At 32.3% G+C, this 230,686-nt stretch carries 232 protein-coding genes, 9 pseudogenes and 1 riboswitch (1 of these 242 cut by a window edge); of the genes and pseudogenes, 81 read left to right on the top strand and 160 right to left on the bottom strand.

Features of this window, described 5'->3' with window-relative positions:
* The 3 genes in view from V1503_RS20670 to V1503_RS20660 are tightly spaced (at most 15 nt apart) and all read left to right on the top strand, a layout consistent with a single transcriptional unit that may run on beyond the window.
* A protein-coding gene (locus tag V1503_RS20670) for a FecCD family ABC transporter permease (RefSeq protein ID WP_410628997.1) crosses the window boundary here: on the top strand, positions 1 to 1,044 show its 3' portion. The gene continues 15 nt to the left of window position 1, outside the view; only the last 1,044 of its 1,059 coding nucleotides appear in the window; the start codon falls outside the window, past its left edge; it ends in the stop codon at positions 1,042 to 1,044.
* 15 nt (positions 1,045 to 1,059) lie between these two features.
* On the top strand, positions 1,060 to 1,890 hold the full coding sequence (locus V1503_RS20665) for an ABC transporter ATP-binding protein (protein ID WP_410628996.1): 831 nt from the start codon (positions 1,060 to 1,062) through the stop codon (positions 1,888 to 1,890).
* Entirely contained in the window at positions 1,871 to 2,632 is a 762-nt protein-coding gene (locus V1503_RS20660) for a hypothetical protein (protein WP_410628995.1), read from the top strand. The genes V1503_RS20665 and V1503_RS20660 overlap by 20 nt, the downstream gene beginning before the upstream one ends.
* A gap of 365 nt (positions 2,633 to 2,997) precedes the next feature.
* Here the strand turns inward: V1503_RS20660 and V1503_RS20655 are convergent, their stop codons facing one another.
* From V1503_RS20655 to V1503_RS20615, 9 genes are all read right to left on the bottom strand, one after another.
* The gene (locus V1503_RS20655) at positions 2,998 to 3,414 is read right to left on the bottom strand and encodes a VOC family protein (RefSeq protein WP_410628994.1); all 417 of its coding nucleotides are present in this window, start codon (positions 3,412 to 3,414) and stop codon (positions 2,998 to 3,000) included.
* 42 nt (positions 3,415 to 3,456) lie between these two features.
* Positions 3,457 to 3,819 (bottom strand): VOC family protein, encoded by a 363-nt coding sequence (locus V1503_RS20650; RefSeq protein ID WP_410628993.1) that lies wholly within the window; start codon positions 3,817 to 3,819, stop codon positions 3,457 to 3,459.
* A gap of 59 nt (positions 3,820 to 3,878) precedes the next feature.
* Entirely contained in the window at positions 3,879 to 4,526 is a 648-nt protein-coding gene (locus V1503_RS20645) for an RNA polymerase sigma factor (RefSeq protein ID WP_410629483.1), read from the bottom strand.
* Positions 4,527 to 5,161: 635 nt separating this feature from the next.
* Entirely contained in the window at positions 5,162 to 5,470 is a 309-nt protein-coding gene (locus V1503_RS20640; protein ID WP_410628992.1) for a hypothetical protein, read from the bottom strand.
* A 477-nt stretch (positions 5,471 to 5,947) separates the two neighbouring features.
* Entirely contained in the window at positions 5,948 to 6,487 is a 540-nt protein-coding gene (locus V1503_RS20635; RefSeq protein WP_410628991.1) for a 2'-5' RNA ligase family protein, read from the bottom strand.
* Positions 6,488 to 6,992: 505 nt separating this feature from the next.
* On the bottom strand, positions 6,993 to 7,433 hold the full coding sequence (locus tag V1503_RS20630; RefSeq protein ID WP_410628990.1) for a hypothetical protein: 441 nt from the start codon (positions 7,431 to 7,433) through the stop codon (positions 6,993 to 6,995).
* A gap of 136 nt (positions 7,434 to 7,569) precedes the next feature.
* Complete coding sequence (locus V1503_RS20625; protein ID WP_410629482.1) at positions 7,570 to 8,025, bottom strand: GNAT family N-acetyltransferase; 456 nt, start codon at positions 8,023 to 8,025, stop codon at positions 7,570 to 7,572.
* A gap of 839 nt (positions 8,026 to 8,864) precedes the next feature.
* Positions 8,865 to 9,014, bottom strand: a complete 150-nt coding sequence (locus V1503_RS20620; protein ID WP_410628989.1) for a hypothetical protein — start codon at positions 9,012 to 9,014, stop codon at positions 8,865 to 8,867.
* 453 nt (positions 9,015 to 9,467) lie between these two features.
* A protein-coding gene (locus V1503_RS20615; protein ID WP_410624125.1) for an IS3 family transposase occupies positions 9,468 to 10,621 on the bottom strand; the annotation gives its coding sequence in 2 pieces (ribosomal slippage) (positions 9,468 to 10,369 and positions 10,369 to 10,621; 1,155 coding nt in all).
* A 194-nt stretch (positions 10,622 to 10,815) separates the two neighbouring features.
* Here V1503_RS20615 and V1503_RS20610 point away from each other — a divergent pair.
* Positions 10,816 to 11,061, top strand: a complete 246-nt coding sequence (locus V1503_RS20610; RefSeq protein WP_410624659.1) for a hypothetical protein — start codon at positions 10,816 to 10,818, stop codon at positions 11,059 to 11,061.
* Positions 11,062 to 11,679: 618 nt separating this feature from the next.
* On the opposite strand, the gene V1503_RS20605 is transcribed toward V1503_RS20610, so the two are convergent.
* From V1503_RS20605 to V1503_RS20580, 6 genes are all read right to left on the bottom strand, one after another.
* Positions 11,680 to 12,210 (bottom strand): YncE family protein, encoded by a 531-nt coding sequence (locus V1503_RS20605; RefSeq protein ID WP_410624661.1) that lies wholly within the window; start codon positions 12,208 to 12,210, stop codon positions 11,680 to 11,682.
* A 371-nt stretch (positions 12,211 to 12,581) separates the two neighbouring features.
* Positions 12,582 to 13,925, bottom strand: coding sequence for an erythromycin esterase family protein (locus V1503_RS20600; RefSeq protein WP_410628988.1), 1,344 nt, complete (start codon positions 13,923 to 13,925; stop codon positions 12,582 to 12,584).
* A gap of 513 nt (positions 13,926 to 14,438) precedes the next feature.
* Positions 14,439 to 14,918, bottom strand: coding sequence for a hypothetical protein (locus V1503_RS20595; RefSeq protein ID WP_410628987.1), 480 nt, complete (start codon positions 14,916 to 14,918; stop codon positions 14,439 to 14,441).
* 987 nt (positions 14,919 to 15,905) lie between these two features.
* Positions 15,906 to 16,133 (bottom strand): hypothetical protein, encoded by a 228-nt coding sequence (locus tag V1503_RS20590; RefSeq protein WP_410628986.1) that lies wholly within the window; start codon positions 16,131 to 16,133, stop codon positions 15,906 to 15,908.
* Positions 16,134 to 16,255: 122 nt separating this feature from the next.
* A complete protein-coding gene (locus tag V1503_RS20585) occupies positions 16,256 to 16,771 on the bottom strand; it encodes a P-loop NTPase family protein (protein ID WP_410628985.1) in 516 nt (171 codons plus the stop codon).
* Between the two features lie 234 nt (positions 16,772 to 17,005).
* Complete coding sequence (locus tag V1503_RS20580) at positions 17,006 to 17,551, bottom strand: HAD-IIIA family hydrolase (protein ID WP_410628984.1); 546 nt, start codon at positions 17,549 to 17,551, stop codon at positions 17,006 to 17,008.
* A 304-nt stretch (positions 17,552 to 17,855) separates the two neighbouring features.
* On the opposite strand from V1503_RS20580, the gene V1503_RS20575 reads away from it, so the two are divergent.
* The 3 genes from V1503_RS20575 (at position 17,856) to V1503_RS20565 (ending at position 19,807) form a co-directional block, all read left to right on the top strand.
* Positions 17,856 to 18,554, top strand: a complete 699-nt coding sequence (locus tag V1503_RS20575) for a tetratricopeptide repeat protein (protein ID WP_410628983.1) — start codon at positions 17,856 to 17,858, stop codon at positions 18,552 to 18,554.
* 621 nt (positions 18,555 to 19,175) lie between these two features.
* Positions 19,176 to 19,298, top strand: coding sequence for a hypothetical protein (locus V1503_RS20570; protein ID WP_410628982.1), 123 nt, complete (start codon positions 19,176 to 19,178; stop codon positions 19,296 to 19,298).
* A gap of 20 nt (positions 19,299 to 19,318) precedes the next feature.
* The gene (locus V1503_RS20565) at positions 19,319 to 19,807 is read left to right on the top strand and encodes a sigma-70 family RNA polymerase sigma factor (protein WP_410628981.1); all 489 of its coding nucleotides are present in this window, start codon (positions 19,319 to 19,321) and stop codon (positions 19,805 to 19,807) included.
* 844 nt (positions 19,808 to 20,651) lie between these two features.
* On the opposite strand, the gene V1503_RS20560 is transcribed toward V1503_RS20565, so the two are convergent.
* On the bottom strand, positions 20,652 to 20,825 hold the full coding sequence (locus tag V1503_RS20560) for a hypothetical protein (protein ID WP_410628980.1): 174 nt from the start codon (positions 20,823 to 20,825) through the stop codon (positions 20,652 to 20,654).
* Between the two features lie 196 nt (positions 20,826 to 21,021).
* On the opposite strand from V1503_RS20560, the gene V1503_RS20555 reads away from it, so the two are divergent.
* On the top strand, positions 21,022 to 21,249 hold the full coding sequence (locus V1503_RS20555; RefSeq protein ID WP_410628979.1) for a YncE family protein: 228 nt from the start codon (positions 21,022 to 21,024) through the stop codon (positions 21,247 to 21,249).
* On the opposite strand, the gene V1503_RS20550 is transcribed toward V1503_RS20555, so the two are convergent.
* On the bottom strand, positions 21,203 to 21,412 hold the full coding sequence (locus V1503_RS20550; protein ID WP_410628978.1) for a hypothetical protein: 210 nt from the start codon (positions 21,410 to 21,412) through the stop codon (positions 21,203 to 21,205). The two genes, V1503_RS20555 and V1503_RS20550, sit on opposite strands and share 47 nt — an antisense overlap.
* Before the next feature lie 680 nt (positions 21,413 to 22,092).
* Positions 22,093 to 22,360, bottom strand: a pseudogene (locus V1503_RS20545) (CPCC family cysteine-rich protein).
* 350 nt (positions 22,361 to 22,710) lie between these two features.
* Between V1503_RS20545 and V1503_RS20540 the strand changes: the two are divergent.
* Positions 22,711 to 23,017, top strand: a pseudogene (locus tag V1503_RS20540) (DDE-type integrase/transposase/recombinase); the annotation flags it as partial.
* Positions 23,018 to 23,019: 2 nt separating this feature from the next.
* Here the strand turns inward: V1503_RS20540 and V1503_RS20535 are convergent.
* The 3 genes from V1503_RS20535 to V1503_RS20525 all read right to left on the bottom strand — a co-directional run bounded on the left by V1503_RS20535 (position 23,020) and on the right by V1503_RS20525 (position 25,545).
* A complete protein-coding gene (locus tag V1503_RS20535; protein ID WP_214484778.1) occupies positions 23,020 to 24,096 on the bottom strand; it encodes an NAD(P)H-dependent flavin oxidoreductase in 1,077 nt (358 codons plus the stop codon).
* A 465-nt stretch (positions 24,097 to 24,561) separates the two neighbouring features.
* Positions 24,562 to 24,705 (bottom strand): hypothetical protein, encoded by a 144-nt coding sequence (locus V1503_RS20530; RefSeq protein ID WP_410628977.1) that lies wholly within the window; start codon positions 24,703 to 24,705, stop codon positions 24,562 to 24,564.
* A gap of 18 nt (positions 24,706 to 24,723) precedes the next feature.
* Positions 24,724 to 25,545 carry a GNAT family N-acetyltransferase gene (locus V1503_RS20525; RefSeq protein WP_410628976.1) on the bottom strand — a complete coding sequence of 274 codons (822 nt, stop codon included), beginning with the start codon at positions 25,543 to 25,545 and terminating at the stop codon, positions 24,724 to 24,726.
* A 665-nt stretch (positions 25,546 to 26,210) separates the two neighbouring features.
* On the opposite strand from V1503_RS20525, the gene V1503_RS20520 reads away from it, so the two are divergent.
* The 4 genes from V1503_RS20520 to V1503_RS20505 all read left to right on the top strand — a co-directional run bounded on the left by V1503_RS20520 (position 26,211) and on the right by V1503_RS20505 (position 30,078).
* Positions 26,211 to 26,780 carry a cytochrome D1 domain-containing protein gene (locus V1503_RS20520; RefSeq protein ID WP_410628975.1) on the top strand — a complete coding sequence of 190 codons (570 nt, stop codon included), beginning with the start codon at positions 26,211 to 26,213 and terminating at the stop codon, positions 26,778 to 26,780.
* A gap of 243 nt (positions 26,781 to 27,023) precedes the next feature.
* Entirely contained in the window at positions 27,024 to 28,145 is a 1,122-nt protein-coding gene (locus V1503_RS20515) for a cytochrome D1 domain-containing protein (protein WP_410628974.1), read from the top strand.
* Between the two features lie 437 nt (positions 28,146 to 28,582).
* Positions 28,583 to 29,635 (top strand): beta-propeller fold lactonase family protein, encoded by a 1,053-nt coding sequence (locus tag V1503_RS20510; RefSeq protein WP_410628973.1) that lies wholly within the window; start codon positions 28,583 to 28,585, stop codon positions 29,633 to 29,635.
* 302 nt (positions 29,636 to 29,937) lie between these two features.
* Positions 29,938 to 30,078, top strand: coding sequence for a hypothetical protein (locus tag V1503_RS20505; protein WP_410628972.1), 141 nt, complete (start codon positions 29,938 to 29,940; stop codon positions 30,076 to 30,078).
* A gap of 303 nt (positions 30,079 to 30,381) precedes the next feature.
* Here the strand turns inward: V1503_RS20505 and V1503_RS20500 are convergent, their stop codons facing one another.
* Both V1503_RS20500 and V1503_RS20495 read right to left on the bottom strand, forming a co-directional pair.
* Complete coding sequence (locus V1503_RS20500; RefSeq protein WP_410628971.1) at positions 30,382 to 30,840, bottom strand: hypothetical protein; 459 nt, start codon at positions 30,838 to 30,840, stop codon at positions 30,382 to 30,384.
* 380 nt (positions 30,841 to 31,220) lie between these two features.
* A complete protein-coding gene (locus V1503_RS20495) occupies positions 31,221 to 31,373 on the bottom strand; it encodes a hypothetical protein (RefSeq protein WP_410628970.1) in 153 nt (50 codons plus the stop codon).
* A gap of 364 nt (positions 31,374 to 31,737) precedes the next feature.
* Here V1503_RS20495 and V1503_RS20490 point away from each other — a divergent pair, with 364 nt between their 5' ends.
* Positions 31,738 to 31,941, top strand: a complete 204-nt coding sequence (locus tag V1503_RS20490) for a hypothetical protein (protein ID WP_410628969.1) — start codon at positions 31,738 to 31,740, stop codon at positions 31,939 to 31,941.
* Between the two features lie 89 nt (positions 31,942 to 32,030).
* Positions 32,031 to 33,029 carry a hypothetical protein gene (locus tag V1503_RS20485; protein ID WP_410628968.1) on the top strand — a complete coding sequence of 333 codons (999 nt, stop codon included), beginning with the start codon at positions 32,031 to 32,033 and terminating at the stop codon, positions 33,027 to 33,029.
* 84 nt (positions 33,030 to 33,113) lie between these two features.
* On the opposite strand, the gene V1503_RS20480 is transcribed toward V1503_RS20485, so the two are convergent.
* From V1503_RS20480 to V1503_RS20465, 4 genes are all read right to left on the bottom strand, one after another.
* On the bottom strand, positions 33,114 to 33,614 hold the full coding sequence (locus V1503_RS20480) for a DinB family protein (RefSeq protein WP_410628967.1): 501 nt from the start codon (positions 33,612 to 33,614) through the stop codon (positions 33,114 to 33,116).
* Positions 33,615 to 33,836: 222 nt separating this feature from the next.
* Positions 33,837 to 34,271 (bottom strand): S-Ena type endospore appendage, encoded by a 435-nt coding sequence (locus V1503_RS20475; protein ID WP_410628739.1) that lies wholly within the window; start codon positions 34,269 to 34,271, stop codon positions 33,837 to 33,839.
* Between the two features lie 262 nt (positions 34,272 to 34,533).
* Entirely contained in the window at positions 34,534 to 35,046 is a 513-nt protein-coding gene (locus V1503_RS20470; RefSeq protein ID WP_410628966.1) for a DUF4275 family protein, read from the bottom strand.
* A 177-nt stretch (positions 35,047 to 35,223) separates the two neighbouring features.
* A protein-coding gene (locus tag V1503_RS20465; protein WP_410624147.1) for an IS3 family transposase occupies positions 35,224 to 36,344 on the bottom strand; the annotation gives its coding sequence in 2 pieces (ribosomal slippage) (positions 35,224 to 36,095 and positions 36,095 to 36,344; 1,122 coding nt in all).
* A 572-nt stretch (positions 36,345 to 36,916) separates the two neighbouring features.
* Here V1503_RS20465 and V1503_RS20460 point away from each other — a divergent pair.
* Positions 36,917 to 37,372, top strand: a complete 456-nt coding sequence (locus V1503_RS20460) for a hypothetical protein (RefSeq protein WP_410628965.1) — start codon at positions 36,917 to 36,919, stop codon at positions 37,370 to 37,372.
* A gap of 900 nt (positions 37,373 to 38,272) precedes the next feature.
* Complete coding sequence (locus V1503_RS20455) at positions 38,273 to 38,860, top strand: RNA-binding protein (protein WP_410628964.1); 588 nt, start codon at positions 38,273 to 38,275, stop codon at positions 38,858 to 38,860.
* 308 nt (positions 38,861 to 39,168) lie between these two features.
* Here V1503_RS20455 and V1503_RS20450 read toward each other — a convergent pair whose 3' ends face one another.
* The 5 genes and pseudogenes from V1503_RS20450 to V1503_RS20430 form a co-directional block, all read right to left on the bottom strand.
* On the bottom strand, positions 39,169 to 39,498 hold the full coding sequence (locus V1503_RS20450; protein WP_410628963.1) for a hypothetical protein: 330 nt from the start codon (positions 39,496 to 39,498) through the stop codon (positions 39,169 to 39,171).
* A gap of 162 nt (positions 39,499 to 39,660) precedes the next feature.
* Positions 39,661 to 39,804 carry a sporulation protein YjcZ gene (locus V1503_RS20445; RefSeq protein ID WP_410628962.1) on the bottom strand — a complete coding sequence of 48 codons (144 nt, stop codon included), beginning with the start codon at positions 39,802 to 39,804 and terminating at the stop codon, positions 39,661 to 39,663.
* 334 nt (positions 39,805 to 40,138) lie between these two features.
* A complete protein-coding gene (locus V1503_RS20440; protein ID WP_410628961.1) occupies positions 40,139 to 40,276 on the bottom strand; it encodes a CD1375 family protein in 138 nt (45 codons plus the stop codon).
* 40 nt (positions 40,277 to 40,316) lie between these two features.
* Positions 40,317 to 40,442: a CD1375 family protein gene (locus V1503_RS20435; protein WP_410628960.1), complete on the bottom strand. Its 126-nt coding sequence runs from the start codon at positions 40,440 to 40,442 to the stop codon at positions 40,317 to 40,319.
* Positions 40,443 to 40,870: 428 nt separating this feature from the next.
* A pseudogene (locus tag V1503_RS20430) lies at positions 40,871 to 41,780 on the bottom strand (tetratricopeptide repeat protein).
* A 365-nt stretch (positions 41,781 to 42,145) separates the two neighbouring features.
* Here V1503_RS20430 and V1503_RS20425 point away from each other — a divergent pair.
* Positions 42,146 to 42,589: a DUF3888 domain-containing protein gene (locus V1503_RS20425; protein WP_410628959.1), complete on the top strand. Its 444-nt coding sequence runs from the start codon at positions 42,146 to 42,148 to the stop codon at positions 42,587 to 42,589.
* Between the two features lie 284 nt (positions 42,590 to 42,873).
* Here the strand turns inward: V1503_RS20425 and V1503_RS20420 are convergent, their stop codons facing one another.
* From V1503_RS20420 to V1503_RS20400, 5 genes are all read right to left on the bottom strand, one after another.
* Positions 42,874 to 43,641, bottom strand: coding sequence for a kanamycin nucleotidyltransferase C-terminal domain-containing protein (locus V1503_RS20420; protein ID WP_410629481.1), 768 nt, complete (start codon positions 43,639 to 43,641; stop codon positions 42,874 to 42,876).
* A 68-nt stretch (positions 43,642 to 43,709) separates the two neighbouring features.
* On the bottom strand, positions 43,710 to 44,105 hold the full coding sequence (locus V1503_RS20415) for an NUDIX hydrolase (RefSeq protein ID WP_410628958.1): 396 nt from the start codon (positions 44,103 to 44,105) through the stop codon (positions 43,710 to 43,712).
* Positions 44,106 to 44,335: 230 nt separating this feature from the next.
* Positions 44,336 to 44,752 (bottom strand): hypothetical protein, encoded by a 417-nt coding sequence (locus V1503_RS20410; protein ID WP_410628957.1) that lies wholly within the window; start codon positions 44,750 to 44,752, stop codon positions 44,336 to 44,338.
* Positions 44,753 to 44,927: 175 nt separating this feature from the next.
* The gene (locus V1503_RS20405; protein ID WP_410628956.1) at positions 44,928 to 45,275 is read right to left on the bottom strand and encodes a short-chain dehydrogenase; all 348 of its coding nucleotides are present in this window, start codon (positions 45,273 to 45,275) and stop codon (positions 44,928 to 44,930) included.
* Positions 45,276 to 45,614: 339 nt separating this feature from the next.
* Entirely contained in the window at positions 45,615 to 46,064 is a 450-nt protein-coding gene (locus tag V1503_RS20400) for a hypothetical protein (RefSeq protein ID WP_410628955.1), read from the bottom strand.
* Between the two features lie 516 nt (positions 46,065 to 46,580).
* Between V1503_RS20400 and V1503_RS20395 the strand changes: the two genes are divergently transcribed.
* Both V1503_RS20395 and V1503_RS20390 read left to right on the top strand, forming a co-directional pair.
* Positions 46,581 to 47,123, top strand: coding sequence for a PadR family transcriptional regulator (locus V1503_RS20395; RefSeq protein WP_410628954.1), 543 nt, complete (start codon positions 46,581 to 46,583; stop codon positions 47,121 to 47,123).
* Entirely contained in the window at positions 47,116 to 47,913 is a 798-nt protein-coding gene (locus tag V1503_RS20390) for an alpha/beta fold hydrolase (protein WP_410628953.1), read from the top strand. The genes V1503_RS20395 and V1503_RS20390 overlap by 8 nt, the downstream gene beginning before the upstream one ends.
* A gap of 1,197 nt (positions 47,914 to 49,110) precedes the next feature.
* On the opposite strand, the gene V1503_RS20385 is transcribed toward V1503_RS20390, so the two are convergent.
* The 3 genes and pseudogenes from V1503_RS20385 to V1503_RS20375 all read right to left on the bottom strand — a co-directional run bounded on the left by V1503_RS20385 (position 49,111) and on the right by V1503_RS20375 (position 52,193).
* Positions 49,111 to 49,284 (bottom strand): hypothetical protein, encoded by a 174-nt coding sequence (locus tag V1503_RS20385; RefSeq protein ID WP_320256987.1) that lies wholly within the window; start codon positions 49,282 to 49,284, stop codon positions 49,111 to 49,113.
* 718 nt (positions 49,285 to 50,002) lie between these two features.
* Entirely contained in the window at positions 50,003 to 50,254 is a 252-nt protein-coding gene (locus V1503_RS20380; protein ID WP_410628952.1) for a hypothetical protein, read from the bottom strand.
* 204 nt (positions 50,255 to 50,458) lie between these two features.
* Positions 50,459 to 52,193 (bottom strand): annotated as a pseudogene (locus V1503_RS20375) (reverse transcriptase/maturase family protein).
* A 671-nt stretch (positions 52,194 to 52,864) separates the two neighbouring features.
* Here V1503_RS20375 and V1503_RS20370 point away from each other — a divergent pair.
* The 3 genes and pseudogenes from V1503_RS20370 (at position 52,865) to V1503_RS20360 (ending at position 55,185) form a co-directional block, all read left to right on the top strand.
* Entirely contained in the window at positions 52,865 to 53,902 is a 1,038-nt protein-coding gene (locus tag V1503_RS20370; RefSeq protein WP_410628951.1) for a YVTN family beta-propeller repeat protein, read from the top strand.
* 663 nt (positions 53,903 to 54,565) lie between these two features.
* Positions 54,566 to 54,777, top strand: a pseudogene (locus V1503_RS20365) (recombinase family protein); the annotation flags it as partial.
* 30 nt (positions 54,778 to 54,807) lie between these two features.
* Entirely contained in the window at positions 54,808 to 55,185 is a 378-nt protein-coding gene (locus V1503_RS20360; protein ID WP_410629480.1) for a recombinase family protein, read from the top strand.
* Positions 55,186 to 55,461: 276 nt separating this feature from the next.
* Here V1503_RS20360 and V1503_RS20355 read toward each other — a convergent pair whose 3' ends face one another.
* The gene (locus V1503_RS20355) at positions 55,462 to 56,022 is read right to left on the bottom strand and encodes a TetR/AcrR family transcriptional regulator (protein ID WP_320259740.1); all 561 of its coding nucleotides are present in this window, start codon (positions 56,020 to 56,022) and stop codon (positions 55,462 to 55,464) included.
* Positions 56,023 to 56,313: 291 nt separating this feature from the next.
* On the opposite strand from V1503_RS20355, the gene V1503_RS20350 reads away from it, so the two are divergent.
* Positions 56,314 to 57,000 (top strand): hypothetical protein, encoded by a 687-nt coding sequence (locus tag V1503_RS20350; RefSeq protein WP_410628950.1) that lies wholly within the window; start codon positions 56,314 to 56,316, stop codon positions 56,998 to 57,000.
* A 267-nt stretch (positions 57,001 to 57,267) separates the two neighbouring features.
* Here the strand turns inward: V1503_RS20350 and V1503_RS20345 are convergent, their stop codons facing one another.
* The 6 genes from V1503_RS20345 to V1503_RS20320 form a co-directional block, all read right to left on the bottom strand.
* A complete protein-coding gene (locus V1503_RS20345) occupies positions 57,268 to 58,056 on the bottom strand; it encodes a nitroreductase family protein (protein ID WP_320259742.1) in 789 nt (262 codons plus the stop codon).
* Positions 58,057 to 58,707: 651 nt separating this feature from the next.
* Positions 58,708 to 59,913 carry a type III PLP-dependent enzyme gene (locus V1503_RS20340; protein WP_410628949.1) on the bottom strand — a complete coding sequence of 402 codons (1,206 nt, stop codon included), beginning with the start codon at positions 59,911 to 59,913 and terminating at the stop codon, positions 58,708 to 58,710.
* A 76-nt stretch (positions 59,914 to 59,989) separates the two neighbouring features.
* On the bottom strand, positions 59,990 to 61,216 hold the full coding sequence (locus tag V1503_RS20335) for an MFS transporter (protein ID WP_410628948.1): 1,227 nt from the start codon (positions 61,214 to 61,216) through the stop codon (positions 59,990 to 59,992).
* Positions 61,204 to 63,324: an IucA/IucC family protein gene (locus tag V1503_RS20330; RefSeq protein ID WP_410628947.1), complete on the bottom strand. Its 2,121-nt coding sequence runs from the start codon at positions 63,322 to 63,324 to the stop codon at positions 61,204 to 61,206. Before V1503_RS20330 ends, V1503_RS20335 begins: the two co-directional genes overlap by 13 nt.
* Positions 63,317 to 65,305 carry an IucA/IucC family protein gene (locus tag V1503_RS20325; protein WP_410628946.1) on the bottom strand — a complete coding sequence of 663 codons (1,989 nt, stop codon included), beginning with the start codon at positions 65,303 to 65,305 and terminating at the stop codon, positions 63,317 to 63,319. Before V1503_RS20325 ends, V1503_RS20330 begins: the two co-directional genes overlap by 8 nt.
* Before the next feature lie 485 nt (positions 65,306 to 65,790).
* Positions 65,791 to 66,276 carry a hypothetical protein gene (locus V1503_RS20320; protein WP_410628945.1) on the bottom strand — a complete coding sequence of 162 codons (486 nt, stop codon included), beginning with the start codon at positions 66,274 to 66,276 and terminating at the stop codon, positions 65,791 to 65,793.
* 327 nt (positions 66,277 to 66,603) lie between these two features.
* Here V1503_RS20320 and V1503_RS20315 point away from each other — a divergent pair, with 327 nt between their 5' ends.
* Both V1503_RS20315 and V1503_RS20310 read left to right on the top strand, forming a co-directional pair.
* Positions 66,604 to 67,266: a pentapeptide repeat-containing protein gene (locus tag V1503_RS20315; RefSeq protein WP_410628944.1), complete on the top strand. Its 663-nt coding sequence runs from the start codon at positions 66,604 to 66,606 to the stop codon at positions 67,264 to 67,266.
* A 158-nt stretch (positions 67,267 to 67,424) separates the two neighbouring features.
* On the top strand, positions 67,425 to 68,111 hold the full coding sequence (locus tag V1503_RS20310; protein ID WP_410628943.1) for a VC0807 family protein: 687 nt from the start codon (positions 67,425 to 67,427) through the stop codon (positions 68,109 to 68,111).
* Between the two features lie 203 nt (positions 68,112 to 68,314).
* Here V1503_RS20310 and V1503_RS20305 read toward each other — a convergent pair whose 3' ends face one another.
* A complete protein-coding gene (locus tag V1503_RS20305; RefSeq protein ID WP_410628942.1) occupies positions 68,315 to 68,956 on the bottom strand; it encodes a hypothetical protein in 642 nt (213 codons plus the stop codon).
* A gap of 455 nt (positions 68,957 to 69,411) precedes the next feature.
* Between V1503_RS20305 and V1503_RS20300 the strand changes: the two genes are divergently transcribed.
* From V1503_RS20300 to V1503_RS20290, 3 genes are all read left to right on the top strand, one after another.
* Entirely contained in the window at positions 69,412 to 70,056 is a 645-nt protein-coding gene (locus V1503_RS20300) for a peroxiredoxin-like family protein (protein ID WP_320259260.1), read from the top strand.
* Positions 70,057 to 70,368: 312 nt separating this feature from the next.
* On the top strand, positions 70,369 to 70,518 hold the full coding sequence (locus V1503_RS20295) for a hypothetical protein (RefSeq protein ID WP_214484363.1): 150 nt from the start codon (positions 70,369 to 70,371) through the stop codon (positions 70,516 to 70,518).
* Positions 70,519 to 70,617: 99 nt separating this feature from the next.
* A complete protein-coding gene (locus tag V1503_RS20290; RefSeq protein WP_410628941.1) occupies positions 70,618 to 71,166 on the top strand; it encodes a DUF7010 family protein in 549 nt (182 codons plus the stop codon).
* Between the two features lie 187 nt (positions 71,167 to 71,353).
* On the opposite strand, the gene V1503_RS20285 is transcribed toward V1503_RS20290, so the two are convergent.
* Together V1503_RS20285 and V1503_RS20280 are read right to left on the bottom strand one after the other, a co-directional pair.
* Positions 71,354 to 72,646: a hemolysin family protein gene (locus V1503_RS20285; protein ID WP_214484373.1), complete on the bottom strand. Its 1,293-nt coding sequence runs from the start codon at positions 72,644 to 72,646 to the stop codon at positions 71,354 to 71,356.
* A 470-nt stretch (positions 72,647 to 73,116) separates the two neighbouring features.
* Positions 73,117 to 73,749: a methylthioribulose 1-phosphate dehydratase gene (locus V1503_RS20280; RefSeq protein ID WP_410628940.1), complete on the bottom strand. Its 633-nt coding sequence runs from the start codon at positions 73,747 to 73,749 to the stop codon at positions 73,117 to 73,119.
* A 297-nt stretch (positions 73,750 to 74,046) separates the two neighbouring features.
* Positions 74,047 to 74,191, top strand: a riboswitch (SAM riboswitch).
* A gap of 92 nt (positions 74,192 to 74,283) precedes the next feature.
* Here V1503_RS20280 and mtnK point away from each other — a divergent pair.
* Both mtnK and mtnA read left to right on the top strand, forming a co-directional pair.
* A complete protein-coding gene (gene mtnK / locus V1503_RS20275; protein WP_410628939.1) occupies positions 74,284 to 75,486 on the top strand; it encodes an S-methyl-5-thioribose kinase in 1,203 nt (400 codons plus the stop codon).
* On the top strand, positions 75,483 to 76,490 hold the full coding sequence (gene mtnA / locus V1503_RS20270) for an S-methyl-5-thioribose-1-phosphate isomerase (protein WP_410628938.1): 1,008 nt from the start codon (positions 75,483 to 75,485) through the stop codon (positions 76,488 to 76,490). The genes mtnK and mtnA overlap by 4 nt, the downstream gene beginning before the upstream one ends.
* 50 nt (positions 76,491 to 76,540) lie before the next feature.
* On the opposite strand, the gene V1503_RS20265 is transcribed toward mtnA, so the two are convergent.
* Both V1503_RS20265 and V1503_RS20260 read right to left on the bottom strand, forming a co-directional pair.
* Positions 76,541 to 79,120 carry a beta-1,3-glucanase family protein gene (locus V1503_RS20265; protein ID WP_410628937.1) on the bottom strand — a complete coding sequence of 860 codons (2,580 nt, stop codon included), beginning with the start codon at positions 79,118 to 79,120 and terminating at the stop codon, positions 76,541 to 76,543.
* Positions 79,121 to 79,309: 189 nt separating this feature from the next.
* Complete coding sequence (locus V1503_RS20260; RefSeq protein WP_410628936.1) at positions 79,310 to 80,017, bottom strand: nitroreductase family protein; 708 nt, start codon at positions 80,015 to 80,017, stop codon at positions 79,310 to 79,312.
* A 739-nt stretch (positions 80,018 to 80,756) separates the two neighbouring features.
* Between V1503_RS20260 and V1503_RS20255 the strand changes: the two genes are divergently transcribed.
* Positions 80,757 to 81,230: a putative periplasmic lipoprotein gene (locus V1503_RS20255; RefSeq protein WP_410628935.1), complete on the top strand. Its 474-nt coding sequence runs from the start codon at positions 80,757 to 80,759 to the stop codon at positions 81,228 to 81,230.
* Positions 81,231 to 81,550: 320 nt separating this feature from the next.
* On the opposite strand, the gene V1503_RS20250 is transcribed toward V1503_RS20255, so the two are convergent.
* The 6 genes from V1503_RS20250 to V1503_RS20225 all read right to left on the bottom strand — a co-directional run bounded on the left by V1503_RS20250 (position 81,551) and on the right by V1503_RS20225 (position 87,648).
* Positions 81,551 to 81,790 carry a hypothetical protein gene (locus V1503_RS20250; RefSeq protein WP_410628934.1) on the bottom strand — a complete coding sequence of 80 codons (240 nt, stop codon included), beginning with the start codon at positions 81,788 to 81,790 and terminating at the stop codon, positions 81,551 to 81,553.
* 213 nt (positions 81,791 to 82,003) lie between these two features.
* Positions 82,004 to 82,219: a hypothetical protein gene (locus V1503_RS20245; protein WP_410628933.1), complete on the bottom strand. Its 216-nt coding sequence runs from the start codon at positions 82,217 to 82,219 to the stop codon at positions 82,004 to 82,006.
* Between the two features lie 454 nt (positions 82,220 to 82,673).
* On the bottom strand, positions 82,674 to 84,098 hold the full coding sequence (locus V1503_RS20240) for a reverse transcriptase domain-containing protein (RefSeq protein WP_410629479.1): 1,425 nt from the start codon (positions 84,096 to 84,098) through the stop codon (positions 82,674 to 82,676).
* Positions 84,099 to 84,829: 731 nt separating this feature from the next.
* A complete protein-coding gene (locus tag V1503_RS20235; protein WP_410628932.1) occupies positions 84,830 to 84,997 on the bottom strand; it encodes a hypothetical protein in 168 nt (55 codons plus the stop codon).
* A 286-nt stretch (positions 84,998 to 85,283) separates the two neighbouring features.
* Positions 85,284 to 85,616, bottom strand: a complete 333-nt coding sequence (locus tag V1503_RS20230) for a DnaJ family domain-containing protein (RefSeq protein WP_410628931.1) — start codon at positions 85,614 to 85,616, stop codon at positions 85,284 to 85,286.
* 199 nt (positions 85,617 to 85,815) lie between these two features.
* A complete protein-coding gene (locus V1503_RS20225) occupies positions 85,816 to 87,648 on the bottom strand; it encodes a S41 family peptidase (RefSeq protein ID WP_410628930.1) in 1,833 nt (610 codons plus the stop codon).
* A gap of 538 nt (positions 87,649 to 88,186) precedes the next feature.
* Between V1503_RS20225 and cspD (V1503_RS20220) the strand changes: the two genes are divergently transcribed.
* Positions 88,187 to 88,387: a cold-shock protein CspD gene (gene cspD, locus V1503_RS20220; RefSeq protein WP_410628929.1), complete on the top strand. Its 201-nt coding sequence runs from the start codon at positions 88,187 to 88,189 to the stop codon at positions 88,385 to 88,387.
* A gap of 817 nt (positions 88,388 to 89,204) precedes the next feature.
* On the opposite strand, the gene V1503_RS20215 is transcribed toward cspD (V1503_RS20220), so the two are convergent.
* Complete coding sequence (locus tag V1503_RS20215; protein WP_410629478.1) at positions 89,205 to 89,888, bottom strand: alpha/beta fold hydrolase; 684 nt, start codon at positions 89,886 to 89,888, stop codon at positions 89,205 to 89,207.
* A 396-nt stretch (positions 89,889 to 90,284) separates the two neighbouring features.
* Between V1503_RS20215 and V1503_RS20210 the strand changes: the two genes are divergently transcribed.
* A complete protein-coding gene (locus V1503_RS20210; RefSeq protein ID WP_410628928.1) occupies positions 90,285 to 90,527 on the top strand; it encodes a helix-turn-helix domain-containing protein in 243 nt (80 codons plus the stop codon).
* A gap of 70 nt (positions 90,528 to 90,597) precedes the next feature.
* Here V1503_RS20210 and V1503_RS20205 read toward each other — a convergent pair whose 3' ends face one another.
* From V1503_RS20205 to V1503_RS20195, 3 genes are all read right to left on the bottom strand, one after another.
* A complete protein-coding gene (locus V1503_RS20205) occupies positions 90,598 to 91,590 on the bottom strand; it encodes a cytochrome D1 domain-containing protein (protein ID WP_410628927.1) in 993 nt (330 codons plus the stop codon).
* 91 nt (positions 91,591 to 91,681) lie between these two features.
* Positions 91,682 to 91,873: a hypothetical protein gene (locus tag V1503_RS20200; RefSeq protein WP_410628926.1), complete on the bottom strand. Its 192-nt coding sequence runs from the start codon at positions 91,871 to 91,873 to the stop codon at positions 91,682 to 91,684.
* Positions 91,874 to 92,007: 134 nt separating this feature from the next.
* Positions 92,008 to 93,339 (bottom strand): hypothetical protein, encoded by a 1,332-nt coding sequence (locus V1503_RS20195; protein WP_410628925.1) that lies wholly within the window; start codon positions 93,337 to 93,339, stop codon positions 92,008 to 92,010.
* 391 nt (positions 93,340 to 93,730) lie between these two features.
* On the opposite strand from V1503_RS20195, the gene V1503_RS20190 reads away from it, so the two are divergent.
* Positions 93,731 to 94,291 carry a hypothetical protein gene (locus V1503_RS20190; protein WP_410628924.1) on the top strand — a complete coding sequence of 187 codons (561 nt, stop codon included), beginning with the start codon at positions 93,731 to 93,733 and terminating at the stop codon, positions 94,289 to 94,291.
* A gap of 205 nt (positions 94,292 to 94,496) precedes the next feature.
* Here V1503_RS20190 and V1503_RS20185 read toward each other — a convergent pair whose 3' ends face one another.
* The 3 genes from V1503_RS20185 to V1503_RS20175 form a co-directional block, all read right to left on the bottom strand.
* Complete coding sequence (locus V1503_RS20185; RefSeq protein ID WP_410628923.1) at positions 94,497 to 94,829, bottom strand: hypothetical protein; 333 nt, start codon at positions 94,827 to 94,829, stop codon at positions 94,497 to 94,499.
* Positions 94,830 to 95,341: 512 nt separating this feature from the next.
* Complete coding sequence (gene hfq, locus V1503_RS20180; RefSeq protein WP_410628922.1) at positions 95,342 to 95,584, bottom strand: RNA chaperone Hfq; 243 nt, start codon at positions 95,582 to 95,584, stop codon at positions 95,342 to 95,344.
* A 116-nt stretch (positions 95,585 to 95,700) separates the two neighbouring features.
* A complete protein-coding gene (locus V1503_RS20175; protein ID WP_410628921.1) occupies positions 95,701 to 97,059 on the bottom strand; it encodes an erythromycin esterase family protein in 1,359 nt (452 codons plus the stop codon).
* A 458-nt stretch (positions 97,060 to 97,517) separates the two neighbouring features.
* On the opposite strand from V1503_RS20175, the gene V1503_RS20170 reads away from it, so the two are divergent.
* Positions 97,518 to 98,039, top strand: coding sequence for a DinB family protein (locus V1503_RS20170; protein WP_410628920.1), 522 nt, complete (start codon positions 97,518 to 97,520; stop codon positions 98,037 to 98,039).
* Positions 98,040 to 98,375: 336 nt separating this feature from the next.
* On the opposite strand, the gene V1503_RS20165 is transcribed toward V1503_RS20170, so the two are convergent.
* The 3 genes from V1503_RS20165 to V1503_RS20155 all read right to left on the bottom strand — a co-directional run bounded on the left by V1503_RS20165 (position 98,376) and on the right by V1503_RS20155 (position 100,414).
* Entirely contained in the window at positions 98,376 to 98,930 is a 555-nt protein-coding gene (locus V1503_RS20165) for a GNAT family N-acetyltransferase (protein WP_410628919.1), read from the bottom strand.
* A 300-nt stretch (positions 98,931 to 99,230) separates the two neighbouring features.
* Positions 99,231 to 99,776, bottom strand: coding sequence for a GNAT family N-acetyltransferase (locus tag V1503_RS20160; RefSeq protein WP_410628918.1), 546 nt, complete (start codon positions 99,774 to 99,776; stop codon positions 99,231 to 99,233).
* 287 nt (positions 99,777 to 100,063) lie between these two features.
* Positions 100,064 to 100,414, bottom strand: coding sequence for a hypothetical protein (locus V1503_RS20155; protein WP_410628917.1), 351 nt, complete (start codon positions 100,412 to 100,414; stop codon positions 100,064 to 100,066).
* Between the two features lie 526 nt (positions 100,415 to 100,940).
* On the opposite strand from V1503_RS20155, the gene V1503_RS20150 reads away from it, so the two are divergent.
* Both V1503_RS20150 and V1503_RS20145 read left to right on the top strand, forming a co-directional pair.
* Positions 100,941 to 101,465 carry a sigma-70 family RNA polymerase sigma factor gene (locus tag V1503_RS20150; RefSeq protein ID WP_410629477.1) on the top strand — a complete coding sequence of 175 codons (525 nt, stop codon included), beginning with the start codon at positions 100,941 to 100,943 and terminating at the stop codon, positions 101,463 to 101,465.
* A complete protein-coding gene (locus V1503_RS20145) occupies positions 101,458 to 102,330 on the top strand; it encodes a hypothetical protein (protein ID WP_410628916.1) in 873 nt (290 codons plus the stop codon). The genes V1503_RS20150 and V1503_RS20145 overlap by 8 nt, the downstream gene beginning before the upstream one ends.
* A gap of 332 nt (positions 102,331 to 102,662) precedes the next feature.
* Here V1503_RS20145 and V1503_RS20140 read toward each other — a convergent pair whose 3' ends face one another.
* The 3 genes from V1503_RS20140 to V1503_RS20130 all read right to left on the bottom strand — a co-directional run bounded on the left by V1503_RS20140 (position 102,663) and on the right by V1503_RS20130 (position 106,836).
* Positions 102,663 to 103,073, bottom strand: a complete 411-nt coding sequence (locus tag V1503_RS20140; RefSeq protein ID WP_410628915.1) for a GNAT family N-acetyltransferase — start codon at positions 103,071 to 103,073, stop codon at positions 102,663 to 102,665.
* 456 nt (positions 103,074 to 103,529) lie between these two features.
* Entirely contained in the window at positions 103,530 to 104,483 is a 954-nt protein-coding gene (gene sph / locus V1503_RS20135; RefSeq protein WP_410628914.1) for a sphingomyelin phosphodiesterase, read from the bottom strand.
* 1,741 nt (positions 104,484 to 106,224) lie between these two features.
* Positions 106,225 to 106,836, bottom strand: coding sequence for an NAD(P)H-dependent oxidoreductase (locus V1503_RS20130; RefSeq protein WP_410628913.1), 612 nt, complete (start codon positions 106,834 to 106,836; stop codon positions 106,225 to 106,227).
* A gap of 266 nt (positions 106,837 to 107,102) precedes the next feature.
* Here V1503_RS20130 and V1503_RS20125 point away from each other — a divergent pair, with 266 nt between their 5' ends.
* The 5 genes from V1503_RS20125 (at position 107,103) to V1503_RS20105 (ending at position 110,624) form a co-directional block, all read left to right on the top strand.
* Entirely contained in the window at positions 107,103 to 107,414 is a 312-nt protein-coding gene (locus tag V1503_RS20125) for a winged helix-turn-helix transcriptional regulator (RefSeq protein WP_214483169.1), read from the top strand.
* 317 nt (positions 107,415 to 107,731) lie between these two features.
* Positions 107,732 to 108,244, top strand: coding sequence for a hypothetical protein (locus tag V1503_RS20120; RefSeq protein WP_320259273.1), 513 nt, complete (start codon positions 107,732 to 107,734; stop codon positions 108,242 to 108,244).
* Between the two features lie 504 nt (positions 108,245 to 108,748).
* A complete protein-coding gene (locus V1503_RS20115) occupies positions 108,749 to 108,880 on the top strand; it encodes a hypothetical protein (RefSeq protein WP_410628912.1) in 132 nt (43 codons plus the stop codon).
* Positions 108,877 to 109,635, top strand: a complete 759-nt coding sequence (locus V1503_RS20110) for an alpha/beta fold hydrolase (protein WP_410629476.1) — start codon at positions 108,877 to 108,879, stop codon at positions 109,633 to 109,635. The genes V1503_RS20115 and V1503_RS20110 overlap by 4 nt, the downstream gene beginning before the upstream one ends.
* 611 nt (positions 109,636 to 110,246) lie before the next feature.
* Positions 110,247 to 110,624 carry a hypothetical protein gene (locus V1503_RS20105; protein ID WP_410628911.1) on the top strand — a complete coding sequence of 126 codons (378 nt, stop codon included), beginning with the start codon at positions 110,247 to 110,249 and terminating at the stop codon, positions 110,622 to 110,624.
* A 126-nt stretch (positions 110,625 to 110,750) separates the two neighbouring features.
* On the opposite strand, the gene V1503_RS20100 is transcribed toward V1503_RS20105, so the two are convergent.
* The 12 genes and pseudogenes from V1503_RS20100 to V1503_RS20045 all read right to left on the bottom strand — a co-directional run bounded on the left by V1503_RS20100 (position 110,751) and on the right by V1503_RS20045 (position 121,177).
* Positions 110,751 to 111,683 carry a DUF4179 domain-containing protein gene (locus V1503_RS20100; RefSeq protein ID WP_410628910.1) on the bottom strand — a complete coding sequence of 311 codons (933 nt, stop codon included), beginning with the start codon at positions 111,681 to 111,683 and terminating at the stop codon, positions 110,751 to 110,753.
* 5 nt (positions 111,684 to 111,688) lie between these two features.
* The gene (locus V1503_RS20095; RefSeq protein ID WP_410628909.1) at positions 111,689 to 112,201 is read right to left on the bottom strand and encodes a sigma-70 family RNA polymerase sigma factor; all 513 of its coding nucleotides are present in this window, start codon (positions 112,199 to 112,201) and stop codon (positions 111,689 to 111,691) included.
* 434 nt (positions 112,202 to 112,635) lie between these two features.
* Complete coding sequence (locus V1503_RS20090) at positions 112,636 to 113,172, bottom strand: GNAT family N-acetyltransferase (RefSeq protein ID WP_410628908.1); 537 nt, start codon at positions 113,170 to 113,172, stop codon at positions 112,636 to 112,638.
* Positions 113,173 to 113,476: 304 nt separating this feature from the next.
* Positions 113,477 to 114,169 carry an aspartate/glutamate racemase family protein gene (locus V1503_RS20085; RefSeq protein ID WP_410628907.1) on the bottom strand — a complete coding sequence of 231 codons (693 nt, stop codon included), beginning with the start codon at positions 114,167 to 114,169 and terminating at the stop codon, positions 113,477 to 113,479.
* A 417-nt stretch (positions 114,170 to 114,586) separates the two neighbouring features.
* On the bottom strand, positions 114,587 to 116,536 hold the full coding sequence (locus V1503_RS20080; RefSeq protein ID WP_410628906.1) for a phospholipase D-like domain-containing protein: 1,950 nt from the start codon (positions 116,534 to 116,536) through the stop codon (positions 114,587 to 114,589).
* Between the two features lie 462 nt (positions 116,537 to 116,998).
* Positions 116,999 to 117,088: a hypothetical protein gene (locus tag V1503_RS20075; RefSeq protein WP_410628905.1), complete on the bottom strand. Its 90-nt coding sequence runs from the start codon at positions 117,086 to 117,088 to the stop codon at positions 116,999 to 117,001.
* A gap of 161 nt (positions 117,089 to 117,249) precedes the next feature.
* Positions 117,250 to 117,414: an HXXEE domain-containing protein gene (locus V1503_RS20070; RefSeq protein ID WP_410628904.1), complete on the bottom strand. Its 165-nt coding sequence runs from the start codon at positions 117,412 to 117,414 to the stop codon at positions 117,250 to 117,252.
* A gap of 343 nt (positions 117,415 to 117,757) precedes the next feature.
* On the bottom strand, positions 117,758 to 118,063 hold the full coding sequence (locus tag V1503_RS20065) for a YciI family protein (protein WP_410629475.1): 306 nt from the start codon (positions 118,061 to 118,063) through the stop codon (positions 117,758 to 117,760).
* 173 nt (positions 118,064 to 118,236) lie between these two features.
* On the bottom strand, positions 118,237 to 118,695 hold the full coding sequence (locus tag V1503_RS20060) for a VOC family protein (protein ID WP_410628903.1): 459 nt from the start codon (positions 118,693 to 118,695) through the stop codon (positions 118,237 to 118,239).
* Between the two features lie 254 nt (positions 118,696 to 118,949).
* Positions 118,950 to 119,723: pseudogene (locus V1503_RS20055) on the bottom strand (arylamine N-acetyltransferase).
* Between the two features lie 428 nt (positions 119,724 to 120,151).
* Positions 120,152 to 120,478 carry a hypothetical protein gene (locus V1503_RS20050; RefSeq protein ID WP_410628902.1) on the bottom strand — a complete coding sequence of 109 codons (327 nt, stop codon included), beginning with the start codon at positions 120,476 to 120,478 and terminating at the stop codon, positions 120,152 to 120,154.
* A gap of 129 nt (positions 120,479 to 120,607) precedes the next feature.
* The gene (locus V1503_RS20045) at positions 120,608 to 121,177 is read right to left on the bottom strand and encodes a hypothetical protein (protein WP_410628901.1); all 570 of its coding nucleotides are present in this window, start codon (positions 121,175 to 121,177) and stop codon (positions 120,608 to 120,610) included.
* 391 nt (positions 121,178 to 121,568) lie between these two features.
* Here V1503_RS20045 and V1503_RS20040 point away from each other — a divergent pair, with 391 nt between their 5' ends.
* From V1503_RS20040 to V1503_RS20030, 3 genes are all read left to right on the top strand, one after another.
* Positions 121,569 to 121,754 carry an aspartyl-phosphate phosphatase Spo0E family protein gene (locus tag V1503_RS20040; protein WP_214483160.1) on the top strand — a complete coding sequence of 62 codons (186 nt, stop codon included), beginning with the start codon at positions 121,569 to 121,571 and terminating at the stop codon, positions 121,752 to 121,754.
* 238 nt (positions 121,755 to 121,992) lie between these two features.
* Entirely contained in the window at positions 121,993 to 122,667 is a 675-nt protein-coding gene (locus V1503_RS20035; RefSeq protein WP_410628900.1) for an SOS response-associated peptidase, read from the top strand.
* A 647-nt stretch (positions 122,668 to 123,314) separates the two neighbouring features.
* The gene (locus tag V1503_RS20030) at positions 123,315 to 124,349 is read left to right on the top strand and encodes an acyltransferase family protein (RefSeq protein ID WP_410628899.1); all 1,035 of its coding nucleotides are present in this window, start codon (positions 123,315 to 123,317) and stop codon (positions 124,347 to 124,349) included.
* Between the two features lie 430 nt (positions 124,350 to 124,779).
* Here V1503_RS20030 and V1503_RS20025 read toward each other — a convergent pair whose 3' ends face one another.
* Positions 124,780 to 125,235 carry a DinB family protein gene (locus tag V1503_RS20025; protein WP_410628898.1) on the bottom strand — a complete coding sequence of 152 codons (456 nt, stop codon included), beginning with the start codon at positions 125,233 to 125,235 and terminating at the stop codon, positions 124,780 to 124,782.
* Positions 125,236 to 125,726: 491 nt separating this feature from the next.
* On the opposite strand from V1503_RS20025, the gene V1503_RS20020 reads away from it, so the two are divergent.
* Positions 125,727 to 126,065, top strand: coding sequence for a hypothetical protein (locus tag V1503_RS20020; protein WP_214483156.1), 339 nt, complete (start codon positions 125,727 to 125,729; stop codon positions 126,063 to 126,065).
* Positions 126,066 to 126,567: 502 nt separating this feature from the next.
* Here the strand turns inward: V1503_RS20020 and V1503_RS20015 are convergent.
* From V1503_RS20015 to V1503_RS20005, 3 genes are all read right to left on the bottom strand, one after another.
* Positions 126,568 to 126,960 carry a hypothetical protein gene (locus tag V1503_RS20015; RefSeq protein ID WP_410628897.1) on the bottom strand — a complete coding sequence of 131 codons (393 nt, stop codon included), beginning with the start codon at positions 126,958 to 126,960 and terminating at the stop codon, positions 126,568 to 126,570.
* 2 nt (positions 126,961 to 126,962) lie between these two features.
* On the bottom strand, positions 126,963 to 127,160 hold the full coding sequence (locus tag V1503_RS20010; RefSeq protein ID WP_214483154.1) for a helix-turn-helix transcriptional regulator: 198 nt from the start codon (positions 127,158 to 127,160) through the stop codon (positions 126,963 to 126,965).
* 407 nt (positions 127,161 to 127,567) lie between these two features.
* On the bottom strand, positions 127,568 to 128,299 hold the full coding sequence (locus tag V1503_RS20005; protein ID WP_410628896.1) for a MerR family transcriptional regulator: 732 nt from the start codon (positions 128,297 to 128,299) through the stop codon (positions 127,568 to 127,570).
* A 94-nt stretch (positions 128,300 to 128,393) separates the two neighbouring features.
* Here V1503_RS20005 and V1503_RS20000 point away from each other — a divergent pair, with 94 nt between their 5' ends.
* Together V1503_RS20000 and V1503_RS19995 are read left to right on the top strand one after the other, a co-directional pair.
* On the top strand, positions 128,394 to 129,713 hold the full coding sequence (locus V1503_RS20000) for an MATE family efflux transporter (RefSeq protein ID WP_410628895.1): 1,320 nt from the start codon (positions 128,394 to 128,396) through the stop codon (positions 129,711 to 129,713).
* 233 nt (positions 129,714 to 129,946) lie between these two features.
* Complete coding sequence (locus tag V1503_RS19995) at positions 129,947 to 130,399, top strand: GNAT family N-acetyltransferase (RefSeq protein ID WP_410628894.1); 453 nt, start codon at positions 129,947 to 129,949, stop codon at positions 130,397 to 130,399.
* Between the two features lie 418 nt (positions 130,400 to 130,817).
* Here the strand turns inward: V1503_RS19995 and V1503_RS19990 are convergent, their stop codons facing one another.
* From V1503_RS19990 to V1503_RS19975, 4 genes are all read right to left on the bottom strand, one after another.
* Positions 130,818 to 131,354, bottom strand: coding sequence for an ATP-binding protein (locus V1503_RS19990; RefSeq protein ID WP_410628893.1), 537 nt, complete (start codon positions 131,352 to 131,354; stop codon positions 130,818 to 130,820).
* A 146-nt stretch (positions 131,355 to 131,500) separates the two neighbouring features.
* Complete coding sequence (locus V1503_RS19985; RefSeq protein WP_410628892.1) at positions 131,501 to 132,310, bottom strand: aminoglycoside phosphotransferase family protein; 810 nt, start codon at positions 132,308 to 132,310, stop codon at positions 131,501 to 131,503.
* Between the two features lie 883 nt (positions 132,311 to 133,193).
* On the bottom strand, positions 133,194 to 135,206 hold the full coding sequence (locus tag V1503_RS19980; protein WP_410628891.1) for a CAP domain-containing protein: 2,013 nt from the start codon (positions 135,204 to 135,206) through the stop codon (positions 133,194 to 133,196).
* A 684-nt stretch (positions 135,207 to 135,890) separates the two neighbouring features.
* Positions 135,891 to 136,421, bottom strand: coding sequence for a GNAT family N-acetyltransferase (locus tag V1503_RS19975; protein ID WP_410628890.1), 531 nt, complete (start codon positions 136,419 to 136,421; stop codon positions 135,891 to 135,893).
* Between the two features lie 545 nt (positions 136,422 to 136,966).
* Between V1503_RS19975 and V1503_RS19970 the strand changes: the two genes are divergently transcribed.
* Positions 136,967 to 137,440 (top strand): hypothetical protein, encoded by a 474-nt coding sequence (locus V1503_RS19970; RefSeq protein ID WP_410628889.1) that lies wholly within the window; start codon positions 136,967 to 136,969, stop codon positions 137,438 to 137,440.
* A gap of 670 nt (positions 137,441 to 138,110) precedes the next feature.
* Here V1503_RS19970 and V1503_RS19965 read toward each other — a convergent pair.
* Both V1503_RS19965 and V1503_RS19960 read right to left on the bottom strand, forming a co-directional pair.
* On the bottom strand, positions 138,111 to 139,328 hold the full coding sequence (locus V1503_RS19965) for an ABC transporter permease (RefSeq protein WP_410628888.1): 1,218 nt from the start codon (positions 139,326 to 139,328) through the stop codon (positions 138,111 to 138,113).
* Complete coding sequence (locus V1503_RS19960; protein ID WP_496113373.1) at positions 139,325 to 140,206, bottom strand: ABC transporter ATP-binding protein; 882 nt, start codon at positions 140,204 to 140,206, stop codon at positions 139,325 to 139,327. The genes V1503_RS19965 and V1503_RS19960 overlap by 4 nt, the downstream gene beginning before the upstream one ends.
* A 1,725-nt stretch (positions 140,207 to 141,931) precedes the next feature.
* On the opposite strand from V1503_RS19960, the gene V1503_RS19955 reads away from it, so the two are divergent.
* Positions 141,932 to 142,570, top strand: coding sequence for a hypothetical protein (locus tag V1503_RS19955; RefSeq protein ID WP_410628886.1), 639 nt, complete (start codon positions 141,932 to 141,934; stop codon positions 142,568 to 142,570).
* 418 nt (positions 142,571 to 142,988) lie between these two features.
* Here the strand turns inward: V1503_RS19955 and V1503_RS19950 are convergent, their stop codons facing one another.
* From V1503_RS19950 to V1503_RS19935, 4 genes are all read right to left on the bottom strand, one after another.
* Positions 142,989 to 143,411, bottom strand: coding sequence for a hypothetical protein (locus tag V1503_RS19950; protein WP_410628885.1), 423 nt, complete (start codon positions 143,409 to 143,411; stop codon positions 142,989 to 142,991).
* Between the two features lie 320 nt (positions 143,412 to 143,731).
* Positions 143,732 to 145,006: a hypothetical protein gene (locus tag V1503_RS19945; protein ID WP_410628884.1), complete on the bottom strand. Its 1,275-nt coding sequence runs from the start codon at positions 145,004 to 145,006 to the stop codon at positions 143,732 to 143,734.
* A 240-nt stretch (positions 145,007 to 145,246) separates the two neighbouring features.
* A complete protein-coding gene (locus V1503_RS19940; RefSeq protein ID WP_410628883.1) occupies positions 145,247 to 145,690 on the bottom strand; it encodes a hypothetical protein in 444 nt (147 codons plus the stop codon).
* A gap of 39 nt (positions 145,691 to 145,729) precedes the next feature.
* A complete protein-coding gene (locus V1503_RS19935) occupies positions 145,730 to 145,930 on the bottom strand; it encodes a hypothetical protein (RefSeq protein ID WP_320259302.1) in 201 nt (66 codons plus the stop codon).
* A 266-nt stretch (positions 145,931 to 146,196) separates the two neighbouring features.
* On the opposite strand from V1503_RS19935, the gene V1503_RS19930 reads away from it, so the two are divergent.
* Positions 146,197 to 146,601: an NUDIX hydrolase gene (locus V1503_RS19930; RefSeq protein WP_410628882.1), complete on the top strand. Its 405-nt coding sequence runs from the start codon at positions 146,197 to 146,199 to the stop codon at positions 146,599 to 146,601.
* A gap of 543 nt (positions 146,602 to 147,144) precedes the next feature.
* On the opposite strand, the gene V1503_RS19925 is transcribed toward V1503_RS19930, so the two are convergent.
* The 3 genes from V1503_RS19925 to V1503_RS19915 form a co-directional block, all read right to left on the bottom strand.
* The gene (locus V1503_RS19925) at positions 147,145 to 147,696 is read right to left on the bottom strand and encodes a dihydrofolate reductase family protein (RefSeq protein ID WP_214483137.1); all 552 of its coding nucleotides are present in this window, start codon (positions 147,694 to 147,696) and stop codon (positions 147,145 to 147,147) included.
* Between the two features lie 679 nt (positions 147,697 to 148,375).
* Positions 148,376 to 148,915, bottom strand: a complete 540-nt coding sequence (locus V1503_RS19920; RefSeq protein WP_410628881.1) for a GNAT family N-acetyltransferase — start codon at positions 148,913 to 148,915, stop codon at positions 148,376 to 148,378.
* Positions 148,916 to 149,997: 1,082 nt separating this feature from the next.
* The gene (locus V1503_RS19915; RefSeq protein ID WP_320259307.1) at positions 149,998 to 150,237 is read right to left on the bottom strand and encodes a hypothetical protein; all 240 of its coding nucleotides are present in this window, start codon (positions 150,235 to 150,237) and stop codon (positions 149,998 to 150,000) included.
* A gap of 948 nt (positions 150,238 to 151,185) precedes the next feature.
* On the opposite strand from V1503_RS19915, the gene V1503_RS19910 reads away from it, so the two are divergent.
* Positions 151,186 to 152,049 (top strand): MBL fold metallo-hydrolase, encoded by an 864-nt coding sequence (locus V1503_RS19910; RefSeq protein WP_410628880.1) that lies wholly within the window; start codon positions 151,186 to 151,188, stop codon positions 152,047 to 152,049.
* A 192-nt stretch (positions 152,050 to 152,241) separates the two neighbouring features.
* Here the strand turns inward: V1503_RS19910 and V1503_RS19905 are convergent, their stop codons facing one another.
* The 3 genes from V1503_RS19905 to V1503_RS19895 form a co-directional block, all read right to left on the bottom strand.
* Positions 152,242 to 153,435, bottom strand: a complete 1,194-nt coding sequence (locus tag V1503_RS19905; protein ID WP_410628879.1) for a Kelch repeat-containing protein — start codon at positions 153,433 to 153,435, stop codon at positions 152,242 to 152,244.
* 79 nt (positions 153,436 to 153,514) lie between these two features.
* A complete protein-coding gene (locus tag V1503_RS19900; RefSeq protein WP_410628878.1) occupies positions 153,515 to 154,000 on the bottom strand; it encodes an SRPBCC family protein in 486 nt (161 codons plus the stop codon).
* A gap of 654 nt (positions 154,001 to 154,654) precedes the next feature.
* Positions 154,655 to 155,953: an amidohydrolase gene (locus tag V1503_RS19895; RefSeq protein ID WP_410628877.1), complete on the bottom strand. Its 1,299-nt coding sequence runs from the start codon at positions 155,951 to 155,953 to the stop codon at positions 154,655 to 154,657.
* Between the two features lie 467 nt (positions 155,954 to 156,420).
* On the opposite strand from V1503_RS19895, the gene V1503_RS19890 reads away from it, so the two are divergent.
* A complete protein-coding gene (locus V1503_RS19890) occupies positions 156,421 to 156,948 on the top strand; it encodes a GNAT family N-acetyltransferase (RefSeq protein ID WP_320259312.1) in 528 nt (175 codons plus the stop codon).
* A 448-nt stretch (positions 156,949 to 157,396) separates the two neighbouring features.
* On the top strand, positions 157,397 to 157,567 hold the full coding sequence (locus tag V1503_RS19885; protein ID WP_410628876.1) for a hypothetical protein: 171 nt from the start codon (positions 157,397 to 157,399) through the stop codon (positions 157,565 to 157,567).
* A 257-nt stretch (positions 157,568 to 157,824) separates the two neighbouring features.
* Here V1503_RS19885 and V1503_RS19880 read toward each other — a convergent pair whose 3' ends face one another.
* Both V1503_RS19880 and V1503_RS19875 read right to left on the bottom strand, forming a co-directional pair.
* Positions 157,825 to 159,549 carry an ABC transporter ATP-binding protein gene (locus tag V1503_RS19880; protein WP_214483125.1) on the bottom strand — a complete coding sequence of 575 codons (1,725 nt, stop codon included), beginning with the start codon at positions 159,547 to 159,549 and terminating at the stop codon, positions 157,825 to 157,827.
* 892 nt (positions 159,550 to 160,441) lie between these two features.
* The gene (locus V1503_RS19875; RefSeq protein WP_410628875.1) at positions 160,442 to 160,732 is read right to left on the bottom strand and encodes a hypothetical protein; all 291 of its coding nucleotides are present in this window, start codon (positions 160,730 to 160,732) and stop codon (positions 160,442 to 160,444) included.
* A gap of 976 nt (positions 160,733 to 161,708) precedes the next feature.
* Between V1503_RS19875 and V1503_RS19870 the strand changes: the two genes are divergently transcribed.
* On the top strand, positions 161,709 to 162,140 hold the full coding sequence (locus V1503_RS19870) for a hypothetical protein (protein WP_410628874.1): 432 nt from the start codon (positions 161,709 to 161,711) through the stop codon (positions 162,138 to 162,140).
* A gap of 390 nt (positions 162,141 to 162,530) precedes the next feature.
* Here the strand turns inward: V1503_RS19870 and V1503_RS19865 are convergent, their stop codons facing one another.
* Positions 162,531 to 162,767, bottom strand: coding sequence for a DUF3977 family protein (locus tag V1503_RS19865; RefSeq protein ID WP_410628873.1), 237 nt, complete (start codon positions 162,765 to 162,767; stop codon positions 162,531 to 162,533).
* A gap of 970 nt (positions 162,768 to 163,737) precedes the next feature.
* On the opposite strand from V1503_RS19865, the gene V1503_RS19860 reads away from it, so the two are divergent.
* Together V1503_RS19860 and V1503_RS19855 are read left to right on the top strand one after the other, a co-directional pair.
* Positions 163,738 to 164,277 (top strand): YncE family protein, encoded by a 540-nt coding sequence (locus tag V1503_RS19860; protein WP_410628872.1) that lies wholly within the window; start codon positions 163,738 to 163,740, stop codon positions 164,275 to 164,277.
* A 102-nt stretch (positions 164,278 to 164,379) separates the two neighbouring features.
* On the top strand, positions 164,380 to 164,847 hold the full coding sequence (locus tag V1503_RS19855; protein ID WP_410628871.1) for an isochorismatase: 468 nt from the start codon (positions 164,380 to 164,382) through the stop codon (positions 164,845 to 164,847).
* A gap of 740 nt (positions 164,848 to 165,587) precedes the next feature.
* On the opposite strand, the gene V1503_RS19850 is transcribed toward V1503_RS19855, so the two are convergent.
* On the bottom strand, positions 165,588 to 166,046 hold the full coding sequence (locus V1503_RS19850; RefSeq protein ID WP_214483119.1) for a hypothetical protein: 459 nt from the start codon (positions 166,044 to 166,046) through the stop codon (positions 165,588 to 165,590).
* Between the two features lie 420 nt (positions 166,047 to 166,466).
* On the opposite strand from V1503_RS19850, the gene V1503_RS19845 reads away from it, so the two are divergent.
* Positions 166,467 to 167,081 carry a hypothetical protein gene (locus V1503_RS19845; protein ID WP_410628870.1) on the top strand — a complete coding sequence of 205 codons (615 nt, stop codon included), beginning with the start codon at positions 166,467 to 166,469 and terminating at the stop codon, positions 167,079 to 167,081.
* Positions 167,082 to 167,882: 801 nt separating this feature from the next.
* Here V1503_RS19845 and V1503_RS19840 read toward each other — a convergent pair.
* Complete coding sequence (locus V1503_RS19840; RefSeq protein ID WP_410628869.1) at positions 167,883 to 168,212, bottom strand: hypothetical protein; 330 nt, start codon at positions 168,210 to 168,212, stop codon at positions 167,883 to 167,885.
* Positions 168,213 to 168,311: 99 nt separating this feature from the next.
* Entirely contained in the window at positions 168,312 to 168,860 is a 549-nt protein-coding gene (locus V1503_RS19835) for a DUF6609 family protein (protein WP_410628868.1), read from the bottom strand.
* Positions 168,861 to 169,872: 1,012 nt separating this feature from the next.
* Between V1503_RS19835 and V1503_RS19830 the strand changes: the two genes are divergently transcribed.
* From V1503_RS19830 to V1503_RS19820, 3 genes are all read left to right on the top strand, one after another.
* Positions 169,873 to 170,178, top strand: coding sequence for a hypothetical protein (locus tag V1503_RS19830; protein ID WP_410628867.1), 306 nt, complete (start codon positions 169,873 to 169,875; stop codon positions 170,176 to 170,178).
* Between the two features lie 287 nt (positions 170,179 to 170,465).
* Complete coding sequence (locus V1503_RS19825; protein ID WP_410628866.1) at positions 170,466 to 172,034, top strand: IS1182 family transposase; 1,569 nt, start codon at positions 170,466 to 170,468, stop codon at positions 172,032 to 172,034.
* A 366-nt stretch (positions 172,035 to 172,400) separates the two neighbouring features.
* On the top strand, positions 172,401 to 172,691 hold the full coding sequence (locus V1503_RS19820; RefSeq protein ID WP_320259320.1) for a hypothetical protein: 291 nt from the start codon (positions 172,401 to 172,403) through the stop codon (positions 172,689 to 172,691).
* Between the two features lie 427 nt (positions 172,692 to 173,118).
* Here V1503_RS19820 and V1503_RS19815 read toward each other — a convergent pair whose 3' ends face one another.
* Complete coding sequence (locus tag V1503_RS19815) at positions 173,119 to 173,949, bottom strand: GNAT family N-acetyltransferase (RefSeq protein ID WP_410628865.1); 831 nt, start codon at positions 173,947 to 173,949, stop codon at positions 173,119 to 173,121.
* A gap of 427 nt (positions 173,950 to 174,376) precedes the next feature.
* Here V1503_RS19815 and V1503_RS19810 point away from each other — a divergent pair.
* Together V1503_RS19810 and V1503_RS19805 are read left to right on the top strand one after the other, a co-directional pair.
* Positions 174,377 to 175,530 (top strand): IS3 family transposase gene (locus tag V1503_RS19810; RefSeq protein WP_410628864.1). Its coding sequence is split into 2 segments (ribosomal slippage): positions 174,377 to 174,629 and positions 174,629 to 175,530, totalling 1,155 coding nucleotides; the frame shifts between segments, so codons are not numbered across the junction.
* Between the two features lie 429 nt (positions 175,531 to 175,959).
* A complete protein-coding gene (locus V1503_RS19805) occupies positions 175,960 to 176,364 on the top strand; it encodes a helix-turn-helix domain-containing protein (protein ID WP_410628863.1) in 405 nt (134 codons plus the stop codon).
* Positions 176,365 to 176,511: 147 nt separating this feature from the next.
* Here V1503_RS19805 and V1503_RS19800 read toward each other — a convergent pair whose 3' ends face one another.
* On the bottom strand, positions 176,512 to 177,504 hold the full coding sequence (locus V1503_RS19800; RefSeq protein WP_410628862.1) for a cytochrome D1 domain-containing protein: 993 nt from the start codon (positions 177,502 to 177,504) through the stop codon (positions 176,512 to 176,514).
* 352 nt (positions 177,505 to 177,856) lie between these two features.
* Positions 177,857 to 178,891 carry a cytochrome D1 domain-containing protein gene (locus tag V1503_RS19795; protein ID WP_410628861.1) on the bottom strand — a complete coding sequence of 345 codons (1,035 nt, stop codon included), beginning with the start codon at positions 178,889 to 178,891 and terminating at the stop codon, positions 177,857 to 177,859.
* A 611-nt stretch (positions 178,892 to 179,502) separates the two neighbouring features.
* On the opposite strand from V1503_RS19795, the gene V1503_RS19790 reads away from it, so the two are divergent.
* Positions 179,503 to 179,958, top strand: a complete 456-nt coding sequence (locus V1503_RS19790) for a hypothetical protein (protein ID WP_320259323.1) — start codon at positions 179,503 to 179,505, stop codon at positions 179,956 to 179,958.
* A 259-nt stretch (positions 179,959 to 180,217) separates the two neighbouring features.
* Here the strand turns inward: V1503_RS19790 and V1503_RS19785 are convergent, their stop codons facing one another.
* The 6 genes from V1503_RS19785 to V1503_RS19760 all read right to left on the bottom strand — a co-directional run bounded on the left by V1503_RS19785 (position 180,218) and on the right by V1503_RS19760 (position 186,034).
* A complete protein-coding gene (locus tag V1503_RS19785; RefSeq protein ID WP_410628860.1) occupies positions 180,218 to 180,796 on the bottom strand; it encodes a YncE family protein in 579 nt (192 codons plus the stop codon).
* Positions 180,797 to 180,813: 17 nt separating this feature from the next.
* Entirely contained in the window at positions 180,814 to 181,254 is a 441-nt protein-coding gene (locus tag V1503_RS19780; protein WP_410628859.1) for a YncE family protein, read from the bottom strand.
* Between the two features lie 1,146 nt (positions 181,255 to 182,400).
* On the bottom strand, positions 182,401 to 182,601 hold the full coding sequence (locus V1503_RS19775) for a hypothetical protein (RefSeq protein WP_214483109.1): 201 nt from the start codon (positions 182,599 to 182,601) through the stop codon (positions 182,401 to 182,403).
* Positions 182,602 to 183,408: 807 nt separating this feature from the next.
* Complete coding sequence (locus V1503_RS19770) at positions 183,409 to 183,582, bottom strand: hypothetical protein (protein WP_214483107.1); 174 nt, start codon at positions 183,580 to 183,582, stop codon at positions 183,409 to 183,411.
* A 1,262-nt stretch (positions 183,583 to 184,844) separates the two neighbouring features.
* Positions 184,845 to 185,579 carry a hypothetical protein gene (locus V1503_RS19765; RefSeq protein ID WP_410628858.1) on the bottom strand — a complete coding sequence of 245 codons (735 nt, stop codon included), beginning with the start codon at positions 185,577 to 185,579 and terminating at the stop codon, positions 184,845 to 184,847.
* A gap of 212 nt (positions 185,580 to 185,791) precedes the next feature.
* Positions 185,792 to 186,034: an S-layer homology domain-containing protein gene (locus V1503_RS19760; RefSeq protein ID WP_410628857.1), complete on the bottom strand. Its 243-nt coding sequence runs from the start codon at positions 186,032 to 186,034 to the stop codon at positions 185,792 to 185,794.
* Positions 186,035 to 186,962: 928 nt separating this feature from the next.
* Here V1503_RS19760 and V1503_RS19755 point away from each other — a divergent pair.
* The 4 genes from V1503_RS19755 to V1503_RS19740 all read left to right on the top strand — a co-directional run bounded on the left by V1503_RS19755 (position 186,963) and on the right by V1503_RS19740 (position 190,293).
* Positions 186,963 to 187,928: a hypothetical protein gene (locus V1503_RS19755; protein ID WP_410628856.1), complete on the top strand. Its 966-nt coding sequence runs from the start codon at positions 186,963 to 186,965 to the stop codon at positions 187,926 to 187,928.
* An 82-nt stretch (positions 187,929 to 188,010) separates the two neighbouring features.
* A complete protein-coding gene (locus tag V1503_RS19750; protein WP_410628855.1) occupies positions 188,011 to 188,505 on the top strand; it encodes a hypothetical protein in 495 nt (164 codons plus the stop codon).
* A 207-nt stretch (positions 188,506 to 188,712) separates the two neighbouring features.
* Entirely contained in the window at positions 188,713 to 189,975 is a 1,263-nt protein-coding gene (locus V1503_RS19745) for a helix-turn-helix domain-containing protein (RefSeq protein ID WP_410628854.1), read from the top strand.
* Positions 189,976 to 190,182: 207 nt separating this feature from the next.
* The gene (locus V1503_RS19740) at positions 190,183 to 190,293 is read left to right on the top strand and encodes a DUF8096 family protein (RefSeq protein ID WP_410629474.1); all 111 of its coding nucleotides are present in this window, start codon (positions 190,183 to 190,185) and stop codon (positions 190,291 to 190,293) included.
* A 980-nt stretch (positions 190,294 to 191,273) separates the two neighbouring features.
* Here the strand turns inward: V1503_RS19740 and V1503_RS19735 are convergent.
* Both V1503_RS19735 and V1503_RS19730 read right to left on the bottom strand, forming a co-directional pair.
* Entirely contained in the window at positions 191,274 to 191,486 is a 213-nt protein-coding gene (locus tag V1503_RS19735) for a hypothetical protein (protein WP_410628853.1), read from the bottom strand.
* Between the two features lie 583 nt (positions 191,487 to 192,069).
* Positions 192,070 to 192,498, bottom strand: a complete 429-nt coding sequence (locus V1503_RS19730) for a hypothetical protein (protein WP_320258861.1) — start codon at positions 192,496 to 192,498, stop codon at positions 192,070 to 192,072.
* Positions 192,499 to 193,171: 673 nt separating this feature from the next.
* Between V1503_RS19730 and V1503_RS19725 the strand changes: the two genes are divergently transcribed.
* Positions 193,172 to 193,930, top strand: coding sequence for a hypothetical protein (locus tag V1503_RS19725; protein WP_410628852.1), 759 nt, complete (start codon positions 193,172 to 193,174; stop codon positions 193,928 to 193,930).
* A 232-nt stretch (positions 193,931 to 194,162) separates the two neighbouring features.
* Entirely contained in the window at positions 194,163 to 194,438 is a 276-nt protein-coding gene (locus tag V1503_RS19720) for a hypothetical protein (protein WP_410628851.1), read from the top strand.
* Between the two features lie 115 nt (positions 194,439 to 194,553).
* Here V1503_RS19720 and V1503_RS19715 read toward each other — a convergent pair whose 3' ends face one another.
* Positions 194,554 to 194,931 carry a DUF3221 domain-containing protein gene (locus tag V1503_RS19715; protein ID WP_410628850.1) on the bottom strand — a complete coding sequence of 126 codons (378 nt, stop codon included), beginning with the start codon at positions 194,929 to 194,931 and terminating at the stop codon, positions 194,554 to 194,556.
* A 398-nt stretch (positions 194,932 to 195,329) separates the two neighbouring features.
* Here V1503_RS19715 and V1503_RS19710 point away from each other — a divergent pair, with 398 nt between their 5' ends.
* On the top strand, positions 195,330 to 195,659 hold the full coding sequence (locus V1503_RS19710; protein ID WP_410628849.1) for a YolD-like family protein: 330 nt from the start codon (positions 195,330 to 195,332) through the stop codon (positions 195,657 to 195,659).
* Positions 195,660 to 195,802: 143 nt separating this feature from the next.
* On the opposite strand, the gene V1503_RS19705 is transcribed toward V1503_RS19710, so the two are convergent.
* The 3 genes from V1503_RS19705 to V1503_RS19695 all read right to left on the bottom strand — a co-directional run bounded on the left by V1503_RS19705 (position 195,803) and on the right by V1503_RS19695 (position 196,901).
* A complete protein-coding gene (locus tag V1503_RS19705; protein ID WP_410628848.1) occupies positions 195,803 to 195,997 on the bottom strand; it encodes a hypothetical protein in 195 nt (64 codons plus the stop codon).
* Between the two features lie 178 nt (positions 195,998 to 196,175).
* Positions 196,176 to 196,463 (bottom strand): hypothetical protein, encoded by a 288-nt coding sequence (locus V1503_RS19700; protein ID WP_410628847.1) that lies wholly within the window; start codon positions 196,461 to 196,463, stop codon positions 196,176 to 196,178.
* A 72-nt stretch (positions 196,464 to 196,535) separates the two neighbouring features.
* A complete protein-coding gene (locus V1503_RS19695) occupies positions 196,536 to 196,901 on the bottom strand; it encodes a hypothetical protein (RefSeq protein WP_410628846.1) in 366 nt (121 codons plus the stop codon).
* A 232-nt stretch (positions 196,902 to 197,133) separates the two neighbouring features.
* Between V1503_RS19695 and V1503_RS19690 the strand changes: the two genes are divergently transcribed.
* Positions 197,134 to 197,490, top strand: coding sequence for a helix-turn-helix domain-containing protein (locus V1503_RS19690; protein WP_320258869.1), 357 nt, complete (start codon positions 197,134 to 197,136; stop codon positions 197,488 to 197,490).
* 879 nt (positions 197,491 to 198,369) lie between these two features.
* On the opposite strand, the gene V1503_RS19685 is transcribed toward V1503_RS19690, so the two are convergent.
* From V1503_RS19685 to V1503_RS19670, 4 genes are all read right to left on the bottom strand, one after another.
* Complete coding sequence (locus V1503_RS19685; RefSeq protein WP_410628845.1) at positions 198,370 to 198,816, bottom strand: hypothetical protein; 447 nt, start codon at positions 198,814 to 198,816, stop codon at positions 198,370 to 198,372.
* A gap of 4 nt (positions 198,817 to 198,820) precedes the next feature.
* A complete protein-coding gene (locus tag V1503_RS19680; protein ID WP_410628844.1) occupies positions 198,821 to 199,576 on the bottom strand; it encodes a hypothetical protein in 756 nt (251 codons plus the stop codon).
* Between the two features lie 29 nt (positions 199,577 to 199,605).
* The gene (locus tag V1503_RS19675) at positions 199,606 to 200,169 is read right to left on the bottom strand and encodes a hypothetical protein (protein ID WP_410628843.1); all 564 of its coding nucleotides are present in this window, start codon (positions 200,167 to 200,169) and stop codon (positions 199,606 to 199,608) included.
* A gap of 385 nt (positions 200,170 to 200,554) precedes the next feature.
* Entirely contained in the window at positions 200,555 to 201,565 is a 1,011-nt protein-coding gene (locus tag V1503_RS19670; protein WP_410628842.1) for a type I restriction endonuclease, read from the bottom strand.
* Positions 201,566 to 201,824: 259 nt separating this feature from the next.
* Between V1503_RS19670 and V1503_RS25210 the strand changes: the two are divergent.
* The 5 genes and pseudogenes from V1503_RS25210 to V1503_RS19650 form a co-directional block, all read left to right on the top strand.
* Positions 201,825 to 201,995: pseudogene (locus tag V1503_RS25210) on the top strand (DUF8096 family protein).
* A 295-nt stretch (positions 201,996 to 202,290) separates the two neighbouring features.
* Positions 202,291 to 203,574 (top strand): hypothetical protein, encoded by a 1,284-nt coding sequence (locus tag V1503_RS19665; RefSeq protein WP_410628841.1) that lies wholly within the window; start codon positions 202,291 to 202,293, stop codon positions 203,572 to 203,574.
* Entirely contained in the window at positions 203,561 to 203,995 is a 435-nt protein-coding gene (locus V1503_RS19660; protein WP_410628840.1) for a hypothetical protein, read from the top strand. Before V1503_RS19665 ends, V1503_RS19660 begins: the two co-directional genes overlap by 14 nt.
* 431 nt (positions 203,996 to 204,426) lie before the next feature.
* Entirely contained in the window at positions 204,427 to 204,627 is a 201-nt protein-coding gene (cspD, locus tag V1503_RS19655) for a cold-shock protein CspD (RefSeq protein ID WP_410628839.1), read from the top strand.
* A 438-nt stretch (positions 204,628 to 205,065) separates the two neighbouring features.
* Positions 205,066 to 205,236: pseudogene (locus V1503_RS19650) on the top strand (site-specific integrase); the annotation flags it as partial.
* Between the two features lie 117 nt (positions 205,237 to 205,353).
* Here the strand turns inward: V1503_RS19650 and glnA are convergent.
* The 4 genes from glnA to hflX all read right to left on the bottom strand — a co-directional run bounded on the left by glnA (position 205,354) and on the right by hflX (position 209,881).
* Positions 205,354 to 206,688 (bottom strand): type I glutamate--ammonia ligase, encoded by a 1,335-nt coding sequence (glnA, locus tag V1503_RS19645; RefSeq protein WP_214482774.1) that lies wholly within the window; start codon positions 206,686 to 206,688, stop codon positions 205,354 to 205,356.
* Between the two features lie 121 nt (positions 206,689 to 206,809).
* On the bottom strand, positions 206,810 to 207,211 hold the full coding sequence (locus tag V1503_RS19640) for a MerR family transcriptional regulator (RefSeq protein WP_214482773.1): 402 nt from the start codon (positions 207,209 to 207,211) through the stop codon (positions 206,810 to 206,812).
* A gap of 125 nt (positions 207,212 to 207,336) precedes the next feature.
* Positions 207,337 to 208,608, bottom strand: a complete 1,272-nt coding sequence (locus V1503_RS19635; RefSeq protein ID WP_410628838.1) for a methionine gamma-lyase family protein — start codon at positions 208,606 to 208,608, stop codon at positions 207,337 to 207,339.
* Between the two features lie 13 nt (positions 208,609 to 208,621).
* Entirely contained in the window at positions 208,622 to 209,881 is a 1,260-nt protein-coding gene (gene hflX, locus V1503_RS19630) for a GTPase HflX (RefSeq protein ID WP_410629473.1), read from the bottom strand.
* Between the two features lie 497 nt (positions 209,882 to 210,378).
* Here hflX and V1503_RS19625 point away from each other — a divergent pair, with 497 nt between their 5' ends.
* Complete coding sequence (locus V1503_RS19625; protein ID WP_410628837.1) at positions 210,379 to 211,830, top strand: suppressor of fused domain protein; 1,452 nt, start codon at positions 210,379 to 210,381, stop codon at positions 211,828 to 211,830.
* A 335-nt stretch (positions 211,831 to 212,165) separates the two neighbouring features.
* On the opposite strand, the pseudogene V1503_RS19620 reads toward V1503_RS19625, so the two are convergent.
* The 11 genes and pseudogenes from V1503_RS19620 to V1503_RS19570 form a co-directional block, all read right to left on the bottom strand.
* A pseudogene (locus V1503_RS19620) lies at positions 212,166 to 212,582 on the bottom strand (stage V sporulation protein K); the annotation flags it as partial.
* A complete protein-coding gene (locus tag V1503_RS19615) occupies positions 212,542 to 214,230 on the bottom strand; it encodes a recombinase family protein (protein WP_410628836.1) in 1,689 nt (562 codons plus the stop codon). The gene V1503_RS19615 and the pseudogene V1503_RS19620, both read right to left, overlap by 41 nt.
* A gap of 315 nt (positions 214,231 to 214,545) precedes the next feature.
* Complete coding sequence (locus V1503_RS19610; protein WP_410628835.1) at positions 214,546 to 215,085, bottom strand: hypothetical protein; 540 nt, start codon at positions 215,083 to 215,085, stop codon at positions 214,546 to 214,548.
* A gap of 124 nt (positions 215,086 to 215,209) precedes the next feature.
* The gene (locus V1503_RS19605) at positions 215,210 to 215,395 is read right to left on the bottom strand and encodes a hypothetical protein (RefSeq protein ID WP_410628834.1); all 186 of its coding nucleotides are present in this window, start codon (positions 215,393 to 215,395) and stop codon (positions 215,210 to 215,212) included.
* Positions 215,396 to 215,493: 98 nt separating this feature from the next.
* Positions 215,494 to 216,075, bottom strand: a complete 582-nt coding sequence (locus V1503_RS19600; protein ID WP_410628833.1) for a sigma-70 family RNA polymerase sigma factor — start codon at positions 216,073 to 216,075, stop codon at positions 215,494 to 215,496.
* Positions 216,072 to 217,073 carry an FAD-dependent thymidylate synthase gene (locus V1503_RS19595; protein WP_410628832.1) on the bottom strand — a complete coding sequence of 334 codons (1,002 nt, stop codon included), beginning with the start codon at positions 217,071 to 217,073 and terminating at the stop codon, positions 216,072 to 216,074. Before V1503_RS19595 ends, V1503_RS19600 begins: the two co-directional genes overlap by 4 nt.
* Before the next feature lie 74 nt (positions 217,074 to 217,147).
* The gene (locus V1503_RS19590; RefSeq protein ID WP_410628831.1) at positions 217,148 to 217,582 is read right to left on the bottom strand and encodes a dUTP diphosphatase; all 435 of its coding nucleotides are present in this window, start codon (positions 217,580 to 217,582) and stop codon (positions 217,148 to 217,150) included.
* A 20-nt stretch (positions 217,583 to 217,602) separates the two neighbouring features.
* Positions 217,603 to 218,577 (bottom strand): class 1b ribonucleoside-diphosphate reductase subunit beta, encoded by a 975-nt coding sequence (nrdF, locus tag V1503_RS19585; protein ID WP_410628830.1) that lies wholly within the window; start codon positions 218,575 to 218,577, stop codon positions 217,603 to 217,605.
* Between the two features lie 13 nt (positions 218,578 to 218,590).
* A complete protein-coding gene (nrdE, locus tag V1503_RS19580; RefSeq protein WP_410629472.1) occupies positions 218,591 to 220,648 on the bottom strand; it encodes a class 1b ribonucleoside-diphosphate reductase subunit alpha in 2,058 nt (685 codons plus the stop codon).
* Between the two features lie 7 nt (positions 220,649 to 220,655).
* Positions 220,656 to 221,045: a class Ib ribonucleoside-diphosphate reductase assembly flavoprotein NrdI gene (gene nrdI, locus V1503_RS19575; RefSeq protein WP_410628829.1), complete on the bottom strand. Its 390-nt coding sequence runs from the start codon at positions 221,043 to 221,045 to the stop codon at positions 220,656 to 220,658.
* Positions 221,039 to 221,335: a hypothetical protein gene (locus V1503_RS19570; protein ID WP_410628828.1), complete on the bottom strand. Its 297-nt coding sequence runs from the start codon at positions 221,333 to 221,335 to the stop codon at positions 221,039 to 221,041. Before V1503_RS19570 ends, nrdI begins: the two co-directional genes overlap by 7 nt.
* 104 nt (positions 221,336 to 221,439) lie before the next feature.
* On the opposite strand from V1503_RS19570, the gene V1503_RS19565 reads away from it, so the two are divergent.
* Complete coding sequence (locus V1503_RS19565; RefSeq protein ID WP_410628827.1) at positions 221,440 to 221,742, top strand: hypothetical protein; 303 nt, start codon at positions 221,440 to 221,442, stop codon at positions 221,740 to 221,742.
* A gap of 125 nt (positions 221,743 to 221,867) precedes the next feature.
* On the opposite strand, the gene V1503_RS19560 is transcribed toward V1503_RS19565, so the two are convergent.
* From V1503_RS19560 to V1503_RS19550, 3 genes are all read right to left on the bottom strand, one after another.
* The gene (locus tag V1503_RS19560; RefSeq protein ID WP_410628826.1) at positions 221,868 to 222,149 is read right to left on the bottom strand and encodes a hypothetical protein; all 282 of its coding nucleotides are present in this window, start codon (positions 222,147 to 222,149) and stop codon (positions 221,868 to 221,870) included.
* Between the two features lie 107 nt (positions 222,150 to 222,256).
* On the bottom strand, positions 222,257 to 222,388 hold the full coding sequence (locus tag V1503_RS19555; RefSeq protein ID WP_410628825.1) for a hypothetical protein: 132 nt from the start codon (positions 222,386 to 222,388) through the stop codon (positions 222,257 to 222,259).
* A 124-nt stretch (positions 222,389 to 222,512) separates the two neighbouring features.
* A complete protein-coding gene (locus V1503_RS19550; RefSeq protein ID WP_410628824.1) occupies positions 222,513 to 222,713 on the bottom strand; it encodes a hypothetical protein in 201 nt (66 codons plus the stop codon).
* A gap of 406 nt (positions 222,714 to 223,119) precedes the next feature.
* Here V1503_RS19550 and V1503_RS19545 point away from each other — a divergent pair, with 406 nt between their 5' ends.
* Positions 223,120 to 223,470 carry a hypothetical protein gene (locus tag V1503_RS19545; protein WP_410628823.1) on the top strand — a complete coding sequence of 117 codons (351 nt, stop codon included), beginning with the start codon at positions 223,120 to 223,122 and terminating at the stop codon, positions 223,468 to 223,470.
* A 155-nt stretch (positions 223,471 to 223,625) separates the two neighbouring features.
* Here V1503_RS19545 and V1503_RS19540 read toward each other — a convergent pair whose 3' ends face one another.
* The 14 genes from V1503_RS19540 to V1503_RS19475 form a co-directional block, all read right to left on the bottom strand.
* A complete protein-coding gene (locus V1503_RS19540; protein ID WP_410628822.1) occupies positions 223,626 to 223,880 on the bottom strand; it encodes a hypothetical protein in 255 nt (84 codons plus the stop codon).
* On the bottom strand, positions 223,859 to 224,785 hold the full coding sequence (locus V1503_RS19535) for a hypothetical protein (protein WP_410628821.1): 927 nt from the start codon (positions 224,783 to 224,785) through the stop codon (positions 223,859 to 223,861). The genes V1503_RS19540 and V1503_RS19535 overlap by 22 nt, the downstream gene beginning before the upstream one ends.
* Positions 224,786 to 224,841: 56 nt before the next feature.
* Complete coding sequence (locus V1503_RS19530; RefSeq protein WP_410628820.1) at positions 224,842 to 225,009, bottom strand: hypothetical protein; 168 nt, start codon at positions 225,007 to 225,009, stop codon at positions 224,842 to 224,844.
* A 114-nt stretch (positions 225,010 to 225,123) separates the two neighbouring features.
* Positions 225,124 to 226,047 (bottom strand): DNA cytosine methyltransferase, encoded by a 924-nt coding sequence (locus V1503_RS19525; protein ID WP_410628819.1) that lies wholly within the window; start codon positions 226,045 to 226,047, stop codon positions 225,124 to 225,126.
* A 133-nt stretch (positions 226,048 to 226,180) separates the two neighbouring features.
* On the bottom strand, positions 226,181 to 226,594 hold the full coding sequence (locus V1503_RS19520; protein ID WP_410628818.1) for a hypothetical protein: 414 nt from the start codon (positions 226,592 to 226,594) through the stop codon (positions 226,181 to 226,183).
* 1 nt (position 226,595) lies between these two features.
* Entirely contained in the window at positions 226,596 to 227,603 is a 1,008-nt protein-coding gene (locus V1503_RS19515) for a hypothetical protein (RefSeq protein WP_410628817.1), read from the bottom strand.
* Between the two features lie 35 nt (positions 227,604 to 227,638).
* Positions 227,639 to 228,223 (bottom strand): hypothetical protein, encoded by a 585-nt coding sequence (locus tag V1503_RS19510; RefSeq protein ID WP_410628816.1) that lies wholly within the window; start codon positions 228,221 to 228,223, stop codon positions 227,639 to 227,641.
* A 38-nt stretch (positions 228,224 to 228,261) separates the two neighbouring features.
* Positions 228,262 to 228,405 (bottom strand): hypothetical protein, encoded by a 144-nt coding sequence (locus V1503_RS19505; protein WP_410628815.1) that lies wholly within the window; start codon positions 228,403 to 228,405, stop codon positions 228,262 to 228,264.
* 54 nt (positions 228,406 to 228,459) lie between these two features.
* Positions 228,460 to 228,726 (bottom strand): hypothetical protein, encoded by a 267-nt coding sequence (locus V1503_RS19500; protein ID WP_410628814.1) that lies wholly within the window; start codon positions 228,724 to 228,726, stop codon positions 228,460 to 228,462.
* Between the two features lie 111 nt (positions 228,727 to 228,837).
* On the bottom strand, positions 228,838 to 229,131 hold the full coding sequence (locus tag V1503_RS19495) for a hypothetical protein (protein ID WP_410628813.1): 294 nt from the start codon (positions 229,129 to 229,131) through the stop codon (positions 228,838 to 228,840).
* Between the two features lie 26 nt (positions 229,132 to 229,157).
* The gene (locus tag V1503_RS19490; protein WP_410628812.1) at positions 229,158 to 229,439 is read right to left on the bottom strand and encodes a hypothetical protein; all 282 of its coding nucleotides are present in this window, start codon (positions 229,437 to 229,439) and stop codon (positions 229,158 to 229,160) included.
* 23 nt (positions 229,440 to 229,462) lie between these two features.
* A complete protein-coding gene (locus tag V1503_RS19485; protein WP_410628811.1) occupies positions 229,463 to 229,840 on the bottom strand; it encodes a metallophosphoesterase family protein in 378 nt (125 codons plus the stop codon).
* Between the two features lie 114 nt (positions 229,841 to 229,954).
* Positions 229,955 to 230,179: a metallophosphoesterase gene (locus tag V1503_RS19480; protein ID WP_410628810.1), complete on the bottom strand. Its 225-nt coding sequence runs from the start codon at positions 230,177 to 230,179 to the stop codon at positions 229,955 to 229,957.
* Positions 230,180 to 230,521: 342 nt separating this feature from the next.
* On the bottom strand, positions 230,522 to 230,686 hold the full coding sequence (locus V1503_RS19475; RefSeq protein WP_410628809.1) for a hypothetical protein: 165 nt from the start codon (positions 230,684 to 230,686) through the stop codon (positions 230,522 to 230,524).

Here is a 230,686-nt window from a genome sequence, read left to right as displayed (position 1 = left end):
CCTTTGCGGGTTGGAAAGCAGAAAATATCACTGATACTTGATAGACATGCCATTAAGATAACTGCATTATTTCTCATGTTATTATTACTCTTATTCTTAATTAGTAGCGGAATGGGAGAACAGTTTTTACAACCTTTGCGTGTAGTGGCTATCTTATTAGGTCAAGGGGATGCTTATGAACAATTAGTCGTTCAGTCATTTCGTATGCCACGAATTTTGATCGCTATCCTTGTCGGTATGAGCCTTGCTGTAGCTGGGGCTATTTTACAAGCTATTGTCCGAAATCCACTCGCTTCACCAGACATTATTGGTATTTCAGGTGGCGCATCAGTTGCCGTTGTTTTCTTTTTAGTTATATTTAGCGATGCAAATAATGCTTTAACAGTTAGTATCAAGTGGCTTCCGTTAAGTGCATTTGCAGGTGCAACTATTGTGACCTTTTTGTTATACATACTAGCATGGAAAAACGGTCTTTCTGCTATACGTCTCGTATTAATCGGTATTAGTTTGTGGGCGTTTACAAAGGCTTTGACAACCTTACTCATGATCATTGGTCCAATTTATCAAGCTAGCCAAGCCAATGTATGGATAACAGGATCTGTATATGGTTCTAATTGGGAAAACGTATGGATACTGACCCCAATTACAACTTCACTGTTGTTCATAGTCATGATTATGATAAGACAGATTAATATTCAAGAACTAGGTGAAGAAATTGCGATTGGTGTGGGTACTCACATACAAAGGCAACGCATATTATTATTATTATTAAGTGCTGCGTTAATCGGAACTGCAGTGGCATTCGCTGGAGGTATCGGATTTGTAGGGCTAATGGCTCCTCACATCGCAAGAAGACTTGTTGGATCTTCATTTGGTGCATTACTTCCTTTATCAGCATTAATTGGTGCTATTCTTGTCCTATTAGCAGATACAATTGGGCGAACTGTCTTTCTTCCTATTGAAATACCAGCGGGTGTTTTTACAGCAATTATTGGAGCACCATACTTTATTTATCTATTATATAAACAGCGAAACGGTATGTAAAAGGGGTGGGGCAAAGTGAAAGCATTAGAAACAAAATCATTGACGGTGTCATATAGTGATTCGATTATTATAGATGAATTAGATGTAACTATCCCAAAAGGAGAAATTACAGTATTTATTGGAAGTAATGGATGCGGGAAATCTACCCTTCTTCGTTCATTAGCTCGGCTTCTGAAGCCCCGAGCGGGAACAATCTTCATTGAACAAGATGCTATTGCTAAATTACCGACTAAAGAAATTGCTAAAAGATTAGCTATTTTACCACAAGGGCCAATAGCTCCTGAAGGACTTACAGTCTTACAACTAGTGAAACAAGGAAGATACCCTTACCAATCTTGGTATCGCCAATGGTCCGAAGAAGATGAAAAACTTGTCTCCCAAGCACTTAAAGCAACAGGTATGGAAGAACTATCTGATCGTTTTGTAGACTCATTGTCGGGCGGACAAAGACAACGGGCTTGGATTGCCATGACGTTAGCTCAAGACACAGATATAATTTTATTAGATGAACCGACGACTTATTTAGACATGACTCATCAAATAGAAATATTAGATCTATTATTTGAACTTAACGATATAGAAGATAGAACGATTATTATGGTTCTCCACGATTTAAATTTAGCTTGTAGGTATGCTCATAACGTGATCGCTATCAAAGATAAAAAAGTGTTTGCTCACGGGAAACCGGAACAAGTGATTAACTCTAAGCTAGTTAAGGAAGTCTTTCAAATGAATTGTGATGTAACAGCTGATCCCCTTTTTGGAACACCAATGTGCATTCCACACGGGAGAGGCAGGCGTATTTTAAATGAGGTGAAAAAGCATCATGAGCTCGTTTACAGCTGAAGAATTAAAGATCTTACAAGAGGAATACCGATTATCAATAACAACTAAACCTTCATTGTTTTCAGTTTATACAGAAGACTTACTTGATGAACAAATGTTACACAATTATTTAGTTTATATTAAAGAGAAAACTAAGTCTGCTAACATTATGGTAGCTAGCTCTCTTTTTGTGAAAAGATACAGCTTTGCGGTTTTAATTGCATTATATGCGATGAGTGCACTAAGTAAAAAGGTGGACTTTTCGATTAAAAATGTTGCTATTGAATCGGAGGAAGAACGTGATACACTTTGGCAGCCATTTTTCAAGTTGAATAACGTATCAATAGAAGACGCCTCTGATCGTAATCGGATCAAGTGGAGAAATGATATTTTAACACAAATTTTTGCAAATCACATAGACGTTTTATTTTCATTAATAAATAAAAAATGCAAACTATCAATGGCCATAATGTGGGAAAATCTATATATATACATAAAATGGATGTACGAAAAACTGTTATCTGATAGTCAATATAATCACTTACACGAAACGATAACTGATGATTACATTTATTTGTTGCAAGAAGGGCCAAGCTCTTTGTTTGGTTCACATGATCATAACCCATTTTCGAAATTCGCAAAATCAAAACATAACAATCAATCAACTTATAAGCGGACAAGCTGTTGTTTTTCATACTTAGTTGGGGATCAAAGAAATTTTTGCAAAATATGTCCAATTGTTCATGACAGAAAGAAAGCTTAATAAACCTTTAATTAAAACAAGTAGGGTTTGTTCCAATACAGACCCCACTCGTTTTAAAGTTCTTTTCGTAATGCTGTCTTCCCATTGAGTATTGCTTTAAGTACTAGAACTAAAATGTCTATACACCAAGTGATCGTGGGTTATTTTCTACTAAGGCTTTTTTCCACATTAATTATAATTAATAGTAAAATAGTACCATGTTACGATAAAAGCCATTTCTTCAGCTCTACATTTCAACACCAAAAAGGTAATCTGCCATTGCTTAAATACCGTGCTATATATTATAAAAATTTATCATCTTAATAGCAGGAAATTTACACGACTAATTATTCAACACACTTTTCCTAGGGTGTCAAATATATCATTTAATCAACTTGATATTTTTCTTTAAACATAGGACTCAGCTCACTCCAAACATCAAACTTATTTCCATTGAGATCATAAAAAACAAAATTGTTACCTGGGTGCCCACGATCTTCTATTTCTCCTACACTGACTCCTTTGGATTTAAGAAGGGTATGAAAATTTGCTAGTTCACTATACCCATTCACCTCAAAAGTCATCGTAAAATGTTCATATCCATTATAATCGAGAAACCCTACCCTCTCTCCTTGCTTTGCTTTCACAAGAAAAAAACTTTGATTCGCTAAGTCAAGTATTACCTTATCATGATTCGAAAACGTTTCTTTCGCTCCAAGGTTTTGCTGATACCACTCTGATGCTTTCTGGGGATCTGCTACTGGGACATATGTAGTACCCACTCTTTGTATGAATGTACTCATTGTTTCTCCTCCGTGATTGCTTATAAATTATATATACAACTCCTAAAATGTCACAACACCCAATATATTTCCGTCAAGATCAAACAAATCAAAGAATCTCATTCCATCTCCTCCATGGATTTCACCTACTTTATTCCCTTGATTTGTTAAATAAGTATGGAAACTATCAACATCTTCACAGTAAAAATTAAAGGTTTGATGATAAATTTGTGGCATTGTTTCAACCTTGTATAAGGTTAAGGCAGTTTTCAACTCCCCCTCATCATTAAATCGAAAACCTACATATTGCCCGTCACTGCTTCGGTAAACAACTTTAAAAGGAAAAGTCTCCATATACCACCTTTCTGATCTTTCAATATTTGTTACTGGGACAAAAACACTATCAATTCTTTTAACTGTTTTCATATAAATCGCCTCCTTTATATAAATAACGGCATAAAACATAAAAAAGATACGAAAAAAATTTATATTTTTTCTTTGAAAAAAAAACGATTCCCATCAGGATCATACAACTCAAATGTAAAGAACTGGTCATCTCTATTTACCTTTACGCCTCGAGAAACAAGGATATGATAAGTAGTAACTATACCCTGAAAATCATTTTTCTTTAAGTTGTTTAATAAACGATTGAGGATCGTTGGTATAGGTTCGTTACTCTTTATTTGAACACTTTTCATTTTTGTTAAAGTCGTTCTACCTCGATTTAAAGCAGCTTTAACTGCCCCATCAGTCATTTCTAATAATTCGGCAATATCTTTTGACTTAAATCCGAAGTATTCTGTGAGTAATATAATTGCAGCTTGTTTGAAAGGTAGTAGTGAAATGAGTACTTCTATAGAATCAATTAAACTTATGTCGGTAATTTTTTCAGCCATACTAAACTCTCCATCAACAACCTCCCTCTTTGTTTTTTTGATCGTATCTCGCCATTGATTTGTTGCTGTTTTAAAAAGATACCCTTTTGGATTAGGGTGATCACTGAGCTTAGAGGAGCGTTTAATAATGTTTAACAAGGTATCTTGATATAAATCATCACCATCCCATGGTGTACCTGTTAACATATGACAATACCGCTTCAATTCGGGTAAAAATTCATTAATATAAGGCTGCATTTCCACATCATACACTCCTAAATAACCTATTAACTTCCAATTATAAACTAATTATTTCAAATTGAGTTAGTTTTAACAATCTTTTTTTAAGCTCTAATCGTATACTATGTGGCGTGGTTCCTATACTAGAGGATAAAAATGTTGTTTTGTGCAACAGTGATCGTTTTATAAAGGCTCTTTTCATGAACTCTGTTGCTATTGGTACCAAATTAGTAACATAAAAAGCGGTTTTATTTATTAGTCATCTTTGTACTGAAGAAAAGACCTTACGATACTTAATTTTATAGGTGTTCATTTTCATTTTTTAGTACGATAAATAACAACCCATCTGAAAGCAGCCATAAAAAATACTAATCCAGTTATTCAAGACAAAATTACTAAACGCAGATCTAGCCTATTAAGAAAATCTATATATATGACTGTAGGCTGTGTAATTCGTGAGGCAAGAAAGCAAAAGACATCAGATGAGAAATACAAGATTTAACCCGAAATTCTGCATTTGAATAAATAAAAAAGCACTACATATCTCAAATCATAATAAGAGTCATGCTAATGCTGCAGGAGTAGATGGTCGAGAGGTTTTTGTAATAGTTTTTTTATGAAGTAAAGTTTAATTAGGCATGGACTCTTTCTTTCTATTTGTACGGTTCAGCGTGGTTATCTAAGAGGTAAAAATGGTGTTGGTAATTCTGTGAATTCAATTTACCAATACCTTTTTTATGATTTCTGTAATTCACATTACTTGAAAAAGATACAATTACAAAGTTTACTTTTGCTCCACCTAATAAAATATCAGTAAAAGTTATTACTTCTCCTTTTATGTAATTATGTCCTTTAATATAGTGAATTATTTTTCTGAATTCATAATCTTTCATTTTATAATCTGTTGCCTTTGGAGTATTTGACTGGTTAATCTCTCTTAAAATACTATAAATTAGACGCATTAATATCCCTCCTATACCAAAACTAAGTATATCATTCTTAGACTTCAAGTACATTTAACCCCGTCTTAATTTTAAGACGAGGTTAACAATAGTTGTTTCAATTAAGTAGTAAATTTCATTATGCTGTGAAAAATAATATCAAAGTTGTTATAGTTTTGTTTATTTCATAGCAGCACCAGATCGTATTATAAGATCAGCAAATTTCCTGGCTGCTCATTCTTAATGGATTTCATCCTTAAGGTAATCAGGATCGCCTTAACTATATTCTTGCGCCAGATTGTGGAAGATTATTATTACAAAAAAGGGAGTCTACTAAAATGATTCTCTCTCTTTCATTATGTTTAAGCGGCATCATTTGTTATTATGAGGTCGGCTTGCCATTTCTAGTTGAACTATTTTTAAAAGAAATTACTCTTAAGGTGGTCGAGATAGCCCCTACTACAACTCGAGCCATGTAGTTGAACAAAGTTAGAATATTTACCTCTCTTTATTTAGATGAATATCTAAATATTTCACATACTTGTTTGATTCAATTTCTTGGTACACTCTTAAAGAATCTACGTTAATTGTAGGATATGGACTTAGCTTTTCTTCTGTTAATTCAGCCATATCTCTTAATTCTTCTCTCGATAAACCCCAATGAGTTTGTCCTAATGTTAGGTGGGGGAAATAGTCGTCCAGTTCCATATATTTTTTAATTAAGTCTTTTTCTGGAGAAACAGCATTAACAATTTCTTTATGTAACTTGTATAACTCTCTTGATTCAACACATAAAAATAGTACATTCTCTTCAAAGAAGTCAACTTTACTTAATTTCAGCTTGAATGGCGTGGTGTCTTCGCATACCTTTTCAACATCCTTTAGCCAATCCTTATCTGATGTTAAACCACCTTGTGCTTTTACTGTGATATGAGGCTCAACAACATTTGGAAGTTCATTATTTTCCCATTGCAACTGGAATTTCATAATTTTTTTTATGTATTCTTCTGGTGGCACAATTCCGATAAAATATTGCATTTCTATCACTCCTCACAATATTTTTAGTATTCTCCATTTTAATACACTTCTTCAAAACTCTTCCCTATATTTTACACTGAGTCCCATACAGATCACGTTGGATCAATGACTTTAAAATGTTATATCTTTATTAAAATAACTAACCTAACCTGATCACCTTTTCCATAGCACTTTGGTAATAATTTTTACTTAACACAACTGGAAGATGACAATAGATTTTTTCTATATTAAAGAAATGCACCAGCTATCAGAAAATCAATAGATCTTTTATTAGCTGGCATAATATCATAAGGTTAGTCAACCATTTTCTAGTTGATTAATTTTAGATGGCTGAGAAAAATCGGAATACGACGTTAAGGAAATTTAGATATTCGAACTTCATATTCTTTAAGAAAAAAATAAAAAGAAATTTTGGAGTTTTACTCGAGTTCAAGCGCCATATTGTTAAATAGCAATTTCAGGTTGATCATTTGTCAAAATCAAAAAAATTATTAATCAATGTGCCCTATAGCTGATACACATTCAATAACCAATTAATAGATTTATACACCTCTTTATCACTTATATTTCCATCAGTTATTAAGCCTGTTAGCTTAATACCACTATCTCCACCATATTCATCATAGGTGTTAATTATTAATTGGATACCATTACTCATATCTATTATCCAATCTTCAGACCCTTCATAAAAAGGCCTAAAAATAGTGTGCCTCACCCCTAGAGTTTTATTTAGCGCTTCAATAACTTTGTCAGCTTGATGAAACCTCGGGTATGCAAAATTATGAAGATTTTGACTTTCTATAAATAAAGATTTAATATGATTCTGCCTATCGGTATTTTTGTTACCTACACCTTCATATGGAATGTAGTTACCTCTATCATCTTGTCCTTTTATGTAATCTCGAGGGTCTACTTTTGGTCGAAATTTAATTAATCTTGGTTTCATTCTTTCCCCTTAATTTAATTTGTTTGGATATAACTAGGGTAAGAGCCCAGCACCTTATCATATTTTCAGCTATTTTAATAATCTCATCAAACTATTGATTATCCATTTACCTTTTCAATTTTTAGTCTACAAACTTTTACCTATGCCAATCTCTTTGAGCTTGTATATATCCGTAATACGCACAAGTACCATTTTGGGTTAGGTCCTTTACTTCAAAACCACACTTCTTATAAAAACTAAAATTATTAGCTTGTGTATGAGCAAACCAATCTCCGTAAGGAAGTTTATGAACACAACATTCTACGAGTTTTTTGCCGATACCTTTTCCACGATACTCTGATAAAACAACTAAATCCATTACGTTAGCAGCCATAATTTGGTCCGAGATAACCCTAACCATACCAATCATTTTATTATTATCCCAAACAGTAAATGCCCATGTTGAATTTTTGAATATTAGTGAAAACTTCTCTTTCTGCCAAGATGGAGTATTCCTTGCCCATCCAGCATCTTCAAACAAAGATTCAACATATTCAGCAGGAACTCCCTCGGTACCTTCTCTTATTGTTAATCCATTGAAATATTGGTATATATTAACTCCCCTTTTTTATTATTGGTATATACTACTTCTTGGTAGCTATTTCCTTTAAGAAATTATTACTTATATTTAGCAATTAGACAATCCCTTTGTTAGAGAACATGGACCACAAAATGGAAAAGACGCTTATCTTATTTAAGATGAGCGCCATATTGTGGAATAATTTTAAAGGTAGATAATTAGTAAACATTACTCAACTTGTGTTTACTACTTATAATTTTTAGATAAGCTGGTTAAGGCTTGTGTTATTACTATTCGACAGTCATTTACCACTTACCTCAATAAAGTTTACCTATTTGAGACTAAATATCCCTCATAAAACTTCCTGTAACTCCCATTATATAAACTAAAATTGAATATTGTATTCATTGATATACAGAGAAACTGAAATGAGAAATTAGTAGTGCTATCATAGAATTATAATGAAAAATATTGGAGGAACTATTCATGAGTAAAATTTCATCTAAGTATTCACTCAGATATTTAATCTTTATATGTCTTTTGTTCGGGGTTATCATTATTATCAACAGTATTGTAGCTATTTTTACAACACTTCCATTTGTAAGGATAATAAATATTCTTTTTGTAGTAATCCCGTTATCAATAGGAATGGGCGCTTTAATAAGAGAGATGTTTCTTACACATGGAAAAGGGAGCTAAGCTACGATATCCCCCTAAAAGCTAACAATATCATTTCCGAAAAATATAATTATATTCATATTCATTTTTCTATTATAAATCGTTACGGTATTAGTTGGACCTAAATGGAGAACATAATAAAGCAAAAACTACTCACTAAAAAAGAGGACAGTTTATAAGTCCTCATCTTAAAATTAAACTGGTATCATTAAACTAATCCCTCCGACAAATCGATCAGGTATAAAGGCTGATTGCGAATATCTATTTGTTCTTGAATATAATATAATGACCAACAATATAAATAATACTAATATAAACACAGGCATTTCTTTCGATACACTCATTCTATTAGATATCACCTCCATAATTCTATACTTCATATTATTCTAACAATATCTAAAAGTTATAGACTTATTATGCTGACCAAGCGTATATTTTTAGTAAATGCGAGCTCACCAACTTTTCGCGTAACACATACACTAAACAGACCACATGGAATTTTTAAATTGTAGGAAGAACTCTTATTTAGTCAGACTTAATTATTTGCTAACAATATACTGAAAATAATTAATCCCATCTCTTTTACAGAAGTGGGATTTATAAAATGCTATACGACTCACTATCACTTGTGTTTATTTAATAGATAACTATCCTTAACATAGGTCAGATAGCCTTTACTACCTTCTTGCGCCATATTGTAGAATAGTGGAATAAATGCATGTAAAGATCTCTTATTCTTTTATCTTTTGAGTAACCCTGAACTTGAGTCAATATCTTGGACACAAAAAGATTAAGTTTTATGCAGAGTCTTTGAATAGTTCTTCTATTGCTTGGGGTGTTTTATAAGCAATGCTGCTATGCTTTCTTTTTCTGTTATACCATGCTTCGATAAATTCAAAGATGGCGATATTGGCAGTTTTATAGTCTAGATATTGAACATGATTTACTTCTTCTTTCTTCAATATAGCGTGGAAAGATTCAATACAGGCGTTATCATAAGGGCATCCTTTTTGGCTAAAGGAGTGTGTTATACCATAAGATTTAATACGATCAGTAAATGCTTGGCTTGTATATTGTGAACCTAGGTCAGTATGTAGAATTAACCCTTCGGGTGGTAATTGAGTTACGTAAGCGTTTTCTAGAGCTTTTATTACGACGTCTGTTGTCATTTCCTCTGAAAAGGAATAGCCGACAATCTTTCGCGAATGTAAATCCATCACCGATGCTAAATAGCACCATCCGTCTTTCACCGTATGCACATAAGTTATATCAGCCACCCACTTTTCATTAATTGATGCAGTTGAAAAATCTCTTTTCAAGATGTTTTCTCGATTTACAACTTTCTCATTTGAACTATATGGACGGAATTTCTTTTTAACAATAGAGTGGATATCAGCTTTTTTCATTAAACGTTGAACACGTTTCAAACTGATGTGTATTCCTTCTTCTGTTAGTTGATGGTGAATTTTTGGAGCCCCATAACGTCCTTTACTCTCTTTATGGATCGTTGTCATTCGCTCAGTGATTTGTCTATTTTCTTTTTCACGTTTTGATTCAACCTTATTTAATGATTGATAATATGTACTGCGAGGTATATTCAATACCTCACACATAAGTGACACTGGATGTTCTGTCGTTTTCTCTTGGATGAAGCCCATTAGCTCGTCTGAATTTACTTTTTCGCGAATATGGCCATAGCCTTTTTTAAGATTTCATTCTCCTCTTGAAGACGAAGCATCTGCTTTTGCATCTTAGAAATATCATCAGCTGTAAGGCTTAAACCATCTTCTGTTTTAATAGGAGAGTACTTCTTATTCCAATTATAAATAGTTACTTCCGATACGCCATATTCATTACTAAGTTCTTTGACTGAGCTACCAGAACGGTAAAGTTCAACAATCATTTTCTTGAAATCTTGGGTATATTTTTTGCCTGTATTTTTGTTTCCCATCCGGACACAACCTTTCTAAGTACATTTTAAGTACTTAACGTTTTTGTGTCCATAAAACTATACTAACTCCACCCTTTATATAAACCACAATCTATATTTTGTTAACAAAGCATTTACAAATTAGGAATATCATCTAAACAAATAATAGTTTAGCATGATCAAACATGGTACAATTATCCAAATGGAGGTGTGATATGTCTGAAAAAACTAATTATAAAGAAATTAAAGAACTTAACATACAACACCTAGAAAATGCTAAATCTTATGCTTTTGTTTTTATTCTAGTTTTCTCTTTTGTAACCATTATCTCCCCACTAGGTATACTTGAATCATTCGGAGATAACGCATTAGGAGCTTTTTTTGCAATGCTTATTTTATTGTTTGGATCAATAACTGTATGGCTTATTTCAACAATTGCTTTAGCAAATGTTAAAGAGTAGATTGGGAATTGCAAAATTATTATAATAATGCTCATGTTTACTGTTTTTATCTATAAGACAATATCTGTTTGAATACTTAATCTACTCTTTCTTACATGTTTTGGAGTGATGAGAATTAAAATGGATGCAGTTACACCATCTTTTAATTTCCTATCTTTTATAGTTGCGATGGTTATTTTATATTGGGTGATTAAACTAGCTGTTAAGAATGCCATCGATGAATCAAAAATTAATAAATAGAAAACATGTATTGTTTTTTTACACCTTCAAAATTGTTTGGAGGTGTTTTTTAAGAAACAACCTAAATTAATCTTTTAAGAATACTAGCCAGTGCGTTTTACTCCGCTTATTTCCAAACAACGGTTGTTGGACAAAATACTTTAATACATCTTTTGATTTATTTTGATTCTCATTCTATAAATAAGTGTTCGTATCTTTTATATATATCATTTTATTCAGCATTAACATACCAACTGTTTCATTATTTCTATTTATTATAGATCATTCGCAAAAATATAGAGCAAAGTCAATTTTTTTTGCTTTGGATTAGTACTTTTACACAAGATGCCTTTATTCAAATTGAACACAGTGAGTTTCTTCCATGATCCATATTCATTTTCAATTGGGCGTGATTGCTAGTGCAACAGGCCTATCAACAGGTAAAGTAGCTATAACAGACTGTGTTTTGGTATCGATCACAGAGACTGTATTATTTCCAGCAAAAACACTATTTGCAACATAAACTAATTGCCCATCTGATGTGATTGCTAGTGCAATTGGACCAAGCCCAACGGTGACAGTAGCTATGGTAGAATGCGTCCTTGTATCGATCACGGAGACTGTACCAGGAGAGTCACCGCTATTTGTAACATAAACCAATTGCCCGTCAGGCGTGATTGCTAGTGCAATCGGATTAACCCCAACTGAAACAGTAGCAATAACAATGTGTGACTTTCCATCAATCACAGAGACCGTTGAGGGATTGAAACCATCACCTCTATTTGCAATATAAACCAATTGCCCGTCAGGCGTGATTGCAACAGCATTCGGTTGATCCCCAACAGGAACATTAGCAATAACAGAATGTGTTTTGCTTTCAATCACAGAAACTGTATTGGTACCTATATTTGCAACATAAACTAACCCCATATCCACATTCCCCCACCTTTCCAACCTTTATACTTCACTGTATTGTATGAAAAAAAATTAACATGATTCAAATTTCATTTGTTTTGGGTAAATGTAACACATGGGTATGCCTAAATAAATTGTCTCTCATCCTATTAATAAACAATTTATTGAAGTTGCTTGGGAAAAAAGATACTTATTTTTCTTTTAGATTAGCGCCATATCGTATTATGAGGCTTCAACCAGTTACCTAGTTGATCCATTTTTCATTGGTATTATTCTTAAGATAGTCTGGATAGCCTTAGCTACATTCTTGCGCCATTTTGTGGAATAAATCACTAAATAGTCTTTGAATTTTGTAAAATAGATTCTTTCTCTACTACTAGGTTGTTTTAACGGAAATTCGGAGGATTCACTTCCTCAATCTGAATGAGGCCATCATATTGTTCACTAGGTATAAATATTTCTTCAAAACTTCCCCAGAACTTACCTGTTGCTTCAGAATTCCACCAATATCTATTCGTTGAATCATCTTCTAAATCAATATTTATAAATGAGACAGGGTACCCTGGTTCATTAAGATGATACTCAATCGAGTTTGATTTATGATCCGTGCTTACTTCAATAACTCCTTCGTTGTGATATGTATTTTTCCCGCTATACATATAGAGTCCTACGATATATGAATCTTCCTTAATAATTTCTGGTAAATATTCTACCATGTTCATATACTGTTTTGGATCTATATTAATATTTGATCTATTTTTCATAATATGAGCATTATGTGCCCATACAATGAACTTTTCATCTGGATATATTTCTTCTAATAACCACTCTAGATTAGAAGCCATTATTCTATCTCGAGATTCAAAATCACCTTTACCACTTTGATCCATAACATTTTCTTCAGTATATTTTTCTGTAATAGACCTAATTCTTTGTTCAAAAATCTTTATGAACAATTGTTTTTCATCCTCACTTACAAATTCCTCCCATTTACCTTGACTTAATTGATACAATAAATCATTGTATTTTTCAATTAATAACTCACTTTCCTCATGCCAGTTTTCAGGATAATTCCCTCTCCATATTGAACTGACAAACATATAAAACTCTTGTTCTACAGCTTGTAAATCTGCTGTAAAATCTGTATTTCTACCCTTAAAATAATCGTTTATATATTTATCTATGTACGGTTGTGGTTGCATATCAAATCCTACTATATTAATTGGGTTCTTAGTTGCTCTTTGTTCTTTAATGTATTTAAACAAGTACATATTATGATCTGTAAACCACACTGGGTGTAAGGTATTTTTCATTGCTTTTTCAGGGCTTATATCTAACAGCATTTCATTTGTTGAATTCACCTCTGCTAATCCACTTTCAAATGCCACAACATTGTAATTTAATTCCTCATGTAAAAACTTTATTAACCTGCTTTTAATCAAACTGTATTCTGAAACGCCATGTGAGCTTTCCCCTAGCATAACCACTCTTTTGTCTTTTAATATATCTTTTAAAAATTCTAGATCACTATAGTCCGAACTTTCCAATTCGATAGATTTAATATGATCAGTTTTCTCATATTGAACTGTTTTTAGCTCTACATCATTAGTAACCCTTTGACTGCTTTCTATGCCCTCAGACACTTGTTGATTTGAACAACCAAATAAAAGCATGACTAGTAGAAGTGAAGAAAAAAATATGTAACCTATATTCTTCTTTAATGATTTCATATAATACATCTCCAATGTTATTTAAATTGTAATATTTATACATTACAACAATATATTACATGATTTTTCAAAATATTTATATATTTTTTATTAATAGGGCATTTTCAGCATTATTAAATTTTATTGTTCAAGTAATTTGTTTGAATACCTTGTTACAAAAGACCCCTCTACATTACAGACCATACATTTAATAAATCAAAACAACTTGTTATTCCACAATATGGCCCAAATCATAAATAAAGACACATCTCTTAGAGAAATGCGCCATATCGTGGAATAACAATTCTCAGGTTGGGAAAAAACTAATAGACTCATTAATCATTGTCGTTATTAATTTCATTATTAGTTCATTCTTTATCGTGATATGTCCCTTAATCCAGTGAAGGTTAATGGAATTGTAAATTTCAATCCAAATATACTAGTATCTCTTGGATTTACCATACTACTGGAATAGTTATTATTTCTTATAAATTAAAAAGGAATCGAAATTGATTTTACCATAAACTTGATAGATTAGTGCCAATAAGGTTGTTCCATCTCAATAACTACACCTGAACGAGGGTTCACTAAAAAGTACCTTCCATCCACTTCAAAATGGTAATCTCTATAATCAATAAAGATTCGCGTATCTTCCGTGTATATAGGAACCGTATCTCTGTACCTTTCTTCATTCTGTACAACAATGCCAGATACGTCATACCCACTTTCATAAACCAATTGTTTAGCCTGTTCAAAACTGTAGGTCGGTCTGAAAAAGATAAAGAGTAATAAAGGAATAATAAATAATATGATTAAAGATGGATTCATCCTTTTTCTCATCGATCCCTGTATCAAATATACGTATGAGAAATAAACCACAGTCGTCAGAAAGGGAATTAATATACCCATATTAAAGACACCCCTGTAAAGAGTAGAATTTATAAATTCAAAAATGCAAAATTCCATAATTGCAGCACTTAAAATATACAGCATAATCTTTTTGTTCTTCTTCATTTTTATCTCCTCGGTTGATTGTATCTATGTCTAAGCTATACTCAGTCTCATTAAAATAAATCCTTACATTCATAATACCAAGTAAATTATTCTTTGTGTTTTCTAAAGAAACAATCTTTACGAGAAGAGCCATACATAAAGAAAGACGCTTTTCGGGATTATTTCTGAAAAGCGCCATTTTTCGGAAGATCGGTACAACAAAAAGGAGTAACTTGTATCTCTTTTATATATTATTTTATTGGTTTCGGGTCAACCTCAATTATTTGGTACCCATATTTATGACCTGCAACTGCATTCATATGGGATATCTTTTAAATTAACTCAATTAAATAATCCTCTGTTAAAGTCTCTAAAGTCATAATCCATAATCTACCTTTGCACTATCTCATTTTAAAACAGCATCAGCAATCCAAAGGTAACTCTGAAAAGGTAGTGTTAGTCTGAAATAATGAAAACATTAGGGGTAGAACCTTAATCTACTACTTACCCATTACCATTATTTCTTTTGTAACGGGTATTGTAAATAAATGGATCACCTGTCCTATACCAACTGGAATCTATTAGCATAGTATATTGTATAAGACTATAGGAGGTGTTAAAAGGTGGATTTATTTAATAATGTGGCACTTATATTGGTTTTATTTATCTTGTTGGTTATCGTATTAGTATCAGGATTAGAATCTAACATGAGAGCTCTACTATTATTAAACTTATAACAAATAAAAAAGCCACCGACAAAAGTCAGTGGTTGTAATACATAGGGGTTGTTAAAAAATTAATTCCGAGATATTGAACAATCTATAATAGTATGTATATATACCCAGAAATAATTTTTTATTTCAACAAGCTATATCGTTTATAAGTAGGAGTCCAACTACCTCTACAGCTATACCACATGGAATTTTTTAAAATTTTAGAAGAACTCTTATCTAGCCAGACTTAATTACTTGCTATCGATATACTGAAAATAATTAAATGCCATTTCTGTTACAGTATTGGGTTTATAGCTTCCATATACCCATGTTGTAACCCCATACCTGAAACATATCCAAAAGCAATAAGTATATCTTTTTTATCACGAACACCAGCCCAGAAATTACAACGTTCAAATAATGTTGGATAGTCAGTATCCCGCCTATCCCATCCAATAATCTCTCTTAAATCTGGTACCTCTTCCCTAGATATTGGAAGGTTAATCTTTATAGAGTATTTCACTTTAACCTCTCCTATCTATACATTAAAGTACATTCTTCATAACAATTTAACCACAATGAATTTAACTATTTTTAACTTCAATTATTTAAGAATGCAAGGGTTTTTTCGTAGAATTGCCCCCTTTAGTTGAAATATTGTTTAATATGATTTGTATTAGTAAAAATCTCTATCTTATCTTTATGTATAGCACACTTATTAAAAAAGTTAACTTTTCCTATCTCTTCAAAGTATCGGTTCCATTTAAACATTTTAAAAAATAATTCTAATGTTGGTTTGTAATTTGATTTTTCTAATCGAAGTCTTTGTTTTATAAACCTCTTTGTTATTCTGTAAGTTCTTATTGAATATTTGGTATCTAAAAAAATAATCAAGTCCGCACTATGAAAACAATTATTTACCCAATCCTCATTATGTACTCCTTCAATTATCCAACTTTCTGATTGTATTATACTATTTAGATATTCTTCTCTTTCTTGTTCGGTTCTTCTTATATCGCCAGACTTATTCCTTATCCAAACCACATTATCTAATTCGTAATAAGGTATTTCTAACTTTGAAGATAATTCTTTTGCCAAGGTTGTTTTACCACTTCCAACAGAGCCTATAATATGTATCTTTTTTGTTATTTCCTTTTTCAAAAGATCACCTAATTCATAGTAATTTGTTTCTAAAGCATATTCTCTTTTGGTAAAGATTTTCCTCTAATAAGTTGAAGTAGCTATTCAAACCTTATTAAACATTCCTGCCCTTTAACTTAAAACTAATTATTTCAAATGTTCAATACTTAGACAATCCTTTTTTAGTGAATATCTCACCAAAATGAAAAATGACGCTTATCTGTTTCAGATTTGCGCCATACAATGGAATAAATATTAAGCATTGTTTCCTAAAATAAAATTGTTATATAACCAATTTATAGCATCCTGAAGATGATTAGCTATATAGTCTATGTTAATGTCTCTTAATTTATCGAAGTGTTCATTAAGTGAAGACTCACCAGCCCCAGTCCTAACCAAAATTTTAATGCTCCCTACTTTTGACGCTGCTACAATATCACTCCAACGGTCACCGATAACGACGCAGTTTTCGAGAGTTAAATCATGTTTTTGTTGGGCTTCGGTTAACATTCCCGTATTGGGCTTTCTACAAGAGCATCCTTCATTATGACTATGTGGACATATATATACATCATCAAAGCCAAACCCTTTTAATTCTCCTATAAAGTCTTCTGCTTTGGCTAATCCTCTTGATATCCCTGGTTGATTTGTAAAAGAAAGTATTTTTATATTATCTTTTCTTAATCTATTAATTTGCAAGTCTATATTAGGGTAAAGTTCAAAGTCTCCAGGATAATGGACAGTATCGTCACCACCAATTGTTCCATCTCTATCTAAAAAAATTGCTTCTATCTGCTTCACATTTATTTCTCCTTTTTTCTTCGTTCATTTATATAAATTTTAATCCTGAAAATCCTTACTTAATTTATAAATAAGCGCCATATTGCTGAAGATCACATAGCTTAAGAGATACATTTTCTTGTATCCATTTTTTGATTATCATATATTACTGCTTTCTAGAAAATAGTTAAAGATTTGTTGTTCTCATTCATCAGTAATGGGACTGTTGTTTTTTTATATGTTTTTTTCAGCAAAGTTAGAAAGGTTTTGGCAAATAAATCTAGAATTAATAATATTATAATCTGTAATTTATCGGAGGGGAATAATGGAACCAGGTACAAAATATGATAATTTATTAGCAAGTTATGATAAAGCCATCAAATTAGATAACAGAAATGCAAATGCGTATTATAATAGAGCAAATTTATATTTTAAAGAATCGAGAGATTTTGTTAATGCTGAAAAAGATTATACTAAGGCTATTGAATTAGATGAAAGGAATGTAAACGCTTACATTGGTAGAGCTAAACTCTATAATTACATGAATCATTGGCATCAAGCAAAAGCGGATTATAATAAAGCAATAGAACTAGATAAAAGTAATATTGACCTATATTTTAGCCGGGCACATCTATTTGGTCAAGTTGGTGATTATGAAAATGCAATAGCCGATTGGACTAAGATCATAGAATTAGATGAAAGAAATATAACTATGTACTTATATAGAGCAGGTGAATATGAAGAAGCTGGGAACTTTAAAGAAGCATTGAATGACTATTCAAAGGTAATTGATATAGATGATAAATGTATGGAAGCGTACTTTTCTAGAGCAGTCTTATTACATGAAGATCTTAATGATTATAAAAAAGCGATCCTAGACTATAATAAGGTGATAGAGTTAGATAAAAGTCATGCACAAGCATTTTTTAACAGATCGCTTGTATATAAGAACTTAAACCAACTTAAAGAGGCAAAAATGGATTATGAAAAAGCTATTCAATTAGATCCAAGACTCCAAAATTAAATAAATCTTCTTGTTTCCACCAACATTTCGGTTTGTTGGGGTTCCGCTAACAAAAACCCCCCACCTTATCATATTTCCCACTATTTTAATAACCTTATCAAACTTGTGATTGTCCATTTATCTCTTCAATTATTATCTACAAACTTTTACCCATGCCCATCTTTTCGAGCTTTATATATCCATAATACTCATCAAGCATCTTCAAACAAGGATTCAACATTTTCATCAGGAACTCCCTCGGTACCTTCTCTTATTGTAAAGTCATTGAAATATTGGTACATATTAATGCCCCCTTATAATTAGTAGTACATACTACCTCTAGCTAGCTATTTCCTTTAAGAAATTATTACTTATATTTAGCATTTAGATAATCTTTTTTACCCACAAAATGGAAAAGACGCTTATCTTATTTAAGATTTCCGCCATATTGTTGAATTACATTAGGTGAATGTAACATGTTGTACATTTAGTTTGATAATTCTCTCATTTTTTTTATCTTATGAACATCCCCCTATCAAACACAATCTATATTATGTTTACTAAATTTATTTCGCCTTTTTTATAACCACAAGCTTCTTCCAAACTACAATACCCTTACTATATTGAGAAAGGTAGTTTAGTATGGATACTTGTAAATCATTTATTTTTATTTCTATTTCTCCACTTTGCTATATGGAACGGAAACAAGAAGAAAAAATTAATTGGGATAAGGGAACGGGAGTACAACTATTTTCGTCTAACTAGTGATAAGGGAGGGAAAAGGCTTGAATAAAGAAAAAGGAAGGTTGGAAAAAGAGTCCAACCAACAAATTTTAGTTAATTTAATGAAAAATCATGGTGATATGGTATTGCGTGTGGCCTTTACATATGTAAAGGACAAGCAGTTAGCTGAAGATCTCTCACAAGAAGTCTTTATTCGTTGCTATCAATCTATACATCATTTCGAAAATCGTTCTTCTTATAAGACTTGGATATACAGGATTACAGTTAATTGTTGTAAGGATTATGTAAAAAGCTGGTCATTTCGTAATATTATTCCTCGTTCAGTAGTGAAGAGAGATAATGAACAATATCTAGACGAATTTTATGATGCAGACGGTCAACATTATCTCTCATCTGGTCAATCAGGTAAGGGTAGAGATGGTACTTGGAGAATAGATCTAAATCCAGGGGATTATATTAGCCCCCTAACATTTAAGCTTGCGGATTATCCAATCCGTATAAACAAAGATGTTCGTTTAAAAATAAAGTAAGTTATATTAGTGAATATCCAGCCACATATTATATGATGAAGAAGAATGAAAAACAAAAAGTTCCCTTAGTGATTTTCCATTATTTTGAATAATTTATAAAACTCGAATAAATACTAGCTAACAGGATATCATTTTTTAGCTGTTTAAAGAAAAGAATGGGCGTAACATATAATTATCATTTAATTGCATTCGAATAAAAATAATAAGGTATCCTTGAAATTCGCGCCATAGCACCTATCACCATTCTTATTGAGATAGGTGCTTTTGAAGGTGCTAGAAAGATAGATGGTGCATCACAAGTTAACGTTTATTCAACTAGGGTAACTTATGTTGGCTTAGTGTTAGCAACAGCTATATCTGAATTCAGAGGACAGATTAAGTGACTTTTTTCTAATAACTACATTAGATTGGTGTCAAAATGCTGCCGGTACTCCTATAACATTTCATAACAAACAGATAATGTTAGATCATCGCGCCATATTGTGGAATAATATTGTCATGTAATCTTAGAACTATTCGATTCATTAATCATTGAGTTCACAAAATATATATTTCTATTACTTCTTCTCCAAATATTTTACTCTATAAAAGGACTTTCAGGTTGTACAAAAGTTGGAGATGTTATTGGTGTTCTAGAAAATAGATTCCCACCCAATACTACCATCATACACATATAACATACCATAGTCGTTACAAATAAATATGAATTCATAAGTCTTCATCCTTAAAAGTTATTATAGTATATATTATTCGTAACTTTAAAATGTTCTTGGACTAGCAACTATACAGATTGCATGATTATGGAGACTTAATTTCTATTATGTTTATTATTTAGATTAGTTTCTTATTTGATCTGATCATAAATATTCAATAAAAATAACCATACCACAATTCCAGAAACCATACTAAACCATGCAAAAAATTGATTCTCTTTTTTTAATAATGGAAATAATGCAATTAAAATTGCTCCAACTCCAAACGAAATGACCATAATTAATCGTACAGTTAATTCTAACATCCCCGCCTCGCCTCCCGATTTATATTATTTACATAATAACTACAATATCACTTGTGTTTACAAAAAAATAATGAATTTTTGCCATTAAAGCCTTTTTGTCAACTGTTAAAAAAACTTTAAAATAGGATTTCTCATCATCCAAGCTAATCTTCTCATATCTTTATAGAAAACAATGTTAATGAGAAGAGGTGTTTTTTTGACGACAACTGTGATTGATGTGAAAAAACATAGGATAATTGCTACTGTACCTGCTGGTGATATTTCTACTTTATTTAAACAGTCTATCTTCACATCGGATGGGAACCTCGCTTATGTGACGAATAATACACTTAGAAGTGTTGATGTCATTGATGTGAAAACACATAAAGTGATTCCCACTATTCAGATTGTTGCTTCACCAACGATTTTAACTTTTGGGCAATAGTAAAATTCGTTAATAGATCATTTCTAAGTTGATTTATTTGATCAATTATCTTTACCTGTTCTAATAATGAATCAGACTGCTTAAAGTTGTCTAATAATATGTACACTTCTTCTTTAAATTCATCCATGTTGATTCTTTTATAATCAATTGACTCAAATTTCATAATACGACCTCCTTTATTGTGATTTAATGTTAATTGAAATATCTAAAAAATTTAAGACTTATATTACATAAAATTGAATGTTATACTTGTGATAGAAAATAAGAAATAAATAATATGATACTACCTTGAAATAACATTGACTTTCTCACGTGCATTTGCTTGGAAATTTAAGTAACTATTTTACGGATAATTTCTTTGAAAAACGAAATTAAAATGATTGATTCCACAACGATCAAATGCCTGAATAAAACCTCATTGATATTCTCCCTTTCGAGTGTGATTCATTGAGCGATGGAAATACAAAAATCGGAAAACTTATAAGGCTCTTCGAAATTCGGAGAATGACCTGAATTTACAAACCAAATTAATTTCTTATTTGATGAACCTAACTCGTTGTAATTCCCCAATAGAAGGCATTTGATAATTATGCCTGCCCTCACAAAATACACTGGAACATTTAGTTTTTTACGAGTTTAAATTAGTCAACTTCCATAGATTCGCCCCAAAGCAAGTTGATAGACAAATTACCATCGTAATTAAAAGACCTCAATGATTCTAAAAAATGGTTAATCAAAAATACTTGTTGTTCCACAATATGGCCCTAAAATGAATAATGGCACATATCTATATTTCAGATATGCGCCATTATATGGAAAAAAATAGTACTTTATCCACTTAATTTAAGATAATATTTTCCAATCGGAATCCTTGATTTCATCTATCAAAGGTTCCCTTACAGAACTTATAGATCGTTCATCACAAGCTCCAAATATCAGATAATTTCTCTGTCCTTGTCTTAATGAAGGTTTATTGGCTCCCATTTTATAATCAGGATCATTAATATTGAACAAAGTCATCTTCCCAAAAACAAATACTGCAAATCTCCTATGTTCCAATAGGTTCTTCATCTAAGGTTTTATAACCGCAACATGGACAATTATACTTCAATACATTTCCCTCCCTATTTTTATGCAATTATATATAAAGCTATGCAGTTGAACTCTATTTCTCTTTTCACATTAGTTTATTAACTATATTCTTGCACCATATATGGAAGATCAACAACACAATAAAGGGGCTGTCCAATAAATCGATTTTCCAACTATTGGTTTCCCCGTTTTGTGTTCAAGAATACTGATATACCAACATTCTCGACTTTAATTTTTTTCGGATTTACCCTTTTCCGACAGCCCCTACTTTTACCCTCAATGATTAAAAATCCAATTGACACCTTCCCGATAAACCTTACATTCTTTCCCGTCACCAAAACAGGTATTTAATATCCAGAATCTAAATTCATACTTCTTATAGACCGAAAGTACCTTCGGTACAACTTGAATTTTTGTTATTTAGTGGCAAGGTAGTTTTGCTATTGCTCACACTACCATAATGCGTTGGGTACATCAAAAAGGACCAGACTGAATTAGACGAAAGAGTACGACGTCATCTTAAAAATCCACAATTGATTCTTGGAGAGTTGACGAAAGGTATGTGAAAGTAAAAGGAGCATGGATGTATTTATATCGTGCAGTCGACTCAGAAGGAAAGCATCTTAATTCATCAAATCTAAGGGAATTAGCTAACTATTTTTGTACCAGAGCCTTAAATTACACTAGTGCTGCTTCTGCTTCACTAACTAATTGAGTCATAAGTTGCTGTACTGACACAATTTCTTTTAATCTATGTGCATTGCTCCCCGAAAAAATCAAACCATTTTCTAGCTTTCCATTAGCAGCTTCAATAAGGGCAGTTGTTATACAGTAAGGCGTACTTTTTGGATTGCATGGTATTAGACAATCATAGCATTTCTGAACAGGAATATTCCCTGCTTCAGTTTTTTTCACAAATTTATTTGTTATTGCCCTACCTGGTAATCCGACGGGGCTTTTAACTAACTGAATATCTTCACTTTTTGAGTTTATGTAAGCTTCTTTAAAATTTATATCTGCATCACATTCTTTAGTTGCAACAAATCTAGTACCCATTTGTACACCAGATGCCCCTGCTTTTAGATATTTAGCAATATCCGATCCATCAAATACTCCGCCAGCAGCTATAATAGGTATTGGCTTTTTATACTTTTCCTGAAAAGAGCTCAAAGCATCTTTAACTTCTTTAACTATTTCAGTCAATTCAATTTTTGGATTAGCCCTTAATTCGTCCAAAGTAAAACCTAAATGTCCCCCAGCGTCAGGGCCTTCAACAATCACTAAATCTGGTAGATAGTTGTATTTCTTATCCCACATTCTTGTGATTAATTTGGCTGCTTTTCCTGAAGATACAATAGGTGCAATTTTTGTTTTAGTTCCTTTTACAATTTCAGGAAGGGATTTAGGTAAACCAGCACCAGAAACAATCAAATCAACTTTTTCTTCTACAGCAGTTAAAGCCAATTCTTTATAATTTTTCATCGCAACTAAAAAGTTAACTCCAATTATTCCGTTTGGACTCAATTCTCTAGCTCTTCTAATTTCTCTTTTTAAACTTCTAATATTGGCAGCTAGGTTATTTGTTGCAAAATCAGGTTCAGTAAAACCAATTTGAGATCCAGAAATGATGCCGATACCTCCCTGATTAGCTACAGCTGAAGCTAGTCTAGAGCGTGACACCCCTACACCCATTCCTCCTTGAATAATTGGAACGGAAGCGGTTAAATTTCCTAAAAATAATTGAGGTAATTTCATATAATCAATCCTCTCAAAATTACTAAGTAGTATTGCATAATTATATATATAACCTAGACTATCGTAAATGTACATTTATCATATAGTAAATGTATATTTATCATATGGTAAAGTAAAAAAACAATTTCCCGGTGGCTCTTTCAAGATACCTCTCTCGGTGATAACCACACTCGCTCGTTCGAATTGCCCTTGTTGTAAATGTGATTCAAAGCTGTATACTCAAGTTACTCCCCCTTTAAATATCTCTATTATTATAATGAATTTAATTCAAATAAAAACTATTAACCTTGTTTGGATTAATAGTTTTGGCTCTTATCCTATGAATAGATCTTTAAAAACTCCATCCTATTACAGAGATAGGATTTGTTTATTTTTTATATAGTCTCAGCAAGCTAATAAAGTCAGTCTTGAATTAAGGATCTCCTTACAATTTATAACCAATAATGATTAATCAAAAAAAACTTGTTATTCTGTGTTCGGTTTATCAATTTCATCCACAAATATGGCTCCTGGATTATTGGCTTCTATAACAGAAATAACTTCTGGATATTTAATGTGATTTAATAACTTAGAGATTTCATGATAATCTCTAGCTAACATTTTTATCATCTATGAAACCCCCTATATTCATATTTTAAAACTATATAAATTATACTCAAATTCCTTCTTATAACCACAGCTTTCTGCTAACATACGAGATCCAAGATTTTCATCCATACAGTCCCAATAAGCTTCGAGTTTATGATCTCTACAGTGCTCTAGAAATTCGTTAATTAGTATTTTTGCAAGACCATTTTTTCTATACTCCTCTACGGTTAGTGTGTGTGAGCCCATTGAATCATGGGTTACACAACTTGATATACAACAAGAAACAATTAATTCACCATCCATCATGCAATATCCTACACCATGATGGATGAAGTCCTCTAATGAGCTCCACCAATCTAATATTATTGATTTAACAAAATCTATATTATTAATCTTTCTATGAAATAATTGATGATTTATTTTTACCATTTCAAATTTATCTTGCATTTTAAGATTTTCAAGAACAGAATCTTCTTTACATTTATACTTATAGGTAAGTTGTTTAGACTGAACAAGGTTCCGTTTCTTAAATATACTTTTAAATGCTATACCCCACTTTGGGCTTGTGCCACTAAATTCAAAATGATTTAACCCTAACTCTCTTGTCCTGGGTGCGATATTTGAATCAATATATTCGTTTATGCTCTTATTAAACCTTATATTGTTCTCATTCCCAATAAAATAGAATCCAGCAATAGATTTTGACCACACCATAGCAGTAGTTGGATTCAATATATTATCAACAAAAACACATCCCGGGTTATACCCCTGAACTACTCCTTTTATTTCAATATTAACTAATTCACTCGTTAATAAATCGTTTACGTTAGAGAATTGTATTTTATTCAATTCATATATCATTTTCCTACCTCTTTTTTTAATAACAATTCACCTGTAAATAAAGTATCCTATTTTATTTTATCTGTATTTCCTTTTTAAATATATATATAGAATAAGTATAATAGTTTTTTACACAATAACGTTGACTGAATTTACAAGCCAGTCAGTGTTATTTCAATTCACTTTACTATATAGAATGTTTAAATAATTTCATGTGCATGTAGCCAATTACTAAAATAGCCTGGTTAAACAATATTGCTTACAAGAAAAAGAAGGATGCTTTTCAGTAACATTTCTGAAAAGCGCCATATTGTTGAATAACATTATCGGATGATTATTTAGTAAACAGAACTCAACTTGTGTTTACTAAAAGCTCATGTTGCAAAAACAACTTTTTATATAAGAAATCGGGAAATAATTAAATTACCTCTCTTCAAAACCTTTATAATTCAACAATGTATAAAACATGTATATTCGATTAAATTTCAGTTCTAGAAAATACTGTTATATCAACATTTACAAAAGCATGTCGATTCCTAAAGTTGCTATTATGTAAACTAGTTTTGAATATAGTATACAATCTTATACACGCTTTTGATAAGAACCTCACCAACAAATATAGTATTGCATATTCAAACAACCGTTCATATATTAAGGTAATAAATCAAATAAAGATGGTGATTCTTATGGTACTGGCTTATGTCGTAAATAATGGAATTCCCCCAAATAACGGGACGGTTTCAGTCATAGATGTGAAAACTCATCAGGTGATTACTACGGTACCTGTGGGAGAGGAATCAAGTGCTGTGTCTTTCACGCCCGATGGCAAATTGGCTTATGTCTTAAATAATGGATTTGGTCCAAATAACGGGACTGTTTCTGTCATAGATGTGAAAACTCATCAGGTGATTGCTACGGTGCCGGTGGGAGAGGCGTCATTGGCTGTGTCCTTCACGCCCGATGGCAAATTGGCTTATGTCGTAAACGAAGAGGTTTTTCCAAATAACGGAACTGTTTCTGTCATAGATGTGAAAACTCATCAGGTGATTGCTACGGTGCCGGTGGGAGAGGACTCACGTACTTTATCCTTCACTCCCAATGGCAAATTGGTCTATATCGTAAATTTTGGATTTTTTTCAAATAATGGGACTGTTTCTGTCATAGATGTGAAAACTCATCAGGTGATTGCTACGGTACCTGTGGGAGAGGAGTCACGTGATGTGGCCTTCACACCTAATGGAGGTAATGGATGCTAAGCTATGACATACCACAAAATTGTTTCTCATTATGTAAGATAATATTAGTTCCAATTTTTCATTTCTGAAGAACTGGATCTAATATATTGGTTCCTATAGTGGTCATTATGTAAACTATTTTTGAATATGGTATACAATCTTATACACGCTTTTGATAAGAACCTCACCAATAAATATAGTGGTGCATGTTCAAACAACCGTTCATATATTAAAGTAATAAAACTGATATATGAGGTGCTTCTTATGGTAACGGCTTATGTCGTAAATAATGGATTTGGATCAAATAACGGGACTGTTTCTGTCATAGATGTAAAAACTCATCAGGTGATTGCCACCGTTCCTGTTGGACAGAACTCATTTGCTATATCCTTCACACCCAATGGTAAATTGGCTTATGTCTTAAATAATCTGTTTCCCCCAAATAATGGGACTGTTTCTGTTATAGATGTGAAAACTCATCAGGTGATTGCTACGGTACCAGTGAGAGATGACTCACGTACTTTATCCTTTACACCCGATGGCAAATTGGCTTATGTCTTAAATAATGGGTTTTCCCAAAATAACGGGAGTGTGTCTGTCATAGATGTGAAAACTCATCAGGTGATTGCCACGGTACCTGTGGAAGAGGACTCACTTGCTGTGTCCTTCACGTCCGATGGTAAGTTGGCTTATGTCTTAAATACCAGAATTTTTCCAAATAACGGGACTGTTTCTGTCATAGATGTGAAAACTCATCAGGTGATTGCTACGGTACCAGTCGGAGAGGACTCACGTGATGTGTCATTCACGCCCGATAGCAAATTGGCTTATGTCGTAAATAATGGATTTTTCCCAAATAACGGGAGTGTGTCTGTCATAGATGTGAAAACTCATCAGGTGATTGCTACGGTACCTGTCGGAGAGTTTTCACGTGATGTGTCATTCACGTCCGATGGTAAATTGGCTTATGTCTTAAATTCCGGATTTTTTCCAAATAACGGGACTGTTTCTGTTATAGATGTGAAAACTCATCAGCTAATTGCTACGGTACCAGTTGGAGAGGACTCACTTGATGTGTCCTTTACGCCCGATAGCAAACTGGCTTATGTCGTAAATAATGGATTTTTCCCAAATAACGGGACTGTGTCAGTCATAGATGTGAAAACTCATCAGGTGATTACCACGCTGCCTGTCGGAGAGAACTCAATGGCTGTAGCCTTCACGCCCGATGGTAAATTGGCTTATGTCGTAAATACTCGGTCTTCCCCAAATAATGGGATAGTATCTTGCATAGATGTGAAAACTCATCAGCTAATTGCCACGGTGCCTGTCGGAGAGAACCCAACTGCTTTGTCTATCACACCTAATGGGGGTAATGAGTGCTAAACTATGATATACCTTAAAATAGATTTCTCATTATGTAAGATAATATTAGTTCCAATTTTTCATTTCTGAAGAACTGGAACTAATCGACTCAATAATCATTATGTTTCTTAAATTAATTTACTGACTAGCGCAATGTTATATACCTTATACAAAAAAATACAGTGTGGTGTTTTTATCCTTTGGGAGTCGGGATAGCCTTAACTATATTCTTGCGCCATATTGTTGAGTAACATTAGGTGAATGTAACATGCTGTACATTGAGTTTAATAAATTTCTCATTTTTTTCTTCTGAACATCCCCCTATCAAACACAATCTATCTTTTGTTTACTAAAACAGCATCATTGTTAATCGTAAAATCAAAATTCTCCACTTGTATTAATACGTTAACTCCCACATACAATTGTATTAATTACCAATTTGAAGAGGTGGTTTGTATATGACGACGACTATCATTGATGTGAAAACTCATAGTATAATTACAACTGTTCCTGTTGGTAACACAAGCTTAGATCCCTTAGGAGAAGGACTAGTTGTTTCTGCAAATGGTAAGGATGTTCTAGTAGTAAATTTTGGAGGTAATAGTATTAGCGCCACCAATACATCGACCCATTCAGTAGTTGCTACTGTTCCTGTTGGAGTTAACCCATTTTTCGTCACTTTATCTCCGGATGGTAAATTTGCTTATGTTGTAAACAGAGAAGACCCTTTGATCCCTTCTTTCATATCGGTAATAGATACTAAAACTTATTCTGTTATTGCTACTGTACCTGTTGGACGTGATCCTAGGTTTGCAGCAATAACACCTGACGGAAAACATGTTTTTATCTCAAACGCTGAAGATAATACTGTTTCCGTTATTGATACCAAAACTTATAGCTGTAGTGCCACTATTCCTGTTGGAGTCAGACCATTTAACATTATAATTTCCCCTGATGGTAAGTATGTTTATGTTGTAAACATTGGTTCACCATCTGTTTCTATCATTGATGTAAAAACACAATTTGTGATTGGTACTGTAGCAGTTAGTACTAGTCCTTCATCTATTTCCATTACCCCAAATGGTAAATTAATCTATGTTGTAACTTTTGACGTTATTTCTGTCATTGATACTAAAACTTATTCAGTTATTGCTACTATACCTGTGATCAACACTCCGTCTAACTTGGCCATATCTCCTAATGGTGATTTGGTATATGTTATTGGCGTAGATATAGATGATCTGGGGGCTCTGTCTGTAATAAATATAAAAACTCAATTCGTTATTGCTGCTGTTCGTGTGGGAGTTAATCCGGTTGATATTACAATTACACACGATGGGAAAATTGCATACGTAGTAAATGAAGGTGATGACCAAAATCCATCTACTACGACGGTAATTGATTTAAAGACACATTCAGTTATTGCTACTATTTCCAATCCGATTAGTTCCGGTACAGTATCTATTTCTCCAGACGGAAAATTAGCTTATATTTTAGAAAGAATCAGTTAATTTATTGCAGTATAACTTAAGCTATTTTTCATTAAACAAAACTATCATTTTAAGTCCATTAGTACTCTTGTCTTAAATATTCTTCAATTAATTTTTTAAAGGCATAAATATTAGAGATAGAGCCTTTTTCATAAGCTTCTATTAGTTCATTTGTTCTTCCCTAACTCTTTTTCATTTTTCAAGAAAATCTTCCCTTCTTTAATTAACTGAATTGCTATTTTGTTTACTTCACTACTTACATTTTTTGGTTTAAAATAATACTTGTGATGATTTTTTTGAAATTATATACAGGAGTGATTACATTGGAAACAGTACTTATTGTTTGGGCTATTTCTGTTTTCGCAATTTATTATGCTGTCAAAGCCGCTGTTAAAAATGGTATAGATGAATCTAATACAAGTAAAAAGATTGAAAGAATTTTAGATAAAATAAATGAAAAATAGTAACTATTATCAGCACCTTACATTAATTGATAGAGGTGTTTTTTTATTGTTAGAATTAGGATTCACAATGCTTATTAAGTCTTATAAAAATGATTTATCTGTCCTAGCACATCAAAACAAACTTAAGTAAGAATCTTACATAACATAGAAGTACACCATAATTATCACTCTCTTCCTGTATCCTCCTTTTACGTAAAACAGGAAGAATTATGGCAACTCCTCTGTACTCTCCTTCCGCTTTTGAGTATGGAGGAATTTTTTTATTCTCTACAATTACTCTTTTGTTTCCTAACACTAATCATGTTAATTTATCTGAATCAAATTAATAGCCGCACTGTTTGTAGTAACCCCACAAATAGTTCCCTGTGTAAACTCATCCACACTATCAATTCTTAATTGTAGTTTTGAACCACTTGACAAACTAATAATGGATAATCCCGTAATTTGAAGACACATATCATCTACTGCACCCAAATTATTACTTACTACCCCAAATTTTGTTCCCTGATTTTCGGCTCCATTTACAAATAATGATATAACTGGTTCAGAAAGCCCTACACTTGGTTGCAAATAAGTCACTACATAAGTAACTGAATAAATACCTTTATTAACGATACTAATAGTATCTGAATTAGCTAAGAATACATTATTAATTTCCCCCTGTTTATTAAATGGTATAGGGCTTCCAAGATCTAAAGTAATTGTTTGGTCTTGGTGGAAATTACCAAAAGAATTATTTTCACTACATTTACATTTATTCAAGTTTTTAGTCTCCTTTGAGTTGATAAATTATTTTATGCGAACTTACAATTAGAGATTGTGGAATTGCCCATACGTAGTAGTAAACACAATACAAAATAAATCTTATAAGTAAAAATTAGTCAAGAGTTTATCTATATGGTCTTAGAGATGGGATTTTATCATTTTTTACTATAATGGAAACACCCTAATTAAGTCTGTTAAATTCACCAGCAATTTAACCTAATAAACTATTAATCAAAAATACTTGTTATTTCACAATATGGCCCTAAAATGAATAATGGCACATATCTATATTTCAGATATGCGCCATATTGTGGAACAACAGATTCAGAAAAGTCGTTAGCCTAATAAGCTTCTAGACTCATTAATCATTAAGTTTATTAATTCCATATGTAATAATACTCAGTTGTTGTATAATCAACACTTGAGCCTTCTTCAGTTTCTACTTTTGTACCAACTGAAACAGTCATCAACATAAATACAAAAAATAGTACAACAGTTCCTACTATTAAACCTAGTAAAAATTTTTTCATGATTATATCCTCCATTTATAAGATCAACAAAATTTCTATTATGTCTTCTAAAAAATAGTCTTTATAATAGTGATATTAGTACTAAAAATCTATTGGGCCGACCAATTGTGTTTTCAAGTAAATATACTCAAGAAATTTAACCTTTTGTACATTATACGCTAACATATTCTATTCATTTACCGTTATCCCCTACTGTTAATGTACTTATCTATGGAAATGCTCTATTGCTTTAGTTCATTATAGTGTTTATCAGTATGGTGGAAGAGATGATACATAATATCACTTGTGTTTCATAGCTTGAGAATTAATCAATCTATTTTTCCATATCTTTATTATAACAAGTATTGAAAAGAGGTGGCTTTATTTGACGACGACGGTGATTGATGTGAAAACGCATAAAGTAATTGCAACGATACCTATTGGTATTGTAGCAAATTCAAAAACGCTCTACAAATGGGATTGGGGTAGTTTTTCTGATCCAGTAATATTAGATATACAAAGATCAATGTATAAAGAAATGGGAGGAAGTATCGAAGCCGGATCTTTCCCTGGGACAATAGATTACTAAATAAAACACATCAACCTCACTTTAGAAAAGGATTTTTTTGCAAAAAATAAAGATGAGGTTGATTTATTTTTTTCAGAGGTGAAACAAAAATGAGAAAAAGTTTATTAGTAATTATGGTATTTATAATAATTTTATTGTTTGCAGCTTATCTAGCCTTCTTACCACAAAAACAACAATCTGTTTTTAATGTTTCAGAAAATGACTCATTATACATAAATTCTTCATATAAGAATTCACTACACAGAATATATCAATTAAATTTGGAGTCTAATAAGGTAAAGCTATTGTTTGAAAAAGAATTAGACGATTATCCTACTTCTGCATTTAATGAAGAAAGCCATAATATGTACTATTCAGGAGTAGTAGAGGATGGTACACGGCAGTTATTAGTGAAAAACATAAAAAATGATAGCGTTAAAAAACTCGCAAATAATTTAAATTATGTAGACTTTTTACAAATAGATAAAACACATAACATCATTTATATGAGAGTCTTAGTCGGTAAAAATGATCGTAACTTTCATGTTGCAACATATAATATAAATACTGCAAAAATTGATGTGTGGGATAAAAAAGATACTGATACTTCTGTAGTAGACTTTGACTTTAACCCCACAATTAACAAAGTATTAGTAATTTCTAAATCGATAAAAGAAGAATTCGAAAATATCTCTTATGCAAACGAAAATAATGTTACCCCTGATCCACCAACTTATAAATTTTCTATCTACAGTCAAAATGGATCTTTAGAAAAACATGAAATAGAAATTAAGAAGTTTGTTAGAAGTGCATCATTATCCCCAAATGGAGAAACTATTTTATTTAATTACAAAGATCGGCTTGAATCTTCATCGAAAATTGCTACTTATAATAGGAATAGCAAAAAAACCGAAATCTTATTAGAAGATCCAGGTCAATTAAAAAATATTAGGGAACCTCTGTTCAACTCAAATAATTCTGTCTTTTATTTTATAGCTGATAATATCGAGAATAATAATACATCAATTTATTTCTTCGATCTAAAATCGAAAAAAATCCAAAAAATTTGGACTAAGAAAAATGAAGATCCAATTAATATATATTCTTAAAAAAGTAAACAATAGTTCCAGCTTTTCATTTCAGAAAAACTGGAACTATTCGACTCAATAATCATTGTGTTTACTAAACTACTATTATTTTGGTGCATCCATCCCCATAAGCGCCCATTCTTCTTTAGAAGGGCCGTAAATACCTGGAACACTTAGCCCTGCTTGCCTCATAAGAATAATAATTTGTCCTCGGTGATGTGTCTGATGCTGATTCAAAAATAATAAAAGAGACCCCTTAGGCATTTTTTGACCAAAGAAATCAATTTGATCCAAAAGACTCTCATCTGTCCATTGAGCCTTCAAAGCCTCAACAAATGCATTAGAAGATTGATCATAACTCTCAACTATAGTATCAACAGAAGAAGGGACGGACCAATCTTCACTAGGAGCTTCAAAATTCAAATCTCCCTGCGAACTAATAACCTTAATAGAAGTAACAGTATGCCAGGCTATACGTCCTAAAGTCCAATGCTGTGGAGCAACCTCAAAATTTAATGATTCATCATTGAGATTTTGTAGAATTTTGCTTGTTGCTTTAGCCTCGAATTCCCAGGATATTAAAAAATCATTTAATCTACGATACATTTGAAATCCTCCTTTTACAAAAAGTTCTAAATTAAACATTCTCTATTACATTATTATTTCCTTCACAAATAACTTATTTAAAACTGTTCCTAATTAAAATGTAAAAGCTCCAATTTTTCAATACAGAAAAACCGGAGCTAAACATAATTTCTATTATGTTTCATAACAAGTTCTAAAAATCTACTACTAGAGAGTTCTCTACAACATTAAATGCTTGCTTCTTTATCTAATATTCTGGGTTATATTATTTGATACAGGGATAGTCGTTATACATCTTTCTGTAATTATAAATTCATAATCTCCTAAACAACTGTCTCCTGATGCACCAGTACACATAATCTTTATACTAGTTACCATATTAAAGTTGAGACTGTGACTGTTTGCCTGATTGTTATTATTTGATGGGGGGATATTTAGAATGGTATCCATGCCATTTGCGGTAATAATCACATTCACTCCACATAAAGAGGAGCGATCTACCTCAATAGTTCCGTTAATAGCAGAACTAGTATTTGTGCTAAAAATTGTCGTTGTTTGACCACAGTCTAGATCATACGTACCGCGTAATGTCCCAGTAATAACAGGGCAATCACAACAAGCAGATGTTTCTTTGGTAACACTTTTACCACAACATGGTGTAGCTTTATATGTGCTCATTATTTCACTCCTTTTTCAATACATTTTAAAACATTTTATGTCTGTACACTTGTTAGTGATTAGGCAAACAAAAAAAAAAGGGCTATTTTTAGCCCATAGTAACCTCAATATCACTTGTGTTTCCTTAATAGGGAAATTTCAGATAGTCTTTACTCGCCTCTTGCGCCATATTGCTGAATAATATTGTCATGAAGTATTTGAACTATATGACTCATTAATCATTATGATTCATAAGCTCCATGCCGAACCATGAAATCATTTTCTATATTTTAGATTGTTGGTAAAAATAAGGACCAAACTCCCGCTCATGTGTGTTTACATAAGTCCACTTATAATTGGAATCAACTACATAAATATCTTGTTCATTCATAAAATCCTTTGCTTTTAAAATATTTGCACATTCCAACTTCCATGCAAAGTCATGACTTTGATAAAAAACACAGCAACTATCTTTCTCAATTTCATCAAACGCCTCCATTGCCTCTTTTCCTTCTAAACAAGATAACAGTTTATTGCTAAAGACATGCCATAAAAATTCATTGAAATGGATATCATGTTTCATTGATTCACTTACAGAGTTCGTGAACTTTACTTCCCAATCTATTCGTAAAGATTGAGCATTTCCATGATCCTTAACAACAATACCATCTTTTTTTAAAAAATGAATGAAATCATATCTACCTTTTATAAATGAAACATAACTTAACAAGTTGAAAACTTCCACATTAGGTAGTTCATCAATCATTTCATGCAATCGTTGCCTAAAATTATTCATACGTCACCTACTTAAAATTAATGTAATTCAAACTAGTTGGAAAAACGTGTTCAAGCATAGTCATTTCCCCTTATCTAATTTAGTTCACTAGTTAATACAATATCACCCGTGTTTACTTAATAGGTAACTAACTATCCATAACATAGTCCAAATAGCCTTTGGACTGTCAACACCTAACTAGACGATTTTCTTAAGGTGTTTATTTTTGTACTCAATAGGACTTGCATAACCCAGTGTGCTATGAATACGAATATGGTTAAACCAATGTACGTAGTCATGGAATTCTCGTGTTAATTCTTCTAAACTTTCATACTGCCTCCCTTTGACAAATTCTGTCTTAATAATTTTAAATGTAGCTTCTGCAACGGCATTATCATAGGGGCATCCCTTCATGCTTAAGGAGCGTTTAATAGAGAACGTTTTTAAAGCTTCATCAATTAACTTATTTTTGAATTCGTTTCCTCTATCAGTATGAAACAATTGGATATGATGAAGGTCTTCCTTTATTGAAGCGAAGGCACGATAAACAAGCAACGCATCCTTATTGGATCCCGTACTATATCCAATAATTTCTCGGTTAAAGAGATCAACAAATACACATATGTAATGCCATTTTTTATCAACCCTTACATATGTTAAATCGCTTACGACAACGGATAACGCTTCGTTCCGCGTGAATTTACGGTTTAGTTCATTGGAATAGTGGTCCTCATTTGGCTTTTCTGAATGGGGTTTAAACTGTGCGACAGTATATTTAGAAACCAGTCCTTGTTCTTTCATGACTCTACCAATGCGCCTTCTAGAAACAGCTTTCCCAAGCTTTATAAGTTCATGTTTAATTTTGCGTGTCCCGTAATTCTGTCGACTCTCATGAAAGATTCGAACAATATGTGACGTGATATCATCCTCATGAGTTCGCTGTTTTGCTTCATAATAAAAAGTGCTTCTTGGGAGTTGTAGGACTTGGCACATTGCTGATATCGAGTATTTGTGTTTGTTTTGCTTAATCACATTTACTTTTGTCCTAGTATCAGCGCGGCTTGCTTTAAAATATCATTTTCCATTTCTAATTGCTTGTTTCGCTTACGTAATTCTTGCAGTTCCTTTTGTTCAGGAGTTAGGTTGTCCTTCTCTTTGAATGACCCGGAATTTTTAAATTGATTAATCCATTTATCAAGAGAGGAAGGTGTTAAGTCGTATTCTCGGATAATTTCTTTCCGTGGCTTTCCATTTTCATAAAGCTGTACTATTTGTTGCTTGAATTCTTCGGTAAACGTACGGCGTGATCTTTTTGTCATGTAGATTCTCCTCATCATTCATATAGTAAGTTCATTCTACTTGACCTTAAAATTTCTGTCTAACTAAGTGTAGCCGATCCATTATTTAATAAAAAACGTAAAGTACAATAGGTGTTTTATATTCCAACCCACGATTTCTACTAATACTAAGACCTTAGATGGATTCAATTTTCAAGAAAAAAACTTAAGAGGTTGTCCAATAAATCTGATATTTGGACAACCTCTTATCATGTGTAAAGAAATATATATCAACATGTTAGAATGTACTTTTATTATCCACTTCCCTTTTTCAGATAATCTCTTTTACTATAATATGTAGTATTGTTGTGGATTAATATTCAGCAGCTGATAATGGATTTCGATGAAAATGGGGAAAAATACAAATTCAACTCTTACTCACCTTACTATCACATCTGTTTACATAATAGATAACTATCCTTAAGGTAGTCAAAATAGCCTTTACTACCTTCTTGCGCCATATTGTTGAATAAGAAGGTTCAGTAATCTACATTTTGAATTATGTAGATTTTTTTTTAGCAAATTCAAATATAATAAGGGTATGGGGTGATTAAATGAAGCGAATAATAATTATTTTACAAATTATAATACTGGTAGCGTGTACTAACTCTTATAATGACTTTGATGATTTTAGAATATATGAATTCTATTATGGACACGGGAGTAATGAGGATTTTAGTGAACAATTCGTAAAATATTCTATAACTGTATATTACAAAGAGGGAATGGTTTTTGATACTAATAGCATTGAACCAGTATTAGGGGCATGGATACAAGGTAGAATGATAAATCATGAGATTAGTAATATTAATGAAAATCAAAATGAGAATTTCATTAATATTGAAGGTAAAGTACATTATGATTCAGATGGTCTTACTAAAGAGAGCATTGACCGAAAAGATAGTTATGAGAAATCGATTTTGGGTATAGTATTTCAATTAGATGATGGCCATAAATATAAAGTAACTGGATTTGGAGAATCAACAATTGTAGAAGAATTAATTAAATGAAATTAAGAAAAGTATACACAAGTGTACTTTTCTATGAATACCTATCTTGAAAATTCCTTATTCATTTAAAACAATCATCAGAGTAATATTTACGGAATCTGATATTCTATCTTAAATCGATTTCGGTACCAATTCCCATTCAGATTTCATTTATTTTATCTGTTCATCATCACTTATTATATATTACTTCACCCGAAGGCAAAAAATGCATCCAGTTCATTTCAGAGATATACGAGACCTTTATTCTATTTATACTTAGCAATTATGATTACTTATTTAAAACCTTTTTTTCAACTAAGAACAGAATTAGATAAATTATAAGTATTGTAAACAGTATCGTCGATAAAGTATTAAAAACAAGATTATAGTCTAAATCTTTCATCACCTTTACAACATCTCCATTTCGATCATGATGAGTAATAGTCAACCCACCATATTCAAGTGTAAAATATGAAATAATACAGCCTATTATTATTCCACCTATTATAGAAATTCTGCCTTTTTTAATTTATTTCACCTCTCCCAAACAATCATTCATAATAATATAACTATTCTAAGTTATTCAAACTATGTTTATTCGATTCAAGCGCCATATTGTTGAATAACATTAGGTGAATGTAACATGCTGTACATTTAGTTTGTTAAATCTCTCATATTTTTCTTCTTAATATCCCCCTATCAAACACAATCTATCTTGTGTTTATTAAAACTTTATTTGGAAGTAACAAAACTTATCCTTTAGACATAAGGTTTTACCTGACATAATTTCTCTTCGAACACCATTCAAAATTATTTTGGATGGTGTTATTTTTAAACGCTATTATCATATTGCTTTAGTCCAAACACATCTCCATCTTTTAACATTTAATATTATCACTACATTTCGAAGGAGAGATTATTATGTCAAATAAAATCTATAAAACAAAACTTTGCGGGTGTTCTCCAAAGTTAAAATCAGATTGTGTATTTACTACAAGAACTTTTAGAAACACGACTCCTATTCAAATCCCTGACATTGGAACAGCAACACCTTACCCATCCCCCATTAATGTTTTTGGATTTCAAGATAAGATTATAAAAGTAACAGTAAAACTCATAAATTTAAGTCATACCTTCCCACGCGACCTTAATATCTTAGTAGCTGCACCAAATGGGAATAATGCAACAATTATGGCAGATGTCAGTGATGCTAGTACTGTCAACAATATAATCCTAACTCTTGATGACATGGGACCAAATATTTTACCATCATTTGCTACAGCACTCTCATCAGGCACATTTCAACCAGCCAACTACAATGGCGAGGGAGCAGTTTTACCACCTCCTGCGCCTTCGAATCAACCAGGTGGATCAATGTTAAGTGTTTTTAATTTTATTAACCCTAATGGTACTTGGAATCTCTTTGTAGATGATACCGAAATTGCAGATTCGGGCAGTATCACAGGTGGATGGGAAATCACAATAACTACAAGTAATTGCACTCCATAATATTATTCCTAATAATTTTCCCTTCGTAGGAAGGGGGTCTTTTTTAGTAGAACACTACACAACTATCATTGTGTTTACTACAATACAAAGTGCTATTCAAAGAGTTAAAATCGATCTAGTGTATGAACCCTATTACTTATAATTTTATACCATCCTTTTTATGTAACCATTTTTCGAAGCTTTGGATAGATGTTATATTACTTTTTATTACAGCATTGTATATGTAAACGCTAAAAAATACTTTTCGATACTTAGGGTGGTCATGTAAAAGATTTTTTAACTCTAATATAGTTTTTCTATTAGAATCATCAAGTTGCATTTATTTCTTTTACAACATTTTGCTTTTCTTTTACTTCTTCTGAATAGATTGTCCAAATATCAATTTTCCATTGCTGTCCAAATAGGTTTGTATGTACACCCCAATATAAACCACTTGGTAAATGAGGCGTTTGTCCAATCAATTCATTTCTAAAGCTCATTTTAGATGGCTCTAACTTTAGTGTAATTTCTTTGCCTAATTCAAAAAACATATCGACGTTTATTGTGTCTGATTCGAGATAAATATCTAGATCTCTCCAGGTCATTATTTTTAAAGAATAACTTCCACTGACCTGGGGGTTACCGAACTTTTTTAACAAATCGTACAGTCCCATTGTGTATAGTATTTCATCAGATTCCCTCATTATTTCTTTATTTAACTTTTCTAATTCCTAGCTGACTTTGATATGCCTGTAGATTCATCATCATAAATATCATAGGCAGCTATATTAAATGTATAAGTCTCATATTTCCTTGCTATGTCACCAAGGACAGTCGGGTTCTATTAGCCTTTGTTGAGCAGGACAATATTTTCCACTTGCAGCAACAAGAATAATAACTAAAAGAATAAATAACACTAATACAATTGCAGCTCCACTACCAGAGTGTCTTCCATAAGCACTCATTCGAATTCCTCCTTTCTATATATAATGTAATATATATTATGAAAGGATAATCTAAACTGCTTGGATTGATGTTCTGATACAAGCTCACATTTTTCATAGATTAAAACCCCACTACATAAATAGTGAGGTTTTCCGTTGAGGAATTCTATGAGTGCACAATAGTAGGCTGCTAATATATTCTATTTTCTGTAGCTTCATTTGGTATAGACACGTGACTTGCTTGTTTGAAAATGTGCTGTTATACCATTTCATACAAAAAGTAGCGGAAAGGTGAAATTTAATTCCAATCTCTCCACCCCCTAAAAAAGACATAAAAAATACGCCTAATTTGGCGTTATTCTTGAATCGGTGTTCCATCCGTATTTAATGATAATGCGTTTAACTGATCTTCGACTTTAGATTGTAAAATTGATGGGACTTGATTAATGGTTCTTCGTCCATGAACGATCAAAGCGACATAAATATAAACCATGTCTTCACCTCCCTTCATACGTAGTATGAATAGGGCTAATTTAATCAGCATTATGATCAGCATCCAATTTAGTTTGTACGTCTGCTCTTAGATGTTCAGGGACTTGATCAATGGTTCTTCTTCCCTCTTTAATTAGCTTGTAATAAGTATCAATCCACATCAACATCATCCCCCACCCCCTAACGCTAAGACGTCTTCATATACTGACGCTAGAGCATCCATTGTGTTTATTTGATCTTCTTTCATCTGTAAATTTTCTGCCCCACTGTGATTTTCAAATAGTATTATAGAACACATCTTTTGGAAATATTACTCTACCTCTTTTGGTGAACAATTATTTCAAAATTATAAAATTTATACAACTTCTTTTTCAACAATCTGCCCATAAATTAAATAAGCACTAATCTAAGTTACAGATCAGCGCCATATCGTATTATGAGGTCAGTGAGTTTCCTGATTGCCCATTTTTAATAGATTTTTTCTTAAGGCAGTTTGGATAGCGTTAACTACATTCTCGCGCCATATTGTTGAAGAATGAAGTTTTTTTTGGCCAACAGGGACATATACTGAAAATGAGTTACAAGTTTAGAAAAACTATAATTCTTGGTATTCAGGATGATTATGACGCTTACATCCAAATAGATAACAACCTGTTTTAACAGATGTGTCAAATTCCATTACTGGGATAAATCCATTTATAATTTTTTTATACATTTGTTCAAATTCTGCTTTTTCAGTATTAAGCTCTGTTATATAATCCTGTTTCTCTTCTTCTGTCCAATCTTCATCACACTCCTCATTAGATTCCTCTTTTATATTTTTTTCTTTTTCTTTTATTACCTCCTGAAATATCTCAATAAAGTCTGTCCTATTCAATTTTAAAAGTGTATAGATAAATCTACTAACCCATCTAACATCTTTACTGTATCGCTTCCAATTCAAACCATTTAGCAGCCTCATCAAACATTTCTAGTTCTAAATATAAATCAGCTACTTCAATTTCACCAACAAATTCATCGTCATCTTCCTTAAATTTTCCTAGTGTTTCAATTGCAATCTTTGTTTCACCTAGTCTAATTAAACAATAAACATAGCTATACATGGCATAATCCGAACTCTCTGAACCTAATAAAAAATACTTAGAAGCTTTTTCAATTTCTCCAAGATGATAGCAAGCCACTGCGAGGTTATAATTAGCATTAATTGTTGGCTTTATATTAATGGATTGAAGCAAAATACCTTTTGCCTCAATCCATTTTTCTTGCCTTAGTAAAATTTCACCATACAAATTATAGGGAAAGTGAGAGGATGGGTTTAAACTTATAACTTCATCTAATAATATAAGTGCTTTATTATCTTTATATTCTTCATAACAATAAATCCAGGCTAGGTTTGTCAATGATTGAACATCTCTAGCTTCGTCTACTGCTTTTTTAAATAATTTAAGAGAATTTTCATACTCATTTCCTTCTAGCAACCTAATTGCTTCTTGATTAATACTCAAAAAACTTCCACCATCCCACATTATTTATCTGAAAAGAATTTAATTCTGTAAAACATATCTTACTTCACTAACCTACTCCGTTAGTCAAAGTTCATTTCTTTATCACTCTCATTTTAGCATAAGTAACAAACTGTCTTATTCAATAAACAATCTAGACATAATGAAGAAAAGCATCTTATATTTATTTCTGATTTGCGCTAATTTTTTTTAGATAACAATTTGCTATTTGCTCCATTAATTAATCTAGCTAACTGAAATAACTAACATTTCTTACAGTATAGACATCCTTTATAATGAGATGTAAATTTAAGTACATTTTCATATTCCTTTTGAGGATAATATTTGTAAGAAAGGTGGTATAAAGAATGAAGAAAAAATTAATTTCAGTTTTCCTTTTAGTCCTATTTTTAATCCCCACAACTGCAAATTATGCTGAAGATAATTATTACCATCCTGTTAAAAAATCTAATGAAGAACTGATGATGGATTTATTTTTAACCTTACTATTACCTGATATTAATAAAGCTGTTAATAATTATTACAAAGATTATCTCAAAACTAACACCACAGTTTATCCATACCAGATACAAATTGCAAAGATGGAAAGGATAGGAGGATATCGACGATTTGAATTTTTAATCACTATTGAAGTAACACCGGTTGTCGGAGCACATATTTCAGTTGGAAAAGATCAATTAACATTTTACATTTCTAGCGGTAATGTTAAGATGAAAGACTTTAAACATATAGAGACTCACAAGTTGCCTCCCCATTGGCAAGATATAATAATAAAGGAATTACCTTTATAAAGTAAGTGGTCCAGATAATGTGTAGAAAAAGCTAAATTATAATAAAAATAACTATAACTTCATGAAACCACAATGTCCATTGAGGTTACAAAATATCTTGGTTAAACATATTCCTCAAAACATACTGAAAGACGCTCTCCAGTATCATTTCCGAAAAGCGCCATAGTGTGGAAGAAGATCAACCTACGAATGTTATATAGCACATCTATCACATAAAAGCAACCCTTTATTTGAAGAATAGATATCTGAAAATCCAGACTTTTTCTTTCTCTACCACCTCAAATTTACAAAAAAGACAAATCCATTTTTTCAAGTCTTACGTCAAATTTATCAGCCCAACTATGAGTTGATGCCCATAATTCACCTACATTATTTTTTAAGGTTTGCACATCAGTATTTAGGGATAATATCCGACGAATATTTTGTTCAAACCGATGGGGTAATGAATTTAATTTAAAACTATCATTATACATTGTCCGACTGGATAAAAATTTGTGCTTATTTTTTAATCCGACGCAGATTGTTGCCCAATAAGCAACCTGTCTTGCTTCTTGGGCAGCAAGCATTGTATCAGTATCTTTCAAAGTAAAAACTTTATATACATGTTCAAACATGTCAGCCATTGCATCTTTTATTAACATATCAAAATCAGCTTGCTCTTCTACTTCTTTTGCATTTTCCCTTAGATTTTCATATAGATTGGTTGGATCATATATTACTTTACATGTGAAAAGAGAATCACTTTTTACTGACCATTCAATATCAATATTCTTAGCTTTTGACTTCATATTTTCTATGGTACTAAAACTTATTCCCACAAACATTCCTTTATAAAAAAATGGGTACCAGCCGCTTTCTCGTTCCTTTACAATCACTCTTAATTCTAAGTCTGATTCGGGACAATCCATTCCCTTTGCTGTGGAACCCTCAATTGCAACTGAAATAAGGTTATCTTTATACTTGCTTAATAACTCGTTGTATATTTCTTCAGCAATTTGAAATCTATCCTGAGTATTGAATTTATTAGGTTGCCAACTGTTCAATTTATCCACGCCTTTCAAAAAAATGTATACTATCATCGGCAACATAAACCGTTTTTCTTTTGACAGAATCGCACCATTTAGTTGAATACCGATTGAATTTTAGTAGCAACTTCTATTGGTTTAACATCAACTGATGATAACTGATTTATTTCAATCCACATAGGAAGATAAGTTCCTCGATTTCTATTCTTATCTTTATATTCTATACCTTCCCCTGTACCAAATTTCCCTTCTGTTATCTCAGCAAGGAAAAAGTATTGTGTACCATTATATTTAACTTTTGCAAAGCATTCATTTATATTAACCGTTACACCCAACTCCTCTAGAGCTTCTCTTTTTGCTCCATCTTCAGGTGTCTCTCCACTTTCTATTCCTCCACCAGGGAAAACATAATAAACTGAATCTCCAACAACTCTCTTAATAAGACATACTTTTTTATTATCAATTAAAACTACCGAGCCTCTATTTCTCATATTTCCCTCCATGCTAAATATCTATTAACAGCTACATCATAATTTAATCAAACAAAACGCAATGATATTATATCATCGCGCCATATTGTGAAATAACAATTCTCTGATTGATTAGGCATTAGAAAATACTAATAGACTCATTAAACAATGTGTTTAATAACAATTCTACAAAACAATAAGTTTTTTACTATGAATTACTGCTTAACGTTGAAATCTGTATTTCTGGGACTCTACTCCAAAACATACTCAGGAATTTCATTTTTCACAATGGTCTTTATAAAGTCTTTATATGGTTTTGACACCAATTTACCATTTATTTCTGTTTTTATAATTTTAAAGTTTTCCCTAGCGGAAAATCCTTCAGATAATGAAAGTCCTTCACATAAAGTCATTTGTGCGATGAATTGCTTTGTATATTTAATTGCATTATCATATTTTCTATTATCCTTATCAATTAAATATATGAAATTCTTTTGCTTATTTGTTTCAAAATCAATGTAAATCACAGTATAACCTATCACTTCTGTAATTCTTCCGTCCCAATATTCATCAAATTCATCTGAGTCATTTACTCCTAGAATAAAAAAGAATTCAATATTTCGATTTAAAAATAAACGCCTAAATGAATAACTTTCGTGTTCTAGCATAGTAATTCCCCCTTATCTAATTTAGTTCACTAGTAAATACAATATCACTTGTGTTTCCTTTATAGAAAACTATCCTTAACGTATTCCAGATAGCCTTTACTAGCTTCTTGCGCCAGTTTGCTCAAGACTACTTTATTATTATTCAACTTCTTTGTTACTTGAACAAATCGATTTTCTATATCCCAAAATGTATCATATATTTCTTTTCTTCTTTTGATTGAGTAATTTTTGCTGCCAATTTTGCTAGTTCATCTGATTTTTTGAAGTTTGGGGAAGATACAACAACATCATAAAATAGAGACAGAGATTCAGGCGGAATAATAGTAATTCCCCAATAGGCAAGACCATATTCTGGCCTTGTATATGAATGGAAGTAACTCTTCATTATGTTTAAGTTCTTTGAAAGGTCATTAATGAGATCATCATCAACTGCAATACAATTATATTCTTTTGGATCATAGTAGTTATAATCTTGTCTAACATTAAAATTATCGATAATGCCAAACTCATGGATACACGCCATAATATTCAACCCCTCCTATTTTAAATAATTTGTTACTTAAATAACTACGCACATCTGTTTTTCTGTTATTTGGTACTTATTCATTCACTAAGCTGCTTTTACTTTAGAACTAAATAATTCCCCTACTATCTGTACTTCATTCCTAAACTATCCTACTCTTTAGAAAAAGTACATATGTATTCACACTATTTTCTAATTTTAGTACAAATCCACATCTTCGTTATTCAAAAATAATTACTCGAAGAATAAAAAAGACGCATATCTTTATATATCAGATTTGCGCCATATTGTGGAAGATCAACACAACAAAAGGGAGCAACTAGTACTCCCCTGTTTAGATTAGTTTATTGGTTTCGGGTCAACCTCTATTTTTGGGTAACCATATTTATGACCTGCAACTGCATTAAAATACCCTGGGATATCTTTTAGCTTAAACTCGATTAAATAATCATCTGTAAAGGTTTCAACTGTCATATATCCATAATCTACTTTTGCACTTTCTCCCCTTAATGTAGCTTCTGAAATCCAAGGGTAATCTCTGTTGAGTAGGTTAGGATTAAAAGCGTATATGACCAAAGCCTGCTCATGATGATAGCCTGTCGTTAAATTTTTTGTAGGATTATAACTAATCCAAGCTGATCTTAACAATTCTTCTGAGGTACCATACCCATCATCTACATATGATACATGTACATAATCTTTTCCAATGTTATATCTCAAATCATCAAATATTGGGTCTGCACCGATATCCCCCCTTAACTGAAGAGTATGATATTTTGTATAGTCCATCACAATTTATAATATATTGAAACACACCATTAAAGTATTTACACTATTTGTAATAATTTCAATTCTATTTATTAAACTTAATCCTATATGCCATTCGAGAATAACAAATTCTTTATTACTCTCGAAATTCTACAACCCCATAAAATATAAAAATAAGTAGTAAACCCACTACTCAATGGTTTACTACTTCTCCTAAGTTTGTTGACTATATATAAAATGTTCGCTTCCTCGCCAAATTGTGTGGGGTGAACTAATAGTTTAGGAGGTTTTATATGGAGTGTTGGGCACAAATTTCACATATTCCTTCAAGTAATATTTAAATTCCTCGTTGAAATCCGGCTAATCCTTAAATTTCAAAAACTGTTCTGCTAAATAGTTCAATACCTCCTGCAACTCAGGTGGTATGAAACTTCCGCAAAACTGACCGAAATAACCTACTTCTGTTTTAAATTATAAACTTGATTTTTATTCCATTTTATATTACCTTTAGGTATATACCTAAAAGGGTGGTTATGTATGATTTATGTAATATTAGGACTCTTAATGCTAAGAAATTTGACTGTTTATGATATTAAAAATATTCTCGAAAGAGAAGTTTCACCTTTTTATGCTGCAAGTTATGGTAGCATTCAAAATGCCATTAAAAAACTTTTGAAGGAAGAGACGATTACTTACACAGAATGTATTGAAAACGGAAGAGCAAAAAAAATATATCATCTAACAGCAAAGGGAAAAGAAAGTTTTATTTCTTGGCTTAGCTCAGAGATAGACATTGATTCTCCAAAAGATGATGGATTATTAAAGCTTTATTTTTATGGTTTCTTAGAAAATGAAAAACGTATTGATTTATTGGAAAAGTATACAAATGTGTTAAGAGAAAAAATACACAATTATACAGCTTATCAATCTAAAACATTGGATAATAACATACCAGATGGATATGGTGAGATCGCAAAATATCAATTTGAAACTTTGGACTATGCCATAAGGCATTACGCATTTGACTTGGCTTTTTATGAGGAACTCTTAGTAAAAATGAAAGGAGAGCAAAATGAATGAGAAAACATTAAACTATAATGAATACGAATTGTATTACTACACAAGTGGATTAAACAAAAAGGAAACGATTATCTTCCTACATCCAGCTTTTAGTGACCACACTACATTCGTAGATCAATTCACTTCCTTGTCTGACCAATACAATATTATTGCTCTAGACATGATCGGTCATGGTAAGTCTCAGCCTAAAAAAACATCTGATGATATTGGAACTACGATACAACATGTGAAGGAAATTATGGATGAAAATAATATGAAACACTGTCACATCGTAGGTGTATCTTTAGGTTCTTTAGTTGCCCAAGGGTTTGCCGCAAAACATCCTACCCTTGTCAAAACTGTTACAGTAGTTGGTGGTTATAGTATTCATAATTACAACAAAGGAATCTTGAAAGCACAAAAGAAGGAAATCTTAAGCTGGGTTTTTAAAGTATTATTTAATATGGAAGGTTTTAGGCGTTATGTTGCTGAAGCTTCAACCTATAAAAAGCATGCTTATGATCGTTTTTATAAATCAAGCAAACACATCACGAGAAAGTCCCTTAAATACATGCAAGGCATGCAGAAAATATTGATCAAATCTGATGAGCCAGTTCCCTATCCTTTGCTTATCGTTTATGGAGAACATGATTTGGAGAAGGGTATAAACCACGCAAAATTTTGGAATAAACAAAGCCTAGGATCAAAGCTCCATATTGTCAAAGATGCAGGGCATTGTGTGAATATGGAACAGCCAGAGGAATTTAATAAGGTTTTAACAAATTTTATTAAAATGAGAAATATACAATGATAACACTGTGCGGTCGGTCTGAACCCTGATCGTTCTCTTTATTCCCTTTCACACAAAACAAAAAAGACACCTATTGGGTGTCTTTTTTCTCGTAGTGGGGACGCGTATAAATGCTAAATTAAGCATGTACAAAAATGATTGCTTAAGAATGTACATTTTTGTCATCCTGTTTTATTACAAACTTTATATGGAGTGACGGGCATGATAGCCTTCGGCTAACCATTCCTTGATACGACTGAGTTTTTGGCGGTATAGTCATGCCCGTAGAGGATCCATGTTAAGTTGTAATAAACTACCATTATCTAATGTTGAAAGGGTTAAAATCAAATATGTTCATCCTTATACGAGCAAAAATGTATAAATCCAAAATATTTGTTGTTTAACAATATGGCCCTAAAATGAATAACGGCACATATCTATATTTCAGATATTCGCCATATTGTCGAGTAACATTAGGTGAATTTAACATATTGTACATTTAATCTCTTATTCTTTTATCTTCTGAACATCCCCCTATCAATCACAATCTATCTTGTGTTTACTTATGTCACCGTATTTTCACATTCCATAAAAGGTATTTATTGTAAAAACAAAGAATACATTAAACACGGAGGTGACTACATGAATGATATAAATTCATTTGAAATTTATTGCCAAGAGTGTAACTTCTGGTTTGCTTCACCAATTAAGATTTATAATAATATCAAATCATTTGATTCTTCTATGATGATAGGAAACACCGTCACATGTCCTAAGTGTCACGATTTAATAACGTGTAACAAAGGGAACATTCGTTATGATAATAGCAATATTTTTGTTTTAAATGTGCAATGACCAGGGTTTCCCTGGTTTTTGCTAACCACATCTTACCTTGTGTTTACTAAACATTTTGGTAAAATTACCTTATAACTAAACTAGAGGTGATAAATATGAAACTTGAATTTCCTTTGTTTCTTCTAATAGTTTTACTTTTTGGCAATGTTGTTCATTATTTCTCACCAAAGTATGAAGAAATATATTTAATATTAGCCGTTGGAGTTGTTTATCTTATTCTAAAGAAACTAGGCATAATGAAGAAAAATGTCAGTCCAGCATTTGGGATTTCCTTAATATCTATCACCTTGTTTGTTTTCTTTTTGATCCCCGCTCTTTTCATTTATTAGATAAAGAATTTTCTGGTGGGAAACATAACTATCATTAAGTTTCCTTAGCTTTATTTTTTTCTTCAATCCGACGTGCTTCAGCTTTCAATTGAAGTGCTTTTGTTCTAAGATTTCCTGCCCGATCATAATCACCTTTTGCTTCAGCTCGTTTTGACCATGTTTCCCATAGCCCTGCTCTGTCCAAAAGTTTATTTACTTTACTACTCACAACCTCGTATCTCCTTTCGCTAATGGACATAATTGCTATTAAGTCTTAAAAAAACTTGTATGTATTACCTAGTACATACATAAATAATTTGCATAACATAATGTACGGCCAACTACACTCATATAAACCTCCCTGGGCATGCCTCCTTTACTGATCGAAACAGGGAGGTTACATATTTTAAACGCTATATGACAAATATCCAATCTCCCAGTTTTATATTTGCATAAACATATAGTGTCGTATCTCCTTTTTTTCAAATAATGCCTCTCTACTTCCTCCGCGTCCACCGGTCAAGGATAGAGAGGTTTTATTTTTAATCGACTCCATGCTTATTAAGTCTTATAAAAATAATTAATTTGTCTTAGCACATTAATACAAGCTTAAGTAAGAATCTTACATAACATAGAAGTACACCATAATTATCACTCTCTTCCTGTATCCTCCTTTTACGAACAGACAGGGAGAATTTTAAAGATTTGTTATGGCGATTCCTCTGTACTCTCCTTCCGCTTCTGAGTATGGAGGAATTTTTTCATTTTTCACAATGCTTATTTTTTCTATAAAATTATTTATCTTCTAGTACATTCGCACATAACTTATACATAAAGTCCGAATAAAATATTATGTACGGAGACTCATCACATTCCCTCAAACCTCCCTGGGTTATCCTTATGCCTCGAACGGAAAGGGAGGTATATAAGATTTACAAATTCTTCATTTATGGTTTTTCTACAAATGATATGTTACATATGTTGGTTAAAAATAAATTCCCATTGTTTGACTCTGTTTTTAATACACTGTTTGATATCTCAATAAAAGTATGATTATTAAGTTCATCACCACTATTTGTAGAAATATTAATTGTATCCATAGCCATAAAATTATCGTTAATTTCTGTGATCATACCGTTAGTACAACAATCACATGTATTAAATTCGGTAATTGGACTGCATCCGCAACCTTGAGACACATTATCACCTCCATCATTTTAATAAAATAAGTATGTTTTTTAAAATCCCGATGAATAGAGACATGTCCATGTTTTCACACACATTTCTTATATCTCTAGTAGTAGGGTAAGCGCCCAGCGCCTTGACGTATTTATACGATAGGTTTCCAAACGCTCCCCTCCGAACCGTACGTACACCTCTCAATGTATACGGCTCTCCACCTATCAATCTAACTTTCCTGCATGGAGTTTCTTATGGCATGGAACGCACATTGCTAATGTTTTTCTTTTCCTTGCAATCATGATCTGTTCCCATCTTTTTTTTCCTTTTAGGTCTTTAACCTTTTTGACATGATGAATTTCGATAGGAACATTTTCCTTTCCACACCATTCACATTTATTAGCTAACAAACGCTTTATAAGGCTATTTCTCGAAGAGTAGATTAATGTGTTTGGTAATTCGTCCACTTTTGTATTAAGTGGGGTTACAGATTTATAAAAACCTTTATTATAGAACTCCCTACATCTAGTGCCTTTTTTAGTTTCATACGCTATTACGAAAACTCCGTTTTCGTAGTATTTATCAATAACTTTTGGAACACTGGTTTTGTATTTATTTCCAAAGGTTTTAAACATACTGAATTTCATAATGTGTAAAAACCTGTGTAGGTTACTTACATTGTCTGCTAATTTGTAGTAATTATATAAACCAGTTACTTCGCTGTTATAGACACTTAGTATTTCCAAGTCATCTAGATGGGCAAGATAGGTTCTATGAGTAGATTGCCATTTTCCATTTTCGTCGATTTTTAGTGCTTTCATTTCTAACAGTTTCTTTATCCACTTTTCAGTAGGCATTAATAGAAAACATTTCCCTTTTACACTTCTCTTTGGATGATTGCTTTTCCATTCCTTGTTTCTTTGGAATGATTTATCTTGTGAGATTTTGATGTCGTAACCAAGGAATCTAGCTTTTTTTGTGTTATGCGTAATTAGTGTCTTTTCTTGCGATAACTCTAGACTTAGATTCTCTTTAAGAAAGACCGTGAGGTCTGCTTTCACCTTTTCCGCATCTTTCTTGTTACCATTAATGCTGATGATGAAGTCATAATGCTTTTGTTGTGGTCAGATAATTTTTTCTCTTTTTGTCTGTGAGATTAGATTTATCCAATACTTTCCTTATGGTGTAAATTCTCTTGTAGATTCTGAAATACTGTGGATTCTTTGTTCTTTTAACACCCTTGTCAAATTCTTCTTTATACCTGTTCATAAATTCATCCGACTCATTAAGATAAATGTTAGACAGTATCGGGCTGATTATTCCTCCTTGAGGCGTGCCACTGAACGATTTATGGAATTTCCAGTCCTCAAGATAACCTGCCTTGAGAAATTTCCATATTAAATTTATTACTTTCTCGTCCTTTATCGTTTTTCTTAGAATACTGATAAGAGTGTGGTGATGAATGTTGTCAAAGAATCCCTTTATATCCCCTTCAACAAACCACTTCGTTCCATTAAAAATTGCCTTTGTTTGTAATAATGCTGAATGACAACTCTTTTTTGGTCTAAATCCATGAGATTTATCGGAAAACCTTGGTTCGTATATGGCTTCAAGAATGTCTCTAAGCACTTCTTGTACAAGTTTATCGTCACTAGAAGGAATACCTAACGGTCTTTTCCCACTATTACTCTTAGGAATGTAAGTTCTTTTAGCTGGATTCGGCTTAAAGGATTGAGTTTTGATTGAATCAATTATCTTATCAATTCTTTCTAGACTCATTCCATCTACGGTTTTCCCATCCGTACCTGAAGTCATGTTTCCCTCGTTAGCGTAGATTTTTTGGTACGCTTTGAGGTAAAACTCTCGATTGTATAAATTTCTGTATAAGCGTTTAAATGTGTATGTTTGCTCTCTTGATTTTTTTGTTAGATTATTTAACACTACTGTTGGATTTCTCATAGTGCCTCACGCACCTTCCCAAGTTGGAGTTAAAATTGATAGGCTTTCCCTAGCTCGGACTACTACGAGGACTCCGTTACCGTATCGAGTATTCAAACGCAAATTGTTATAGCCCGTACGGGCATCCCGACTTAGGTAATCCCCATTTAGATGGAAAAAAGATGGCATACTGTATTATCGGATGTGATTTTCACTCTTTTCTCACTGATAGTGGATGGTAGGGAAATATCCAAATCGTTCTTGTGCTAAGCCTCATCACAAGCTCATTCCCCTTATAGCAGTTAGCTACCTTACGCTATACGCAGTAATTTTCGCCCTTGAGCTGTCATTCAAGCAGTTTAGCTTTCATCCTTATTACAGCTTTTCGCCTTGCCATTCAGTCGTAACGTGGTAACTCGTTAACTTATGGCTTTCCCAACATGCTACACTCCCCGTCTGGTTTCCCTTTCGGATAAGTTGGGTGGCGATAGGTTTTAGTTTTGGATTTGACCTACATTAATGCTATATAATGAATCTTTATCCACCCTTATGGGCGCACAACAAAATTACTCTTGAGTTTCTTAAAATCTTCATTATCTTTAATTGTAATCAGTCTAAATTCCAATTTTAATTATTGTTCAACAACTCTCCTCATATTATGGTAATAATAATAATTTTGAAGAGGTGATTTGGTGGCTACTGTTGTTATTGATGTGAGCACTCATAGAGTTATCGTTACTTTGTTACCAGCAGGCATTTCAGGTGTTTCTGTCACGCCAAATGGTAAGCTGGCTTATGTTACAAATCTTGATGATGATATTGTTTCAGTTATTGATGTGAAAACTCTTAAAGTGGTTGCTACTATTCTGATTGAGCAAGGTCCATCTGATGTCGCCTTCACACCTGATGGAAAACTCGCTTACGTGATTAATAGTGCCTCTGAACAAGGTAATACTGTTACAGTCATCGATGTGAAAACTCATAGCATCATTGCTACTATTATGGTTGGCCTCAACCCAAATGTTGTCGCCTTCACACCTGATGGCAAAATCGCTTACGTGATTAATAATGCCTCTGAACAAGGTAATACTGTTACAGTCATCGATGTGAAAACTCATAGTGTCATTGCTACTGTTATGGTTGGGCAAGCTCCATTTGATGTCTCCTTTACACCAGACGGAAAAATCGCTTATGTCACTAATAATGGATCTCCTAGCCAATCAGATAATACAGTATCTGTGATTGATGTGAAAACTCATAGTGTCATTGCTACTGTTATGGTTGGGCAAGCTCCTTTCAATGTCGCCTTCACGCCAGATGGGAAACTCGCTTATGTCACTAATGCATTTAATGCCACAGTATCAGTCATCGATGTGAAAACTCATAGCGTCATTACTACTGTTATGGTTGAGCAAGTACCATTTGATGTCACCTTCACGCCAGATGGGAAACTCGCTTATGTCACTAATGCATTTAATGCCACAGTATCAGTCATCGATGTGAAAACTCATAGCGTCATTGCTACTGTTCAAGTTGGGCAAACTCCATTTGATGTCGCCTTCACACCTGATGGGAAAATCGCTTATGTTACTAATGAAGATGATGTTAAAATAACAGTCATCGATGTGAAAACTCATAGTGTGATTGCTACTATCCCTATAGATCTCCAATTAGGAAGGATTGCTTTCACGCCCGATGGAAAATTGGCTTTTGTAGCAGAATTAAGATAAACAATCTAATTAATTTTTAGTAACCACAATACAAAATAAGTCTTATAAATAAAAATCAGTCACGAATTCATCTACATGGTCTTAGCTAATTCTTATATGCCGTGTTGGCTGCTTATCCTACTTATAAAACTTTTAAAATCCCCCTCATAAACGAAGATGGGATTTTGTCATTTTTTACTATAATGGAAACACCCTAATTAAGTCTGTTAAATTCACCAGCAATTTAACCTAATAAACTATTAATCAAAATTACTTGTTATTCAACAATATGGCCTGTTTGCGAAATAATCAAATAAATAAAATTTCTTTTCTTTAAGTATATAATTTCACAAATGAAATTATTTGTTATGTAGTAATGGTCTACTATGCAATACAATCCTACCATCAATTTAATTTACACTTGCCCAATAAGGTATTTTTCATCACCATTAATACCAATACTGATATAACAGTTAATGGAGGTTCTAAATGATTGAAATAAAAAATGTTGCCATATACTGTCTTGTCAGCACAGAAGAACAAGCAAGTGAAGGCTACAGTATTTCTGCACAATTGTAAACCTTACGGCAATATGTTCATCTTTACGGCTGGCAGATCGCTGAAGAATACGTCGATGAGGGCATTAGTGGTAAAGATATTAAAAGTCTACCCGCAATGCAATGAATGATATTGGATGTGGAAAAGGACAAATTCCAAGCTGTACTGGGATGGAAAATATCACGTTTTTCAAGAAATATGTTAGATACTCTTGTGCTACTAGATAAATTTGAAGAGTTTGATGTAAAGTTTTTTCCTACTCAGAAAATTTTGATACTGGCAGTCCCATTGGTCGTCTTGTCGTCCAATTGACGGCATCTATTGCAGAAATGGAAAGAAATACTCTCTCGGAGAACGTCAAGCTGGGCATGACTCAACGAGCTAAAGAAGGTAGCTGGAATGGTGGTGTGGTTTTCGGTTATGATTCTACAGACAAAGAGCTTATTGTTAACCCTATAGAAGCAGAAATTGTTCAACTTATATTTACCTTATATATAGAAGGTAAGGGTCTTAAGGCTATAGCTGATCATTTAAACAAAGCAGGCTATCGGACTAAACGCAGTAAACACTTCTCAATAAATAGCACTGCAACCATATTATATAATACTATCTACAATGGTAAAATCCGCTGGTTACAAGTTGAGAACTGGGATAAAAAGAGAAGACATGGAAGAAATACGAATCCCCTTTTAGTTAATGGGAAACACAAAGCCATTATCTCCGACGAACTTTGGAATATCGTGTAGTCCCGTAGAAAGATTAAGTCTTTTAAGCAGCGACAATCCAACGAGCCGTTCCTTTTAAGTAGCATTCTTCGATGTCCTAGCAGTGGCCAAGGTATACACTTATCCACATATTGTATCTTGAATCCAATTGTTTAAAGGAAAATTCACCTTCAAACCCAGATTCAAAAGATAAAATTTCACATTACATTTTTTTCCTCTATTTGTGGTACGGTCCAGTGTACCATAACTAAATGGGTGTCTAATATGTATGTACGATGTCGTATGGAATATGTCAGATCATTGTATAGAAGAAGTTGGTAACCTAAATCTCATCAATTCAAAGAAAACTTCTCTAATCGTTTCAATATCTTCCTTCATTCCGGTATCAACCCATTTATCCAAAATACTTAACATAGCACCTGCATAATATGAAGGTGCATAGTAATGTGCTGACTCACTTAGGTTCATGAATGCCTTGCAATGCATTTTATGGCCAACATCTTCAATTTCTTTTTCTAAGATTCGTAGTAGACCTGATAATTCTTGATTTTTTAGCATTATAATCAAGTCTATATTTTCATTCCAAATACGGAGATATGTGTCCATAATGTAATTGATAGGATCTATATCATCGTTGAAAGGGTTAAGTTGTTTTTCATAAAGTAATGCAATATGATGACTAATTACTTCTTCTTTTGATTCATAGTTTAAATAAAAAGTTTTTCTTGCCAATTCAGCTCGCTGTACTATGTCTTTAATGGTAATACTCTTATAACTTTTTTCCTTCAAAAGTTCGATTAGCGCTTCTCTAATTAATCGCTGAGATCGTTTAGATAATTCATTCTTAGTCTCTTTCATATCAAACTCCTCATATAATACACATCTTTATAGGGTATGTGTATATTTTTAACATTCTATTGACCAAACAATTTTTCATTATTATACTTCAAATCAAGATATTACACAAATGTGTATACTTTTAACGTTTCAATTCTGTAAATAGCGATTCTATCAAGCTTCAAAACAATAAATTTATTAATGAAAAATACATGGTAAGTAAAAATTGCGTGTAATATTTGAAATTTCTATATGTTTTTGCATAATATATCGAATTGCGATATATCGCACAATATTTCAGGAGGAGATAAAATGAGTAAATTAAAAGACAGCAGTAAATATGCCTATCAAGGATTAGAAACAAATGGTTTTTTTCTAAAGGGAAGTTTACCAAAAGACAAAGCCATAGAGTTAGCGGGCAGGGATTTTTCGTTTCAACAAGTTGAAGACAATAGAGTGGGTTGTGCTTTAATGGTCGTTAAAATAGAGAATATGAAACCGTGGAATATACCATTAGTAAACATCAAATATCCAGAAGCAGCGTGGTTATTAGATAAGGGAAATGGTGACTATTTGGCTGTCAAAGCGCAAACAACACTCTCTATGCTTCCGGCCTTATCAATGTCAGACAACTATAATACAGATATTGGAGACATCTCTCTTAATAAAAATGGTGAGAATGCCAATGTAATTGTGACATCAAGAAAAAATGGCTTCACTGTAGAGTTAAATGAACCGTCAGAAAATACAGAGTTTGATAAGACACTGATAAACAACTTATGGACACGTAATAAAAAAGGCAAATATTATCGCATACCTTGGGCTCCAAATGAAGCAGAAGGTATATACCAAATGAATTGTCAAATAACCGATGATAGCCTTGGAAAAAACGTGTTCGGTCACGAAGTTATGTGGAATGAAAAAGCCATATACTTCATCAATCGTCGGCATAGTTGTGCTCCATCATACGCAGACCAACCATTTAGTGAAGTACAATAATGAACACCAGAAAAACTTAATTAGAGGATAATTTATATAAATCTCTTTACGTTGCTAGAAAATATCCAATACCTTTATAATATGCTAATATCTCATAAAATTTTTAAAAGTCGTCAAACTGACACTCATCTGCTGTTGTTTGCTGAACCCTTCTTAGAGTTATTAATTCAACTAATTAAAAAGGTGCCTGCCCCTAAGAATATTAACATAGTAACATACTAGGGCAGGCACACAATTTTTTATAACTTTTAACAATGGCAAAATAAATCAACCATTCTTCATGAAATTCTGACTTTCTAAGTAATTAAGCACGGTTTGTGAAAATTCATGATGGGATTCTTGCGTATATTTCGCAATGGTATAGACTTCAGCAAGGTTTTTTAATCCCAATTGTTCTGTCATTTCCTTAAGCTTAGGGTTATCCATATAACGCTTCCAACCCTTTTCATCTCTCTCTTTATAAATATCCAAAATATCATCATTTGAATAATCTTGATACTTTTCATAATGAACAAGCCCTTGCTTTGGTAGTCTATCACGTGGAGCAGGGTTTTCTGCCGGGTAGCCTAATGAATACCCAACAACAGGTACTACGTTTGGTGGTAAGTTTAATAGTTTACCAATTTGATCGCAATTAGCTAAAGTTGAGCCCATATAACAAATTCCTAACCCTGCATCTTCTGCTGCTAAAGCACAGTTTTGCGCTACCAACGTTGCATCAATCGCACCGATCATAAAGCTCATGAAATTATCAAAATGTACAGGTGCATCATTAAGCGTCAACCACTTCCTCATGCGATTAAAATCTGCACAGAATGTTAAAAGGATGGGCGCATCCACAACCATGGATTGATCCATATGTGCACTATATAATTTTTTCTTAAGCTCTTTATCTTTTGTAACGATGATCGAGTAAGGTTGCATATTGCCACTAGAAGATGCACGAATACCCGCATCTAATATTTTTTCTAATAATTCTTGACTGACTTCCTTATCTTCATATTCTCTTATGGATCTGTGCCCATGAATAACGTCATTTAACTCCAAAAAGATCACTCCCTCATGACAACTTAGACTTTTTTACTTTTGCTCTTTCTACTAAACTCTTTCCTATTATATATGCCTTCCACCAAAAAAAACAAATTTTCAATAATATTCTACATATTCCGAGGTTATGTAATCAAACTATAGCTTCTTTATAGCGAATTTCAATCTCAACATGTGAATAATAATAATCTACATAGTATTAAATTTCATTTGGAAATTAGAATAATACGTACCAATCCTAATAGATTGACCAACTTCAACTTCCATTGTCATAGCTTCTCTTGTAAAACATGCCACGTGTATCTCATTATTCTCTTTATCTCCACTCGAAGAAAATAACTACTATCACTCGTTTAAGCAATTGCTATTATATGTTTCTGACATTTTGAACATAAGCTACTCTTATTATGTATTTTTTTTCATTTCCTCATTTATCTTGAAAGTAATTATGCCCATAGCGCAATCTAACAAAACCTTCAGTGCAATATGCAAAGGGAACCAATTATTTTCTGAGGACAGTATCTCTACAGATTGTTAAATCTTATTCCATTAACTATGGATTAAGGTGTGAAATGACTGTCCATTTTTCTCACAACTTTATGATGCTTTGCTACACGTAAACAAGATGCACTTTATCATCTGGTAATTCACCTATAACAATTAGCCCTTTATTTCGTTCGTTTCGGCTTGAAGATAAATATGCTCTGGATGAGGATGGCTAAGAAAATCATGATGTGAGATTGACCAGCCATATGCACCTGTATAACTAAACAGAAGTATATCGCCAACTCTAAGCTTTGACACATATACTTGTTTTGCTAGAATGTCATTAGGAGTACAAAGCTCCCCTGCTACTGTTATAACACCATCATTTAATTCTGGACGTCTAAATGGATATGCCCATTGATCTATTGGGATGATAGTAAAAGGATGACTTTGTTTCCAAGCAGCTGGTAACCTAAAGTGATGACTCCCTCCTCGTACGACACAGAAATGATGATTGTGATTTTGTTTGATATCTAGCACCTCAACTGCATAGTAACCACATGATGAAGTAATGTATCTTCCACATTCAAACAACACTTTTCTATTAGAATCATTCTGTTTTGTTAACACACCTTGTAGCCGAGTTGTAAAATCCCCCCAATCAAATTGCTGTTCTACTTCTTTGTAATTTACCCCTATACCACCACCAACATTTATATATTTACTGTCCATTTCACACATTGACTCCCATTTTTTCACTTTGTTAAAACAATGATCTACAAAGTCCGCATGAGCTTTGGAGTCAAAATTATTCGACATTGCATGAAAATGAAAACCGAGAAGCTCTATATTCGATAAATTTTTTGCTTGGTTAACTGCGTTTGGGATGTCATCTTCATCTATGCCAAATTGTGTAGGGACACCAGACATCTTTAATTGAGCATTAGGAACCGAACTTCTCAAATTAACTCGTAGTAATATTGACACAGTTATTGCTCTTTCTTCAGCGATATAATTTAACAATTGTAATTCATGAAAACTTTCAACATGAAACAAGGACGCACCATAAAAAATGGCACCTTCCAGCTCTTCTCTTGTTTTTGCGGGGCCACCGAATAAGATCGGAATGTCTTTATCAATTGCTCGTACTTTTTCGATCTCTCCTAATGAGGCTACTTCAAAGCCAGGAACAATTGGCGCTAGAGTTTTCAATAGTGTTTCATCTGAATTAGCCTTAATCGCATAAAATAATTGACACGCTGAAGGAAGTGTTGCCACTAACTGTTTCGCATGAGTACGTAAATGACCTAAATCATATACATAAGCACAAAAGGGTTTTTCACGTTCTGACTTAAGAGACTTCACAATGTTTTTAATCATTCTTTCATTCTCTCCCATAATGATATTATAAGAGCGTTTAGAAAAGAGGACAAAAAGCTGGCTCTATAAACACTCTCTACAAATAATAGATTTGTCTTCTATACGTAACAACAATAATAGTAGAAACAATACAGCCTAAGCCCATGACGACTCCTGCCCACATCGTTCCAGCCCAAGTAGCAATCATTCCAATTACTAGAGCTCCTAACGGTATAAACCCTCTATCCATTAAGGCAATGCTTAAAATTCGCCCACGCAGTCGATTTGGAACTTTCATTTGTATAGTAATTCTACTCATTGTTCGGTAAACCTGACTCGTTAAACCAACAAGGAACATAGCGATACTAGCAATGAATATATTAGAAGTAACAACAAATAAAAGCAATGATCCTCCGAACGCAATGATAGAATAAATTAACCATTTCCCTATATTGTTTAGTTCTCTTCCAATAGATATCCAGCAAGATCCAACTAATGCACCAATTGAAGAGATCGCTAACAACATTCCAAAACTACCAGGTCCTAACTTATATAGGTCTTTAACAAATAGTGGCATCATCGTCGTATAAGGGAAGCCAAATAACATTGGTACAACTGCTAATATGAGTAATGACTGTACCGTTGGAGTTGTTTTTACAAATGCTATTGCGTCAGCAATTGATGTAGGATGTTTTTCTTTCCTATTCACCTCTGAAAATGATTGATAACGAATCATTAATAATGACAAAATGACACCTAACATACATAGGGCATTTAAATAAAATAGATTCGCAGTATTAAGCACTGCAAGCAACACCCCTGCAATAGCTGGGCCAATAATACGAGCTAAATGAATAATCGTTGTATTAATCGCTATTGCACTTGCCATGGAGCTTGTTGGTACTAGTTCAGGTAATAATGCTTGACGAATAGGAGGCTCCATTGCTGCTAATATAGCTCTTGCTGTTACAATTAGTATAAATAGTTTATAAGACTGCCCACCTTCTACTAGAAAACCAATCCAAACGGTTAATAGCATCATTCCACTTTGCAATAATATTAATAGTTTTCGACGATCATAGCGATCCGCCAATATGCCACCCGGTATGCTAAAAATAAAGGTTGGTACTAGCCGACATGCATTGATGATCGCAAGCTGGAGCGGTGAGTTAGTAAATTGTAACACCGCCCAGTTTAATACAACTAAATCCATCCAATCTCCTACACGTGTGACTAAACTACCACCCATAAAGATGCTGAATGTTTTTGATCGTAACGCAAACCTTGATTCTTGTTGCTCTAATTGTACTTCTACTTGTGCCATTGCACTTTGTCCTGCATAGTAAATTGATGAAGTGGATTCGCTACAGACACATAGGCATATTCATTACTTTCTGGTTGTAAACGCATTCTAGTAAGCGCCTTATGATCTACATTCCTTTGATAAAGTGCCGTCTTGTCGATCCGAACATTTTCCGTATATTGCTCTTTTGTTTCAAGCTGGGTAAATACATTATCACAAATTTCATATATGACCTTCCAAAGCTCTACCTCTTTAAATTCGAAATGTTTACAAAATTGCAAAATTAGTTCACCACAATGATTTTGTATAACGGTATAAAATACTTTATTGTGCATGTCCTTAACATTATCCGTTAATGTCATTGAACCAGGATAAAAATCTGCATGAAATCCTTGTTCTTCAAGACGCTCCCTATATATTCTAGCTCCCCCCCAATCACGGAACAGCATTCGTATTGGGCGGCCGTTATTAAATACCATTACACTATTTTGTAAATGACCTTCTAACCCAATCCCATATTTGACCATCATAGTAAGGTAACCAGGTAGTGAAGTTTGTAAATAATCTTCAAAGAATTGGAATGCAGCATTTTTTAGAGACGAAATCGTTCTATTCTCCATATATTTTTCAATCAAATCTACAAAGATTGGTTGCTCCGTTATTGGAGATTCAGCAAACAATGAGCTACTCACTATTGCGACTTCTCCTTCAGCAATAAAGTTTTCAACATTTTCTCGAAACAAAGCAGAAAGATTTCTGCTTTTTAAATTACGAGTATCTTTGTTCGCTGTAAATTCTTTCATTTTAAAATTAAAGCCTGCGCATTCACATACAGGGACAAATGTTGCTAATATATCATGTTCATTCATCATAATTTGACGCATCAGCTTAGTAAAAACAGTAGCGTTGTTAGTCGTATTTGCTGAAATTGAGCGAACAGTAGATGTCATTTGGCTGTTTATAGCTACCTTTATGGCACAGTTGTTTGTAAATGGTACGACTGTTCTAAACGACGATGTAGCTCCGCAAGGTATTTTGATACTACTAATAGGAACAACAGCCTTATTTTTAATTTCCTCATTATAAATAACAGGAATAGCTCTTTTAAGCTGCCAAGGGTGAACTGGTATTATGACATAATCACATATATCAAGCCCTTGTTGCGTAAATTGTTTTTCAGCTGTCACTTGTAACTTAGGATATGCATTGAAGAGGAAGGCATTGGGATCTTTATTATGATCAAGTGTAGACCATTCTGCATAATCTTTCCTCACTGCGACAAATTGAATATCTGGTACTCCATCAAATTCTGGGGCGTAATGAAACACTTCAGTTGGATTTAAGCCCATTTTCGTCTTTGTACCAGGGTGTAAATTATGACCTTCCACACATAATTGTTCGAAAAATAAACTCGAATTAAATGTGGGATCTTGTTTTTTTTGCAAGCGTACCCAGTCCACAATGTTAGTTATTCCAAGTTCACTAGCTTTTTGTTGTAACGTTTGTTTCTTCTGCTCCCAGTATGCATATGACATCGTTAAATTTGCTGAACCATTCGTTAATTCATCAGCAAGCTTCAACCAACCACTTGATTTTTTGTAAAATGCTGCATCTTTATCCTTCATTAGATGAAGGAATTGAACTGATTGTTCAATGACTCGAACCACTCCATTAGACAAATGTAATATGCGCCCATCCACTTCTACTCTGTTAAATGCATATGTTGTGCTTACTGGCATAACAAGATAATCATTGCTGTATAAATGGTATAATTTATAAACCTTGTTACCTTCTATTCCAAATGTATGTAAAGCTTCGATGATTTTTTGCCATTCGTTATTTATAGCAGGAACATTTAATACATGTATACCTTCTTTGACATATAAGTCATACGAATTTGAATTCAACCCTAGAATATCTTCACGTAACATGGATGCTACTAATCTATTTAAAATTCCTTGGCGTCCTTTTACTAAGGAACTTGCAAACCTTGACTTTAAATGAGGGTAATGATCTTCTAAAAATGCTGCAACGGCCTGTTCATCTCTAAGTAACTCACCTTTTCTTAAACTTCTAAATGAATTGCTTAGTGTATCCGATTCAATAGTATGGACATTAATGTTACTCACAATTATTCTCCCCTTTCCATTTCGCCATAGGATTGGGCACTTTCTTATAGGAATAAGATGTAATATCTCCTTGTAACCTCATCGTAGTGAGCCCCTTTAGATCGATCATTGGTTGAATTACCGCTACCTCATCCTCATTAGCCACGCTGTTAATATCAGTATCTACCTTCAATTTACTAAAGATAGTACTGCAGGCTTCATTGACTTGCTTCCACAATTTTGCTTCTTCAACATCTAATTCACGTACGATGCACGCAATTAATTCAGCTATATGATTTTGCATTACTGAATAAGATATAATATTTCTTAACTGGGTAACATCATTAGTCACGATGGATGAATTAGGATAAAACGTTGCTTGAAGTCCTTGTTTCTCTAGCCTTTCGGGTAGCACTCTTATGCCACCAAAGTCTCTTACAATCATTTTTACGAGCTCGCCATTACGAAAAACGGAGACGCTATTTTGCATATGCCCTTCCAAACTGATTCCATACCTAACCATTAAAGTCAAAAAGCCTCTTAATGACACTTGGGCATATTTAGATATAAATAATGACGCAGCCTCTTGATTATTTGATGTTTGGAATCGATCTGCCAATTCTTCTATTAATTCAATCACAATTTTTTTGTCACTAATTGGTGACTGTGCTAATAAGGTAGCTGCAGGCATTGCAATTTCCTCTTCGCAACTAACATAGTTCTCTGGATTTTCCCTTAAAATACAAGCTAGGTTTGCTTGATATGTCCATCTTTCATCATTTGATAATTGTTGATTAAGTGGTTGAAAATAGCTACCCGCTCGTTCTTGAAGAATGATAAAACTATTGTCAAAATGATTTTCTCTCTGTTGGATGACAGCAAATAGTTTTGATAACATTGGTCCATTCTCAACTGAATTTGGTGAAACAGTTCGTACTGCACTAGTTGTTTGTACATTAACAGCTGTTTTTATATGATGTTTTTGCTGTCCCCAACGCTGAATCGGTGCTAAGGAACGAAAGGATATTAATGACTGTGTTGGTATTGAAAATCCCGGGATAGGTATGATGTGCTGCTGCTCAAGTTCATCTTTGTACAAGTCACCAATAGTATGCTCAAATTGCCATGGGTGAACTAGCACTAAGTCGAACTGGTCAGGATTAAGCCCATTTTTTATTAAGTAGTCTCCAACTATTTCTTTTAATCCTGTGTACTCTTCATACAAATAATCTGTTACCGTTAAATCATTAACAGAAGTTGTTTGACAGTACTCTTTAGAAACGGCAACAATTACAACTTTTGGAGAAGCACCCCATTCTGGTGAATAATGAATTACATCTCCAACTTCTAGACCTAGCTTAGTCTTTGCACCTGGATGTAACGTATGTCCTTCAACAACCCACTGTTCAAAAAAAGCAAGTGGACTAAAGTTTGCACTTTTTTGTCGCTGCTTGATTACCCATTCCATGGATGTTTTTATATATTCAGGAAAATCTTGTTTTCTTCTGGCTGCACCGGTTAATGCTAGCGCTAAATTTGCAACTCCGTTTTGAATTTCTAGCTTAAACCTTTCATACTGCTTTTCATCAATACCTGCAAACAAACCATCATTTTTTAATAAATCTAGAAGTTCAGCAGGATGGGAAAGTTTATGAGAATTCTTATGACTACAAAGCATCATATCTCCTGCTAAATCAAATCGACCAAGAGAATGTATTTTCTTCACACCAGCCTGAAGCCACTGATCATCAGACAATCTTACACGAATAGTCAACTGCTTACCTTCAAGCCACGTAATTCTTTCCTCACTAATGATTCTCTCCCGAACAAGGGATTGAAACAAACGTTGAAAAATACCTCTTCTACCTGCATGAATATTATTTATATATGTATCAAGTAATTCAGGTTTTTCCGTCTTAATGTATGATAGAGCTTTTTGTTCTTCGTTATCGAATAGTGTTTGAGATAACATCGTAGTTGTATTTGTATGCATCCCGTTCATTTCAACCCATCCTTTATATTCATAAATTTTAATAACCTCACTTATCAATAATAATGATAATCATTATCATTAAACTTACGAGTTATATCATACTTGATAATGATTATCATCGTCAAGTATATATTTTCCTATTTACCCATTCCATTGATAAAACTAATTAACAACAATATATATGTGCTTTACCGTGCGTTGCTTATTTATAACATACGAAGATATTTAATTAGTTATTAACAGAAAAGAACAGATCCCCAATACTTTACATAGGACACTCTAGGATTCACAAAATAGGTTATTATCGTTCAATAAATAAAAATTTGCAAACAAAAAAGCTGAGGAGAGATACTCACTCAGCTATTAATTCTGATAACTTATGCTTCTGGCATACATCATTTCACTATATTTTTTTATTAATCTATACAATCTATTAATATGTCATGCTAGTCCGATCTTACTATATTTGTTCATGAACTACTGACAAAACTTATCTAAGCTCGATTTTTTATTGCTAGCAGATGAGTTGCAATGAATTTTATATAACGTGGAAAGAATTTATGCCCACTTGTTATTTCTATTGATTGCTGTATTGCTATTTGATCACCTTTTGCTGCCGCTGTTCTTAGCTGCTCATAATTATTACCCATATATGGTAAACAGTAAAAACGTAATTGTTCATCCTCAACATTCAAAACAAAGTTAGTGAAATCACTAATCGATTGTGAATTTGATTCGTGCAGTAATTGTAGAAGAGCTTTCCATGTATTTTCTTTTTGTACAAGATCTAATTCTTTTGATAGTTCACCTGTAATAGAGTCGAAGATATTGTCCCAATAAATTTGTGGTTGGTCTAATGTATTTAACCTCTCCGTATATGTTATTGCTACTATGCCGAGGGCACTCTCCCACAATAACGAAAAGTCAAATTTAACAGCATAAGATTCTCTTGTTACAGTTGATGTGTTTAATACTTTCACTTTCATCACCCCAAAAGGATATATATAAATTCTATAATTTTAGAATTATGAGTTCAATAATTTTCGAATCTTTTGAACTAGACACCATCATCACAAATTTGATAATATTTAACTAGTTTGTAAGTTGAATGCTATATTTAGGCTCTTTTTGTAAACTTTTGTTGCTATCAAGACTCACTATGAAAAGCAATTAATAATTTTATGGCGATGGACCTCATTATAAATGGAAAAATACGCCATGAACACCTGGTTTATACGTATTTAGTTCTTAGTACGAAAAGCAACAATCAATGCGAAAACAGCCTGTATTTAAAGTGGGTGTATGCTATGAATAATAAGAAAAAGAAAACTATGTTGCAGTTACCAAAAGTCCCAGACAATTTACCACAACTAGACATTAATAACCAACTAGAAGTTGATCAATATTTCAACAACGGTTCAATTTACGATTGTGAAATTTCAAATAAAAGTATTGAAAGAATTTCCTTCGAAAAAATACTATTTAAAAATGTTATATTTACTAATATATCATTTAGAAATATTGAACTGACCGATGTTATTTTTGACAAATGTGATTTATCTAATGTTGATTTTAGCAATGGTATTATTCATAGGGTAAAGGTGACAGATTCCAAACTATTAGGTATGAACCTGTCAGGAGCTGCTTTACGAAATGTTACTTTTAACGATTGCTTTGCAAATTATGCATCTTTTGGGTTCTCCGATCAAAAAAGTGTTCATTTTAACTCGTGTTCATTAAGTCACGCAGATTTTTATGAGTCAAAGTTCAAAAGCATTGAATTTAACAGATGCCATATGCACCAAGCAAATCTAGCAGGTACAAGCTTAAAAGGAATTGATTTAAGTAGCTGTTCTTTCGAGAATTTAACTGTGTCGGTTGAACAATTAGAAGGCTGTATTATTTCTCAAGAGCAAGCCATTGGATTTGCTAAAATTCTCGGCTTAGTCGTTAAACAGCCGCATGAGTAAGTCTTTATTCGATTATAAAATATCAATTTTTTGTTACAAGCGAACGTTCCGAGAAAGCTTAATTACTTACAAGTGCACAACTACTCTCTATTTCATATTACCAAAGCGTTATATTTAATTGTTATTCCTGTCAATTAAACAAGGGGGCTGTTTTTCTATTGAAAAATAATGTAGTCATTTTTGATATCATATTTTATGTCGTATTCCCATTAGTAGTATGGAATCTTGGTAGAGATTATATAGGAGATTATTATGCTATGCTTCTTTCGTCTGTACCAGGAATCATTTATAGCCTATACAGATTTTTTCAACTTAAGAAAGTTAATGTCTTTGGAATTTATATGCTTGCTACACTAGTAATTGGGACGCTCATTGAAGTTTTAGCAGGTTCTGCTTTGCAACTATTATGGAATCAAGTATTTTTTGCTTATGCTATGGCAGCTTTTTATTTAGCAACTGTATTAACGAATAAACCACTTACACTATACTTTGCGTTAGATATTTTTGAGTTACAAGGAATAGACAAAAAACTAAGTAAAAAGATATTTTTCCAAAGAAAATTTCTCATTGTATTCCAATTGATTACGATTGTATTTGCTGTAAGAAGTATCGTATTGGCAATAATTAAAACATGGCTTATCAATGAGTACGGAGTAGATGCTTTCGATAAAGGAATCCTTTTACGACAAGCATTCAGCTGGATTATGACCGGGGTTTCTGCTGTTGGATTTATATATATTGCAAAGCTCATTAGTGACACTCCAGAGCTCGCAACAGTATTTAACTTCGACAAGGATCGAGATAATGACGACGTAGAACTAAATTCACAGATAAACAAAAAATAGTGGGGAGTTCCTCCCCACTTTTCTATAGCGATAAAGTTACACTTATCTTTTTCGAGTTCTATTCTCCTCCGTAAAATTTCTTGATCATTTAATTTCTCCATTACATCTGTATACAATTTTTCATTTCCACAACCATAATGTTAGTTTATTTCATTGTGTGATAAGACTTGTTTTTATATAGTATATAAACTGTAGCATAACACTCACTTTAACACATTACCGTGCCGAGGGTCAGAGCCCGGATCTACATGTACTTGTAGATTATACATTCCGGCTCTGTAGCCGTGAGGTAATGTTTGTTCAAGACGTTGATATGTAATATATGGTTTTTGAGCATTATCATCAATCATTACTTCAAATAACCCTGATATTGTTTTTGACTTTCCGTCCTTCATATATTCAATAGTTAACGGGACTAAATCTTTAGTTTCTTCATTCGTATAAACAATTGTAAAAAATTCAAAGCGTTCTCTATCTTCTCTAATTTCACGTTCAAGATTTTCATCAAATGAGAAGCTTTTTATGTCCTGTTTTTCCACATTTAACTGATTAATATATGGATACACCAGATCTAATTTCCAACTTTCAAACCTTGATGGAAAAGTCTCATCATTTGCCAAAGCTTGCTCATAATCAAAAAAATGAATAACTGACAAAACAGCTATTAGAATTATACCAATGCCTAAATGGTATTTTAATGATGTAAGTTTAATCGAATCTCTAATTAACAATAAATATAGTAAAAATATAATACACAGCACAAACAAACTTACCAAAGGCGTTAATAAATGAATCGCTTTTAGTTGAATTTGTAGTCCTAACTCAACTATTTGATCTATAGTCATCATTCCACTTCCTTAAAACCCATTAATAAATTAAGTAAAGCTTCCATTGTTACTTCTCACTTTACTAAATGCTAGTAATAGATTATTGAATTCGTTAATAATACCTATTATGATTATTTTATATTAAATTATACTTATTTTATATAATATGTTATATTTTGTGTTTATATAAATTCTCAATTATCCCACCATTACTTTCTTATATTCTCATTTTCTCATCCCTCAAACACATGGTGCCACATATTAACCAAATACTAAGATGATCGAATTTATGAGTTAGACGAAAAAACTCCCCATTTTAAACACTGAGTTTATCATATTGAACATTCAATAAACATCGTCGTTCTCACAGTAGATGATAAAGAAATCTCAAATTCAAGACTTATTACTTTAGTAATAGGTCTTTTGACGTTATTATAGTATTTAATGACATCATTATGGAATGGGGTATCAAAATGGGAACACTACAAGCAAGTTTAGACACAATTACGCAACAAAGCAAAACAACTATGCCAATGAACGCTTTTACTGTATTAGAAAATTCAATAGCTTCACTTCAACAAACTGGTATTGCTAACGGGCTAACTGTTGGTGATAAAGCACGTGATTTCACTTTAACTAATGCAAATGGTAACCAAGTCAATTTATATGAGGAATTAACAAAGGGACCTATCATTTTAACATTTTATCGAGGATCTTGGTGTCCATATTGTAATCGTCAGCTACGTGCATACGAAGAAATACTACCAGACATAAAAAAAATTGGAGGGAGTTTAATTGCCATCAGCCCACAAACTCCAGATAATTCATTAACAATAAAAGAAAAAAATGATTTATCTTATGAAGTAGTTAGTGATTTAAAAGGCTTAACAGCTGCAAAGTATAATGTGTTATTCGATGTTCCACCAGAAGTGAAGGAAGTATATGATCAGTTTGGATTAGATATATCTGAATACAACGGAGGTGGCAACTGGCTTATACCAGTACCTTCAACATTTATGATTGATGAAACTAGTAGAATACGATTTTCATATGTTAACCCAAATTATATGCAACGGTTAGAACCTGAAGACCTGCTTACAGCACTCAGAAACCTCTAAAGTGAAACATACATACATCTAAATCTGTTTATTGGCTTCGTTTGCATTGATTGTTATTTATCTTGGTTAAGGAGATTTAGCACGACATGAATTAAAATCCCTATATATCGTTTTTTTCGAAATGCAGTTTTATCTTATATTATTGCGCTAATATATATTATGTAGCACCCTCTTTTCATGCTTCATACATAGAAATCTACAAATCAGGCGTAGGTATTTCTGTTTTAGGCTTTTTAAACTTTGTTAGTAAGATTTAGCTTTGAATAATTTTTTATTATTTACAAACGCTACATGTTAGGAGGGAAGCTACGTATGAAAAAACAACAGAAATCTAAAGAAATTGGTCAAAAAACAGAATCTATGAACCCTATGGACCAAGGATTAAATTTAGTTTCTCAAGTCGTCAATAATACGACAGGTCTTGATGAGGGTAATGATGGAAAAATGAGTAAAACAGATTGAACAAATACCATTCTGGTGTTTGTTTTTTTGTGTTCAAATTTCATCTTAATTTAAGGTGATGATTTCATGCTATATTTATTTCATTTAAGGAGAATTTTTATGAACAGTACGCTCAAAGAAATGCAATCAGAACTGATCGTTGAAGCAAAAAAAGGACTCCCTTTCTTACTATCTGGGACAATCGTTTTTTTTATCATCTCACTTTTACCCGTAATTTTCGCAAAAGAGATCATCCATTTCATTTGGTTATTTGGGTTATCCTCCATTTTTCCATTAGGTTTTATAATAAGTAAAATACTCCGCATTAATTTACTTGTAACGCATAATCCTATAGGTATATTAGCATGTATTATTGCTGTTCCTCAGGCTTTTTATATACCTCTTTATATCATTGTATATATACTAATTCCTCAATACTTGCCATTTACTATTGGACTACTCATCGGTTCACACTTTCTTCCTTATGTGTGGATTTATAAAAGTAAAGCTTATTTATTTATAACATTAAGTGCTTGTCTATCCTCTATTATATTTGGTTGGATTTTTGTAGATTACGCCTTTACGGTAGTACCATTAGCAAACTTCATCGTATACGGTGTTGGCGCATTACTTATCTTAAGAGAACTTCGAGTTGAATTTGTTTATTAAAAAAGGAAAATATATAAAGCTATTTCACATATATGAATGAACATAACGTAAATCGATCGATACTGCTCGCTCTTTATAAATAATTTATCTATCCCGCACAATAGCAACCGTGTGCCCATAAAAAAACATACGGTACATTTTACCGTATGTTTTATGAATAGGTATTTCGTAATTAGAGCTACCAATATTATCGTGGACTAATTTCGATCAGTTTAATTTGGTGGTCATCTATCTCTTTGAGAGTAAAGATATAGCCTTCGTATTCAATGACTTGATTTTCTTGTACATCTATCTCCTTCGTCAAAATCCATCCACCAATCGTATCGATATCCTCATCATCAATACTCAAATTCAATAATTTATTCACTTCACTAATTAGTACTTTGCCATCAAGTATATAATGGTTATCTTTAATATTTTGAACGTCTGGGGTTTCATCCACATCAAACTCATCCCGGATTTCACCAACAATTTCTTCTAAAATGTCTTCAACGGTAACTAACCCTGACGTACCACCATATTCATCGATTAATATAGCCATATGAATTTGATCTTTTTGCATTTTTTTCAATAAATCATGAATAGGAATCGTTTCAATTACGTAAATAATCGGTGTGACAAACTCTCTAATCGTTGTGGTGTCTATATCTTTGACATCAAAATATGCTTTAATCATCGATTTAAGATTTATTAAGCCTATAATATGATCTTTATCACCATCAATAACAGGGTATCTCGTATACCTCTCATCTTTCACTTCTCTGAGAAAATCTTGGATGGACAAACTCACATCAAAACTTACGATTTCTGTTCTTGGTATCATAATTTCTCTAGCAATACGGTTATCAAATTCAAAAATATTGTCAACATACTTGTATTCTGATTGATTTATTTCTCCACTCTGATAGCTTTCAGATAGTATGATGCGTAATTCTTCCTCCGAGTGGGCCATTTCATGTTCTGATGCTGGATGCAAACCAAATAATTTAATAACAACCCTAGCTGATCCATTTAATAACCAAATAAAAGGATACATGATTCGATAAAACCATATTAACGGTGTAGCTAATAATAATGTAAGCTTTTCTGCTTTTTGAATCGCTAACGTTTTAGGTGCTAATTCACCAATTACGACGTGTAAATAAGTAATTGTACCGAACGCTATAGCGAATGAGACGATACGCGAAACAGAAGTTGGCATATCAAAATGTTCGAATACTGGATGTAATAATCTTTCTACTGTTGGCTCACCAACCCAACCAAGTGCTAAAGCTGTAATTGTAATACCCAATTGACAGCTCGATAAGTATTCATCTAAGTTACTCACAACTTTTTTTGCTGCAATCGCTTTTTTATTTCCTACTTGAACTAATTGATCTATGCGGCTCACTCTCACTTTCACGATTGCGAATTCCGCCGCTACAAAGAAACCTGTTAGTCCGATTAAGATTACAATTAAGAATAAATACAATAAGTCAATACTGTCCAATAAAATTACCTTACTTACAATGAAGTAAGGTGTCACCTCCTGAATAAAAATATAAATACCTAGAAATTAGTTCCTTTTTCTGTGCTTTTTTGTCCTGTTTTTTGAACACGCATATATGCTAATGCAATTATTATATATGATAGTCTAAATTACGACAAGAAACACAACATATAAAACACATCCTTTAAAGAAAAAAATAGCAATTTGCAAGAAAAAAACTTCCACCAAAGCTTTTACTACGGGTGTTTTCGCAAAGATTGTTCTTCAATCAATGCTGGCTTGGCACAGATTGTTGCTTTTCGTTCTAAGATATAAACAAAAAGAGCCATTTTAAAACGATGACTTTTAAGTAAAACCATCTTTATCTTCTAGTATAGGAACAATAGCAACAAAGTTTATGAAAATAGCCTTTACTATCTATACGAACATATACGTGAAAGGTTTCACCATTTTAAATATACTTATGATAATATTACTACATCTCTTTTTAATTGCAGTATTTTGAGATGGTAACTAAACAAAAATTCGTAGGCTTCTAGTATTTTTTTTGCTTCAAATACGCTTCTTCCCCACACTGTAATTCCATGATTTCTTATGAGTACAGCACCTTTGTCAGCAGTAACGTAAGTACTCAATGAATCTGCTAACAGTGGGATATATGCATCATTTCTTATAATCGGTATTGTAATTTCTGCATCTTCCTCCCATTCATCGAGTGCTTTGATCATTTCTTGTCCATGAAAACTCACTTGTCCTTGCTCTCCATATAGTTCTGATATAACATTATTATCTACCGTATGTATGTGTATACAACATACTGCATTTGATTGTTTATACACTGCGAGATGAAGTGGCGTTTCTGCTGAAGGATATAATTTGGTACTACTCGTAGGGTGTCCTTGTTCATCTACTAATAAAAAATCATCCTTTGTGCGCTGCCGTTTGTCCTTTCCACTTACCGAAATGAGAAATGTTAACGGAGAATCACTTGCTTTGATTGAGAGATTGCCACTAGTTGCATAAAACCAATCTCTTGAACCTAATTCATCCTTTAAGCCAGCTAATTCATCCCATTTTTCTTGAAAAACGGTCATTTTATCACCTCGACATATTTTTCATTAACTTTATGACTTCTTTTTCTCCTTGATATCATTCGTGTTATTTATTGTAGAATCCTGCTCATAGCATCGGTTAATACTTTAACAAACTGTGACAATTCAATTTTCAAATTAAAATATATTTATGTAATTTGCTAAAACTACACTTAAGTTTCATATATATTTTAAACATTTGAAAAAGTTATTGACAAAGAAAATCACATATTGTTATGATACACTTCATACAAACAAATTTATGGATCGTAATCACACACGAAAATTTTATAAGTTAGTCTCTTATCAAGAGTTGGCTGAGGGATTTGGCCCTATGAAGCCCAGCAACCGACCAAAAAACACCTTAAGGTGGGTAGAACTTTAATGTTCTACAAAGGCACGGTGCTAATTCCAACAGGAAGTAAGACTTTCTGAAAGATAAGAGGTAGAAGTTCGTTCTTCAAGCCTCTTTCGTCCAATAAGAAAGAGGCTTTTTCTAGTTAACATTTACAAAATAACGCTTTTTGGGAGGTATTTATGAGTTCAATTCAAAATACTAATTATCAACCGCTAACCGAAAAAAATGCAATTTCTTTAGCCCAAAAATTAAATCTTTTTCCTGAGCAATCATTGTTAACATGTAAGGAAATTGGGGATGGAAACTTAAACCTTGTCTTTCGGGTAGTCGATGAGCGTAACAACAAAGGAATCATAATAAAGCAGGCATTACCCTATGCAAAAGTTATTGGTGAAAGCTGGCCGCTTACTTTAAAGCGTGCAACAATCGAAAGCCATGCGTTACTTACCTTTGCAAGTTATTGTCCTGAGCATATTCCAAAGGTTTACTATACCGATGACAAATTGGCAGTTACTGTGATGGAAGATTTATCTCATCTAGACATCGTGAGAAAAGGGTTCATAAATAAAAAATCATATCCATCCCTCTCAACGCATATTGGTACTTTTTTAGCAAAAACATTATTTTTTACTTCTGATTATGCTTTAGGAGCGGAAAAGAAAAAGCAACTACAAAAACAGTTTGTCAATCCTGAGCTGTGTAGAATAACAGAGGATCTCGTATTTACTAACCCTTTCTTTAATCATGACACAAACAACTATGAAAAAGAATTACAAGAAAATATTCAAGCTATGTGGAATGACTCTTTCCTAAAGCTTGAAGTCGCAAAATTAAAAAAAATATTTTTAACGCAAGCTGATGGTATTATTCATGGAGATTTGCACACGGGAAGTATAATTGCCAATGAGGAAGAGACGAAGATCATTGATACTGAATTTTCCTTCTGTGGTCCTATAGGGTTTGATATGGGTATATTTTTCGCAAACCTAATTTTACAAATTTTATCTCGAAAAGATAATGAAAGAAACTACTTATCCAATTGTATTGAAGATACTTGGGACACTTTTAACACAACCTTTGTTAAGCTATGGAAAAACCATAGCCTTGAGGCCTTTGCTGAGGTTGAAGGTTTCGTGGAGCACATATTAACACAAGCATTTGCAGACGCTGTTGGTTTTGCTGGATGTGAAATGATTCGCCGTACGATTGGCTTAGCACATGTGGAGGATTTAGATCGCATTACTCCTCATGAGAGAAAGATTCAAGTTAAGTCGACTGCTCTAGAAGTTGGTAGGACACTCATTGTAAATCGCCAAAGTCTAACACATGCTTCAGCAATTCAAGATGTTATTCAACATTCCGAAAGGAGATTTGTAAGATGAAGCAAGCCTCAACTCTTCCTTTATCGGTAGAATGGAAAGACCATTTCATCACAATTTTAGACCAACAAAAGCTACCAGTTGATACAGTTTTTATAAATTTAACTACGCTAGAAGACGTTTATCATGCTATTGCTTCGCTAAAAGTGAGAGGTGCACCAGCAATTGGCATCGTGGCAGCTTTTGGATTAGTGCTAGCTGCACAAAGCTATCATGTACATAGTCTAGTAGATTTTAGAACTAGGCTTGGCAAAGATCGTGACTATTTAGTAAGTTCACGGCCAACAGCTGTGAACCTAAGTTGGGCATTAGACCGACTCATTTATTCTATTCAACAAGCGACAACAGTTGATGAAGCGATCACAGTATTAACCGATGAGGCCATCAAAATACAACTCGAAGATGAAAGCGCCTGTCGTGAAATTGGTGAGCATGCACTTAAATTATTAGGTGCAAAGCGCCGTATTCTAACAATATGTAATGCAGGCTCTATCGCTACAGCTAGATACGGTACAGCACTTGCTCCGTTTCATCTCGGTAAGGAGCGTGGAATTGACTTTTCCGTGTTCGCGATGGAAACTCGCCCTGTTTTACAAGGGGCGAGGTTAACAACTTGGGAATTAACTCAGGTAGGAATTGATGTTACACTTATCACCGATAATATGGCTGCACATACTATATTGTCAAAAAATGTAGAAGCAATAATCGTTGGAGCAGACAGGATTGCTCGAAACGGAGATACAGCTAATAAAATAGGAACGCTAGGCTTGGCGATTCTTGCACAACACTTCAGCATCCCGTTTTACGTAGCTGCACCACAATCAACATTTGATGATTCAATAATGAACGGAATAGGCATAAAAATAGAAGAACGTCATCATGAAGAAGTTACACATATTGATGGAAAAAAAGTCGCACCGAACGGCATAAATATTTACAACCCTGCTTTTGATATTACACCTAACGAACTGATCACTGCATTCATCACCGAAAAAGGCATCAAATAAGGGGTCAGAACTCCACTGCTTTACACAGTGGAAATCTGACCCCTTTCAATTTACCAGCCTACACCAATAATTAGTGCTTCTGGATTAGGATGTTCTAGTAGCGTGCTGTAATTTCTTACATCATCATAAGCAAAGCCGTATGCTAAACCGTCAATGCTATAATCATGCCAGAATTTAGCATAGAAGTTCGCTGTATCGTTTTGATAGAAGAAATCTGAATTTCCCCAATTAACAGGGTCATACATAATACCTCTATTTAATGCGGCACAAACTTGAGCTTCCACTACTTTCTCATCTGCACTTCCTGTATCCATTGGTCCTGAACACTCAAAAACCTCAAGTGTTGATGGTTTCCTTGCAATGTTTAAATTGTAAGGACCACCGTTTTTCGAAAAGACGAAGTTATCTCCCTGAACACGACCACTAAATGTTCCTGCTTCTGCAGTAAAGGTTAATTCATTTGTTCTATAATAATCCCAAACTTCATTCACATAGTTATTAAAATAGTTTTCATATGTTCCTCCTGGCTTAAATTGACCTTTACCTGGAGCAACGATTCTATATGGTTCTTCCACTAATGATTGGAATTCCGATGGCATTTCATTTTTAAATGCACTAAATAACTGGTCACGCGTATATGTTTCACCTACGATTTTATCATACCCATCAGAACCTAGTAATCTATTCGTAATTGGGAAACTAAATTGGTCTACTCGAGTAGAGTTTCCGTGATAACCCCATTGGTCAATTGTAAACTCAATCCATTCGAAATAAATATCTTGGTTAGGATCTGTTGGATTATTTAAATCTGGACCTGCAAATCCTACTCTACCATCCGCTGCTTGATTTAACTTAATATACATTGGACTTCCTAAACTAATAAACATTCTTCCAGAGTCAATCTCTGGCATTGAAGTCCAGTCTACTTCACTCATTTTATAAAAGTAGTTTGGATAGTTTTGACCGTTTTTCGTCAAGTGACCTGGTGCATCATTGTCACTAATTTTACTTTCGATCAAATTTCCATCTTTATCTACATGACTAAGCTGTCCAGTAGCTTTATTGTATCCAAGAATAGCCCAGTAAATTTCATCATCAGAATACTCTCCACCAGTATTATTTTGTAATTGGAATGTCATCACACCATTTCCAGTAGGAATAGTTCCAGGTTCTGGTGTTGGTGTTGGCTCTGGTGTCGGAGTTGGTTCTGTTGGTTCTGTTGGCGTAACTGAGTTTTTAGTAAATTCAACCCAATTTAAGTTACCGATACCTTCAGCTGCACCTTTAAATACAAAATATACATCATGTGTACCTGTTACATTATTAATAGTGGCAGTGTTTGTAGCCCAGTTTTGCCATCCGCCAGTATTTTGAATAGCAACTGTTCCAACTAAAGTTCCAGTAACGCTATCTAACCTTACTTCAATTGATCCACCTGTTGATTGACTAGCTACTCTAGCTTCAATCCCTTTTGCACCATCGGAACCAAAATTAACATTGTTAAATGCTATATAGTCGCCGTTGTCTGTCCAACCTACATTTTTCCCACTACCTAAATCAGTAGTATCTTCTGTTTGAATACCTTGCATTGAATTGTAGTCTTCTGCTTGTATTTTCTCATAAGCATTGATGGAACTAGGATTCGTTGGTTCTGTTGGTTCTGTTGGTTCTGTTGGTTCTGGCTCTGGAGTTGGTTCTGGCTCTGGAGTTGGTTCAGAAGGTTCTGTTACCACTCCAGTTGAAGTAAGTACCATGTCATCGATACGAACAATTTTCGCAGTCCCTACCCCTTCAAAGCGTAAAAATTTCGCATTTGTCAAATTCGCTTGAAAATCAGCTAAAGGTATAGAAATTGTTTTATAAATGCTTGTTACGCTACCGTAATCAGATAATTTTAGTGAGCGATTTGTTCCATCATTTAATACGATGTTAATATAATCCTCTTCGCCACCATTTGCACCTTTTAAGGTAAGCTCCAGTGTATCATAAGCAGAAATATCTCTATTTAAGTGCTGATCAAATGATTCTGCACTTGTCCTACCATTAAAGAAGAAATACAAATTAGAATTACCTTCTAGATTGTAAGCTCCTCCATTACGTACAATTGATTCTCCCAAATCATTTGTATTCGTGTTCCACTGTGTTGAAGAGTTAAAATCGTCAATTATTAGTGGCTCAACATCTGGGTTTGGTTCAGGTGTTGGTTGTGGTTCCGGCTCTGGAGTTGGTTCTGGCACTGGCTCTGGTGTCGGCTCCGGAGTTGGTTCTGGCGCTGGCTCTGACGTTGATCCATGCGTACTATTATATTCTGGTGTGTTATACGCAGGAGTCCCATTGTTATATGTGAATGAATAACTAATAACGTCTCCCGATTTCAAACCATCCACTTCATGTGTGAAAGTAGCTCCTGATTTATTCATTCTTACGTTTTGTTGAATACCAGAGTTAATTTTGTAATGAACATCTACCCAGCTTGTATTCACAAAAGACGTAAATGTAATTTGAGATTTTGTTGAGGTTATTGTGTTAACATCATGTTCATAATCAGCTGCTGCTGCAATATTATTATTAAAAAATGGTGATATTATTAATGTTAGTGCCATTATCACCGTAAGCACTTTTTTAAACATATCGTTACCTCCGTACAATTATTAATAATAGTTAGTTTACTAGATTTGTTGATATGAAGTTTTGTACAGTAACCTCCTTCCACTCATATATTACGTAGCCTTTGTCATTTTAGTGGGGGTCAAAAATAAAAAAACCTAGCGTTTTATTTTTTACGCTAGGTAGCATAGTTTTAATACTATGAGACTCGATTAGAATTTATTCCAAGTTGTAACTTCATCAAGTGGTAAACGAGATTTTGCAAAGCCTACTTGTTTGGCCTTACCAACAGAAATTAACATAACAGGAGAGAAGTTTTCTGGAACATTGAATTCTTTGATAAATTGATCAGGGTTAAAACCTCCCATTGGTACTGTATCAAGGCCTTTTGCCTTTGCTGCAAGCATTAATTGCATAGATACGATACCACCATCAATCATCGTTACTCTCGTTGCATCTTCATACGATAGATTTCCATAATGACCATTAATTTGATCTACATAGAATTTTTTAATTTCTTCTGTCATCGCACCTTTGGTTACTAACTCACCATATATTCTTTCTGCGTTTTTATATGCTTCTAGGTCTCCAAGCACTGCTATAACAACTGATGCATCAACAATTTGTTGTTGATTATTTGCAATAGGTAGTAATTGCTCTTTTGATTCTTGATCTTGAATAACAAGAAATCTCCAAGGTTGTAAGTTACTTGAAGAAGGAGCCAAAATTGCAGTCTCTAAAATTTCATTAATATCACTTTCACTCATATTATATTCTGGATCATAATGACGAATTGAACTTCTTTCTTGTGCAACTGTGAAGAAATTTTGGTCAGTTAGTTCCTTCGGTTTTTCACCACTCATTTTTATTTCTTTAATTTTATTTAAATATTCTTCACTTGCATTTCTACTTTGTGCCATTATTAAATCTCCTTTTATTTAAACTGTATTTATTTCTATTACAGTATAATGTTCTAACTGTAATTTTGTCAAGTACAGTTTGATGAAAAATCTAGAATACTATTTCAAATGTCTGACTCCCCTTCTATAGGAACGAATTCACCTATATTAGGTGTAAAGATAACATTTTATTTTGATTTCTCAAAAAAATCTATGTAAGAAACAATATAGTAACATAACTAGCCCACTATAAAAGATGTCAACCAAGTCCTCCAAATATATGGTACAAACAACGATAAAATGTAATACTGGAGTGACCAGAGGTATTAACATAGCAGGTAAACTTCCTAATGTACATCTTCGAAATCATGTATAAAGGAGGACTGCGTGTTTGGTAGGAATCACCCCCCCCCTCTCTATCACACTCTTTAAACCCTTCCATGTGAGTACATTTTTTATTTTCTTCCCCTACTTTAGTTATATGAGCTTGTATAATTTCTTCTGTAGTTAATGTTCCTTTGTAATATCTATATACTTTATAATAGGATGAAAGTGAGCAAGTGTGGTTCGCTAACGCTCCAACAGAATGGGCAACTGGTAAATCAGTATGGTCTAAACGAGATCTTACTCTAGAAGCGAGGGCTAAATTTTATCAAAGCATTTTTGTATATAGACCAATACTCAAGAAGGAAATACCTTAGGGGCTTATAATAAACTTCTATGTTAGTTACACATTAACTAAATAACAAGGGGTAATTTAATGAAACGATTATTTATTACATTCATACAAATCGCGGTACTAATTGGGTGTAGTACTAACCCCCATGACAATATTGATACGTTCAGAATTGCAGAATCATATTATGCAGGTGGGGGCTCTGAGGATTTAAGTACTGCTCACTTTCAATATTATATAACTGTTTATTACAAAGAAGGCATGAACGTTGATATTAATAGCATTGAACCGGTATTAGACGAATGGATAGAGAGTAATGTGATAAATAAGAGTATTAATAATATTACTGACAATAAAGATGGAAATTTCATAAAAGTAGTTGGTAAAGTGACATTAGATACATGGGGATTTAACAAAGAAACCGCTCCCAAAATAGAAAGAGATGAGAAACCAATTCAAGGGATATCTTTCCAACTGGACAATGGGGAAAAATATAAAGTGACTGGATTTGGAGAATCTACAAGTGTAGATCAATTACCTGAAGAAATTCAAGAGTAGATTTAACTTTACTCTCTCTTATTTGCTTACACAGCAACCTATAATACATTCAAGTCTAAAAGTTCTCTGAGTATGTCTTAAAAAGCAATACGTTACAGTATCATTCTTTACATTCATTATTCTAATGAGTTTTTTCTACTCGTAGATTGATAGTAAAGTTATTAATTTTAAAAGCTTAAACACTAAACCCTGTCTTGGTTTAGACGGTACAAGCGTTTTTGATTCTTGTTAGGAGAAACTCCTTATTGTTCAATAACGGGAGAACATATCTTGTAAATTACTAACCTATACATCATACTTTCATTTTAAATAGTTTTTAGTTATTCTTCAATAAGCTTTGGTTCCGAAGCATATACAGAATATGTTGGTCCATTATAGACACTTGGCCAAATTACAACAGTTACACCATCATTAGTTGAAAACGGTTGACCAGTTGTTACTGAGAGAAACTGCCAACCAGTTGTAACGTCAACCTTTACACCGGATGATTCTGTATTATTACGATTTAGAAATTGTATTTGAAGTAAGTTAGTTAGAATGGACCACCTAATACTCGCCATAATTAGTCGTAGAGATTTATAGGGTTAGATATGACGACGTTGTAAATGTCCGAAGTAAATAAAAATAGGTAAAACCCTGTTTTCATCTTTTGTTCTCAGGGTTTCACCTATTTTAGTGATCCGGTAATCAAAACTACTAAAGTTAAAGCTATGATCCAAAAAAGCCAACCTTTTAACACTGGCTTTTTTATGTTGTAACTCAACATTGTCACCTCATTTAGCGATTCTACCTCGGTTAGATTTCATCTTTCTTTTATTAAGTGCTAATTGCATTTTTGATAAATCCTGTTGGATTCTATCTAAAAGATATTCTGCTTTTCTAATTTCGTCGATAGATTTGTGTGCTCTATTATTAAGTATTTCATCTGAATAAGCAAGCGCTTTCAAAAGTTCTCCGGATAATTTTTCATATTGTTTTACATCTTTCAATATAAATCCTCTCCTATCTCTTCCGTTACCCTTCTATGCCTTGAAAGAGTAGTAAAACGTTACCTTCTTGTAACGTTTTACTATTGAAAAGATATTTTATATAAGCACATGAGGGGAAATTTGGATATTTATTTAATTTTACCAAAATAATAAAAAGTACGCTTTTAGCATGAGAGGCGATTTAGGAAGATAATATACTAGTTTTCTTTAATATACTATGTATTTCTTTATTTTATATAAATATATTTATAATGAAGTAAATTTAGTTTTATTATTTTAGAATTTGGTGGGGCAATAGTTATATCTTGACTTATCTTTTTTACCTTTGATTGCGTTAATGTTTAATGTTGTTTTTCGGATGAATGATAGCGCAACCTTAACTATCAAGGTTTCCAATCATTTTCATCATAATGCAAACCACAAATATCGCTAAAAACAGTTTGTGTCTCAACATTTACGTTTCACAGAACCTTATCTTTAATATCCTTACACCTTTTACAAAACCCTTTTCTATTCTAATCTCTTGACCTTTTTTATAATCCGGATACCCAATTAGCGTAATTGGATCCTCCTCCTCAATGGATTCATTATAATCGTAACCCTTGGACAAATCTATTTCTTTTACACTTAATATTGCAATGTCTTTTTCAATATCATAACAGTCTATTTTTGCCCAGAGTTGAATATCATGATCAGTAGGTTTATAAAAGGCTATATAATATTCTTTTGCAAATTTAAGTTTAAACTCTAGAACATCAATATCCTCACGTATAACGTGAGCATTTGTAACTAACCCTACGCCCTTTAATAAAAACCCGCTCCCTTGACCATATATGAATTCTCCCAAGTTGTCATCATCTTCAATATAATACTCCGTACTAGGGTTATCGATAATAAATGTATTAATTTCATGAAATTGCCTCAGGGTTAATGGTAAGCCGATAGGCTGTATAGAATGTTTTTGTGCTATACTAGTAAACCTCCTTGCAAGTTTTATGTAAACTTGGTCGTGTTTTCCTTTCACATGGCCCACATGAGAAATCATCCCTTTTACAACCAGAAACATGTTTGGTTTCTCACTCTTCTTCCTTTGACGAAAAGGGTATTTAGATACAAAAATTTCATCTGCTCTATCAATATTGTTTATATTTTTTTCTATACAATTTAAAATCGATCTTATTCTCCTAATATACTTTCTATTAATATTAAGCTTCTCATTAACTACTACTCCAGTCACAGTTTGATTTTGTCGAGAATTATGTAACCTTGTTTTATTATGGTTAATTTTAAACCCCCATTTTTCTACAATACTAATAATTCTTTCACCAAGTTTTACATTTCCATCATTATCTAAAAATGCAATCTCTTTAGGGAAGTTTTTTTTATTAGTGGAGAATGTAATGTCATCTGCATAACGAGTATATTGACTACCTTTTGTGTTAAGAGCAATTTTTGTAAGATCCTTATCTAAACTTTTCGCAAGTATGTTAGATACAATTGGAGAAGTTGCTGCGCCTTGAGGTAAGAATCCATTTGGATGACAGCAGATATTAGCTAAAATAGTTGCTATATTATCATTGAATTTGAAATACGCCAAAAACATGTGCCTAACTCTACGAAACTTTATACTATCAAAAAAATTATCCAGATCAAAATTTAATACAAATTTTTTATTTATATGCTGTGCTGCATTTGTAACAATACTTCGATCTTGTACAAATCCGTGGGATCGTTTGTGAGGTTTGAAATTTAGAGATAAGACATAGGCTAGTTTTTTTTGGAGAATTGCAAGGTTTGCTCTAGGTGAATAAATGGTACGTAACGTCCCATTCTTTTTTTTGAGGTTAAACTTTTTATAATTTTTGTGTTTATCTCTTATTAGTATCTCCCATAAAAACTCAACAGGAATTTCCAGAAGAATTGCTACATCTTCAAATGTAGATAATGTTTTGAACCTAGTAATTATATCAGAAGGCTTACTTTTCAGTTCAAAATCTATTTGGTTAGTTATAGTAATCTACCCCTTGTTTATAAAAACTAGACAAGCAAGGGCAAATTCTACCGTTCTATTTCCTAAATCGGAAAACACACAATAGTGAAATACCACGAAAAACAGTGCGCGAGTATGATGATACTTTAATAAACCGGGTGGCGATTTCACCACCGTAAAGTCAATTGATTCCTTGCTTGTCTTTATTATAAAATCACAATTTTTTTTCATAAGAAAATAGGATGGGTTTTATAGGTAAAGTCCTTTCCTCTGAAAAAATAAAAACTGTGTGAACTTGATTGCTATTTTAATAATGTAATAAACATTATTAAAATAGTAATGATAAAATGTAGCTTTTATTGTAAATTACATTTTTCGGATCTAAATAGGAAAAGGGCTAGAATCAGCCCCTATTATCGACTATTTTAAGGTAGGAAAAATAACTTCTCTGCTTTTTTAAAGAGGAACTACAGAGAAGTTAAAAATGGTAATACCTGTTACTATTAATATATGAAATATTATAAAAAGAGTATGGTGATATTCCATATGCAATTAAAAAGTTCCAATTCTTCTTTTCTGAAGAACTGGAACTAATCGACTCAATTAATCATTTTGTTTCATTATAATAAAAATTGATCTTGATCAATTATTTGTGTGTTGGGACTGCCAAGTATAGAAATGAATTCTCTATTTCCAATTGATATTCCTATATCCCCACCCTGTTCTATTAATACTACCATCATACACATACAACATACCATAGTCATTACATAAAAATAAGTGTCCATATGGCTTTTCTCTCCTAAAAAGTAATTATTATATATTATGTATTATATTAATGACCTTGATATACTTCTTGGACTAGCATCCATACATCTTGCCCTTTTTCTGTTATTTAGAGAAATTATGCTTAATACATGAATTATTCGAGTGAATTTCTATTGTGTTTCATAACTACTTTCCAAGTAACAAACTTCTAAATAACACTTTGTCACTTCCACCCCTAAAGGGAGAGCTGATAACTTACTGAAACAGTGGGTTTCTCGAGTGATTGTTAAACAAGGATACAGAAAATCACCAAATTATTTTGGCTTTTTCTAATTCATCCAGATTTATTTGATTTTTTTGCATGGGGCTAGGACATATTGTGTTATGTTTACTAATTTTCTCGTTAATGACTATGACATCCTGTTCTGTTTTACAAGAATGTACTAATTGAGAGATTTCTTTTTGTAATTTTAACCAAGGAGGTAGATATCTTGCATCCTTTGCTATTTTTTGAAACCGTTGATATGTGTCCATTTCTAAATACTCTTTAGATATTGGTTTACCTTTCCCCTTATAGTTATCTTTTTCCCCAGCTTCTTTTAAAATATCTCCTATTAAATCATTATATTTTCTTTCCATATGATTCCTCCATTTTTTTACTTAATCAATAACTACCTTCTCATTCCCACTAAAATATTTTGGTTTAGATGACATTTATATTGTCATAAAGAGAACTAATGCAAGCGATGTCCCAACCAGAGAAAATGTAATACATACGAATTGTAAAGAGAAATTAAATGGTTATGGCATTAGTTAGATCTCAATGGTGGACATAATATCACTTTTGTTTAATTACCTCTAAAGCTTTTTCTATATATTCATCTTTACCTTCTTTAATCCCATTTATCGTACGTTCTAATGGAATAGTTGGCTGAATTCCAACTAAATGATGCTTAGAGTTATCATGTTTTAGTACCTTCATCCCAGTCCACCTAAATGATATATTACCTGGGATAGATAATTGTATAAAATTACCATTAGCACCAGCTGTTGATTGACCAATGATCTCACCTAGATTGTAATACTCAACAATACTCATAATTGACTCTGCATAGCTAATAGCACTACCGTCGGTAAGAAAAACGATCTCTCCATTAAATCTAGGTTCTAACGGCTCATAGTACCCTCGTCCCTCTTCGTTATATCCTGCCACCATTTCTCTATCAGGATATATGTATTGCGGTATCATCCATTTCTGAGATTCAATTGGTTGAGCTGTAATATGTTGAAGAATTGGTACAGCAGCTGAATCTGGATACCCTCTCAGATCAAAAACAATTCCTTTGGCCTTAGCTAACTCATCAACTTTCGGGTTGATTTCCTCTAGTGTAAGATTATCCATATTAACGTAAAAGATACCTTTCTCAAGCTCTGTTATGCCTTGAGTCCTAATATATTTATCTACCATAACATTAGAATACTCTTCCTGTAATTGAACGATATTACCATTTCTATTAACCTCGATAGTAGCAGTACTGCCTCCTTCTCCTTCCCATAAAATTTCCTGTAGGGCAAGTTCCCTCTTCCAACGAGTTGAACCAGAAATTAATGACTCTTGTTCCACTAGTAAATCCATTAAGTCCCTATTATTTATAGAAATAACAATATCTCCTACTTGTAATTCACTTTCATTCGAAACATTACTAACAATAAACTGATTTTCTAACAAGTCTATAGCAAATGGTAGAGAAGAATAATTTGTACCATTCTTAAACACAATGGCATGTCCATCTTGAAGCTTTTCTAACATTAACTTTAATTCCATCACTAAATCTTCAGTATTATTTATACTGAGGGTTTTCATAAGCGTTTTTTCAAGTTGTTGATTCCAATCTACCTCTATGACATCAAAGTAAGGGTAAAAATGTTGTATAGCATTCCAAGTAGCAACTACTACTGCTAACTTGGTATCTCTAAATGAGTAATTAAAATCTATTAGTTTCCCTTCCAATTCTGAGAATTCTATCAAACTACTCCTTGTAGTTCCAACTGTTTTTTTGTTGTCCGCTAATAACACTAGAGGAAAAATGCATTGTAAGTTTGAAGATAAGGATTTTGTAATCGTTGATCCATAAGTAAGTTCTTTATTAAATACTAATAATTGCTCTGAATAATTTGCGTAAAAACGTTCAGAAGAATATCCTTCCCAAACTCCTGTTTCTAAGCCCATATGTCCCCATGCTACCGTCTCTAATTGTTCCTTATTATCAGGAACTTCTGGTAATATGACATTAGCTTTCTCGGAATTCTCAAATATAATTAAAGTAGGGGCAATCGGTGTAAATAGTTCTAACAATGCCCCTTTTAATTCTTTATCATTTCTTGCACTTTTCACTTCATTAACACCGTAAACAGCAAAATTATTCCAATCAATTTGAGCAGCCTCATCACTCGGGTGAAAATATTGAATGTATCCGAATAACTTCGTAAAAGCAGTAATATTTTCTATCATTCTTTCATTCGAAATTGGTTCAGGGGCAGCAGTCTCATTACTGTTAATAGCTTTACTACTAATAGTAGATTCGTCATTTATTGAGTGGTAGATAAAATACCCACCCACGAAAAACGTAATTGCAATAGACATAACGATAATTTTTTTTATTTTACTCATAATATCACCTCTAAATTGTTTCGAATCTTAAAAAACAAATTGAACTTTCTCTTATTCTTAAAAATTATATTTATTTCTTATAATGTAATATAATACCATATAAATCTATAGTTAATAAGACATTATTTGAGATCCATAAGAAAGTACTATTGCAGTTTTACCAATATAGAGAATGATAGTTAGCGAATTTAGTTTTTTTTGCACATCGCCTTTTACAAACAAACTGTAACCTTATCAAATATTAATAGATAACCACTTAGAAACCACAATGTCCATTAAGTTTATTAGGCAAATGAACCTAAATGTAGCTGCCGAATTATCTAATAAAATGGATACTTTATTATGAGTACTTTAGCTAATAAACTTTCTGTAATTCACCTTGGCAATTGATGTAAAAAATGTTATACTTAAATCCATTATTGTTGTTCCTATTATAATCGTTGAAGAAAATATGATATATATGCTTTTCACCTTAAAGTAATAGTTTTGAGCAAGAATAGTAATACAAAGTGGAAGTATCCACGCAGGAGGAAACAAAATGGCACAAGGTAAAGTAAAATGGTTTAACGCAGACAAAGGTTTTGGCTTTATTGAAGTTGAAGGTGGAGACGATGTATTCGTTCACTTCTCAGCTATTCAAGGTGAAGGTTTCAAATCACTTGAGGAAGGTCAAGAAGTTTCATTCGATATTGAAGAAGGAAACCGTGGCCCTCAAGCAGCAAACGTTCAAAAATTTTAATTAAACATAACACCGTTCATGAAAATGGACGGTTTTTTATATTAAAATAAACAAAAAAGGCTGCTTCAACAGTCATCTAATATTTTCATCTACAGTAAACATAAATCCACCACTAATTATTATTAATTTTCAAACTATTCGTAAACTTATCGGCAACTTGTTAACATTATCCACGAAATAAAAACACCCTCAAATAGGGTGCTTGAATATGTATTATTTATAAGACCTCTTGCTAACCATATCTATTAAATAATGGATAAGAGCAATTAAATATGATAGCAATAATATAATTATTATGCTAAATGTGACATTAATTTCCCCAAGTATGGATACAAAAATAAAAAACAGCACAACACTACTAAAAATTGATGCAAAGAATATCGCGATGTATCCTGACATATATGAGCTCCTTTCTAAGAACGGTATGTATATTACTACTGAAAACAAACTTGATTATTAATGCTTCCTTCAGGATCTTATAAAGAGCCCAACTCATACTTCGAGTTGCGCTGTTGAGACATAGCTTCAATTAGTCGTTTTGAACACTCTAGACCATTTGTTAATTTTGATGATCTAGATACTTTCGTGTATACATCATTATCTATATTTAAATTGATGACACTTTGATCACTAAGAAAAGGGAAAGCCTATCAATCTCGAACTTATAAAGCAAAAAATTACTGACCTAGCATATTATTTCAAAAAGGAAGGGAATTTTTTGTCATGCTTAATATTCTAGAAAATGTATTGATAATTTCTTATGAATGATTCCATGACTTTTACTTTTATAGCTGGTCTTTTCTGTAAGTACTATTAGTTATTTATTATCTTCTAAGAATCTTTTAAGTATTTTGTTATAAACTATTGGTTCTTCTATATTTACTGTATGTCCTGCATAAGGAACTAATCCAACTTTAATTTCGTTATTCTGTTTTTTTATAAAAGTAGCTGCCTCTACTTCGTGCAATTCATTACTTCCATTAAGTATTAACAGAGGAACTCTTATACTCTTGATCTCTTCTTGAGTAGCAACTGGATAATTAAATGTCATCTGATAGTTAACCTTTTTCAATGTATCCTTCCACTTATCCCCGTGTAAGGACAAAAAGTATTTTGCCATGTTTTTATCGTTATCCTCAATATTTAAGAAAAACTCATATTGTTTCTCCATAACACTTTTTAACTTTTCAGGAATATACGGGGTAAAACCTGTAAGAACAATACCTTTTACTAGCTCTGGCTCTCTAAAGGCAATATGTATAGCTAAAGAAGCTCCTAAAGACAACCCGACCAGAAATCCTTCTCCTTCGTTCTTGATATGAGAAATAACGTAATTTAGAGCTTCCTTAAAATAGTTATCCGAAGCCTCAATTGGTGAGTTTCCGTGTCCAGGTAAATCAATTAAGATAACTTCATAATCATCCCCTAAACTAGAAACTTGATTAGAGAAATGAGTTTCTCCTGTACCCATCAATCCGTGTAAAAAATAAACTCTATTTATTTCAATCTCCTCCTCTTTTTCTCACAAGATAACATTAATATATTATCCCATTTATTAATTCTACTGCTTAAAACTGTTTATTCGAAATCACTCTAATTTGGTCAACCCCCAAAATAACAAAGTACCCATCTTTTATTATTGAATCGCGCTCAATAGCCAAAAATAAAATTCGTGATACATTGTAATATAATCATCAGTTAAAGCATCTGTTAGTTGAACGATTAGTATACACAAGCAGATTGAATAATGCCCAAACTAATTTACACATAAAACATTTTTATGAATGATATAAAGAAAGTATGTAAGCGTAAGTAAAATAAATTCCAGGAAATAAGTAATTTTATATTTGATTTCCTTTCTGTAGATTATATTCTTCATCGAATAATTGCAGAGCAATTGTCTGATGGAATTGAAGTCACTAAATCATACACAATGGATGCAACACAAGGTCAATTATTAACTGCTACACAATTATCCGAATATTTGGGTATAAGCTATGAACAAGTAACTCAGTTATTCCCAGATTCAAATGGTAAAAGCGAAATACCTTATTTAAAAATTAAGGGTGAGCTCTTCTTCCCTAAAGCAGCCATTGATAAATGGTTACAAGAAATTAAAGCAACCTCTATTAATAGATGAGCCCAATAAAATGTGGGCTTTTATTTTTTCATAAAATACTTCTTTTATTCTGTTTGCAGAGAAAGAACTCTCACTGTGAAATAAATGCGATAGCAATTGGATTTGCTACAGGCACAGTTGCGATTACAGAATGTGTCTTTACATCAATAACCGAGACAGTTCCCTCTGTAGCATTTCCAACATAAGCCACTTTTCCATCAAGAGCAAATTCAACAAAACGTGAACCGTTACCTACCTGAACTGTTGCAATCAAAGAATGTGTTTTGACATCAATGACTGCTACTGCATTTCCATTTGTTATATATACTAATTTCCCATCTGGAGAAAATACTGGTCTATCAAACGGACTATTTCCTATTTGAAGAGAACCAGTAATAGCATTTGTTTTTGTATCTAGTACAAAAATGTTATTGAAGTCTGTGACATAAGCTGTTTTTCCATTTGGTGTAATATCTAAAAAACGTGGTCTTTCTGATAAAATAACAGTTGCTATAATAGAAAACGTTTCACCATTAACGACTACCAAGTTGGGCGAATCTCTATTAAGGACATAGGCAAGTTTGCCCCCATCAGTAAATTTTATATCTATAGGAACAATTCCAGTAGTTATTGTGGCTATTAATGTATGGGTTTTTGTGTCTAATACCGACACTGTTCCATCTTCACTATTTATTACATAAACACGTTTTCCAATCGCAAATATACTCTTACGGCCACTATCACTTACTGTCACGGTTGCAATAACTGAATGTGTCTTCGTATCAATTACAAAAACGGAGGTAGGCGGATTCGTAACGTAGACAAACTCACCATCTGGTGTAATCGTAATATCATCCGAACTAATTCCAGTTGCAATATTAGCTATTACTTGTGCTGTCTTTGTATCTATAACGAATACTCCACTACCTGTGGTAAGTACATAAGCTGATTTTCCATCTTGTGTAATGATAATACCTCTCGGATTCGTACCAACGTCGGCGGTTGCAATTACGGAATGAGTCTTCGTATCAATGACAGTAACAGTTCCAACTCCGGGTCCGTTCACAACGTAAGCCAGTACCATAGTACCGACCTCCTTACACTCGTTTATAACAGTGTATGTATCATACCACTCATAAATGTTTTCACGGTAAAAGTCTTGTTTTTTCTTAAATCTATAAACATATTTCCTTAAGATTAATATTTATCCTATTACCCTTGCTATCCTCTACCCACTCACCAGAGTATGTACAATTCCTCATTACCTTTATTAATCTGTCCAGAGATTCAAACGTTGCTGCATGAGGGATACCTCTATATTGTTCAGGTGTATTCCAATCTGTTGGAACCCAGCATAATTTATACACTATAACTCCTCCTAATAATGACTTACTTTATCAAAGCATATCTATAATAAAACATTGCTTTTATTGTAAATAGGTCTCCTTCCTCAGTAACTTTTCAGTGTATTAAAACAACAAAACTTTGCTTTAGTAACTAACTAATGTTTTATTACTCTACAAAGTTCAAAACAAATTTCTGGTGTGCTATTATTTATGTTATTTATCCTAATTTCCTTTATATTCTCAAAGCTTAGTGATACACTTCCGTCACTAGGTAGAATAAAAGGATTAATTGATAAACCTGTCACTGTGATAAATGTAATTATTAAATCACCATCAGTTGTCTCATACTCAATTCCTAACATGCCCCGTTCACCTTTTTCAGAAACAGATTTAAATATGGAAAATTCGGTATTAGCAGGTATTGATATAAACCCGTCAGGGGCTGTTTGTAAGCAGATAACTTCTTTATCTAAAATAATACAAATCTCATGAGCAATATCTGCGTCAACACCTCCTAAATTTTTGACTTTTATCTCCTTAATATCTTCAAAACTAAGTGTTACTGAATTCAAAGGTAATATAATAAACGTATCGGGTATGTTTGATTCAGTTAAAAGTGATACTTCGATCATATTACCTCCAGATCTGTCACCTTCCACAGTAATCATACCTGCTTCCCCTTTATCTGTGACGGATGTATATAACGTACGCTCATCCCCGCCTGAGATGTTATTTGTACGATATGCTGGGCTACCATTTTCTCCTTGTAAACACAATAGGTTATTATCTAAAATAGCACAAATCTCATATTCTATAGATGCAATAGAATTGCCAAGATTACTAACTAAAACTTCCTTTACATTCTCAAAGCTAAACGTTCTTGCGGTTTTTTGAGGAATTAAAATTGGATCACTTGAAACTCCTGAAGATGAGACAAATGTAACCTCTATATTATTACTGTTTCCATTTAAGTTCTCGATGCTTATTAGTCCGTTTCTTCCTCTACCTTGTATGGATTTGTAAATAGTAACCTCAGGCTCTATAGGAATGTCGTTCCTCAAACTAGGTTCATTTTGGAAACAAACAGATTCATTATCTAATTTAATACAGATTGAATGACGTACAGGGACTACTATATCACCGGTGTTTTGAACAAATATGTCTCTTATGTTCTCAAAACACAGTGAATTAATTGAATTATTTTTAATACATTGAGGCTCACTTTTTGCTCCTGATGGATATATAAATATTGCTTGTATATCCACGTCACCACGATTTTCTATAAGTACTAACCCTGACCTTCCTATCCCAGAAACTGATCGATAGATATTGACCTCAAATCCTGCTGGTATTTCTTGAGTGTTTATATCGACATCAATACCTGTGAATTGACATAGCAAATTCTTTTTAATATCTATTTCCTTAATAACTTCAACTACTTTCTTTTTGTTACAGCAGTTTGAAGACCTTACGATATGTTTAGACACATTAACCCTCTCCTAGAAGCTGATACATTATGGTATGTAGCTTATGCCATTGTGGTATAGGGTAATGTAAATATTGATTTTATAATTATTATAACCCTAGAATATTTCTCTTTAAATATTAAATAAATTCTTAGTCACTTATCTCCTAGTGTTGGTCATTGTTTAGTGTAAATAATCTCAAAATAAAGAATGATTTATTCCAGCATTCAATTTCCCTATAAAACACCACTTTTATTGCAACTATCCAGCAATAAATTACAGTCGATTTATATAGAAATTACCTTTTACATTCTTTGATACCTTTAATCCATAATTATTTAAACTATCGATATCTGTCACATTTGGTGTACAATATAAGGAATTGAACTGTTTGTGGAGATGATTATAATAGATGAAAAAAATATACGTTGTTACGGTATTGTTGATTCTTGTAATTGGATACTCAGTGTATTATATCGATAGTAGATATCAAGTTGAAAATACTCACGAATCAATTGAGTCCAGTTTAAAAGACTGGTTAAATAGAAGTCAAAAACGTCAATCAAATCCTACTCCTATAAAGAACCCTACACTTATAGAGAAATTTAAATTAGATGATACATCAACTCATATTGGGTTATTTCAATTAGAAAACGATAACATTGGTTATGTTCGATTAATTGAAGGGTTAAATGGTAAATTAAAAATAACTAGTGCAGGACACGGCACTAACGATATCAAATATCGAGATATAGAAACTAATAAGGGATTATATGCAATTTTGATCGGAAAGAACCCAGAGAAAAAAATTGATAATATTTTAGTTAACATCATGTTTGAAAATTACAATTTTAATGTTGATGTATCAACCGAGGAACTCTTTGTTAGGTATCATAAATTTACTGAAACATTAGATACTCCTTTTCCTGCTGAATATTCATTGTTCGATAAGAACAATGAAATAATTGAATAAAGTGTGTTGATCTTCAACTTGTTTTTATTTCTGTTTATGCTATATCCTCTAATGGTTTAATGTTCAGCCATCCAGCAATAAAACTGAATGGCTGTTATAGTAGTTTTCAAGACTTTACATATGACTAGTTAAAATGTGACTCATTAAAAGGTGTATTTTCTCATCAACCGTTAATCTATTCCATGATTTAGGATTGATTTTCATACTATACGACCTCCTTTACTTTTTCTTCATTTACAAGCATAGTTACATACTTCTTGGCATCTGTTAGCTTATCGGTTGTTTTCATTGAATGGATTTCTTTGTCACCTTTAAATATGCGGAAACAACCCCACCTTGTAGTTATCCAATAGTCTTCATATAAGTAAACACGATTTTTTTCTTTTCTTCCCATCAATTCAAATTCTTTAGTTTCAGCTTTGAAATCAATATCCACCTCAGTATTTTTCATTCTGTTATATGTTTCTCGTTTTTGATCATTTGTAATTTCCCTTTTATATTTATTTATAGTTCCTTCTAATTCTTCAGGTAAAATCACTAAGTCCCTCAACAATTTATCTTGCCTGCTCATTGCCTTATCATATTTACTTTTATTTATACCTGCCCTACCAGTTACAACCCAACTTGGATTATTCCCTTTATGTTGTAAGTAAGAAACGTAAGTGTTATAGTATTTCTTTTTGAATCATTGGTGACAATATCTTTTTCTCAACATTGAGGTTCCAATATGTCTTCATTCATAACAATGTGTGTTTTATCTATAATATTCATAATTGACAACTGTGCGTAGTGCTAGTTACATTAAGATTTGAACAGAAACATGGATATTATATAGTAGTCTTTCTTTCTTGATTGTTCCAGAGCTATTAAACCCTTTCATAAAACTAATAAAGTTAGCTTGATTAACTTCTAACCCGCATCGGTCCGAAACAAAACAGGTAGTAAATAACACTTTCCAATAATAAAACGTTCAGGTTAACCTGAACGTTTTTCTTGTTAATTAGCATGTTATTTTAGTTTAAAATGTCAACCTATATTTAGCTGAATAGGCTATTTCCTTGTCGCTTGTTTCTTAACTATAGAAGAGCCTTCCATAACTGTGGATATAGCATGTTTATAAACTAATTGTTGTTTTCCTTCTACTTCAGCAAGTACAGTGAAAATATCAAAATCGATTACCTTACATCGAAACTGAAAACCACTAACCAAGATTATTGTGACAAGTGATTGATTTTCTTTTGCTGTTAAAAGCTGAGTATCTTGTTGATTAATTAGATTTTTATTACTTTTCATACTTCTACCATCTTCCTTTATATTCCATTTATAGTTTGTATCCAAATAAAATGAACATTTTATTGTGTTTATATGAGAGTCCTTAGCTCTACTGTAACGAATAGACTCCTACAAATTTAATCTTGATGAAATTTAGCAGGATTAACGTTTTTAATTAAAATGAGTCCATCATATTGTTCACTAGGGATAAAGGTTTCTTCATATAACCCCCAAAGCTTACTCGTTCCTTCAGTATTCCACCAATACTTATTTGACATATCATCTTTAATATCAATATTTAAAAAAGTAACTGGATGTCCAGACTGATAAAGATGTTGCTCAATTGAATTTTTTTTATGGTCGGTTATTACATCAACAACCTCACCGTGACCAAGAGTATTTTTCCCATTATACATATAAAGTCCTACTACATATGATTCCTCTATAATCTTTTTAGGTAAATGTTCAACAAAGGTAACAAAAGGTGGGATACCATCACTACTTTCAACTTTAATCTTGGATCTATTTTTCATAATATGAGCATTATGAGCCCATACAACAAACTTTTCATCCGGATACACTTCTTCAAGAAGATACACTAAATTTTCTGACATTAGTTTATCTCTCGGTTCATTGTCTGTGTCATTACTACTAAAATAATCATCATTATAGACATCAATAAGTGCGTTCATTCTTTGCTTAAGTATCATTAGAATTAAACTTTTTATGTCATCTTCTAGAAATGTTTGATACTCTCCTTGTTTCACAAGGTTAGATAATACATTATACTTCTCAATCAATTCTTCTATATTTTTAACCCACTCACGATTTTCAACATTATTAAAATCTGATCTAATTAATTTTAAAAATTCAACTTCTACATCTCTAAGTTCTTCTGCAAAATCTCTATTTTTATCTTCAAAAAAATTGTATAGTACTTGACTTGTTAATTGTTGTGGTTGTATGTCAACCCCTGCAATTTCAATAGGGGTATTTGAAGTTTTCTGTTCTTTTATGTATTGTAATAACTTTATATTATTATCAGTATACCATATACCCAACAACGCATTTTTTAACGCCTCAGTTGCACTCTTATCTACAAGCATCTCATTTGTAATATTAACATCGGCTAAACCGCTTTCAAATGCGATAACATTATAATCTAATTCTTCATGTAAGTACTTAATAAGCCTACCTTTAATTAAATTGTATTCAGCTACCGTGTGTGAGCTTTCTCCGAGCATGACTATTCTTTTATCTTTAAGTACATCCTTTAAAAAAGTCAGATCACCATAATCATCACTTTCTAGTTCAATCCGTTTAAATTCGTTGGCTGCTTCATAGAAATCTGATTTAATCTGCACCTCATTAATGACCTCTTGACTACTTTCTCGTTGATTATTCTGCAATTCCTTATTTGCACAGCCAGAATTTAATACTAGATTAATACAAACAAAAATAATAATCAAACCTGAGTTTTTTTTAATAAACTTCAAAAGATTCATCCCCTCCTGATTTAATTGATATCACATTTTGTATTAGTCTAGTTTTATAGATAAAAAATGGACTTCCATTAAAGAATACAAATTGCTGCTAGAATTACTCCAAATCACAACATCATTTTAATTCTATCATAATAATACATTTTCTGACATAAATGTAAAGTAAAACCCCTACTCAAAAGAGTAGGGGTAATCTTATAAGCTATTAATTCCTTATACAATTACATTAATTTCAACATCTAAATTTACGTCTGATTCTACTTCACTTACTTGTTCGATTGATACAATTTTCGTTTTATAGTAGCCTCATCTTAAACGAAAGCCAATTCTGTAGTTGTTAGCTGTTAAATTTGTCACTTTATCATTTAAAATCTCCCCACATCCAAAGAGGAATAATCTCATAACACATAGAATAGGTTAATGTTGGTAAATTTTTTTAAGGAGTGAGGTAAATGTTAGAGTTTGAATTAAAGAGTATTGAAATGATCAGAAATAAGGTTCTAGCAACAATCAATGGTCTTTCTGATGAACAATTGAATAAAAAAGTAACTGAAGACCGTTGGAGCGTTGCTCAACTACTTAATCATTTATACACGAGTGAACTAGGGTTTACATCTTTAATAAAAGCTGGCTTAGAAAACCCTGAAAGTAAAGAAGCAAAAAAAAGACCTCTATTATTAATGCTAGACAGATCTCAAAAAGTAAAAGTTCCTGATGAACTTGGCCCTACAGATGACTTTATGACCAAAGATAAATTATTACAATGTTTATCCGAATCGAGAGAAGGATTGTTAAAAGTACTCAATGAGATGAATGATAACGAAGACAACTATACGAAAGGAATTCCAAATCCGGTATTTAAATATTTAAATTTGGCTCAATCTGTGGAGTTTATCGGCTTACATGAATTAAGGCATTGGGAACAGCTGAATGAAATAATCATTGATAGCTTTTATGTACCAGTAGCTAATTAAACTCCCACAAAATCACATATTATACACACATAAATTACACAACTTTATTATTTAATAGGGTTATAGCAATTTTTCATATTGTTTTCCCCTCTCTTATTTAAACACACGTTGTTACGTGTGTTTTTTTCGTTACAAATTATTGTCAACGCACCTTACCTAATGCCCAAGGGCGATTAAATCCTAAATCATATATAGAACTCAACTACAACTGATAAACAATCCCATCAGTCGGAAAGTATACATTTTTTAATATCTTGTGACTCAGCTGGCTAGATAACAACCTATGTTTTAAGTTGTTATCTTCCTGCCAAAATTAAGTTGTTATGTTATTATTATTTATTTGTTATAAAGAATATAGTGATAGTATTTTTTGTTCTCAATTACTACAGTATCAATAAAAGTAAAATTACTTTTTACTATTACTCTATTTGAGCTTACATTATTTGTTAAAGCAATAGCATTGAGGGATTTCAGGTTCGTATTGTCAAATAAAAATTTAGTAAATGCCTTCACAGCTTTAGTTGTATAGCCTTTATTTCTATGGTGCATGGATAGAACAAAACCAACCTCCCTATTTGGAGCCGGCAATTCTTCCTTTATAGAAGTCGTTATACAGCCAATAAATGCTTTAGTTTCTTTTAAAATTATCCCAAATTTTAAACTTCTTGTCCCAATATGAGGGACGGACTGTAAGAACTCTCTCCCACCAGGGATTTCCCAGTTTGCTAACCAATCCAATCTTTGTTCTTTCGTTGAGATCCAATCTGGTAAAAACTCAGCAACACCAGGGTGTGTAGTTATTTCGAAATATTCATCTAAATCTTCAATTCTCAATTCTCGTAAATAAATATCCCCACAGTCTATCATAAATTCCATATTTCGCTGTTCCATAGTTCTTCCTCCTTGATGTGAAGGAACACACATAGTATTTTTTATGTCTAATACACAAGTGAACATCACACTTTGGATTGCTACTTTATGTATCTTTACTACATGCACTCTCCTAGTTTGTATATGTAAAATTATAGTGTATAAATTTCAAAAGAAGATTAATAAATTGTAGGCATAAAGACCCCCATATCTGTCTATAATGAATTTTTATCTAATCTAGCTGAAAATTTGTAATTGTAACAACCCCTTCATACTTATATATTCAATGGATTGCCACTTCTTTAGTTTCTTAAACTTTTATCATTCATCAGTAGACTTTAGGATATATATATCCATTTCAACAGATTCTCCGTTTGATGTTTCTTCACTAAATGACGAAATCTTATAAAATTTATTTTTTTCTAATAATGCTATTGATCTACCGTTTAATGAACTCGTAAACGCCTCTATGGATTTAAGTTTCATATCATTAAAGCCATATTCAATAACTTTATTTAGTGCCTCCGTCATAATTCCTTTTCCTACGTTTTCAGGAAATAATACATATCCTACTTCTGCTTTTGATTGATTCATTGAAATGTTCCAGATAGTAATGGTACCTAATATTTTATTTGTAGATACATCTGCAATAGCCCAAATAATCCACTTATTGTTCTCAACGCCTTTATTCATACGATGAATATAATTTGGGGCTTCTTTAAGGCTTTTGTATACGGGCATATCAACATACTTAAAATTTTCTTTTTTCGACTGAAATTTAAAAATCAAAGCTGAATCACTTAATTCAAGTTTCCTTAGTAATAATCTGTTCGTTCTTAGAGTAGGAAAAGGATTGAAAATAATCATACTATACACTCCTCCTCAAATAACATAATAAGAATACACGTTCTATACCCATCCACTAACTAAATCTTCCGAAGAACAAACGTGAAAAAATAATCCCTAACATACCTCCCTGTATTAAATGTTCTAGGAAGAGGACATCATAAAATCTATAGATAGATATGGCCTATAAAAATACCCGCTATAATGATGCCTCATAATAATATGTTTAATTTAATTTTTTTTCAAAATGGTCTCAGTTTCTTCTCCCCAAGTTATTTCTAATGTAACTTCTTCAGTTAGTGTAAGGTCTATCCTTCAGAGCTTGTTTCAAATGCTATATGAAAAATTTTTTTACCTTTTAAAGATACAGGAGAATTACTCTTAAAACTGCTTAAGCCAGTATCTAACACATATTCAATTTCAGTGGGCGACTGATATTCGTGTGGGTTACGATCTTGAATGTATTGTATATACATCGACTCAAAAAAAGAACTTCTAACTTTAGCTACAGAAAAAGTTGCAAACCACTTCTTACCTTCACCAAAGTAAAAAACATTCATTTCTGGTCCATTAATGTTTGCAGTTTTATTTTCTGCCTCACATCCACTAATCAAAATAATAAGAATGCAAAACAGAAGCTTATAGATAGATTTTTTCAAACAATCCCACCCCTTAACTATAATGTAGGCATCTATCATCTTAGAAACTCAATATCATTTTATTTAACAAGTTTTTCTCCATTGTTATTAATATCAAAGCAGTAATTTGTAAATTAATGCCCATCCTAATAACACGATAACTCCTATCCTTTAGCTGTAATTTGTCTTTAAAATCATTTCGGTAACCTCTATAAATTAATTATTATTTGGAAAAATATTCATTTACTAATATACTATAATTTTCCGTTTCTACAAAACAATAATTATAATTGATCAGTAGTAACCACAATGTCCATGCAGCTTTACTAAATTATCCTGATGACTTACTAATTTTTATCACCTTTAGCACATTGGATCAAAATGAAAACTAACGATTTTTAAAAATTACACTTGAACCAACATGATATTAGGTTTTTATAATAAAAAACTATTAATTACAAATAGTTACTAATATGGTAGAAAATTTTTTAAGCCAAAACAGGCTTTCATTTGTCTAATAAATATAAGGCATATATTGAGAGGATGAATAACTATAATACGTTTAATAAAGAAAGCGCAAAAAAGGGATGATAAAGCGTTCCTAACACTATTTGAATACTACCAGGAAGATATATACCGTATCGCATATGTTTATGTAAAAAATAAAAATGATGCATTAGATGTCGTTCAGGAGGTAGCATACCGATCATTCAAAAAGATAGGTACATTGAAAAATCCAAAATATTCCAAAACGTGGTTAATTAAAATTGCTATAAATTGTGCAATTGACTTAGCTAGAAAAAATAACAAAGTAATTCAATTAGAACCAGAGCATGAAGAGTTCATCGGGTCTGAAGATGGAGATGTTTCCCTATCGGTTACCCTTGAAGAATTGCTCAATCAATTAAATGAAGATGAAAAAAGCATCATTATTTTAAAATTCTACCAAGGTTATTCATTGAAGGAAATTGCAGATTTATTAAAGATACCATTAGGAACAGCAAAATCAGTCTTTTATCGTGCATTACATAAGCTTCGTAAAGAGTTTAAGGAGGCTCAGATTTGTGAATAACATAAAACAAGAATTAGAAAAGATTAAAATTCCAAAGGAACTAAATAACAGAGTTGCTTTAGGGGTCAAGCAAGCTAAAATTGAACAAAAGAAAAGATATCCTAATTGGATGATTGGTTCGGTTGCTTCATTAATAATTATTGGGGCAGGTATTACTTTTGGTGGTACTTACATTGCAGATGCTGCTGAATCATTTATTAATCAATTATTTGGTTCGAAAGAAAATTTAATGGAAACTTATCCTGATGAGGATATAGAAAAGCTTGATTATGTTGAATATTCCTTATCAATAGCCGAAGAGCATTTAACAGAAGAAGAGTTCAATAGCTATACTCAATTATTAAAGGAATTGGTCGAGATAAAAAGTAAAGTAGAAAAAGAGAATAGATCCCCTAATGAGGAAGAAGCAAAGAGATCACATCAAATTGGTAGAGAAATATCATTTTACGAAGATAAATTCACACTAATTGTAGCCCAACATTACGCCAGTTTTCCCTTTGAAAAACCAAAGTATATACCTGAGGGCTATTCACTAGTTGATGAAGAGGGTCATATTTACAATATAGGTGAAGAATCAGTTTTTTCATTAGATTATAGCAATGGAGAGAATAATTTCTTTACTACACAGATGAAAATAAATCAAAAAATGACTCCTGGTTTAGAATATGTGTGGAGCGGTTTTGCAAAATCCGAGTCCTATTCTTTAAGTGGGTATGATATTGAATTTGTTTTTGGAAACTCTGAAGAAATAAATAAAACTGGCATGAGGATAACTGTTCCAGAACAAGGATACAAAATGATACTGATAGCAGATATCTTATCAAAAGAAGAAATGGAAAAAATACTATTATCGATGCTTGAATAGTAAATGAACTTTTCGGTATGAGGTTCTTATAATTAGGACATCCTCATATTGTATTTAATGAGGCGATTGCCAATAGAAGCAGTTGCTTTTTCTTTATGTAACTAGTTTTTATTAACGTGTTGCTTTTGGTTAGGTATTAATCAGGTAATCGAATACCTGTCTACTGATTAACAAAAGTATCAACTTACTTTGCGAGTTATAACCTTGACGCTGGTACGAACCCATTAATGAGTCGATTAGCCTACTATAGGTCGTCCTGAATGTGTTTCCTTTTAACTAAGGGAAAACGCTCTTCTTCGGGAAAGGCGCCAAAAGGTTTAAGCGGAATAGGTCTATTTATTTTCTAAAATACATAGAAATCTTTCTACACCTGGGTACTTTTCTCCCAAACTAATTATTTTAAATCCATAATTTTCATAAAAATTAACAGCATCTTTATCTGTCTCAGCAGATATAAAAGATAATGAATGCTTATCTCTGATAAAACTAATCATTTTACTACCTATACCTTCTCCCCTATGTTTTGTAGTTACAGCAATATGCTTTATTTCACTACGTTTTGAACCTAGTAATTCTATTCCTATACAACCAATAACATTATCTTCAAAGTCATATCCATACAACCTTCGAACTGGAGATTTGATATATAGTTCATATTCTCGATCTACATTTTTTACTGAAGTTGCGAAGGATAAAAGTTCTTTCATACTAGGTTGAATTAAATTTGAATTAATTTCCTTCATAAGAAGCCACCCTTTCTTGCTTAACTTCACCTTTTTCTGAATAACCTCATTACCCTATATTAACGTAATATTTCACAGCCATCTTGTTATTATATTGAAACTACAATATTTTAGAAAACAAAATAACATCATAATAGTTATTTTCAAGCTCCCCTAATTTGTACAATAAGTTATTTAACAATCTGCCTTATTGAAGTATAACTATGGATTTTCACATGTTGCCATGATTTTTATACAATTTATAATTTTTATATTTGCCGTTTTCATCATTAACCAACTAAAATACATATACCCCCATCTGTTTAAGATGGGGGTAAAATAAAGTATTAAACGTTTTGTTAAAGAATGCTTTAACTAGCTATGTTGACCCCTCAATTGCACAAGATCGTCACGGTGTAATTACAATATTTAAGATTAAACAAGCTTTAATTCCTTATTGTGTCATTCACATAAATGTTATCTAGAATAGCCTGCAACAGGATAATGATCAGAGTACTCATTATATTCGTTTAAAATCGCAGTCCATACTGGGGATTTTACATTCAACACTTCATTTACCCATAAGGATGGTTGTGCATGATCTTTTTCTACAAAAATATAGTCTAAGTGTTGAGGGCCGAAATCAGGGTACTCATATCCAAGAATACCATTTGTCTCAGGGTCCCATGTAGATGAATGACCTGTATATTCACCTGGTGGATCAACATTTAAGGTTTCTAGCATCTCAGTGTACTCTTCCTCATTGTCCATTATAACGTTGAAATCTCCACCCAAAAATACAACTTCTTCAATTGGAATATTTTTTTCTTTTACAAAATCAGTAATTTCTTGAAATTGCGTTTGACGGATTGATGCATCCTCACCATCGCCACACCCTGTATCATCTGCTTGTGCATGTGTTCCGATGATATGATAGAAGTAATCATTTTTTTGAATTTTTGCATATACAAAGCCTTTGTTAGCAAAGTAATCCGCACCGCATCCCTTTTCATATACATATTGAATCTGCTCTACTATCGGCCATTTACTAACAATTGAAACTCCACCATCTTCAGGTACAAAATTAGAATAAAAACCTAACGTTTCATCCCAGCCATCCTTACTTCGACCAGAAACAGGAGTTTGGAAAGGGTACTCTTCTTCAAGCTTTGAAAGTAAAGTCTCAGATGCTGAATTATCAAATAATTCATTAAGTATAATTGCATCTTGATTTTTCATATAGTCAGCTTCACCGATCATTTTTGCACGGTCTGCTTGTCCCCAACTAGTTATATACGTTGGTAATAGAAAGACGTTATGTTGCAACAGTTTAAAATCATTTGGATAATTGTCGTTTGCATTTGGCACACTGATTGGAAAAATACTAACAATTGCAAGTATCGAACTTAAAGCCAATATCCACTTCTTCATTTATTTCACTCCTTATTCAGAATTGTCACTTTTCAAATTCTTCTCCTCTCCAGTTCGAATAAAAGAATTATCCAAGGTTAGATTTTTATCCTACAATTTTTTATATTATTAGACAATAAAAAATATTCAAAATAGTTAAATATACATATATTGAAATTAAATAGTCATAGAAAAATTTATGTAAATAGTACCAATATGACTCTTTCTACTAACTACTGCTAATTTATTAGATTGAGATCGAAAAATATATATTCGAAAATAACTGTAAAGCTATAGTTAATCATGGGCATAACCTGTAGCGTCACTTTTATCGTTTTTATCCCATTCTTCATTTATGGACATTTTTTGATCATTCATCTGATCACAATTTCTAAGTAAATAGCAAAATTCAGGAATGTCAAGTACATTTCATTTAATCTAGGAACACACTACGGGTTCTTCTTTATTTCCACATTTTCTTAAACGTAAGATTTAAAAATGATTCTATATTATGTTAAGGAGTAATAGCATTTTGAGAGAAATTTGAAGGTTATAGTAAAAAGTGGAGAGTTAAAACGAAAATTGAGCAACACATTTGTTAATGTAACGCTATAATAAAAATAGGTAAAACCCTGTGTCAATGTACTAATCAAGGCTTTACCAATTTAATGAACCTAAAAGCATGAAGACAATAACTTTATCCTTTACTACCAATAAGGAGCTTTTAAGTTTTAATTTTTCTATATTTTGTGACAACCATCTCACCTCATTTAGCAATCCTACTTCGATTAGTGATCTTCTTTCTTCTATTAATAAATAATTGCATAAGCGATAAATCTTGATGAATTCTGTCCAAAAGATACTCTGCTTTCCTTATTTCATCGATAGATTTGCTCGCCCTATTATCAAGAACTCCATCTACATAGCCAATGGTTTTTAATAGTTCTCCAGACATTTTTTCATACTTTTTTACATCTCTAATCTTTAATCCTCTCCCTTCTCATGCCCTAGCCACCTAAACTCCGTAAAATAGGAAGAGCACTTTATAGTGATTTTCTTCCTATAGTGCAAGGTGGGGTTATTATCATTCTACCAAAGTTATTCAAGAGATGATTTTGGCTTGAGAGTCGATTTAGAGAGAGATTGTAGCATTTTTCTTCAAATTTCTATATATTTTTATAGCACTTATTAATATATTTATTTTTTCACCGTGTATTTTGTACAATAAAAGCACGAAATAAGCTAACCAATACGTATCAATTATCTTATTGTGAGGCTCTTTTCGAATACTTTGTTGCATATGTTATCCAATTAGTAATAAAAAACGTTGTTTAACATGCTTAGTCATTGTTGTACAGAAGAAAAGATTCCATGAACTCCAGTTGTGTACGTGTTTAGTTCTTAAGTACAAAAGCAACAATTAATGCGAAAACAGTCTTTTGTAATGATATCACTACAATGTATCCTTAAAGAATGAAAATGAATAATCAGTCTTCTTTGTTGACTGCCATTCCACTAAGTATACAGCATATTTGATTTATAGAGGAAATTTAGAATTGTTTAGCTCAATACATATCACCTTGAACGATACTAGAGTTAGGTTGATTGTATAAGTAGTTAAAAGCTCATTAGTTACTAATATGTGCATTTGAAAAGAGGATACGAGAAAGCCAGCTTTCACTGACTTTCCAAATACCTCTTCGTTAACAATTTGAGTGAAAAGCATCACGCTAAATTGTGTATACCCATCAACCATTTAGTATTAAACAAATGTAACTTTATCTTCCAGAGCCGCTCTTACCTTGGCAGGTGTACTAGGTTCTCTTCGGTATCCTAAAGGGATGACTAAAGCTGTTTCATATTCTTCTGAAGAGTAGTTTAGTAATTTTAAGACATCATCATTTACAAACCCTTCCATTGGACATGAATCGATTTTTAGTGTAGCAGCAGCCATCATTAAGAAAGCTGCAGTAATATAGCATTGGGATTTAGACCAAGCTGTAAATGCATCACTATTAGGAAACGACTGCAAGAAATTAATGGCAATTGGAATTCCATTTTCAGGAATCCTTTCACATATTAATTGATTTACTTCCGGAGAGTTAGGGTCTAGTAATTTTTCTTTTTTAGCTAAAATCACAACAACTGCGCTAGCATCTTCAACTTGCTGTTGACTATAACACACATCTTTAAGTTTTGATTTTGTATCTTTATCTTGTACAACTACGTACTCCCAATGCTCAAGGTTTAAAGAAGATGGCGCTTTTATTGCACTATTTAAGACAAACTTTAAATCTTTCTCAGGAATCATTTTATTTAATTGGAAGTGGCGCGTCGCATGGCGAAAATTTAACGCTTCTGAAAAGTTTTGCATATATTATAATCCCCTCTCATTAATAATGTAATAAAGTATAGATTTCATCAATGTTGATTAAAATACGTTCCTACAGTGATCATCCTGTAATATTTAGATAATGTTCATGCATGCAATTGAACAAGAATACATCAAAAGAGAAATGGTACCAATTCTCTATTACTTGAAAGATTTGTTTTTTTAATCCTTCTACGGTAAATTGTAAATATAAAAGTTTGCTTAGTAAATAAGTCAAATTTTTTTGACCATACAAGGGGGCTATAACTTTGGCATTATCGAGGAAAAAACCATGTGCGCAGCTCAGCAAGTTAGAAAAGATCCTTATTTCAATAGACGGTAGATATTCCCCACTTTTAATATTAGCGCTTGAAAAAAATCATAGGTTTAGCGATTTATTGAGACGGTTACCTGATGCTAATAAACAAAGCTTGTCAACTACGTTAAAACAACTGATGAAATACGAAATTGTCTTCAAAGACGTTATTAAAGAATCTGCCCCACAACATATCGAATATGGATTGACTGAGAAAGGTAAAAAAATCCGAGGAATCCTATTGCAAATGTCAGAGATCATATAGGATTGTCGTATGGTGACTACAACAAAGCTCCTAACACATAAACAATTGTTGAGTAGGAGACTAACACAAACAGTGTAAGGGCGAAGAAAATCTATACTCACAAACTATTTACCATATAGCAATGGCAAAGGTTAATCTTATTTTTCATTTATTTTATGTTTAGACACACGCTAGTTATTTGAATATAAATGGGACTCTCATTTTCGTATATAGTTATTAGTAAGAAAACAATCATTCATGTGATAATAGCATTTGCTAAAAAAAAGATGATATAGTATTATTTAGAAATAATATTTTAATTGAAGGGGTTTAACATCATGCCTAATATTTCACTTGCAGAGGCTGTAAAGTTAAAAAGTGTTCTTTCTAATAGAGTTCGAGAGTTAGAAAATGAGATGGAGCGTGTAGCGTTTGTAGAAATTGAAAAAGGTAGTGAAGTTCCTGCTCAAACTCGTACACTCTCTACAGTTGAAAAAGAACTAGACGAGGTTAGAAAAGATTTACGATTACTAGATAAACTCATGTATCAAGCAAATATTCAAAATGAAATTGTTTTTAACGATGAAGCTTTAACTATTGTCGAAGCTATAGAGCTGGCTACACAGTTACGTGCAAAAGCACGTACATATAAAAAGTATGGAGCTTCCAAAGAAGAATACCCTTATTCCTACGGTGAGAATGTAATGATAGTTAAATTAGCTATGTTTAACCCAGAGGAATATCGATTAAAATCAATCGAAATTGAACGTCAAGCTAATAGGCTATCTAATCTGATAAACGCCAAAAACTATGAAATAGAATTAGCATTTGATAGTGAAAAATATTTTTAATCCTTGAAGAGGTGAGACTCCACTTCAGGGTATAAAAGGGGAAATCTTGTTATTCGTTAATTCTAAATCAAACTTGAAATGGCTATAGTAAACCAATTACCTATGACCAATTACAAATTTACCGTTTACCAATGACCAACTACTAAGGTTGATGACCTAACCAATATCATTCTGTGTAAGTTTGTTTTTTTCTCCTTTTATGGATCCCCTAACAAATTTGTTAGGGGATTATTATATATATTAGGCTGTTTTTTTACGAAAATACCTTTACCTTCTTGTTTAGGAGCTATAACATCACAAATTTACGAAAAATCTTATTTAAAGATCCTTTGACGTTAGACATCTGTTTGCCAAAAGATAGATTATATATTTTTATTTTCCTTTATTGTTATTAAATTGTAACATCATTATTTATTCAGATTTTCAAATGATAGTATCATTTAGATGTATACTATGATAATAGTGTTTTCTCCTGAAATTTCATCAAGAAAAGAGGTTATTATTATGAAAAGTAGGTTTAGAAGCTTAGAAGGCAAACCATTACTTTATGAATCTTATGACCACTTGTTGAATTTGTGGGATGTTGATCTTGGGGAGCAAGATATTGACACCAGGTTTGGGAAAACACATGAATAATCACAGGAAATAAGAAAAATCCCCCTCTAATACTTTTTCATGGCACAGGCGACAACTCTGCAATTATGTGGATCTACAATATTAAAGAACTAGCACAACAGTTCTATGTGATTGCAATAGACACTCTTGGTGGGGCAAGTAAGAGTGAACCTAACGATGAATATTACAACAATTTTCAACCCCATTTATGGATAGATGATATATTTGAAACTTATAACATTAGTAAAGCACACATGGCTGGAGTATCATATGGAGTATATTTAGCACTTTCTTATGAAATTAGAAATCCTCATCGGGTAGATAAAATTATCTGCATGGCAAGCTTTATCCCTATTAAAGGCTTAGGTCTAAAATACACACTATTAGGAATAAAAAGCGTCATGGTATTCTTTCCAGAAGTATTAAAGCCATCAGAAAAAAATGCTATAAAGCTTCTTCGCAAACTAGGTAGTCCCATATCAGACACTCATACTATGAATAATGAACTCTTAAAACATTTCCTTTTTATTCTTAAATACAGTAAACCAGAGAGAAGAAAATTTACATCGTATGAAATGGAAGCCTTGTCTTCCTTCAAACAAAAAGCATTATTTCTTATTGGAGATTCAGACAGCATTGCTTATCATCCTTCCTATATTGACTTTTTTAAAGCCAATCATTTTAACTACAAAATAATTAAGGATGCTGGACATTCAATCAATCAAGATCAATGGGACATAGTAAATAAAGAAATGACTGGTTACTTAATCGGATAAGATAAAAAACATCATTTATTGTAACAAATAAGGTTAATTTTATTTTCTTGCTGATAATATCAATTTCCATACTCATGATGGAAAAATGTGCTCATATCATGGAGAAAAAGAGATACTTCAATGCATCAACCTTGACTGTCATCATATTTTTTAAAAATTAATGTAAATGACATGGTACATTAGTACATCCCTGAAACAAATATATTGCATACTATAAAATACAACCATTTTCACCCTACCCTCCTCATTTATTCCTCCTTTCATGAATAATTTGGAGGGGTTTCTTTTATTTTTGATCTTATTTCCGATAAAATGTCATGCTTGACTAAAACCTTCCTGCATTTTAGCTTTCCCTGTTTGCTATTAAACGTTAAACTCTTTTAGTTTTCCCTCCAACTTTGGGTAAACGCCCAATTTCTTATCATCATACCCAGATCACTCATTCTAAATTTAGCATTCTTGTCATCATTGGATAGTATTGTTGTTTATTCTCCTGAAAAATCCTCTTTTGTATCACATGATTAGTCCAAGCTTAATTATAGTTTATAGAATAAAATATAATGCTCTTCTAATATGAAAAGCAAACTAATCAAATAGGGGGTGTAGTTGAATTGACAGTCTGTATTTTTAACACTTTGGCTGATACTGTTATAGAAAATGTACAAGAGATTTTTTCTGTCTGTTTTGTTAGTACTGATCCATCTCTAGATGGTGCGGATATTGATGTTTTTGTTTCAGTTGGAGATATGGATCAAGCAGATAATTTCGAATCTTTTATTTTCGTACCAAATGATCCAGGAATGTTCGTTCCAATAATATTCACTGACGGTGTAGCAATTCTTGAAACTACTTTGTCTGTTGTTTCTTGTAGCGAATTTAAAATTAAATTTACTGAAAAAGGGCAATATAGATTTCAAATCCTCGTAACTTTAAAAGAAACCGGTCAACCTGTTGCTCAAGAATTTGTTTATGTAAATGTTTGTGATTAAATAATTGGACTTGTCGTTAAGCTATTATTACAAAGGTATCCTTATTATATAAGTAGCTATTTAAGAAGCTAGCCTAAAACTAAGGCTAGCTTCTCTTATAATATTGCTATTTCTACATTGATTCTATTAGTTTTTATTCATTATTTCTGCTGGATAGGTTTGTGAATCCTTTCCTCCTATTTTTTCTTCAATAAGTATCGCTTTATCTGTTATTTTAGTTAATGCCTCTAATTTCTTTTCTGCTTCTTCTTTAGTATTAAAGGACTGGATTTCTACAAAAAACAGACCATCCTTATCCTTAAGAATACGTGTTTCATCTTTAACGAAAAACGCCTCTTCTAATGAACCAATAGTTGGTCCATTAGGGTAAGACTCTGTTCTTAAAGAATAAGTCTTCTTTTCCTCAAACTTTTTATCTTCTTTAAACATTATTACTATGCTTGCAGGGGCTTCTCTTTCTTCTACTATATATTCAACAGGCTTTTCAAATTCAATAACAAATCTAATGGTAGAATCATCTAAAGTAATAATTGTATAAATATCTTTCACATACTTATTTTCCAATATTTTTTCAAAGTTTTCAGCAGCTGAAAATCTTCTAGCACCACCAATCTCAAAGGTCATTGTATATGGGTTTTCATCATACCTAACTTTAAAAGCTCCCACATTTTCCTGTAATTCATCACCTTGTGAAAAGTTAATAAAAATATTTTCATACCCATCTGTTTCAAATGAATCTATTTGACTTATATCTGTTCCATCAGTTATAAAACCTCCGCCTGACTTACCATTATTAAATTGAAGGATCTTAACTAACTTTCCTGCATAAGGAATATCTTTCAATATATTTGCAAAAGTTGGTGATGCATTAACAGCAGCGATAAATAATATTAAAGCTACAGAAAAACTAGCACAAATTTTGAAGATCATATTTGTGTTAGTTTTTGCCTTTTTTACTCTGCCCCTTTCTATACCTATTTGCACCATATGATTAAGCTCTGTTGGAATTTGGATTTCTTGATATTCTTTTTGTAAATCAGACAACATTTTTTTATCCATATCCTCTACTCCTTTAAATTAATATTCATTTCTTTTAAAGCTCTATAAAGAGTGGATTTTATCGTACTAGTTGGTAAGTTCAAAATTTGGGCAATTTCCTCCAGCTTCATATCTTCAAAAAACCTTAATATTATTACGGTTTTTTGTTTTTCATTTAATTTTTCTAGCGCTTCTCTTACAACTATTTGTTCATGTACAAGGTCTTTCCTTGAATCACTTATATTTTCAATCAAATTCGTATCTATTGATACGACTCTTTTATTCTTCTTTATAAAATCAATAGATACATTTATTAAGATTCTCGTTAACCAAGTGTTTTCATATTGTGCTTTTTTGACTTTATCATATGAAATATAAGCTTTATAAACTGTCTCCTGAACAATATCTAAAGCATCATCTTTATTTTTGACATAGCTATATGCAATTTTATACATTTTTTCTTGGTTATTGTTTATCAAATAAAGAAATCTACCCTCCATCTCCTTACTTGATTTTTTATTTCTAAAACCAATGGCCATACTCTCACTTCCTTAATGAAATTTCAATAGCACTAATTAGACTGCTAACTTAAGCAAAAAGTCTCATTTTTTTATCAACCAATATTTATCATTTAACTTTTTGGATATTTTATATGAAGGGGAGAAATTGATCATTTTTATTACTATAAAAAATAATGACTCTGTAAAAAGCCAAGTACCTTAGAAAAGTAAAATAGGAAAAAGTGTCATTTGACTAAAAGAAATGTATAATAAGGCAACCAGTTATTTGATTGTTCCTCAAACTAAAATAGGCACTCCATGGCCAGAGAGTGCCTGCAGGAGTATCATAGGTGGAACTCCTGTTACTTTGTATTTTGCTTCAAGATTTTATAAATATACATAATTTCTCTCATTGAACTCCTTTGTTGATTAATTACGTCAGACAGCATTTGGTCTATAATAGTTTAATTATTCTAGCTTTTTTTCGTTACACTATAAACTATATGATCTATAGAATGATCATAAATCCAATCTGCATCACTAACTCTACACTCCTCTATAAACCCTAATCTTTCTGGAATTGCTCTACTTTTTTCGTTATTTTCAGCTGGTCTAATTGCAACCTTTTTTAGTTCAGCTTCTGTAAAAGCGTAATTTGTTAATGCTTTAACTACCTTTGTCATTATGCCGAATCCCTGGCACTCTTCGGCTAACCAATAACCAATATATGCTGTTTTATTTAGCCAATCGATTTGATTATAACCAGCTACTCCAACGACATCGTCTTTATACAGTATAACCATCATTATCATATGTTTATCTTCATCATATTTACTTATGCATGCCCGAATAAATGCTTTTGTGTCCTCAATTCCCGTAGTAGTGTCAACCCAAGGTAGCCACTTTCGTAAATAATTTCTTGAGTTATGAGTTAACTTAAAAATCTTTTCAGCATCCTTCATTTCTATTAACTTCAAATATACTCTTTCATCTACCGTTTTCAAAATCATATATTACCTCTAATATTTATGGTTATTTTAATTTGGCTGTTTTCGTCCTAATTGTTGCTTTTTGTACTAAGACATAAGCACGTTTACCCTTTTTATAATTTTTTGGTTTCGGGCAAAAACCCATACTGTCCATTTTTAAAAAAATAACAGCAAGCCCTTGCAATTCATGAATAAATTACATAGTAAATACTATACTCTGCCCTTTTAATTAGGTCTAGAAGGATAGCTTGTTGCAATTGTCATGACAAAAACAGATTTTTTTAATGCTTACGTCGCTTTTTCCTCTATTATAAATAGGTATTTTTTACGTATGCTTTGAAAATGATAAGTATTTGTTTACAACAGCACGAGCTAGACAATCTGATGAATCCACAATAGTAATATTGGTATTGTCTGGTATATGGTGTGACACTATGTTTAAGTCTGTACATCCTAGGATTGCTGTATCTACAGCCTTATTCAATTCGCAACATAATTTACTCCACAATTGAGCTCCATCAATCATTTCACCTGACTTCACAGCTGAAATGATTTGATTTACACATGTTTGCCAACTGTTTTTATGAACATACTCAACATCATTTTGAGAAAAAGTCTGCTGATATAAACCAGATTGAATTGTGGGATCTGTAGCTAACAGCGCTACTTTCCTCGTGTTATTGGGTATTTCATTAATAGTCTCATCAACCATGTTAAGTATGGGTACTGAAATTGATTCTTTCAACTTGTTAAAATAAAGATGTGCTGTATTACAAGGCATTGCAATAAAATCTACACCAGTAGTTTCTAGTTTTTTTGCACCATTAATAATAGCATTTGCCATTTCCTCATGATTAATAGGTCTATCAATATAGAATGGGGTTGGACACGAATAGATCATCATGTGAGGAAAATCAACATCGTTTGTCGCCCCATATATCTTTTGACACTGGTCAACCACATTATCAATGAAGGGGGCAGTAGATTTTGGTCCCATCCCTCCTAAAATACCTATCATAGCGATGTCCTCCTAATTAAATTAATTGTTAAGTCATATGCAAATATTTGAATTTCATTACCTAGAAAATTGAGTAATTCATAGAAGATGCATATATGTTAACCGAATTTTTATGTTTAGCTCCAAAGATCGTACTTTTTATTTAGGTAGCCTACCTCAACAAGTAAAATCATATGTAGATTACATGTAACGAAAAATAAAATAATGACATTGATATGATAACTATTGGTAAATAGTTTCCCTTTGATCATATATAATCGAATACCCTTATAGTAGATAAAAATTTCTTATCTTCTACAAGGGCAATTAAACTTTATCTATTAACTGTTTTAGCTACTAAGAAACTCAACTTTTCTTCTAAGACGATGAAAATCATAAATAATCTAGCAACATTGTTTACGAAACGAGGCTTATAAGCTAAAATCCACTCGCATTTTCGTAGCGCGCATTGAATTCTTGAAGAAATTGATTTACAATCGCTTCGTCGTGAATAATAAGCATATTCTCATCATTCACGTTATTACCGTTCTCACTCCAGTTAGTTGAACCAATTATCACAGTAGGGTCACTTGTAGAATTCGCATCAATCAACATTGTTTTACTGTGTAGTTTTCTAGATTCATTGTCTTGATACACTGGTGCAGGGTTTGCCCAACGTGTATTTGGATTTCCAACACTTGACTGTGTTGCAGTTCTACCTGTCATATCGACACTTGCTGACCACCACTGATTCCAATAACTCGAATCAAAGACGCCTTTCACATCGAACCCGGTTAATGAACCAACTAAATCAGTATAAGAACCTTCCCATTTATATTTCAGTTCATCCAGAATAGATTGGTCACTCCAAGCAAAAATTGTAAAGTAGGCACTGTGATCTGCCTCGTTCTTAATAATATTTTGAACGCGACCTAATGCATTATCACCAGATGAAAAATAGACTTCTATCGTTTTTCCACTTATATTCACACTATGGGAAGTATTATCCGCTTTCCGAGTATTAAAATTAGCATTTACCGGATCTGGGATAAGTGAAGTACTCCCCCACATTTCATTAAATTCAACTTCATAGATACTTGCCAGTTCTGGACTATTCACTTCAACTACATGTTGTTGATTTCCATCTAAGATTCCATTTTGCATATTTTCCTCCGTACCATACAAACCGGTAACAGTATAATTCCAACTGCCTGTAAACACCCAACTATCATCCACTACTGCAAATTTGTTGTGCATTTGAGTATTAGGAGAGTAGTATGAGTTAATATCTTTTTGTTCAGCTTCTACGAATAAATAGCCAGTTTCATTTGTATTTCCAACTTGAACTGTTACTTCCGGAAAGTCGGTAAAATCAGAAGGTAAACCAAATTCAGCTCGCTTGACTAGATCCTCAACAACAAACATTGGTGAATCTGAGAATACACGTATATCATCTGGTGTACCAATTACTCCATCTAGTCCTCTAACCATTTTCTCTACATACAACCTCATTGTTTGAAAACGTTCTAAGTTGTTCGGGTCATCACTATCTTTAGCGTCTGCAATAAACCTAATCTCTACTCCTTCAGCAGCTTTCCCAATTAAAGCATCTACAATTCTAGGTAAATTAATTTCATAGGCTGCCATATCTATGCTCGTTGTAGCCTCATTTAAGCGTTGAATCAACCTGTTTTCTAAATTAACATTGTAGTTTGCTAGATTTCCAGTAATTGCATCTTCTACATTTGCACATTTATTGAAATATACATTAATAGCACCTATCTCATTAGAAACATTGTTTAATTGCTCATCAGTAGTATTACAACCTGATGGTTCAGTTGTTTCAATAGAGTTCTTTTGCTTTGGTGTTCCTAAACCTTCATCATAAGCCGTAGTAGAGCTCTTCCAATTTGAAGCAATTGAGCTAACTGTTGAATCAACTCTTTCCATCGTAGCCTTTGTACTACTATCTCCAGCATACCAATTATCTACTAAGTCTATTAAGTTATTTTGGTCATCTCTTAATTCTAAAATTTCACTTGTATTGCTTAGAGCTCCTGTATAAACAATATCAGCCACAACACTTGAAACTGTACTATCATCTGTTCTCTCTAAAAGGAAATATCCATTAGGTGAAATATCCCCATTTAAATGTATTGTAGGTGTACCATCAGTCGAACTCAATGTCCAACCGTCAATTGATATCGTTGTGTTTGTGTTATTGTATAATTCAACCCATTCGTCATTACTGCTTACATTGGTGCCCATCCAAGCTATTTCGTTTATTACTACTTCCCCTTGTGTAGCTGCAAATCCTGTTTGAAAAGAAGGTGAAACTATAGTGAAGATTAATGTAACAATTAATAATTTCTTTATTAGTCTATCCATTCCCCTCATCGTCCTTTCTGGATGTTAGAATACATTACACTCACACATTAATATTACCATGGTTTTTATAGTGTTAACCACGAAAAAAATATTGTAAATCTCCTGTATAAAGGAAGTTTCAATTCCTTCTTAAGTATTTTCTTTAAAGTTCAATGTGTTTTTTATAGTGAAACAAGTCATACTACTTTTGGAGTTGTTTAATACTGTATTAACTAATATTAATGATGGTCAGGAGTTATCTTTTTAAGATGATGATAAAAATAAAAAACCTAATTTCTTAATAAAGAAAATAAGAAATTTAGATTTTAAGTTTTACACATTTTTCTATTAATATTTTCTCATCACTAGGAAATAATCACTTTAATGTTGGTATTACAAAAATGTAGTTCTCGTTTTAAAAAAGAATATAACAAAGCGTAAGCTCGAATAAAGTATGCTTGTTCAAGGAGTATAAAAAACGTTCTATAACAAACGGCTTAGTAGGTAAATAATATAAGGGGTTACTAGAAAGATAGCTGTATATAAACCTGGGGTATATGCTCTTAGTACCAACGTTTGCAAAACATGGACAATGTTATGTATTAAGACAAAAACTATAAATTACAAATACAAAATTGAGCTCCATGAGCCATGTAAAAACTGAATTTTGATAAATGTAATACTACACATGATGATGAAAATAATGACATCTCTCTTTGCAAAACTATTAGAGTTTAAGTTCCAAAATTGCCATATCTTTTTTTGATCCAAATATTATTCCCAGTTACTTTATGTTGATATTTATTCGCCCATTGTTCAACTGTAATAATCTCCTCAAAATCATGGAGCATAAATATTACAACGAATAACCATATAGCATTAGATAACTCTAGATCCATATTTCCTCCTTTTTACTTAGGCTGTTTTCGCATTGATTGTTGCATAACGTTATAAGATATAAGCACGTATACATCTAGCGTTTGTTGCATCTTATTTTACAATTAATGAGCTCTTCTTATAACGCATCATAAAGTCCATTTTCATTAAATTAGTAACAAAGTTTACGACAAAAGCCTTTATTAATGATGATTCAGTGTATACACCCATATGTTGTAAAATAATTTACAAATTACTACTTATAAAGATTTCTATGAATATCCTATTACTTTTTTATAGTGCTTGTTTTGAAAAGTAGATTGTTTGAACAATAGGAATGATTTGTTTTCATCGTTATAAAGCTGTTTATTTATTTCTATATAAGGCGACTCGATATGGAAACAGCTCTGCTGTCATTATTTTTTCCTTAACAGCAGGGTCGTCTTGCATAATTTTTTTCGCTTCATCCTCCGATGCTACCTCTAAGATGACAATGCCAAAACCCGATGAATCCATATTAAGAGTTCTCCCTGCTAATATCACCTTTCCTTCTTCAAGTAACCGCTGTAACATGTCGAAATGTTCTTGTATAATATGATGTTCTCTATCAGTCCAATTCTCTTCGTCTAATAGAGTAGGTTTTAAGCTGAGCTTATATAAATATTGTTTTATAGAAATATGCGTAACCTCCCTTTAATTTTTTATTAAAGCTTTGTACATTAGGAACGTATTTTTAGTTTTATTATTATCAACTAGTCACCTAGAAATCTTATTACTGTAATTTACTATATAATACGGTCCATCTTTTTTAAAACTTTAAAAAACTGAAAATGTAGTGATTAATTTCATTCAAGACTAATCTGTTCCCATTCACTTAAATACATCACATCATTACTTACCTTTTTCTTTTCAGGTAGCAGACACAAAAATTCCAATGAGTTACCATCTGGATCATAAAAGTAAAGGCTTGCTGTGGGTACCCACGTATGGACGATAGGTTCCGTTGACTCAAGTCCAAAGGCAGCTCTTGGACTAATTCCACGATCAAGGAGCCATTCTCGTGCATTCAACATATCTTCATAGCTAATTCTGAACGCAAAGTGGCTTTTATTGAAATCAACATCTGGTACTTCCCAAACACCTAGCATCTGCTCTTTTTTATGATTTTTGTCAAACCAAAAAAAGGCAACCCTTCGATCTTCTATAGTATACGCCAGATCCATTCCTAATTTTTTGTAAAAAGAAATGGCCTTATCTAGGTGTTTTGTTTTAACGTGAGTCTCATATAAAGTCCCTGGAAACATTAAATCCCTCCTAATTTTACTATTTAATTGTTTGTAAATATCTATAAAATGTATAAAATTGTCCATTGTTCTGTATTGAATATTAAAATACACAGAAGTATTCTTACTGTACACAACCATCTCCTCTATTACTAAAGTGAGCCCTATTGTGAACGATTAACCTATATAGTGAAAGCATTTATTTTACAAAATTGACTAAGAGTACAATCGTAATTATTTTCAAATAAACTTAGTCGAATTAAGAAGTTTCAAATCTATTTCATCATTTCTTTATACACACTAAGGGCATTAAGGTATATGGATTTATCAATTTCAAAACGACCTATTACCCGCTCTTCTCTTTCTTCTTCATTTATTTCACACTCTATTTTTCCATTCTTGAAATATCGTTTAATAATATTATTTTTCAAATGGGTAGGAACACCATCAATGGAACCAAAAACTTGTATCTCTCTTAAAACAGGAGAAGCCTTCCAATTATTAGAGGGTTTAATTATATGTTGTAAATCTCTTAATTCAACTGGTTCTGGATTCAAAGTCTTAGTAGGACCTGGTTTTCTTTCAACTTTTATCATTTCATTAGAAACAACGTAGTTAAATTGTTCTCTCTCATCTAATACCTGAAAAGATTCAAACATTGGGTATGACTGAAACAAAGGAGCACAATAACCAACATCTATATAATATGCTGTGTCTAGATCTACACGTAAACATAAATGTCCTGGATCCATATAAACATAATGAACTGAAAATCCAAGCTTTGAAAGAAGTCAGCGAAACCCTACAGAATGGGTCCAGCAAGTACCTCCCATCCCTTTTTCTATGACACGTTCAAAGTAAGTCTCTACAGATGGTAAAAAATTACCATTTCATTCTCCCTTTTCCCAATCAATTATTTTTGTAAGTGTTTCCCATTTAACTTTCTTTTGGTGATTCTTTACTAGCTTGTTTAACAACTCTAGATTGACATCACCTCTTTTTACCGAAAGAAAACCTAAAACATTATCAATCAATTTAGCATTGTTCATAACCCTTACCTCCAAACTAGTAAAAGCCAAATTTACAGGTAATAGCGTATTTTATTGCCAAAGAAAGAATTAGATTATCCTCTTATAGTCGAGGTTAACATTATGTAAAATGAATTGCCTCGTAAATTAGGTCTATCCTTTTTACGACTTTAGTTGTAACTTCTACTTCCTGCCTTTTCTTTTCATCTCTAAATAATTCTCCTAAATATAAATAAAGACACCCACCTTTTAGAAAGGTATCCGTATTATATGGTCAGTCAATCATAGTAATCTTGCTATTATTAAACTCATATTCTTATATTATTACACTGTTTGCTGATTAAGAAAAAAATCCTGACAATATACCGACAGGATTTTTATTGGAACTTTATTAGTATTCAAATGATTATTATTTATGATAAACAGTGAAATTAGAAAGTATAAAGTACCTACTCGAAATTAAAAACTAATCTAGCATCATTAACAATATTTACCTTTTTAACATTACTCATATTATTACTACGTCGTTTCTTTAATTCTTTTAAGCAAAATCTTATTAATAAAGGCAGAGGAACTAATGTTATGACTAATAAGATTATGCCATCCCAGAAATCGGATGAACGGAATGAAAGATTTGATATATTATTCACAGTACCAGTTACTATTGTGTAGTTTTGTGGAAGAGCATAGCCTATAAACAATGATACTGCCCACACATACCCAGCTACATAAAACCATGCATAACCATTTGATAATCTTAAGCTCGTGTTCTTCAACCATCTCCCTTTCATTCTTCTGTTGTTCATTAAATGACTTTACCAAGCGAAATACTTCAAAAATGCACCCCGTCACATAATTAAGACGGGGTGCATTTAGGCAGTGTGTTAATATGTACTAAGCAAACTTTAATTTTTGGCTGGAGGTTTGCCATACCTTACATCTATTAATCTATGATTTCTATTGTATAGCTCTTTTTTAAGCTCCTTAAAGGACTTATTTCTTATGTCATAGTCGGTTCCTCTAGAGAAAAGTTCGAAATATTTGTTTATTTCTTTAATTTCTAACAAATCTTCTTCAGTGAAGGGTGTTCCTGATTGAGTTTTTGAATATAACTTTTTTACTAGACCGTACGCTTTATCTATGAGTAGTTCTGTTTCAAATTCTGCATTTATTTTATCACTACGTGCCAATTTAGAAATGTACTGCAACATTTGAGAATAAGAACGTTCAGCATCTTTCAATTCTTCTATATTTAAATTTTCAAGATAAGAAAAACTTCTATTTATAGAAAAAATATCAGAGATATATTCCATGTAAAAATCACGTAATAAATCATCTTGATCCTGATTCTTATTGTATTGGACGTAGTTAATTATTACAGATATCATTAATAAACTTATAAGTAGTTTTTGTCCATAATTTTTCATATTGTTATTTATTAAAGCCTTAAATGATTCATACCTTGTCTGATTCACTTTTTGCATGCCACCTCATATTTAATCTGATAATTCGACTATAATGGAGGTGCTATAGTTGTTCAATAGATAAAATAATGGAAAAAATAACTTCATCATTTTTTCCCGTTTTTAAAACAAATCACCTTACTCAATTTATAGCTAATTCACCTCTAATGTTACATTTACCCGGCTGCCATTAAGGCATCTAACTCACAGCCCTCTTCTCAAAAGCTGACTATTTTTCATTACTTAACAGCAGTTCCCCCGCTTATGGCCTCTCTTCCTTTTAAATGTAAACATTTACCACGTTACAATTTTGTTACATCTATTTAAATGTTATCTATTAATCTATATAATTATTGTCTACTTATCTTTATCCATATTTTAGTTATTGAGGTGTTTTTATACAATGATGAACAATCAGCGCGAATCACAGCTATTACAACAAATCGAAGAACTAAGATCAGAAATGATTACATCTGGCATTCAAAAAGGGTTGAATCACTGTGAAACAAAATACCTCAGTCAACGTCTAGATGATTTGCTGTATAAATATCAGCTCATGATAACGAATAAATATAAGAATTGTAGATAATTTAGTAAACTATGATTTAATTTGCTATTTTTCAAATAATCTATTCCACCTTTATAGAACTCCTACAGTGTATTTCTTACAAAACAATCCAAGTTATCAACTCATTAGTATATTGGACTTCAATGAATTAAAAACCTCCTATTCAAGTAATTTTGACATTCGTTTTATTAGATGATTTATTTGCCTATTTTTACAATATTTGCTACAATCGTCGTAATAATTTTATGTAGGTGATATGATGTGTGGTAGGTTTACTCTTTTCACTCAATTTGATCAGATTATTGACCGCTTTGACATCAAAGCAGCTTTTACAGAAGATGAATACCGCTTTAATTATAATGTTGCTCCTTCACATTCTGTCGTAACTGTAATCAACGACGGTGAAAAGAATCGACTTGGATATCTTAGATGGGGCTTCATCCCTCGTTGGGCAAAGGATATGAAAATCGGTTATAAAATGATTAATGCTAGAGCTGAGACACTTGCTGATAAAAATAGTTTTCGAAACGCTTATAAAAAGAAGCGCTGCTTAGTTATTGCTGATTCTTTCTATGAATGGAAGAAGACGCAAGAGCGCAAAATTCCTATGCGTATTAAGCTTAAATCAGATGAACCGTTTGGAATGGCTGGATTATGGGAGTCTTGGCAATCCCCAGATGGGCATACTATTTATTCGTGCACAGTCATCACAACCGATCCTAACGAGCTAATGTCCTCGATTCATAATCGGATGCCGGTAATTCTAAAACCAGATGATGAAAAAATTTGGTTAGATCCATCTATAAATGATACAGCCTATCTTCAGAAGTTGTTAATACCTTTTGACCAGGAACTTATGGAAGCTTTTGAAGTGTCATCAGATGTAAATTCGCCAAAGAACAACTCTCCTAACTTAATAGAGCAAGTATGTTAAATAGTCATCATAATGATAATTGTAAATGGATTCTGGGGAAACTCCTATTTTAGGGGCTTCCCCTATTTCTTGTGTATTGTTGAATTGAATGGATTTTTCACATTTTTTACTAACTGTATAAAATAAATTTTCCGATTAAATTACAATGTTACCATGCAATAATAATACTATTGAACCGTCAACCTAATTCTTATTTTAATAATCTTTAACATTATTCTTTCACCCACTACTGTCCCCTCTAATAGTCAATATTTCTCTAAGCTCTTTTTTGTATAACAAAACAACTAATGACTTATCACAACCTAAATTCCTCTAAATGTCGAGATGTCGCTTAACTTCACAAATTTTCACTGTTATGCAGTTCCCTTATCCTCGTACCATACTACTCAACAACCTTTAGTCACAAAAAGTTATAAAAACTGTCTGTCTTATTTAAATAACACGATAAACCCGTAAAGGTCTCGCTATTGCTTAAATTTCATTGTTTAGAATAAAGAAAAGGAAAAACACGTTTCTGATTAAGTTTTATAAACAATATATCAGATTCAACATAAGTGACTAATTTGTCATATTCAAGTCACTGGAAAGTCATTTTAGACAGGTATATTTAAAGACATAAAGTCCACGGCAATTAGGGGGAGGCAGTATTGTTTGATAAGGATATAAAGTTAAGTAATACGAAAGGTATACTAATTTTCCTTGTGGTATTTGGACATTTCTTAGAATTAAATAAAGAGCATTATCTTCAAACTTTTATTTTTATTTATGCGTTTCACATGCCACTTTTTGTGTTCATAAGTGGATTTTTAGCAAAAAGAATACAAATGAAGAAAGTTGTCAATCTCTTAATGTTATATATCATTTTTCAGACATTATATACCTTGTTTTTCTACTTCATTGGAGAGTACGAGACGATAGGGTTTAACTACGAGAAGCCAAGATTTCATCTTTGGTATATCGTTAGTATTTCTTTTTGGTATGTCTTAGCGGGAATAATTGCAAAGTTGAACCCAAACAATATTAGTAAACTAATTCTATTTACCCTAATACTTTTAATAAGCTTTTTTTCACGTCTATACACAGATCCCCTCGTGAATTTTGCGAGAGAGTTTTATCCTAATTTTTCTTCTTATACACTTAGTTATCAGCGTACGATTACATTTGCACCTTTTTTCTTTGCTGGATTTTTTATGTCTAACAATGCGTTAAAGAAACTTTACACTAGCATATCTCCAAATATAGCAAAAGGTTTATTGCTACTTACAGCGATGGGTGTGTTTCTTTTTACTGAATTTACGCCTAACTTGGAATGGCTTTATAAAGGAAGTTATAGCACATCACGTTTTTTGTCAGACAATGATACCTATGTAACAAAAATACTATCACACTTTCTATTATCTACATGGCTTTCTATACTAATACTCATTGTGATTAATGGCAAAAAATGTATCCTTACAAAATGGGGCGACCGTTCACTAGGAATCTACCTATTTCATCCAGTCTTCGTATTTATGTGGAAAAAAAATAACTTTATGAACGAATGGAATCTGGATACACAGTTTATCGTTAACCTTACGCTTGCTTTAATAGTCACAGCTTTCCTAGGATCAAAATTTTTTGCATCATACACTAGATTCTTAACTTCACCATTGGAAACAATAAAAACCAAGATTAAAGGGTAGGTATGCCAAGGACTGGATAGCACTCTTTCTCAAGATTAAAGAAGGATGATTTTATATGAATGGTAATGGTAATGATAATAATACTAAGTACAGGCCATTATTAAGATATAGAAATGAAGAATAACTTTCTGGGGGTTGACTTTAAAAGAGATCATGTCACCTTTTCTAATGTGGCATCAACTGACAATAACAACGATTATTAAAAATCTCTTATGTTGAGGAAAGTATGTGTTGTCATTTACTATTTATTTCAATACTTATATAAGTGATTCAAACTATGTCATATTCATCATTTTGTTAGAACGAATTATACCATTTGATCAAACACAAAAAAGCTTTCCTAATGTCTCAAAACAAAAAGGACTGGTTTTTTCAGCCCTTAGCAATCTCAAAAATCATTGCTTTTAAAAACTTGCTAACTATGTCATCTTTACTCAAGTAAATTCTTCATACTTTTAATCATTCCTATGTGTAGATTTTCATGGTTCATATGAAAAACAACCATGTCTCCTAATGTTTTCATGCCTAAAAAAGATTCATGAAGAGGGTCATCAAGATGTCCCTTACATGCTCTTACAATAAGATCTGGTTGTTCCTCCAGTTTGTTAATGATTTCTTCCATCGATGGGGGTTGTTCTGTCCAATTTTGTGGTTTACTACCTCTTGGGAACATTTCGTGATATGTAAGAGGCAATTGTCTCTTCTCATTGACAGCAGGAAACATCGTATGATCCCAACCTACTAAAATATGACCAGCATTCCAGCGGATGCTGTTATTATGACCATGCGGAATTATGTCAGCAACTTCATCGGAAATTGTGCAAAGTAGTTGGACAGACCATTTACGCCACATTTTCATTTGTTCAAATAATTGATCTTCTCTCAAAACTTCCCTCTCCTTCATTCTCCTGTTACTTGCCAAATTATTATACGATCTAATAATAACATAATATCCCAGTAATGTATCAGCTTGGTTTTTCATTCGAGAGCATCGGAATTTATTGCTGAAAAAAACATTACTAAGAAAGACATTTTGTCACGTATTTTGTTTCTCTAGTAAATCCATTAAGTGTAAATATTTGTTCCTCAGCTTATATGGAATTCTATTCGAATCACTTCTGCTCAAAGATGCATTTCTTATGTTTAAAAAGCACCTACCACCTTATATTTTATTTCCTATTTGATTCTAACGTGTAAGATGTAAACAAATAGCTTGTGCATCCTTCATATTTTTCCAACTTTAAATTCAACCTTTGCTTCTACATAGACTCTTAGCCTCTCACTTATATTGGATAAAACAATTGAATTAATCAAGTCATTTGTACAAGCATCTTGAATTCTCATTCATATTCTATTAATGATAAGGAGGTGATATATTTGACAATTTTCAGAAATCCTGTAAATATAGCATATAATTTTAAATTGTTAAGTCTAGATAAAAACACAAACCCAACATCCACGTTGTTCAAAACAATGGATTTCGCTCAGCCAGTTTCTATATATGTAGAAGCCCTTTCAGAAGGTTGTGAAGTAGAAATTACGATGACAGGTCTTATCGACTCAACTTCGGTAACACTAAATGGCATTGATGCTACTGTTTTAGCTGGTAATCATGTGCGTGAAATTTCAGCCACTTGCATAAATACTCCTGATAATGAACCTTGTAGGTTAGAATATGGATTATCCATCGGTGATCCAAATACAAGAGTTGAATAATAATCTATTTCCATGGTTAATAAAGGATACCTCTCAGTAATAAATTGAGAGGTTTTCTTCTTTATAATGTACTTTTTACTCCATTGTGTAAATTAAATGAAAGAAATATGATTGTTTGTATCCTTTAATACCCTCAAATAATTATTAAGTTTCCTAATAACCATTGGAGGAAGTAGACATTTGCCACAATTTAGCCTTATAAATGAAGCGCAAATCTGCCCAAAGGTGAGTATGTATATTCTAACCAGAACAACTTGTTGCTCAGTTCTTCTTATGTAGTGATCACATTTCTCAGCACAAAATTGATAAATTTCACAATCTTTCCTAGCATTTTCACTCATCAATTACTCCCCCTAATAATAGCAAACCAAAACTATATCATTAACGACTAATTTAGTATTATTCGCTCTGCAAAACACTAACATACCGGATTAGAAGGATTGGATAAAAACTAGAACGATTTCCTAATAAAAGAAGAGTTCTGTGTTTACAAATAAATGAACTAGATGATTTTTGAATAGATCACCATTGTTCCTGGAATAGTAATTATCATGATGCAAAAAAGTAAAATTAGCACCTCTGTTGCATCTAAGGTTAAAAATCCAAAAGAACCTGTAGCTAGAAATAAAACCAATATTGATGCGAATAGAACGAAGTAGTTTATGGTCATTGATTTCCCTATTATTTCTTTTGCCCGTTCATCTTTAGGAAAAATATGAGGTGATAAATATCCTAGAAGCAACTGATTGATTCCCAACGCAAGTAACATTATTGCATCAGGAAATTCACCTTTTACTATGTCTTCATAGTTTAAATAAATACCCAATATAGTCAATAAAAAACCTGAACATATATAGATAATTCGATATTCTTTTGACTTTTTATTACTTGTCATCGTTATTCCTCCTCATAAATAAAAATATCTTCAATTTTGCTGTTGAAAACTCTTGATAGCTTGAAGGCTAAAGTAATTGAAGGATTGTATCGCCCTTTTTCTAGTGAAATAATCGTTTGTCTTGATACATCTAGTCGTTCTGCCAATTCATCTTGAGTAAAATTATGTTTTGAACGCATTTCCCTAATATTATTTTTCACACAACCACCCTCAATGTAAAGTTAACTTTACGTCAAGTTCACTTTACATTGAATTTGAATATAAGTCAATCTAGCTTTATGTAAATACTGACAAGATGAGGCTCATAAGCCACACCCATTTAAAAAGTTATTAACTGCCACATTGAATGCTCTATTTAAAGATTCTTGAAAAAAATAAAAATCCTGAATCCCAAAACCCCTAGTACAAACATTAGTTTAAATTGCGTAGAGAAAATCATTCCAAAAAAAAATACTATAAAACAAAGTAATGCTCCTAAAAGATTTACAAAAGCTTTTTCTCTCTCAGACTAAATCACTCCACCTAATTTTGCACTCTAAGTATTATTACTGGAACCGAGCCATTTCGTTGAACGGTTTAGTTTACATCATTACAATAAATAGTAGTATCAATCACCACTATCTCTTACTGCAATATAGAATTCTATATAATCAAAATCATTGATTAAAAGCTGTTTTAGATCATGTATTTCTATAATTTCCCCCATTAACTGAAGATTTTTTGTCAATGCAAACTGCATAATTCGTTCAGTGAATTTGTTACCCTCATCAAGCTTTTCTCTAGGATAGAAAAAATGTATAAAAGTGGCATCCGTATAGACAACGTCTGCATTCTTAGTTACTTCAATATACATATCATGATTCTCTAAAGACTTTGTTCCTAAATTGGTTATGAAAATTTGTTTATCCTTCATAAATTCCCCATCTGAGAATTTCGGAGGAATATTTGTATGCACCTTCTTCAACTTAAATGTCTTCTTAATAATTTCAAAATGATATTTTCTAGTAGTTGGCAAGTCTATTGCACGCTTTAACACATTTCTTTGATAACTCAATTTTTCTATTTCATTGTCTATTTCTTTAATGTAATTACCAATGATGTCTATTTTTTCATCAATATCTTCTTTATCTAACAGTTCCTTAATATCTGAAATTCTCATCCCCAATTCTCGATATAAATTAATTTTAAAGGTTTTGAAAAAGTCTTCATCTGTAAAAACATTGTAATTATTATCATCCTTGTTAATATCAAGAATCCCTTTTTTCTGCCAATGCCTGATCGTATCTTTACTAATTCCTATATATCTGCTTATTTGGCCCATTCTATATCTTTTATGCATACGAAAGCCAACCTCCATTGGAATATTTTAACATATAATTATCATTGACTGTTGACTTGGTCAACACCTTAAGGTTTTACTTGAGGTGAAAAAAATGAATAAAATAGAATTTACTAAAATTTACAAAGAGTATTCCCATAGGGTAATAACGACAAAATTGGTCATGGCACTTGCATCAAGCGCTGATCACATTATAGCAGCAACTTTTATCAGTTCAGCAGTTCTCGCTTCGATAACATTAATAAATCCAATGTTATTCTTCATATTTGCCTTCGCATTTATGTTTAGTTCTGGATTAGGTTCCTATATTGGATTACTTATCGGAAAACAAGAATTTGATAAGGCTAACCAAACTGCAAACTTTATCATCATCATTTTCTCGGCTATAGCAGCATCATTATCAATTTTCACATCTATTAATGCAAGTAAAGTTGCAAGTTTATTGGGTGCGTCTGGTGAGTATCATATTATAGCTACAGAATATTTGAAATATCTATCCATTGCCTTTTTTCCACAAATGTTGTCAGTAGTTTTAGACAGCCTAGTGATGAACGATGGAAGTCCCAAATTTAATTTTAAAGTAAATATTATAACATTAGTAATGAATGTTGCTTTAAATATCATCTTTGTTGTAGTTTTCAATCAGGGTGTAATTGGACTAGCTATCTCTACTCTTATTAGTCACAGCTACCATTTAATTGCAAATATCTTTTATCTATTATTTAAATCAAAAACAATAAATATTAGTTTTCCAAAGAAGAACATCAAAGCACTTAAGAGAGTGTTATACAACGGAAGTAGTGACTTTTTGAGTGTCTTTATCGAATCAATCATGATTTATGTTGTTAATATATCGATTTTAAGATTCCTACCAGATGAATATCTTGAAGCATACGCAGCCTCTGCCATATTTACATTATTTATAACAAAGATATATTTAGGATCGCAAACAGGATTACAGCCCATAACCTCAAGGTTGATGGGCGAGAAAAAATACATGGATTTGAAAAGACTTTTCATTTTCTCCTTGAAAAGAAGCACACTATATGCATTTATTTTCTATGTGGGTCTTATTCCAATTACATGGTTTGGATTACCTTTTTTCTTAGATAATGCTGAGTTAATTAAGGTGGCTTTCATGTTATATTTAGGAGTTGGTTTTGCAGCTGTATTATCCAATGTAGGAATACAATCATCTATTTATTTCACATCAATAAATCGACCTTTAGAATCATTAACAATTGCTGTTATAAGAACGTTCATTTTAATTCCAATATTTAGTTATACTATGATTTGGTTATTTAAGGTGACAGGAATTACACTGGGGTTATTAATTCCAGAAATATTATTAACTATAGGTTTTATCTATTACTTTCAAAAGTTAGACCTATCACAGTTAAATGTGGAACAGTAACCATAAATGTTTACAACTTTCTTGAAATTATCAACCATTAAAAACCATTTTAAATATTCTTATAAATGGTCAAAAACTAGAGAATTGGAATATTAGGGAAATAAATAAAAGATAGAGGGAACAATATCAAAGTGTCAGGCTTTTGTATATAAATAGAAACCAATTATGCATCTTCAAAGCATTTTATTAGTCTATGATAAAACACAAACAATTTACAGTAAGGAGATTATAATATGAATAGAAGTAAGTGGATCGTAAGAAAAGCTAAGGCTGTCGATGCAAAAGGTCTAAAAAGCTGTATGGATGCAGCTTACTCAGTGTATCTGAATAGATTCACAGAAAAACTTCCACCAATGGTTGTTGATTATGAAGAGGAGATAGCAGCATATCCAGTATGGGTAGCTGAATCCAATAATGAGGTAATTGGTGGCTTGGTTTTAATGTTTGAAGATGAATATGCTACTATAGCGAATGTGGCGGTACACCCTAACTTTCAGGGAAAAGGTTTAGGACGAAGCCTCTTGGAATTCGCTGAATCAGAAGCAAAAAGCAGAGGCTATATGGAAATACGGTTAGCAACACATGTATTATTGACCGAGAATGTTTCTTACTACCTTTATTTAGGATGGGCTGAGTATAATCGTGATGATAACCGTGTTTACATGAAAAAATATATCAAAAATTAATGCTCTTTTCGTAAAACTTTGTTGCTATTTTTATGAAAATGGACATAAGATCTTTATGCAACCTTAATAATTGTAAAAGTAGCAAAGATACCACGAACGCTATGTTTATACTTGTTGATATATTAGAACGAAAAGCAATAATCGTAATCAATGCGAAAACAGCCCAAGTTAAGGAGCATCACCATTTAAGTAACGTACCTTAACCTAATAAGTGAATACATTTTTCGTCTACAATAAAGTATTTCAATCCTATATAACCCCGCTCTAAGGTTTTGTCGGGGTTATATGTATTTGTATAAAGTAGGAAGAACCGTTTTATGACTCTAAGAAATGCACAAAAAAATTATTTACAATTAGATTTAATAGATAATTGCGGAATATTGTTGAGGAATACTCATATTTCTATTGAAGAAAAGATTTAGTTAGATTTTAGATAATCATATACAAGATTAACTCGTTCATTGACTGAACAATCTCCCTCAATTTTTAATATTGGACAAGATAATTCTGCCATCCAATGTTCATGTAAAGTTTTACTTCTAACTTGTAGTCCAGCACTATCATATAAAGAAGCCCATTCTAAGAATGTTTTAGATTGTTCATATTTACTCCCACCAGCTAATATCTCATTTCCATATCTCTGAAACTCTCTTTTCTTAAGTCTTTCAAGCCTTATATCTTGTGGGATCCATATAAATATTACGAGATCAAAATAGTTTATAAACATATCTCCCCAACCACACACAGCACCTGATAGAATCCAGCTTTCATTTTGCGATAGATCTTTCTGAAGCATCCTTCTTCTTTCAGGAATTTGCCTTTGTTTTGTGAATTTGGTTTTCCAAAAGTAATCATCTGTATCAAGGTGTATATGTGGTAAAACTTTTGATAATGAAGAACCAAGTGTCGAAGTTCCTGACCCAGAAGCTCCCAAAATATGAATTTTTCTTTTCATTATTTATCCTCTATTCCTTTATGTAAATTTACCTACTTCTCTTTATTTAAGGTGAAATAATCGTCAATATTTGATCCAGAAAAGCGCTAGTTTGGATAACATTTTCAGTTTCTCGTTTAGTAGCTAAATTTATAGTCAAACAAAATTTACAATATTTTAAGTAGGTTTTTTATATATTTTAATAGTCCACTTTTCTCCTCAATAGGAAGCCTTTCTACTAATCGCGCTGCTGCCACTGGAAGAAACCACTGTTCAATTTGCTCTATTGTCATATTTGACTTATGAAGATAACGATTTGTGTATTCGTCTAATAATGTACAACGAACTCTGTTAAAACTTTCTCTCATCCTTTCGGGTATACTGTCTGGTATAATGCCAAATTTAAGGATTAATATAGTACGAGCTACATCGGCTGCCTGATTTCCTCTCATAGCAGTCATCCAATCAATAATTACTAGTCCATTTGATGAAGTGATGACATTGCCAGGATGAAAGTCACCATGGCAAAGGAAATTTCCATCAGGAAGTTTGTGTAAATAATCTATTATTTGCTCTTTCATAATATTTGACAATATGTTTGATTGCTGAATATTTCGCTCATATATCAACTTTTGCGAGGGAGCTTCTTCAGAAATTGTTGTATTATGTATTTCAACATGTAGATCGCTAATAGTTTGAGCAGTTTCTTTATCCATTGAAGGATTGGATAAGACTTGTTCAAGTAATGAAGGACCCTCTATATATTCATACACAATGCCATAGAGATTGTCGATTTTAATAATTTTAAATACTTTTGGAATAGATAACTTCGTCGGTTGTATAATACGATTCATTGTAAACTCTCGTTCAATCATTTCAAGCGGAATATCATTCTTAAACAGCTTTATAACTTGGTTGTCTCCTAGAGAATATATATCAGCAGTGTTTCCACGCCCAATTAGTTTGCCTTTAATCATCCATTCTACCCCATTATCATTTCTAAAATTTGTTTATTACTGACTTTTATATTCGTTGATCTATTATTGTTACAATCCAATATTTTGGTGTTATCGGTTAACTAGTATTATGTTAAATATTGCAACATATTATCACTTTTGTTGATAAAATAACAAATTAGAGTAAGAAAACAAATATAGTTAAAAGGCTAAGGTACTCTTGTTAAAACACCGATTTTTGTGCTACAGACCTAGTAAAGAACCACAAATTAAACGATAAAATTCACATTAGTTTATTAATTACAGCTATTCTTCCACAACATTGAACTTCACCTAAAATTAATTCTCTATGAAATATAAAGTTTCCTTCTTATATAAGTTGGTAGAAATAAAAATGTATCAATGGGATATGGGAATACTGTTGATGAGACACTCTGATGTCTATACAAAAAATCTACCGTTTAATTCCCAGTTTTTAAATACTTATAACCCAGTACAAATTATTAAGACTGAGTCAAAAATAGTTGTTTCATTTTAGAACAAAGTTCTTCACGATGAGTTAAAACTATAGCCTTCCTCAATTAAAACCACATAAGTTGATATTGATCTAATCATTTTCAATTTAACAATAAAAAAATACGCATATCTTAATTTCATATTTGCTCCATAATGTTAAGAACTATCTAACTCGATATAAGGGGGATTTGTGAGGCTTCAACCCATACGAGATTAAAAGATCTTACATAAATAATCCTTGACTGGTAGAAGCATCTGCTTGCTTTCCTGGCAAGGTTATCTGACGATTCAAGGAGCTTACTGCCTGTTTCTATTAGGTGTGACATAAAAAAAGAATAGTTGAGCAAAAAAAGATTTGCTCAATCTATCCCTAATTTAAAATCTCTAATTAAAAAGGCAAAATAAACATTTGCACCCAATATGTAGAGTATTCATTATCTTCATTTCCTTCTATATACCCAATTCCAATTTCGGTAAATTCAGGACGTAAAATGTTTTCTCTATGGCCCTCGCTATTCATCCAGCCTTCAACTACATCTTCTGGAGTAGTGTGACCTGCAGCAATATTTTCCCCTGACATACGATAATTAACACCGAAATTTATTAACATATCACCTGGTTCACCGTAAGTTGGTGAGACATGATCGAAATAATTATTATCGCGCATATCTTTAGCCTTAACCTGCGCCACATCAGTCACCTCATCAGAAAATGTGAGAGGATCTAGTCCTTCAGCTTCTCGCTCTATATTAACTAGATTCACAACTTCATTGACAAATTCAGCTCTTACCTCATCGTTATCGTCATCTCCTGGATCCTGGGTACCATCGTCTTCCGAATTCTGGGTATCATCATCTCCTGGATTCTGAGTGTCATCATCTCCTGGATCCTGGGTATCATCATCTCCTGGATTCTGGGTATCATCATCTCCTGGATCCTGGGTATCATCATCTCCTGGATCCTGGGTATCATCATCTCCTGGATCCTGGGTATCACCATTTCCTGGATCTTCTGTATCGTCGTCTCCTGGATTCTGACTATCGTCATCTCTTGGATTCTGACTATCGTCATCTCCTGAATTCTGACTATCGTCATCTCCTGAATTCTGGGTTTCATTTTCTTCAGGTATTAATATATCATCATCAACTTCGACTTTCACATCTTGAGGAGACATTTGATAATCGTTAAAGTCTTCAATGTTTGATATTTTTAGTTCAAAATCTTTGGTATTTAACCTTTCTGATAATTCTAAGATTACTGTGTTTGTTGCATGGTTAGGTGTTGCTTTTGCGGTTATTTTTTTGCCATCAATCGTAATTTCCGATAATGCAGAGTAGTTAGATTGTGAGAATGAAACAGGCTCATTGAAAGAAAGTTCAATTTGCTTAGCATTTAGTACTTTTACATCTAACAACTCTGGAATGGTAACATCTCTGACTGTTAATTCTTGTTCATATTCAACATTGTTGTTATCAACCGTTTTTATACCGTCAAGTACAACAGTAACATCGTCACTAAATTCTAATTCTCCAGTTTCAAGTATGACCGCTACCTTGTTACCATCTACAACTGTGAGTTCCACAATCTTTAATTCTTTGTTAGCCTCATTTAATACTTTTACAGTTGAATTTGTTAAGGATCCTGCGTTTATATCCTCATTGAACGAAATTTCAATCTTTTTTAGGTTATCCGCACTTACACTTGCTACATATGAATGAGATTGACCTTCTTCTTTTGTTGGGTCGACTTCTTCATCAACTTGACCAACTTCTTGATTAAATGCACGATATAAGAATCCTGCGAAGTTCGAACGGGTAACACTACCGTTTCCATCGTAAGTGCCGTCACTCTTTCCAATTGTTACTCCATTTTGGAATAAGATTACTACATTAACTCTATGAGATTCATTAATTTGTTGAAGATCTGATAGTGTGACTTCTACTTCATCATTTGTTGATAAACCAAATGCTCGAACAAGGATCGTAGCCATTTGTGCTCTAGTTAATGTATCTCCAGCATTAAATTTACCATTGCTTCCGATAAATATTCCAGCTGATCTAACTGCAGCAACAGCTTCTTTCAATTCCTTGTCATTTGAACTGGACACATCTTCGAAAGAATCAAGTTCTTCTGGCACCTCCAAGTTAAGTATGTTTTTGAATAATTTTGCTGCTTGACCACGAGTTAATTCAACATGTGGTTTAAAAGTTCCGTCTTCGTAACCTTTGATGACACCTTTTTCTACAAGATTTGTAATCTCATTATAAAATTGGTCATTGGGGCTTAAATCAGGAAAAATACTTTCAGCATTAGCATCTGCAGGGACGACTGCAGTTGCTACCAATGCAGCAGATATAGATCCCGCTAGGAACTTATAATAAGATCTTGAATTGATAGACATTTAATTTTCTCCTTTTCTATATTTTTTAATGATGATTATTGAGTTAAGAGAATATATGATAGATTAGTAGCTAAGAGTAAATAATCTCAACAACTCAGTCACAAAATAATACAATACTTCTATCGGTTTTTATCGAGCTCTTTTAACGGGTAGAAAGTTTCGGTTTACACTTAGGAAATTTGCATCATATTAAATTCCAAGAGATAGTGAAGAATGACAAAAATACTCTGCAGGAAGAATAGCGGAAAGAAAATCATTCATGGGGGAATCCTAATTAAGATCTTTTAACAGTTTATTTTTTTGTACACCAATATCCATAATAGTTACTAAAATTTCAATAATATAGTTCAAGCATAAAGAAAGACGCTTTTCTAATTTGTTGCCGAGAAGCGCCATTTCATATAACCTACTTTGTATTTTACAAACATCAGCAAGAATATCTTTATTTGCAAATTCGAAAGTCTGATTGCCTAGTACTGCCTTTTCCGAAGCATGATGATGAATTAGTTAGGCTGTTTTCGCATTAATTGTTGCTTTTCGTAATAAGAGCTAAGCACGAACCACTAGAGTTCGTGGCAACTTTTCTACTGTACAACGATGATTAACAATATAAAAAAACCACTTTTTTGGTATTAAATTGATAACAATAGCAACAATATTTACGAAAAGAGCCATACATTAAAATTAATTTATCCATTTCTCCATGCGGATATCATTCCACATTTTTTCTTGCCAATATGTAAAATCTTTAATACGACCGATTTCATTGTAGCCCAGTTTCTGATACAATTTCAGTGCCTGTTTATTAAATTCAAATACTCCTAATTCAATACGCCTAAGACCTTCCTCCCTAATTTTATCCTCTAAAAATTTTATCGCTTCATATCCAATCCCTTTACCCCGTCCTTCGGACTCACCAATTGTAATCCCTACCCAAGCAGTACCCGACTCTTTTTTGTAAAGGTGGGCAGGGTCGACCATATAGTTCATTTCGCCGATTAACAGCTCACCCTGATATATCAGATAGATTTGCTCGTGTTCTAACCGTTGAATTATGTTTTCTATAGTTATACTACTCTGACTTTCCAATTCGAACTTGTTTTGATTAGGGCGAGTCAATGGAACCAAAGTAGGATCGTTTCCCCACCGATTAAACACTTCTACTAAGCTATTATTAGGTTCAGTTAACTTGATGAAATAAGTTTTCACTAGCACACCTCTATTCTTCAACACTATTGTAGAATTAAGTATATCAAATCCAGAACAACGCGTTCAAAAATTTCGTTTTTAAAATTTAGATATTTTGTTAGTAAAATAGGTATATCGTATTATACCTCGTTGTTCCATAATCTGAACAGAAAGTAAAAAGGTTGCTAAACTTTAAATAACTCTCCCTCCCAAACACCTAAATCTTTTCCTTAAGCTGTTTTCGCATTAATTGTTGTTATCGTATTAATAAATACACCGTACAACTAAAGTTCGTGGCATCTTTTCTTCTAAACAACGATGACCAACAATATAAAGCCATTTTTTGGTACTAAAATGTAACATTAGCAACAATGTTTACGAACAGAGCCTTTCCTTAAAAAGAACAAGTGTAAATAGTGAAATGGTATTAAATCCTTATGTTATTGTTACACAATAATTGAGAAAGAAAATTGTCAAGAGATATACTTCCTTTTTAGATATTTCAATAGCATCAAACTAAGTTCTTAAATGGATTTTTTTGTATATAATAAAGATGAAAATGGAGGTAACCTATGAAAAAAGTCTTATTAATGTTAGTTTTTCCTCTATTAACAGTAGGATGTAATAATACGCTAAGTTCTACAAAAGAGGTCATTACTATTGCTATAATAGGTGAAATTCCCACTAATGGTGGAGAAGGACAACACTCAACAACCTTTATTACTTACGAAGAAGATATTAAATCAGAATTTGATGCTGTTTGGATTACTGATGAAACTAAGTTAACAAACAAGCAATTTGATTCTCTTATATCACTAATTATGAAGGAAAAGGAAGTTTATTTTATTAACAGTCTACCTTCTGAATCAACGATAAAAAACTTAGGACATAACGATAACTTAGAAGAGGGGCATAACCAACATGAAATAATGTATTTCTGGTTTGATCAAGAAATACATTTAGGGTATGTAATATTAGATGAAGACATTACCGAAACAAGAAAATTTGAAATACTACTAGATATTGCAAGAGAAAAGAAAGATTAATAGTGACTTAGAAGATTGGTAGAGGTCATGTAACATCTACTTTTAAAGGAAAAAATAATAAAAAATAGTAAAAATTTCTTTGAAGATTACTACTGAAGATTCTTTAATCTTAGCTCGGATGAATAAGAATTATAGTGTAGTGAAAGTCTATATGGTTCCTGTTGATTTATGCGTCCTATTCCTCCGGATAAAAATGATGTTTATCATTGTTTTCAGTTTCCAAGAAATATGCTTCCATGCAGTTTTGTGAGTATACCTGCTTAATTTCTGTTAAATCTGGATCTTCAAAATCTAATTGCACAGCAACTCATACTTTTCTTCCTTCCAGTGTTATACAATTAAACAAAAAATATCCATTATTGTGCCAAGAAATAGCATTATTTGATGCATTTTTTCTATATGACAACTACTTAAGCAACACCAGCATTGAATCCCTCCACTCTACTTTAAGGGCTTATACTCTCATCCTGGAGCGTAACTCAAAAATCCAATTGGAGGGAAAAAAATTTCATCTAATAGACTTCAGGAAAATTAAACTACCTGCCCCTTTTTGGATATTGGGAACAGGTAGCACAAAATTTTCAATTATTTCTAATTAATAGATATATCAAGCCTATCTTTATTGTTAATAGAGATATAGATAAGATCAGTGTAATTTTTTCTGGCATTATTATAAGACCTGTTTCTTTTTAATCGTTTTGTATATAGCTAGGGTAAGAGCAACACCTAGTAGCACAATGATTGGATAATGTACATACGGATCTAGAACTGGTAAACCAAATAAATTGTAAGCATGAAACTCACTTGTGAATTCTGGAACCGAAAGAAAGTTTATAAAGCTATACTGTTGCACAAGCTTCCATAACTCTATATTTAACGGAGCGACTGGTAACGAAAAGATTGTCGCGCTAATGATGAATGAAACTAGTGTATTTTTAGACAAGGCTGACACGATTAGTACGAAAGCCATAAAAATCAATGCTACTAGATACATCACAACCAAGTGTATAATGATGTAACTTAATCCAGTTAGATGATAAGGTGATAAAGCATACCCTTCGGAGAAGAAAGTTCCAAGCAACTGAATAGGTAAATCCCAACCATTAATTCCATATTTATAAATATTTAATAATATACTAAGTGTAGACAAGAACACCGTTACGATCGATACATAAATTATAGAAGCTACTATTTTTGCTGTAACACCCGTTCCACGCCCATATCTTGAACTATAAATGAGCTGATCCATTCTTGTAGAGCTTTCATTCACAAAAATAGACGATAAGCCAATTAAAATGGTAATACCTAACATAATAGGCAGGAACAGTTTAAATGTCGAAATAGTGCTCCTAGCTCCGTCAGCATACGCAAATGTATCAACATTCAACTTGTCTATCATTTTCTTTTCAAGTGAGGCATTTTTATAAGACGCATCATCCTCGTCTAAAGATTTCAAGGGCCTATCTAGTCCATTGCTATTGTCCTCAATATCATCAACAAATCTTTTAGTACCTGCTATTTGATCTACTATAAAGTACTCAGCAGCTTCTCCGGGATATATGCCTAGTTCATTTATCGGATCTATTTTTTCATCATCCCATATTTCAGGATTACCATTCCATATTTTTTCATATTTTTCATATATTGATCTACTTACATTTTGAGCCTTTTCCACTTTTTCTTCCGTTAACTCTCCCTCCCATTTTTCTAAAACGGGTTCCATTTCACCTTGGAGGTCAGCTACTTGATACACTTGAGCTGGAAAAGGGATAATAACTTCGCTTATTACGATTCTAGCAGTTAGAAGAGCCGTCACAAGTAACAGTGCGACCCATAAACTCTTTTGCCTAAATATTTTAAATAACTCTAAATTCACTAATTGTTTCATTGTGCGACCTCCTGATCAAAATAGTATAAGTATAAATCTTCTAAGTTAGGTGTTGCTTCAATGGCTCTTTCATCAGGTTTGTTTTCAGAAATAATTCTAAGAGCAACTTCATTTTGATTATTAATAATATTACTCACCTTATACTTATTTTGAAAATCTATTTCCTCTTGCTCTGACACATTAACTGTCCAAATAAATCCTTTTATGTTCTCTAGCAGTTCTTCAGGTTTATCCTTTTGAATGAGCTGACCAGCCTTAAACACTATTATTTCTTTTGCGATAAACTCGATATCTGATACGATGTGTGTTGATAATAGAACGATTCGATCTTTTGAAATAGAAGACAATAGATTTCGAAATCTAATACGTTCTTTAGGATCGAGTCCTGCCGTTGGTTCATCAACGATTAACACCTTTGGATCGTTTAATAATGCTTGGGCAATTCCTAGCCTTTGCTTCATCCCACCAGAAAACTTCCCAATTTTTCTTTTCCTATGTTCTGTTAAGTTAACAATTTCTAATAAATCATCGATTTTCTTCTTAGCAGTTTTTTGTTCTATTCCTTTTAATGCCGAGATATACATTAAATACTTATCAGCAGTAAAGGTTTTATATAAGCCAATGTCTTGGGGTAAATAACCGAGAATATCACGATACTCGTCACCCAACACCTCAACATCCTTGCCATCAAATAAAATACGCCCAGAAGTTGGGTTAATCAATGTTACGAGCATGCGCATTAAGGTTGTTTTACCTGCACCATTTGCACCTAAGAATCCGTAAACACCAGCAGTTAATTCAAATGAAACATCATTTACTGCCAGTTTATCTCCAAACTGTTTCGTCACATTTTCAATTGTTAAATTCAAGAAAACCACCTCTTTAATATTTTGATAAACAAAGCATTTAATAGAATAGTAGCAAGTATATAAAAAATAATTGGAGTAAATTAATACATAATTTACGCCTATCATCCGGCAAGAATCAATATCGTATTAAACCAAAAGGTTGATGATTTTTAGACTCCTTTTTCCTCACCCCTTCTTGAGTCTTCTCAGCCACTATTTCATTTTTCGTTATCCAATTTACTATCTACAGTCCATTTGCAAAATCACTCTTAATTTGTGGTACAACTTAAATATACTTTTCTAAAATGACTCTCCAGTGACTCTAAAATGACAATTTAGTCATTTAAGATAATAAAACTTAATTCAATAGTATTCTCCTTGCACACTTTGGAAAAAGGATTTCCCTGTGACTAGTTTTAAAGATTTGGTTGTATAGGATAATTGAAGCAATTAGAGAAAATTGACTTATTTTGATGGAGAGATGAGGCGTATACATCTGTGAAGAAAAGCGAAAATAGGAGCCATTATTAATAAAGTACACCATCACAAAAAGGCTTGACTAATCATGATTGAATTGATCAGTTAAGCCTTAAATATATATTGAACTAACATACATAATTAATAAATTACGTTGTAGTTTACAAGGTGTTATATATTTGATCTTTTATACACTGTTTGTTTTTATGTACATGGTTTTACCTATTAAAATGGTCCAATACTAATAATACTAATGTTATTCTGTAGCAACCCGCAAGTTTTGTATTTTTAAATTAGTAACTAAACATTGTCATGTTTTTTGTTTATTCTCTCCCTCTGTTAGTTATATTTATTTTATTATGAGTTTACAGCACAATTGGTAAATATTGCTAAATTCTTCCCAAAAGATATTCTGTTAATTGCGTAAATTGAATTTCCTGTCCAGTTTTTAGGTAGAGCTAAATATCCAAGTTTTAGCGCACTATTAATCTTTTCTTTCATCTTCCTCCCTTTTCATACGTTGTCCACCTCAGTCTTGAAGAAATAGTTATAAAAAAAGACATCCTGCTTATGAAAGCTTTTATATCACAGAATAATTAAGCAATTTAGATGCTAAAATGTATGAAACTAAAATAAGATGAAGCATGATGTTGGCTTGTGGTGATTTAGGGAGTGGCCTCATTCTTATGTATCAAAAAAAGGAAAACGCCGTTCGTCAAGAGCGTTTTCCAAAAAGAGATGTATATGAGATCCAACTCTAGGAATTGAATTCCTGATATCATTGTACCAAAATAATGATTATTGTGATTTCAGCATAAGAAGCGATTTTAAGAGATTATTATACTAAATTCTATTGAATACTCTCTATTTTAACACTACATATAAATATATTTATTTAAATAATAAATATTTCTTCAAATGACAAATTGAATGGACATTTATCATTGAAGACAAAGTGCTTATATATCTAGACCACTATGACTCTTTTTCATATACTACTAAAGTTCGTTAACTTAAATAATCTCGCCTTATACTTTGATTTAGATATAGCAATGGAGTTATTTAGCATGCTTTATTTGAACCTTATCATGCTTTCTATAGTTACAATTAAATGTATTTCTAAGATAATGATAGGACAACTGAGAAAATGAGTAATGTAAACGTTTCATCAAAAAAATATAACACTTTATGTAATTTTACATTTATTCCAAAATAATCTAAGTTAAAATATGTAAACTACAATACCGGTAGTAGTTAAAAACTTTAGGAGGGCTTATGTTGAAATCTAGTATTAAGAAAACAAGTATTCTAGCAGCAGTAATTCTTTTATTTTCTAATCTTGTAATACACCACTCCTTCGCAGAATCAACAATACGTGAAAATCATATTGAGTTATCGACCTCTATAAAAGAAGAACCATCAGAAATCGCACTAACCTGGGAAAGTAATACGTTAGATATAGATCACTACAATATTTATTCAAGTACTCACTCGGATTTCAAACCTGGTGATGCTGGTACACTCCTAGCAGAAGTTTCATCAACAACTGATTTCACTGACTCAAATGGCATTTATGCTAATGAAACTAAATACTATTATGTGACAGCAGTAGATGAAGAAGGCAATGAATTGGCATTATCTAATATGGAATCAATTATTGCTGATGATTATACTGATTACGGATATGAGGATATTCGTTGGAGTAGAGCTAACCCTAATGCTGGAGCGATTTGGTTAAATCAAGGTTTTATATCTGATTATGTAATCATTCACTATACAATAAATGGTCAACAATATGATGAACACATGAAGCATACAAGTAACGGCTCATGGATGATGGAATTTGATGACCTTCGAGCTGTAGAAAACTTCAGCTTCACGTATCAAATACTAGGGTTTCAATATGACTCCGAATAATTAAATGTACACTTAGAGATCGAGTTATAATTTTCTCGATCTCTTTTTAAGCGGTTTATTATTAAATATTGTTATTAACGTCATTCAACTAACAAACACAGCAGTATACAGTTATAGTTATAGTTATATCTTATTCTAATAAATCATTCTTTTATCTCGACTTCCCAGTACAATTACTAAATACAAGGGTTAAAGTGCTTTGCAGATTCTTTTTTTAAAAAATATCTATCATGTCGAATCGGAAAATTTTATAGAAAGGCTTACCGCTCCTATAACTTTGCTCGTTAACATTTTTAACCGTTCTAGACAGATACGTTGTGCTAGTTTTTATGACTGTATAGATCTCGGTATGTATTAAGCTAAATTGGAATTGAAATTAAGGGGGAGGTATTTGAAGATAAAAAAATTATCTTACTAGTTAGTATTTTGGATTAAGTAATTTACGAATAAACAAAGAGATGTGATAAAAAACAATTGATGAAAAAAGACAGAAGAAAATCAATGGCAAATAGTTAATCATGTCATTAACTGAAATAAATAAAAAGAGCATATTCCCAACTATACCACCAGCCAACGTATATAGCCCAATATTATAAAAGTAATTATCAACTGTAGATCTAATTAATTTTATTTCATTAATTTTCTCAATAATGATAGATACTGGAACTCCAATAATAATAAGCAAAGGAGTTATGTAAATCAAGTAAAGGCTCACTAAACCTGAAAAAGAAGCATAACTTGAATTTGATAACCTTTCTAATTGTGGAGTATAACTATAGATTGCTAGAATTAGACTTATTACAATAGCTGAAAAAACTGATACTAAGAATTTTTGTAACATACTCATCCCTCCATTACAATTTAATGAGTGAGGTTGTTTCAAATATTTCTTGTTAAGCTCTACCTTATTTTACATCAAAACTGTGCGGGATATATACCAAGGCTCTTGTCGTAAGCTTCATTGTAATTTTTACTACAAAAGGAGTTTTTTGCAAACCCTCTTACTTTTAACATAGAAAAGGTCCGCTAAATTTATCAGTGGTTATATTTTAGAACGAAACAACAATCACTACGACAAAAACTTGTATCAATAATTAAGAAGTCTGCATTTTACTTTTTATTTTTACTTTACCAAACATAGAGATACTATGTTAAAGGTTATTAAAAGTTTGATTTACTCCATTTTTTATTAACAAATAGTGGAGCAAGCCGTTCAATGCCTTTACTCGCGGCTTTGTACACTGTTTCCCAAGAAGAGCTGTTGCTTCTTTTTAAATATACCTCATGATGAGGAGCTTGGTCATGTTCTCCAGAAAGTTTGTAGTTCCCATTACTATAAAATTCACCCACTAATTCATAATTTACATCTAGAGAAGCTACTAATGGATTACCAACAGCGTGATCTACATCAAATTTTATTTTAGCTGAATCTATATTAACATTAATTAATACTATTCCAGCTTCAGATGCTGTATCACTATCAAGGAGTTTTTTATTTACATCGTATCCATGAGTTGTACCAACGTATCTTTCTAACGTAACTGATTCAGCTGCTGAACAAAAGCAAATATTTACATGTGTTCTTGTTCTGTAACTTAAACTAGTAGCACTATACCCTCTGTTATCACCAGAAAACCATTTGTATTTTGAAAGCCCGTTTGGATTCTTAACCCATTTATCTTTAAGAAAGGTCGTATACCTTAATTCCCATCGCTTAGTCATGTCTTGGTCTTTGACAGCTTTACTTTCTCCAACAATGTGATTTCTTATAGCACCAACATGTTTACTTATTTCAAATTCTTCTATATACAATTCTTCTTTTTGTTTGTTCTGAAGCCTATTGTTATTTATACCTTTGTCTATTTTATCTCTTTTATCCTTTTTGACTTTTCTTGCGCCAACAATTTTATATGTGTACTCTTCATCTAAGGTAATATTATGATCTGTAAATTCACTTTTCATTACTGTAGTAAGGTGTTCATCATTTCTAAATATTTCATAGCTTGTTATGTTTTGAATATCTTCCCAATCAATCGCGATATATGAATTTTTTCCGATTGTTGTTACAACCATATCTCCCAATGAATCATCGATATTTTTGTCGGGCGGTTCTGTAGATGTTTGTATTTTTACAACATCCAATATTTTTCCTTTGGAATCTAAAGCTTCTATTATATATGTATATATATATCCAGGTTTTAAGTCAGTATCAATAATTTCATTATCACTTCCAGTGTGTAATTTCACCCCATCTCTGTAAATATTATTAACATGTTCAGAGTCATCCCAATATATAGTAATTGAATTTATTGATTCAATAATACTCTCAACCTTTATAATATTATTAAACTTTTCTTGAGCAAGTATGTCGTCTTCTGAATAAGTAAGAGCTGGAAAAAAAACTAAAGCTGCAACAAATGCTATCATTTTTTCCATGTGCTATACCTCCATGTGAATAGTAATCTCGTCAAAGTATAAAAAGCACCCGAATATGAGTGCTTTGAAATAAGGGAGAAAGCGAATGTCAGTCATTATATAAAGTAAATATATTTTGTGTTGGATGCATGACAACTATACATTCTTTCACATAACATTGTGATCAATATAAAACCACAGCCAAAATGAAATTTAGTTACGTATTTTTTTTGATACAAAGCTACTCCTTCATAAAAAAGGTTAATTATTGTCATTAATTAGTACAAATTCTTCTTCAAGCTGATCCCATTTTACAGTAACTTGTATTATTTCATTCTCTTGAACTTTTGCACCACCTTTTGAAGAACTAGCTGAAGTAAATATATTCTCAGTTGGTGGCTCAGTAAACGTTCTTCTACTATTATGACCTCCCGAAGATGTTGTATAGCTATATTCTAGAGACTCTATTTGTAAAATCTCATTAGGTTCTCCCATATACTCCAACATAAATTCTTCATTACCTTCATGATCATAAGTGAGTTGTCCCTTTTCATTTCCCCAAATTTGTGTACCAGCTGTGATAAATGTACCTTTCCAATATTCCCCTTCTCCGCTAAATGTGTATTCATATGTTATAATTTCTTCCTTAGAACAAGATGTTAATACTACTAACATCATTAATAATGTCATACTTGTCTTTTTCAAATATTTTCCCCTCAACTTAGAGCAGTTTTATATTTATGTTTAATGTAAATTATCGTATCCTGTATTTTTTCTTTCTTGGTCCAGATATTGTTCAGTATAGATTTGCTGAGAACTCGAAGCATTTCTTATTCCCTCTTCTGGTTCAATTCTTCTATTCTTTTTCTTAGCCCTATAATCAATAATAAAACCTAAGCATAGTAACCCACCAAATATACCTACGACAAATAACCATAAAGGCATCATTTCAACTCCTACCTTGTTTTAGTTTAATGTTGCGTTACGATACTGCTCCGTCATTTGTTAATGAAATAGCATTTTATATATGTAATACGGATGAGGTCATGTAAATGTTACAAAAATGGCCATAAAAGCATTGAAGAAGTAGTAATAATTCATTTATTCTTTTCACAAGGTTTGCTGATTTTGATAAGCAAAGGATTATACAGTACTTGTGTAGAATAGAAAACTAGTAAAAATCTAACGAAGACTTACGACGGGGGAAAAACATGGCTTTCAATGATACTTTTAGATTTGGTTCTCATGCAATAATATTTAATTCGGAAGGTAATGTTCTCCTATTAAAGCGAACATATGGGAATAAAGGGTGGAGCTTACCAGGCGGGAGTGTTGAACCTGGAGAAACTATTCATCAAGCGTTATTTCGTGAATGTAGAGAAGAACTTGGAGTAGATGTTGAAGATGTTGTATTAACAGGAGTTTATTACCATAGTATAATCAATACCCAGGCTGCAATTTTCCGTTGTTCTATTCCACAGGATGCCAAGATTATACTCAGCACTGAGCACTCTGATTATAAATGGTTCCCTTTATCTGAGTTAAGCGAGATTCAACGAATACGAGTGACAGACACTTTGAACTTTCAAGGACATGTAGCTAGTCGTGCATTTTAACAATTAGTACTATTTAGCCCTACTAATTTGTAGGGCTTTCTTAAGTTAAGTTGTTTATTGTGATTAAATTTAAGTCCTTCGATTAAAGGGCTGGATTTAGACCTGTTCAAACAAAAATCGCAGGTATTGTTCACCTACGATTTTAATAATACTTTTGCTACATATGATAGATCTTATTACTTATAAGATCACATTTGTTCCATTTTTAGTCACCAGATACAAGACCAACAGCTTCACTCTGTCATAGTAGTAAATCGTTTATCATAAGAATACTGCCAGTCTGTTGTCAACATTCATTCCTATAGATACAATGTTACCTTATGTGGTCCATCAGCTTTTAATCAAACTCTAATACTTTATTTATTTCCATCAAAATGGATATCCATCATATACACTTGCTGGAGTTAATTGTTGTGCTAGGCTATTAACAGATCCAGAACATGTACCACAGCCAACGCTAACATTATAATTATCCCGACTAGGGTCTGTAAAATTATTTAATCACTCTTATAGTAATTAAATGGTTATGATACAGTAAGTTTTTTAAGTATAAATAATATTGTAAGTAGGTTTAATAATTCCATTAGAATATTGTTTCATATCCACTAATTCTAATTTAAAACAAGGCTTAATGTTACCGAACAATGAAATTCCTTCGCCAACTATAATAGGATTAATCTTTAGTACTAATTGATCAATGAGTTGATGTTTAAGCAACGATCCCGCTAATTCCCCACCTCCACATAGCCAAATTTTGCAGTTCTCTTGCTGCTTTAGATCCTTGATAAAGTCAATAGAATCTTCTTTGATAAGCTCGACTTCCTCATTGGATTCAAACTGCAAAGAGCTTGAAAAAATGTAATGTTTTATGCCCTTATAGCTAGGTTCACCCGGTTTATTTCCAAATTTAAATCCAAATTCATATGTTTTTCCACCCATCAATAATGATTCAAATTGTTGAATATCTGTTAGAAAATCAGGGACATGATCTCCTTCAAATAAAAACAGAGTTTCCTCAAGATTCCCCGTTAACATCCCTTGATCAGCAATAAAGTTATCTAATGACACTGCAACATGATAAATTACTTCAGCCATTTTGTCATACCCCCAAAAGCAAAAATTTCCTTCTAGATCCACGACCATACTCTCTATTTCAGTTCATGTGGTTTCTAGAAAGCCTCAATGAGATGCTCATTTTCAAACTACGTAGAACACTTTTTACTGTCTTCTAAAAAATCTTATTCAACAACTTTGCTCTTAATAACAATTCTTTTAACTATTATCAGTTTAAACTATACAGTTATTTAACTATATCGCTCTAAAAATAAAAATGACGCATATCCTCAATGCAGATATGCGTCATTTGGAATTAATTTTAACTTGGCCATCAGTACAAAAAATCTTCTCATTAGGTATTGTGTTTTAAATATAAAAAAGGGTCTAATTTTTCATCGTCCCATAAGCTTCCGGCTGACATACCTTTCTTTTTTTTATATGCCCAATAGTTTATTGCACCACTCAATAAGAAAGCCCTACCAAAAATTAAAGACATATAATTTGGAAAGAACAAAAAAGAATATAAAGGGGAAAGTGGCTGCAATTGTAAAACAATAAGTAGCTACTTTATAATCATTTTAGGTGCTACCACCTGCTTGGGATGGATTTATTTCAATTATGTAAACCTATTATCCCAATAAACATATATTCTCGTTTTCGAATCAACACCAATTAATAGTATTTAGAATTTAACGGACTATTTATCGTTTATGTGTCATTATTTTGTAATAAATATGTCTTCCTTGTTCAGATAAAAGTAGATTAGATTACCTTGTAATTTTGGTGCTTTTATAAAGCCTAATTTATTCATCAATCGTTGTGATCTTTCATTCTGTTGTTCCACTGTAGCATCAATCACATCTAACTTCATATATTCAAATCCATATTTAATTATTTCCTGCAACACTTCAAACATTATCCCTTTTCCCCAATAATCACTAGATAAATCAAATCCAATCTCAGCAATAAGTATATTATGAGACTGTCTTAAATAATGAAACCCACAAGTTCCTACGAATTCATTATTACTCTTGGTATGTATACCCCATCGACATCCAGAATCATCTATATGAAACTGAATTAATTCTTTAGCTTCTTTTAAATCCTTGCATGGTTCAATATCCATATATCTTGTAATATTTTCGTCTCTGAAATGTTTATAAACCTCTGTTGCGTCATCTAGAGTTAATAATTTTAAATATAAGTTTTTTGTTTCTAGTGGTGTAAATTCAAGGTTGCTTATTTTTGACATGGTCATTTTGTGCCTTTCTTTTAGTTTTCTTCAGAATTTCTCCAGTTTTTTTAATAACTCTCCTAATGAATTCCATTAATCAATATGCTATTACTATTAATGTTTTATACTAAGGTTATTCATCTTTCAAGCTCAAAAAATGAATAATAAGTTTATACGTATTTTTGTTAACAATATCGACAATAAAGACCTAAGACGAATGCTTACATATGTACAAGTTATTAATCCTTCAGCTTAAAGTGCTTCATTTTTTGTATTTACAGGAAAAGAACCCTCTCAGTATTGTGAATCTTATAGCTATCGGATTATCTCAAAAAAACGGGTGACTCAGAACCCTCGGTACTTTTTACAATATACGATACTAACCCATTTGATGTAAAGCGTTGACTAGTACCTTCTTGAACCGTTCCAAACACAAAATAGGTTGTTGAATCCATCACTGTTGCTCAATTTACATTTTGATAAGTTATATATGCTAATTTATATCTATTAGATGGTATTAGCTTATAGTAGAATTGTATCAGTAGTAACTATTATTTTTGTATCTATTACTGAAATATTATTTAAGGTTGTTGTTAAGTGTAATATTCAAACATCTGGCAAAATTGATAAGTTCATTCCTCCATTCTTCAAACTATTTGAAGCCAAACTTAGATAACAATATCATGACTACATCCTAAGGAGATCCTATTATTTTTTTGGCGTTGAATGTGCTTTTAGACAGATTGATGGGAATAGATATTAAGTGCTCTTTCAGTTAACGTAAAACAGAGAGAATGACGTTAGTATAAATATTAGCTCATGTTAATTCTTTTGATAACATTTTGCTAAACCTATGCAATCCGACTTGGAGGGTTGTAAGAAGACTAGTGCACACACTCATTTGATGGAAGTTAGAAAATGATCTGGGAGGATGTAAAGTTTTAATGAAGTAAATAAAAATAAGTAAAACCCTGATATTTTTCTTCCCTTAGGGTTTTACTTATTTTAATGATCCCGTAATCACAACTACAAGTGTTAAAGCTATGACCCAAAAAAGCCAACCTTTTAGCTCAGGCTTTTTAATATTGTTACTCAACTTTGTCACCTCATTTAGCAATTCTACCTTGGTTAGTGATTTTTTTTCTTCTATTAAGAGCTAATTGCATTATTGATAAATCTTGTTGGATTCTATCTAAAAGATACTCTGCTTTTCTTATTTCGTCGATTGATTTGTTACCTCTGTTATTAAGAGTTTCATCTACATATCCAAGAGCTTTTAAAAGTTCACCAGAAATTTTATCATACTGTTTAATATTCTTTATTTTAATTCCTCTCCCTTCTCTCACCTTATCCACTTTAGCCTTAAAATAGTAGTAAAACGCTACCAAAAAGTACCGTTTTACTAGGCAAAATATGCTATATATAAGTGCATAAAGGGGAAATTTGGTTACTATTATCATACCAAAATACTGAAAAGTGTGATTTTGTCTTGAGAGATGATTTAGGGAGATTAGTATGTAGTATCCTTTAAAATGCTATGCTTTTCTTACGTTTATATGAATATATTGATAATAATTGAAGGGTATTTATTTATAATATTCACCGTGATACAAAAGTTTATATTTCAATCTAACTTATATTTTTTCATTGACTACATTTTTCTCTACATGTTAATTCCCGAGTATCTTCATTCATAACGATATGTGTTATTTCAATCATCTTGATTAGTTCCTTATGTATAACAAACTACTCCTAGATTACAAAATAGTCATTCGATATTACAATACGTAAAATGAAATGCTTATAATTTCTAAAAAGGGGAATGGTATTACGTCCTCAAATGACTGTTCTACTATTCAAAATTTTTATATAGATCATAACAAACTCCGACATCAATCTATCAGGGTTTTCTTTTAACTATAATATTTGTTATGGATAATCACAAAAACTAATACTGTTGAAAATTAACTTAGCTGTATTATAAAAGATACGTAACTTTTTATCACAAGTGTTTTTAATTAAAGTGGCTTCCTTTAAATCCACAAGAACACCCTAAAGCATTATATATACTTACATTAATTAGTCATCTACAGTATTTTTTGATAGAACGCTGACATAATGTTGTCAGTGTTGTTTTTATATAATAATTATTAAGCTAAGTATCCATTTGGAGGAAATAAGATAACTTTTTTGTAAAAATGGTGTTATTTGTTTCATCTAAGTATTAAAATAAAATGAATAGATTTCCAAATTATATACTTGGAAGTTTATCATTTTAAAAAAGGGGAAAGAACATGCTTAAAAAACTAACAGAGAGAATTTATTACATGCCTCATAATAATGACACTGACAGACCTATATTAGGACTTGTATGCGGTGATAAATACAGTTTAATTGTTGATTCAGGAAATTCTCCACAACATGCTAAAGAGTTTTTAGCCGAAGTAAAATCTTTGAATATTCCACCAGTCAAATATTTAGTAATCACTCACTGGCATTTCGATCACGTATTCGGCATAAAGGAGATGAATTTAACAACTATAGGTCATGAAAATACGAAAATAAAACTAGAAGAAATGAGAAATATGAGGTGGGATGATGCTTCTTTAGAAGTATACCTTCAGAATGGTACCTTTAATGAATTTGAGATTAGTTGTATAAAGAACGAAATTCCAGAAAGGGATAGCTTTCTTATAGGAGACTTGGATATAACATACAAAGGAAGCATGGCAATAGATTTAGGTGGCATTAATTGCATCATAAACGATGTTGGAGGAGATCATACTCTGGAATCAACAGTTATTTATATTCCTGAGGAAAAAGTAATTTTCTTAGGGGACTGTGTCTATAACGGAAGGTATAACGGTGATTATGTTTTTACTAAAGAAAAATTATTTCCAATGATAGATAAAATTGAGAAAAATGATATCGAATACTATTTTTGTTCTCATGAAAGTATTTGTGATAAAGAAGAGATGGACGGGTTTTGGCATCAGTTAAAATCCACTGGAAATATAGTAGAAAAGGGTACTTCGGTTGAAGAAGCAAAAAGGAAATTTACCGCTACATATAAAAGACCACCTACTGAAGCTGAATCCTTTTTTATAGGTGGCTTTGTTAATGGGAATAAAGCAATGAAAGAAAAAGCACATCACTAAATTTGTCTATAGCTGCTAAGGAGCTCTCTTTGCCCATTAGCAGCTCTCTATTTATATCAAATACCACTTTCCATTAAGTATATTTTATGTTAATTGTTGGCTCTTCCTGATAAATGATGTTATAACATCATACGTTTGTATCTATAAAACTTTACTATCTAGTTTATATGTGCCACTTGATGTTGTGGGTCGTTACACACAGCACCTGTTAACTTCACCCGGTATAAGTGTTAGTAGTGAGCCTCTTGAATTTGCTAATAGTTTGGTAGGGTTTGTTTTGACTGGTTCATAAGCTAGTGTATAAGCTTCTACTGAATTAACATATGAATTAACACCATTTATTCCGCCTATAGTATAGATTTTCCCGTCTGTTGCTACAACTTCAAATGCATATCTATTTGTTGGTATACTCGTTTTTGTTTCCCACCTGTTTGTTTTCGGATCATATTCTTCAACAGTATCTAAATATTCACCGACATTATTAAAGCCTCCAATAACATATATTTTTCCATTTGATTTTACAACTTCAAATGCGTATCTATTTGTTGGCATACTTGTTTTTGTTTCCCACGTGTTCGTTTCCGGATTATATTCTTCAACGGTATCTAAATATTCACCATTATTATTATAGCCTCCAATAGCATATATTTTCCCATTTACTGTTACAACTTCTAATCCATATCTATTTGTTGGCATACTCGTTTTTGTTTCCCACGTGTCTGTTTCTGGATCATATTCTTCAACAGTATCTAAAAATTTTGCGATAATATTATTATATCGATAGCCTCCAATAGCATATATTTTCCCATTTACTGTTACAACTTCAAATGCGTATCTATTTGTTGGCATACTTGTTTTTGTTTCCCACATGTCTGTTTCCGGATCATATTCTTCAACAGTGTTTTTATATTCAAAGGTAGAATTAAAGCCTCCAATAGCATATATTTTCTCATTTACTGTTGCAACTTCAAATGCGTATCTATTTGTTGGCATGCTCGCTCGCGTTTCCCACGTATTTGTTTCCGGATCATATTCTTCAACAGTATTTAAATCCCCAATAGAATTAAAGCCTCCAATAGCATATATTTTCCTCTTTACTGTCGCAACCTCAAATGCGTATCTATTTGTTGGCATACTCGCTCGCATTTCCCACGTGTTTGTTTCCGGATCATATTCTTCAACAGTATCTAAGTCCCCGTTAGTATTCGAACCTCCAATAGCATATATTTTCCCATTTACTATTTCAACCCCTAAATTTATTCGTTCAGTAGGCATTGTAGAAACTGTGTCCCAGCTACCTTCAGCAAAGCTAGGTAACAATGATATTGATAACAACATTGTTATTGCTATGATTAATGACATAAATAGTTTCTTAGTTAATTTCATGTTTATATATTCCTCTCAAATAATATATTTTTTATATCAATTGATTTTCCAATGTAATATTTTACTATATGTAATCTGTTTATTCTGGTTGACAACAAAGCTCGCCTTTCCCCTTCTCTAATGCAGATTTAAGGCTTCCGAGGACATCTTGCCATGCTTTCTCATGCCATTTATATGCTTCTTCCCAAAATTCTCCGTACCCCCATCCATAATGTTCAACTAAAATGTTAGTTTTCTCTTCTTCTTTTTCAAAAAGTATATTTACAAGTGTGAGATCATCTTGATTGTTCATAATGGAGGCAAATTGATCAGGACCTTTCCAAGTGAATTCTAACTGTTGTTTAGGAACAAATCTCTTTATTTTACAGCCTTTTGTATTCATACATTCAATATTCCTAGATTCAAAATATAACTCAAATGCTCCACCTTTTTTCAGTTCAATTACAGCTTTTGGTGCAAACCATTTAGACACTCTATCAGAAATCGTCCATGCGTGCCAAACAAGATCTACTGGAGAATTAATAGTAATATTTTTAATTAGAGAACTATTTACTGAAGGTGTCAAAAAGATCCTCTCCTTATAATGAATATTTATATTAGTGATATGATTAATTGTTGAAAGTTATCGATAACCGTGAAGATATCAGGTATAGTGTGCTAATTTTAGGTTTGGTAGAAAAATATCATTGATATTGATCAAAAAATAGATTTAAGAAAGTACATGAATGATGCCGAAACTTAGTAAATATTCATTGTTTTGGATCCTATATTGTTTATCATAAGGAGGTTTTATATTTTAAACATGTAGCTTAAGTCATTTCTGGTGGTGACTTAAGTAACAAATTTAAACCGCTATCGAAATTGGTACATGAGAGGCAACCGAACAATCTAGGAAATTAAAGAAAGATTATTAATTGAATCACTTGCGGTTAGCTTCAGGAGAATAAAGAATTCAACGTTAATAAAAAATACATACTAAAAAGCCCGACCTCTCAGTATGATAATTGAGAAATTAGGCTTTTTCTAGACATGAGAGTATCAGTGATATTCCTGACAAAATTATTTCTATTTACTAAACACTTTTATGGAGATTTTAAAAGTATCAAAAGGTAACTTACATTTCATTCATATTTTAATACTTCACATAAAGTGCTCAGAAGGCGGTGATATGCTGAATACGACTTTTGTAGTAGTCCTACACCTATAATAATTTTGTTTTTCAAACATCTCTAGATCCCCCATTTAAAATACAAATATATGCTTCAGTCGCAGCTAATAAAGTTTCTTCCTGGAAATTAAATCGAGGGTGATGATGGGGATAATCAAGTTCAGTGCCAAAGAGCATATATGTAGCTTTTCCCCCATGCTCTTGTACTCGATTCATCATGAAGCTGACATCTTCTGAACCAGACACTGACACTACTGGCAATACTTCTTTAATATACTCACTTGACGAACACCAATCAGTTATTTTCGGTATGAGTGCATCATCACAGACAACTACTTCTGTAACGCCTACTTCCTCAATCGTGTAGGAAACATCATGCATATGTGCTGCCGCTTGAATAATCTGTGTAGCTTTCTCAGCCATATAAAGAGCAATCTGAGCCGTTTCTCCCCGTACTTCTATTTCCATATAGCTGTCCTCTGGGATAATGTTCCGGCCGCTTCCAGCAGTCATTCTCCCTACATTCACGCGGGTTATACCATCATGGTGGCGCGGAATTCCATATAGATGATTAGCAGCAGTTGTTGCAGCTAATAACGCATTTTTTCCAAGCTCTGGATTCATGCCAGCATGAGAGGAGACTCCTCTAAAATAGACATTGAACTTGGTTGAAGCAAGAAAACCTTGTGTTGTTGCTGCAATCGTGCCAACGGGTAATGATTCAATGCCTATGTGTCCGGAATAAAAATAATCGACATCATCAAGCCACCCTTTAGCAGTCATTGCTCTAGCCCCTCTCCCTCCTTCTTCAGCTGGCTGGAATAGAAGAGTAAATCTACCTTTTAGCTGGTCATTATGAGATGAAATATACTTTGCCACTCCCAGTCCAATAGCTGCATGCCCGTCATGACCACAAGCGTGCATAACGTTTTCTTCATTAGAAACAAATTTATTCTTTGAAGGCAGATGCGTTAAATCGGTGGATTCGTTTATCGGTAATGCGTCTATATCAAATCTAAATCCAATATGCTCACCCTTTTTACCTGAGTCCCATGTCGCAACAAGTCCTGTATTGCCTCCCCGCATTTTATCTAGCCACGACTCTTCTACACCCCAGTCTAAAGCCTTTTTCTCATGTGACTCAAGATCAGCAATGGAAGGCACCCCCATACGTGAGCCTTCTAGGAGTACTTCTTTGCCAATATAAAGGTTAAACCCCATCTTCTCTAGCTCTTTTCCTAGTCTGTATGTAGTGATGTATTCCATAAATCCCAATTCAGGTAAAGCGTGCAAACTACGCCGCCATTCGATCAATGTCGGGGTAATATTCTTTAGAAATGTACTGGACATAAAACCACTCCTCAGTTATTTTTCTTTCTAAATACTAACTCTTATCCATTATTGGTATTCTTCATTAAGAATACTATTGATTAAATATTATCTTATTCTCCTAATCTCCTAAATTTATATGCTAAATTTTATCTTACCATAGAGGATTATTAAGCTAACATGGTTACGCTAATTACAAAATTCATTTCTAATATTTTCTTCAACCTTCAGCAATCTCTTATTTAATGTAGAAAGGCGCCATTTTGCGGAATAATATTTTTTTAAAAATATGATATAAATACACTGAAGCTAGACAGGTACAACATCACATTGTAAGATGGGTACATACTAAAAATTGGAGGTTTTTGTTTGTTAAACTTATGTTTGAGCAGGGTATGTAAACTTTCTTAGTGACTTCGTTCATTGAGAAAGTGCCATTTATAGAGTAATAGAGAAGATATAATTCACTAAAAAAGAGGAGACTATAAATGGATATCGTTATTAAAGAAGAAATTTCAAAAGAATATAATATGACAGAAGAAATTGTTAAAAGAGCATTTTTAAATGTAGGTGATAAGAAAGAACACATTCTTGTAAATCGCATAAGAAAATCAAATGCATTTATTCCTGAACTTTCATTAGTTGCAAAAGATCAAAACAATGACATTGTAGGTCATATTCTGTTATCTAAAATAACAATCGGAGATGGTGATAACACTGCCGATTCTTTGGCACTAGCTCCACTTTGTGTTGTTCCGGAATATCAGAATAAAGGCATTGGGAGCCAATTAATTCATGCTGCACTAAAAAACGCAAAAGAGCTTGGCTACGGTTCAGTAATTGTTTTAGGACATAAAGACTATTATCCAAAGTTTGGATTTAAACCAGCTAGTTTATGGAATATCAAAGCTCCATTTGAAGTACCTGATGAAGTGTATATGGCTCTGGAAATAACAGAGAACTCTCTTGAAAATGTACAAGGTATCGTTTATTATTCAAGTGCGTTTTCGGATTAATATCTAGGTGTGATTGCAATAAAAAAAGGTTGCCTTGAAAATGTTTTAAAACAGTTTCTAAGCCAGCCTATTTTTAATTCATATATACTCTACTTATATAGGTTCACGCCTTTATAATTTGAGATCAATCAATCATTCATTTTTTTCGTTGATCTACTTTAGGGAGCTAGAAAAGTAATTCTCAATACCCAAGTATTAATTTTTAGAGAGATTAGAAATTTTTACTCCCTTCAAGCACCATATTGCTGAATAACATTTTCAGCTTGACTGTTAGTAAGGTGAACTTATGGTGAGCAACTAATTCTACTGAGTAAATACATTGCTATCTAATAACTGTTTTGTCAAAAATAAAATAATAAAAATTTAAAATATTCACAATATTATTGGAGGATTTATAATATATACAAAGAATACCTGTAATATGACACTTACAGGAGGTGTAACTTTTTTGAAACTCAAGAAACTATTATTCAATACAGCGTTAACTTTAACCATAGTAGGTTCAGGTGTTTCTGGTGCAAGTGCTGATCCGATAACTATTGATCCTGGGCCTGGTGGTGGTGGTACTAGTGATCCACCACCAATTTGCACAAGTAATGGCACATGTATCCAACCGTAAAATTACCTAAGTTTAAAAGCATGTCATTTAATATGATGACATGCTTTTATTCATCTTTTTTCTATTAAATACCTCAATGTTTGTATCTTCTGGCTGATATTGCCCATATTTTTTGGTGAATAACAATCTATGGTGTCCATTCGTCAAAAACTAATAGACTTCTTAATCATTGTGATGCGTAAATGACTTATTCAACCTATCAAACGATACAAGTAAACCCATGCGCTACAAATGCATCTCATTTGGATTTTGCTTTTTTATAGAATGGTTGCATGTTGATGGGCATGGAGCCTTGTGAAGATTCCATTCTCCCTAGATAAAAGTTCTTCGTGAGTACCATCTTCAGCTATTCCGTTTTCAGTGACGACTAAAATTCGATCTGCTTTACGAATGGTAGCTAAACGGTGAGCAATGACTAAAGTAGTACGGTCTTTGGTCAATTCATTTAAGGCTTCTTGAATGATCGCTTCTGTTTCTGTGTCTAGAGCAGAAGTAGCTTCATCGAGTATTAGTATTCTAGGATTCTTAAGGAACATACGGGCGATAGACAAGCGCTGCTTTTGACCTCCAGATAGCTTTAAACCCCTCTCCCCGATTTGGGTATCATAGCCATTCGGAAGTGAGGCGATAAGATCTGTCAAATGAGCACGTCTTGATGCCTCTTCGATCTCCTCTTGGGTAGCTGATAGTTTTCCGTAAGCAATATTTTCACGAAGTGTACCCGTAAATAAGAAAACATCCTGTTGTACTATTCCAATTTGTGAACGAAGAGATTCCTTCGTCATATCTCTTATATCAATGCCGTCAATAGTAATGGCTCCTTGTTCAATATCATAGAAACGAGGAATTAAGGAGCATATCGTTGTTTTTCCTGCCCCAGAAGGACCTACAAACGCTACGGTCTGTCCTGCTTGAATGGTAAAGGATAAGTCTATTAGAATTGGACGATTCGTCTCATATCCAAACGTCACCTCGTCAAAGGTGATATCCCCTTGTAATGTTGAAACATCTATTGCATTAGGACGATCTTCGATATCCGGTTCCCTATCCATAAGCTCTGTAAATCGTTTGAAGCCCGCCATTCCTTTTGGATATAGTTCAAGGAGAGCAGAGATTTTGTCAATTGGTTTGAATAATATATTAATATAAAGAATAAAAGCAACGAGCTCTCCATAAGATAGTGAGCCTGAAAAACTTAACCATGCACCATAAACTAGAACGAGAAGCGTCATTAGCCGTGTGGAAATATAGATTCCTGAAAGGTTCACACTCATGGTGTTGTATGCTTTTAGCTTAGATTTACGAAAGAATTGATTGTCTTTATTGAATCGTTCAATTTCGTAGTACTCATTTGTAAATGATTGAACAACTCTAGATCCTGAAACACTGTCCTCTACTCTGCTGTTCACCTCTGCGATATTACCATACATTTTTGTCCAAGCAGCATTCATTTTAATATTCGAATAGGAAATGAGCCAAACTAAAAATGGCACAATCAAAATTGCAACTAACGCAAGCTTTACATTAATAGTAAGCATAATCCAAAATGCTCCAATAAACGTCATAATAGCGATAAATAAGTCTTCAGGTCCATGGTGAGCAAGCTCTCCAATGTCCATTAAATCATTTGTGACTCTACTCATAATATGTCCAGTTTTCGTATTATCGAAGAAACGGAAGGATTGTTTTTGAACATGGTGAAACAATTCTCGCCTCATGTCAGTTTCAATATTAATTCCAAGCTTATGCCCCCAATAGTTCACTACAAATTGCATACCCGAACTAAGTAAATAGAGGACAAGAAGACCTATGGAGACAGCTATAATGGTACTCCAATTTCCTTCAGGTAATAGGGAATCAATAAACCATGATACTGCGAGAGGAAAGCCGAGTTCCAAAAGTCCAACCAACACAGCACAAACGAAGTCTAGATAGAACAGCTTCCGGTGAGGTCGGTAATAGCTGAAAAATCGTTTAATCATTTAATAGTCACCTCAGCATTCTAGTATTAAATTTCAATCTTTCATTGTATCTATAAAAAAGTTTGATAAAACAATTTAATAAATTGTTGTTTTATCTAAACTCAAATTAATAGCGGATGAATTGGCTCTCCGTCTTATGTAAAAAAAACGTTTGCTATTTACAAATCCTAGATATTAGAACATCATAAAGGATTCAAAGTATCATTTAATAGTTACAATAATATTGCTCAAAACATAAAGAAAGACGCTTTCAGTATTATAACTTAACAGCACCATTTTGTGGAATATTTCTTTTCTTATTTCATCTCATCAATGGATATGCTCTTCATGTGATAAAGGACTTCACCTACATTACCCAACGTTGATAAAAGTTTACCAGAAATTCTTTCTTGATTTCTAATATGCTTTATTTTAATTCCTATAGCTGCTCACACTATAGTCTCAAAAAAGCAGTAAAACGCTACAATAAAGTAGCGTTTTACTTGGGAAAACATAATATATAAAAGTGCATAAAGGGGAAATTTGGTTATTATTATCATACCAATTAACTAAATATTGTGATTTTGGCATAAAAGGCTATTTAGCAGGATTGGCTAGTGGTTTTGTTTAAGTTGCTTTAAACTTCTTTCACTTATATAAACATATTGATATTTGTAATATTAAAATTCAAGTACATTACATACATGCAAAAATGGATTTACAAAACACTGGTCATACTTTAATTGATTTTCTAACTTCAAAACCTTCAGTTAAATTACAACAAGTACTTATTTTTCAGAGAAGTTCGATACAGAATTCCAATTTCCGTAATGTATTTCACCTAACACCACAACAGATATACTACATGATATCTGTTGTGATTTCCTGTAAAACTAAGTGTTTTCAATATTGTTTATTTCAATGACCCAGTAGTGATTGCTTCTATATTACACAGAGTGATGGAAAGTGGAGCATTTTCAGTTGTCTCAGTCCCTTGCAATACAAAGTTTGAAATCGTCCAATCATCATCAAATTCATATATACTCCCACTAATTCCTCTTACGCAAACAGCTTGACCTAGATATTGAGTATAGTTAGAATTTGCTCCGATAGTACAACAATCACAAGTGGTAATTTGCTTTACTTCTTCTTTGACTATAGACTTACAACCACAAGGTGATGTTGATACCTTATAATTTGCCATTTGATCACCCCCTTAATGATTATTACTCCATGTTATGCTTCACTGCAATTTGATGCATGGGGTAATGCGTATATATCACAATAGGTCTATACACATTTTCCATTTACTAGTCAACAGTACAAAAAATCAAAATTATATTGCATACTCTATTTCTATAAGTTGATACCTTATATCTTGCCATTCGGCACCTCTCGAGAGCTTCGGGAGGGTACATAATTATTAAATCTAAACTTGTATGTATTACCTAGTACATACAGAGATAATTTGCATAACATAATGTACGGCCAACTACACTCATATAAACCTCTCTAAGCATGCCTCCTTTACTGATCGGCACAGGGAGGTTACATATTTTAAGGAGATGTAACATATATAAATTAGATTGTTTGGGTGCATAGTTTCATACAGTGGGGTAGGTCAATTTTGGCAGATACATACCCTCTCACCCTCCGTGTCCAACGGCCTACGGTAGAGAGGATCTTTTAGTTAATCACCTCACAGCTTATATGTTTCATAAGATTTTTTGATTATAGAGTTTTTTTGCGTTTATTATAAGATAATGAATACATAATCTTTCAATAAAGGAGTATATGTCCTATGCATATGTAATTTGATTCTCTTAACATGTGAAGGTCTTATGTTTTACCTCCTCAATTTCCTGGTTTTATTAACTAAATTTCGATTGTCGTTACAATAATTTATTGGTTTAAACAATACTGTTCAAAACATAATGAAAGACACTTTTCATTATCATTTCTGTAATAGTGCACCCCTATAAGAGTATCCTACAGCTTTTAATATATTCCCTCCTTTCCTGGTTAGTTAGTTTATCCTATTTCTTTTTAGACTCCATCTTTTCACCTCAGTATGGCTGATAATAACCTCACACAATTTCACATAGAAAATACACGAGAACTACATGCTAAAATTGTATAAATAACTATGTAAGAAAAACTATTTTAAAGGAGTGTTTCAAATGAAGAACTTATTATCTTTAACATTAGCAGGTGGAGTATTAGTGAGTGAATTAATTGGAGTCTCAGCGACTGGTGCACAGACAACACAAGATTTAGACGAAAGACTAGAGCCATATGCGACGGAATTTGAAAATGGTACAATGGGATTTGATCTATCAGAAATTCCCCAAGATTTACTTAATGAATTAAATGACAGTAACCTTTCAAGTGGTAATTACGAACTGATTGCTATTGAGACTATTGACGAGGAAACAGGTTCTAGCTTGTCAGTTGAGGAATTTTCTAAAGAATTCTTCACTATTGAGATAGATGAAGAAACCGGTGAAGTAATCGGTTCTAGTTTGTCTGATGAAGAACTAGCTAAGTTTTTAGAGGAACGGGAAAATGCTGGACCAGTTGAAGTTGAAGAGATTGACTTAGGCTCTGAATAAAAAACATGACTGAAAACACCGATTTCCAAAGTGAAGTCGGTGTTTCTATATTAACCACATTGTCCATTGAGTTTACTATAAACCTGTACTCTTTTTTTATTTAAACATTTTCCAATCATGCACAATCTACCATATGTTCTATTAAAATTCTACTTACAAATTGTTTAAACAAAATCAATATTACATTAATTTAATAACACAATCATATATACAGTACCCATTAAATTTAGGATGTTATTTATTTTGTCAACTGCTTTGATTGAGGTCAGAACTCATAGCTTTATTTTCTAATTGAAAACTTGATTTGAAGGAACAAGTAGTTTAGCTATAGCCCTCGGTGGTAAATTTTATATATAATCAAGACTTATCTTGGTTTTACTAACATATGATTTAAAGGCTAACGATTCCACAGATAATTTTTAACTCATTTCGATTCTTTTTCGTCTTTTGAAAACCTTGTTTTGTATCAATAATATAAACTGTCTTCATTATCCAGATCCGTATATATACAGAGTTGAATTGTATAGGTCCTACTATGCCTTTCTCCTCATACTCAGTACCATCACTTAATTCAGTTTCTGTCCTAATAAGCCACTTGTTTCCTATTCCGAATTCTATATACTTCAAAAGAAACTCTCCTAACCTATTGTTTAATAAACACACCTAATGTAATTGCAATATCGATAAAACAATTAACCCTACTTAAATTGATCCTATTATTGTATGACGGAATGTTTCTCTATCATTTTTTATCGCTTTTACTAAATCAACACAAACAATAAAAAATAGAATAGGTGGAATTAAATGAAAAAAATGCTAATAATTTTTCATCTATAACCACATTTCTCCTCCATTTAATGTTTAGAGTAGTTTAATTTAGTATCTTGTTACCCAACTATTATTGTGTTTCATTAAAATTTCCAGGTGTCGCTTTGTTATAATTGACAATATTATTTTCTCTATTACATATATGTCATAACAGGAGCAGGCTTTATAATGGATGCATTTACACCATTTATAGGATTATTTTTTACTTGTTTTTTCTCATAATCGGCATAGCTATTTTATATTGGGTGATTAAACTAGCTGTTAATAACGCCATCAATGAATCAAAAATGAATAACTAGCAAACATGATTAAATTTTTCACCTTCAAATTTTTTGGAGGTGTTTTTCATCAAACATTTTTGTTATTTCGTTTACTTCACCACTTGCAATTTTATGAAGTTTTCTTCTTTTATAAAGAGTTTTATATAGTAGTGATTACAATAGGTTTGGACGTAAAACATTTGATTCTTCCATTTATTTTTTGACTCTTCCCCTTTCCGTAATTTATTTAGTTGTAAAAAAAGCTGTTAAAAAAGTAAAGATGAATCTAATACTTATAAAATGGTCCAAAGAAACTTAGATAAAATAAGTGAAAAATATTAACTAATCTTCTCACCTTCCATGACAATGGAGGTGTTTTTTTTAGATAGGTAGATTTAATAACCACTATGTTTCTTTTGTCTAATAACTTTTGACAACTTCCAATTCTAAAAATCGTAAAGCTACATAAATATATATCTGACTTTAGATTTGAAGGGAGTAAAAAAATTATGGCATTTGCATATATAGCTAATTTTGCATCTTCCACAATCTCTGTCATAGATACTAACGTTCATTCCGTAATTGCTACAGTAATACTTAATAGTTCTCCAGCTTTCATAAGCTTTTCACCAGACAGTCAGCTAGCATATGTCTTAAGTACACCAATTTCATTTACTAATAAAACTGTTTCCGTTATTGATGTGAAAACTCACACCTTAGTATCTACTGTACCTGTTGGTTTAAGCTTTAATTTGTTATTATTCAACTCTAGCGTAGTTGCTATTTCACCAGATGGAAAATCTGCGTATATTACAAACCTTATTGAAGGAACCGTTTCCGTTATTGATGTGAAAACTCATGCTACTATCTCCACACTACAAGTTGGCTTTGCCCCCAACTCATTAGCAATATCACCTGACGGAAAGTCTGTCTATGTTACAAATCTAGGAGAAGATAAGGTTTCAGTTATTGATACAAAAACACAAGCTGTAATTGCTACTATAACAGTTGGTAATAATCCAGTATTTGTTGCAATCTCTTCAACATAAAAATGAGTATCCATAATTCATATTTCAAAAGTGATAACATAAATTGCTGAATTTTAAATTAAGTATCTATAATTGATGGAATACATAGAAAGGATGAAAATATTGAATAAATTAAAACAGCCTTATAAACAAAGACCTATTCGTTTTATGGAAATACTCAACCACCATGATTGGAAATTAAAAGTTTATGGTATTTCTTATGAAAACGAATTGCCTAATCCTGATTTAATTAACCATGCTAAATCAGTCACTCTCTCAAAACTACCTGCAATTTCTGATATTGTTTATGGGGTAGGGTATATTGGAATCCATGATGGACGTGATTCGAATTTCGTATTTTTAGATTGGTGGCAAGATGAAAATGAGCTTCATCACCATGTTTTCATATCCCCTAAAGACAATCCTTCTGCGTTGATTGAAATGACTCATACAGGAATTTCAGCATGCGTTTGGGATTTAAAGATAATTGGATTTGAGAGACAAGCTTGGTTGGATTCGGTATTAAATAACCCTAAAGGACTTCCTGATTTAAATTCCTATTTAAAGTCTCATCTGAATGGAGATTTTTGATTGATGCTGAAGTTAATCATCAATATCATTAGTTGAAAGAATTAATTCTGGAGTTTCCTTAAATTTTACGTTTTGTACTTGAACATTTATCAGTTGCATCATTGAAACAATTTCGCATTTATTATTAATAACAATTTCAATAAAAGGACTGATTTGGTTTTGGATATCCTTGATTAGATTAAATCGTTTGTCTTTTTTTAGTTTTGCTCAAGTATAACTCAGCCATGAGGATCGATGAAGCTACTGCCTTGCACTGGACAGACTTGCACATTGTGAGAACGATTAATATTTCGGTTTGTCTCATCTAGTTAATGAACTTGACGTTCTATAAACCTTCCAATATATTTACCTGCTAACTGGAATAGTCTACAAAAGTTGGTTATTGCTTCTTTTCCATATTAGAACATCGGATTTTACAAAAGGGAAGAGGTAATTTCATTCCATATAATTGTATATTTAATAGGTGCTTTGATACTCTAAATTATTATGTATTACTTCGGACTTTTTTTCAATTTTGTTTTATATCCTACATAAATCAATGGGGACATGCATACGAATAGTTGCCGAAATTATCGCTCATTCATATTTACAACAATTTTAAGATATGGACTCCCAACCCCAATTTTAATTTGTAAGTATTTAATTATTTGTTAATATTTAGTTATGAATAAAAATTATACACTTTAATTTTATGCTTCCTTATGTAACCTAGACATACTCTAATTTGTCTAGGTTTTCCTTTACATTTCTACTTCTTTTATGCGAGTAACGCAGCACGTTGAAATAGCAACGAAAAGTGTTATACCATCTCTGACATCTTCAACTATTACAATTCCTTCACCTACTTCTTTAACAGTTACTGGCGCATTTTCGAATAAGAACGTTGGTACTAGCGCACTAATAATTACTTTCTTATCTATTAAGCATTTTAAACGATCTGTCGCTGGATCTTCAATACATTTACAAACACCACCACTCCTTTCTGATGGAATTAATTCTATGTCAGGATAAATGGCATTTACAGTAACAGCTTTTACCTGACTGATCGGAAAGAAACCTTCCGAGGTATCTACTCCAAATTTATTAACCTTTTCTATCAGAATTGGTTGGAAACCTGAAATGGGATCAAAATTAAACACTTCATTTTGTGTTGCTAGTACTGCAAAATTCCCCTCAAGTTGCTCTAGCACTCTCTTCATTGGAGTGGCACAACAATCACAAAAATTCTCATTTGTTTTTCTGCAAACTAAAGTTCCTATTGGATCTCACCTCCTCCTTTTATAATCATCATATGAATATAGAGGTTGAAAGGTGTGGACAATCATTCTACCTAAAGTCTGCAGCCATAATGTCCGTAAAGAATTGTCAATTCTCAACGTACCAACCTTTTTGTTTATGTCTACAAATCAGTTGCAGGATCTCCCTTTTCTACTTTCCTCCTTCTAATAGACAAAAAACTTTTCGTAATTAATAATTTAAACAAAATAATAATGGTAGTTTTATCGACTCATACCCTAACTCCTTTTTAATATGGTTACACACCTAATGATAATCGTCCAAGCATTACAGATAGATGTACATATGTTATTTAATGATTAATAAAAAAGGAGTGGTTATTGATGGAAAGTAATAATATTAATCTTACGAATTTTAATGAACAAGACTTACCAAAAGAGGATCAAAAGTTTTCATTTGCTATCGATAAGAATGGAGAAGCTATAAATCCCATGGTTGTTGAACAACAAGATGAATGTAATAATGTAATTTCATTTTGTTGTACGAGTGTAGTCCCAGATGGATTCCTTCTACCAACAATAGATCAACTGTGTATCTCTTTCGACTTTAGTGATTTGGATTGTTGTTTAGAAACATTCCAATCAACAGGGGTAGTAAACAACCCGTGCAATGGTACGTTAGAATGTCCTATTGACATAGAAGCAGTTCGTCTGGTTGGCTGTGCAAGAATGCATGCAAACTTTGGTGAATTAAAACCCAAAAAGGGTATCACACTTAATATTTCAAATACACCATGTACAATTTGTTGTGATACTACAACATGTGTTGACCAAATCATTGATTTTACATGTGGTCAAAAACCACCTTGTCGTGATTGTTTTGATATCACAGGATTTATCCCAAGTATTGATCTTACAACTGATCCATGTGGAAGACAAATTGTAATATTGAAAGTTGATTTAGTTGTAGATTTTACGGGTTGCTCCCCTAGAGAATGATTTTTCAACATTAATTCACCTGGAATTGAAAATGTGCTTTTTAATCAAACCTCAGTAGTTAATAAAACACTATCGACTGAGGTTTTTGAGGAGCATTTGGAAAATGTCCTCGATTTTTTTGTCTGGTTTGTGGGCCTTTATAGAACAATCTTTTTAGACAAATGTCCCAAACAAAAAAAACGCTAGAGCTCACAGCCTCATTGTGAACTTGCGTACGGAATACTCCCACTAGCAGAGAAACATATCAGATTAGAAAAAAAAACTTTTAAATTTATATCCTTGAAATAATATGAAACTTTTTCTAAAATTTTTGATTCTTTTTTCCTCTAAACCCCTCTATATCATCGTTCTCTTCAAGTTCTCCTTCTAAAACGATTAAACTAAAACATCGCTCCATTCTATATGGCACACCTATTAAAAACAGAATAACTTTGATTAGCTAGGACCATGATCACTGTATGGTATTCTTCCCCAGCTTAATGATACTACACCAACTTTTCTTCACAAGATGTCTACTTTTAATCCAATTGATATTTTATGGAATAAAACTTCAATTAATTTTACTAACCAATTGAATAGCAAGTTCTGTAGATTCGATTAGTGATTTGTTTCCTTTGTATTTCCTTATTTCTAATGCTTTTATAAAACAATCTTCTGCCTCATTTAGAAGGTTTAACTCTAAATAACATTTTCCTTTATGTTGTAATGCAAAGTCGATGTAGAAGTCCTTTTCAGCACCTTTACATTTGTACAGTGCTGTATCAAACATTTCCAAAGCTTGTTTATGCTGATTATTGTATTTTAAGCTTCCCCAATTCGTATAAGAGCAACTATTTCTTTAGATAACTTCTGCTCTTTGGATGCAAATTCTAAACACCAATTTAAATAAGGCATGGCTCTCTTTGGTTCTCCGTAAATCCTCAGAAAGTTTCCCATTACTCCGTTCAGATAATATTTATCTTCAACGCTAATTTTTGGATCTTGTAAGGCATCTTCTATTTCATAAATCACTTCTCTAACCTTAATAGGAGAAGAAGTTTGCTCTCGTAAAAATTGGCTCTCATCAAAATATAAAGTATTAGTTACTAAATTAATCTTTACTTTTAGATCATGAATAGAGATAATCTCCACCTCGGTTTCTTCATCATAAAAAATGTTTGCTGAACACTACAAATTTCTATGGATCAACCTAATTAATTTGTTACTTTCTAAATACCAGTCTTGAACCTTCTAGTGTCCCAGAGGAACTTCAGTGCTAACAGGCCTCATATTTATTAGTTTCACACCAATAATAAATTTTAAAAGTCCATCAATAATGGCAAATACGAGAAATGGCACATCTATAATTAATAAACCTAGAATTCCGTTTAAAATTGTGAAGCTACCTAGAAGAATCATCATTTTACCTTGAGAGAAGTAAAAACCGAAAAAGTGAATGCCTACTGCAATAAATATACTTAACCAAAACAACCTTAAATTATCGAAGCCGATGATAAACCCACAGGCTGTACACAATAGTACATTTAACAGAGTGAATAAATTATCCATCTTATTCTGAAACTTTTTATTTTCACCATATGCCAATTTCCTATTAACAAATGGTAAACCGAGAATAGCTATAAAACCAATTAAGTAACCTATTCCTAAAATGAAAGGTTGTATTAATAAATCTCCCCCAACAAGAGCTGAAAAAATAATTATGATGCCGACGTAGATTAACCACACTCCACCAGTTCTTTGTGTAGGGTACTTCGAAATCTCATCTTTATTTTTTCCCACAATACCCCTCCTGAAATATTCTGAATTTTTAAAAAACATACTTCATAGTAAAATAGTCATTTGTAACTATCTTGAAACCATTCCCTGTCCTATTGATAAATTTTAATACCCTGCTCTTACTTATTAACTATGTTCATTCATTGACCAACAGTTATCAGATTGATCACTAAACTTGTACTAGCTTTAAATGTCATCCTTAAAACAAACAGATGCTATAGACGTAAGTTGTAAGAATTTTTTAAGAATTTAATCTCCTCAAATACTATTTTCTACTAAATATTGGATTATCCTCTAAATAAACACATAAGACTACATGTAATTCCAATGTATTGAAACAAATATCAAGAACTTGTATTTTATTTGTATTTTCAGGTGAATTAGAATTATAAATCGATACAAATTTTGCCTCGATATTTAAAACGTTAATACCGACATATATTCAGGGATATCAAGAATGGTTAAATAACGGTCCTTTAGGTAAAGGAAACACCAAATAGTCCTAGGCTACAATTACTCGTAAAAATGTCATTATAAAGGGATATTTTTAATGGCTCTATAATAGTAAATATATAGCAACACCATTAGATGAACATTTCAAAAGTAGTAGTATACACGGTCAAGATCGTCATGATAGTGTATTAACAGATCTTGAGGTTAAACAAATACTGGATTACCATAAAAACAATCACAACTCTTTTTAGCATTACATATTGTCTCAATCTTGGTATATGCTTAAAGATTAATAAACTAAGTGGCTTTACTAATCTTTTTTCTCCCTCGTCTTTCCATAAGTCCACTTAATCCTTCATTTTAATAATAATTAACTCTGTGTTGTACGTTTTTACATATCAACTTTGTATCTTCTCTAGTTGCTTAACTTCAGCTAAATAACTTTCGTGAGCATATAACATTAATTCACCTCTAAATGACTAAGTAATATTCATAAAATATCCAATATTTCAACTAGTAAAGTATAAAAACAGCATTATAATTGAAGAAAGGAGGCATTATTATGGAAAACCTAAAAGAATTACTTGATTGTTTAGTTACACCACCTCACCTTGAATCCAACGATCATGCACATAAAATAGAATTTACTTTAATTGACTCGGCCGACCTATATACTTCTGAATTTCTTCAAAAATATACTAGATTTAAAAATCATAGTGAATTCTTTGAGAGTTACTCTTCTATATTTCCAGACACCTTTACTCCGTTATCAGAACAAAATAAATTTATGCAGACAAACACATCTTTTGAAACTTGGGATGAGATGTACGAATTGGCACTAGAACATTGGGAACATAGGAATTCATAGATAGCTATTTGTTCGTTATTTAAAATCATGATTTCATCTACAATGAGATTTTTCACTCTAACATGTAGTATATAATAATGATAATGGTGTGATATAAACATTCTCTCTATTAAAGCTCCCTATCAAAAATAGAGGCTGGGACAAAACCCACCTCTGAGATGAAAAAGCGGGTGAAATTTTACAAGAAGTAAAATTTCACCCGCTTTGTTTATTTTGGAATTAAAATAAGGACCACTTCTGATAAAATAAAGTTACCACACCAAATTTCATCGGAAAGAAGGGTCCTTATGTTTAAACATTATATCATGAATCAATTAATTTTGCCTTTAGATCTAGAAGTAAAATTACAAAAGAACGATATTGCCTTCCATGTCCATCATTTAGTTGAAAGTATCCCTCCGGAAGCGTTTGAACCATTTCTCCGAAATGAAGGCTGTCCTGCCTATCATCCACGCATGATGCTTAAAATAATTCTATGTGCCTACACGCAATCTGTCTTTTCTGGGCGCAAAATTGAAGCCCTATTAAAAGATAGTATTCGTATGATGTGGCTAGCTCAAGGATATGAACCAAGCTACCGCACAATCAACCGATTCCGTGTTCAACCAGAAGTGAAAGAATTAATACGTGAATGTTTCGTCCAATTCCGTTGCCAATTGATCGAAGAGAAACTTATTGATCAAGAAGCGATTTTTATTGATGGTACAAAAATCGAAGCAAATGCGAATAAATTTACGTTCGTCTGGAAGAAATCCATAGAGAACTATCATGAGAGTTTAATTGAAAAGTCAAACCAGCTGTACAATGAGTTACTTAAGAATGAAATCATACCTGAAATTCAACGTGAAACGGCTGAACAGTTATCATTGGATGAGCTCGCTCAATTGGTTCAAAAAGTAGACGATGTCGTAACCAAGTATGATAAACAAATTGAAGATACGTCAGACGTTTCAGAACGAAAAGCCTTAAGAAGTGAACGTAAGTATCCAAAACAAATTCGAAAGCAATTGATTGATTTCGTCTCACGTAAACAGAAATATCAACAAGACTTAGAAACCTTTGGCTCACGTAATAGTTATTCTAAAACAGATCCCGATGCGACATTTATGCGAATGAAAGATGATTATATGAAAAACGGACAATTGAAAGCTGGTTACAATGTACAAATCGCAACGGAAGGTCAATACACACTTGCCTATAGTTTGTTTTCAAACCCAACAGATACACGTACATTAATTCCATTTTTAGATGAAATTGAGCAACATTATTTCGAGTTACCGAACCACATTGTTGCAGATGCAGGTTATGGTAGTGAACAGAACTATAATGATATCCTTTCTAATAGAAAACGAGAAGCGCTTATTACGTATAACTTATATTTAAAGGAACAAAAGAAAAAGTACCGACAAAACACATTTAATCCCGAAAATTGGGAGTATGACGAGGAAACAGATACATATACATGTCCTAATCAAAAGCGCCTTCAATTTCAATATCATTCTATTCGCAATGACCGTACAGGATTTGAACGGAAGTTCAAAGTCTACGAGTGTGAAGACTGTTCCGCATGCCCATTCCGTTCATTATGTACAAAAGCAAAAGAAGGCAACAATCGAAAACTAATGGTGAATGAAAAATGGGAACAGCAAAAAGAATATGTAAGAGCGAAGCTTTCAGAAGAGACAACGAGTGCCATCTATCGAAAACGAAAAATCGATGTGGAACCAGTTTTTGGATTTTTGAAGGCGAATTTGTGTTTCTCTCGATTTTCTGTACGTGGAAAATCGAAGGTGGAAAACGAAATGGGCCTTGCGTTAATGGCAGTGAATTTAAACAAAATCACTGCAAACAAATAAGGTAATAGAGGTCCTACCACTCTAAATAGAAAAAAGGTGAATTTGAGCTCACTCAAATTCACCTTTTTCATTTTTTGAGGCTAGTTATGTCCCAGCCTCCTGTTAGTTTAAAAAACACATTTATTAACTTTTTTTCTTCCAATGTAAAGTAAGTGAGAGAATAATTCAAGGATATAAGGGTCGTTTGCCTTTTACATAAGCAACTTTATTATATTATTTTGTCAAAACTCTAGTTCCCCTTTGTCCCTCCAGTAATTGCAATTATCGCAACACCAACATAGGTGTTTTCATATAGATTTTATTTTTTATAAATTTGTAATAAAAGAATTTCCTGTTAGTATTTGATTAAAGGAGAGGTTGTAAAACATGAGTGCTTATATCACTTTTCTCGCTGTAATAGTTATCATTACTTTTCTTTCAGTTTTGCTATATAGAGTAAGCAAGAATAAATCAAAAAAATTTATGAAGTATATACCATCTACTGTTTCTTCATTAAGTATTGGTTTGGTTTATTTAAAAATGTCATATGTTTCACAAGGATATGATCCAATTATTGATATGGTTGTGATTATTTTTCTGTCAATTGTATTGGGATTTTCCTTATTGGGTGCAGTTTTAATAGATATAATAAATAGAAGAAAAGAAATTTCAAAATAACAAATTAAAATTAACCTCTATATAGGTCCTTATATGCATTTCTAAGCATATCTACTGTTATACAACTTGAGTTGTGACACGCTGAAATTAGCTTCTGTTTCCATACAAATGCTAAATCCTTGACTAATTCGAGCCAATTGCCTAAATAATGAGTTTCTACCTCTTTGAGCTGCGAAATTTAACGCACTTGCATGAGTAATTAGTTTTCTGGCATCTCCACTTATTCATAGGGACTCCTCTTCAATCGAAGCTGCCATCCCGGATGGGACGCCAACAGCCAAGAGTACCCTCCTATTTTTGGATCTTATTACAAAATACTTGTATTAGCCTTAATGGGTTCTAGTAATGAATCCTATCCATTGTAATATTGGAATAATATTTTATTGCTAATCTTATAACGATCTACTTTGATATTAAAATAAAAGATTTATTTTTCTTGCTGTTTTTCATAGTAGTCTTGAACACTATAGGATACAAAGCCACAATCTGTATACAATTTCAAAGCATTTTGATTCGATGTTTCTACATCTAAAAAAATCCTATACCCTTTTTCTTGCTCCCATAACACCGCATTTATTAATGCTTTTCTACCAATGCCTTTTCCTTGATGTGCTGGCAATATTGCAAATCCATATATCCAAGATTCTTCGTTGCTACGATCTATTGTAATTTTCCCAACCGTTTGTCCAACATAATCAATCATATAAAAAGATCTCGTTTCTTCTTCTTTAATCCTTTTATTAAAATCTATCGCATCTTCTCGTTCAAAATTAAAGCATTGCACATCTAATTCAACTTCGAGTTGTTGGTCTTCTTTTCTTGCTTTTCGAATCACTACATCTGGTGAAAGTGATAATGAAGTTTCTTTAAGCTTCATTTGATACTCTGAAAAGCGATAAGTATATAGATTCTTGTTCAAAAAATGTTTTGCAGAAACGGACTCAGCAGGAGCATTGAGTAAAATACTAGAGAATCCCCCCTTATTACATTCTGTTAAAGCTTCTTGTAACAGGATGGAGAAAATCCCCTTTCTTCTATATTTCGGGTGAACCATTCCACAGATCTCTATCTTAGTACCAAACCAGTACACTCCTAAAAAACCCACTAGTTTTCCGTTCTCCTCATGAAAGAAATCTCTTTTCTCTTGCGAGTTTCGTGTTCTTAATACATCCCAATTTAATTTCAATAATATTTGTTCTTCTGTTTCGCATATTTCTTGTAGTTCTTTAATTTGATTTAACACATGATCACTAAGCACTGTGAGTCTCTCCTTTCCCTTCTCTGCTAATTTTATATTAATTTCAACAAATATACACTTAAACCTGTTAACAACATTTAATCAAATTAAAGCAAGTTATTGTGAAGGAACTACAATAGTACTTGTGTTCATGGTTCATCAATAATCAATTTATTTTCCCATATATTCGTCACACCCAGTATATTCAATATGAATATTTATAATTATTCTTTATTTTAATCCACACCTTATTATCATTATTCACAATCTAAAAACACTCCAAGGGTGTTTTAGTCTTATTTAAAAGGCATTTTACTAGCGATATCTATTAAATACTGAATAAGAGTAATTAAATATGAAAGCAACAATATAATTATTGGAGTTAGTATAGTTTTATGGACACAAAAACGTTAAGTACTTAAAATGTACTTAGAAAGGTTGTGTCCGGATGGGAAACAAAAATACAGGCAAAAAATATACTCAAGATTTCAAGAAGATGATCGTTGAACTCTACCGTTCTGGTAGCTCTGTCAAAGAACTTAGTAATGAATATGGCGTATCGGAAGTAACTATTTATAATTGGAATAAGAAGTTCTCTCCTATTGAAACAGAAGATGGTTCAAGCCTTACTGCTGACGATATTTCAAAGATGCAAAAACAGATGCTTCGTCTTCAAGAGGAGAATGAAATCTTAAAAAAGGCTATGGCCATATTCGCGAAAAAGTAAATTCAGACGAGCTAATGGGCTTCATCCAAGAGAAAACGACAGAACATCCAGTGTCACTTATGTGTGAGGTATTGAATATACCTCGCAGTACATATTATCAATCATTAAATAAGGTTGAATCAAAACGTGAAAAAGAAAATAGACAAATCACTGAGCGAATGACAACGATCCATAAAGAGAGTAAAGGACGTTATGGGGCTCCAAAAATTCACCATCAACTAACAGAAGAAGGAATACACATCAGTTTGAAACGTGTTCAACGTTTAATGAAAAAAGCTGATATCCACTCTATTGTTAAAAAGAAATTCCGTCCATATAGTTCAAATGAGAAAGTTGTAAATCGAGAAAACATCTTGAAAAGAGATTTTTCAACTGCATCAATTAATGAAAAGTGGGTGGCTGATATAACTTATGTGCATACGGTGAAAGACGGATGGTGCTATTTAGCATCGGTGATGGATTTACATTCGCGAAAGATTGTCGGCTATTCCTTTTCAGAGGAAATGACAACAGACGTCGTAATAAAAGCTCTAGAAAACGCTTACGTAACTCAATTACCACCCGAAGGGTTAATTCTACATACTGACCTAGGTTCACAATATACAAGCCAAGCATTTACTGATCGTATTAAATCTTATGGTATAACACACTCCTTTAGCCAAAAAGGATGCCCTTATGATAACGCCTGTATTGAATCTTTCCACGCTATATTGAAGAAAGAAGAAGTAAATCATGTTCAATATCTAGACTATAAAACTGCCAATATCGCCATCTTTGAATTTATCGAAGCATGGTATAACAGAAAAAGAAAGCATAGCAGCATTGCTTATAAAACACCCCAAGCAATAGAAGAACTATTCAAAGACTCTGCATAAAACTTAATCTTTTTGTGTCCAAGATATTGACTCAAATCCATTATTATACTAACTGTGACATAACTTGCGTCACCAAGCATGAATGCAAAGATAAGAAAAAGAACAAAACTAATAAAAATTGATACAAAGAATGTCGCAATATTACGTGACATATATGCACTCTTTTCTAACGGTATGTATATTTTTACTTTACAACTGAAAAATATTTGATTATAAATGCCTCCTCTAGGATTTTGTTTATTGCCGTTTGATCACATTATACATTTCAAGATAGAAAATTGAATTCAAAAATATTATTTAGTTACTGCGTCCTTTACTATAATAATGTTATTTTAATTTACAAAAGACTAATTTCGAAAATTTAGCTTTCGGTACTTTATTGAAAAAAATTTCCTTTATAATAAACATATATAAAAGGGGGCTGGATCTATGAAAGATAACGTATTAGCGATATCACTATTTTCTTTAGCTATTTGTGTAGTAATAGGTAGCTTGTTTATTTCAAATGGGTTGAAAGAAAGTAGTCGGTTACTAGCTGATCATCTCCAAACTATTGATTTACAATCAACAATTCAATTAACGGAGAATAAAACTAATTCAACAGAACCATCTACAGACTCGTCATCAGAAAATCAACTATTAACACCTGAACAATTTGGAGATTATTTAGGAATAAGTGAAGATCAAGTAAACCTTTTTCTCCCTGATTCCAATGGTGATAGTCCAATCCCATATGTGAAAATCGGGAGTAGGGTTTACTTCCCTAAGACTGCAGTTGATAAGTGGTTAGTTAATGTAGAAACTTTCACTATTTCTAAAGGGGATGTCCAATAGGTGATAGATAATGTTATTGCATTATCTCCTAAATATTATAATAACTACAATTGACCTCGACTTAAAATAGTGTGAAAGATGTATTACAAGTATTAGTATCGTTATATTAAAATACTTCTCTTGTTGTGTTTGCAGCGAAAAGAACTCTCACTGTGAAATAAATGCGATAGAAATTGGATTTGCTACAGGCACAGTTGCGATTATAGAATGTGTCTTTACATCAATAACCGAGACAGTCTCCTCTGCAGCATTTCCAACATACGCTAATTTCCCATCGGGAGTAAATTCGACAAAACGTGAACCGTTACCTACCTGAACTGTTGTAATCAAAGAATGTGTTTTGACATCAATGACTGTTACTGCATTTCCATTTGTTATATATGCTAATTTCCCATCTGGAGAAAAGACTGGTCTATCAAATGGACTATTACCTATTTGTAGAGTACCAGTAATAACATTTGTTTTTGTATCTAGTACAAAAATGTTATTGAAGTCTGTGACATAAGCTGTTTTTTCATTTGGTGTAATATCTATAAAACGTGGTCTTTCTGATAAAATAACAGTTGCTATAATAGAAAACGTTTCACCATTAACGACTACCAAGTTGGGCGAATCTCTATTAAGGACATAGGCAAGTTTACCCCCATCAGTAAATTTTATATCTATAGGAACAATTCCAGTAGTTATTGTGGCTATTAATCTATGGGTTTTTGTGTCTAATACCGACACAGTTCCATCTTCACTATTTAAAACATAAACACGCTTTCCAATGGCAAATATACCTTTTCGGTTGCTATTGCTTACTGTCACTTTTCCTATTATTGTTTGCGTCTTCGTATCAATCACACAAACAGAAGCAGGCGGATTCGTAACGTAAATGAACTCTCCATCTGGTGTAATCGTAATATCAGTCGAATTAATTCCTGTTATAATATTAGCTATTACTCGTGATGTTTTTGTATCTATAACGAAAACTCCACTATTAGGGGCAAGTACATAAGCTAATTTGCCATCTGGTGCAATGGCAATAGCACTAGAATTCACAGCAACATTAACAGTTGATATTACGGAATGTGTCTTCGTATCAATGGCAGTAACTGTTCCTACACCAAGTCCGTTCACAACGTAAGCAAGTACCATAGTAACGACCTCCTTTTAATCCGCTTAAAACAGTGTATGCTCCTTACTATCCATAAATGTTTTCACGGTAAAAGTCTTGTTTTACCTTAGATCTATAAACATATTTCCACAATCCTCCATCCACTAGAGATACTTCCCTCTAATTCCTTCACCTACACACATTCATTTTTCTATAATACAAAATGAATATTAATAAGGTAACAAGTATTTTTATCCACATGTTATTAACAATATCCACAATAAAAAACACCCAAAGTAGGATGCTTACATTTTGTATACTCACTTTTATATCTTGTATTAACATACTTGTTTAATTGTGATTACCGAAAAATAAGAGATAATTCTCCCATATTTAAGGTATGAATGCTATTGCTAATGGATTTACACCGACAGGTACAGTAGCAATTAAAGAATGGGTATTCACTGCAATAACTGACACAGTCCCATCAACATTTCCAACGTAAGCGAGTTTCCCATCTGGGGTAAAAGCTACAAACAACTGTCCCTCCACTAATTGAACAGTCGCTATTATTGAATGGGTCTTAGTATCAATGACAGTTACGGTACTACCGTCTAAAGTGACTACATACACTATTTTTCCATCTGGAGTAATGGCCATACTAATTGGTTGATCTCCTTGAGCACCTACCAAAATTGTTGCAATCACGGCATGTGTTTTGGTTTCAATTACTGAGACAGAACCTTGTCCAGCCTGATTCAAGACATAAACTAATTTTCCATCTGGAGAAATAGTAATAAAAAATGGATCAACCCTTAACATCACTGTAGCTATAACGATGTGTGTTTTTGTATCAACTATTGACAAATTACGATCATTGAAGCTGGAGACATAAGCAAGTTTCCCTTCCGGAGTAAAAGCGACATCACGTGGATTACTACTGACAGATATTGTAGCAATAATAGAATGTGTCTTTGTATCTATAACTGACACAACACTAGATACAGTATTTGCGACATAAGCGAGTTTCCCATCCGGAGTAATGGAGATAACATTCGGGAAACTATCATTACCTAAGTTTATGGTCGCCATAACTGAATGTGTCTTTGTATCTATCACCGAGAGACTATTTGAACGATTATTTGAGACATAAGCAATTTTTCCATCTGAAGTAATTGCAACCTCCATAGGTTGAATACCTACAGGTACTGTAGCAATCACAACATGAGTTTTCGTATCAATAACTGAAACAGTGGAGGCCGTTTGTTCACTCCCAAAATTAACTACATAAGCCACTTTCCCATCAGGAGTACTTGCAATAGCTCTTGGTCTAAACCCAACAGCCACAGTTGCAATTAATTTATGCGTACTTGAATTTATGACGGATACTGTATTTTCTCCCTCGTTAGTCACATAAGCCAGTACCATTATTGTAGAGACCTCCTTATATTCGTTTGATAAAGTGTATGCGACAGAGTATCTTTAAATGATTTAATGATAAAAGTCGTGTATTATCTTAAATTGATAGTCATGTTAGTTGATATTTACTCTATTACTCTTGCTATCCTCCCCCCACTCCAGAGTATGAACAATTCCTCATTACCTTAATTACGCTGTCCATAGATTCAAACGTTGTTGAATGGGGATACCTCAAAATCGTTCAAATGTATTCGAATCTGTTGGAATGCACTTTAGACATCGTCCTTATATAACACTCTACTTTGCAGTCCTTTTCAACAAATATATACCATTACCCAAAATAACTAAGTCATTAGATTCAGCATTATACTTTTGGGATAATACTCCATATATACGTACAAATTCTGGATACTATCATCTTCTGTAAACTCCTCTATCAGAATTATATAACAAATATCAAACATAATATTACTTTTATCCATTACTTCCATTGACATTGTCAGTATTTCTTTCATAATTCATGGACTAATGTCAGTTACAAAAATACATACACAAACATCTACTAATAAGATAGGGTGAAATAGTTCATCCCCTACTATTACTGAAAGGAATGAAAGAAAATGTCTGCTTGTAATTGCAAAGGAAAAGACAACGAAATATTCTGCAATTGTCAATTTGGGACGGTCACATTAAAAGATTTTTCTGGTACTATATCTTTAGAGCTAACAACAGATACAATAAAGGTTACAGAAAAGGACTGGATTGCAAAAATTGATACGATGGTCGACTTGGAGGTGGTTGATAGTACGAGTACGAGTGATGATCTAAATATTAGATATGTAGTTGAACGAGTTACAGGTGGGATGACAACAACATTATGTGAGTATGTTGTGGTTGATGAAAGGGATCCAGTGTACACATTAACCCCAAATAATACAGTCTGTGACCATCCACCACTAGGATGTCATATGTATCGTCTATCCGTCTTGGATAATGGAACAGGGAGTTTAGTAGTAAATTCTAATTGCCGATGCATAAATGTCATTACCTTTCCGAAAGGCGATAAAAATAAATAAGTTTCTGTAGAAATCAATGCAATAATCAAAAAATCCCTACTCATTAAGTAAAGGATTTTTGCTATGTCAAGCATGTCAATTCAAAGGTACAGTATATTATATTTTTCCTCACTAAATGATGATCAAAATTTAAAATAGCATCAGAATATCCATTATGTTTATTAGACAAAAGAACCTAAACTGTAATTGTTCAAATATAACAATAAAATACTTCTTTTATTGTGTTTACAGGAAAGGTAGCAATTATGACTGGCTTTTATCACAGTATAAACTTAATTACCTCAGGTAAAGTGACAGGAACTGTTGCCATTACTGAGTGTGTCTTTACGTCAATCACAGATACACTATCAGCTGTTCTGTTCGCAACATATGCTAATTTTCCATCAGGAGTAAAAGCGATATTATCAATCGGTTCTTGGATACTTCCCCCGTTCTCAACTGGAATAGTCGCTATTATAGACTGAGTTTTTACATCAATGACAGGTACTGTATTACCTGACTCAATAGTTAAATATACTACTGTTCCATCAGGTGAAATGGCTAAGCTATTGGCTCTAGTTATAGGAATTTCAGCAACGATTGAATGGGTTTTTACATCTATTACTGAAACAGGCGTGTCACCAAAAGCCCCAGCGATAACATATGCAAGCTTCCCATCTGGGGTAATGGCTACGTTAGTTGGGTTTCCTGCTATTGTGATAGAAGCAATAACTGAGTGTACCTTAGTATCTATGACGGACACCCTACCTGAGCCAGTGTCTACTGTGTAGGCTAATTTTCCATCTGGGGTAAATGCAAGCTTACTAGATGGAGAGTCTACTCGTATAGTAGCAATCACAAAGTGTGTCTTCGTATCTATTGCTGAAACATGTTGTCATTAACAACATAAGCCAGTTTTCCATCTGGGGTAATTGCAATATTTAAAGGGGCTCCATTCGTAATTATAGTAGAAATAACAGTATGAGTTTTTGTATCAATAACTGAAACACTTCCGGAGTCTCGATTGGTAACATATGCAAGCTTCCCATCTGGGGTAATTGCAATATTATTTGGGTTATCCCCCACTGCTACATTAGCAATAATAGAATGGATTTTTGTGTCAATTACAGATACAGTTCCTCCAACTGCCATTGGGACAGTAGTATAAACCATTTTACCATCTGGTGAAATTGCTATATTATTTGTGGCATCTACTGATGGAATATTCAATTTTGCAATGACTGAATGCGTCTTCGTATCAATAACGGTAAGCATATTATTACCTGGAGATCTAGTCAAAACATAAGCCAGTACCATCGTACCAACCTCCATTTATTTGTTTGATTAAGTGTATGCGACAGAGTACCCCTAAATGATTTCATGATAAAAGTCATTTTATATCTTAAATCTATAAACATATTTCCTTAAGGTTATATTTATCCTATTATCCTTTCAATCCTCCACTCACCAGAGTATGTATAATTCCTCATTACCTTAATTAACCTGTCGAGAGACTCAAACGTTGTTACATGAGGGATACCTTATATCCCAGGTGTATTCCAACCTGTTAGAAACCAGGCATGTACCTAACCTAAACACTGTTGTATTGTCACGGACATTGAATCAAAAGGAAAAAGAATAATATGGATGCGATTAATTGGGTGGAATTAATTCAAGGTGCTCTGTATTTGATCGTTGAGTTACCTCCATTTATATTGACATACATAAAAAATAAAACCACATAGAGAAGTTTAATAGTGTATTGGAATATGTTGAGATTGAGGTTAAATTTGCTGAGTATTATGATAAATGCTCATGTGAAACAAAGTATAAGCATGCTGCTAATTGGTTATCTCAAAGAGCGAGTCAAATAGGTATTAAATGAAGTTCAGAAGAAGTTAGAGGTAAGGCTACACTTAAAAATATTTAGATGGCATATGAGGATGCCTGGAAAAAAGAATGTGTAGCTGAGGAATAATTAAAGGATCAATACATCGTTTTTTGTATTACTATATATAAAGTATGATCCACTAACAAATAACATAATATTTTCATATATAAGTAAATGAAATCATTGTAGAAAGGGAGTGAAAAAAATACTGAGCCTAATTAGATTATTTGGATTCATTTGGGAAAATTAATGATTAATTTAGTGTGGTACAGAATTTATAAGATTCAACGCCTATTTTTACTATATAAACACAATAACGACCAAAGGCAGTTACAGTCTCTTTAACTTCCTTTAATATTGCAGGCACCCAGACTCGGGTGCTTGTACATGTTCGTTTAGAACTCTCTTAGGCATTCATATATGTACTAAATATAGCTAAATGGGGTCTCCGGACATTTCGAAAATTTTGTAAGTTAAGCAGATTTCAATATAACAGTAGAGTTTCTGTATTCTAAGAAACCCTACGGTTCAATTTATATAGGAGTAACCTACCCCTTTTTCTCTGGCATTTGTCAGCCACCCTCTATACAAGTGGCAGTCGAACTTCCGACAACAGAATTCAGTTCTTTAAGCAGTGAATGTAAGAGTCCATTCTTTACTAAGATATCTAATGGTTGTGCTGTTATTGGTACATTATACTTATCGAAAACAACTTCTGTTTCTTTCCAAATATCTACAATTCCTTGTGGAGACATATTAGATTGTATAACCATTTCACTTCTCCTTCTATTGGTGTAATGAAGCAATATCGAAACAAAAGCATATACACGTTTCTTTTAGGTGCTTTGTACACTTAATTAAATATATACTAATAAAGACAAACCAAAAGCAACTAAACTCATTCCTGATATTACCAAAGTATAAGATTCTTACCTTCTTTGAGACTTACCTAACCTAACCTACAAATTTTAAAAATGTTGTCTGTCCATTTTTAAAAAGCAACAAAAAAGACTGAATTTCTTCAGCAATAGTAATCACCATAATCATTGTGTTTCATAAAGTTAACTTATTTCTGTACCACTTCTTTTCGTATTTTCTACAAGTAAGAAAAAAAGATAAAATGAAAATAGGGATAGCTATTATGCTAGTAACCAAAATTATAAAGGTATTTAGCATGATATTAAATACTAATTCTGAAAACGTGTGAAAGCCAAATTTAAAACCTTGACTTATAATCAAAATACCAACATCCATTATAAGCCATAATACTAAACTCATTATACCCCATCGAAAAATATCTTCTTCAACAAACCCTCCAAAAAAATAATACCGTATTTTACAACAATATAAAATTCTATATTCGTAGGCAAAACATTAAACTTTTGTGACTGTGTATACTCCAATCCCGCTATATTACGATTAAAATCAAATGAGAAATTAAAACAATTCGATAGTTACTTGGAATTTGCTTTTAATAGGTGTTTTCGTCCATTGACTCAAACAAACTAAAAAACCTCTCTCCACTGTTTGAAGATGAGGTTTGCCATTTTTTACATTGATAGCAAGTTATTAAGGACGCTTTAGGTGTAGAAAATAGTACCTGAATTTGCTACGACTTTTGCCTTTCCTTGTATCCTAAAATCCGCAGTGTGGTGAAATGCTAGTGTTTCTCCTAGTGGTATTTCAATAGACTCTTGAGCTGAAGTAACAATTACACAATTTTCATCTAAGGCTGTAATATATGTAAGTATCAATTTGAAACCTCCCAATTTTTCATTTTACAATTCTAAATTATGGAATATGCGAGTGAAATAGAACATTAATATGAATTCTATGACCTGATTCTTCTTTTTTTTATAACATTTTGTGATTGATCAAAGTTTCTGAGATGCTCTTAGACGAAATTACCTTTTCATAAAAAAGCCCCTGCTCCGAAGAGTAGAGACTATATGAGTTATGTATTCAATGAACTTTTGGTGTGGAAAGTAAAATTGATTCGTTGAGTCTATTATGATGTGTTGTTAATATGTGTTAACTAATTACTTTAAATGTACTCATTCCTAGTATCGTTTTTTACTTGATATTTTTTAAACTAATATCATCAGTTACATCATCTTGAGGTGGAATTTGTTATAAAGTGCATTAAAAATAGGTAGAACCCCCTGTTTACTTTTTGTGCTCAAGGTTCTACCTATTTTAATGACCCAGTAATTACAACTACTAAAGTGAAAGCTATAATCCAAAAAAGCCAACCTTTTAGCACTGGATTTTTGACATTGTTACTCACTAAATCACCTCATTTAGTAATTCTACCTCACTTAGATTTCAACTTTCTTCTATTAAGAGTTAAATGCATTCTTGTAATATCCTGATGGATTTTAGAAAACGATATTCTGCTTCTCTAATTTTGTCGATAAATTTCTAGCCCTATTATTAAAGATTCATTTTAAGATATTAAAGACATCTAAATTTATCCTTTATTGTTACATTTCATCTGCCTTATCTTAGAGAGAAAAGTAAAACGCTACAAAACAGTAACGTTTTACTGCCAAACGTTACACTATATATGAACGTAAAGGGCGAAAATGGGTTGTTACTATAATACCAAAATATTAAAATTTGTGATTTTGGCTTAAGAGGCGATTTAGAGGGATTTGCCGGGGTTTTTGTTTGAAATGTTATGTGTTTCTTACTATTAAATAAACATATTGATATTTTTACTGATTATAATAACCCAATAAATAACCATTCATATCAACTTGGAAATACACGAAACTATCGTATAAAGTATACTTACCCGTTTGCTAAGAAACAAAATAAAACTTCAAAGGGTGGGGTCAAGACAAAACAAGAACCTCATAATATGCACTTGGAGTAGAGAAAAAGTACTCTGTCGACTTGTTCATCTTATTTTTCTAGTATGTTTCACAATAAAAGGCGAAACCTCTTAAAAATAAGGTCGCACCTTTATCTATTTGTTGTTATTTATTATTATTTCAATTTCACACTATCAATCTTATTGATCTGTAGGTTCAGTTCCAAAGATTTCAACCCACCATTGTTCACCTTCTACTAACCAATTTGGGTCATAAGGTAGATCTCTTGATTCCTCCCTAAGTTTTAAGGAAGCATTATAACCTAAAACTTCAGCTTTAATTTCATCCATCGTTTTATCTTCTACTTCTAGGCCATAGTACTTTGCCTTTGACAAATAATTTACAGGTGTTGCGAGCTTCTTTAAATCACTCTCATCGTACAATTGCCCAAATGTTTTCCCTTCAGTATCAATATTCTTACTTTCAATTTCATTATAAAGCATCGTCCATGGATCCATACGAATGATTGAAGCTTCTTTTCTCTTAAGCTCTTGTACGCCTTCAGCTGATACATCAGTATGCTCATTTTCAAATAATTGTTCTAAAATCTCTTCCGTTGAGTATATATCAAAAACTTCATTATCTACTAATACGGTTTCTCCAACGGAGCTTGTTACTTTGGTCGTCCCATTTTCATTATAATGAATACTAAAACCACCGAAAAATTCACCAAACTTAAAATCTTTATATTGAATATTGTCGAAATCTGTTAATGTTTTTGCTTTTGTTACCGAATCTTGTGAAAGTACTTCAACTAGCTTAGAATTTGATTTTTCATAAGCTGCGAATACATCAGAGTTAATTGCTGTGAGCCCTCCTCCGAGTAATAACGCTGATAATGACGCAGTTGCGATAAATTTCTTTGTATTTTTCATTTAAAAACATCCTTTCTTTGATTGATATTACAACTAAATGTTTGGTACAACTTAAATATACTTATCTAAGATGACTTTACAGTGACTATAAAATAACAATTTAGTCACTTAAGCCTATATTTTTAAAATTAGTATTTTTTTCCTACTAGTACTAGAAGTGCCCTCATAAAAATTTATATCACTGATTCTTGGGTTTGGACGGTTTGATCTATCTAGCCTAACGCACGAACAATCATTATAGCTGTTTGAACTCTTTTTACCTCATCATTTGGCTTAAATGTACCATCAGAAAAGCCTTTAATAATATTTTTATCACTTAAAAATTCAATTTCATTTTTAGCCCAAAAACCGTCAGGAACATCACTAAAGCTTGTACTAGCACTGACTATCATTCCTGACAATAATACTGATAATACCAATGTAATAGTTAAAGTAAAAACTTTAAACTTTTTCATTTACCCTCCCCTCCTTTAACAACAATGGCTTCTACTTAAATTTGGTATATCCTCTAAAGAAAGACGTAAGATTACATTATATTTTTACTCAACAATTCAAACTTTAATCTTGTAATCTGATAAACTTATTATATTGAGACTTCTCTATCTTGAAGGTGATACAAATGAAGAATACGAGGAGTTTTCACGAACGGGAGTAATAGATGGTTTCAAATTATATGAGTTAGATAATTATAATGAGATTTGGATTGTTAAGGGAGTTCTATATCGGATAAATAGTAAAGGTGAAATGCACATAATCAGTAAGATGTAAGTTGATTATTTGAGGATTAAAAAGCATGTTTATCTTGCTTACATATGATCAATAATAAAAATGATGATTTTTCATAAGTTTTTCCCTTTCTTTTTTGCCCTACATTATTTTAACCTAGGGCTTTTTCTGTAAACTAAACTTTTATTCAAATCCCCTTCCAAACTCTTACAATTTTTTTACAGATTAAAATAATTAAAGTTCTAAATACACTTATGTGGGGAAAATTCTGTATTGAATAATCAAATTTTTTTAAATAATATCAAATAAATAAATGTAAGACATACCCTTTTTTAAAGTTATATTTATAATCTGATGACAAATTGTAATTTATTTGAATTAAAATCAATATTAACTCCACTGAAATTCCTAATAATGTCTATTATTTACAAGTGACAAAACAAACAATTTTCCCAATACCATTACATATCAATCTATTATAAAATATGTATTAGCGCTGATTAATGAAGTTATTGTTAATATCATTTCAATATTTTCATTTTATGATTCACCAATCTTTGATAGATGATATAAGAAATGTTTTGAAATGATAATTACACAAGAACCGGTTTTTGTGTTGTTTTACACAATTAGATTACTAAGGGGAGATTTTCAAAAATGATTAAAAAAATTATGTATTCAATAGCTGCTTTCACTCTTTCATTTTTACTATTTGATGGAAGTGCTTTTGCTGAAAAACCAGATAAAGATGTAGATTGGAATGGTAAAGTAGTAGAGAAACTAAAAATAAATAAAGACCTTACACTAGAAAAGCTAGAAGACGGAAGAGTACTTCCAGTTAGTAAAGATATTGCTGAAAGTCTAAATGAAATAGAACTAATAGATGTGACTACTTTTATGGGTTATGAGAATACTGAATCTATTTCAACTGGACTTAAGCGACAAATGGCTCAAGATGGTGGTAAAGCAGTTGTACTAAAAGACAAAAAGATTAAATTTAAGAAAATGGATAAGGACGGAAATGTAATAGAAAAAGGAGAAAGTCCTTTAAACAATCATTCAATGAACTTAACAACATCGAACACTAAAACTCTAAAAAATTACCATTCTATTATGGCTGCATCTATTCCTCCAAGCATTGATAATGACGAATGGAGTGGAGCAATATATGCAGGACTATCAGGCACTACAGATAAACAATTTAAATATGCATTGTATTTTGATTATGATTGGAAGGAAAATCCCTTTGCATGGGTTGACAAAATGGGATTAGCCTGGACTACTGGCGGAACAAAAGTTGCTGGTTCTGACTATTCAAACCACTATCTACGACTTAGCACTGGTAGACGAACAGACCTTATTGATATTGAAGAATCTACCTCATATGGTACAGTTATAAATGTAGAAATGGCTAATGCACATGACGGCAACCAATGGGGGTACCAGACGGTAAAAGTATACTACGACGAAGAGGATGGAGGTAAAGAGGAATTCTTTGCTGGCAAGTATGTTCATAATTGGCAAATAGTCGCTAACGACATATCTATTGGGCCAGCTACCATAGACATTTCTGATGGATTTTACGAATGGGATCTTGAGGCTAACTTCGAACTAGGAAAATAAATGAAATGAAATATGACAACAAGCAAGGAATATTTAAAAGTTGCTTGTTGTCATATTTTACTTTTGAGAAAGAGGGCTAGTGATGAAAATAAGGTTGATTGTTCTATTATTGTTATCATTCATTATCTTGTATCAGTTTACTAATTATAATAAAGACAATAAAAAAACAGAACAAATTTATCAGATATTATACGACTTTAAAGAGCCTGTCCAATTCCCATTTAACATTGATGAGAAAACAACTGAAATAGATATAAAAAAAATAGATTTTTTACACCAATTTTCTTTTGAGTACTATAATTCAGAAACTACTCAACAAATCAATTACATTTTAACTAGAATATTAAATAAATCAAATAATTATAATTATCCGCCAAAGGAAACAAAAGAATTTTTGCTAGAAAATGGTACTATGGCCTATTATGAAGAAGGAGAGAAATCTCAGTTACTTAGATGGATTACACATGATGATTTCGAGGCAAAACTAGTGTATTTTACAAATAAAAATAGCACTGCGTTAGGTGATTATAAACTTGACGTCAAAGAACTATTAAAAATAGCCAATCAGGTACAGTAAAATAAATACTATATTCTATATACCTATCAGTATATTCCTTAGCCGTATGTTTGGAAATAAAGAATTCAACAAGAACATTTTACTCAAACAGCAACAAATTAACTCACCTTTTATTGTATATCATGTAAAACTCTCACATTGTCTTATTTGTACTCTTATTCTATAATATTCTCTTGTTAGTAATAGGATTAAGAAGGCAGTGAGAGAATGAATATTGGAAGGCTTATATTTTTTCATCGTAAACGTAGAGGCATGACTCAAGCTCAATTAGCTGATGGGGTATGTTCAGTTTCTCATTTGAGTAAAATTGAAAATAACTCCAAAGAAATGAGTGAGGAAACGCAATCCTTACTCTTTAAAAAATTGAACATCAAATTATATGAAGAGGAGCATCGTATCAATACGCTAAAAAAAGACATCCATCTACTCCATAAAGAAATAATTCATCAAAACAAAAGTAAAAGTCAAGAGATTTTCTTAAACATATCAAAAGTAGCAGACTGGATAGAATTCACACCATATATCTTTTTATACAAGATCGTTATTTTTCGTTTTTACTTGTTTCTAAATAATATCAGTGAAGCCAAAGCAGTAAGAGAACAATTATCTAAACAGAAAAATAAGCTATCCAACGATGAGAAAATTCTTTTTATGTTGTGCACTTCAATTTATCTTTTAATGAAAAATAAGCTACAAAGGTCTCTTGACCTTTTGATAAGCGTAGAAAAGTTGTCAGGTCATAATCCACCAATAGAATTAAATTATTATTTCTCTCTCTTATATGGTAGGTTAAATAAGTTCTCACTATCCATGCTTTATGGAAATAAGGCATTATTAGAGTTTCAAAATTCCAATAACTATTTAAGAGTTATAGATACTCAAATGATATTAGCTATTGACTTAAAACAAGTAGGTGCCATGAACGAATCTTTAGATTTATTCTTAAAAGCAGGTGAAATGACTGATTTGGTACAAGACATCAATCGTATAGCAAAAATTTTTCATAATATTGGTGATTTATACTATTGGAACAACAATTATGAAGAAGCCTCCTACTATTTTACTAAAAGCATAGAAAATAAAGAGTATGGTACTGAAGACTATATTAAAACATTGTCTGGCCTTGCTGAAGTTCATATGTTATTAGGTGAAAAAGAGAAAGCTAAAGATCTAGTAGTTCAAACTTTGAAATTGTCACAACAAAAAAATTTATCCGTGAATGTTACCTTATTCACAATATATTCAATTCAATTAGAAAACAACTTTCAAAAGTTATATAGCTACCTAGAGTCATATGCCATTCCATTCTTTATTGAAAAAAACAGATGGCATTTGGTTTCGAAATATGGAGAAATTATTGCATCTTACCATGCTGACAAACAAGATTATAAAAAAGCAAATGAATATTTAACTTTATGTAACCAAGCTCTTCAAAATCAATATAATAATGAAAGGATTCCATTACCATGAAAAAAATCTTAACTATATTTACATCATTAATTATAATTTTAAGTTCATCCATGTTACATTCCGTTAATGCTGTCGATATTGTAGAGCAAAATAACAGTGAAAAACTTAATATACATGAACCACTTGATAAATCAGAACCCGATTGGCCTGGCTTTTTCAAATAGCCAAAATTCTAATAATTATTATGCTAAAAAACAACTTTGATAGATAAAAATATACGACTACAAAGAATTCCCCGACAAAGCAAGTGGTCGCTGCGATAACTGTGACTCAACTAGTTTTAAAAGTTCTGTAAAGGATAATGTTTTCATACCCTAGTGTAATAATTGTGGAATGAAGAAGAGTATATAGCCCTATCAATATATAGGGCATTTTTTTCTTATTACACTTGCTTAATTATTAGAAATGAAGTAAAAATTCTGTTCGGTCACTTCAATTTTATTCCTAAAATATGGTTGACAATCATCCCTCCAATAGATTAATGTATTTAATTTTATATCTCCATCGAATGTTTCATGTTAATAAAATGTAGCTTTTATTGTGTATAATAAATCAAATAAAAAATGGAAAAAGAGCTGTTTCTAGCCCTTAATCACCTTATTAATTATAGTGTTTTAAAAAAACAATAACCATGTTACAAAATCAAGCTGTCTGGATCTGCTAAAGGCTGAGGTGTCATAAAGGTACGGTTTGAATGGGTTCTCTAATAAATAATTCGTAGACTAATGTTTCAGATTCAATTAATACTACCATCATACAGATAAAACTTACCATGGTCATCACAAATAAATACGAATTCCTCGAAGCTTCAACCTTAAAATGTTATTTTAATGTATACTATTTACAAAATAATATTCTGTATGGACTAGTATCCATATAGCTTGCCCTTTTACTGTCGTTTAGAGGACTTCTCATTAATAATGGACTTATTCGACCGAATTTCTATTTGCGCATTTCATCTAATCTCTCTAAATCATCTACTATTTCTCATATATTCTCTTCTGCAAGTTGAACAGCTAGACCTGACCGGGTTTGAGATAGGAATTGGGATGAGAAATAACTCTTGTTAGAAAAAAAGTATAGTTAATAACAAAATAAACAAAACTTCATCACTAAATATACCTATTTTTTCATCTCCATAGTTAAATGCAATATACTATGTTACAAGAATTGTTTGATATATGACGGGTAATCTAGGACAAGTATACATTTTAGTAGTTTATTTAACTTCTCTAGTAGTATTTTCATTCCCAAAAGCTTTACCACCTTGTTCTTCGTTATTACTCAACATTGTCACCTCATCTGGCAATTCTACCTCGCTTAGATTTCCTTTTTCTCTTATTGATGGCTAATTTCATAAGTGAAATATCTTGTTGAATTCTATCAAAAAGGTATTCTGCCCTTCTTATTTCATAAATAGAATTATCTGTCCTGTTGTTAAGTGTTTCATCAACGTATCCTAATGTTTTCAATAGTTCACCTGATATTTTTTCATACTGCTTTATATCCATAGTTCTTATTCCTCTCCTTTCTAACACCTTGTGCCCGAAATAAACAGATGGAAAACAATGTTCGCTCAGTATTGTTTTATATAAGTTAGATATTCAACAGAATTAAGTTTGCTACGAAGGTGTTCCTGTTTTTATTTTATCAAAATAATGAAACCACTGATTTTAGCTTGAGAGGTGGTTTGTAGTGAAAATATGAAATTTACTTTTGTATTCACTAGTTATTGTGCATTTGTATTAATATACTTATATTTCATTATGTAATTTTAATGAGAAGATCCTATATTTATAAAAATTCCTATATAACAGGAACTGAATGCAAAATTAACAAGTGCTGTAATGGGTTGTTTTTTACAAACAAAATAAAAAGAAGGCTTTAAAAGGTACGGGTAGGATTAGTTATTGCTGGAACATACCAATTGGAACAAGTGCCTGCACTAATTAATCTGAAGAAGCTGTAGAACAAGTTATAAATGAAGATGCAGGATTTGAAAATTTCGTTGTAATTTGGAGTGTATAGGTTAATTTTTCATTGAAATAAAACAATCGCCCTCAACATAAATAAATGCGTCTGAGGGCGATTGGATTATTGATTAGGTACGGATGTACTTATACATCTCTCTATTGTTCTAAATGAGTATTCTATCCTACAACTATCCTCATCATCCAAACAGTTCGCTGTAATATCGGTTACATTTGGAAAAGAAAAACTTATAGAGTTGCTATTATCAGGTAAATTGATTGTTGGTCGAATAATTTTGGGTATAACCGAACCATTTGTTGTTATATTTATTTCAAGGCCATCACCAGATATTAAAGTAATAGTTCCACATAAAACCCCAGTAGGAGTAGAAGCTCCACAGTAAATTTGAAATGGGTCGGTATCTTCTACACGATAAGTTCCCATAAAATCACAAGTAGGAACCGGACAATCGCAGCAAGCGGTCTTTTCTACGGTGTTAAGTGCCTTTGTAGTACTACCGCAACATGATGATTTTGAAGCATAAGCACTCATTGTTCTACCTCATTTCATAGTTTGTTTGGGGTATTGTATGGCTAATTAATTCGTTTTGATTAGACGGATGAGTAAATATTTTGGTGTTTTAGAGCTAATCGCAATCAACGCGGTTGGCTTTTTTATAATCCGAAAAAGGAGGTGATCTAACATGGCGCAATCACAGCCCGAAGTTGACGAGTTAATCGTGAAATAAAACGATGACGTTTTCGATGCTATTGCTAACTTAAAGGCGATTCAACGTGAAGTGAATAAACCAACGTGCCACTTCACATTAATAAATATGGAGAACGTAGTTGTGTGTTCGAAGACAAAGTCGATTTAGAAGCGTGGTGGAAAGCGAATGACAAATAAATTACAAAGCACGACCAACGAACTCCGTTATTTTAGCGGTGTTTTTTCTTATGTAGATGAAAACGGCGAACCTCGATTATCGGCGCCAGTTAAAATACTCCAAAATTCACGATAATGTATACCTTTTATCGTATCCTACCTCACTTCTGGAATAACATAAAATGTACTACCTATTCTTATAAAAAAAGGATAATAATAGTTTTTGTTGAAATATTAATATAGTGTTAGAAATGGATATAATTGATATTTATAACTACTATAGATCAAACTCAAATCTAATATTTCTCACTAATTTATGTTTTAACGGGAGTGAGGCGTAGTGAAAATGAGTAATAGTTTTATTTCCTATCAAAAAGACATCCTGTTAGCATTTATTACTTCAATTGTAGGTTACATGGTTTTAATATCAACAAATAGAGTTGGATTAGTCGATTTAACTATTGAAGCAGTTTTGTTCTCTCTAGCTAGTATAATAGGATTTAATGGCTATCGAAGATCTTCAAAGTCCATTAATAAACACTTTAAGAAATTTGAGTTATTTTACGGTATAACATATTTAATAGCTGTAGTCTCATTTATTATTGGTATATATTTTTTTGCTAACAACCCTACTATTCTAGAAATTGAACTTAGAAATGTAACGGAGAGCACTTTACTAATTATTATGAGTTTAATCAAATCATCATCCTTGATATTTTTAATTTTTACATGGAGCTATTTTTATAAGTATTTAAAAATATCAGCATCCACCAGAAAAAATATACTAATGTTCTTATCAGGGTTCTTACTTTATTTGATGTTATCAATAGTCATTTGGTTAATTACAAATGATTTAAATGTGTTAAGCTTGGGAATAGTCGTCGGGAGTGTAATTGGTATCTTTGCAATGATTGCACAAGACAAACGAACTAGATATCTGACTATCATTTTTATCATATACAGTAGTATACACTTAGTTGAGTTTTACATGATGGGGCTTGGTAAAAGTTTAGCAAGTGGATTAAATAACCCTGTATACTGGGGAGTCACTGTACTATATTTTTGTGAAGTAAATAGATGGATCAATAATGAAATTTAAGATGGAGAGATGTTATTGAAGCAGGTATTAAAATTTAAAATGATATTAGAAATAGTCTAAATGACTGTCTCTTTTTTATTTTGAAAGGTTGTGTCTGAAGTGGAAAACAATTTTGGAGCAATTGAGAAAAAAAACTCCAAGACAAAGTGGATTGAAAATCTAGAGAATCAATCGCAAGAAAAATGTTGCATCCTTCTCCTTCTCTTCAGACGAAGACTTTACAGAATTCAAGGTGAAAGTAGTAAATGCTACTGGAGCAGCCCATGACACAGGCACTGAGATAGATACCACTCATGGATCAGTTAATACAAGTGGAGATGAAGGCTATTCTGCAAACACACCAATTAATGTTCAAGTCACAGGTGATGATATTGAACAAGCTTCTAGTGGTGACGGTCAAAAAGTTATCAAGGTATTCATAAAAGATCAGTCTATATTAAGATGGAATATAAAGATATTTGGAAAGAAGAAAGTAAAGCTGACTAATATATATAAAGGGGAAAGATAGCGTGCCTCTCCCCTTTCTTCATGATTGTCAATCAAGAGTAGTTATAATTTATGCGATGATTTAAATTAATATCCTTACGGTAAAAGCTGCTTTATCGTAAAATCCCTCTCCCTTATTACTCATTATCCACATTCTTCTCTTGTTCTGATTCTTCAATAATTTCAACTTTTGTTGCACCTACTTTGGGAGGATTTGTCTCAGCAGCAAATTTTTTATGCCTGACCTTTACCTGTTGACCGACTGTTAACTCCTCATATTCATCTTTATCAATAGTAAAATACATAGCTGTTTGATTTTTTTGTGCCTCTGATCTTAGCTCTTCCTTTGATTTTTCATTTATATCATCTTTAGTAATATTACTTATCACTAAGATCTCATACACCTTACTTTCTTTTTTTTCAAGAATATAACCTTCGAATATTGGATTTGTCGTTGAACATGATACAAGAAGAGATAAAATTACAGCAGTAATTGCATATCTAAATAAATTCATATAGAACCCCTCTCATTCCATTTTACTTGTTGCTTATTCATTGTTCATTTATTCTGGCAAGTGAATTACTGTATCATTAGTATAGGGGAAGATATCATATAGTTCCATAGCGTCCATTATTTGAGTGTAAAGTCCATATGTTCCACCTACTCCAGATGGAAATTCACCTCCAGAATGTATAGGGTGTATTAAAAAATTGTAAGGATTGTATACTATTGCACCATTGTCCCCTCCTTGAGAAAAATCATCTGAGCTGAGATTATCATTATTTATCCTAGTTACTTAAGCCTCTCATTCCAAGCATCTCCTTATGTCTCATTACGAACGAACATATATTCCTTTTTAATGTATTGATCGAACATATCTTCGTATATACTATTGGTAAAGGAGTGATACGTTTGAAGGACAGAGGGATAATGAAATGGATGCCAGCATTTATACAACCTGAACATATGAAGATGATGAAAGAAGCAAAGGCTAAGTATTATAAGGTGCAAAAGCCTGTATTAGATGAGCATGAAATAGAGGAAATTAACAGTACAATCCAAGAAGCTATGGAGTTTACACAAGAAGTATCAGTGACGTATTTTGAGGACGGTGCGTTTAAACCATGCATGGGACATATTCATTATGTAGATCAGCTCAACAAACATATTAGAGTAACGGATAAATTCGAGGAAATACACAGGATTAAATTTGAGGATATTATTAATGTACAAATAATATAACAGCCCCACATGCTTTGCAGGGCTGTTATTTCATGGAGTGAATATCTTGCTGTATTTTATATTATGCAATTGTTATTATTTATATGCGTATTTTAAAGGACGGACAACATTTACAGTGTTTAAAAACACCGCTTCATCCGTTGTTATTTCACCTTTTGATACTTTCTTCTCCTACTCATCACTTGTAATAATTCCTTATAGTACCCCACTCTTTTACTAAACGGAGTGTTGGCATCTATTACAATATCAGAAGGAATAACTGCAAGTAATCCATCAATATGAAACGCTCTAGAAGATTGCAAATTATATCCAACTTCATCCCACTGAGCGTTAGTCAACTTTGAGCAGTACTACTCATCTTCTGACCAAATATCTGTTTTTATTCTATAATCATCTCCTACTTGTTCTAATCCGTAATCTACAGCTGCTTCTAATTCAGAAGTAGTCGCGTTAGTCCCCAACTTAGTGATTACTTTGTATTGTTTTATTCCGCTAGCACCATCCCATAAGTTACTTCTATTCCCAATGGTGTACTTTATTACCACTGTTTGCAGTTTTAGAAGCTTCAATCACATAATAATCAGTTGTTGAAAGTACAGCAGTATGTCCTGTATTAGATTTTTCCCCTATAGCATTATCACTACCGAAACCGTAGTACAAAATGTCCCCGTATTTTGATAGGTTTTTATTTTTTATTGAGAATTGGTTTGATAATAAAATAGATATTTTATTGGATTCACAAATAACTATATCCCTAATATCACTCTTGAGGGCGCTGATAATGTTATTCTCACTATTATTCATGATTATTTAAATCACCTTGAATCTCCCATATAAAAAGAGCATATAAGACTCCCACATGCTCCTTTATCTTTTTCAATTATTAATAAAATCCTTATTGTCATAGATTGAATATGTATTATTGTTTGACAACCACTCTTGAATCCCATGAATAGTATAGTAATTATCATCATCTGTACGTATAAATGGAATCCCACTGCCTGAAAGAACTTGATTTAAATCTATTCCATCAAATTCACTTATGGTAATCCCCATATACTCAGCTATTTCTGATTTACTATATAATCTCATTTCTACCTTACTGTTTTCACTTACTGAATTGACTGAACTAACTGAATTAGATTTTGCCATGTCTGATAAAGAATTGGAGATAAATATTGAACTGACTAAGATAGATATTGCTAGAATAATAATTGATATCCCTGTAAAATTTATTTTCATACTCCCGCCTCCCTTCGAACAAGCATGTAAATTCCTCCTCTTTGTATGATCACAATACACTATTAAGAATAATCCAATCGACAATTTAAGTACTCTTAGACTACTGAAACTTAGACCTAAAATTGTCATTTTATTATGATTTACTAAAACAAAAAAACGAAAATTAAGTTCCACGCCCTTTTGTTGGAAAATTTTCATATAATAAACATATATTAAATTAGGGGTGAAAACTATGAAAGAAAATTTAATAGCAAGATCACTATTTACTTTAGCTATTTGTCTTGTAATAGGTAGCTGGTTTATTTCAAATGGGTTAAAGGAAGGCAATCGAATAATTGCAGAACAATTGTCTGATGGAATTGAAGCCACTAAATCATACACAATAGATGCAACACAAGGTCAATTATTAACTGCTACACAGTTATCCGAATATTTGGGTATAAGCAATGAACAAGTAACTCAGTTATTCCCAGATTCAAATGGTAAAAGCGTAATACCTTATTTAAAAATTAAGGGTGAGCTCTTCTTCCCTAAAGCAGCCATTGATAAATGGTTACATGAAATTGAGGCAACCTCTATTAATAGATGAGCCCAATAAAATTTGGGCTTTTATTTTTTTAAAATACTTCTTTTATTATAAATGATCTAAGTTAATCATTTATCATAATATCTTAATTTCCTAACAAGCCATTCCAGTTGACAATTTTCTAAAATGTTGATTATGCCGACAACTCATTTAGTGTGTAGTTCACACTGTAATTGCTTTTCTATTAGACATGCTATAAATTTTGATAATTAGTTTTCTCTGCTATTTACCCTAAATTCCTCTACCATTTAAATGTTCAAACTGTTCCTTCTCAATTTCACTGTCAAATAATAGAAAAAAATCTATTACAAGCATATTTAGCTTCTTCACTTGCCTCATTTAACAAAAATTCATGGAGTTTATATTTTATGTCTCCCCCTTTATGTAATATTTGTATTGATAAACCTAAGATGGAAATTGTCAAATTGGGGTAAATTTTTTTGGAGATTTTGGTGGTCAAAAAGTGGTCAAGCACTGGAATTTTAAAATCCAGCTTTGCTTGACCACCAAAAGTAACTGCTATAAACGTTGTTAAATCAACATTTTAACTTTAATATAAAGTCATATATTGGTCACGTTCCCAAGGGTGAACTTGCGTACGGAACATATCTTTCCTTTTATTATCCGATTATATCTAATCAAAAACCCTTTAAAATCAACTTTTTCAAATTTACCTCTTCATACCTTATCATATATTTTCATCCTAAGTGGGGCATTAGTGGGTCAGGTGGTGGGTCAAATTATATCATCAAAATAAAGAGAACTCTTTCCTTTTGTGAAAGAGTTCTCTTTATTAATACCCTTGTTCTAAAAGCCACGAAATTAAGAATTCTCTAGTTTTTTCTGCTGGGAAGTACCACTTTAATTAGGGGATCACAAATTTCAATTTTCAGGAAGAAATTTCAAAAGTTCAGTTCTAGCATTTTCTATTTTATTAATGATCTCATTTAATTCCTCTTTGGTAACATTATCATAATCTACAGTTATATCTTCCCATAACTGTTTGTATAAATAGTCAATATCAATATTCTTGACATTTTTATCAGTATCATTTAATTTTGTAGTAGACTGAAACATCAAATATGTCGTATTAATACTAGACAGGTGATCATCTAAATACTGATAACTTTTGTTATCTCCTAGAGATCTTGAAACTATAAATTGATAATTCTCTAATTGTGTATAAAAGTCTACAAATGCTGTAGTTTCCAACTCGTTGATATTTTCTTTTAATCTATTTGAATCTCGAATTATTATTGAGGTATACAAAATAAGAATGATACTCGTTGTAATCAAAACAATAATAAGTAAGCTTTGGAATTTTTTCAATTTATCACTTCCCTGTAACAGTATGATTTATTACTGCTTCACCACTCTTCACAGTATAGACAGCTGACCAAGTAAGACCAAGATCTTTTCTCACATCATATTCGGCTTTTGCAGTGGCTTTTAAATTACCTTTCTGTCCTGTCTGTAATTGATAATCGAATGTAAAGTAACCAACTACCCCACTTGATTTACCGTCAGCATATTCATCACCTTTGTCATAATTTACACCCATAGGCAATTCAGTGTTCACTAAATTCGAGCCTTTAAAGGTAATAGTTCCTTTTTCATCATAAACATCTGTAGTATGAGTAACATTTGCTAGTACATCATTTGCTATAGCTTTGATAATCGCCCAGACTCCATTAGCAAAATATCCACCAATGAGCCAATCTAATCCACCAAGATCTCTCGTACTTGATTCATTTGGTGTCATATTAGTTATTAGATTCCTAACACCATCTGGACTAGTTAATGATACAGTTAATTCAGTTGGCCAACAAGCATCCACTTGTAAACGTCCAGATACGTATCCACATCTATTCCAAGCTCTAATCATTTCTTTACCACTAGAGTTACCAGCATAAACTGTTGAAGCTGACATTACGACTGCTGATGATGTTATATTTTGCGTCTGATTTGCTTGATCAGTTACCCATGAATTGTATGCTGCTCCTTTATGTGAGTAAAACTCTTGCGCAGAGACAAAATTTGCACTTAAAAATATTGCTAATATTGCTAATATTGAAACTTTTCTTTTCATAAATTTCACACCCTCAAATTAATTTTTTTCTAATAACGAATTATTGCATCAATTGCATCCAAATCTTCATTTGTTAAGAAAAGAGTGCCAAATGGAAGCATTGCTGTGTCACCAATTACACCACTAGTGATAGTTACATCAACTTCATTTGTTTCAGGATCTAACCTAATTGATAACGCACCTTCCTCTTCTACACTTTTATTTTTAATCTTAATTCCAACGCTTCCATAATAAATTTCTCTATCATTAAAACTAATTAAATTAAGATCTCCTTCACCATCGAAAGGGAATGTGCTTTCAAGTGTTTTGATGCTACCTTTTACTTTTGCCCCAATAATTTTAAATGAATCAAAAACTTCTGTTTCATCATTTACTATTTCTAAATCTAATTTTAAATTAGGCTCGTTCTCTTTTTTTCCAAACTTTTTTTCATTTTTTTCTATAACTGGGTTACTTTCCTTCTCTAGAAAGTCCAAAACTTGATTATTTACATCTAGCTTAAAATCATAAGTCTCTTTGTTGTTAAACCCTACCATAACTGATGTGAATAAAACTCCAATAAGGATGAACAATATAAGTTTATTCTTTTTCATTTACCTTTCCTCCTACAATAAATCACTGTTATTATCACAGTAAAAAGTTAATATTTTTATAGACAAAAAACAAATGTTTCATTTTTATTTCAAAAATATTAATAAAGTATGACAAGGCCATGTCCATTAAAATTATAACAGCAGAACATCGGTGCAAAAAGTTAAAAAATGGTAATTAACTGCCTATCTGTACCAAAAAAACAGAGTTGGAAACAGCTCTTTAATCATTTTATAAATGATACTCTATCAAATTAATCCTATGTTTCTATTCTCAGATATAAAAAAACAGAGTGCTTCTAATCTAAATTCAATAAAACTTTCATTTTATTTTAAAATTTTCATAAAAACAAAAAAGGGGCGAAATCAAAGGTTTCGCCCCTTTTATTTATTTAGTTGTAGCAAGATCGAATTGCTTTGCTACTTCTATTATTTCATTCTTATAATTCATTATTTCATTAACTGAATCAATTTTATAGCTAGTTTTATTTCCATCATTGAGTTTAATGTACTTATTCGTACTATTGAAACCAAGTCTACAAACCCATTTTCTAATGCTATCATCTAATAATACATTAAAGTAGCTCTTATTATCTCTATAGTAAACTCTTGAAGGATCGATCTCTTCTTTAAGAATTAATTTAATTAGTACATACCCTTCAATTTCTTCCTCAGTAGTGTGAATTTCACTTTCTGTGTTTTTTTCAGGTTCTATTGTAGATACTTCTGTATCGTTACCTGTCTCAATCATATTCTTTTCATCTATGGCTTCATTACTATCACTAGAAGAATTTAAAGCCTTTTGCAATTTATCATTTACTTTTTCATTGACATATTGATTGAGTGATTTTTTCACTAAATCTCTAAAATTATCAATAACTTTTTTAGTCTTTACTCCGGAATATATGTCATTAATAACTACTTTAATAAATTCATCAGATGGATCTTCCCATTGTTGATTGAGATAGTGCTTAATCTCTCCGGTATACTTTAATTCTGATGCGGTTGTTAGAACATTATCTACATCAAAGTCATTTTTTCTAAATTTTGCTATTTCTAATAAATCTGCTTCTTTTATATTCAACATGTCAATGATAAAGAAAGGCGATTGATCCATTTTATTTTGTTCTTCTAAATCAGTAAAAAATCTATATTCTATACCATTAGTTAAGATAGCAAATTTCGCCTTAGTAGTTCCAAAATATCTAAATAGTTGCGAATCATGCTTAGTAAGTAGTTCATTTACACTTTTTGCTTCAATAAGTATAACGGGTTCACTGTTTTTCAAAATTGCATAGTCAATTTTCTCACCTTTTTTAATACCTACATCTGCAACATACTCTGGAACTAACTCTTCTGGGTTGAAAATATCATATCCAAGAATCTGAATTAAAGGCATAATTAATGAGGTTTTAGTTGCTTCTTCAGTATGTATACTATCTTTAATTCTTTGAATTCTTCCATATTTCCCAACCTCCGCTATAAATAGATTATTTTTCTTATTATTATATCAGAGATGGTAATTTCTGTGGTAAATTCCTGTATTATTTTCAAGGAATTACAAATTAATGTTGCGATCACCATTTTTGTCTTTCTACTATAAATAATAACTTAAATCTGCCATTATAGATGAGCTTGTATTTAATAGAGGTGGTAACATGACTTATAACAATGAGATAGATTTACATAAAGTATACGATTACAAAGAGTAGCCAGACAAAGCTAGCGGTCGCTGCGACAACTGTGACTCTATCAGTTTTAAAAGTTCTGTGAAGGATTATGTTTTCATACGTGAATGTAATAATTGTGGAATGAAGAAGAGTATTTAGCCCTATCAATTTGTAGGGCTTTTTAGATAAAATCAATCTTTTATATTGAGCTAATCATATCAGATTATAATTAGAAAGAGGACTGTTTTAAGTATTCGTCTCTATAACTTCTATTGGGAAAAATAGTTATGCATAGTGTATTTAATGATATATATGATACGTTTTTTACCATAATTGAATTTTTTGTGAACTTTAATAAATAATTACAATTCAACATAATTTTACATTTTATTTGTGGTATTCTTTAAGAGCCGGCAAATTATTACAATAATATATTTTAATGGAGGTATTAATAATGAATAAGAAAAAAGTTGTATCTTTACTAACTGCTGCTACATTTGCAATATCTTTACCTGTTTCTGCTTCTGCTGCTGATTATGCATATTCTGTTGGAACAGACTATGCTGACGGTAGCTGGTGGGAAAGTGGAGTAGATACATCACAATCTGCAATGGATGCAGCTACGGATTTTGCACTTGCTGGATATTCATCATATTATAATATAAAGCCTACCGTTGCTTACTTTCAAGGCGATGCTCCAGATGGGAATCCGAGAATGGAAAGTGATATTTTATTTTTTGCTGGACACGCAAATAATGAACTTATGACTTGGAACTATGACAATAAAGGCGGAGATTATAAAGTTGGAGTTTATTATACAAATGGCTTTGTAAGTAGTACGACCGATTATACATATGTTGGTCTGAATGATTATAACTTAAATGGCACAAAGTTAATGGTGTTCGCAGGGTGTGAAACAGCATCTGGATCTACTAATCTACTTACAAAAGCTACAGATAACGGTGCCGACAGCGCTGTCGGTTTTGTGGATAAAGTAGCTACCGCATCAGCAACAAAATGGCGTGGTAAATTTACAGATGCAATAGGTTTAGGAAAAAGTATTTCTCAAGCGATAACTTATGCAGATTCATTTTCGTACGACGACGATAGAGTATTGACATCTACTTACGAAGGTAGTGGCTCTTTAATAGTGAAGCAATCGAATTTTTATAAAAGTCAAGAGGATTTTTTGAACAAATCACTAGTTTCTAAAGAATCAAAGGAAACACCAGTAATAGGGGAAAAAATCAAGGAAAAACAGAAAGAGTTACCAGTTAATAAAGACATAAAATTTGATTTTCAAAATGAAGACTATACAGAAATAGTTAATTATATTTCTAGTATTGAAGATATGTTTAATTTGGGTGATTATACTACAAAAATAAAAGAAAAAGAAGATGGAAATGGATCTATTACATTTAATTACACAATAGATAGTATCGAAACTAACGTTAAATATACAGCAGTTATTGAAGATAATTTACTAACTACAATCTATTTAAATGGTAAGCTACCAAAGAAAGAAGAAAAACCTTCTACTAAAAAAGTATCAGCTGATCAATTAACTCAGCTACTAGATAATGTCCCTACAGATGAAGATTATAGAGTAGTAAACCAATTCATTAAAGAGAAGATAGACCTTGAATCAAATCAACAATACATTGTTGCAATAACAGATTATGAGCATATTCCGTCAGGCACTTTTGTTTCAGGTGAAATAGTACATGAAATTAACTAACAATAAGTTAGTCTATTTGGGGATTTTCCTTTTATTATTATTAATATCCTCATGCTCCCAAGCAGATAATTCTGATGCAAATAATTCTGATGCGGAAATAGAAGAAGTTGGCATAAGCTTCGATGAATCTAAAGATCCCGTTATTATCGAAGACAAAGATGTAATTAGTGATTTAATGGAGTTTATAAATATCAATCAATGGGAGAATGTTAAAAATTGGTCATTGGAGTCAGTGCCAGATTTTTATATAATCCTTTACTATTCAGAAGGTGAAAAATCTTTATTAGGATTTCTTGAGGATAAGGAAATAACATATAGTCATGTAAGTGGAAACGAAAATGGCTATAAAAATGGATATTACAAAGTAGATTTAAAATACACAGATTTGTACAATTATCTAAACGAGATAGTATCTAAGTAAGACACGTTAATAGAAAGACCACAAGCACTCTCAACACACACATTATACAATGATCAATTCCTTAGAGGATCAACCATTGTATGGTGTAAAATAGACCACTCTTTACTCTTTAATGACAGGAGCGATGGGTGGTCTATTCCTTTCTAATAGAACTGGAACTAAACGACATACTTTTACTTGAGTTTTCTAGACAAATGAACCTAGATGGTAAGTATAAGTAAAATGGATATTTTACTGTGTTTACGTTAGTGGATAAACTTTCTGTAAATACACCTTACTAATTTATGCTAAAAGTGGTATAGTTAAATCAATTATTGTTGTTCTTATTATTATCGTTAGAGAAAAGACTGGATATACGATTACATCTTTAGTAATAGTTTTGAGCAAGAATAGTAATACAAAGTGGAAGTATCCACGCAGGAGGAAATAAAATGGCACAAGGTAAAGTAAAATGGTTTAACGCAGAAAAAGGTTTTGGATTTATCGAAGTTGAAGGCGGAGACGATGTATTCGTACACTTCTCAGCTATTCAAGGTGAAGGTTTCAAATCACTTGAGGAAGGTCAAGAAGTTTCATTCGATATTGAAGAAGGAAACCGTGGCCCTCAAGCAACAAACGTTCAAAAATTTTAATTAAACATAACACCGTTCATGAAAATGGGCGGTTTTTTATATTAAAATATACAAAAAAAGACCACTTCAACAGTCGTCTAATATTTTCATCTACAGTAAACATTAATTCACCACTAATTATTATTAATTATGAATCTATTCCCACACTTACCGACAACGTGTTAACAATATCCACAAAACAAAAACATCCTCCAACAGGATGCTTGCATATGTACTATTTATAAGAACGTTTTTTAACCATATCTATTAAATAATGGATAAGAGCAATTAGATATGATAGCAATAATATAATTATTATGCTAAATGTGACATTAATTTCCCCAAGTATGGATACAAAAATAAAAAACAGCACAACACTACTAAAAATTGATGCAAAGAATATCGCGATGTATCCTGACATATATGAGCTCCTTTCTAAGAACGGTATGTATATTACTTACACATGCAGTTTTATTACTGGAATCAGGCGCAACCATGAAATTCGTTCAAGAAAGATTAGGTCACAAAAGTATTACAATTACCTCGGATGTTTACTCTCATATTTCATCTAAGCTTGAAAATACTTCGGTGGACAAGTATGAAAAATATATGAATGATTTATTGGGGTAAATTTTTTTTGGAGTTTTTGTGGGTCAAAAGTGGGTCAAGCACTGGAATTTTAAATCCCAGCTTTGCTTGACCCACCAAAGTAACTGCTATAAACGTTGTTAAATCAACATTTTAATTTTAGTATAAAGTCATGTATTGGTCACGTTCCCAAGGGTGAACTTGCGTACGGAACATATCCCATTCAATTTCTTTAGCTTCTACAAAGTGCTCGAATAAATGTTTACCCATTGCACCTGTCATAACTTCATCAGACTTTAAGTTTTCTAATGCATGTTCTAGTGTTGCAGGTAAGTCTACGATACCAGCTTCTAAACGCTCAGCTTTGTTCATTACATAGATGTTTCTGTCAACTGGTGCAGGAGCTGTAAGCTTATTTTTGATACCATCTAATCCAGCTGCAAGTAATACAGACATTGCAAGGTATGGGTTTGCACTTGGGTCAACGCTTCGCACTTCAACACGTGTGCTCATACCTCTAGATGCAGGAATACGGATTAATGGGCTACGGTTACGAGCTGACCAAGCGACATATACAGGAGCTTCATAACCAGGTACTAAACGTTTATATGAGTTGATTGTTGGATTTGTAACAGCTGTAAAGTTTGGTGCATGTTTTATCACACCAGCGATAAATTGACGAGCTGTTTCACTAAGCTCTAAGTCGCCAGTAGGGTCAAAGAATGAGTTTTCACCATTAGCAAATAATGAAAGGTTTGCATGCATTCCAGATCCGTTTACGCCGTAAAGTGGTTTTGGCATGAATGTTGCGTGTAAACCGTGCTTTCTAGCGATCGTTTTTACAACAAGCTTGAACGTTTGAATATCATCAGCTGCTTTTAACGCACCAGCATATTTAAAGTCGATTTCATGTTGCCCTGGCGCTACTTCATGGTGAGATGCTTCAATATCAAAGCCCATTTCTTCTAATTCTAAAACGATATCACGGCGGCAATTTTCACCTAAATCAGTCGGTGCTAAGTCAAAGTAGCCACCTTTATCATTTAATTCAAGAGTTGGTTCGCCCTTTTCATCAACTTTAAATAAGAAAAACTCTGGTTCCGCTCCTAAATTAAAGTCAGTAAATCCTAGCTCTTCCATTTCTTTAAGTACACGCTTTAAGTTATTACGTGGATCTCCTTCAAAAGGAGTACCATCAGGATTGTAAATATCACAAATTAGACGTGCAACTTTACCTTTTTCAGATGTCCAAGGGAATACAACCCAAGTATCTAAGTCAGGATATAAATACATATCTGATTCTTCTATACGTACGAAGCCTTCGATTGAAGATCCATCAAACATCATTTTATTATCAAGTGCTTTTTCTAACTGACTAGTAGGGATTTCAACATTTTTGATCGTTCCTAATAAATCAGTAAATTGCAGTCTTATATATCTAACGTTCTCCTCCTCAGTCATCTTAACAATGTCTTCTCGTGTGTACTTTGCCATAAAAAAAGCTCCTCCCTTGATTTTAAAAAATTATTTAAATAAAAATTGGTGAAGTGCATCCATTCAAGAATATATTTCACCTATATTTTACTTATTTCTAACGGTTGCATGCACATTTTAATTAATGGAAAAATCGGGACATATCTCCTTGTCTCAGAGTTGTACGATTGTATTTTCCAGCATTCATCAGTTCAGCTTTTAGTAGCTTGCGCAGTTCATCTTCAGATAGTTCTTGTTTGTTCGCTTTAACTACTTCATTTTCTTGTACAGGTTTTGCATCTTGATTGCCTGCAAATAATTTCTTAATCCCTGCCATATTGACACCTTGATCTATAAGATTTTTAATTTCTAATAGCTTGTCAACATCATTAAAAGAAAATAATCGTCGATTCCCTTCGGTTCTTGCCGGAGATACTAATCCATGCTCTTCGTAATATCGAATTTGCCTAGCTGTTAATTCGGTTAACTGCATCACGATTCCGATAGGAAAAAGTGGCATGGACCTTCTGATTTCATCAGCCATAATGATACCTCCATCATTTATTACTATATTCAGTATATTCCATGTTATGTTTTTTGTCAACACTATGTCATAAAATCTAACACAATAAATTACATCAATTTTCTTTTCGTTCATTCTGTTCTTATTTAGCCTATTTTGAGGAGATTTTTTTCAATCAAATGATTGATTGCCGAACAAACCGCTATCTTGACGTGAGCATATGTTAGCCCCCCTTGTACGTATGCTACGTATGGTGGCCTCAAAGGCCCATCCGCTGATAGTTCAATACTAGACCCTTGTATAAAGGTACCAGCCGCCATGATCACATCATCTTCATAACCAGGCATATAGCTAGGGTACGGAGTAACATAAGAATTGACTGGGGAACAATATTGGATTGCCTGACAAAATGCAATCATCATTTCTTTATTATCAAATTGGACTGATTGAATAAGGTCTGTTCGATGACTATTCCAGCTAGGATGTGTGTTCATGCCGATTTCGGATAAGAAAGCTGATGTAAAAACAGCACCTTTCAAAGCTTGACCAACAATGTGTGGAGCGAGAAAAAATCCCTGATACATTTCTTGCAAACTATGTAACGATGCACCTGCTTCACTACCTATTCCAGGAGAAGTCATTCGATAGGAGCATGCATCAACAAGAGTTTTCTTCCCTACGATATAACCACCCGTTTTAGCAAGGCCCCCACCAGGATTTTTTATTAACGATCCAGCAATTAAGTCTGCACCTACATGACAAGGCTCCAATGGTTCTACAAATTCACCATAACAATTATCAACAAAAATGACGATTTCTTCATTAATCGATTTTACAAATTGAACCATTTCTTGAATCTCACTTATCGAAAACGAGGGTCTATTTGCATATCCCTTAGATCTTTGAATACCAATCATTTTAGTTTTTTCATTTATCGCTTCTTTTACTTTGTTATAATCAATTTTGCCATCTGTAGCTAACGGTATACTGTTATACCCAATATGATACTCTTTAAAAGAGCCTACGCCTGAACCTCTAATTCCTACTATCTCCTCTAAAGTATCATATGGCTTCCCAGTTATATACAAAAGCTCATCAAATGGCCTAAGCACACCAAATAATGCAATTGAAATGGCATGCGTTCCTGATATGATTTGTGGGCGAACTAATCCAGCTTCGCCTCCAAAAACTTGTGCATATACTTTCTCCAACGTATCTCTTCCAACATCATCATAACCATAACCTGTTGAGGGCGTGAAATGTGAGTCACTTATTTTATGTCCACGAAAACTCTCAAGTACTCGATATTGATTCACTTCTATATTCCGATCGATTTGATGATGGATATTACGTATTTTGTCTTCTACTATATTTACTATGTCGGAGATTTGCTCTCCGTTACTTAAGTTATGAAACATGTTTCTTCCCTTTCTAAACTTGATATTTCTTTAGTTTACCGAATGCGATATGTGAAGATAATACATATCCTGTACATTCATAAACATCTTCTCTTTCATCATATTTTGTCTCTGTTACAATCGTATCCGTTTTGATGGATGACAGTAATTTTCCGTCTTGGCTTGGAATTTTCACGTGATATTTAACCATATTCTCTTTTATACGATTTTCGAGCCAAGCTTTCAGTTTAATAACATCATTGTCGTTATGTGCACTAATTGTGACAACTTCTGTATTTGATGAGGTTACAAAATCTGGATGAATACTGTCACGCTTATTATAAACGGTTATGACCGGAATATTTTCGAAGCCTAACTCTTCTATTAACTGATATACAGTTTGTTCATGATTAAAATAATCTGGATTCGAACAATCAACTACATGTATAAGTACATCAGCATCTTTGACCTCTTCTAATGTTGATCTAAACGCAGCGACTAATGTAGTAGGAAGATCTTGTATAAATCCTACGGTATCAGTGAGCAGTACATTCATCCCAGATGGTATCGTCATCTTTCTCGTCATAGGATCTAATGTAGCAAACAACTCATTTTCTTCATAAGCACCAGCTGCTGTTAAACGATTAAAAAGCGTTGATTTTCCAGCATTCGTATATCCTACTAAAGATAATTGAAATGCATTGTTTTTCTTTCTCCGTTCACGATACCTCACTCGATGCTGAACGATCGACGATAATTGTTGCTTAATTTCAACGACTCGACGATGGATGTGTCTTCTATCCGTTTCGAGCTTCGTTTCACCTGGACCTCTAGTACCAATTCCTCCCCCGAGCCTAGATAAAGAAATACCCTGCCCAGCTAGTCTAGGTAATAAATATTGTAATTGCGCAAGTTCAACTTGGAGCTTCCCTTCACGTGACCTAGCCCTCATTGCAAAAATATCTAAAATTAGTTGAGTTCTATCAATTACCCTCGCCTGAAATAACTTTGTTAAATTTCTAATTTGGCTAGGTGTCAGCTCATCATTAAAAATGATAATCTGTGGTTCCATTTCACTTTCCAAATTTACAATTTCTTCTACTTTTCCTTTACCTATGTATGTAGCAGGGTGAACTTTCTCTCTTTTCTGTGTAACGACAACTTCCACAGTCCCATTCGCCGTTTTTGTTAAAGATGCAAGTTCCTCCATCGAAAACATAAATCTTTCATCATTTAAATTGGGCAATTGACATCCAACTAAAATTGCTGTTTCAGCGGTTTTATTTGTAGTTATATTCAAACTCCAAGTACCTTCCCTTTTATAATAATTAACACTCTTTTTTATCATATCAAAACTAGAGACTTTTCACGAACATATTTGAAATGAATTAATATATGTTTGTTTTCGCATGTAATATGGAATATCAATAGAAAAAACAAGACTTTAGTATTAGTAATGCGTGACTATTTTCTTGTAGATTTTGGTATTAATAATTTGTTATTATAAAATTCAGAATATATAGTATATATATTCAATCTTGCTCTATTATTTTTATTCACCCGTAAAAATATTAGACGAGCTTTCGGTTAAATAATTCTAGGCTCTTTTCGTATACTTGTTTACTATTTAACTAAATTTGACAGTTACATAATGATCATACCGTATACTAACTGTCTAAAGAAGACAAAAAATCTAGACTAACCCAATGCGTGCTTCTGTTTTAGTATGAAAGACAACAACTTGATACGAACACAGCCTAATAAAAATAACAGAGAGGAGATATAACAGTCATGGCAATCAAATGGATTGTAGCAGCAATCATTGGTCTTATTATCGTTTGGAAAGTAGGAAAAACTATTCTGGAGGGAGTTAGAGAAGGCATAAAGGAAGGTGTAGAAGAAGCCAAAGAAGAGTTAATACATGAAGAAGACGAACATGAAAAGACATATGAGGCATTGTGGAGTCAAGCATACCAAAAATCTGATGAAGAAAGATTTGGAATCGCCTTAAAGGCAATGTTTGTAGAATTTTATATGCATGGTCCAATTTTACAATTAGATTGGAATGAAGATAATTCAGTATATTTGTTTACAGAAGTCTTGCCTGAGGATAAACTAGAATTTCTTAAAAAGAAATTTAAAGATGAATGGGGAATCTATGATAGAGGAACATTATTAAAACAAATTCACTGGCTTAAATATGAAGGGCACCGCTTTCAGTATGAAACAAAAACAAATAACATGCATATCGAGGCAGCTGCATTCGATTTTGCTCGTGAAGCTATGTTAGTATGTGATGGTGTCGCGTTCGGTTATATTACAGAAGATGAAGGCAAGGTGCTATTGAAAAAAATCTCTTTCAAAACAGCCAACATGTTTTCAGGCTGGAAAGAGTATGCAGAAAGTTTTATGACAGGTGCAACTTTTTGGATGCAACAAGTAAGCTTAAATAAAAAAATGGAGAAAAGATATCATAAAACGTTAAATTGGTTGCTAGAAAACCCTTTAAGTTCTTGGGTTAAAATTCCTTTGGAAACAGACAGCTTACTTTCTTCATATCCTATAGATATAGATGCTAGGGACATAATTGAATACCATATTGAGACATACATAGGGGAGATCAAAAATCAATATGTAGAAGAAGTTACTGACACTGTTAGCATCGATATATATCATATAGATGCCACTGAAGATAAACCATTCCATACTTTTATTACCATGGGAATGAGCGACCTACCTATAAATGAATTACCGGATGGTTGGAAATATAGTGAACTAATGATGTCGGTCCCAGCAAATTGGGAAGTGTCTGACGAAGGATTCACAAACGAGGATAATTACTTTCCACTCCGATTACTTAAACACCTTGCTAAATACCCTCACTTAAATAAAGATAAGGAGCCACTGTCTTTGTGGAGTATCAATCTTCAAGATCCGGCGGAGCCTTTTACAAACAATATAAAGATGACAGGATCTATATTACTTCCTCCTTTGTTGTTTGATAGAGAATTTTTTGAAGTTGATATAAATGTACAAAAGAAGGTCCATTTCTTTAATGTTCTTCCTTTGTATTCCGATGAAATAACCTATCTATTAGCAAGTGAAGAGAAATCATTGTTAATGCAGAACAATGAAATTCCTCATGTTTTCAACCCTACTAGAAAAAGTTTACTTACTGACCTTGAAAATATAAGCTTCAAACAAGAGGATCAACAGGATTCACAAAAAATTGGTTTTTATTAAGGCTCTTTCATTACCTTTTGTTCTTTTATTGTAATAGTTTAGAAACTAATTTTAATAAATGATTGAATCTATCTTTTGAGAAGAAAAGATGCCACGACCACTAGATGGATACGCGCTTATAACTTGGTACGTAAAAAACTCTCTATAAGAAGTAGCTTTCTTTCTGTTACTACCGTATTAAATTTGCATTTAATATGAATTCTATACAGATTTATAAACGTGTACTTTGTTAGATAAATAAAAACTTATTACATTTTAATAAAAAATGAGGATGATGCGTAGTACTAAAAATAACGTATCACCCTCTATTTTTTATTAATCTAAAACAATTACAGTTATATATCACTAATTAATAAGTCCTCACTATTAATGGTCATTAGCTGTTTTCTATCGAGTTCTTCTTGAAATAACAACCTCATTGCTTGAACACGAACTGACTTTTCTATTACATTTCTAACATAACGTCCATTACTAAAAGAAGCAGGATGTAATGAGTTTCTAATAGATAGTAAATGATTGCGTAATTTCCACTCAGCTTCTTGGTGAAATGTATAATCTCTTTCGGAGATCATTCTTGAAGCGATTTCCATCAATTGGTCAACAGTATAGTCTGGAAAATCTATAACTAACGGGAACCTAGAATATAGACCCGGATTGAGCGATAAAAAATGCTCCATTTCCTTTGAATACCCAGCTAGAATTAAAATAAATTCATTTTGTTTGTCTTCCATATGCTTGACGATGGTTTTGATTTTTATGTTGATTAGGTAAATTAATTAACTCTATATCAGAAGTAACCGGATTTCCATGCCATTTTGCCATTATGTTTATTGAGTCATCTTCATTTAATTGAACTCTTTCCACAAACAAACTAAGTACTCTCCTCTTATGTTCCATTGTAAGTTTATCGCCTTTTGTTACCGAGTTGAATTTTGATATATTTTCCATAATCATTTTCATTTGATTTTCTGATTGTTCCATATTTACTATTTGCTTGATTATAATATCTAATTCCGATCTAAGGTGCTTTAAGTTTTCTTTTAATGGCTCAACTAATGCATCAAATTGTTCTTCTGAAATCTTTTCTTTCCCAAACAAAATAATATAATTATTTTCTTCCTTCTTTACCTGTTGAATTTTTTCTTCTATTATATATTGTTGTTTATTTAATGATTCGATTTTGTTTTTGTCTGACAATTGATCGGTTATATCTTTAATTATTAAATCGGGATTTTCAATCCTTTGAACCACCCAACTCCAAACAGCTTGATCAACTAAATCAACTCTCCAATTTTTACCTTTACACACATTGGTATTCTTACCTGTACCAACTTCATAACCTTTACTAGCCTTTTTCCTACATGCATAATATTTATAAGTGCCATTTGACACTTTAGATGTAATACCTGAACCTGCCGCTGCCCCACACCTTCCACACTTTGCTATACCTTTCAATAAGTAATCTTTGGATTTTCTGCCTTTGTTTTTACTGAACAATTCTATTTTCTTCTGAATCGATTCAAATGTTATTTTATCAATAATTTGAGGAATAGGAATTTCAATCCACTCCTCTTTAGGTTTTGGAACTTGCTTTTTTTTACCGTTCATTTGTACAACTTTAGTTCTACCATGATAATATATCCCAGTGTAATCCTCGTTTTTTAGGATTCTTGATACAGTAGTTTGATACCATATGTCTCCATTTGGTGCAGATACCCCTCTTTTAGATAAATCTTTAGCAATTTGGTTACAGCTCTTGTGTTCATGGAGTAACATATTAACCATTTTTAGAATTACTCCCTTTTCTTCTTCGTTGATTATAAGTTTGTCAATTTCTTTGTCGTATATATAACCGTATAACCTTTTAAAATTTGGAATTTCTCCTTTTTTTGCTTTTTGAATCCTACCTCTTTTGGAATTAGCCAAGATTTTTGCTTTGTTATATTGAGATATAGAACCTTGAATATTGTACATTAACATTGACTCTGGATTTGTAGGATCCACTGTAAATTCGACATATTCTAGGTCTACCCCAAGATTCCATATTTTCCGTGACAACACACCTTGAAGTGTATTATCACGAGCTAATCTGTCTGGATGTAAGATGATTAGTTTTTTTCCAAGTCCTTTTTCAAGTAAATACAAAGCATAATTTAGAGCAGGTCTGTTGGGGTCATCTCCCATTCCCCCTGCTTCCACAAGTGTGATAATTTCATCCTCTTTGATTCCAAATTTTTCAATTGCAGTATTTTTACATTTTTCAACTTGTGACTCAAGAGAGTGTCCCTTTTCTGCCTGATCAGAAGTTGATACACGCGCATAAATGATTCCATTTATTTTTCCGATTAACGAATACAGTTTTTCTGTTTCTATCTGTTCTCCATCTTTTAATATAATCAATGTAAATCACCTTTTTTAATTGATTTATTTTTTATGTCTTGTAAAAAAATTATACCACTTATCCCTTTTGGAAAACAGTGGTATAATTTTTTCAATATTTTATTAAGATTTCTTTTACAATCTCTCTAAATTCATCGCTATTCAATATATCATCTAGTGATAATTTAGAGTCTTTTGAATAGGTGACTTTAATTTTATAGTCAGAGATATGTTGCCTTTTTTTGTAGTTACTTTTTTTATTGTGTTTACTTATCTCCCTCACTCTCCTCACCTCAATATTTATGTATGTTGGCAACAGTTTGTCCTATTACTTTATTAATCTTCAAACCTAACAATCAATTCATCTAACAACCTATTTATGTAATACCGATATCTAACTTTCTTTTTCACGTTATGTATTTCAATTCCGATTTCTTTACATATTTCTAAACTGATACTACTTTTATTTACTTTACTTATGTAATTATTAGATTTTATTTGATTCTCAGCCACATGCTTATAATCAAGAAAATCGTTAATATGTACGAATAACGTCTGATTATCATAGTTACGAAAATTGAATATAAATCCTGCAATTAACCCATCAAATTCAGCAGCTTCTTTTAATGCCTTAATTTGATGAGCTTTAATAATTTTCTCACTGAAACTTATTGATTTTTGTCCAGTGGATTTAAATTCTAAAGGAAATAAATTTGGCTTCCTATATAAAAATGAATCAAAATCATTTTTCGATACTCTTGAATTTGGTTTTAACATAATCGTGGGAACATCTTTTATTCTGTAGAAGAAAAGCGACTGTTCACACGCTGACTGCTTTATGTCCTCCTCGAAAACTTTCCCTTTGTTTTTGCTCAATTAACCACCTTCTATAAAAAACTTATATATAATTAATTCATATAAAATTACCGTTTTATCGTAAAATAGTTTGTGAAGTTCTCTATAAAACCCTAATTTCTCAACATTTAAAGAATAACTATTTTCACAAACTTTCTGTTCTCAAATAAGTAATATGTACATCCCCATGCCAATTCCCACTATACTTCGGAAACCTCACATCACTAACCTTATGATCAAACCAATGCTGATCTTCATTCTGGATCAATTCCTTTATTCTACCCTGAATAACTTTTTGACAAGTTTCTCGACAAAAAATGTTCTCCAACATTTCTATTCACCTCTCTATCTTTTTATCTATATAACTAGAAACACGATTACTTTACATTTCTTTCGTATTAACTTATTTTATATTAAAACTTTTTTCCACTAAATAGTTTCATTATATGTCCGTTCTAATCGTTCTTTAGCCCTTAAAAGCAGCACCCTAACATTCTCTCGGGTGGTACCCATCATTTCTCCTATCTTAGCATTGTCATACCCTTGAGCCTTAAAATGTACTGCTTTCTTTTGTTTGTCAGTTAAGTAGCTTAATATTTTTATAGAGTATATTCTACTAGACACTTTTTCTTCAATATTATCATTAAAACCTACTATATCGTGACATGTTCCACCTTCTTCTCCATCTACAGGCTTATCAAGATAATAGTACTTTACAGTGTTTTCTTCTGATAGGGGTTGATTTTTATTGCTTACAATATTACTCTCATATCGTAATCTTGTGAGAACATTCCATCTGATATTATTAATAGCATGTGTTATAAATTTAGTTTTATTTTCATCATAAGATATACACCCCTTCCATAAGCCTGTGTATGCAAACTGTACTAAGTCATCATAATCAAGGCCATTCTTTTTAGCTATTCCTTTCGGGTTATTACCGAACATCTTAAATAGTGTCTGAATTGCTATATGTTTGTTTTCAGTAAATAGTTTCTCAGCTTCTGTCATTTTATCTCTATCCCCTTCCTAGTAAATTCATTTTTTATTGCTCTCACATCCTCAGCAACTTCCTTTTGTGCATGTACTGAATCTCTCAAATTAAATAAATGCTTCCATTGCTTTAACGGTCTACATTGTATAATTCTAGTTTCTATATTAGGTAAATAATTTCGTGCCAATTCTTTAGCTCTGCCTGTGCGATAACCATATTCTTTGTAAATTTGAAAAGCATCCTCATAGTGCTGAATATGATCTGACATAAATCTATTATGTAAATCAAGTTCGTGTTCGTTTACCATATCCACTGGCATTCGATAATCAGAATTGTTCCTTGAAACATACCTTTGACTTAGCTCACACCCTCCTGTTTGATCACCATGTCTCCACAATTGTAACCCACTTGCTCTATCAGAAATAAAGTCAACAGTTATAGTAGAATGAACTTCTAAATTATACTTTGTGAGATGTGTTTGTAGTTTTGTATAATCCTCTGATAGCATAACTGGATTTAACAGATTTGGACTAGCATGATATGGATTTTCTCGCTCTGGTAATTTAACTAAATCGTCAAGAAACCATTTAATCTCAGGCACATCCTTAATACTATTCATAATATGTTTAAATAGATTCTGTTCGTCTTCTGATACTTCATATGTATCTATTGAATTAGCTATATCTAATAAAGATAAGATATTCATAGAAAGAACAATATCATAGTTACTTCCTGGATTCTTTTTAGCATCTTTTGTTGTCCATCTAACATGATTATTTATCTGTTTAAGTGTTACTAGATCGTGATAAATAGAGACCGTTTCATCGTATTCATGATTGATCCCCCACACTATATTACCTACAGAAGCTATTGATAAATGTCCTTTTTTCATTATTGACTTAATCATTTTGTGTGACTCTTTATTGATTTTATTTTGTGATTGATAACATACTCTTGCTACACATTCTACAAGTTTATGATAATCCTTTGTATTGTATAGAAGTTTTAATTCCAAATAATTTCCTCCTTATATATCAGAAGAGGAGAAGTCCCCTTCTGATCAATATATTTTCCAATAAAAGAGTTCTTTTATTTTGTTCCAGTAGAACCGTGGCCACCTCTATTTTCATTATTTAGAACGGCTACTTCCTTAAAAGTCACATGCTGCATTTTTTTTATCATTCTAAATTGACAAATCCGATCTCCAAATTCAATCTTAGTATCTCTCAGAGCATACGCTGGGAAAAACCATTGATCATTATCACCTTTATACGACTCATCGATTACCCCCATTGAGTTTGTTTGGATGATACCAAAATTTTTAAATGTACTTGATCTTGGTACAACATGCGCTTCGTACCCATCAGGGAGTTCCATCGCTACACCAAGTGGAATAAGTGCAAATTCACCTTTTGTAATCTCAACTGACTTTGCAGCTCGTAAATCGATCCAATCACCGATCTCTATTTTATTGATTTTTGGTAAATTTTCATTAAAGTATTTAATTTTAATAGATAATGACATGTATGATTCTCCTTCTAAAATTATTTATTAAAATAGAAATCCTCATCCTTCAATAACTCAACTGTTGCTTTTTTATAACCATTACCTTTCATTGAAAAAAAATCATGAGACTTGGTTTTTGTATCTAATCCATTTAATACAATTGAATTAATCTCCTCATAGTCAAAATAGGACTCAAAACCTAAGTTCATTAGTGCCTTATTAGCATTGTATCTTATGAATTTCTTCACATCATGCGTCAATCCTACTTGATGATATATATCCTCTGTATACAGCAATTCATTCTTGTATAGTTCCTCCAATAACGAAATAGAGTAATCGTATAGTGATTGCTTTACATCATCACTTTGCTTATTGTATATTTCTTGTGCTAACAATCCAGTATATACTCCATGAATACTCTCATCACGAATTATTAAGTTAATTATTTCTCCACTTTGCATTAATTTACCTTGACCATAAAAATATAAAGGATAATAAAATCCACTATAAAATAGAAAACTTTCTAGGTATACTGATGCTACCAAAGCCTTGTAAAGACTAATTTCATCACCTTGTTTAATATCATCGTAAATGTTCACGATTAATTCTGTTTTTCTTTGTAAGTATTTATTTTTTTTAACCCATTCAAATACTTTATTAATTTCATCCATAGTCGCTAGACTTAGAAAGATATTTGAATACGACTTTGCATGTACTGCATTTTCCATCATTGCCATAAAGTTTAATACAGCTTTACGTTGATGACCTTTAATATGTTCCGAAATTCGGGGCATACCAGTGTTCCCTTGTTCAGTGTCTAAGAGAGTCAACCCAGCTAATACTTTTTTATATGTATCCTTTTCAACGTCACTTAACTGTTGCCAAGTCAATAAATCCCCATTTAACGAAATTTCTTCTGGAAGCCAAAATTGTTTAGTGTTTTGGTTATAGAACATTTGTGTGAAGTTATCTTCATGTATTGACCAATTTGCAGCATCATATATTCGTTTCAACTTATCTTCCTCCTTATACAAAGCAGCTTAAACATCCTTCTTGTGTAGTATCTTTTGTTCTTGCATAATACAGTGTTTTAATTCCCTTATGATGAGCGTACAAATCGATTTTATTTAAGTCTCTAGTAGACATGGTATCTTTTAAATACAAAGTAAAAGAAATACCTTGGTCAATGTGTGTCTGAATTGTACTAATCATGTCTACCACTTTGAACATATCCATGTCATATGCTTCTTTGTAGTAAAACCAGTTGTATTGAGACAGAAAAGGCATTGGATAATAGGTTTTTGAATTCCCATATGTTCTTTCCTCAATTCTCTCCATTATTGGCATTACTGAAGCTGTCGATGATTGAACATAAGAAATTGAACCAGTTGGAGCTATTGCAAGTCTGTATGAATGATATAGTCCATGCTTCAATACATCCTCTTTCAATCTTTTCCAATCTTCAGTTGTTGGAATATATATACCTTGAAAAACTTCTTTAGTTTTATCTAACTCAGGTGAAAAACCATTTGTAATATATTTCTCGAAATATTCACCTGTAGCATAGGTAGAATCATTGAAACCATGAAACTTGAATTTCTTTTCTCTAGCCAATTCCATTGATCTTTCAAGAGAATAGAAATTAACCATCATAAAAAATGTATTTGCAAACTCTATCGCTTCAGGACTTTCATAAGCTATTCTATTTTTTACTAGATACCCGTGTAAATTCATTGCCCCAAGTCCGACAGATCTCATTTCTCGGTTAGCTCTTTTTACCGCTGGTGCATTATTAATATCAGTTTTCTCTGAAACAATAGTTAAAGCATCTATACCCAATTTAACTGATTCCTTAATTGATTTATTATCCATAACATTTACAATATTTAAAGATCCCAAGTTACAGGCTATATCCAATCCTATTTCATCCTCATTACCATAATCTAAGTAATTTGATGCAGTTGATGATTCTAATATCTCTGAGCATAAGTTAGAAAATTTGACTCTAGAAATATTATTCAATGGGTGTACTTTATTTACATTATCCTGAAACATGATGTATGGGTATCCTGATTCACTTCGCAATACAGCCAATTTTTCAAGTAACTTTCTTGGGTTTACTTTTTCCTTTCGAACATTTGGATTCTCAAGTAATTCATCATACATTTTAGTAATATCCATTTCATCAAGGTGTTGACCATATTCCTTGAAAACCGTATAAGGATAAAAGGTGTACATATCTTTATCTTCACGGGCTAGCTCAATGAATTTATCGGGAATCACTACACCTATCGAAAGAGTTTTTACACGCACATCTTCATCGGCAGATATTTTCTTTGTATCTAAAAAATCATGTATATCTCTATGGAAAACATTTAAATACACAGCTCCGCTACCTTGTCTTTGACCCATTTGATCTGCATACCTAAAAGCATGGTCTAATAACTTCATTACACCTACTACACCTTTTGTTGCATTTTCAACTCTTTTAATAGATTCGCCTTTTGCCCTTATTTTTGATAGGTTTAATGATACACCTCCTCCTAACTTTGATAGTTGCATTGAGGTTTCAATTGCTTTTGATATATCGTTAAGTGAATCATTTACTTCTAGTAGAAAACAACTAACTAATTCACCCCTTCTCTTTCTCCCAGCATTCAAGAAAGTTGGTGTAGCAGGTTGATATTCCTGATTAATTAACAGGTTAATAAATTGCTTAGCCTTCTCAAAATGACCATCAGCCAAGTACAAAGCTATAATTGACAACCTATCTTCATATCTTTCTAAGAATTTCTTTTTGTCATTTGTCTTAAGTGCATAGTCATTGTAAAATTTGAAGGCACTCATGTAAGATGGAAAACGAAACTTTTTGGCATATGCAATCTTATAGATAGTTTTTATTTGCTCAAATGAGTACTTACTTAAAAACTCTTCTTCATAGAATTCATGTTCTATTAAATAATTCAATTTTTCTTTTAAATCATGGAAAAATACTGTGTTTTGATTAATATAATCAACAAAATAACTATTTGTTGCTTCAATATCTTTTTGAAATTGATACGATCCTTCTTTATCCTTTACCATGATTTCATTATTTAATTGTGTCCATTTTGGTATTGACGTGCTTCTCAATTCTATTTACCTCCTGAATAAATTTATCAATGTCTTGTTCTGTTCCACTCAACTCAAATTTCAAGATCAATGGAACATTGAATTTATCAGATATTAACTTTGCCGCGTTTCCAAAATATTTTCCCCAATTTAGATTCCCACTAGAAGCAACACCTTTTAACCACTTATGATTGTGTTTTAAAAAATCTACTGTGCTTTCAGGAATTTGACCAAATCCAGTAGTGTAGGTTACAAGTATAAATGGTTCCTTTATACTCATATTCTTCTTTATTTTTATACAATTAATTTCTATTAACTTACTAACAAAACGCTCTACGTTTCCTGTTAGGGTATCGTATACAATTAGCACGGCTTATCACTAACTAACTTTTTCGTCTCAAATATGTAATCCTCATTACCGGTAACCCATTCTTGATTATAATTTTTTGCCATCTCATCGAGATTGACTATTCTTTTCTTTTGTACAGGAACATACATCTTTTCAAAATATGCCTTGTTTTCTATCCTTCGGTGTCCGTCACCTGCTGTTAGTAAATAGTCCCCATTATTTCCATATTGTGTTCCAGTTATTGTTTCTATTTCACCATCACTTGTAAGCTGCTCAACTTCTACTAAATAACTTTTGTGAGCATATTGCATTTTTCCACTCCCTTAGCGATTAATAAGTTTTCACAAAATGTCCAATTTTCTAACTATAAAGCTTAATTTACACCTTTTATAATTGAAGAAAGGAGGGTAAAGTTATGGAAAATTTACGTGAATTACTTGACTCAATAAGTACACCTCACCCTGAGAATGAAGAACATGGACATGTAATTGAATTTACTTTAATTGACTCAACCGACTTATATACTTCTGAATTTCTTCAAAAATATACTAGATTCAAAAATCATAGTGAATTCTTTGAGAGTTACTCTGCCGCATTCCCTGGCACCTTTATTCCGTTATCAGAACAAAATAAATTCATAATGGAAAACACATCCTTTGAAACTTGGGATGATATGTACGACTTGGCACTGGAACAATGGGAACATAGGAATTCATAGGTGGCTATTTGTCACCTATTTTATTATTTAATTAATTCACATATAAATAACAACTATTTTCTTTTTATAAAATGCTCATTAATTCTTCTTGTTAATCGAAACTTTAATCCTGCCTTCCAAAATTGCTAACTCCCTTCCTTATATCCTCCATTTATTTTCTGAACATATGGATATACAACAAACTCTTCATCTAAGTCAACTACATCCTTAATTGTCACGTTATTATCTTTAAGATATTTCCCTGTTTCTTTACGCTTATTTTTCACATTTAATAACACATTCCTGATAGCTGCTTCTTTACTTTCTTCTGCATTTTCAACTTTCTTTTCGAGGACTTGGATTTCTAAATTTAGATATATCATCTCAACAATTGCATTAAGTAACTCATCTGATATTATAGCTCTCATACCACACCACCGAATATATGTTCTTATATGAATTATATCAGCAACTATTCCCTTTTGCAATTTTTTATTTTGTCTTCAACTTCCTCAAGTTTTTTAATCAGTTACTTTTAATCTATAAAACTAGCAGTTTTATTATTTACATCAGTTCTATTAGTAGCAGTCATAATTCCCATTAAGAACACACCAGAACTACCACCAAATATAAAACCTATTAAACAACCAAACAAGAACGTTGCCATTTTTCATTACCTCCTTTCTTAGTGTTGGAGTGGCTGTACCTATTCGTTAACTACTCCTTAATCTTTGTAATTTTATATTAACTTAATTTATATTAAATAGTCAACTATATATCGTTAATTTATTTTATGCGTATTCAACTTCTTCTTTTAAATTGACCACTGTTCTATTTACACCTGATAGTTGTTGATCAATAGACTTCCATTCATTATCTGTTACGTGAATATGATCTTCTAAATGACTGTGTAATTCTATTAGCTCACTCTCTAACTGTTCAAGCCACTCTTTTAACCGTTCTTGTTTAGTTTCGTCGATCGTTGACCTCATTTGAATCACCCCTCATAAAGCCTTCACTAAATAGTCTAAGTACTCACTAATTTGCAATAAATATATATACATCAATATTGCTGCAATTCAATTATTTGGCATTTTACACCTCCCTACTTAAAATTTGACATCAGAAAAAATTACAATATAATGTATTAGATTAATAAACTTGTAAAGGAGAGAAATAGAGTTATGAATAAAATTCATTTATCTAATAATACTTCAGGAATTATCTTATTAGTACTTTACTTACTTTTTTTAATAGAATTCACATTAACTCGTTCACTTGTATCCCTGGTCTTTTTGAATTTCTTTATTATACTTTTTATCGCTCATATATATATATATTGCACTCAGGTCAAAGGGGAAACTTCCCGCAAAGTCACAATATAACATTCTATCAAACATGATTGAAATACATATTAATAACAAGAATAAAGGAAAAAAAGATTTTTTTAGACTCATAGCACAGACTATTCTAGTAGCTAAGAGTAAAGGTCTAAACGCAACTTTTTTCAGTGCACACTATTCAAAAGAAAAGCTTCAATCTATATTTGGTGAAGCATTAGTTATTGAAAGTCCAAATATATTAAATATAATTGATGTAGCTATTGCTAAGATATTCTATTGGAAGAATAAAGTACCTAACACTGGAACTGTTTTGAAATATACTATCCTCACAAATAAACTCTCTAATGATAAATTAGACACGCTGAAAAATCTTGGTAGCAAAAAAAGGAAAAATAACAATACCTAAAAATACTCTCCAACCATATGCTGTGGTTGGTTTTTCAATTCACAATAAAAGTAAAATTTTATTGTGAATTGATCTATTAGAAATAGATCATATCTACAGTTTCATTGACTATGTATTTATTAAGTGAATATTGGATTTACTTCTTTTTTTATCAGCTATTTCAAACTCTCAAAATGCTTCCTTACTAATTGAAAGGCCAAGAATTTTTGTTTTTCTTCTTCTGTTGCTTCTCTTACTTCTTCCTTTCCAAAACGGTAATCTCTTTCCATAATCCGGTTATTCTCAACCCACCTATTACTTCCTCCTAAACCTAAAACTTTCTGTGCTTCTTGTTCTATTATTTGTGCGATCTGATATGAACTTATGATCGCTTCTTGAGTAGTGTTTACTAATGCTTTATATTGACCCATTGTTTATCAACCTCCTCATATTGAATAAAACATCCACAACCTCCTATATCTATCATGTCTATTTCTTGCCCAGTCTCATGTATTCTCCTCAACTGTTCTAAAGTTAAATTTTGACGCACTTTATTACGGGTTCTACGGAGTATTGAAACATCTTTATTAAGAAAATTACGCATTTCTTTTTCTTTATCCTCATGGTATCTATATAATTCAGGGTTTTGTTTTAATAGGTTTATGAAATGACCCTGACCAGCCCTTACGCAGAAACCTCCACAGTTATTATGAGAGAAGTTCATTTCATACAGTCTTGGAATCTTAACACCTAATTCCTCTAAACTCTCTAACATCTCATCTTTTGTTAAATATGGTTCTTCACACATCGGAAACCCTACTGTATATGGTCTCCAATTTTTAGTAGGTGCCTTTGTACGATGTTCTTCAGTCCAATCAATCCCAAGGTATAAAACACATTCATCTGGGCTGTATGTACCTTCTAACCACTTTGCTGACATATCTTGTTTTAGCATGTGCGAACATTGAGCAATTCGACTATTTCCTATCCAACGAACATCTTTAAATATGTCCCATGGATCTCTTCCATCAGCTATCCACTTAAATTGAGACAGTCTTTTGCTTACTTTGTCTGATAAATCCATCAAATACGTTTTTCTAAGATTCATAGTCTTGTGTGAAACATCTGGAATATCTTCTGTCATTTTTATTAAATCCCTACAGTCTATATTGAAAATCTCCTGTGATGTTTCAATTAAAAATCTATATAAATCCTTATCTTCAATAAGTGTATCTGTGAATAATAAAATTAAATCTTTGACACCATGTTTCTTGACTACTCTTTTAACTGTAGCCCAGCTTCCAATGCCACCACTATAAAAGACTATGTGTTTCATTAATACCTCCCAATGTTTAATTATTTACAATAAAATTGAAGTTTTATTCAAATTACCTATTGTACTCTTTTTATTGATTGAACATCTTCCATTTTAATGATTGCATTCTCAGTAACAATCCACTCTCCATTAGTTAAATACGATTTAAAGAGGTCTCGAAATGAAACTTCACCTGTTTCTGTTTTTATTTCTCTTCCATCTTTGAAAACGACTGAAATCTTCATTGATTTTCACTCCTTTTAATTAATTTAGAATAAATGAAACATTTTAACGTGATTTATTAAAATGATTTATGTATTTATTGATTTCCTCTGCTATTGCCTTTGCAACAGGAACGCTTACTGCATTACCATCTGTTTGTAAAATTGAGAATCGCTGACTACTTGTTTATAGTTATCTGGAAAACCTTGAAGTCTTGCTGCTTCCCGTGTTGTAATTCTTCGAACTCTGCCATCAGGTAGTTCTAATTTAGGTTCTCTATGTCCACCTTGCATTGTCGTTAGAGTCTGAATCACACCATTAATACTATGTATTTCTCTAATAATTCGAAAACCTCTAATTCCTAAATAACCTGTTATGATAATTCCGTTTTCATCTTTCCTTGCTTTAGACCGATCAACCCCAATTGATTTATCATAAAATAATCTTTCTTTGACATCAGCCTCTTCTACCATGATATCTTTAATTCTTACTGGAACAGTCGTTGGCTGTGAAGGAAATCTAAAGAAAATTTTTTGCTTTGCTAATTTATTAAATAGATCATATCTTATCCCAACTACAAAATACCTTTCTCTATGCTGAGCTAATTTCCAATATTTTGAGTTATATAAAACAAACTCCATTTTATAGCCTCGTTTTTCAAACTCTATCTCTATAGTTGGTAAATACTTTTTTAGGTTTTTAACATTTTCAGCGAGAATTATTGGTGGTAGGTTATCGGGCTGATTACTTTCAGTCTCCTCTAGTAATCTCATAACTTCAAAGAATTTCCCGCTACGTTCCCCATTCAATCCTTCACCGTCTATATTACTGTATGAAATATCTTGACACGGAAACCCGAATATCCAAGCATGAGCGAAAGGAATATCTCTCCATGTCATTTGAGTTATGTCCATTTGCTTTACTTTAGGCGATACATTGCTTCCATAACTCTCAACTGCCCACTTGTCAAAATCCCATGCTCCTGCCAATCGAAAACCCGCTTGTTTGAATCCTAAACCCATTCCACCAGCTCCACAAAATAGATCATTGACTCTTAGCATTGCAACACTCCTATCATTTTTCATTTAAGATAAAAACCAGATTTTATCTTAATTCATAATTCCTAAACTCTATATTTCATTTATGTATATCAAATTAATTTATTTTAAAATGTTGATTTCATTGAAAGTAGTATTAATTCGTTAATAGTGATTCTATTTCATCAATCTCCAATTCTACTTTTTTTCCTTCAGATAACAGCTTCACTAACTTATCCTCCATAGACTTCAACATTCTCTCTTCATCTCTTCGTGACAGAATTTCAATTTTAGAATTTATATCACTAATCCAATCTTCCACAGAATAACCGCTAATAGTAAACTTATCTAAAACATTTAAGTCTTTTGCTGATAGCATATAAGAATTTAATTTAACTAACAGTATAAGTAATTGATCCTTATTTAGTGCTTGAATATTTTGTCTTTCTCCATCTAATTCAATTGAACAATTTGTAATAGGAGTAAACCTTAACTTCTTTCCTATCTTTTGTTTTTTTGATTGAATTTGTTTCTTTAACTCCAGTATTCTTTGATCGTTTACAGTACTCATATTACTTCTCCTTCCTATATAGCTTCCCATTTTTTAAATAAACATTTTTGTACATTGGTTTAATAGAATAGTAAAGCTCTTCTAAATTGTTAAAAGTAGTAGAATTATGACCATAAAAGCCATGCCCTGTTTTATGCAATTTTGGCTTCTCGTGATAGGCGTCTACTTTAAACTCTTCTTTGTTAGAATTAAAGCAGTATAACCAATTTTGTACTTTAATCCTCTCTTTAAATTCTTCAAGCGTATAACTGACATATTCATCTTTTGACTTATCAATTGGTGAATAGTCTGTTGTGTGTTCTAATTTATCTATCAACTCAGCATAGTTATCTACGCAATCCTCAGAAACTACTGAAATAATCTTATCCCCAAGTGACTTTATGGTATCAAAATAGGAATAATCACCCCCGACATAAAAGTAATGTGCTTTCCCTTTTTCTTTCTTACCGTAATAATCATACTTATCAAACTTGCCCATGTAGATATACTGCTCATTATTTTTTGTTAAGTAAGTGCAACCTACTTTTAGATCTTTACCTCTTATGTGTTTTTTCTCATGAATAATCTTATTAAATTCAGTAATTTCAATGTAATCTGGAGAATCTGTGGGTATTAAAACTAAATCCTTACCGTCCCATCCATAAACAAATTCACCTTCTAAACCTTTACCTTTAATAGAATTCGTGTTTTCTAGTATGTATAGCAAATTCGGAACACTGATTTCAAACTCAAATCCTCTTGGATCATAGACTCTGACGTAGGTTTGCCTATGATTCCACCCAGTAGAATATCCACCAGCTTTCTTATTGAGGACAAACCCTGTTGTTGGAATATTTTCATGTATCTCGGCTTCAATCGAATTATCTCTCCAATTGCTCCAAGATGCCTCTTTTCTTAAAGTTCCTTTTTGATCAAAGTAAATGACATACGCTAATTTCTTTGTGTATGTGTCCTCTCGCTCTTGAAAACCTACATTAATCTTTTCTGGTATAAAAATATTTGTTTTCAATAAATTACTCCTTTTCAGCTTTTGTTTTTTATGTATTATTGATTTATAAGACTTAACTTTTCCTTCTCTAACCCTTCAATTTGTTGCTCTATGCATTTCAATCTGTTTTTTCTTATAATTTCTTCATGATCAAATTCATCATTTTTCCACTTCTTTTTATGTTCCCACATATCTCTTTCAACACCCTTGAAAGAATAGTGAACACTTCCTATCATTTTTGTTATTTTTATTGAAGGAGCCGTCCAATCACATCCATTTCCACAACATCTACGAATCGGATCATATCCTTCATCTTCCGAAGTACATTCGCAATACCCCCACATGCGTTCGTCATGTAATAACTCCATTACATAGTAATAACCGATATGTGATTCCCAGTCGTCACCCTCATCTAATGATTTTTCATAAAAGTGAAATTCAAATGATCCATCTGTATAACCATCTGATTTATCTGATTCATACCTAATCTCTAGGTAGTATTTTTCTGAATCCTCTAGTATTTCACTTATTTCTTTTTTCGCCTGTAATAGTGTTTCATAATAAGGAATGTATGTATTCAAAGAATATTTGTGATTGTCTAGTAAATATCTCTTGAACTGTTCAAAAAAACTTCCTTTCATTTAATTTCTCCTTTGTATTAAATCCTTTTTTTATTAAATTATTGAACTTCCTTATTCAACCAATGCAATAATTTGTTAAATTCATTTGCATCTACTTCTTTCTGAATAGCATTCATATGATCACTCAATGATAACTCTTCTGTTGCATAGTATTTGTTAAGCAATTGTTCAAGCTTCGTCATTATTTCATCCCCTTTCAATCTATTACTCTTCTTTAAATAAAATATTCATTTTATCTAAATCCTATTAAAGTTATAAAACCCATCTTTAAAAACACTCTCCAGAATAACTAACTGTTTTCCGTCTTCAATTGTTGGGTAATTCAATTCTTCTTTAATTCCTTTGTATGTATCTACTTTGTTAATGGTTGAATTAATAACTTTATCTACTCTCCAGTCATTTTGTATATTCTCCAAAGGATAAAAGCTTACTTCCTCCAAGTAGTATTGACCATTGTCATTTGTAAAGATGACTCCCACTTGTATGTGATGATGACTACTCACTGGTACGATCCACCTCACTTTCCTCTAAAAACTTACTTATCTGATTCTCTTAAAATGCTCATTAATGATTCTCCAACCTTTATACCGCTATTTCTGGTTAATTCACCTAATCTACTCAGATCCTTTACTATCAAAAGTCTCACCTTCTTTCCACTTCTTATAAGGTTCTACAAATTGCCAGTGAATCCAAGTCCATATTGACAAGCATAATATACACGTTAATCCAATAACTAATGGTAAACCTATCATCCATTTAAAAAGTGTACGGGCTAATTCCTCATAATTAACTACAAGTACGAAGAATAACATGAATAACAGTAGGGCTACAGGTATGCACAGTAAAGTCAGAATCCCTTTTCCTATGTATTTTAGTGAGATTATCATTCTATCCCTAAAAATATTCATCTCTCCTTTCTAATAAAACGTACCTTTTATTGAGACTCAACACTCTTCTTTTTCTTCACCACTTTCCGGTAATACTCATGTCTTTCACCATTTGATAATATTTGTGATTTTATTTTGTACTTTCCATCAGGTATTTGAAATTCTTTACCATCAATTAAAATAATTTTTGAATCTTGGTTAGTTCTTGTATTGCGAAAGAAGCTTTCTTCATATTTCACTTTTATTTCTCCGATTTCACACCCTATGACCACACTTACATTCAAATAGCTTAATAGTTTAACGATAATTTTAGCAATAAAGTATCTCAAATATATCTATCCCCTTTTCTATATCATGTAATTATTTTATTTACATGAATTTGACTAAACTCAGGATCTTCAATAATCAAATAATTAAGTTGCCCACCATATGCACATGCCCCATCAATTCCAACCTTCTTTTCTCCAAAATATATATCATTCTTATCATGAAGATGTAGACATGGTGTGTGTCCATGAATAACTGTTTTAGTTTGTGTATGAGGATTACTTAAAAATGGTTCTCTAATCCAAATGAAATCATGACTACTATTCTTCCAATCTTTTAGCATAGGATTAATTCCTGCGTGTACAAATATGTAATCTTCAGTGTCATAGAAATACCTTAAAGAGTTTAGAAATTCTATATGGTGTCCGAAATGTTTATGTATAAAATTTTTTGCTTGTTCCATTTTCTCTTCGTCATAACCCTCATCAAAAAAGTTATAACCCACATAGCTAGTAACTGTATTAAAACCACCATTTCGAAAAAAGTTTAAACTTGCAAAATAATCATTTGAAGTTAGCTAATCTAGAAACATTTGATCATGATTTCCCCGTAAAGAAATAGCTCCTTTGTTTTGCAAATCAATAATTTGATTAATAACGTCTTTACTTTTTAAGCCTCTATCTTCGTAATCTCCTAGCAGTATTAATTGATCTGTTTCTGAATTATAATTCGCTTTATCTAAAAGCTTCAAAAATTCATCATTGCAACCATGTACATCGCTAATTGCTAATATTCTTTTCACTGAATCCCTCCTAACCAAAATGTCACCGTATATTCACATTTCACAAAAGGTATTTATTGTAAAAATAAAGAATACCTTATACACGGAGGTGAATACATGAATGATATAAATTCATTTGAAATTTATTGCCAAGATTGTAACTTCTGGTTTGCTTCACCAATTAAGATTTATAATATCAATTCATTTGATTCTTCTATAATGATAGGTAATACAGTCACTTGTCCAAAATGTCACGATTTAATATACTGCAACACTCGTAACATTCGTAATGATAGCGATATTATTGATATAAATGATTCTCCTAGTAGTTATTAAACACCATTATATAACCGATGAAACACTTTATTTACTAATATTATCTAACTCATTAACTTTATCAGTGAGTTGATTTACTTTGTCTATTAACTCATTACAAACTCTTGATAACATCGCAACGTCACGCCTTGAATCGTGAAATAATCCACTCCCATCTGACTTTGTTATCTTGGTTTTTATCTTTTTAACCAT

This window comes from Nanhaiella sioensis, assembly GCF_046557775.1.
Taxonomy (GTDB): domain Bacteria; phylum Bacillota; class Bacilli; order Bacillales; family SM2101; genus Nanhaiella; species Nanhaiella sioensis.
This window is presented reverse-complemented; position numbering and strand designations above follow the sequence as displayed.

What these genes read in the sequence shown, in the direction of transcription:
- V1503_RS19680 (WP_410628844.1), bottom strand. Translation starts at nt 199,576, where the DNA reads ATGAAAAGAAAAGTTTCAATATTAGCAATATTAGCAATATTTTTAAGT.
- V1503_RS19820 (WP_320259320.1), top strand. Translation starts at nt 172,401, where the DNA reads ATGAGTGCTTATATCACTTTTCTCGCTGTAATAGTTATCATTACTTTT.
- V1503_RS20360 (WP_410629480.1), top strand. Translation starts at nt 54,808, where the DNA reads ATGACTCAACGAGCTAAAGAAGGTAGCTGGAATGGTGGTGTGGTTTTC.
- V1503_RS19475 (WP_410628809.1), bottom strand. Translation starts at nt 230,686, where the DNA reads ATGGTTAAAAAGATAAAAACCAAGATAACAAAGTCAGATGGGAGTGGA.
- V1503_RS20410 (WP_410628957.1), bottom strand. Translation starts at nt 44,752, where the DNA reads ATGCTAGAACACGAAAGTTATTCATTTAGGCGTTTATTTTTAAATCGA.
- V1503_RS20470 (WP_410628966.1), bottom strand. Translation starts at nt 35,046, where the DNA reads ATGAATAATTTTAGGCAACGATTGCATGAAATGATTGATGAACTACCT.
- V1503_RS20515 (WP_410628974.1), top strand. Translation starts at nt 27,024, where the DNA reads ATGGTAACGGCTTATGTCGTAAATAATGGATTTGGATCAAATAACGGG.
- V1503_RS19755 (WP_410628856.1), top strand. Translation starts at nt 186,963, where the DNA reads ATGATTAAAAAAATTATGTATTCAATAGCTGCTTTCACTCTTTCATTT.
- V1503_RS19860 (WP_410628872.1), top strand. Translation starts at nt 163,738, where the DNA reads ATGGCATTTGCATATATAGCTAATTTTGCATCTTCCACAATCTCTGTC.
- V1503_RS19765 (WP_410628858.1), bottom strand. Translation starts at nt 185,579, where the DNA reads ATGAAAAATACAAAGAAATTTATCGCAACTGCGTCATTATCAGCGTTA.
- cspD (WP_410628839.1), top strand. Translation starts at nt 204,427, where the DNA reads ATGGCACAAGGTAAAGTAAAATGGTTTAACGCAGAAAAAGGTTTTGGA.
- V1503_RS19850 (WP_214483119.1), bottom strand. Translation starts at nt 166,046, where the DNA reads ATGAAGAGAGTGCTAGAGCAACTTGAGGGGAATTTTGCAGTACTAGCA.
- V1503_RS19875 (WP_410628875.1), bottom strand. Translation starts at nt 160,732, where the DNA reads ATGGCAAATTATAAGGTATCAACATCACCTTGTGGTTGTAAGTCTATA.
- V1503_RS20415 (WP_410628958.1), bottom strand. Translation starts at nt 44,105, where the DNA reads ATGAGAAATAGAGGCTCGGTAGTTTTAATTGATAATAAAAAAGTATGT.
- V1503_RS20070 (WP_410628904.1), bottom strand. Translation starts at nt 117,414, where the DNA reads ATGGATCTAGAGTTATCTAATGCTATATGGTTATTCGTTGTAATATTT.
- V1503_RS20235 (WP_410628932.1), bottom strand. Translation starts at nt 84,997, where the DNA reads ATGGACACTTATTTTTATGTAATGACTATGGTATGTTGTATGTGTATG.
- V1503_RS19735 (WP_410628853.1), bottom strand. Translation starts at nt 191,486, where the DNA reads ATGGATATAAAGCAGTATGAAAAAATATCAGGTGAACTATTGAAAACA.
- V1503_RS19970 (WP_410628889.1), top strand. Translation starts at nt 136,967, where the DNA reads ATGAAAAAAGTCTTATTAATGTTAGTTTTTCCTCTATTAACAGTAGGA.
- V1503_RS19625 (WP_410628837.1), top strand. Translation starts at nt 210,379, where the DNA reads ATGGCAATCAAATGGATTGTAGCAGCAATCATTGGTCTTATTATCGTT.
- V1503_RS20085 (WP_410628907.1), bottom strand. Translation starts at nt 114,169, where the DNA reads ATGATAGGTATTTTAGGAGGGATGGGACCAAAATCTACTGCCCCCTTC.
- V1503_RS19570 (WP_410628828.1), bottom strand. Translation starts at nt 221,335, where the DNA reads ATGCAATATGCTCACAAAAGTTATTTAGTAGAAGTTGAGCAGCTTACA.
- V1503_RS20355 (WP_320259740.1), bottom strand. Translation starts at nt 56,022, where the DNA reads ATGAAAGAGACTAAGAATGAATTATCTAAACGATCTCAGCGATTAATT.
- V1503_RS20000 (WP_410628895.1), top strand. Translation starts at nt 128,394, where the DNA reads ATGAATAAAATAGAATTTACTAAAATTTACAAAGAGTATTCCCATAGG.
- V1503_RS20610 (WP_410624659.1), top strand. Translation starts at nt 10,816, where the DNA reads ATGTCTGAAAAAACTAATTATAAAGAAATTAAAGAACTTAACATACAA.
- V1503_RS20520 (WP_410628975.1), top strand. Translation starts at nt 26,211, where the DNA reads ATGGTACTGGCTTATGTCGTAAATAATGGAATTCCCCCAAATAACGGG.
- V1503_RS19775 (WP_214483109.1), bottom strand. Translation starts at nt 182,601, where the DNA reads ATGGTTATACAATCTAATATGTCTCCACAAGGAATTGTAGATATTTGG.
- V1503_RS20595 (WP_410628987.1), bottom strand. Translation starts at nt 14,918, where the DNA reads ATGAAGAAGAACAAAAAGATTATGCTGTATATTTTAAGTGCTGCAATT.
- V1503_RS20325 (WP_410628946.1), bottom strand. Translation starts at nt 65,305, where the DNA reads ATGAACGGGATGCATACAAATACAACTACGATGTTATCTCAAACACTA.
- V1503_RS20170 (WP_410628920.1), top strand. Translation starts at nt 97,518, where the DNA reads ATGTTAGAGTTTGAATTAAAGAGTATTGAAATGATCAGAAATAAGGTT.
- V1503_RS19640 (WP_214482773.1), bottom strand. Translation starts at nt 207,211, where the DNA reads ATGGCTGATGAAATCAGAAGGTCCATGCCACTTTTTCCTATCGGAATC.
- V1503_RS20295 (WP_214484363.1), top strand. Translation starts at nt 70,369, where the DNA reads ATGAAAAAACAACAGAAATCTAAAGAAATTGGTCAAAAAACAGAATCT.
- V1503_RS20475 (WP_410628739.1), bottom strand. Translation starts at nt 34,271, where the DNA reads ATGAGCACATATAAAGCTACACCATGTTGTGGTAAAAGTGTTACCAAA.
- V1503_RS20035 (WP_410628900.1), top strand. Translation starts at nt 121,993, where the DNA reads ATGTGTGGTAGGTTTACTCTTTTCACTCAATTTGATCAGATTATTGAC.
- V1503_RS20335 (WP_410628948.1), bottom strand. Translation starts at nt 61,216, where the DNA reads ATGGCACAAGTAGAAGTACAATTAGAGCAACAAGAATCAAGGTTTGCG.
- V1503_RS19560 (WP_410628826.1), bottom strand. Translation starts at nt 222,149, where the DNA reads ATGAGAGCTATAATATCAGATGAGTTACTTAATGCAATTGTTGAGATG.
- V1503_RS20485 (WP_410628968.1), top strand. Translation starts at nt 32,031, where the DNA reads ATGAGAAAAAGTTTATTAGTAATTATGGTATTTATAATAATTTTATTG.
- V1503_RS20090 (WP_410628908.1), bottom strand. Translation starts at nt 113,172, where the DNA reads ATGATTTTGAAAACGGTAGATGAAAGAGTATATTTGAAGTTAATAGAA.
- V1503_RS20640 (WP_410628992.1), bottom strand. Translation starts at nt 5,470, where the DNA reads ATGCGTCTAATTTATAGTATTTTAAGAGAGATTAACCAGTCAAATACT.
- V1503_RS19930 (WP_410628882.1), top strand. Translation starts at nt 146,197, where the DNA reads ATGGCTTTCAATGATACTTTTAGATTTGGTTCTCATGCAATAATATTT.
- V1503_RS20305 (WP_410628942.1), bottom strand. Translation starts at nt 68,956, where the DNA reads ATGACTATAGATCAAATAGTTGAGTTAGGACTACAAATTCAACTAAAA.
- V1503_RS20525 (WP_410628976.1), bottom strand. Translation starts at nt 25,545, where the DNA reads ATGATATATGAATTGAATAAAATACAATTCTCTAACGTAAACGATTTA.
- V1503_RS20650 (WP_410628993.1), bottom strand. Translation starts at nt 3,819, where the DNA reads ATGAAAACAGTTAAAAGAATTGATAGTGTTTTTGTCCCAGTAACAAAT.
- V1503_RS19920 (WP_410628881.1), bottom strand. Translation starts at nt 148,915, where the DNA reads ATGACCATGTCAAAAATAAGCAACCTTGAATTTACACCACTAGAAACA.
- V1503_RS19985 (WP_410628892.1), bottom strand. Translation starts at nt 132,310, where the DNA reads ATGATTAAAGGCAAACTAATTGGGCGTGGAAACACTGCTGATATATAT.
- V1503_RS19635 (WP_410628838.1), bottom strand. Translation starts at nt 208,608, where the DNA reads ATGTTTCATAACTTAAGTAACGGAGAGCAAATCTCCGACATAGTAAAT.
- V1503_RS19925 (WP_214483137.1), bottom strand. Translation starts at nt 147,696, where the DNA reads ATGGCTGAAGTAATTTATCATGTTGCAGTGTCATTAGATAACTTTATT.
- V1503_RS20425 (WP_410628959.1), top strand. Translation starts at nt 42,146, where the DNA reads ATGAAGAAAAAATTAATTTCAGTTTTCCTTTTAGTCCTATTTTTAATC.
- V1503_RS19730 (WP_320258861.1), bottom strand. Translation starts at nt 192,498, where the DNA reads ATGAGTGCTTATGCTTCAAAATCATCATGTTGCGGTAGTACTACAAAG.
- V1503_RS20040 (WP_214483160.1), top strand. Translation starts at nt 121,569, where the DNA reads ATGATGAACAATCAGCGCGAATCACAGCTATTACAACAAATCGAAGAA.
- V1503_RS20575 (WP_410628983.1), top strand. Translation starts at nt 17,856, where the DNA reads ATGGAACCAGGTACAAAATATGATAATTTATTAGCAAGTTATGATAAA.
- V1503_RS20015 (WP_410628897.1), bottom strand. Translation starts at nt 126,960, where the DNA reads ATGACAAGTAATAAAAAGTCAAAAGAATATCGAATTATCTATATATGT.
- V1503_RS20080 (WP_410628906.1), bottom strand. Translation starts at nt 116,536, where the DNA reads ATGGATAGACTAATAAAGAAATTATTAATTGTTACATTAATCTTCACT.
- V1503_RS19990 (WP_410628893.1), bottom strand. Translation starts at nt 131,354, where the DNA reads ATGAAAAGAAAAATTCATATTTTGGGAGCTTCTGGGTCAGGAACTTCG.
- V1503_RS19760 (WP_410628857.1), bottom strand. Translation starts at nt 186,034, where the DNA reads ATGAAAAAGTTTAAAGTTTTTACTTTAACTATTACATTGGTATTATCA.
- hfq (WP_410628922.1), bottom strand. Translation starts at nt 95,584, where the DNA reads ATGAAAAGTAATAAAAATCTAATTAATCAACAAGATACTCAGCTTTTA.
- V1503_RS20460 (WP_410628965.1), top strand. Translation starts at nt 36,917, where the DNA reads ATGAAGCGAATAATAATTATTTTACAAATTATAATACTGGTAGCGTGT.
- V1503_RS20535 (WP_214484778.1), bottom strand. Translation starts at nt 24,096, where the DNA reads ATGAAATTACCTCAATTATTTTTAGGAAATTTAACCGCTTCCGTTCCA.
- V1503_RS19520 (WP_410628818.1), bottom strand. Translation starts at nt 226,594, where the DNA reads ATGAGTACTGTAAACGATCAAAGAATACTGGAGTTAAAGAAACAAATT.
- V1503_RS19555 (WP_410628825.1), bottom strand. Translation starts at nt 222,388, where the DNA reads ATGGCAACGTTCTTGTTTGGTTGTTTAATAGGTTTTATATTTGGTGGT.
- V1503_RS20440 (WP_410628961.1), bottom strand. Translation starts at nt 40,276, where the DNA reads ATGGTTTATATTTATGTCGCTTTGATCGTTCATGGACGAAGAACCATT.
- V1503_RS20655 (WP_410628994.1), bottom strand. Translation starts at nt 3,414, where the DNA reads ATGAGTACATTCATACAAAGAGTGGGTACTACATATGTCCCAGTAGCA.
- V1503_RS20225 (WP_410628930.1), bottom strand. Translation starts at nt 87,648, where the DNA reads ATGAGTAAAATAAAAAAAATTATCGTTATGTCTATTGCAATTACGTTT.
- V1503_RS19945 (WP_410628884.1), bottom strand. Translation starts at nt 145,006, where the DNA reads ATGGAAAAAATGATAGCATTTGTTGCAGCTTTAGTTTTTTTTCCAGCT.
- V1503_RS19675 (WP_410628843.1), bottom strand. Translation starts at nt 200,169, where the DNA reads ATGAAAAAGAATAAACTTATATTGTTCATCCTTATTGGAGTTTTATTC.
- V1503_RS20260 (WP_410628936.1), bottom strand. Translation starts at nt 80,017, where the DNA reads ATGGCACAAAGTAGAAATGCAAGTGAAGAATATTTAAATAAAATTAAA.
- V1503_RS19540 (WP_410628822.1), bottom strand. Translation starts at nt 223,880, where the DNA reads ATGGGTCAATATAAAGCATTAGTAAACACTACTCAAGAAGCGATCATA.
- V1503_RS20130 (WP_410628913.1), bottom strand. Translation starts at nt 106,836, where the DNA reads ATGCAAAACTTTTCAGAAGCGTTAAATTTTCGCCATGCGACGCGCCAC.
- V1503_RS19790 (WP_320259323.1), top strand. Translation starts at nt 179,503, where the DNA reads ATGTCTGCTTGTAATTGCAAAGGAAAAGACAACGAAATATTCTGCAAT.
- nrdE (WP_410629472.1), bottom strand. Translation starts at nt 220,648, where the DNA reads ATGGTAAAGGATAAAGAAGGATCGTATCAATTTCAAAAAGATATTGAA.
- V1503_RS19780 (WP_410628859.1), bottom strand. Translation starts at nt 181,254, where the DNA reads ATGGTACTGGCTTATGTTTTGACTAGATCTCCAGGTAATAATATGCTT.
- V1503_RS20265 (WP_410628937.1), bottom strand. Translation starts at nt 79,120, where the DNA reads ATGTTTAAAAAAGTGCTTACGGTGATAATGGCACTAACATTAATAATA.
- V1503_RS19895 (WP_410628877.1), bottom strand. Translation starts at nt 155,953, where the DNA reads ATGTCCAGTACATTTCTAAAGAATATTACCCCGACATTGATCGAATGG.
- V1503_RS19665 (WP_410628841.1), top strand. Translation starts at nt 202,291, where the DNA reads ATGAATAAGAAAAAAGTTGTATCTTTACTAACTGCTGCTACATTTGCA.
- V1503_RS20160 (WP_410628918.1), bottom strand. Translation starts at nt 99,776, where the DNA reads ATGATTATTTTCAATCCTTTTCCTACTCTAAGAACGAACAGATTATTA.
- V1503_RS19980 (WP_410628891.1), bottom strand. Translation starts at nt 135,206, where the DNA reads ATGTCTATCAATTCAAGATCTTATTATAAGTTCCTAGCGGGATCTATA.
- V1503_RS20570 (WP_410628982.1), top strand. Translation starts at nt 19,176, where the DNA reads ATGGATACTTGTAAATCATTTATTTTTATTTCTATTTCTCCACTTTGC.
- V1503_RS20100 (WP_410628910.1), bottom strand. Translation starts at nt 111,683, where the DNA reads ATGGATAAAAAAATGTTGTCTGATTTACAAAAAGAATATCAAGAAATC.
- V1503_RS19530 (WP_410628820.1), bottom strand. Translation starts at nt 225,009, where the DNA reads ATGAAGATTTCAGTCGTTTTCAAAGATGGAAGAGAAATAAAAACAGAA.
- V1503_RS19670 (WP_410628842.1), bottom strand. Translation starts at nt 201,565, where the DNA reads ATGCCTTTAATTCAGATTCTTGGATATGATATTTTCAACCCAGAAGAG.
- V1503_RS20600 (WP_410628988.1), bottom strand. Translation starts at nt 13,925, where the DNA reads ATGAAATCATTAAAGAAGAATATAGGTTACATATTTTTTTCTTCACTT.
- V1503_RS19600 (WP_410628833.1), bottom strand. Translation starts at nt 216,075, where the DNA reads ATGACAGAAGCTGAGAAACTATTTACTGAAAACAAACATATAGCAATT.
- V1503_RS20645 (WP_410629483.1), bottom strand. Translation starts at nt 4,526, where the DNA reads ATGCAGCCTTATATTAATGAATTTTTACCCGAATTGAAGCGGTATTGT.
- V1503_RS19825 (WP_410628866.1), top strand. Translation starts at nt 170,466, where the DNA reads ATGTTTAAACATTATATCATGAATCAATTAATTTTGCCTTTAGATCTA.
- V1503_RS19750 (WP_410628855.1), top strand. Translation starts at nt 188,011, where the DNA reads ATGAAAATAAGGTTGATTGTTCTATTATTGTTATCATTCATTATCTTG.
- cspD (WP_410628929.1), top strand. Translation starts at nt 88,187, where the DNA reads ATGGCACAAGGTAAAGTAAAATGGTTTAACGCAGACAAAGGTTTTGGC.
- V1503_RS20550 (WP_410628978.1), bottom strand. Translation starts at nt 21,412, where the DNA reads ATGAAATTTGAGTCAATTGATTATAAAAGAATCAACATGGATGAATTT.
- V1503_RS19485 (WP_410628811.1), bottom strand. Translation starts at nt 229,840, where the DNA reads ATGGAACAAGCAAAAAATTTTATACATAAACATTTCGGACACCATATA.
- V1503_RS19510 (WP_410628816.1), bottom strand. Translation starts at nt 228,223, where the DNA reads ATGAAAGGAAGTTTTTTTGAACAGTTCAAGAGATATTTACTAGACAAT.
- V1503_RS19690 (WP_320258869.1), top strand. Translation starts at nt 197,134, where the DNA reads ATGAAAGAAAATTTAATAGCAAGATCACTATTTACTTTAGCTATTTGT.
- V1503_RS20495 (WP_410628970.1), bottom strand. Translation starts at nt 31,373, where the DNA reads ATGAAAAAATTTTTACTAGGTTTAATAGTAGGAACTGTTGTACTATTT.
- V1503_RS20395 (WP_410628954.1), top strand. Translation starts at nt 46,581, where the DNA reads ATGATTTATGTAATATTAGGACTCTTAATGCTAAGAAATTTGACTGTT.
- V1503_RS19590 (WP_410628831.1), bottom strand. Translation starts at nt 217,582, where the DNA reads ATGTCATTATCTATTAAAATTAAATACTTTAATGAAAATTTACCAAAA.
- V1503_RS20405 (WP_410628956.1), bottom strand. Translation starts at nt 45,275, where the DNA reads ATGGCGTGTATCCATGAGTTTGGCATTATCGATAATTTTAATGTTAGA.
- V1503_RS20630 (WP_410628990.1), bottom strand. Translation starts at nt 7,433, where the DNA reads ATGAAACCAAGATTAATTAAATTTCGACCAAAAGTAGACCCTCGAGAT.
- V1503_RS19830 (WP_410628867.1), top strand. Translation starts at nt 169,873, where the DNA reads ATGGAAAACCTAAAAGAATTACTTGATTGTTTAGTTACACCACCTCAC.
- V1503_RS20390 (WP_410628953.1), top strand. Translation starts at nt 47,116, where the DNA reads ATGAATGAGAAAACATTAAACTATAATGAATACGAATTGTATTACTAC.
- V1503_RS20435 (WP_410628960.1), bottom strand. Translation starts at nt 40,442, where the DNA reads ATGTTGATGTGGATTGATACTTATTACAAGCTAATTAAAGAGGGAAGA.
- V1503_RS19525 (WP_410628819.1), bottom strand. Translation starts at nt 226,047, where the DNA reads ATGCTAAGAGTCAATGATCTATTTTGTGGAGCTGGTGGAATGGGTTTA.
- V1503_RS20280 (WP_410628940.1), bottom strand. Translation starts at nt 73,749, where the DNA reads ATGACCGTTTTTCAAGAAAAATGGGATGAATTAGCTGGCTTAAAGGAT.
- V1503_RS19870 (WP_410628874.1), top strand. Translation starts at nt 161,709, where the DNA reads ATGAAGAACTTATTATCTTTAACATTAGCAGGTGGAGTATTAGTGAGT.
- V1503_RS20530 (WP_410628977.1), bottom strand. Translation starts at nt 24,705, where the DNA reads ATGATAAAAATGTTAGCTAGAGATTATCATGAAATCTCTAAGTTATTA.
- V1503_RS20190 (WP_410628924.1), top strand. Translation starts at nt 93,731, where the DNA reads ATGAAAAAAATATACGTTGTTACGGTATTGTTGATTCTTGTAATTGGA.
- V1503_RS19965 (WP_410628888.1), bottom strand. Translation starts at nt 139,328, where the DNA reads ATGAAACAATTAGTGAATTTAGAGTTATTTAAAATATTTAGGCAAAAG.
- V1503_RS19805 (WP_410628863.1), top strand. Translation starts at nt 175,960, where the DNA reads ATGAAAGATAACGTATTAGCGATATCACTATTTTCTTTAGCTATTTGT.
- mtnK (WP_410628939.1), top strand. Translation starts at nt 74,284, where the DNA reads ATGAGTTCAATTCAAAATACTAATTATCAACCGCTAACCGAAAAAAAT.
- V1503_RS19565 (WP_410628827.1), top strand. Translation starts at nt 221,440, where the DNA reads ATGGAAAATTTACGTGAATTACTTGACTCAATAAGTACACCTCACCCT.
- V1503_RS20340 (WP_410628949.1), bottom strand. Translation starts at nt 59,913, where the DNA reads ATGATTAAAAACATTGTGAAGTCTCTTAAGTCAGAACGTGAAAAACCC.
- V1503_RS20120 (WP_320259273.1), top strand. Translation starts at nt 107,732, where the DNA reads ATGCCTAATATTTCACTTGCAGAGGCTGTAAAGTTAAAAAGTGTTCTT.
- V1503_RS20445 (WP_410628962.1), bottom strand. Translation starts at nt 39,804, where the DNA reads ATGAGTGCTTATGGAAGACACTCTGGTAGTGGAGCTGCAATTGTATTA.
- V1503_RS20510 (WP_410628973.1), top strand. Translation starts at nt 28,583, where the DNA reads ATGACGACGACTATCATTGATGTGAAAACTCATAGTATAATTACAACT.
- glnA (WP_214482774.1), bottom strand. Translation starts at nt 206,688, where the DNA reads ATGGCAAAGTACACACGAGAAGACATTGTTAAGATGACTGAGGAGGAG.
- V1503_RS20140 (WP_410628915.1), bottom strand. Translation starts at nt 103,073, where the DNA reads ATGAAGGAAATTAATTCAAATTTAATTCAACCTAGTATGAAAGAACTT.
- mtnA (WP_410628938.1), top strand. Translation starts at nt 75,483, where the DNA reads ATGAAGCAAGCCTCAACTCTTCCTTTATCGGTAGAATGGAAAGACCAT.
- V1503_RS20230 (WP_410628931.1), bottom strand. Translation starts at nt 85,616, where the DNA reads ATGGAAAGAAAATATAATGATTTAATAGGAGATATTTTAAAAGAAGCT.
- V1503_RS19995 (WP_410628894.1), top strand. Translation starts at nt 129,947, where the DNA reads ATGAATAGAAGTAAGTGGATCGTAAGAAAAGCTAAGGCTGTCGATGCA.
- V1503_RS20095 (WP_410628909.1), bottom strand. Translation starts at nt 112,201, where the DNA reads ATGGCCATTGGTTTTAGAAATAAAAAATCAAGTAAGGAGATGGAGGGT.
- V1503_RS20620 (WP_410628989.1), bottom strand. Translation starts at nt 9,014, where the DNA reads ATGAGTGTATCGAAAGAAATGCCTGTGTTTATATTAGTATTATTTATA.
- V1503_RS19745 (WP_410628854.1), top strand. Translation starts at nt 188,713, where the DNA reads ATGAATATTGGAAGGCTTATATTTTTTCATCGTAAACGTAGAGGCATG.
- V1503_RS19660 (WP_410628840.1), top strand. Translation starts at nt 203,561, where the DNA reads ATGAAATTAACTAACAATAAGTTAGTCTATTTGGGGATTTTCCTTTTA.
- V1503_RS19880 (WP_214483125.1), bottom strand. Translation starts at nt 159,549, where the DNA reads ATGATTAAACGATTTTTCAGCTATTACCGACCTCACCGGAAGCTGTTC.
- V1503_RS20350 (WP_410628950.1), top strand. Translation starts at nt 56,314, where the DNA reads ATGAGTAAATTAAAAGACAGCAGTAAATATGCCTATCAAGGATTAGAA.
- V1503_RS20165 (WP_410628919.1), bottom strand. Translation starts at nt 98,930, where the DNA reads ATGGAACAGCGAAATATGGAATTTATGATAGACTGTGGGGATATTTAT.
- V1503_RS20300 (WP_320259260.1), top strand. Translation starts at nt 69,412, where the DNA reads ATGGGAACACTACAAGCAAGTTTAGACACAATTACGCAACAAAGCAAA.
- V1503_RS20605 (WP_410624661.1), bottom strand. Translation starts at nt 12,210, where the DNA reads ATGGGGTTAGTTTATGTTGCAAATATAGGTACCAATACAGTTTCTGTG.
- V1503_RS19935 (WP_320259302.1), bottom strand. Translation starts at nt 145,930, where the DNA reads ATGCCTTTATGGTTATTTGTCGTAGGTATATTTGGTGGGTTACTATGC.
- V1503_RS19545 (WP_410628823.1), top strand. Translation starts at nt 223,120, where the DNA reads ATGATTGAAATACATATTAATAACAAGAATAAAGGAAAAAAAGATTTT.
- V1503_RS20115 (WP_410628912.1), top strand. Translation starts at nt 108,749, where the DNA reads ATGAAAAGTAGGTTTAGAAGCTTAGAAGGCAAACCATTACTTTATGAA.
- V1503_RS19890 (WP_320259312.1), top strand. Translation starts at nt 156,421, where the DNA reads ATGGATATCGTTATTAAAGAAGAAATTTCAAAAGAATATAATATGACA.
- V1503_RS19845 (WP_410628870.1), top strand. Translation starts at nt 166,467, where the DNA reads ATGGAAAGTAATAATATTAATCTTACGAATTTTAATGAACAAGACTTA.
- V1503_RS20660 (WP_410628995.1), top strand. Translation starts at nt 1,871, where the DNA reads ATGAGCTCGTTTACAGCTGAAGAATTAAAGATCTTACAAGAGGAATAC.
- V1503_RS19605 (WP_410628834.1), bottom strand. Translation starts at nt 215,395, where the DNA reads ATGTTGGAGAACATTTTTTGTCGAGAAACTTGTCAAAAAGTTATTCAG.
- V1503_RS20400 (WP_410628955.1), bottom strand. Translation starts at nt 46,064, where the DNA reads ATGGACTATACAAAATATCATACTCTTCAGTTAAGGGGGGATATCGGT.
- V1503_RS20205 (WP_410628927.1), bottom strand. Translation starts at nt 91,590, where the DNA reads ATGGTACTGGCTTACGTTGTGAACGGACCCGGAGTTGGAACTGTTACT.
- V1503_RS20250 (WP_410628934.1), bottom strand. Translation starts at nt 81,790, where the DNA reads ATGGCGAGTATTAGGTGGTCCATTCTAACTAACTTACTTCAAATACAA.
- V1503_RS19505 (WP_410628815.1), bottom strand. Translation starts at nt 228,405, where the DNA reads ATGACGAAGCTTGAACAATTGCTTAACAAATACTATGCAACAGAAGAG.
- V1503_RS19715 (WP_410628850.1), bottom strand. Translation starts at nt 194,931, where the DNA reads ATGAATTTATTTAGATATGCAATTACTGCTGTAATTTTATCTCTTCTT.
- V1503_RS20455 (WP_410628964.1), top strand. Translation starts at nt 38,273, where the DNA reads ATGTCAAATAAAATCTATAAAACAAAACTTTGCGGGTGTTCTCCAAAG.
- V1503_RS19700 (WP_410628847.1), bottom strand. Translation starts at nt 196,463, where the DNA reads ATGAATAATAGTGAGAATAACATTATCAGCGCCCTCAAGAGTGATATT.
- V1503_RS19950 (WP_410628885.1), bottom strand. Translation starts at nt 143,411, where the DNA reads ATGTTACAAAAATTCTTAGTATCAGTTTTTTCAGCTATTGTAATAAGT.
- V1503_RS20635 (WP_410628991.1), bottom strand. Translation starts at nt 6,487, where the DNA reads ATGCAATATTTTATCGGAATTGTGCCACCAGAAGAATACATAAAAAAA.
- V1503_RS19550 (WP_410628824.1), bottom strand. Translation starts at nt 222,713, where the DNA reads ATGAGGTCAACGATCGACGAAACTAAACAAGAACGGTTAAAAGAGTGG.
- V1503_RS19695 (WP_410628846.1), bottom strand. Translation starts at nt 196,901, where the DNA reads ATGAAAATAAATTTTACAGGGATATCAATTATTATTCTAGCAATATCT.
- V1503_RS20560 (WP_410628980.1), bottom strand. Translation starts at nt 20,825, where the DNA reads ATGTTAGAATTAACTGTACGATTAATTATGGTCATTTCGTTTGGAGTT.
- V1503_RS20480 (WP_410628967.1), bottom strand. Translation starts at nt 33,614, where the DNA reads ATGTATCGTAGATTAAATGATTTTTTAATATCCTGGGAATTCGAGGCT.
- V1503_RS19795 (WP_410628861.1), bottom strand. Translation starts at nt 178,891, where the DNA reads ATGGTACTGGCTTATGTGACTAACGAGGGAGAAAATACAGTATCCGTC.
- V1503_RS20290 (WP_410628941.1), top strand. Translation starts at nt 70,618, where the DNA reads ATGAACAGTACGCTCAAAGAAATGCAATCAGAACTGATCGTTGAAGCA.
- V1503_RS19910 (WP_410628880.1), top strand. Translation starts at nt 151,186, where the DNA reads ATGCTTAAAAAACTAACAGAGAGAATTTATTACATGCCTCATAATAAT.
- V1503_RS19905 (WP_410628879.1), bottom strand. Translation starts at nt 153,435, where the DNA reads ATGAAATTAACTAAGAAACTATTTATGTCATTAATCATAGCAATAACA.
- V1503_RS19800 (WP_410628862.1), bottom strand. Translation starts at nt 177,504, where the DNA reads ATGGTACTTGCTTACGTTGTGAACGGACTTGGTGTAGGAACAGTTACT.
- V1503_RS19535 (WP_410628821.1), bottom strand. Translation starts at nt 224,785, where the DNA reads ATGAAACACATAGTCTTTTATAGTGGTGGCATTGGAAGCTGGGCTACA.
- sph (WP_410628914.1), bottom strand. Translation starts at nt 104,483, where the DNA reads ATGAAGAAGTGGATATTGGCTTTAAGTTCGATACTTGCAATTGTTAGT.
- V1503_RS19495 (WP_410628813.1), bottom strand. Translation starts at nt 229,131, where the DNA reads ATGAATATTTTTAGGGATAGAATGATAATCTCACTAAAATACATAGGA.
- V1503_RS20255 (WP_410628935.1), top strand. Translation starts at nt 80,757, where the DNA reads ATGAAACGATTATTTATTACATTCATACAAATCGCGGTACTAATTGGG.
- V1503_RS20315 (WP_410628944.1), top strand. Translation starts at nt 66,604, where the DNA reads ATGAATAATAAGAAAAAGAAAACTATGTTGCAGTTACCAAAAGTCCCA.
- V1503_RS20060 (WP_410628903.1), bottom strand. Translation starts at nt 118,695, where the DNA reads ATGTTTCCAGGGACTTTATATGAGACTCACGTTAAAACAAAACACCTA.
- V1503_RS20005 (WP_410628896.1), bottom strand. Translation starts at nt 128,299, where the DNA reads ATGCATAAAAGATATAGAATGGGCCAAATAAGCAGATATATAGGAATT.